The 230686-nt window shown below is 72.3% G+C and carries 195 protein-coding genes (1 of these 195 cut by a window edge); 105 read left to right on the top strand and 90 right to left on the bottom strand.

What is annotated here, in order from left to right:
- From ACZ6QO_RS21790 to ACZ6QO_RS21775, 4 genes are all read left to right on the top strand, one after another.
- Positions 1–928, top strand: the 3' portion of a protein-coding gene (locus ACZ6QO_RS21790) for a cytochrome P450 (RefSeq protein WP_465853245.1). Its footprint begins 251 nt before the window's first position; the window shows 928 of its 1179 coding nt (coding positions 252–1179); its start codon lies off the left edge, out of view; the stop codon is at positions 926–928.
- A gap of 222 nt (positions 929–1150) precedes the next feature.
- Entirely contained in the window at positions 1151–2269 is a 1119-nt protein-coding gene (locus tag ACZ6QO_RS21785; RefSeq protein ID WP_465853243.1) for an LLM class flavin-dependent oxidoreductase, read from the top strand.
- Positions 2270–2494: 225 nt separating this feature from the next.
- Positions 2495–3112, top strand: a complete 618-nt coding sequence (locus tag ACZ6QO_RS21780) for an FMN reductase (RefSeq protein WP_465853241.1) — start codon at positions 2495–2497, stop codon at positions 3110–3112.
- A 44-nt stretch (positions 3113–3156) separates the two neighbouring features.
- Positions 3157–3906 carry a ribonuclease HII gene (locus tag ACZ6QO_RS21775; protein ID WP_465853239.1) on the top strand — a complete coding sequence of 250 codons (750 nt, stop codon included), beginning with the start codon at positions 3157–3159 and terminating at the stop codon, positions 3904–3906.
- Between the two features lie 132 nt (positions 3907–4038).
- Here the strand turns inward: ACZ6QO_RS21775 and ACZ6QO_RS21770 are convergent, their stop codons facing one another.
- Together ACZ6QO_RS21770 and ACZ6QO_RS21765 are read right to left on the bottom strand one after the other, a co-directional pair.
- On the bottom strand, positions 4039–4593 hold the full coding sequence (locus tag ACZ6QO_RS21770; RefSeq protein WP_465853237.1) for a CAP family protein: 555 nt from the start codon (positions 4591–4593) through the stop codon (positions 4039–4041).
- Positions 4594–4764: 171 nt separating this feature from the next.
- Positions 4765–5586: an NAD-dependent protein deacetylase gene (locus tag ACZ6QO_RS21765; protein WP_465853348.1), complete on the bottom strand. Its 822-nt coding sequence runs from the start codon at positions 5584–5586 to the stop codon at positions 4765–4767.
- Between the two features lie 168 nt (positions 5587–5754).
- On the opposite strand from ACZ6QO_RS21765, the gene ACZ6QO_RS21760 reads away from it, so the two are divergent.
- Entirely contained in the window at positions 5755–7140 is a 1386-nt protein-coding gene (locus tag ACZ6QO_RS21760) for a trypsin-like peptidase domain-containing protein (RefSeq protein WP_465853236.1), read from the top strand.
- 74 nt (positions 7141–7214) lie between these two features.
- Here the strand turns inward: ACZ6QO_RS21760 and ACZ6QO_RS21755 are convergent, their stop codons facing one another.
- Entirely contained in the window at positions 7215–7493 is a 279-nt protein-coding gene (locus ACZ6QO_RS21755; protein WP_465853235.1) for a hypothetical protein, read from the bottom strand.
- Entirely contained in the window at positions 7490–10255 is a 2766-nt protein-coding gene (locus ACZ6QO_RS21750; protein ID WP_465853233.1) for a helix-turn-helix transcriptional regulator, read from the bottom strand. Before ACZ6QO_RS21750 ends, ACZ6QO_RS21755 begins: the two co-directional genes overlap by 4 nt.
- Positions 10256–10591: 336 nt before the next feature.
- Between ACZ6QO_RS21750 and ACZ6QO_RS21745 the strand changes: the two genes are divergently transcribed.
- The 20 genes from ACZ6QO_RS21745 (at position 10592) to ACZ6QO_RS21650 (ending at position 33550) form a co-directional block, all read left to right on the top strand.
- On the top strand, positions 10592–11320 hold the full coding sequence (locus ACZ6QO_RS21745) for a 2OG-Fe dioxygenase family protein (protein ID WP_465853232.1): 729 nt from the start codon (positions 10592–10594) through the stop codon (positions 11318–11320).
- Positions 11321–11679: 359 nt separating this feature from the next.
- Positions 11680–11865, top strand: a complete 186-nt coding sequence (locus ACZ6QO_RS21740; protein ID WP_465853230.1) for a lysine biosynthesis protein LysW — start codon at positions 11680–11682, stop codon at positions 11863–11865.
- Positions 11858–12766 (top strand): ATP-grasp domain-containing protein, encoded by a 909-nt coding sequence (locus ACZ6QO_RS21735; RefSeq protein ID WP_465853228.1) that lies wholly within the window; start codon positions 11858–11860, stop codon positions 12764–12766. Before ACZ6QO_RS21740 ends, ACZ6QO_RS21735 begins: the two co-directional genes overlap by 8 nt.
- Entirely contained in the window at positions 12763–13791 is a 1029-nt protein-coding gene (gene argC, locus ACZ6QO_RS21730) for an N-acetyl-gamma-glutamyl-phosphate reductase (RefSeq protein WP_465853227.1), read from the top strand. Before ACZ6QO_RS21735 ends, argC begins: the two co-directional genes overlap by 4 nt.
- The gene (locus ACZ6QO_RS21725) at positions 13782–15728 is read left to right on the top strand and encodes a M20/M25/M40 family metallo-hydrolase (RefSeq protein ID WP_465853225.1); all 1947 of its coding nucleotides are present in this window, start codon (positions 13782–13784) and stop codon (positions 15726–15728) included. Before argC ends, ACZ6QO_RS21725 begins: the two co-directional genes overlap by 10 nt.
- Entirely contained in the window at positions 15725–16498 is a 774-nt protein-coding gene (locus tag ACZ6QO_RS21720; protein ID WP_465853223.1) for a 1-deoxy-D-xylulose-5-phosphate synthase N-terminal domain-containing protein, read from the top strand. The genes ACZ6QO_RS21725 and ACZ6QO_RS21720 overlap by 4 nt, the downstream gene beginning before the upstream one ends.
- Positions 16495–17613 (top strand): transketolase family protein, encoded by a 1119-nt coding sequence (locus ACZ6QO_RS21715; protein ID WP_465853222.1) that lies wholly within the window; start codon positions 16495–16497, stop codon positions 17611–17613. Before ACZ6QO_RS21720 ends, ACZ6QO_RS21715 begins: the two co-directional genes overlap by 4 nt.
- A 13-nt stretch (positions 17614–17626) precedes the next feature.
- The gene (locus tag ACZ6QO_RS21710) at positions 17627–18523 is read left to right on the top strand and encodes a family 3 encapsulin nanocompartment shell protein (RefSeq protein WP_465853221.1); all 897 of its coding nucleotides are present in this window, start codon (positions 17627–17629) and stop codon (positions 18521–18523) included.
- 22 nt (positions 18524–18545) lie between these two features.
- Positions 18546–19517, top strand: coding sequence for a sulfotransferase (locus tag ACZ6QO_RS21705; RefSeq protein ID WP_465853219.1), 972 nt, complete (start codon positions 18546–18548; stop codon positions 19515–19517).
- A complete protein-coding gene (locus tag ACZ6QO_RS21700; RefSeq protein ID WP_465853217.1) occupies positions 19502–20284 on the top strand; it encodes an SDR family NAD(P)-dependent oxidoreductase in 783 nt (260 codons plus the stop codon). The genes ACZ6QO_RS21705 and ACZ6QO_RS21700 overlap by 16 nt, the downstream gene beginning before the upstream one ends.
- Complete coding sequence (gene cysD / locus ACZ6QO_RS21695) at positions 20281–21201, top strand: sulfate adenylyltransferase subunit CysD (protein ID WP_465853216.1); 921 nt, start codon at positions 20281–20283, stop codon at positions 21199–21201. The genes ACZ6QO_RS21700 and cysD overlap by 4 nt, the downstream gene beginning before the upstream one ends.
- Before the next feature lie 114 nt (positions 21202–21315).
- The gene (locus ACZ6QO_RS21690; protein WP_465853215.1) at positions 21316–22581 is read left to right on the top strand and encodes a sulfate adenylyltransferase subunit 1; all 1266 of its coding nucleotides are present in this window, start codon (positions 21316–21318) and stop codon (positions 22579–22581) included.
- 254 nt (positions 22582–22835) lie between these two features.
- Positions 22836–24077 (top strand): glycosyltransferase family 2 protein, encoded by a 1242-nt coding sequence (locus tag ACZ6QO_RS21685; RefSeq protein WP_465853213.1) that lies wholly within the window; start codon positions 22836–22838, stop codon positions 24075–24077.
- Complete coding sequence (locus ACZ6QO_RS21680; protein WP_465853211.1) at positions 24074–25249, top strand: radical SAM protein; 1176 nt, start codon at positions 24074–24076, stop codon at positions 25247–25249. Before ACZ6QO_RS21685 ends, ACZ6QO_RS21680 begins: the two co-directional genes overlap by 4 nt.
- Before the next feature lie 8 nt (positions 25250–25257).
- On the top strand, positions 25258–26880 hold the full coding sequence (locus ACZ6QO_RS21675) for a flavin-containing monooxygenase (RefSeq protein ID WP_465853210.1): 1623 nt from the start codon (positions 25258–25260) through the stop codon (positions 26878–26880).
- Between the two features lie 22 nt (positions 26881–26902).
- A complete protein-coding gene (locus ACZ6QO_RS21670; protein ID WP_465853209.1) occupies positions 26903–28150 on the top strand; it encodes a sugar efflux transporter in 1248 nt (415 codons plus the stop codon).
- Positions 28147–29163, top strand: coding sequence for a glycosyltransferase (locus ACZ6QO_RS21665; RefSeq protein ID WP_465853207.1), 1017 nt, complete (start codon positions 28147–28149; stop codon positions 29161–29163). The genes ACZ6QO_RS21670 and ACZ6QO_RS21665 overlap by 4 nt, the downstream gene beginning before the upstream one ends.
- Positions 29153–29905 (top strand): PIG-L deacetylase family protein, encoded by a 753-nt coding sequence (locus tag ACZ6QO_RS21660; RefSeq protein ID WP_465853206.1) that lies wholly within the window; start codon positions 29153–29155, stop codon positions 29903–29905. The genes ACZ6QO_RS21665 and ACZ6QO_RS21660 overlap by 11 nt, the downstream gene beginning before the upstream one ends.
- Positions 29906–29961: 56 nt before the next feature.
- A complete protein-coding gene (locus ACZ6QO_RS21655; RefSeq protein WP_465853204.1) occupies positions 29962–32535 on the top strand; it encodes a glycoside hydrolase family 3 protein in 2574 nt (857 codons plus the stop codon).
- A gap of 400 nt (positions 32536–32935) precedes the next feature.
- Complete coding sequence (locus ACZ6QO_RS21650) at positions 32936–33550, top strand: response regulator transcription factor (RefSeq protein WP_465853202.1); 615 nt, start codon at positions 32936–32938, stop codon at positions 33548–33550.
- 136 nt (positions 33551–33686) lie between these two features.
- On the opposite strand, the gene ACZ6QO_RS21645 is transcribed toward ACZ6QO_RS21650, so the two are convergent.
- The 9 genes from ACZ6QO_RS21645 to ACZ6QO_RS21605 all read right to left on the bottom strand — a co-directional run bounded on the left by ACZ6QO_RS21645 (position 33687) and on the right by ACZ6QO_RS21605 (position 43953).
- The gene (locus tag ACZ6QO_RS21645) at positions 33687–34370 is read right to left on the bottom strand and encodes an alpha/beta fold hydrolase (RefSeq protein WP_465853200.1); all 684 of its coding nucleotides are present in this window, start codon (positions 34368–34370) and stop codon (positions 33687–33689) included.
- A gap of 250 nt (positions 34371–34620) precedes the next feature.
- Positions 34621–35583 (bottom strand): zinc-binding dehydrogenase, encoded by a 963-nt coding sequence (locus tag ACZ6QO_RS21640; RefSeq protein ID WP_465853198.1) that lies wholly within the window; start codon positions 35581–35583, stop codon positions 34621–34623.
- A gap of 270 nt (positions 35584–35853) precedes the next feature.
- Positions 35854–36954: a serine hydrolase domain-containing protein gene (locus ACZ6QO_RS21635; protein ID WP_465853196.1), complete on the bottom strand. Its 1101-nt coding sequence runs from the start codon at positions 36952–36954 to the stop codon at positions 35854–35856.
- Between the two features lie 229 nt (positions 36955–37183).
- A complete protein-coding gene (locus ACZ6QO_RS21630; RefSeq protein ID WP_465853195.1) occupies positions 37184–37864 on the bottom strand; it encodes a GNAT family N-acetyltransferase in 681 nt (226 codons plus the stop codon).
- Between the two features lie 63 nt (positions 37865–37927).
- Positions 37928–38647 (bottom strand): TetR/AcrR family transcriptional regulator, encoded by a 720-nt coding sequence (locus ACZ6QO_RS21625; RefSeq protein WP_465853193.1) that lies wholly within the window; start codon positions 38645–38647, stop codon positions 37928–37930.
- Between the two features lie 165 nt (positions 38648–38812).
- Positions 38813–39466, bottom strand: a complete 654-nt coding sequence (locus ACZ6QO_RS21620) for an SRPBCC family protein (protein ID WP_465853191.1) — start codon at positions 39464–39466, stop codon at positions 38813–38815.
- Between the two features lie 13 nt (positions 39467–39479).
- Positions 39480–41099: an aldehyde dehydrogenase family protein gene (locus ACZ6QO_RS21615; RefSeq protein WP_465853190.1), complete on the bottom strand. Its 1620-nt coding sequence runs from the start codon at positions 41097–41099 to the stop codon at positions 39480–39482.
- Between the two features lie 37 nt (positions 41100–41136).
- Positions 41137–42288, bottom strand: a complete 1152-nt coding sequence (locus tag ACZ6QO_RS21610) for an acyl-CoA dehydrogenase family protein (protein WP_465853188.1) — start codon at positions 42286–42288, stop codon at positions 41137–41139.
- Positions 42289–42297: 9 nt separating this feature from the next.
- Positions 42298–43953: an AMP-binding protein gene (locus ACZ6QO_RS21605; RefSeq protein WP_465853186.1), complete on the bottom strand. Its 1656-nt coding sequence runs from the start codon at positions 43951–43953 to the stop codon at positions 42298–42300.
- 459 nt (positions 43954–44412) lie between these two features.
- Here ACZ6QO_RS21605 and ACZ6QO_RS21600 point away from each other — a divergent pair, with 459 nt between their 5' ends.
- From ACZ6QO_RS21600 to ACZ6QO_RS21575, 6 genes are all read left to right on the top strand, one after another.
- On the top strand, positions 44413–46788 hold the full coding sequence (locus tag ACZ6QO_RS21600; RefSeq protein ID WP_465853185.1) for a TOMM precursor leader peptide-binding protein: 2376 nt from the start codon (positions 44413–44415) through the stop codon (positions 46786–46788).
- 37 nt (positions 46789–46825) lie between these two features.
- Complete coding sequence (locus ACZ6QO_RS21595) at positions 46826–48367, top strand: SagB/ThcOx family dehydrogenase (protein WP_465853184.1); 1542 nt, start codon at positions 46826–46828, stop codon at positions 48365–48367.
- A 170-nt stretch (positions 48368–48537) separates the two neighbouring features.
- The gene (locus ACZ6QO_RS21590; protein ID WP_465853182.1) at positions 48538–48771 is read left to right on the top strand and encodes a hypothetical protein; all 234 of its coding nucleotides are present in this window, start codon (positions 48538–48540) and stop codon (positions 48769–48771) included.
- Between the two features lie 382 nt (positions 48772–49153).
- A complete protein-coding gene (locus ACZ6QO_RS21585; RefSeq protein ID WP_465853180.1) occupies positions 49154–51754 on the top strand; it encodes a sensor histidine kinase in 2601 nt (866 codons plus the stop codon).
- A gap of 132 nt (positions 51755–51886) precedes the next feature.
- Positions 51887–53128: an acyltransferase family protein gene (locus tag ACZ6QO_RS21580; RefSeq protein ID WP_465853178.1), complete on the top strand. Its 1242-nt coding sequence runs from the start codon at positions 51887–51889 to the stop codon at positions 53126–53128.
- Between the two features lie 212 nt (positions 53129–53340).
- Positions 53341–54525: an endonuclease/exonuclease/phosphatase family protein gene (locus tag ACZ6QO_RS21575; RefSeq protein WP_465853176.1), complete on the top strand. Its 1185-nt coding sequence runs from the start codon at positions 53341–53343 to the stop codon at positions 54523–54525.
- Here the strand turns inward: ACZ6QO_RS21575 and ACZ6QO_RS21570 are convergent.
- Entirely contained in the window at positions 54417–55556 is a 1140-nt protein-coding gene (locus tag ACZ6QO_RS21570; RefSeq protein ID WP_465853174.1) for a GDSL-type esterase/lipase family protein, read from the bottom strand. The two genes, ACZ6QO_RS21575 and ACZ6QO_RS21570, sit on opposite strands and share 109 nt — an antisense overlap.
- A 93-nt stretch (positions 55557–55649) precedes the next feature.
- Between ACZ6QO_RS21570 and ACZ6QO_RS21565 the strand changes: the two genes are divergently transcribed.
- Entirely contained in the window at positions 55650–56012 is a 363-nt protein-coding gene (locus tag ACZ6QO_RS21565) for an MmcQ/YjbR family DNA-binding protein (RefSeq protein ID WP_465853172.1), read from the top strand.
- Between the two features lie 13 nt (positions 56013–56025).
- Here ACZ6QO_RS21565 and ACZ6QO_RS21560 read toward each other — a convergent pair whose 3' ends face one another.
- From ACZ6QO_RS21560 to ACZ6QO_RS21540, 5 genes are all read right to left on the bottom strand, one after another.
- Positions 56026–56445, bottom strand: coding sequence for a ribosomal maturation YjgA family protein (locus ACZ6QO_RS21560; protein WP_465853170.1), 420 nt, complete (start codon positions 56443–56445; stop codon positions 56026–56028).
- Positions 56446–56646: 201 nt separating this feature from the next.
- Entirely contained in the window at positions 56647–57648 is a 1002-nt protein-coding gene (locus ACZ6QO_RS21555) for a GlxA family transcriptional regulator (protein ID WP_465853168.1), read from the bottom strand.
- A 169-nt stretch (positions 57649–57817) separates the two neighbouring features.
- On the bottom strand, positions 57818–59134 hold the full coding sequence (locus ACZ6QO_RS21550) for a YbfB/YjiJ family MFS transporter (protein ID WP_465853166.1): 1317 nt from the start codon (positions 59132–59134) through the stop codon (positions 57818–57820).
- 113 nt (positions 59135–59247) lie between these two features.
- Positions 59248–60123 (bottom strand): NmrA family NAD(P)-binding protein, encoded by an 876-nt coding sequence (locus ACZ6QO_RS21545; RefSeq protein ID WP_465853164.1) that lies wholly within the window; start codon positions 60121–60123, stop codon positions 59248–59250.
- Positions 60124–60244: 121 nt separating this feature from the next.
- Complete coding sequence (locus tag ACZ6QO_RS21540; RefSeq protein WP_465853162.1) at positions 60245–61258, bottom strand: saccharopine dehydrogenase NADP-binding domain-containing protein; 1014 nt, start codon at positions 61256–61258, stop codon at positions 60245–60247.
- Between the two features lie 80 nt (positions 61259–61338).
- Here ACZ6QO_RS21540 and ACZ6QO_RS21535 point away from each other — a divergent pair, with 80 nt between their 5' ends.
- The 8 genes from ACZ6QO_RS21535 to ACZ6QO_RS21500 all read left to right on the top strand — a co-directional run bounded on the left by ACZ6QO_RS21535 (position 61339) and on the right by ACZ6QO_RS21500 (position 68186).
- Complete coding sequence (locus tag ACZ6QO_RS21535) at positions 61339–61947, top strand: TetR/AcrR family transcriptional regulator (RefSeq protein ID WP_465853160.1); 609 nt, start codon at positions 61339–61341, stop codon at positions 61945–61947.
- A gap of 284 nt (positions 61948–62231) precedes the next feature.
- Positions 62232–62681: an RlpA-like double-psi beta-barrel domain-containing protein gene (locus ACZ6QO_RS21530; RefSeq protein WP_465853158.1), complete on the top strand. Its 450-nt coding sequence runs from the start codon at positions 62232–62234 to the stop codon at positions 62679–62681.
- A gap of 9 nt (positions 62682–62690) precedes the next feature.
- Positions 62691–63287, top strand: a complete 597-nt coding sequence (locus ACZ6QO_RS21525) for a cell wall protein (protein WP_465853156.1) — start codon at positions 62691–62693, stop codon at positions 63285–63287.
- Between the two features lie 9 nt (positions 63288–63296).
- Positions 63297–64076 carry a MauE/DoxX family redox-associated membrane protein gene (locus ACZ6QO_RS21520; RefSeq protein ID WP_465853154.1) on the top strand — a complete coding sequence of 260 codons (780 nt, stop codon included), beginning with the start codon at positions 63297–63299 and terminating at the stop codon, positions 64074–64076.
- A 58-nt stretch (positions 64077–64134) separates the two neighbouring features.
- Positions 64135–64650, top strand: a complete 516-nt coding sequence (locus tag ACZ6QO_RS21515) for a DnaJ family domain-containing protein (protein ID WP_465853152.1) — start codon at positions 64135–64137, stop codon at positions 64648–64650.
- A gap of 102 nt (positions 64651–64752) precedes the next feature.
- Positions 64753–65361 (top strand): ArsR/SmtB family transcription factor, encoded by a 609-nt coding sequence (locus tag ACZ6QO_RS21510; RefSeq protein ID WP_465853150.1) that lies wholly within the window; start codon positions 64753–64755, stop codon positions 65359–65361.
- Between the two features lie 5 nt (positions 65362–65366).
- Entirely contained in the window at positions 65367–66695 is a 1329-nt protein-coding gene (locus ACZ6QO_RS21505) for an MFS transporter (RefSeq protein ID WP_465853346.1), read from the top strand.
- A 168-nt stretch (positions 66696–66863) separates the two neighbouring features.
- Positions 66864–68186, top strand: a complete 1323-nt coding sequence (locus ACZ6QO_RS21500) for a pentapeptide repeat-containing protein (RefSeq protein ID WP_465853148.1) — start codon at positions 66864–66866, stop codon at positions 68184–68186.
- Positions 68187–68434: 248 nt separating this feature from the next.
- Here ACZ6QO_RS21500 and ACZ6QO_RS21495 read toward each other — a convergent pair whose 3' ends face one another.
- From ACZ6QO_RS21495 to ACZ6QO_RS21470, 6 genes are all read right to left on the bottom strand, one after another.
- On the bottom strand, positions 68435–68929 hold the full coding sequence (locus ACZ6QO_RS21495) for a flavin reductase family protein (protein ID WP_465853146.1): 495 nt from the start codon (positions 68927–68929) through the stop codon (positions 68435–68437).
- 116 nt (positions 68930–69045) lie between these two features.
- A complete protein-coding gene (locus ACZ6QO_RS21490; RefSeq protein WP_465853144.1) occupies positions 69046–69570 on the bottom strand; it encodes an NADPH-dependent FMN reductase in 525 nt (174 codons plus the stop codon).
- Entirely contained in the window at positions 69567–70979 is a 1413-nt protein-coding gene (locus tag ACZ6QO_RS21485; protein ID WP_465853142.1) for an LLM class flavin-dependent oxidoreductase, read from the bottom strand. The genes ACZ6QO_RS21490 and ACZ6QO_RS21485 overlap by 4 nt, the downstream gene beginning before the upstream one ends.
- The gene (locus tag ACZ6QO_RS21480; protein ID WP_465853140.1) at positions 70976–71899 is read right to left on the bottom strand and encodes an ABC transporter permease; all 924 of its coding nucleotides are present in this window, start codon (positions 71897–71899) and stop codon (positions 70976–70978) included. Before ACZ6QO_RS21480 ends, ACZ6QO_RS21485 begins: the two co-directional genes overlap by 4 nt.
- On the bottom strand, positions 71892–72716 hold the full coding sequence (locus ACZ6QO_RS21475) for an ABC transporter ATP-binding protein (protein ID WP_465853138.1): 825 nt from the start codon (positions 72714–72716) through the stop codon (positions 71892–71894). Before ACZ6QO_RS21475 ends, ACZ6QO_RS21480 begins: the two co-directional genes overlap by 8 nt.
- 37 nt (positions 72717–72753) lie before the next feature.
- Complete coding sequence (locus ACZ6QO_RS21470) at positions 72754–73773, bottom strand: ABC transporter substrate-binding protein (RefSeq protein WP_465853136.1); 1020 nt, start codon at positions 73771–73773, stop codon at positions 72754–72756.
- A 528-nt stretch (positions 73774–74301) separates the two neighbouring features.
- Here ACZ6QO_RS21470 and ACZ6QO_RS21465 point away from each other — a divergent pair.
- Together ACZ6QO_RS21465 and ACZ6QO_RS21460 are read left to right on the top strand one after the other, a co-directional pair.
- The gene (locus ACZ6QO_RS21465) at positions 74302–74529 is read left to right on the top strand and encodes a selenium-binding protein SBP56-related protein (protein ID WP_465853134.1); all 228 of its coding nucleotides are present in this window, start codon (positions 74302–74304) and stop codon (positions 74527–74529) included.
- On the top strand, positions 74438–74746 hold the full coding sequence (locus ACZ6QO_RS21460) for a selenium-binding protein SBP56-related protein (RefSeq protein WP_465853344.1): 309 nt from the start codon (positions 74438–74440) through the stop codon (positions 74744–74746). The genes ACZ6QO_RS21465 and ACZ6QO_RS21460 overlap by 92 nt, the downstream gene beginning before the upstream one ends.
- 125 nt (positions 74747–74871) lie before the next feature.
- Here the strand turns inward: ACZ6QO_RS21460 and ACZ6QO_RS21455 are convergent, their stop codons facing one another.
- Entirely contained in the window at positions 74872–75576 is a 705-nt protein-coding gene (locus ACZ6QO_RS21455; RefSeq protein WP_465853132.1) for a UdgX family uracil-DNA binding protein, read from the bottom strand.
- Between the two features lie 197 nt (positions 75577–75773).
- Between ACZ6QO_RS21455 and ACZ6QO_RS21450 the strand changes: the two genes are divergently transcribed.
- From ACZ6QO_RS21450 to ACZ6QO_RS21430, 5 genes are all read left to right on the top strand, one after another.
- A complete protein-coding gene (locus ACZ6QO_RS21450; RefSeq protein WP_465853130.1) occupies positions 75774–76712 on the top strand; it encodes a lytic transglycosylase domain-containing protein in 939 nt (312 codons plus the stop codon).
- Between the two features lie 276 nt (positions 76713–76988).
- Positions 76989–77114, top strand: a complete 126-nt coding sequence (locus ACZ6QO_RS21445; RefSeq protein ID WP_465853128.1) for a hypothetical protein — start codon at positions 76989–76991, stop codon at positions 77112–77114.
- Positions 77111–78307 carry a M20/M25/M40 family metallo-hydrolase gene (locus tag ACZ6QO_RS21440; protein ID WP_465853126.1) on the top strand — a complete coding sequence of 399 codons (1197 nt, stop codon included), beginning with the start codon at positions 77111–77113 and terminating at the stop codon, positions 78305–78307. The genes ACZ6QO_RS21445 and ACZ6QO_RS21440 overlap by 4 nt, the downstream gene beginning before the upstream one ends.
- Before the next feature lie 417 nt (positions 78308–78724).
- Positions 78725–80182, top strand: coding sequence for a sensor histidine kinase (locus ACZ6QO_RS21435; RefSeq protein WP_465853124.1), 1458 nt, complete (start codon positions 78725–78727; stop codon positions 80180–80182).
- Positions 80183–80347: 165 nt separating this feature from the next.
- Positions 80348–80761 (top strand): ester cyclase, encoded by a 414-nt coding sequence (locus ACZ6QO_RS21430; protein WP_465853122.1) that lies wholly within the window; start codon positions 80348–80350, stop codon positions 80759–80761.
- 46 nt (positions 80762–80807) lie between these two features.
- Here ACZ6QO_RS21430 and ACZ6QO_RS21425 read toward each other — a convergent pair whose 3' ends face one another.
- Complete coding sequence (locus ACZ6QO_RS21425; RefSeq protein ID WP_465853120.1) at positions 80808–81848, bottom strand: LacI family DNA-binding transcriptional regulator; 1041 nt, start codon at positions 81846–81848, stop codon at positions 80808–80810.
- A gap of 164 nt (positions 81849–82012) precedes the next feature.
- Here ACZ6QO_RS21425 and ACZ6QO_RS21420 point away from each other — a divergent pair, with 164 nt between their 5' ends.
- Positions 82013–84301 (top strand): glycoside hydrolase family 9 protein, encoded by a 2289-nt coding sequence (locus ACZ6QO_RS21420; protein WP_465853118.1) that lies wholly within the window; start codon positions 82013–82015, stop codon positions 84299–84301.
- A 159-nt stretch (positions 84302–84460) separates the two neighbouring features.
- On the opposite strand, the gene ACZ6QO_RS21415 is transcribed toward ACZ6QO_RS21420, so the two are convergent.
- The 6 genes from ACZ6QO_RS21415 to ACZ6QO_RS21390 all read right to left on the bottom strand — a co-directional run bounded on the left by ACZ6QO_RS21415 (position 84461) and on the right by ACZ6QO_RS21390 (position 93628).
- On the bottom strand, positions 84461–84889 hold the full coding sequence (locus ACZ6QO_RS21415; protein ID WP_465853116.1) for a hypothetical protein: 429 nt from the start codon (positions 84887–84889) through the stop codon (positions 84461–84463).
- A 220-nt stretch (positions 84890–85109) separates the two neighbouring features.
- Positions 85110–89165, bottom strand: a complete 4056-nt coding sequence (locus ACZ6QO_RS21410) for an SAV_2336 N-terminal domain-related protein (RefSeq protein WP_465853342.1) — start codon at positions 89163–89165, stop codon at positions 85110–85112.
- A gap of 47 nt (positions 89166–89212) precedes the next feature.
- Positions 89213–90193, bottom strand: coding sequence for an AAA family ATPase (locus ACZ6QO_RS21405; RefSeq protein ID WP_465853114.1), 981 nt, complete (start codon positions 90191–90193; stop codon positions 89213–89215).
- Positions 90190–91998 (bottom strand): VMAP-C domain-containing protein, encoded by a 1809-nt coding sequence (locus ACZ6QO_RS21400; RefSeq protein ID WP_465853113.1) that lies wholly within the window; start codon positions 91996–91998, stop codon positions 90190–90192. Before ACZ6QO_RS21400 ends, ACZ6QO_RS21405 begins: the two co-directional genes overlap by 4 nt.
- Before the next feature lie 4 nt (positions 91999–92002).
- Positions 92003–92341 carry a CU044_2847 family protein gene (locus ACZ6QO_RS21395; protein ID WP_465853112.1) on the bottom strand — a complete coding sequence of 113 codons (339 nt, stop codon included), beginning with the start codon at positions 92339–92341 and terminating at the stop codon, positions 92003–92005.
- A gap of 318 nt (positions 92342–92659) precedes the next feature.
- Positions 92660–93628 carry a helix-turn-helix domain-containing protein gene (locus ACZ6QO_RS21390; protein WP_465853110.1) on the bottom strand — a complete coding sequence of 323 codons (969 nt, stop codon included), beginning with the start codon at positions 93626–93628 and terminating at the stop codon, positions 92660–92662.
- Positions 93629–93800: 172 nt separating this feature from the next.
- Here ACZ6QO_RS21390 and ACZ6QO_RS21385 point away from each other — a divergent pair, with 172 nt between their 5' ends.
- Complete coding sequence (locus tag ACZ6QO_RS21385; protein ID WP_465853108.1) at positions 93801–97250, top strand: S8 family serine peptidase; 3450 nt, start codon at positions 93801–93803, stop codon at positions 97248–97250.
- 153 nt (positions 97251–97403) lie between these two features.
- Here the strand turns inward: ACZ6QO_RS21385 and ACZ6QO_RS21380 are convergent, their stop codons facing one another.
- Positions 97404–98273 (bottom strand): NAD-dependent epimerase/dehydratase family protein, encoded by an 870-nt coding sequence (locus ACZ6QO_RS21380; protein WP_465853107.1) that lies wholly within the window; start codon positions 98271–98273, stop codon positions 97404–97406.
- A 389-nt stretch (positions 98274–98662) separates the two neighbouring features.
- Here ACZ6QO_RS21380 and ACZ6QO_RS21375 point away from each other — a divergent pair, with 389 nt between their 5' ends.
- Entirely contained in the window at positions 98663–99682 is a 1020-nt protein-coding gene (locus ACZ6QO_RS21375) for an NAD-dependent epimerase/dehydratase family protein (RefSeq protein WP_465853105.1), read from the top strand.
- Entirely contained in the window at positions 99679–100572 is an 894-nt protein-coding gene (locus ACZ6QO_RS21370; RefSeq protein WP_465853104.1) for an SMP-30/gluconolactonase/LRE family protein, read from the top strand. Before ACZ6QO_RS21375 ends, ACZ6QO_RS21370 begins: the two co-directional genes overlap by 4 nt.
- Positions 100573–100615: 43 nt before the next feature.
- Here ACZ6QO_RS21370 and ACZ6QO_RS21365 read toward each other — a convergent pair whose 3' ends face one another.
- The gene (locus tag ACZ6QO_RS21365; protein ID WP_465853102.1) at positions 100616–101521 is read right to left on the bottom strand and encodes a fumarylacetoacetate hydrolase family protein; all 906 of its coding nucleotides are present in this window, start codon (positions 101519–101521) and stop codon (positions 100616–100618) included.
- Between the two features lie 164 nt (positions 101522–101685).
- The gene (locus ACZ6QO_RS21360) at positions 101686–102750 is read right to left on the bottom strand and encodes a LacI family DNA-binding transcriptional regulator (RefSeq protein WP_465853100.1); all 1065 of its coding nucleotides are present in this window, start codon (positions 102748–102750) and stop codon (positions 101686–101688) included.
- Positions 102751–102839: 89 nt separating this feature from the next.
- On the opposite strand from ACZ6QO_RS21360, the gene ACZ6QO_RS21355 reads away from it, so the two are divergent.
- Entirely contained in the window at positions 102840–103622 is a 783-nt protein-coding gene (locus ACZ6QO_RS21355) for an MFS transporter (protein WP_465853098.1), read from the top strand.
- A 49-nt stretch (positions 103623–103671) separates the two neighbouring features.
- Here ACZ6QO_RS21355 and ACZ6QO_RS21350 read toward each other — a convergent pair whose 3' ends face one another.
- Positions 103672–104169: a CGNR zinc finger domain-containing protein gene (locus ACZ6QO_RS21350; RefSeq protein WP_465853096.1), complete on the bottom strand. Its 498-nt coding sequence runs from the start codon at positions 104167–104169 to the stop codon at positions 103672–103674.
- A 209-nt stretch (positions 104170–104378) separates the two neighbouring features.
- Between ACZ6QO_RS21350 and ACZ6QO_RS21345 the strand changes: the two genes are divergently transcribed.
- Together ACZ6QO_RS21345 and ACZ6QO_RS21340 are read left to right on the top strand one after the other, a co-directional pair.
- Positions 104379–105245, top strand: coding sequence for an alpha/beta fold hydrolase (locus ACZ6QO_RS21345; protein ID WP_465853095.1), 867 nt, complete (start codon positions 104379–104381; stop codon positions 105243–105245).
- Positions 105246–105431: 186 nt separating this feature from the next.
- Entirely contained in the window at positions 105432–107414 is a 1983-nt protein-coding gene (locus ACZ6QO_RS21340) for an amino acid transporter (protein ID WP_465853093.1), read from the top strand.
- 90 nt (positions 107415–107504) lie between these two features.
- On the opposite strand, the gene ACZ6QO_RS21335 is transcribed toward ACZ6QO_RS21340, so the two are convergent.
- From ACZ6QO_RS21335 to ACZ6QO_RS21320, 4 genes are all read right to left on the bottom strand, one after another.
- The gene (locus ACZ6QO_RS21335; protein ID WP_465853091.1) at positions 107505–109373 is read right to left on the bottom strand and encodes an ABC transporter ATP-binding protein; all 1869 of its coding nucleotides are present in this window, start codon (positions 109371–109373) and stop codon (positions 107505–107507) included.
- Entirely contained in the window at positions 109370–111172 is a 1803-nt protein-coding gene (locus tag ACZ6QO_RS21330; protein WP_465853089.1) for an ABC transporter ATP-binding protein, read from the bottom strand. Before ACZ6QO_RS21330 ends, ACZ6QO_RS21335 begins: the two co-directional genes overlap by 4 nt.
- Before the next feature lie 305 nt (positions 111173–111477).
- Positions 111478–112449 (bottom strand): TAXI family TRAP transporter solute-binding subunit, encoded by a 972-nt coding sequence (locus ACZ6QO_RS21325; protein WP_465853087.1) that lies wholly within the window; start codon positions 112447–112449, stop codon positions 111478–111480.
- A complete protein-coding gene (locus ACZ6QO_RS21320; RefSeq protein WP_465853086.1) occupies positions 112446–114368 on the bottom strand; it encodes a TRAP transporter permease in 1923 nt (640 codons plus the stop codon). Before ACZ6QO_RS21320 ends, ACZ6QO_RS21325 begins: the two co-directional genes overlap by 4 nt.
- A gap of 397 nt (positions 114369–114765) precedes the next feature.
- Between ACZ6QO_RS21320 and ACZ6QO_RS21315 the strand changes: the two genes are divergently transcribed.
- A complete protein-coding gene (locus ACZ6QO_RS21315; protein ID WP_465853085.1) occupies positions 114766–115908 on the top strand; it encodes an SGNH/GDSL hydrolase family protein in 1143 nt (380 codons plus the stop codon).
- Between the two features lie 75 nt (positions 115909–115983).
- On the opposite strand, the gene ACZ6QO_RS21310 is transcribed toward ACZ6QO_RS21315, so the two are convergent.
- Entirely contained in the window at positions 115984–116700 is a 717-nt protein-coding gene (locus ACZ6QO_RS21310; RefSeq protein WP_465853083.1) for a DUF2218 domain-containing protein, read from the bottom strand.
- A 115-nt stretch (positions 116701–116815) separates the two neighbouring features.
- On the opposite strand from ACZ6QO_RS21310, the gene ACZ6QO_RS21305 reads away from it, so the two are divergent.
- Entirely contained in the window at positions 116816–117421 is a 606-nt protein-coding gene (locus ACZ6QO_RS21305) for a TetR/AcrR family transcriptional regulator (protein ID WP_465853081.1), read from the top strand.
- On the opposite strand, the gene ACZ6QO_RS21300 is transcribed toward ACZ6QO_RS21305, so the two are convergent.
- Positions 117406–118701 carry an MFS transporter gene (locus ACZ6QO_RS21300; protein WP_465853079.1) on the bottom strand — a complete coding sequence of 432 codons (1296 nt, stop codon included), beginning with the start codon at positions 118699–118701 and terminating at the stop codon, positions 117406–117408. The two genes, ACZ6QO_RS21305 and ACZ6QO_RS21300, sit on opposite strands and share 16 nt — an antisense overlap.
- Before the next feature lie 815 nt (positions 118702–119516).
- Between ACZ6QO_RS21300 and ACZ6QO_RS21295 the strand changes: the two genes are divergently transcribed.
- The 7 genes from ACZ6QO_RS21295 (at position 119517) to ACZ6QO_RS21265 (ending at position 130444) form a co-directional block, all read left to right on the top strand.
- Positions 119517–121529 carry a hypothetical protein gene (locus ACZ6QO_RS21295; RefSeq protein ID WP_465853078.1) on the top strand — a complete coding sequence of 671 codons (2013 nt, stop codon included), beginning with the start codon at positions 119517–119519 and terminating at the stop codon, positions 121527–121529.
- Positions 121519–123492: a TOMM precursor leader peptide-binding protein gene (locus tag ACZ6QO_RS21290; protein WP_465853076.1), complete on the top strand. Its 1974-nt coding sequence runs from the start codon at positions 121519–121521 to the stop codon at positions 123490–123492. Before ACZ6QO_RS21295 ends, ACZ6QO_RS21290 begins: the two co-directional genes overlap by 11 nt.
- 126 nt (positions 123493–123618) lie before the next feature.
- A complete protein-coding gene (locus ACZ6QO_RS21285) occupies positions 123619–125271 on the top strand; it encodes a SagB family peptide dehydrogenase (RefSeq protein ID WP_465853075.1) in 1653 nt (550 codons plus the stop codon).
- A gap of 61 nt (positions 125272–125332) precedes the next feature.
- The gene (locus ACZ6QO_RS21280; protein ID WP_465853073.1) at positions 125333–125512 is read left to right on the top strand and encodes a hypothetical protein; all 180 of its coding nucleotides are present in this window, start codon (positions 125333–125335) and stop codon (positions 125510–125512) included.
- 206 nt (positions 125513–125718) lie between these two features.
- A complete protein-coding gene (locus ACZ6QO_RS21275) occupies positions 125719–128259 on the top strand; it encodes a lantibiotic dehydratase (protein ID WP_465853072.1) in 2541 nt (846 codons plus the stop codon).
- Positions 128256–129311 (top strand): lantibiotic dehydratase C-terminal domain-containing protein, encoded by a 1056-nt coding sequence (locus tag ACZ6QO_RS21270; RefSeq protein WP_465853070.1) that lies wholly within the window; start codon positions 128256–128258, stop codon positions 129309–129311. The genes ACZ6QO_RS21275 and ACZ6QO_RS21270 overlap by 4 nt, the downstream gene beginning before the upstream one ends.
- A complete protein-coding gene (locus ACZ6QO_RS21265) occupies positions 129299–130444 on the top strand; it encodes a thiopeptide maturation pyridine synthase (protein ID WP_465853068.1) in 1146 nt (381 codons plus the stop codon). Before ACZ6QO_RS21270 ends, ACZ6QO_RS21265 begins: the two co-directional genes overlap by 13 nt.
- A 56-nt stretch (positions 130445–130500) precedes the next feature.
- On the opposite strand, the gene ACZ6QO_RS21260 is transcribed toward ACZ6QO_RS21265, so the two are convergent.
- From ACZ6QO_RS21260 to ACZ6QO_RS21210, 11 genes are read right to left on the bottom strand one after another with little or no spacing between them, the layout of a single operon-like run.
- A complete protein-coding gene (locus ACZ6QO_RS21260) occupies positions 130501–131796 on the bottom strand; it encodes a sugar phosphate nucleotidyltransferase (RefSeq protein WP_465853066.1) in 1296 nt (431 codons plus the stop codon).
- Positions 131797–131818: 22 nt separating this feature from the next.
- On the bottom strand, positions 131819–132553 hold the full coding sequence (locus ACZ6QO_RS21255; RefSeq protein WP_465853064.1) for a MinD/ParA family ATP-binding protein: 735 nt from the start codon (positions 132551–132553) through the stop codon (positions 131819–131821).
- Positions 132553–133752: a PP2C family protein-serine/threonine phosphatase gene (locus ACZ6QO_RS21250; RefSeq protein ID WP_465853062.1), complete on the bottom strand. Its 1200-nt coding sequence runs from the start codon at positions 133750–133752 to the stop codon at positions 132553–132555. Before ACZ6QO_RS21250 ends, ACZ6QO_RS21255 begins: the two co-directional genes overlap by 1 nt.
- Positions 133749–134165, bottom strand: coding sequence for an ATP-binding protein (locus ACZ6QO_RS21245; protein WP_465853060.1), 417 nt, complete (start codon positions 134163–134165; stop codon positions 133749–133751). Before ACZ6QO_RS21245 ends, ACZ6QO_RS21250 begins: the two co-directional genes overlap by 4 nt.
- 7 nt (positions 134166–134172) lie before the next feature.
- Positions 134173–134484 carry an anti-sigma factor antagonist gene (locus ACZ6QO_RS21240; RefSeq protein WP_465853058.1) on the bottom strand — a complete coding sequence of 104 codons (312 nt, stop codon included), beginning with the start codon at positions 134482–134484 and terminating at the stop codon, positions 134173–134175.
- Between the two features lie 9 nt (positions 134485–134493).
- Positions 134494–136614, bottom strand: a complete 2121-nt coding sequence (gene glgX, locus ACZ6QO_RS21235; RefSeq protein WP_465853056.1) for a glycogen debranching protein GlgX — start codon at positions 136612–136614, stop codon at positions 134494–134496.
- Positions 136611–136955: an STAS domain-containing protein gene (locus ACZ6QO_RS21230; RefSeq protein ID WP_465853054.1), complete on the bottom strand. Its 345-nt coding sequence runs from the start codon at positions 136953–136955 to the stop codon at positions 136611–136613. Before ACZ6QO_RS21230 ends, glgX begins: the two co-directional genes overlap by 4 nt.
- Positions 136952–138745, bottom strand: coding sequence for an AGE family epimerase/isomerase (locus tag ACZ6QO_RS21225; RefSeq protein ID WP_465853052.1), 1794 nt, complete (start codon positions 138743–138745; stop codon positions 136952–136954). Before ACZ6QO_RS21225 ends, ACZ6QO_RS21230 begins: the two co-directional genes overlap by 4 nt.
- Positions 138742–139296 carry a DJ-1/PfpI family protein gene (locus tag ACZ6QO_RS21220; RefSeq protein ID WP_465853050.1) on the bottom strand — a complete coding sequence of 185 codons (555 nt, stop codon included), beginning with the start codon at positions 139294–139296 and terminating at the stop codon, positions 138742–138744. Before ACZ6QO_RS21220 ends, ACZ6QO_RS21225 begins: the two co-directional genes overlap by 4 nt.
- Positions 139293–140927: a thiamine pyrophosphate-binding protein gene (locus ACZ6QO_RS21215; RefSeq protein ID WP_465853048.1), complete on the bottom strand. Its 1635-nt coding sequence runs from the start codon at positions 140925–140927 to the stop codon at positions 139293–139295. Before ACZ6QO_RS21215 ends, ACZ6QO_RS21220 begins: the two co-directional genes overlap by 4 nt.
- 6 nt (positions 140928–140933) lie before the next feature.
- Complete coding sequence (locus tag ACZ6QO_RS21210; protein ID WP_465853046.1) at positions 140934–141743, bottom strand: type 1 glutamine amidotransferase domain-containing protein; 810 nt, start codon at positions 141741–141743, stop codon at positions 140934–140936.
- Between the two features lie 316 nt (positions 141744–142059).
- Between ACZ6QO_RS21210 and ACZ6QO_RS21205 the strand changes: the two genes are divergently transcribed.
- A complete protein-coding gene (locus ACZ6QO_RS21205) occupies positions 142060–143142 on the top strand; it encodes an IS701 family transposase (protein ID WP_465853044.1) in 1083 nt (360 codons plus the stop codon).
- Here ACZ6QO_RS21205 and ACZ6QO_RS21200 read toward each other — a convergent pair.
- From ACZ6QO_RS21200 to ACZ6QO_RS21190, 3 genes are read right to left on the bottom strand one after another with little or no spacing between them, the layout of a single operon-like run.
- Positions 143139–143837: an EthD domain-containing protein gene (locus ACZ6QO_RS21200; RefSeq protein WP_465853042.1), complete on the bottom strand. Its 699-nt coding sequence runs from the start codon at positions 143835–143837 to the stop codon at positions 143139–143141. The two genes, ACZ6QO_RS21205 and ACZ6QO_RS21200, sit on opposite strands and share 4 nt — an antisense overlap.
- A 23-nt stretch (positions 143838–143860) precedes the next feature.
- Positions 143861–144169: a muconolactone Delta-isomerase family protein gene (locus tag ACZ6QO_RS21195; RefSeq protein WP_465853040.1), complete on the bottom strand. Its 309-nt coding sequence runs from the start codon at positions 144167–144169 to the stop codon at positions 143861–143863.
- Positions 144170–144181: 12 nt separating this feature from the next.
- On the bottom strand, positions 144182–145633 hold the full coding sequence (locus tag ACZ6QO_RS21190; RefSeq protein WP_465853038.1) for an ankyrin repeat domain-containing protein: 1452 nt from the start codon (positions 145631–145633) through the stop codon (positions 144182–144184).
- Positions 145634–145786: 153 nt separating this feature from the next.
- Here ACZ6QO_RS21190 and ACZ6QO_RS21185 point away from each other — a divergent pair, with 153 nt between their 5' ends.
- The gene (locus tag ACZ6QO_RS21185; RefSeq protein ID WP_465853036.1) at positions 145787–147121 is read left to right on the top strand and encodes an ATP-binding protein; all 1335 of its coding nucleotides are present in this window, start codon (positions 145787–145789) and stop codon (positions 147119–147121) included.
- Between the two features lie 70 nt (positions 147122–147191).
- Here ACZ6QO_RS21185 and ACZ6QO_RS21180 read toward each other — a convergent pair whose 3' ends face one another.
- Together ACZ6QO_RS21180 and ACZ6QO_RS21175 are read right to left on the bottom strand one after the other, a co-directional pair.
- On the bottom strand, positions 147192–147674 hold the full coding sequence (locus tag ACZ6QO_RS21180) for a VOC family protein (protein ID WP_465853034.1): 483 nt from the start codon (positions 147672–147674) through the stop codon (positions 147192–147194).
- The gene (locus ACZ6QO_RS21175; RefSeq protein ID WP_465853032.1) at positions 147671–149170 is read right to left on the bottom strand and encodes an FAD-dependent monooxygenase; all 1500 of its coding nucleotides are present in this window, start codon (positions 149168–149170) and stop codon (positions 147671–147673) included. Before ACZ6QO_RS21175 ends, ACZ6QO_RS21180 begins: the two co-directional genes overlap by 4 nt.
- Positions 149171–149398: 228 nt before the next feature.
- Here ACZ6QO_RS21175 and ACZ6QO_RS21170 point away from each other — a divergent pair, with 228 nt between their 5' ends.
- Positions 149399–151375, top strand: a complete 1977-nt coding sequence (locus tag ACZ6QO_RS21170) for a cation:proton antiporter domain-containing protein (protein ID WP_465853030.1) — start codon at positions 149399–149401, stop codon at positions 151373–151375.
- Between the two features lie 11 nt (positions 151376–151386).
- Here the strand turns inward: ACZ6QO_RS21170 and ACZ6QO_RS21165 are convergent, their stop codons facing one another.
- The 8 genes from ACZ6QO_RS21165 to ACZ6QO_RS21130 all read right to left on the bottom strand — a co-directional run bounded on the left by ACZ6QO_RS21165 (position 151387) and on the right by ACZ6QO_RS21130 (position 161691).
- Positions 151387–152319, bottom strand: coding sequence for an aldo/keto reductase (locus tag ACZ6QO_RS21165; protein WP_465853028.1), 933 nt, complete (start codon positions 152317–152319; stop codon positions 151387–151389).
- Between the two features lie 96 nt (positions 152320–152415).
- Complete coding sequence (locus tag ACZ6QO_RS21160) at positions 152416–154209, bottom strand: AfsR/SARP family transcriptional regulator (RefSeq protein ID WP_465853026.1); 1794 nt, start codon at positions 154207–154209, stop codon at positions 152416–152418.
- Positions 154210–154269: 60 nt separating this feature from the next.
- The gene (locus ACZ6QO_RS21155; protein ID WP_465853024.1) at positions 154270–156516 is read right to left on the bottom strand and encodes an AfsR/SARP family transcriptional regulator; all 2247 of its coding nucleotides are present in this window, start codon (positions 156514–156516) and stop codon (positions 154270–154272) included.
- A 273-nt stretch (positions 156517–156789) separates the two neighbouring features.
- On the bottom strand, positions 156790–157935 hold the full coding sequence (locus ACZ6QO_RS21150; RefSeq protein ID WP_465853022.1) for an IS701 family transposase: 1146 nt from the start codon (positions 157933–157935) through the stop codon (positions 156790–156792).
- 149 nt (positions 157936–158084) lie between these two features.
- Positions 158085–159725: an FAD-dependent oxidoreductase gene (locus ACZ6QO_RS21145; RefSeq protein ID WP_465853020.1), complete on the bottom strand. Its 1641-nt coding sequence runs from the start codon at positions 159723–159725 to the stop codon at positions 158085–158087.
- Between the two features lie 126 nt (positions 159726–159851).
- On the bottom strand, positions 159852–160115 hold the full coding sequence (locus ACZ6QO_RS21140; protein ID WP_465853018.1) for a ubiquitin carboxyl-terminal hydrolase 14: 264 nt from the start codon (positions 160113–160115) through the stop codon (positions 159852–159854).
- A 197-nt stretch (positions 160116–160312) separates the two neighbouring features.
- The gene (locus ACZ6QO_RS21135) at positions 160313–161269 is read right to left on the bottom strand and encodes a TIGR03885 family FMN-dependent LLM class oxidoreductase (protein WP_465853016.1); all 957 of its coding nucleotides are present in this window, start codon (positions 161267–161269) and stop codon (positions 160313–160315) included.
- A 101-nt stretch (positions 161270–161370) separates the two neighbouring features.
- On the bottom strand, positions 161371–161691 hold the full coding sequence (locus tag ACZ6QO_RS21130) for a hypothetical protein (RefSeq protein WP_465853014.1): 321 nt from the start codon (positions 161689–161691) through the stop codon (positions 161371–161373).
- A 262-nt stretch (positions 161692–161953) separates the two neighbouring features.
- Between ACZ6QO_RS21130 and ACZ6QO_RS21125 the strand changes: the two genes are divergently transcribed.
- The gene (locus ACZ6QO_RS21125) at positions 161954–162328 is read left to right on the top strand and encodes a DUF1622 domain-containing protein (RefSeq protein ID WP_465853012.1); all 375 of its coding nucleotides are present in this window, start codon (positions 161954–161956) and stop codon (positions 162326–162328) included.
- 154 nt (positions 162329–162482) lie between these two features.
- Positions 162483–163535 carry a PP2C family protein-serine/threonine phosphatase gene (locus ACZ6QO_RS21120; protein ID WP_465853010.1) on the top strand — a complete coding sequence of 351 codons (1053 nt, stop codon included), beginning with the start codon at positions 162483–162485 and terminating at the stop codon, positions 163533–163535.
- A 64-nt stretch (positions 163536–163599) separates the two neighbouring features.
- On the opposite strand, the gene ACZ6QO_RS21115 is transcribed toward ACZ6QO_RS21120, so the two are convergent.
- The 3 genes from ACZ6QO_RS21115 to ACZ6QO_RS21105 all read right to left on the bottom strand — a co-directional run bounded on the left by ACZ6QO_RS21115 (position 163600) and on the right by ACZ6QO_RS21105 (position 165061).
- Complete coding sequence (locus ACZ6QO_RS21115) at positions 163600–164112, bottom strand: hypothetical protein (protein WP_465853008.1); 513 nt, start codon at positions 164110–164112, stop codon at positions 163600–163602.
- A 149-nt stretch (positions 164113–164261) separates the two neighbouring features.
- A complete protein-coding gene (locus tag ACZ6QO_RS21110; protein WP_465853006.1) occupies positions 164262–164600 on the bottom strand; it encodes an ArsR/SmtB family transcription factor in 339 nt (112 codons plus the stop codon).
- Complete coding sequence (locus tag ACZ6QO_RS21105) at positions 164597–165061, bottom strand: SRPBCC domain-containing protein (RefSeq protein ID WP_465853004.1); 465 nt, start codon at positions 165059–165061, stop codon at positions 164597–164599. Before ACZ6QO_RS21105 ends, ACZ6QO_RS21110 begins: the two co-directional genes overlap by 4 nt.
- A 268-nt stretch (positions 165062–165329) precedes the next feature.
- Here ACZ6QO_RS21105 and ACZ6QO_RS21100 point away from each other — a divergent pair, with 268 nt between their 5' ends.
- The 5 genes from ACZ6QO_RS21100 (at position 165330) to ACZ6QO_RS21080 (ending at position 169402) form a co-directional block, all read left to right on the top strand.
- Positions 165330–166592: a cation:proton antiporter gene (locus ACZ6QO_RS21100; protein ID WP_465853002.1), complete on the top strand. Its 1263-nt coding sequence runs from the start codon at positions 165330–165332 to the stop codon at positions 166590–166592.
- Positions 166593–166671: 79 nt separating this feature from the next.
- Complete coding sequence (locus ACZ6QO_RS21095) at positions 166672–167622, top strand: alpha/beta fold hydrolase (RefSeq protein WP_465853000.1); 951 nt, start codon at positions 166672–166674, stop codon at positions 167620–167622.
- 204 nt (positions 167623–167826) lie between these two features.
- Complete coding sequence (locus tag ACZ6QO_RS21090; RefSeq protein WP_465852999.1) at positions 167827–168102, top strand: hypothetical protein; 276 nt, start codon at positions 167827–167829, stop codon at positions 168100–168102.
- Between the two features lie 191 nt (positions 168103–168293).
- Positions 168294–168674, top strand: coding sequence for an STAS domain-containing protein (locus ACZ6QO_RS21085; protein ID WP_465852997.1), 381 nt, complete (start codon positions 168294–168296; stop codon positions 168672–168674).
- Between the two features lie 218 nt (positions 168675–168892).
- Positions 168893–169402: a MarR family winged helix-turn-helix transcriptional regulator gene (locus ACZ6QO_RS21080; protein ID WP_465852995.1), complete on the top strand. Its 510-nt coding sequence runs from the start codon at positions 168893–168895 to the stop codon at positions 169400–169402.
- Between the two features lie 84 nt (positions 169403–169486).
- On the opposite strand, the gene ACZ6QO_RS21075 is transcribed toward ACZ6QO_RS21080, so the two are convergent.
- Together ACZ6QO_RS21075 and ACZ6QO_RS21070 are read right to left on the bottom strand one after the other, a co-directional pair.
- Positions 169487–170266 carry an ABC transporter permease gene (locus ACZ6QO_RS21075; protein WP_465852994.1) on the bottom strand — a complete coding sequence of 260 codons (780 nt, stop codon included), beginning with the start codon at positions 170264–170266 and terminating at the stop codon, positions 169487–169489.
- Positions 170259–171179, bottom strand: coding sequence for an ABC transporter ATP-binding protein (locus tag ACZ6QO_RS21070; protein WP_465852992.1), 921 nt, complete (start codon positions 171177–171179; stop codon positions 170259–170261). The genes ACZ6QO_RS21075 and ACZ6QO_RS21070 overlap by 8 nt, the downstream gene beginning before the upstream one ends.
- 120 nt (positions 171180–171299) lie before the next feature.
- On the opposite strand from ACZ6QO_RS21070, the gene ACZ6QO_RS21065 reads away from it, so the two are divergent.
- Together ACZ6QO_RS21065 and ACZ6QO_RS21060 are read left to right on the top strand one after the other, a co-directional pair.
- Entirely contained in the window at positions 171300–171920 is a 621-nt protein-coding gene (locus ACZ6QO_RS21065) for a TetR/AcrR family transcriptional regulator (RefSeq protein WP_465852990.1), read from the top strand.
- On the top strand, positions 171920–173209 hold the full coding sequence (locus ACZ6QO_RS21060) for a glycosyltransferase (RefSeq protein ID WP_465852988.1): 1290 nt from the start codon (positions 171920–171922) through the stop codon (positions 173207–173209). Before ACZ6QO_RS21065 ends, ACZ6QO_RS21060 begins: the two co-directional genes overlap by 1 nt.
- Before the next feature lie 151 nt (positions 173210–173360).
- On the opposite strand, the gene ACZ6QO_RS21055 is transcribed toward ACZ6QO_RS21060, so the two are convergent.
- Positions 173361–174587, bottom strand: coding sequence for an acyl-CoA dehydrogenase family protein (locus ACZ6QO_RS21055; protein WP_465852987.1), 1227 nt, complete (start codon positions 174585–174587; stop codon positions 173361–173363).
- Between the two features lie 418 nt (positions 174588–175005).
- Entirely contained in the window at positions 175006–176421 is a 1416-nt protein-coding gene (locus ACZ6QO_RS21050) for an LVIVD repeat-containing protein (protein WP_465853340.1), read from the bottom strand.
- Positions 176422–176605: 184 nt separating this feature from the next.
- Between ACZ6QO_RS21050 and ACZ6QO_RS21045 the strand changes: the two genes are divergently transcribed.
- Positions 176606–177238 carry a DUF305 domain-containing protein gene (locus ACZ6QO_RS21045; protein ID WP_465852986.1) on the top strand — a complete coding sequence of 211 codons (633 nt, stop codon included), beginning with the start codon at positions 176606–176608 and terminating at the stop codon, positions 177236–177238.
- Positions 177239–177491: 253 nt separating this feature from the next.
- Complete coding sequence (locus ACZ6QO_RS21040) at positions 177492–178535, top strand: nitronate monooxygenase (RefSeq protein WP_465852984.1); 1044 nt, start codon at positions 177492–177494, stop codon at positions 178533–178535.
- Positions 178536–178688: 153 nt separating this feature from the next.
- Here ACZ6QO_RS21040 and ACZ6QO_RS21035 read toward each other — a convergent pair whose 3' ends face one another.
- Positions 178689–179441 carry a sulfite exporter TauE/SafE family protein gene (locus ACZ6QO_RS21035; protein ID WP_465852983.1) on the bottom strand — a complete coding sequence of 251 codons (753 nt, stop codon included), beginning with the start codon at positions 179439–179441 and terminating at the stop codon, positions 178689–178691.
- A gap of 433 nt (positions 179442–179874) precedes the next feature.
- Between ACZ6QO_RS21035 and ACZ6QO_RS21030 the strand changes: the two genes are divergently transcribed.
- From ACZ6QO_RS21030 to ACZ6QO_RS21010, 5 genes are all read left to right on the top strand, one after another.
- On the top strand, positions 179875–180201 hold the full coding sequence (locus tag ACZ6QO_RS21030) for a hypothetical protein (protein ID WP_465852982.1): 327 nt from the start codon (positions 179875–179877) through the stop codon (positions 180199–180201).
- 1937 nt (positions 180202–182138) lie between these two features.
- Positions 182139–182573: a hypothetical protein gene (locus ACZ6QO_RS21025; protein WP_465852981.1), complete on the top strand. Its 435-nt coding sequence runs from the start codon at positions 182139–182141 to the stop codon at positions 182571–182573.
- A gap of 284 nt (positions 182574–182857) precedes the next feature.
- Positions 182858–184390 carry a glycoside hydrolase family 53 protein gene (locus tag ACZ6QO_RS21020; protein ID WP_465852979.1) on the top strand — a complete coding sequence of 511 codons (1533 nt, stop codon included), beginning with the start codon at positions 182858–182860 and terminating at the stop codon, positions 184388–184390.
- Between the two features lie 281 nt (positions 184391–184671).
- The gene (locus ACZ6QO_RS21015) at positions 184672–185577 is read left to right on the top strand and encodes a class I SAM-dependent methyltransferase (protein WP_465852977.1); all 906 of its coding nucleotides are present in this window, start codon (positions 184672–184674) and stop codon (positions 185575–185577) included.
- 232 nt (positions 185578–185809) lie between these two features.
- On the top strand, positions 185810–186472 hold the full coding sequence (locus ACZ6QO_RS21010; protein WP_465852975.1) for a TetR/AcrR family transcriptional regulator: 663 nt from the start codon (positions 185810–185812) through the stop codon (positions 186470–186472).
- Positions 186473–186810: 338 nt separating this feature from the next.
- Here ACZ6QO_RS21010 and ACZ6QO_RS21005 read toward each other — a convergent pair whose 3' ends face one another.
- From ACZ6QO_RS21005 to ACZ6QO_RS20995, 3 genes are all read right to left on the bottom strand, one after another.
- The gene (locus ACZ6QO_RS21005; RefSeq protein WP_465852974.1) at positions 186811–187389 is read right to left on the bottom strand and encodes a hypothetical protein; all 579 of its coding nucleotides are present in this window, start codon (positions 187387–187389) and stop codon (positions 186811–186813) included.
- 156 nt (positions 187390–187545) lie between these two features.
- Positions 187546–188532, bottom strand: coding sequence for a glucosyl-3-phosphoglycerate synthase (locus ACZ6QO_RS21000; protein WP_465852973.1), 987 nt, complete (start codon positions 188530–188532; stop codon positions 187546–187548).
- Positions 188533–188684: 152 nt separating this feature from the next.
- The gene (locus ACZ6QO_RS20995) at positions 188685–190154 is read right to left on the bottom strand and encodes a helix-turn-helix domain-containing protein (RefSeq protein WP_465852971.1); all 1470 of its coding nucleotides are present in this window, start codon (positions 190152–190154) and stop codon (positions 188685–188687) included.
- A gap of 252 nt (positions 190155–190406) precedes the next feature.
- Here ACZ6QO_RS20995 and aceA point away from each other — a divergent pair, with 252 nt between their 5' ends.
- The 4 genes from aceA (at position 190407) to ACZ6QO_RS20975 (ending at position 195625) form a co-directional block, all read left to right on the top strand.
- The gene (gene aceA, locus ACZ6QO_RS20990) at positions 190407–191693 is read left to right on the top strand and encodes an isocitrate lyase (protein ID WP_465852969.1); all 1287 of its coding nucleotides are present in this window, start codon (positions 190407–190409) and stop codon (positions 191691–191693) included.
- Between the two features lie 227 nt (positions 191694–191920).
- Positions 191921–192328, top strand: a complete 408-nt coding sequence (locus ACZ6QO_RS20985; protein WP_465852967.1) for a VOC family protein — start codon at positions 191921–191923, stop codon at positions 192326–192328.
- Positions 192329–192854: 526 nt separating this feature from the next.
- A complete protein-coding gene (locus ACZ6QO_RS20980) occupies positions 192855–194183 on the top strand; it encodes a hypothetical protein (protein WP_465852966.1) in 1329 nt (442 codons plus the stop codon).
- Positions 194180–195625 (top strand): outer membrane protein assembly factor BamB family protein, encoded by a 1446-nt coding sequence (locus ACZ6QO_RS20975; protein ID WP_465852964.1) that lies wholly within the window; start codon positions 194180–194182, stop codon positions 195623–195625. The genes ACZ6QO_RS20980 and ACZ6QO_RS20975 overlap by 4 nt, the downstream gene beginning before the upstream one ends.
- Before the next feature lie 60 nt (positions 195626–195685).
- Here the strand turns inward: ACZ6QO_RS20975 and ACZ6QO_RS20970 are convergent, their stop codons facing one another.
- Positions 195686–197296: a serine/threonine protein kinase gene (locus tag ACZ6QO_RS20970; RefSeq protein WP_465852963.1), complete on the bottom strand. Its 1611-nt coding sequence runs from the start codon at positions 197294–197296 to the stop codon at positions 195686–195688.
- A 261-nt stretch (positions 197297–197557) separates the two neighbouring features.
- Entirely contained in the window at positions 197558–198550 is a 993-nt protein-coding gene (locus tag ACZ6QO_RS20965) for an alpha/beta hydrolase (RefSeq protein WP_465852962.1), read from the bottom strand.
- Between the two features lie 364 nt (positions 198551–198914).
- On the opposite strand from ACZ6QO_RS20965, the gene ACZ6QO_RS20960 reads away from it, so the two are divergent.
- Genes ACZ6QO_RS20960 through ACZ6QO_RS20950 form a run of 3 tightly spaced genes read left to right on the top strand, consistent with a single transcriptional unit; the run spans position 198915 to position 201172 of the window.
- Positions 198915–199586, top strand: a complete 672-nt coding sequence (locus ACZ6QO_RS20960) for an ABC transporter permease (RefSeq protein ID WP_465852961.1) — start codon at positions 198915–198917, stop codon at positions 199584–199586.
- Between the two features lie 15 nt (positions 199587–199601).
- Positions 199602–200390: an ABC transporter permease gene (locus ACZ6QO_RS20955; protein ID WP_465853339.1), complete on the top strand. Its 789-nt coding sequence runs from the start codon at positions 199602–199604 to the stop codon at positions 200388–200390.
- Between the two features lie 5 nt (positions 200391–200395).
- Complete coding sequence (locus ACZ6QO_RS20950) at positions 200396–201172, top strand: ABC transporter ATP-binding protein (protein WP_465852959.1); 777 nt, start codon at positions 200396–200398, stop codon at positions 201170–201172.
- 34 nt (positions 201173–201206) lie between these two features.
- Here the strand turns inward: ACZ6QO_RS20950 and ACZ6QO_RS20945 are convergent, their stop codons facing one another.
- On the bottom strand, positions 201207–201698 hold the full coding sequence (locus ACZ6QO_RS20945) for a hypothetical protein (RefSeq protein WP_465852957.1): 492 nt from the start codon (positions 201696–201698) through the stop codon (positions 201207–201209).
- A gap of 185 nt (positions 201699–201883) precedes the next feature.
- Here ACZ6QO_RS20945 and ACZ6QO_RS20940 point away from each other — a divergent pair, with 185 nt between their 5' ends.
- The 3 genes from ACZ6QO_RS20940 (at position 201884) to ACZ6QO_RS20930 (ending at position 203665) form a co-directional block, all read left to right on the top strand.
- Positions 201884–202459 carry an MFS transporter gene (locus ACZ6QO_RS20940; protein WP_465852955.1) on the top strand — a complete coding sequence of 192 codons (576 nt, stop codon included), beginning with the start codon at positions 201884–201886 and terminating at the stop codon, positions 202457–202459.
- A gap of 122 nt (positions 202460–202581) precedes the next feature.
- Positions 202582–202866 (top strand): hypothetical protein, encoded by a 285-nt coding sequence (locus tag ACZ6QO_RS20935; RefSeq protein WP_465852954.1) that lies wholly within the window; start codon positions 202582–202584, stop codon positions 202864–202866.
- A 43-nt stretch (positions 202867–202909) separates the two neighbouring features.
- Entirely contained in the window at positions 202910–203665 is a 756-nt protein-coding gene (locus tag ACZ6QO_RS20930; RefSeq protein ID WP_465852952.1) for a YcnI family copper-binding membrane protein, read from the top strand.
- A 149-nt stretch (positions 203666–203814) separates the two neighbouring features.
- On the opposite strand, the gene ACZ6QO_RS20925 is transcribed toward ACZ6QO_RS20930, so the two are convergent.
- Genes ACZ6QO_RS20925 through ACZ6QO_RS20915 form a run of 3 tightly spaced genes read right to left on the bottom strand, consistent with a single transcriptional unit; the run spans position 203815 to position 206916 of the window.
- On the bottom strand, positions 203815–204723 hold the full coding sequence (locus tag ACZ6QO_RS20925; RefSeq protein WP_465852950.1) for an ABC transporter permease: 909 nt from the start codon (positions 204721–204723) through the stop codon (positions 203815–203817).
- Positions 204710–205732, bottom strand: a complete 1023-nt coding sequence (locus ACZ6QO_RS20920; RefSeq protein WP_465852949.1) for an ABC transporter ATP-binding protein — start codon at positions 205730–205732, stop codon at positions 204710–204712. The genes ACZ6QO_RS20925 and ACZ6QO_RS20920 overlap by 14 nt, the downstream gene beginning before the upstream one ends.
- Positions 205729–206916: a LolA family protein gene (locus tag ACZ6QO_RS20915; RefSeq protein ID WP_465852947.1), complete on the bottom strand. Its 1188-nt coding sequence runs from the start codon at positions 206914–206916 to the stop codon at positions 205729–205731. Before ACZ6QO_RS20915 ends, ACZ6QO_RS20920 begins: the two co-directional genes overlap by 4 nt.
- Before the next feature lie 231 nt (positions 206917–207147).
- Between ACZ6QO_RS20915 and ACZ6QO_RS20910 the strand changes: the two genes are divergently transcribed.
- Genes ACZ6QO_RS20910 through ACZ6QO_RS20895 form a run of 4 tightly spaced genes read left to right on the top strand, consistent with a single transcriptional unit; the run spans position 207148 to position 211368 of the window.
- Positions 207148–207822: a response regulator transcription factor gene (locus tag ACZ6QO_RS20910; RefSeq protein WP_465852945.1), complete on the top strand. Its 675-nt coding sequence runs from the start codon at positions 207148–207150 to the stop codon at positions 207820–207822.
- On the top strand, positions 207812–209197 hold the full coding sequence (locus ACZ6QO_RS20905; RefSeq protein ID WP_465852943.1) for a sensor histidine kinase: 1386 nt from the start codon (positions 207812–207814) through the stop codon (positions 209195–209197). The genes ACZ6QO_RS20910 and ACZ6QO_RS20905 overlap by 11 nt, the downstream gene beginning before the upstream one ends.
- Before the next feature lie 55 nt (positions 209198–209252).
- Positions 209253–209882: a TetR/AcrR family transcriptional regulator gene (locus ACZ6QO_RS20900; RefSeq protein ID WP_465852942.1), complete on the top strand. Its 630-nt coding sequence runs from the start codon at positions 209253–209255 to the stop codon at positions 209880–209882.
- 58 nt (positions 209883–209940) lie between these two features.
- Positions 209941–211368, top strand: a complete 1428-nt coding sequence (locus ACZ6QO_RS20895) for a pyridoxal phosphate-dependent decarboxylase family protein (protein WP_465852940.1) — start codon at positions 209941–209943, stop codon at positions 211366–211368.
- On the opposite strand, the gene folP is transcribed toward ACZ6QO_RS20895, so the two are convergent.
- Together folP and ACZ6QO_RS20885 are read right to left on the bottom strand one after the other, a co-directional pair.
- Positions 211359–212198, bottom strand: a complete 840-nt coding sequence (gene folP, locus ACZ6QO_RS20890; protein WP_465852938.1) for a dihydropteroate synthase — start codon at positions 212196–212198, stop codon at positions 211359–211361. The two genes, ACZ6QO_RS20895 and folP, sit on opposite strands and share 10 nt — an antisense overlap.
- 88 nt (positions 212199–212286) lie before the next feature.
- Positions 212287–213165: a LysR family transcriptional regulator gene (locus ACZ6QO_RS20885; RefSeq protein WP_465852936.1), complete on the bottom strand. Its 879-nt coding sequence runs from the start codon at positions 213163–213165 to the stop codon at positions 212287–212289.
- Between the two features lie 911 nt (positions 213166–214076).
- Between ACZ6QO_RS20885 and ACZ6QO_RS20880 the strand changes: the two genes are divergently transcribed.
- Both ACZ6QO_RS20880 and ACZ6QO_RS20875 read left to right on the top strand, forming a co-directional pair.
- The gene (locus ACZ6QO_RS20880; RefSeq protein WP_465852934.1) at positions 214077–215036 is read left to right on the top strand and encodes a neutral zinc metallopeptidase; all 960 of its coding nucleotides are present in this window, start codon (positions 214077–214079) and stop codon (positions 215034–215036) included.
- A gap of 854 nt (positions 215037–215890) precedes the next feature.
- Entirely contained in the window at positions 215891–217621 is a 1731-nt protein-coding gene (locus ACZ6QO_RS20875) for an LCP family protein (RefSeq protein ID WP_465852932.1), read from the top strand.
- A gap of 85 nt (positions 217622–217706) precedes the next feature.
- Here ACZ6QO_RS20875 and ACZ6QO_RS20870 read toward each other — a convergent pair whose 3' ends face one another.
- Positions 217707–219755, bottom strand: coding sequence for a spermine/spermidine synthase domain-containing protein (locus ACZ6QO_RS20870; protein ID WP_465852930.1), 2049 nt, complete (start codon positions 219753–219755; stop codon positions 217707–217709).
- 461 nt (positions 219756–220216) lie between these two features.
- Here ACZ6QO_RS20870 and ACZ6QO_RS20865 point away from each other — a divergent pair, with 461 nt between their 5' ends.
- The 3 genes from ACZ6QO_RS20865 (at position 220217) to ACZ6QO_RS20855 (ending at position 223006) form a co-directional block, all read left to right on the top strand.
- Positions 220217–221581, top strand: a complete 1365-nt coding sequence (locus ACZ6QO_RS20865) for a S8 family peptidase (RefSeq protein WP_465852928.1) — start codon at positions 220217–220219, stop codon at positions 221579–221581.
- 45 nt (positions 221582–221626) lie between these two features.
- Entirely contained in the window at positions 221627–221860 is a 234-nt protein-coding gene (locus ACZ6QO_RS20860) for a hypothetical protein (protein ID WP_465852927.1), read from the top strand.
- A 171-nt stretch (positions 221861–222031) separates the two neighbouring features.
- Positions 222032–223006, top strand: a complete 975-nt coding sequence (locus ACZ6QO_RS20855; RefSeq protein WP_465852925.1) for an ion transporter — start codon at positions 222032–222034, stop codon at positions 223004–223006.
- Positions 223007–223126: 120 nt separating this feature from the next.
- Here the strand turns inward: ACZ6QO_RS20855 and rpsD are convergent, their stop codons facing one another.
- Entirely contained in the window at positions 223127–223741 is a 615-nt protein-coding gene (rpsD, locus tag ACZ6QO_RS20850; RefSeq protein ID WP_465852923.1) for a 30S ribosomal protein S4, read from the bottom strand.
- Between the two features lie 105 nt (positions 223742–223846).
- Here rpsD and ACZ6QO_RS20845 point away from each other — a divergent pair, with 105 nt between their 5' ends.
- Positions 223847–224569: a DUF2470 domain-containing protein gene (locus ACZ6QO_RS20845; RefSeq protein ID WP_465852921.1), complete on the top strand. Its 723-nt coding sequence runs from the start codon at positions 223847–223849 to the stop codon at positions 224567–224569.
- Here the strand turns inward: ACZ6QO_RS20845 and ACZ6QO_RS20840 are convergent.
- The gene (locus ACZ6QO_RS20840) at positions 224487–225863 is read right to left on the bottom strand and encodes an ROK family protein (RefSeq protein ID WP_465852919.1); all 1377 of its coding nucleotides are present in this window, start codon (positions 225861–225863) and stop codon (positions 224487–224489) included. The genes ACZ6QO_RS20845 and ACZ6QO_RS20840 overlap by 83 nt on opposite strands.
- A 141-nt stretch (positions 225864–226004) precedes the next feature.
- Here ACZ6QO_RS20840 and edd point away from each other — a divergent pair, with 141 nt between their 5' ends.
- From edd to eda, 3 genes are read left to right on the top strand one after another with little or no spacing between them, the layout of a single operon-like run.
- The gene (edd, locus tag ACZ6QO_RS20835; RefSeq protein ID WP_465852918.1) at positions 226005–227969 is read left to right on the top strand and encodes a phosphogluconate dehydratase; all 1965 of its coding nucleotides are present in this window, start codon (positions 226005–226007) and stop codon (positions 227967–227969) included.
- On the top strand, positions 227966–229036 hold the full coding sequence (locus ACZ6QO_RS20830) for a glucokinase (RefSeq protein ID WP_465852916.1): 1071 nt from the start codon (positions 227966–227968) through the stop codon (positions 229034–229036). Before edd ends, ACZ6QO_RS20830 begins: the two co-directional genes overlap by 4 nt.
- Entirely contained in the window at positions 229033–229647 is a 615-nt protein-coding gene (eda, locus tag ACZ6QO_RS20825; RefSeq protein WP_465852914.1) for a bifunctional 4-hydroxy-2-oxoglutarate aldolase/2-dehydro-3-deoxy-phosphogluconate aldolase, read from the top strand. The genes ACZ6QO_RS20830 and eda overlap by 4 nt, the downstream gene beginning before the upstream one ends.
- A gap of 110 nt (positions 229648–229757) precedes the next feature.
- Here eda and ACZ6QO_RS20820 read toward each other — a convergent pair whose 3' ends face one another.
- Entirely contained in the window at positions 229758–230453 is a 696-nt protein-coding gene (locus ACZ6QO_RS20820; protein ID WP_465852912.1) for a hypothetical protein, read from the bottom strand.
- Between the last annotated feature and the right edge of the window lie 233 nt (positions 230454–230686).

Genomic DNA, 230686 nt, shown 5'->3' with positions numbered 1-230686 from the left:
CACGCGGATGCGTGCGCTGGTGTCGGCCGCGTTCACCCCCAGGCGCGTCACCGCGATGGAGTCGACGGTCACCCGGCTCGCCCGTGAGCACCTGGACGAGGTGCTCGCCGCAGGCGGCGAGTTCGACTTCGTCACCGGCTTCTCCGCCAAGGTTCCCGTCGACGTGATCTCGGCGATGATCGGCGTGCCGTCGGCCGACCGCGAACGGCTGCGCCACTGGTCAGATCAGATCATGAGCAGGCCGGACCAGGACGAGCGCGGCATCCCTGAGACGATGCAGCGGGCCGGCATCGCAATGAGCGCGTACTACGCCGAGCTGCTCAGGGCCCGCCGCGCCCATCCGCAGGACGATCTGGCGACCGCGCTGATTCAGGCGGAGATCGACGGCGCCCGGCTAGGGGATCGCGAGATCGTGCCGGTGCTCATGCTGCTGGGCGTTGCCGGCAACGAGACCACCACCAAGCTGGTCGCGGCGGCCTGGCATGCCGCCTGGGCCAACCCCGGCCAGCGGGCCAAGGCCTTCGCCGGTGACATCGACGGCTGGGTGGAGGAGACGCTGCGCTACGCCGGCCCCGGCCAATTGTCGGCTCGCCGTCTCACGGCCGAAACCGTCCTGCACGGCGTGCGCGTGCCCGAGGGGGCGCGCATGGTGCTGCTCACCGGGTCCGCCAACCGTGACCCCAAGGTCTTCGCCGAACCGGATCGCTTCGACGTCGGCCGCGACACCCGGCAGGCGATCCCCTTCGCGGTGGGCCGCCACTTCTGCCTCGGAGCGAGCCTGGCACGTCTGGAAGCTCGGGTCATGCTCAGTGAACTGGTGCGCACCATCGACGAGGACTACGACATCGACCTGGACGAGGCCCGGCGGGCGCACAATCCCAACGTGCACGGGTTCGCGCGCCTGCCGACCAAGGTAAGGGCCCGCTGAACCTGCGCGCTCGCAGGCGCTGACGACCCCTCGACGTCCTGCACCGGTCCGCGGCCGACCGCGGCCCCGGCGGGTGGCAGCGAGGCGCGCGAGCTCGACGACGTCCCGGCCGGAACCGGCGCCCACATCGCGCACGCCGGCACCTTCGCTCGCGGAATAAACCGATACGGTGGCGGTGCTTGGGTAGTTGAAATTTCAACAGAACGAAGGATGATGAGGGCGATGCAGTTCGGGATCTTCAGCGTGGGCGACGTCACCGCCGACCCGACCAACGGCACGACGCCGAGCGAGCACGAGCGGATCAAGGCGATGGTCGCCATCGCCCTGAAGGCCGAGGAGGTCGGCCTCGACGTCTTCGCGACCGGCGAGCATCACAACCCGCCGTTCGTCCCCTCCTCCCCGACCACGATGCTCGGCTACATCGCGGCGCGCACCGAGCGGATCATCCTGTCGACCGCCACGACCCTGATCACCACCAACGACCCGGTGAAGATCGCCGAGGACTTCGCCATGCTGCAGCACCTGGCCGGCGGACGCGTCGACCTGATGATGGGCCGCGGCAACACAGGGCCGGTGTACCCGTGGTTCGGGCAGGACATCCGGCAGGGGATCCCGCTCGCCATCGAGAACTACGCGCTGCTGCGCCGGCTCTGGCACGAGGACGTGGTCGACTGGCAGGGCAGGTTCCGCACGCCGCTGCAGGGCTTCACCTCCACCCCGCGCCCGCTGGACGGCGTCCCGCCGTTCGTCTGGCACGGCTCGATCCGCAGCCCCGAGATCGCCGAGCAGGCCGCGTACTACGGCGACGGGTTCTTCGCCAACAACATCTTCTGGCCCAAGGAGCACTTCGCCCGGCTGATCGGCCTCTACCGCGAGCGGTTCGCCCACTACGGGCACGGCGCCCCGGAGCAGGCGATCGTCGGTCTCGGCGGACAGGTGTTCATGCGCAAGAACTCCCAGGACGCGGTGCGCGAGTTCCGGCCCTACTTCGACAACGCCCCCGTGTACGGCCACGGCCCCTCGCTGGAGGAGTTCACCGAGCAGACGCCGCTCACGGTGGGCAGCCCGCAGGAGGTCATCGACAAGACGCTGACCTTCCGCGAGTCGTTCGGCGACTACCAGCGCCAGCTGTTCCTGATGGACCACGCCGGCCTGCCGCTGAAGACGGTCCTTGAGCAGCTCGACATCCTCGGCGAGGAAGTCGTGCCGGTCCTGCGCAAGGAGTTCGCCGCCGGCCGGCCGAGCCAGGTGCCCGACGGCCCCACCCACGCGGCTCTCGTCGCCCGCCGCGACGCCCAGGCGTCCGAGGAGCCACAGGTCGCCGCCGGCCCCACCTCCTAGCCCGCCGCCCCACCGGCCGGCCGCGATCCCCGGCCACCGACCCACCGCCCCACCGTCCGCGGTTCCCGTCCACCGCCCCACCGTCCGCGGTTCCCGTCCACCGCCCCGCCGGTACCGGCCGCGCCCGCCGAGCGCGATGTTCCGGACCGGCGCGGGCCGTGGCGTGCCCGGCGGCCTCCCGTCCCACTCATTCGTCCACATTCCCCTGACCATCGGGAGTCCTCAATGAAGCCGTTGAAGCTCGTCGCCGTCTCGGCGGGACTCGGCCGGCCCTCCTCGACGCGCCTGCTGGCCGACCGCCTCGCCGAGGCCACCCGTGGCCGCCTCGCCGAGGAACGCGAGGTGGAGGTGCGGGTCGTGGAGCTGCGCGACCTCGCCCGTGACATCGCCGACAACCTGGTGACCGGGTTCCCCTCCCCCGCTCTGCGCGAGGCGCTGGACGCGGTCACCGAGGCCGACGGCCTCATCGCCGTCACCCCGATCTTCACCGCCTCCTACAGCGGCCTGTTCAAGTCGTTCGTCGACGTCGTCGAGAACACCGCGCTCGTCGGCACGCCGGTCCTGATCGCGGCGACCGGGGGCACGGCCCGGCACTCGCTCGCCCTTGAGCACGCCATGCGGCCGCTGTTCGCCTACCTGCGCGCTGTCGTGGTGCCGACCGCCGTGTACGCCGCCTCCGAGGACTGGGGTTCCGGCGGCGACGAGCACACCGAGGACCTGCCCGGCCGGATCTCCCGTGCCGCCGGCGAGCTGGCCGACGTGATGCTGCGCCGGACCCGCGCCGCCGAGCCGGTCGAGGAGCTCATCCCCTTCGAACAGCAGCTCGCGGCGCTGCGCCCCTGACCAGAACCGCTTCGCCGTGCGCGGCGGCCTGCCATGATGGGTCGATGCGAAAGCCGACCACGCCGCGGGAGCCGCAGGAGCCGCCCGCCGAGCCCCGCGCCGCCGGTTACCTGATCGAACAGGAGCTGCGCGCCGCAGGGGCCGGCGTCATCGCCGGGGTGGACGAGGTCGGCCGCGGCGCGTGGGCCGGGCCGGTCGTGGTGTGCGCCGCGGTCACCGACCTGAGCCCGCCGCCCGAGCTGCCCGGCCGCGCCGGGGCGACGGTGCGGCTCACCGATTCCAAGCTGCTCGCGCGCACCCACCGCGAGGCGTTCGCCGAGGCGCTGCCCGGCTGGCTGACCTGCCACGCGATCGGCGCGTCGAGCGCGGAGGAGATCGACGAGGTGGGCATGACCGAGGCGCTGCGCCGCGCGGCGTCCCGGGCGCTGGAGGCCCTGCCGCGCCGCCCCGACGTCGTCATCCTGGACGGCAAGCACGACTTCCTCCGCGGGCCGTGGCGGGTGCGCTGCGAGGTCAAGGCCGATCTGCGCTCGGTCAGCGTGGCCGCGGCGTCGGTGCTGGCCAAGGTGCACCGCGACCGGCTGATGGCCACCCTCGGCCCGGAGCACCCGGCCTACGACTTCGCGGGCAACGCGGGCTACCCCGCCCCCGTCCACCAGCAGGCGCTGGCCGAGCACGGCCCGACCCCGCATCATCGGCTCTCGTGGTCCTATCTGGACGACCTGCCCAAGTGGCGGCACCTGCGCAAGCACCGCGACCCGCTGGCCGCCTCCGGCCAGCTCTCCCTTCTGTGACCTCTGTCGCGACGAACGCGCTCGTGATCACGCGGGCGCCGGACAGCGCGCTCCGCCGGGCAGGCGACCAGGATCGGCGCATAGGCGGATCACGCCTATGCGCTCGGTACACGTGTTGAACAGATCGAACGGTCAGCGGGACGGCGGCAGGACGTTCTGGGAGAACTGGCCGAGGTAGTTGCCCCGCGGGTTGTACACGGCGACGGCGTACCAGCGGCCGGAGGCGCTCTTGGCCAGGCCCACGCCGAGCTTGGAGCTGTTCTTCCAGACGACCTGGCTGAAGTGACCGGTGGCCGTGTTGTATTCGGGAATGTTCCAGTCGTACCGGGAGATCTCGTCGTACCAGGCCCGCACGATCGCGGCGGGAGTCGGCTGGGACGGCCAGGACAGGTGCAGATTTTCCCCATAAGGGCCGCGCGAATTGCTCAATATGTCGTGGTGAGCCATTTTCGCCGCCCAGTCGGCGGCGTACGCGGTCAACGCCGGGTCGATTCTCAGCGCGGGCACGCCGTGCCTGGCACGGTACTTGTTGTGCTCGACCAGCATGCCGATGGTGAACGCGTCGTCCCGTGCCATCTGGACCCGCGCCGCCGTCTCCGCCGGGGCGGCGCCCTCGGCGGCGGCCGTCCCGGGCGCCGTGATGACCGCCGCGCCCATCAGCACGGCGACGGCAACAATAATCCGCATATAGCCCTTTCCCCCCGTTAATGGATATGAGCGAGATATCCGCGTAGGCAAGCGCTCGCATATGGCGAGTCCATGATGCGATGCCATTTCCACGATAGGAATAAGCGACACGCCTCCCAACAGAGGCGATCACTCAAGGGCCGTGCGAGAACGTCGGGGCCGTGACCGGGGTCAGCGGGCGACGGTCCGGTCCATGAGGTCGGCGGTGTGGGTGAGGACGGTGCCCAGGGGGGCGTCTACGGTGAGGTCGGCGTAGTCGTCGCCGCGGGTCGGGCCCTGGTTGACGATGGCGACCGGGATGCCCAGTTTGGCGGCTCGCAGCACGAAACGTCGCCCCGACATGACGCTGAGGGACGAGCCGAGGACCAGCAGCAGGCGGGCGCGCTCGACCAGTTCGAAGCAGGCGGTGACGCGGTCGGCGGGGACGGTCTCGCCGAAGAAGACCACGTCGGGCTTGAGCATCCCGCCGCCGCACGCCCGGCAGGCGACGGTGACGAACGCCTCGACCGCCTCGTCGGGCAGTTCGACGTCGCCGTCGGGGTTGACGGCGGTGACCAGGGCCGCGAAACGCGGGTTGGCCACGCCCAGGCGCCGGTCGAGCTCTTCGCGCGTGGTCGCGTCCCCGCAGTCGAGGCAGACCACGCGATGCAGGCTGCCGTGCAGTTCGATCACGCCCCGGGCGCCGCCGGCCTGGTGCAGGCCGTCCACGTTCTGGGTCACCAGCCCCGACACCAGGCCGCGCCGCTGGAGACGGGCGACCGCGTGGTGGCCGGCGTTCGGCCTGGCGCGGGCCATGGACCGCCACCCGGCGTGGCTGCGCGCCCAGTAGCGGCGCCGCGCGGCCGGGTCGCCGGTGAAGGTCTGGTAGGTCATCGGGGTGTGCCGGCGCAGTGCGCCGCTCGGCCCGCGGTAGTCGGGGATGCCCGACTCGGTGGAGATGCCCGCACCGCTCAGGACCACCACATCGCCCTCGGCCAGGAACTTCGCCAGCATGCCCGCGCCCTCGTTCACCCATCCATGGTGCCGCACGCTTCCGGCCGGGCGGAAATCGTGTCGTTCGTCATCTCATGACGGCGTGAATCCGGACGTAAGCGGCCTGCAAGGCGTCGTACAGCGTCGCCGCGCACACTCGGCTCACGAGATGTCCCTGGGGGTGGAATCATGCGAACGTCCTTACGGCTGGCGACGGCGGGGCTGGTCGTGGCAGGGCTCGCGGCGGCGGGCGTCGTGCCGGCCGAGGCCGCGCGCGAGACGGCGACCGGGCGGCAGGCCGCGGCCGGGCGAGAGGTGGCCGCCGAGCGGCAGGTCGCCACCGGGCGGGAGGTGGCGACCGGTACGTGGCTGGCGGCGCGGACCGATCCGGCCGTGCAGCTCATCGAGACCGACTACGCCGCGACGGTCACCGTGCCGTCGCCGAAGGCCCGCAAGGCGTTCGCCGCGCTGTTCGACGCGGCGGCCCGGCACGCCAAGGCCGGGCGCATCCCCGCCGACCACCAGAGCCAGGTCAAGTGGGTGCTGCGCACCGCCGCCTCGCACGTCGACCGCTACCTCGCCCCGGCGGCGCCCGCGCGCACGGCCAAGGTGGAGCGGCCGGGCCTGTGCACCGGATGGTGGGTGACGCCGGACGGGTACATGGTGACCGGCGCGCACTGCGTGAGCGCGACCAGGAAGGCCCTGCGGGTGTTCTACGGCGCCAAGGTGCTGCCCGCGGTCACCGGGGCGGACGTGCGGTCGTTCGTGAAGGCGATCCGCAAGAGCGCCCAGCCCGACGACGAGCTGGTGCGGCTGGCCAGGGCGATGTTCGGCCGCTTCAACGCCGAGAGGATGCGGGTGACCGGGATCCACCGGAGCATCAAGGTCATCACCCCGCTGCCCGGCGGCGGCATGGACAAGACGGCCAAGGTGACGCCGATCAGGCTGATCGCCAAGGGCCGCGACTACCCCGGCGAGGACTTCGCCGTGCTGAAGATGGCGGGCGCCCGCGACCTTCCCACGCTGCCGCTCGGCCGCGACTCCGACGTGCGCGTGGGCGACCCGCTGTACATCAACGGGTTCCCGGGGCTGGTCACCACCAACACGGCGGTGTTCGACCTGCGCTCGCGGCTGTACCCGGCGCTGACCGAAGGGGCCTACAACGCCCGGCGCACCACCGTGCTCGGCGTGCCCTACATCCAGGCGCAGGCGCCCTCGTACCACGGCAACTCCGGCGGGCCGGTCTTCGGCAAGGAGGGCAAGGTCATCGGGACGCTGATCGCCGGCTCGGTCGACCCGGCAACCGGCGAGACCGCCGAGAACCACAGCTTCATCCTGCCGGTCGGCATCGTGCGGAAGCGCCTGGCCGCGGCCGGGGTCGTGGCGTCGCCGTCGCGGACGACGCTGCTGTACGACGCCGCGCTCGGCGACTTCTTCGCCGGCCGCTACAAGGCGGCGCTCCCGCGGTTCCGGCAGGTGCGCAAGCTGTTCCCCGCCCACCCGTACGTCGCCTCCTACATCGCAGAGGCCCGGCACGCCATCGCCGCCGGCAAGGACAGGACCCCCCGCCGCTGACCCTCGCTCGGGCGGCGTGTGCCGCCGGCCCTCGCCCGCGAGGGCCGGGCGGCGGAGGGCGGCCGGAAGGGGCGTCAGCCCGCCTGGCCCTCGCCTTGACCGCGAGAGCGCAGGTAGTTGCGCAGGCGGGCCAGGAGCGGCGCGCCGGGCGCGCCGGGCGCGCCGTCCCCGGGACCCGGCCGGTCGGCGGCGGTTGCGGGGCCGACGGAGGCGCCGGGGGCGGCGGGCCGTCCGGGCTGGGACCCGCCGGGGAGTGCCCGGCCGTCGGCCGGGCCGGACGGGGAGCCCGCGGGGACCTGGCCCCAGCGGGCCCGGACCATCCACTCGACGTAGGACCGCATGCCGGAGTTCATCGCGCACCTCGTTTCACGTCGACGGGTTTCTGGCCGTCGTCGGGGGTGGGCTGGAAGAGGCCGAGAAGGGCGCCGAGCCCGGCGCGGTCGCCGATCCCGAGTTTGCGGTAGACCCGCTGCAGGTGGTTCTCGACAGTGCGCACGGACAGCACGAAGTGCGCGCTGATCTCCTTGCTCGACATGCCCTTGGCGGCCAGCTCGGCGATCTGGTGCTCCCTGCGGGTGAGCCTCGGCCGTTCGAGCGCGGACAGGGCCGGGGTGCGGGCGCCGCTGGACCTGGCCAGGCGCAGCGCGCGGGCCGCCGCGGCCGAGGCGGCGGCGAGGTCGCCGGCCGCGCGGTGGCAGTTGGCCTGCTCGGCCGCCGCCTCGGCGGCGAGCAGCGGGCTGCCGAGCCGTTCCAGCCCGGCCGAGGAGGCGGCGAGCCCGTCGCCGTCCCCGGCCGCCGCGGCGGCCACGTGCGCCGCGTACAGCGGCACCGCGCCGTCCCCCGCCTGCCCGGCCAGCTCACGGAGCCGGCCGAGCACGTGCTGGGGGGCGCCCATCCGGGCCGCGTCGTGCAGGGCGAGGGCCTCCATGCCGACGGCGCCGAACTCGCGGGCCAGCGCCGCGCCCTTCTCTGCGAAGGCGGGGGCGTCCGGGGAGTTGCCGGCCGCGGCGACCCATGAGCGGGCCAGCTCGATCCACGGCTGGAGCAGCCAAAGGGACCGCTGGGCCAGGTTGTCGGCCTCCGTGAGGGCTCTGCGGGCCGCCTTGACGTCCCCCGCGAGCGCGAGGCCCTGGGCGAGCTGGGCGAGCAGGACGGCCAGCAGGCCGCGGTCGCCGTGCTGGCGGGCGATGGCGACGCCCTCGCGGCAGCGGTGCAGCTCTTCGCGGACCCCGCCGCGCGCCCTGGCGACGAGCCCGCGAAGCAGGCAGAACCAGGCGATGGCGTAGGGGAACTGCCGCGCCACCGCCCGGTCGTACCCCTCGCCGGCGTGCGCCTGTGCCTCCAGGAAGCGGCCGGTGAGCAGGCAGGCGTGCACCCAGCCCAGCTCGATGAAGATCTCCAGCCAGGGCAGCTCACCCTGCCATCGCAGGCTCAGCTCGCGGGCGGCGGACAGGGCGTCGAAGCTCTCCTCCGGCCGCCGCAGGAAGGCCAGCGCCACGCCGCGGACGACCTCGGCCACACAGCGGGCGCGGGCGCCGTCGGGCGCCTCGGCCATGACCTGCTCGGCGAGCACCACCGCCGCGTGGCAGCGCCCGCCGAACAGGTGCAGCAGCGCCTGCAGGGCGCGCAGCTCCGCGCGCGGCTCGTCGCCGGTGAGGTCACGCAGCGCCGACCGGAGCAGCAGCCACGCCTCCGGCACGCTGTCGAGCCCGAAGGCGAGGTTGAACGCCCGCACCCCGGTCAGCCGGGCGCGGTCGCGCTCGCCGTCGGGCCGGCCGAGACGGGCGAGCTGGGCTTCCGCGTCGCCGGGACGTCCGGCGAACATCAGCCCGTAGCCGAGCGGCTCCGCGACCTCGATCCCTTTGCCGGCCTCGACGGCGCAGCCCGCGAGCCGCCTGCTCAGCGGGAGGTCCATGCGCGACCAGGCGCTCCTCAGGGCGGCGGCGACGTCGCCGGCGGGCGGCTGCACGCCGTTGTCCAGGCGCCAGGCCGCGACCCTGAGCAGGTCATCGGCGCCGGGCGCCGCGGCCTCGACGGCGTCGGCGAGCTCTTCTCTGCACCGGCGCGCCCGCAGCCGGGGGGCGCGGGCGCGCAGCACGTCGCCGTACAGGGGGTAGGCGAGCCGGGCGCGGTCGCGCGCCCCCAGCCGCTCGACCTCGACGATGCCCCGCGCCTCGACGGTCTCGACGGCCGCTCGGGAGATGAGCCCGGCCAGGACGTCCGGGCTGATCGAACCGCCGAACGCGAGAAGCTCCAGCACCCGGCGGCACTCGGGGGCGAGGCCGGCGAGCCGCTTGTCGACCAGCCCGGCCAGCCGTGAGGTCACCGGGAAGCTCTCGCCGCCGCGCCAGACGCCTTCGGCGAGGGTGAGCGCGCCGGTCTCCAGCATGGCGGTGGTCAGCTCGCGCAACAGGAAGGCGTTGCCTCCGGTGGCCTCCCAGCAGCGCTGGACCAGCACGCCCTCGGCCGGGCCGCGCAGCGCGGTCTCAAGGATCTCCCTGACCTCGGCGCGGGTGAAGGGCAGCACCTCGATCCATTCGGCCAGGCCGCTGGTGCACAGGTCGGCGACGGGGTCGGGTACGCCCTCGCCGCAGCGCGAGGCGGTCAGCACGAAGGCCTCGCGGTGGCGGGCCATCTGGAACGCCAGGGCCACGGACGCCTCGTCGAGCAGGTGGGCGTCGTCGATGACCAGCAGCAGGTCACGGCCTCCCGACTGGCCGATCAGGGCGTCGGCGGCCATGCGCAGGGCGTTGCCGTTGAACGCGGTGTCCATGAGCGCGGCGGGCAGGTACTGCGCGAAGGCGCCGAAGGGCACCGAGGAGGTGGCCTGGCAGGCGCAGGCGCGGACGACGAGGTGGCGCTTCTCGTCCGCCCGCCGGACGATCTCGGCGAGCAGGCGGCTCTTGCCGGCGCCGCCGCCGCCGATGAGCGCGGCCCCGGACAGGCCGGGGTGGCGCATCGCGGCGTCGATGCGCTCCAGTTCGTCCCGCCGGCCGACGAAGATGTCTCCCAGCTCGGCGATCGCGACCCATGACCGCGGCACGTACAGCGGGGAGCGCCCGTCGCCTGCGATCAGGCCGACCTGTTCCGGCGCGACAGGGACTTCGAGCGTCATATCGCCTCTCCCGTGTCATCAATGCGCGTTTCGGATCATTGTCATTTGGGCCCCGTCCCGGCACCAGTGCGCCGGTCATTCGGGCGATATGAATCCGTCATGCGCATTCCCTTAACCGGTCACGATGGCGTCCCACCTGGGACGTTGCCGCCGGGAATGGGAGTGAGTAATGCCGCCGGGCCCGTTGAGTAGCCTGGTGCGGCCAACAGAGCAGCGCGAGGCATTACCCCCGTCATAAAACGTTGCCTACCTTGGTCGTCAGGCAAGGCCTGAAAGTTCCGATCGGACCGGCACCTTCGACAGAGAACAGGGAAACCCACACGAGAAAGCTGCCCAATGCGTATAACCAGAACGTCCGCCCCACTGCCCGCCGACGTCGTGGAGAAAGGGTGGAGCCACGGCCGGCTCCCCATTTCGGGCACCAGCGAATGGAACGAGCTCGCCAAGTACTGGGAAGACCTTCCGCCCGACAGGTATGTCGAGAAGAGTCACGGCACCGTCCGGCACCGCCGGATAGGGCATTTGCTGGCCCGCGGCGGCGAGGGCGCCGGCGTGGCCATGGAGAGGGCGCCGCACGGCGCGTTCTACCAGAGCACGGAGGTCAACTCGGTGTACGGCGGGCAGGTGCGCACGTTCGCCCCCATCAATGCCGAGACCTACGAGAACCCCTGTTTCCGCGCGGCCCTGGAGCATGACCTGGGCCTGGTCAGGCGACTGGAAGGAGACGACCCGTCCTGGCTGGTCACCGTGCACATGATCCGCATCGTGGCCACCGGCGACTCGGCGTCGGCCCCGGCCCCCGAGGGCCGGCACACCGACGGCCACGACTACGTGATCATGCATCTGATCAACCGGGAGCGCTGCGCCGGCGGCCTCAGCCGCCTGTACCGCAAGGGCGGTGACCGGCCGGCGCTGGAGCACACCCTGCTGGAGCCGATGGAGACCGTCGTGATCGACGACCGCACGATGGAGCACGAGGTCACCCCGATCAGCCCGGTCGACGCCACCAGCGCCGTCCGGGACATGATGATCATCGATTTCGACCGCGTGCGGCCCGGCGCCTGAAAGGCCGGCGCCACGGACGGCGCCCGCCCATCACAGGCGCCCATCACAAGGCGCCCCGCGCCGGAGGACGCCGTCGCGCGAGAGCGCTCTCGCGGCAAAGGCGCCGGCGCGTGAAAAGCGTGCGCGGGTGAAAGGCACCCCGGGTAAATAGCGCCCCGGGTGAAAGGCACCGCGTGCGAAAAGCACCGCGTGCGAAAAGCGCCGCGTGCGACAGGCGCCCGCGGGTGAAGGAGGCGTGCGAGAACGGCGCCCGCCGCGCGAGCGACCGCACGCGAATTCGGACCGGCGCCCGCCGGGACCTCCGCCACGCCGAACGCATCTCGTCACCAGAAACGCAAAACCACGCCGAGGAGTTCTCAATGGCAAACATCACGGCCGCCCCCGCCTGCCTGCAGTGCGAGACGGACATCACCGTGCCGTCCGACGTCGAGCTGGGCGACATCCTGGACTGCCGCGGCTGCGGCCAGGAGCACGAAGTGCTGGACATCGCGCCGGTCGTCCGCCTGGACCTGGCGCCGGAGGTCGAGGAGGACTGGGGTGAGTGACGCCCCTGCGGACGTGCTCGTCTCGGTCACGATCATGCGCCCGGAGGAGCGGCTGCTTCTCTCCGCGTTCCGCGCGGCCGGCCTGACCGCGCACTCCGTGACCCCCCGGCACACCACCGCGTTTCTCAACGACGGGGCGCTCGCGCCCCGGCTGGTCATCCTGCGCAACGTCTCCCACCGCGAGCTGGCGGGGATGTCCGACCGCTTCGAGCAGGCGGGCATCCCCACCCTGAACACCCCGCGCGCCGTGCGCCTGTGCCTGTCGAAGGACCTGCAGGCGCTCGCGTTCGCCCGCGCGGGGATCCCCCACCCGGTGACCCGCATCGCCTTCTCCGCCGAGCAGGTGGGCGAGCAGATCGAGGCGCTCGGCGGGCACGCCGTCGTCAAGCCGGTCAGCGGCTCCTGGGGCCGGGGCATCGTGCACATCACCACCCCCGCCGAGCTGGCCGCCTGGAGCGGCGGCTGGGAGGGGCTCGACCCGGGCGGGCGGTCCTTTCCGGTGATCGTCCAGGAGTACGTGCCGAAGCCCGGCTTCAACGAGCGGGTGATCATCGTCGGGCACACGCCGGTCGTGGCCTACAAGCAGGTCAGCCCCGACCTGCGTACCAACACCCACCTCGGCGGGACGGTCGAGCCGATCCCGCTGTCGCCGAGGTCGGCCGAGCTCGGCAGGCGGGTCGTGGACCTGTTCGGCCCCGGCTTCTACGGCGTCGATCTGGCCGAGTCGGCCGAGACCGGCGAGCTGTACGTGCTGGAGGTCAACGCCAACCCGGAGTTCGCCAAGTCGGTGGAGATCCACGGGGTCGACATCCCCGGCCATCTGGCGCGCTTCGCCCGTTCGGTCATCGAGTCCCAGGACCGGGCGGAAAGGTTCGCCGAGCGGAAGGAGGCGGCGGCATGACCGACCGGATGAAGATCGCCGTGCTCGGGGCGAGCGGCTTCATCGGCGCGGAGCTGATCCGGCTGCTGAGCGACCACCCGCAGGCCGAGGTGTCGTTCATGTCGTCCCAGCAGCACGCGGGCAAGCCGCTCGGGCAGGTGGTGTCCGGGCTGCGCAACTCGCGGCTCGCCGGGCGGCGGCTGCGCGCCATGGACGAGCTGTCGAAGGTGGACGTGGCGTTCTCCTGCCTGCCCAACGGGGTGCTGCCGAAGGTGCTGGACGACGTCGGCGGCCAGGCCGACCTGGTGCTGAACGTCGCGGGCGACTACCGGCTGCGCGACCCGGAGGAGATCGCCGAGCACTACCCGGAGTCGGCCGGCGGCTGGCGTCAGCCGATCCCCTACTACGTGCCCGAGTTCGCCGGCAAGCCCAGCGAGCCGGTGGTCAACCTGCCCGGCTGCATGGCCTCGGCCGGGCTGTACGCCCTGTATCCGCTGTTCCGCGACGGGCTGGTGGAGTCCCGGGTCGTGGTCGACGCCAAGACCGGCTCCAGCGGCGGCGGCAACGCGAGCGCCGAGCATCCGGCGCTGCGCGAGGGCAACGTCCGGGTGCACAAGCTGCACGGTCACCGGCACGCGCCGGAGATCCGGCAGGCCCTCGCCACCTGGACGGGAACCGCGCCGGAGCTGCAGTTCTCCGCGCACAGCCTGCCGATCGCGCGCGGGGTGTTCGCCACCGCCTACACCTGGCTGCGCGAGGGCGTGGACGCCGGTCAGGTGCGCCGCGCCTACGCCAAGGCGTACGCGGACGCGCCGTTCGTGCGGATGACCAGCGGCCGCTCGCCGATGGCGTTCCCCATGCTCAAGACCGTGATCGGCTCCAACACGGCCGAGGTCGGGGTGGCGGTGGAGGGCGCCCGCTGCGTGGCGGTGTCGGCGCTGGACAACCTGATCAAGGGCGGGGCCGGCCAGGCCGTCCAGGCCATGAACCGCATCTTCGGCCTGGAGGAGACCCTCGGACTGCCGGAGGTGGGACCATGGCCGTGAACCACGGCGACGGGTACGACCCGGACGCGCTCAAGGGCGTCAACGGCCACCGCGCGCTGTACGTGGTCAAGCTGGGCAGCGCGACGCTGCGCCACACCGAGGTGTTCGACGAGCTGGCCGAGTTGCGCGGGCGCGGGGCGAGGCTGCTGGTCGTCACCGGCGGCGCGGCCGACATCAAACTGCACTACGCCCTCATCGGCCGGCCGATGCGGACGCTGACCCTGCGCGGCGGCGACGAGGTGCGCTACTGCCCGCCGGACGAGATGACCCACATCATCGACGCCTACGAGCAGATCACCCTTCCCCGGGTGCGCGAGGAGCTCGGCCGGCGCGGGCTGTCGGTGCTCGCCACCACCGGACGGGCGGAAGGGCTGGTCACCGCCACGCCCAACGGCCCGATCCGGGCGTTCGACGGCGACCGGCAGCGCTTCGCGCGCGACCACCGCGCGGGCACCGTGGAACGCGTGGACGGCGCCCGCCTGATCCAGCTGCTGGACGCCTTCGACGTGGTGTGCGTGTCGCCGCCGGTCGCGGCGTCCGATGGCGGATCGGCGCTGAACGTCGACGCCGACGTGCTGGCCGCCGAGGTCGCCATCGCGGTGAACGCCGACCACCTGCGCCTGGTCACCGGGACGGCGGGGCTGCTCACCGACCCCGCGGACCCGGCCAGCACGCTGCCGCACGCCACGGCGGGCGAGGCCATGACCTACGCGGGCGGCCGGATGCGGCAGAAGGTGCGCGCCGCCGAGCTGGCGCTGGCGGGCACGCCCGACATCGCCATCACCGGCCCGCACACCCTCGACGCCCGCAGTGGCACCCGGTTCTGGCGGGCGCCGGCCCCGGCGCCCGACCTCGGCCTGGTGGCCAACATGATCGAGCTGGCCTCGGTGTCCGGCGACGAGCGCGAGCTGGCCGAGTACCTGGTGGACTGGTGCGCCGCCAACGGCGTGGACGCCGGGATCGACGCGGCCGGCAACCTGGTGGCCACCCGCGGCGCCGGCCCGCGGCGGCTGCTGATGATCGGCCACCTGGACACGGTGCCCCACCGGTGGCCGGTCCGCTGGGACGGCGAGGCGATCACCGGGCGCGGCAGCGTCGACGCCAAGGGCGGCCTCGCCGCGTTCCTCGCCACCTTGGCCGCGCTGGAGGTGCCGGAGGACGCCACCGTGCGCGTCGTCGGCACCGTCGAGGAGGAGCGCACCGCGGCCGGCGCGTTCCACGCCCGCGACCACTACCCGGCCGACGCGGTGATCGTCGGCGAGCCGAGCGGCGCCGCGGCGCTGACCATCGGCTACCACGGGGTGTGCAAGGCCCGGCTGAGCGTGTCGCAGGCCACCGCGCACACCGCGGGCAGGGCGGCGCGGTCCGCCGCCAGCCGCGTCGCCGACGCCGTCACCGCGGCCGAGGCCGAGATCGCGGCACTGGGCGCCGACACGCTGTTCGCCGTGCTGAGCCTGCGCACCGGCGGCCAGGGCGAGACGCAGACGGCCGAGGCGATCGTGGACGTGCGGGTCCCGCCGGGCACCACGACCGGCGAGGTGCTCCAGGCGCTGCGCAGGGCGGCCCCCGCCCCGGTGCGGGTGGAGACCCTGCTCGCCACCCCCGCCGTGGCCACCCCGCGGACCAGCGCGCTGGTCAAGGCGTTCACCCGGGCCATGCGGGCGGCGACCGGCGCCTCCCCCCGGCTGCTGGCCAAGAAGGGCAGCAGCGACATGAACACCCTCGCCACCACCTGGCAGGGCGTTCCGATGGTGGCCTACGGGCCGGGCGACGCCTCGCTGGACCACACCCCGCACGAGCGCCTGGAGGCGGCCGAGTACCGGCTGGCCGTCGAGGTGCTCGGCGAGGCGGTGCGGCGCTGGCTGCGCGACGGCGCGTCCCGCGAGGAGCCCGTGCCGGCCGGCGCGGGCGCCACGGCGACGGGAGAGAGGAGATGAACGAGATCGACCTGGCCCGCGAGCGGGCCCGGCGCGCACGCGGGTCCGTGGTGGACATGGCGGCCGGCCCGGTGGGCTGCCATCTGGGCGGCAGCCTGTCGGTGCTGGACATCCTGGTCGCCGCCTACATGGTGGCCGAGAGCAGGCCCGGGGTCGAGGTGGTGCTGAGCAAGGGGCACGCCGCCGCCGCGCTGTACGCCGTGCTGCACCAGATCGGCGACATCGAGGAGGATCCCGCGCCGCGTTACGGCCGGGCCGGCGAGCCGTACACCGGGCACCCCTCCCCCAAGGTGCCCGGGGTGCGCTTCCCCACCGGGAGCCTGGGTCACGGGCTCGCCTACGCGGCCGGCTGGGCGCTGTCGCGCCGGCTGCTCGGCGAGCCCGGCGGCGCCATCGCCGTGGTCGGCGACGGCGAGCTGCAGGAGGGCCTGGTCTGGGAGACGCTCCAGATCGTGCAGGCCAAGCGCATCGGCGGCCTCACGGTCGTGGTCGACGTCAACGGCGGCCAGAACGACGGGTACGTGGCCGACATCTCGCCGCTGACCGATCTGCCGGCCCGGCTGGCCGCGTTCGGGTTCCAGGTGGTCGAGGCCGACGGCCATGACATCGAGAAGCTCGCCGCCGTGCTGGCGCCGGAGGACCGGCCCAAGGCGGTGCTCGCCGCGACCGTCAAGGGCAAGGGCGTGCCCGCCACCGAGGGGAAGGCCGCCTCGCACTACGTCAAGATCAGCCCGGCTCGCGCCCGGCAGTGGAAGGCGGTGCTCCGATGACGCTCCCCGGACGCGAGGCGTACAAGGACGAGCTGACCGCGCTCGCGGCGGGCGACCCGCGCATCGTCTGCCTGGAGGCCGACCTCGGCGGCCCGTCGCACCCGTTCGCCGAACGCTTCCCCGACCGGTTCCTCAATCTCGGGATCGCCGAGGCCGCCGCGGTGGACATCGCGGTCGGGCTCGCCTCGGCCGGGCTGCGCCCGTTCCTCAGCACGTTCGCGGCCTTCGGCACCTGGCGGGCGGCCGAGAGCGTCAAGCTCGGGCTCGGCTACCAGGGCGCCCCGGTCGTGCTGGTCTGCCCGTACGGCGGGGTGTCCGGCGGCTGGTTCGGGCCCACCCACCACAGCCTGGAGGACCTGGCCGTGGTGCAGAGCCTGCCCGGCGTGCGCATCGCCGTCCCGTGCGGCGAGGCCGAGACCCGGGCGGTCGTCCAGGCCGCCGCCGACGAGGACCGGCCCTGCTACGTGCGGCTGGCGCGCAACGAACCCTTCGAGGCGCCGTTCGAGCCGGCCGGCCGCGGCGAGGTCGGCTGGGTCCACGGGGCCGGCGGCCCCACCTGCCTGGTCTCGGTCGGGGAGAAGCCCGCGCGGCTGTGCGCGTCGGCCACCGAGCGGCGCCCCGACCTCTCGCACGCCCACCTGTGCTGGGTGGACTTCGAGAGCCTGGCGCAGGCCGCGGCCGAGCTGGCGGCCTCGGCGCGGCGGCTGGTCGTGGTCGAGGAGCACCGCGCGGCCGGCAGCGTCGCCGCCACCCTGGCGCTGCTGCTGCCCGGGCACGAGGTGCTCAGCGTCAACGCCGGGTCGTCGTGGCCGTCGGAGGGCGGTGGCCACGACGACACCCTCGCCGCGCTCGGGCTCACCGTTCCCGCCGTGCTGGCCGCGGCGAGCCTGGGCGCCCTCCCGGCCACGACCATCGGCCTGACGACCGCAGGCGCGGCCCACGCCACGCCGCACACCACCACCGGACCGGTGCCCGCCGCCACCGTCCACGCCACCACCGCAGGACCGGAGAACCCCGGCGCGATCCACGCCACCACCGGACCGGCGAGCCCCCGCGCCGGCCGGCCCGTCCCCAGCATGGCGAGCCCCGGCGCCACGCATGCACCCACCACCTGAGCCAGGGAGCGACATGACCACCACCGTCCACCAGAGCGCCACCGCCCTCGAAGTGACCCGCCAGACCCTTTCGGACCCGTCGCTGACCGAGCGCAGCCCCGGCGAGGAGTTCGCCTGGGCCGTCTCCCGGGGCCGCGACGGCGGCGACGTCGTCGTCCCGATCAACGGTTACCTGCCGGCGGCGTTCCCGCTGTTCTCCACCCGGCCCCGCTACACCGTCCGCCACCTGCTGAAGGTGGCCAGCGTGAACGACCGGCCCACCGCCTACGTCCGCGAGGCGCCCCAGGCGGGCCGGGACGTGCCGGGCAACTCCTACGCCAGCACGCCGGAGTCGGCGTTCGGGCCGAGCGTCCAGCACGCCGAGCTGACCGACCTGGTGATCGACGTCCCGCTGCCGAAGGGGCTGCTGGACGAGCCCGCCCTGCTGGCCGCGTTCGTCGACTACCGCGTGCTGGTCCGCATGGGCGTGGTGGAGAACGAGTCGCTGCTGCACGGCACCGCCGACGGCAGGATCAGCGGCCTGCTGACCCTGCCCGAGCTGCGCACCGGCACGCTGGGCGACGACGTGTGCGCGGAACTGACCGCGGCCGCCGCCCGGGTGGAGGACACCGGCGGCTCCTGCGACGGCATCGTCGCCCACCCGGCCCTGTACTGGCGGCTGGTGCGGGACGGCACCCTGAGCAAGCTCACCGAGGTGGGCATCAAGGTGGCCCGCACCCGCATGATGCCGCAGGGCAAGGCGCTGCTCGGCGACTTCCGCGCCGCGGTCACCCTGCTCGACCCAGGGGTCTCCTCGCTCACGCTGCGCAGGAACGCCGGTCCCGAGGGCGAGGACGTCGTCAGGGCGCACGCCAGGGCCGGCCTGGCCGTGCACCTGCCTCAGCACTTCCTGCTGCTGTCCCGCCCCTGACCCGACCGGAGGTTCTCACGCGATGACAGACCGACCCAGAGTCCTGTACATCACCGGCTGGCTGCGCAGCGGCAGCACCCTTCTGGGGAACGTGCTCAACGAGCTTCCCGGGGTGCTGCACGCGGGCGAGCTGCACTATCTATGGCAGAACGGGGTGTTGCGGACGGGGACCAACTCGCTCTGCGGCTGCGGGGAGCAGGTTCGCGACTGCTCGCTGTGGTCGGCGGTCCTCGCCTCGACCGGCGACCACGACCTCGCGGACGCGGCCCGCCGGATGACGGCCGCGCAGCGACGGCTGCTGCGCACCCGGCACACGCGGGCCCGGCTGGCCGAGGTGCGCTCGGGCGGACCCGCGCCCGCCCCGGTGACCGCCGTCCTGGACCGGATGGCCCACCTGTACCGCGAGCTGGCCGCACGCGGCGGCGAGCGGCTGGTGGTCGACGGCTCGAAGTACCCCGCCGAGGCCGCGGCCCTGCTGGGACGCGCCGACCTCGACGTGCGGGTGCTGCACGTGGTGCGCGACCCGCGCGCCACCGCCCTGTCCTACCACAAGAGCAAGCAGTACATCTCCCCGATGAGCCCGGCGGCGAGCACGGCCTACTGGACGGCGTTCAACGTGGCCTCCGAGCTGGTCGGCGCCGCCGCAGGCGACCGCTACCTGCGGGTGCGCCACGAGGACCTGGTCGCCGGCCCGGCCGAGGTGGTCGAGCGGGTCATCCGGTTCGCCGGGCTGGACGACGCGACGCCGGTCGACGGCGGCGGGACCGTCCACCTGGGCCGAAACCACACCGTCACCGGCAACCCCGACCGGCTGACCCACGGCGCGGTGGCGATCCGCGGGGACGAGCGCTGGCGGACCGAGCTGCCGCCCCGGCACAGGGCGACGGCGACCGCGCTCGCCCTGCCGCTGCTGCGCCGCTACGACTACCCGGTGCGGGTGCCGCGCCGCCGTACCCCGATCGGAAAGGAGAGCCTGAGATGGACCTCGGACTGAGCGGGCGGGTGGCCCTGGTCGCCGCGGCGAGCAGCGGGCTCGGGCTCGGCGTGGCCCGGGCGCTGGCCGCCGAGGGCGCCCACGTGTCCATCGCCGCCCGCGACCCCGGACGCCTGGCCCGCGCGCACGCCGAGGTGGACGCCGCCGGGCCCGGACGGGTGCTGAGCACCGCGGTGGACCTGCGCGACGACGACGCGGTCGCCGCCTGGGTGGAGCGCACCGCCGAGGAGTTCGGCGCGCTGCACGTGGTCGTGACGAACTCGCCCGGGGTGCCGCACGGCCGGGCCGACGCCTTCACCCCCGGCCAGTACCGGGAGGCCATGGACTCCGCCATGCTCCCGCACGTGGCGACGGCGCTGGCCGCGCTGCCGCACCTTAAGGCCGCCGGCTGGGGCAGGATCCTGATGATCACCTCGGAGGCGGTGCGGCAGCCGCTGCCCGGCACCGCCCTGTCGGCGACCGCCCGGCTCGGCCTGCTCGGCTTCGCCAAGGGCCTGGTGCACACCCTCGGCGCGAGCGGCGTCACGGTCAACGTGCTGGCGCCCGGCTGCCACCGCACGCCGGCGTTCGAGACGTTCCTCGAGGCCCGCCTGGCCCACGACAAGGACACCGCGCTCAAGGAGATCACCTCGGAGATCCCGCTCGGCACGGTCGGCGACCCCGGCGACTTCGGGGCGCTCGCGGCGTTCCTGGCCGGCGAGCAGGCGCGGTTCGTCACCGGCACCGTGCTGGTCGCCGACGGCGGCAACACCCGGGGGCTGGGATGAGCGCGACCATGGTGGACTACCAGCTCGGACAGCTCGACGCGCTGGAGTCGGAGGCCGTGCACGTCTTCCGCGAGGTGGCCGCCGAGTTCGAGCGCCCCGCCCTGCTGTTCTCCGGCGGCAAGGACTCCATCGTCCTGCTGCGCCTGGCCGAGAAGGCGTTCTGGCCGGCGCCGATCCCCTTCCCGGCCGTGCACGTGGACACCGGCCACAACTTCCCCGAGGTGCTCGGCTTCCGCGACCGGCGGGTGGCCGAGCTCGGCATGCGGCTGGTGGTCGGCGCGGTGCAGGCGTCCATCGACGCCGGCCGGGTCGCCGAGCCGGGCGGGCGGTGGCCGAGCCGCAACCGGCTGCAGACCACGACGCTGCTGGACACGATCGCCGAGCACCGCTTCGACGCGGTGTTCGGCGGCGCCCGCAGGGACGAGGACAAGGCGCGCGCCAAGGAGCGGATCTTCTCCTTCCGCGACGAGTTCGGCCAGTGGGACCCCAAGAACCAGCGGCCGGAGCTGTGGGATCTGTTCAACACCCGCATCCGCAAGGGCGAGCACATCCGGGTGTTCCCGCTGTCGAACTGGACCGAGTTGGACATTTGGCAGTACATCGCCCGGGAGCGCATCGAGGTGCCCTCCATCTACTTCGCCCACGCGCGGCGGGTGTTCGAACGCGACGGCATGCTGCTCGCCGAGAACCCGTACCTGACGCCCGCGCCGGACGAGCCGGTGCGGGAGACGACGGTGCGCTTCCGCACCGTCGGCGACATGACCTGCACGGGGGCGGTCTCCTCCGCCGCCGCCGACGTGGACGCGATCATCAAGGAGATCTCGGTCGCCAGGACCACCGAGCGCGGCGCCACCCGCGCCGACGACCGCGCGAGCGAGTCCGCCATGGAGGACCGCAAGCGCGAGGGCTACTTCTGAACCCGGCGCGCCGGGCCGGCCGCGACCCTGGCCGCCACCCTGGCCGCGACCCGCGGCCGGCCTTCCGCCGGCCATGACCCAGGCCACTTCCGACCCCGGCGAATCGAGCCAGCCATGACCACGGACATCCTCCGGTTCGCGACGGCGGGCTCGGTCGACGACGGCAAGAGCACGCTCGTCGGCCGCCTGCTGTACGACTCCAAATCGATCTTCGAGGACCAGCTCGACGCGGTGGAGCGGGCCAGCCTGGCCCGCGGCAACGACCGCGTCGACCTGGCGCTGCTCACCGACGGCCTGCGCGCGGAGCGCGAGCAGGGCATCACCATCGACGTCGCCTACCGCTACTTCGCGACGCCGAAGCGCAAGTTCATCATCGCCGACACCCCCGGCCACCTGCAGTACACCCGCAACATGGTGACCGGCGCCTCCACCGCGGACCTGGCCATCGTCCTGGTCGACGCGACCAAGGGCGTGCTGGAGCAGAGCCGCAGGCACGCCGTCCTGCTCAGCCTGCTCGGCGTGCCGCACATCGTGGTGTGCGTGAACAAGATGGACCTGGCCGGCTACGGCCGGGAGGTCTTCGAGCGCATCAGGGACGAGTTCACGGCGTTCGCCGCCAAGCTCACCGCCACCGACGTCACGTTCGTGCCGATCTCGGCGCTGAACGGCGACAACGTGGTGGAAAGGTCGATGGAGATGCCCTGGTACGAGGGCGGCTCGCTGCTGCACCTGCTGGAGACGGTGCACATCGCCTCCGACCGCAACCTGGTCGACCTGCGCTTCCCCGTGCAGTACGTGATCAGGCCGCGGTCGGGCGCCCACCGCGACTACCGGGGCTACGCCGGCCGGCTCGCGGGCGGGACGCTGCGCCCCGGCGACGAGGTGCTGCACCTGCCGTCCGGGCTGACCACCCACGTGACCGGCATCGACACGCTCGACGGGCCGGTCGCCGAGGCGTTCCCCCCGATGTCGGTCACGCTGCGGCTGGCCGACGACATCGACGTCTCCCGCGGCGACATGCTCTGCCGTCCCCGCAACGCGCCGTCGGTCACCCAGGACGTCGACCTGATGGTGTGCTGGATGGGCGACCAGCCGATGCGCCCGGGGGCCACGCTGGCCGTCAAGCACACCACCCGCACCGCGCGGGCGCTGGTCCGCGACCTGCACTACCGGCTCGACGTGCACACCTTGCACCGCGACCAGGACGCGGGCGTCCTGCGGCGCAACGAGATCGGCCGGGTGAGCCTGCGCGTCACCCGGCCGCTGTTCTGCGACCCCTACGCGCGCAACCGGCTCACCGGCGGCGTCATCCTCATCGACGAGGCGACCAACGCCACGGTGGGCGCGGGCATGATCACCGGCTCCGGCGGCCTCGACTGACGCATTCCCGCCCCCGGCCCGCGTCCCGCTGCCTGGACCATCCGCGTCCCGCTGCCTGGACCGTCAAATGAAATTTTCGCGGCCGTACGGCGGGCGTCCCGTCGCGACCCCGGCACCGCCGAATTGAGTAGTGCCGGGGGCGAAGGGGAGTAATGCCGGGCTTGCCGGGCCACGCCGCCTTCCGTAGCGTCGTCTCAGAACGACGGCGCAATTCTGCCGAACCCCCCTTGAAACCAGCATTGGAAGGAGCTCCGATGCCGACTTTGCGACCGTCGGATCTGGATACTCTCGCCACCGCCGTCGTGGACTCCATCGCCGTGGCACTCGACCCTGACGCCCCTCAGTCCGGCCTTTACTACTGGGAGTGCGCCCGCCCGTTCACCGGCGCGGTGGTGGAGGCCGTGCGCGACGCCGAGGACCCCGCCATCAGAGAGCTGGGACGCGCCCTGATCGACCGGCCGGCCGACCCCGACCGGTACGCCGCGCTGCGGGAGGCCCTGAAGGCCCCGCAGGCACAGGGCCCGGCGCTGGACCGCATCTTCGACCTGGCTTGGGAGTCGGAGTGCAACAACCGCCTGGGCCACCACGTGGGCGCCTCCTACACGGCCAAGGAGGCCACGGTCACCGCCGATGACCTGCGCACGCTGCCGCCGGGGCCCGCCCTGCCGGACGGCGCCGACCCCGAGGTGCTGATCGTCGTGCCGTTCCGCGACCGTGACACCGGCGGCGCCCGCCTGCGCAACCTGCTGGCCTGCCTGCAGTCGCTGCGCGACCAGTCCTTCCCCCGCGACCGCTACCAGGTGACGGTCGTGGAGTCAGACTCCTTCCCCCGCTGGCGCGACGTCATCGAGCCCTACACCGACAACTACCTGTTCGCGCCGAAGGCGAGCACGTTCAACAAGTCGTGGGCGGTCAACGTCGGCGTGGTGAACTCCCCCGGCCGTTCCGAGGTCGTCTCCATCCTGGACGCCGACGTGCTGGCCGACCGCGAGTTCGTCGAGCGCAACGCGACCCGGTTCGAGCGGCCGGGCACGATGGGCCACCTGACCTACCGCAACATGCTCTGCCTGGACACCGCCTCCAGCCAGCGGGCCATCAAGGAGCGGCTGTGGGACCGCGCCGCCCAGCCCGGCCTCGACCGGCTGCGCGGCTACACCCTGCGCCGCGGGCCCGGCTGCTCGCTGTGGGTGCGCACCAGCGCGTTCTACCGCATCGACGGCATGGACGAGCGCTACGAGGGCTGGGGCGGCGAGGACATCGACTTCAACTACCGCTTCGACTTCGCCAACGCCTACGACAGCTATGACGACCCGCTGCTGCACCTCCGCCACCCTCCGGCGTCGGCGCTGCGCGAGGACGGCGAGCTGGTGAACGCGCACATCGCGCCGCTGAGCTGGAAGCCCGAGGAGCCGATCGGCCGCATCGACCGCTTCGCCCACGAGCTCGACGACGCCGAACGCGACGCCGAGGCGGCCGACGGGGTGGCTGCGGCATGACCGTCGCCCGCAACCTCGCCCTCGGCGACCGGGACCTCACGGGCCGGACCGGCCGCACTCTGGGCACCGACCGGATCGACCGCAACCTCGACCTGGCCGGCAAGATCTACCAGCGGTCGGTCTACCCGAGCGTCGCCGAGGTCGCGAACGGGCGCAGGCTGACCTCGCCCCTGGTGGTCGACCTGGACCCGACCACGCTGTGCGACCTGGCCTGCCCCGAATGCATCAGCTCGGGCGTGCTGCACAAGGGCGCCCTCTCGCGTGACCGCATCGTGGACCTGGCGCACGAGCTGGCCGCCTCCAGCGTCAAGGCGGTGATCCTCATCGGCGGCGGCGAGCCGCTCATGCACCGGTCGATCGGGACGATCATCACGATCCTGCACGAGGCCGGCATCCAGCTCGGGCTGGTCACCAACGGCACGCTCATCGGCCGCTACATGGACCAGATCGCCGAGATGGTGTCCTGGGTGCGGGTGTCGATGGACGCGGCGACCGAGCCGACCTACGACAAGTTCCGGCCGAGCCGCCGCAAGACGAGCGTCTTCCCGCAGATCATCGACAACATCCGGATGCTCGCCGCCCGCAAACGCGGCGCGCTCGGGTACTCGTTCCTGCTGATGCAGCGCCGCGACGCCGAGGGCGCCGTGGTCGACACCAACTACCACGAGGTCTACCAGGCCGGGAAGCTCGCCAAGGACCTGGGCTGCGACTACTTCGAGCTCAAGGCGATGCTCGACGACGACCACTTCACCGTCAACCAGACGCACGCGGACATCGCCCTGGTGGAGGAGCAGCTCGCCCGGCTGCGCGAGCTGGAGGACGGCTCGTTCCACCTGCTCGGCTCGTCGAACTGGACGACGGTGCGCGACGACCTGGACCCGGTGCAGCCCAAGGAGTACGCCACCTGCCACGTGGCCGAGCTGCGCACGAACGTGACCCCGAACGGCGTGTTCATCTGCCCCTACCACCGGGGCAACGAGAAGGCCAGGCTCGGCGACATCAACGAGATGTCCTTCGCGGAGCTGTGGGAGAAGGCCGACACCACCGTCGTCGACCCCCGCACGGACTGCCGGTTCCACTGCGCGCGGCACCAGACGAACCTGGAGATAGCCGCGTTACCGGGGCGGAGCCTGCCGGTGGAGCTGCTCGACGACTTCGACCCCTTCATCTAGGCGGCGGGATGCGCATCGCGGTGATCGGAGCGGGGCCCGCGGGCCTCACCAGCGCCAAGCAGGCCCTGGAGGCGGGACATGACGTCGTGGTGTTCGAGAAGCACGACGACGTCGGCGGCATCTGGAACCCGGCGTCCCTCGGCGCCTACGAGGGCGTCAGGATGCAGACCTCGCGGTACGGCTTCCCGTTCTCCGACTTCCCCCCCGAGTCGGCGAGCGAGTTCCTGACCGTCCCCGAGGTGCACGAGTACCTGCGCGGCTACGCCGCGCGGTTCGGGGTGGCGCCGGTCATCCGGTTCGGGCACGAGGTGACCCGGGTGGCCGGGGGCGAGGGAGACTGGCACGTCACGGCCGTGTGCCGCGGCGTGCCGGTCACCGCCCGGTTCGACGCCGTCATGGTCGCCAACGGCGAGCTGTGGCGGCCCAGGGTGCCGGCCGGCGCGTCCGGCCCGCCGCCGCCCGGCGTCCGCGTGCTGACCGCCAAGGACTACCGGCGCCCGGACGCGTTCCGCGGCCTGCGGGTGCTGGTCGCCGGCGGCGGGGTGAGCGGGGCCGACATCGCCTCCGAGCTGGTCGGCGAGGCGGCGGCCGTCGACTGGTCGGTGCGCCGCAAGGCGCTGTTCCTGCCGCGCGACTGCGGCGAGCACGCCAACGACATGCTGTTCTCCTACATCGGCCGCGTCGCCATGGAGGAGATGCCCTACAACGACTTCCTCGCGTGGCTGTCGCGGCTGCTGCCGGAGTACATGGGCATGTACCGGGCGACGGGGCTGCTGCCCGAGACCGGCTTCCACGGCGCGGTGCACGTCAACGAGAAGATCGTGCCGCACGTGCACCGCGGCGACGTGCGGGCCAGGGCGGCGTTCGACCGGTTCGCCGGCGACGGCCGCGTCGTCTTCGCCGACGGGGCCAGTGATCGCTACGACGCGGTGATCCTGTGCCTGGGCTACCAGATGCCCGACTACGGGTTCGTCGAGGGCTTTCGCCGCGAGGAGCTGTACGAGCACTTCTTCTGGTACCGCGACCCCACCCTGGTGGTGGTCAACACCCCGGTGGACACCGACGCCTTCGGCACGGCCTGCCCCTACTTCGAGGCCATCGCCGGATGGGCGCTCGCCGTGCTTTCCGGCAAGGCGCGGCTGCCCGGACGGGAGGAGATGGCCGCCTGGTGCGAGCGGCACATGGGCGCACTGCACGACCGGCGCTACTACGACTGCTGGCTGGAGACGGTGCGCATCGGCCTGGCGAGCGGCGCGCTGCCCGACCCCGCCACGCGCTTCGAGGACTACTGGCGGCTGGTGTCGGCCGTCGTCGACCCGGCGAACCTGCGGCCCGGCGCGCGGCCCGGCCTGCCCGCGCCCTACGACGGGCTGTTCGACCTCGCCACGCTGAAGCGGAGGGTCCTGGCCTGGCTGCCCAGGCCGGCGCTGGACGCGCTGCTGTCGTCCGGCCAGATCGGCTCGGACGACCACCTCGGGGCGCTGCGCGTGCCGCCCGGGCGACGCATCGCCCCGTGGCTGCCCTACCGCCAGCGGCTCGGGACGGATCAGACATGTCCGGAGACGGACCTTGCCGCCTCCGGCCTGCGGACGGACCCCGTCGGCTCCCGCCCTCGGACGGACTCCGTCTAGTCCCTTCCCCCAAGGAGACGAAGTGTATTCCACGAAGACCAGCGGCCTGCGGATCTTCAGGGACGGCGCCGTCAGCCGGCTCGCGGCCGCCACCGCCGCGATCGGGGTGGGGGGCGCGATGGTGGTCCCCACCGTCAGCCTCTTCCTGTCCGACGCCGTGCGCGCCACGCCGCTGATGATCGGCGCCTTCGTCGCGGGCCGCGCGATCGCCGAGATCGCCACCGACCTGTCGGTGGGAGTGCTGTCGGACCGCGTCGGCAACCGCAGGATCGTGCTCGGCGTGTGCGCCATGTTCGCAGCGGGGGGCGCGCTGTGCTACCTGTTCCTCCGCGACTACTGGCTGCTCCTGGTGAGCTCCGCGATCATGTTCGGGCTCGGCGGCGCCACCTTCCCGCAGATGTTCGCCTACACCCGCGAGCTCGCCGAGACCCGCGGCCACGGCGTGACGTTCTTCAACTCGGCGCTGCGGGCGGTCACCTCGCTGGCCTGGATCATCGGCCCGCCCCTGGCGTTCGGGCTGATCGCCGTGCGCGGGTTCGAGACCCTGTACGGGGTCGCCGCCGTGCTGTACGCCATCGGCGGGTTCATCTGCTTCGTGGGGCTGCCGAACACCGACCGGCGGCCGGTCCCCGAGGCCGAGAGCACCGCGGCCATCATCGCCTCCGACGCCGGCGCCGCGGCGACGGCCGGGGCGGCGCCGCCCGCCCCGCGCAACCCGTTCGCCGGACTGAGCCCGAAGGTCTGGGCGCTGCTGGTCACGATCGTGCTGCTGCTGGCCGTCAACGCCATGTACCAGTTCGACATCGCGCTCTACATCACCAAGGACCTGGGCATGGACAAGGGCTTCACCGGCCTGGTCCTCGGTCTCGGCTCCGCGCTGGAGATCCCCGCGATCATGTACATCGGCGCCAAGGCCGACCGCATCGGCCACTGGCGGGTGGTCATGGGCGCCGCCGTCTGCGCCACCGTGTTCTTCTGCGCCATGCCCTTCGCGACGTCCAAGCCGGCGCTGCTGCTGCTGCAGGTGCCCAACGCCATCTGGACGGCCATCGCGCTCAGCATCCCGGTCACCATCCTGCAGGACTCCATGCCCGACCGTCCCGGCGTCGCCTCCTCGCTGTACTCCAGCGCGTTCAAGGCGGGCATCTTCCTCGGCGGCGTCGTCGCCGGGCTCGTCGCCCAGTACGTCGGCTTCACCAACGTCTTCTGGGCCTGCGCCGTCCTGTCCGCGGCGGCGTTCCTCTCCGTCGTCCTTAGGAGAAACTCATGAACGGCACGCCGACGTGCAGCGTGATCGTCCCTACGTACAACAGGGCCGAACTGCTCGCGCACACGTTGAACTCGCTCACCCGGCAGACCCTGGACGCCGGCCTCTTCGAGGTCCTGGTGGTCGACGACGGGTCGAGCGACGACACCGCCGCCGTGGTCGAGTCGTTCAAGGACCGCCTCGACCTGCGGTACTTCTACCAGGAGGACCGCGGCTACCGGGTGGCCAAGGCCCGCAACACGGGCATCGCGCACGCGCGCGGAGAGGTGTGCGTCTTCGTCGACTCGGGCGTCCTGCTCGCCTCCGGCTGTCTCGCGGCGCACCTGTCCCGCCACGAGGCCTGGCCGGGCCCTGTGGCGGTGGTCGGCTACGTCTACTGCTTCAACGAGGGCAACGAGGACGGCGCGCAGATGCTGCGCGTCATCGACGCGGAGAACCCGGACGCCACCATCGCCATGCTGCGCGCCAAGGAGCAGTGGCTGGACATCCGTGAGGACTTCTACGCCATCCACACCGACGACATCGCCGACCTGCCGGCCCCCTGGCTGGTGTACTGGACGTGCAACGTGTCGGCGCCCACCGGCCTGCTGCGCGAGATCGGCGGGTTCGACGAGTGGTTCAGCAGCTGGGGCGGCGAGGACGTCGAGATCGGCTACCGCCTGTACCGCGCGGGCGCCAGATTCGTGCTCGAACGCGAGGCGGCGTCCATCCACCACCCGCACGAGAAGGACTACGACGCCAACGTCAACGGCGCGTTCGGCAACTACGAGTACATCGCCAAGAAGCACGACACCCCGATCACCCGCCTGGTCGTCGGCAACCACTTCTTCCTGATCAACGACCTCATCCGCGAGCGCGGCCTGCCGTCCTGCGAGAGGTACCTGGCCGGCGAGGCCCCGCCGCCGCGGGCCGTGCCGGCGCCGCCGCCCCTGCTGGAGCAGGCGGAGACCGTCCGCCTGCGGGCCCAGGCCGCGCGCGAGCGCGCCCAGGGCAAGGAGTTCCCGCATGCGAACTGACCCGGCCGGCCCGGCGGCGCGCGAGAAGGTCGTCGTCTTCGCGCCGCACCCCGACGACGAGGTCATCGCCTGCGGCGGCGCCATCGCCGCCAAGGCCGCCGCGGGCGCGCGCGTCATCACCGTGTTCGCCACCGACGGGTCCCGCTCGCACAGTGCCGTGCTCGGCATCGAGAGCAACCCCACGCCGCAGGAGCTCGCGGTCGTCCGGCGCAAGGAGGCCGAGGCCGCGGCCAAGGCGCTCGGCGCCGACGCCGGCGACGTGGTGTGGCTCGGCCACACCGACACGCTGCTGGCCGCGTCGATGGACGCGTTCCGCGCCCAGGTGCGCCGCCTGCTGGACGAGCACCGGGACGTCGCCGAGGTGTACCTGCCGCACGACGTGCGGGAGCTGAACGCCGACCACCGGCTGACCGGCGAGGGCGTCGTCGGCTGCCTCGCCGAACTGGGCCTCGCGCCGCGCCTGCGCAAGTACGTGGTGTGGGACGAGGACACCGAGGCCGCGTTCGAGTTCGTCAACCGCGCCGAGCCCGGGCGCGAGCCGTCCCCGGACGAGCGGCTGGTGAGCGTGGACATCTCGCCGTGGGTGTCCCGCAAGCTCGGCGCGCTGGAGGAGCACCGCACCCAGGTGACGCTGTTCTCCCCGTCCCAGACGCGCACGGTGGTGCCCGAGCCGTTCCTCGCGCGCCTGCGCGCCAAGACCACCGAGGAGTTCTGGGTCGAGGAGCCGGGGGAGGACGCGTGACCGAGACGCCTGTGACCGAACCGCCTGTGACCGAACCGCCTGTGACGGAGCCGCCCGTGACCGAGGCCCCGGCGGGCGGGCTGCCGTACTTCCCCGAATGGCCGCGGGTGCGGTCGGCGTTCGGACGCGACCCGCAGGTCGAGGAGCGCGTCGAGGGCATCCTCGCCCAGATGACGCTGGAGGAGAAGCTCGGGCAGATGATCCAGCCCGAGCTGGCCGAGCTCACCGTCGAGGACGCCCGCACCTACAAGATCGGCTCGGCGCTGAACGGCGCCGGCATCTGGCCGGACGGCGACCGGCGCGCCGGCGTCAAGCAGTGGGTCGAGACCGTCGACGCGTTCTGGGAGGCCGTCGAACAGGCGTACGCCGACCGGCCGTTCCGCGTGCCGTTCATGTGGGCCACCGACGCGGTGCACGGCCACAACAACGTGTACGGCGCGACGATCTTCCCGCACAACATCGGCCTGGGCGCCGCCCGCGACCCCGAACTGGTGCGCAGGATCGGCGAGGCCACCGCCCGCGAGATCGCCGCGACCGGGATGGACTGGACGTTCGCCCCCACCGTCGCCACGCCCAGGGACCGCCGCTGGGGACGGTACTACGAGGGCTACTCCGAGGACCCCGAGGTCGTGTACGCCTACGCGCGCGCGATGGTGAGCGGCCTGCAGGGCGGCACGGACGGCCTGGCGACCGACGCGCACGTCATCTCCACCATCAAGCACTGGGTCGCCGACGGCGCCACCTTCGAGGGCGTCGACCGGGGCACCGCCCGCTGCGAGGAGGACCTGCTCCGCAACATCCACGCGATGGGGTTCATCTCCGCCATCGAAGCCGGCGCGCAGGCGGTCATGGCGTCGTTCAGCGGCTGGTCCGGCGCGGCCAACTACGACCACACCCCCGGCCGGCCGGTCGGCTACAACCACAAGATCTGCGGCAGCCGGTACCTGCTCACCGACGTCCTGAAGAACGCGATGGGCTTCGACGGCATCATCATCAGCGACTGGGACGCCCACGCCGAGGTCTCCGGCTGCACCATCGGCGACGCCGGGTACGCCATCAACGCCGGGCTCGACGTGCTCATGGTCGCCGGGCGCGAGGCGTGGCGGTCGGTGTGGCGCACGGCCCGCGAGCAGGTGCTGTCCGGGGTGATCCCCATGGAACGCGTCGACGACGCCGTGCGCCGCGTGCTGCGCGTCAAGATGCGGGCCGGCCTGTGGGACAAGCCCCGGCCGCGCGACCGTTCGCTGGCCGGGGAGGCGTCGGCGCTGGGGCATCCCGGCCACCGCGCACTGGCCCGCGAGGCCGTCCGCAAGTCGCTGGTGCTGCTGAAGAACGCGGGCGGCGCCCTGCCGCTGTCCCCCGCGTCGCGGGTGCTGGTGACCGGCAGCGCCGCCGACGACATCCGCAAGCAGGCCGGCGGCTGGACGCTCAGCTGGCAGGGCAACGAGGTCGAGCTGTCGGACCTGCCCGGCGCCACGACGCTGGCCATGGCCGTGGCCTCGGTCACCGGCGAGGACCGCTGCCACGTGGACCCCTACCTGGAGCACACCGACCCCGCCGGCTACGACGTGGCCGTGGTCGCGATCGGCGAGGACTCCTACGCCGAGATGCGCGGCACGATCAAGCCGTGGGGGACGCTGGAGTACTCCCGGCTCAAGCAGTCCTACGCCCGCGACCTGGCGACCCTGCGCAGGCTCCGCGAGGCCGGGGTGCGGGTGGTGACGGTCATGTTCACCGGCCGGCCGCTGTACGTCACCGAGGAGATCAACCTGTCGGACGCGTTCGTGGTGGCCTGGCTGCCCGGCACCGAGGCGACCGGCGTCACCGACGTGCTGTTCGCCGGGCCGGACGGCGAGCCGGTCCACGACTTCCAGGGGCGGCTCACCTTCAGCTGGCCGCGCAGGAAGCGGTCGATGAGCGTCAACCGGATCCCGCCGCACATCCCCGGATACCGGGTGCCGGCGGAGGAGCTGTCCCCCGAGGGCGAGCACGAGCCGCTGTTCCCCTACGGCTTCGGGCTCACGCTGCGCGACAGGGGCCCGGCCGCCGATCCGGGCGTCCTGCCGCTGGACGAGGAGCCCCCGCCGCCGCCCGCTCCCCCGGTGTCCGGACCGCTGGAGGTGTTCGGCCACCGCGCGGACGGCGCGTACAGGCTGCGCATCGGCGGGCACAACACCTGGTCGCGGGAGGACATCGCGCCCGACCGGCCCACCGACACGCTGGTCGTCCGGGCGGAACCCGTCGAGGCCCCCGGCCGGCCGGGGGCGGTGTCGCTGCGCTTCAAGGGGTATGTGGCGTTCGTCTACGCGCAGGACCCCGGGGCGCCGCCGCGCGACCTGCGCGGCTACCACGAGACCGGCGGGCGCCTGGTCTTCGACGTTCGGGTCGTCGAGGCGCCCGACCTCCCGCTGTACCTGGCCTGCCACGACGACTACCCGGCACAGCCCGGCCTGGACCTCGCGCCGTCGCTGCACGCGCTGCCCGCGGGGACCTGGACCACCATGGAGGTGCCGCTAACCGACTTCGAACGCATCGGCCTCGACCTGCGCCACGTGGACGTGCCCTTCATGCTCTACACCGAGGGCCGGGCCGTCCTGGAGATCGGCGAGGTGCGCTGGCTGACCGGCTGAGCGAGCGGGCGTCCGCCGCGCGAGGTCACCGGCCACGCGCGGCGGACGCGCCTGCGCTCAGAACGAGAGCGCGACGCGATCGAATGACGCGGTCGAATATGGAACACAGGCCGGCCGACGCGACGGAGCCCGACACCGCCGGCACCGCCCAGCGGGCCGCGGACGGTCCTTCCAATCGCGTCCACGAGCACCGATCAGTCGGCCTTTCCCCGGGCGGGCACACGGGAGTACACGAATAAATGTGCCGCGTGGAACGGCCGAAAAGAGCCGAAAACAATGAAACCGTCCACTTATTTTGATCCTCAGGGCGTCGCTTACTTTTCCTGGCCGATCCACATTAAGGTTGTCCGCGAGATCGACGAAGGGAAGCGCAGGTGCCTACGGGAATCGAGATCTGTTAGTGCGCGCCCTGAAGATCCTCCTGGCGGAGGACGTCCACATGGTGCGCGGAGCGCTTGTGGCCCTGCTCGAACTTGAGCCCGATCTGAGCGTCGTGGCACAGGTCGACCGGGGTGACGCGATCGTGTCGGCCGCCATGGAGCACCGGCCCGACGTCGCGATCATCGACATCGACCTGCCGGTCGTGGACGGCCTGACCGCGGCCGAACTGCTGCACAAGCAGCTGCCGTCCTGCCGCACGCTCATCCTCACCAGCCTCGGCAGGCCGGGCACCGTCCGCCGCGCGCTCGCCGCGCACGTGACCGGGTTCCTACTGAAGGACGCCCCGGCCGACCAACTCGCCGACGCGGTGCGCAACGTCGCCGCCGGCAAGCGGGTCATCGACACCCAGCTCGCGCTGAGCGCCTGGGACGTGGGCGACAACCCGCTGTCGGAACGCGAGTTGCAGGTGCTGCGCATGGCCGCCAAGGGCGCCGAGGCCCCCGAGATCGCCGCCACCCTCCACCTGTCCGCGGGCACCGTCCGCAACTACCTGACCACCATCGTCATGAAGCTCAACGCCCGCAACCGAGTAGACGCCATCCGCATAGCCACCGAAGCCGGCTGGGTCCCCTGACCCTCCCCCCAACCCCGCGGACACGCGGGGTACATCCTTCCGTCCGATGGGTTCTCACATCGGCGCCGGGTCGGCGGGACGGGGGACGGCGAAGGTCGGCGCCTGCTTACGGCGGGGACTTGGCGCACCTGTCTCGTCATCGCTGGTGGGTGGGGAGCAGGCCTTGCTCGGCGGCGTACGCCTCTAAGCGGTTCACCAGCTCGCTTGGGCGGCTCAGGGCGGGGGTGTGCCCACCGTCGATCTCGTCGGGGGTGATCCCCAGGCGCTCCAGGGCGACGCGGCGAAGGAAGCCGGCGGGGAACAGGCGGTCGTCTCGACAGGCCAGGACCCGCGTGGGGACGTCGGGCCAGGACCGGAGCGGCGATGGCTCCCCCATGCGGACCTCGGACTGGGCGCGCCCCCGCTTCAGCGCCTCGGCGGCGAGTTCCGGCGGGACGTCCTGGTAGAACAGGGCGATGGCATCGTCGTAATGCTCTCGCGGCTCTTCCTCGTATCTCGTGTGGGCCCAGTAGTCGGCGGGCGCCTCCCCCGGCGCGGGGATCATGGGCGCGACCAGGACGAGCAGTCGCACCCCCACCCGGTCGCAGACGAGCGGCGCCGTGAAGCCGCCGAACGACTGCGCCACGACGACCACATCGGCCCGGTCGCCGACCGCGCGAACCACGGTGTCCGCGTACTCCGGCAGACCGGCCGTGTCGTCGTCGCACGGAAGATCCGGCGAGACGGCGTCATGGCCTCGCGCGTGCAGTTCGGCCGCCACCAGATGCCAGTACCAGCCGACATCGCCCGCACCGTGAATCAAGACGAATGTGGCCATCATGCCGCCTTCCGCGCTCAGCCCACGCCGCAGACCACCGCCGCCTGCCATCCGTCTCCGGACAATGGACAGGCGGGCCGCGATCCCTGTTCCACGGGTGAGACTAGGCGGCGGCGCCGACATTCTCGCCGGCGCCGCCGGACCCCCGGGCGGTCAAAAGTCGGACAGACAGGGGCCGGACGGTCGGGGCCGGGCGGTCAGGCCGTCGGGGGGGGGGGGGGGGGAGACCGCCGGAGGTCAGGCCGTCGGAGGGTCAGACTGTCGGGGGGGTGGTGGTCAGCAGGGTTTTGCCGGTTGTGGCGCGGGTTTCGATGGCTTGGTGGGCGTTGGCGGCCTCGGCCAGCGGGTAGGTCTGGCCGATGACCGGGCGCAGCGTCCCGGCCGCCGCGCGGGCGAGCGCCTCCTCGGTGAGCGCGCGCATGTCGGCGGCGCTCGGCGGATCGCCGGAGACCACCCGCACGCCATCGCCGGGCCGGGTCCAGGCGCCGCCCGCCATGCCGTAGACGCGGGCGCGTCCCCCCGCCCGTACGGTGGTCATGGCCTGGGCGCCGATCGGGCCGCCGACTCCGTCGAAGACCAGGTCGACGCCCGCGCCGCCGGTCAGCTCGACCACCCGCCGCTCCCAGCCGGGCCGGGTGTAGTCGACGCAGGCCACCGCCCCGAGGGAAGTGACCAGCTCCGACTTGCCGGGGCCCGCCGCGCCGATCACGCCGGCGCCCGACTCGGCCGCCAGCTGGACGAGCAGGGTTCCGACGCCGCCTCCGGCGGCCTCGACCAGCGCCCACTCACCGGGCTTGACCTCCGCCTGCCGGTGCAGCATGACGGCCGTACGCCCGTCGGCCAGCAGAGCCACCGCATCGCGCAAGGTGACTCCCGCCGGCACCGGGACCGCGTCCTCCGCCTGTGCCAGGGCCAGCTCCGCGTAACCACCGGCGCCGCCCGTCGTCGTCACCACCGTCGTGCCCACGAGACCCGGATCGGCGTCCGCCCCCACGGCCGAGACCCGGCCGCCGACGCCGTTCCCCGGAACCCTCGGCAAGGACGGCCGCTGAAGACCCGGCGGGCCGTTCCCGGCGCGGACCTGGGTCTCGACGAACGTGACGCTCACGTACTCGACCGCCACCAGCACCTGCCCAGGCCCCGGCACCGGGTCCTCGACCTGCGTGAGCCGCAGGACCTCCGGCCCGCCGAACCGCTCCATCACCACAGCCCGCACGATCGCGGCCCCTTTCGCACCCGGACATCACCGTCGCCCCGGCCCCGGCGGAACGATCCGCCCACGCCCGGACGCCACACGCGCCGCACCCGGAGGACGTCCGCCCCGTCCGGACGCGCGGTGAACGCCCCCTGACGGCGCCCACCCCCCGGACGCGACACGGGCCAGCATCTAACTTCAACCTATGTTCAAGTCAACTGCCCGGGGCCCGGCGGCCACGATCACCGCGGGAGGCGCCGACGGCGAGGCCGGCACGGCGTCGTGCCGGGGTCAGGCGGCGAGCCCTTCGTAGGCGGCCACGACGACGCTGAGGCCACGGGTGTCTCCCGTCGTGCCGCCGAGCATCCGGTTCATCATGTACGCCACCGTCATGCGGGCGTCGAGGTCGTTCACGACCAGCGAGCCGCCCCATCCGCCCCAGTAGCAGGTGCGCGGGCCGGGGAACTGGCCGGTGTCCAGGCCGTACCCCATGCCGTAGCGCATCGGCCCCCCGAGGATGGTGTCCATGCCGCGATACTGCTCCTCCAGTGCCCGCTCGCAGCCGCCGCGAGACAGCAGCCGCACACCGCGCGCCGTTCCGCCGCACGCCAGCACCGACTGGACGGCGGCGACCGAGCGGGCGTTGCCGTGCCCGTTCGCGGCCGGGAGCTCCGCACGCCGCCAGGCGGGGGTGTTGGCGATCGCGGGCCGCACCGGAGGGTTCTCCGGCTCCTCACTCGCGTCGCCCGGCGGCGGCGGAGGCGGGATGATCGGGGAGACGCGGTGGTCCTGGTCGGCGGGCAGCCCGATGTGGAAGTCGGCGCCGAGCGGCCCCGCCACCTCCTCGGAGAAGAAGACGCCCAGGCTGCGGCCGGTGACGCGGCGGACGACCTCGCCGATCAGGTACCCCTGGGTGAGCGCGTGGTAGCCGGCCCTGGTGCCCGGCTCCCAGCGGGGGAACTGCGCGGCCAGACGTGCCGTGGCCTTCCCCCAGTCGTAGAGGTCCTCGACCGCCATCGGCTCGTCCCAGGTGGGCAGGCCCGCGGTGTGGGAGAGCAGGTGCCGCACCTCCACGCGTTCCTTGCCCGAGGCGGCGAACTCGGGCCAGTACTTGGCGACCGGCGCGGCCAGGTCGAGATCGCCGCGGTCGGCCAGGATCAGCGCGCACAGCGCGGTCATGGTCTTGGTGGTCGACCAGACATTGGTGATGGTGTCGCGTTCCCACGGGATCGTCCGCGCGGCATCGGCGTGACCGCCCCACAGGTCGGCCACCGGCTCGCCGTCCACGTACACCGCCACCGAGGCGCCGACGTCCTGGTCGTCCAGTGAGGCCGCCAGCGCTTCGCGCACCGCGCCGAACCGGTCGTCACACGTGCCATGAATTTCCGCCATGGACGGAAACCTAACCCGCTCCCTCGGTCGAAACCACCGCCGGACCCCGTTTTCGGCGACCACCGGACCGACACCGTTCACACATCTCGCCGACGCCCTTCCTGACATGCCGTGCCGCGATCGGCCGACGGGGGCGGTGCGGCATCGTCACCGGCCGGGCAACGCCGCCGGCGGCCGAGCGGCCGACCGGCGGGCCGTCGGCTTCGCCGCGCCGGGCCGGCCGGGCGGGTCATCTCGTCCCTTCGGTCATTCCGAAGGCCGTCCACCCCCTGTCGGGGAAGCCGGCCGCGTCCGCGACGGCAGCGGAGGCGAGATTGTCCCGCCCGTGCATGTAGGTGGGCACGGCCCCCTCGTCCAGCACGCGCCGGGCCGCCTGCGCGACGAGCCTGCGCGCCAGCCCGCGCCCGCGCGCTTCTGAGGCGGTCACCACGGCGAGCTCGTGCCCGAAGTCGTCATGGCGCTTGACGCCCACGCCCGCCAGGTACGCCCCTGTCCGCGGATCCCACGCCACCAGCGCCTCCCCGCCGAAGGGCCGCAGCCACCCTGGCACCCGAGGGTCGTCCACGGCGACCCAGACACCGGCGTCCGCGGAGCGCGCGGGGCTCACGCTCCAGCGGTAGACGGCGGTGAACCAGCCGCGCTCGCCGTATCCGAGCAGAGCGGTCACCTGGGGCGCGATGGCGGCCAGGTCGCGCGCGCCGGAGTACAGCTCCGCCACCTTCTCCGCGTGGCGGGGCGGCACCGACAGCACTCCGCCGTCCGGGCTTCGCACTCCCAGCGCGGGATGGACGGCGCCGTCCCACCCTGGGAGCGTCCGCCCCGGCGCGCCCACGACCTCCAGGTCACCGGCGCCGGGCCACTTGCCCAGCCACCGCGCCAGATGCTCCGCCAGCCTTCGCATCGGATCCATCGACCTCACTCCTCGTATCCGGGGCCGGGATACTACAAGGTCGGTGCGCGGGCGGGTCTGCGGTCATCCGGCCCTGGCACTGGTCAGGGCGCCGTGCAGGAACAGCTCCACCAGTTCGGCGGAGGTGAGCGCGTCCGGCTCCCGGCCGGCGGACATGATGAGGTACTGGAACGCGCCGGCCAGCTTCTCGGCGGGCAGCCTGAGGCTGTCGCGCTCGGGTTCGAACAGCGCGGCCAGCACCTGACGCGAGGCCGCCATGGAGGCCTCCCTCCCGGTAGTGCGTCCCCCGCCGGACAGCCGGTCGGCACCGGCGGGACGGCCCGCGTCGGAGGGACCGCCGGATGAACGGGCCTCGCCTGACGGGCGGGACGCGCCGGGCGCAGAGGCCTCATCGGATGAACGGGTTCCGCCGGCGCGTCGCAGCCCGCCGGAGGCCGCGAGCGCCCCGGCGATCGCGCCCATCCGCGCCAGGTAGCCGCGCATCGCCTCGGCGGCCTCGACCAGCCGCTCGGCCAGGGGCAGTTCGAGAGAGATCGCCTCGACGTGGGCCAGGGTGTCGTCGGGGCGCAGCGCTTCGGCCATGCAGGCCTCCAGCACGGCCTCCTTGTCGCCGAAGGCGCGGAAGACGGTTCCTTCGCCGATGCCCGCCGCGCGGGCGATCTGGGCGGTGGTCACCGAGGCGCCGAACTCGATGACCAGAGGGAGCGCCGTTCTCACGATCATCGCGCGGCGCTCGTCGGGACTCATGGCCGGCGCGCGACGCCGGCTGGGTGTGTTATCCATGCCCGCCACACTACGGAGTGAGTACTCACTCCGTCAATTGCTTTTCCCCGTTCGCCCTTGCCCGTCGCCGTGTCGCGATGCCGAAGGGCCGGAGACCCGTGGTCTCCGGCCCTTAGGTGCGGACGGTCGCGGCCCAGGTGGACGCGGGCTCGGGTGGGCGTGGGCTCAGGCGGAGGCTGCGAGGGCGGCGGCGACGCGGCGTTCGGGGGCGGAGACCGTCGCCGGGTCCTCTTCGGGGTGGACGTCGCCGTACGCGGCCACCAGGACGGCGCCGGCCGCCCTGGCCAGCACGCGGGCCAGCAGCGGTTCGATGATCCGGTCGTACATCGGCGCACCGAGGTCGAACCGGGCCTCGAACCGCACCTGGCAGGAAGTCCCGCCGCCCGGCGCGCCGTCGCCGGGGAGGAAGTGCCAGGCGCCGGACAGCAGGGCGAAGTCGCCGTCCGTCTGCTCGAAGGCGATGCCCGGCCGGGGTTCAGAGGTGGCGGCCGGCGGCCCGGCGGTCGCGGTCGCCGGTCCGGAGGTCGCGGCCGCCGGATCGGCAGGGGTGGGCGGGGGTTCGGCGGTGGCGCGTTCGCGTTGGAGCCACCGGACGGCGCCGCCGCGGAAGGGCAGGGACCATTCGGCGAGGCGCTCGCCGCCGGACCCCGCTCCGGCCTGGCCGGCCGGGCTCACCGGGCCGCCGGAGGCGGCCTCGATGCCGGGGGTCACCGACAGGACGCCGGCGGGGAGGCGGTCGCGCCAGGCGCCGCCCGCCAGGCGGGCGAGCGCGGCGGGGGCGTCGAGCGGGACGTGGACCCGCACACCGACCTTTCGCATGTCAGGGTCCCTTTCAGATCCCGCCGGACCGGGCCGGCGTCTCGCTGGGGCGGGCGGGCCGGGCGGGGGTCATGGCCACGCCCTGGAGGTGAGTGGTGCGGATCATCATGTAGCTGGCCTCGCCGAAGACGCCGCCGGTGAGGCCGGTGCCGCCGTGGGAGGGCATGTAGGGGTAGAAGCCGCAGTGGGAGTCGTCGTTGACCTTCAGGACCCCGCCGTTGCGGACCTCGTCGGTGAAGCGCCGGGCGACGCGCTCGTCGGCGGTCCACAACGAGTTGCGCAGCCCGTAGGCGTTGCCGTCGACGAACGCGAGCACCTCCTCCAGCAGTCGCTCGTCGGAGCGTCCCGGCTCGGGGACGACGACGGGCAGCAGCGGGAAGAACGTCTCGCTGCGCACGGCCTCGACCTCGCGCGCGCCGGCCAGGCCGTCCACGCGGACCACGGTGGGCTCGATGAAGAACCCGGTGTCGGAGGGCGTGCCGTCGACCTCCAGGCGCCGCCCGCCGCACACCAGCCGCGCGCCCTTGTCCAGAGCGTCGGCGAGGAAGGCGAAGAACCCGTCGGCGGCCAGGACCGGGGTGAGGACGACGCCCTCCTCGTCGGGGAGGCCCGGCCGGACGCGCGCGGCCGCGGCGGCGAGCCGTTCGACGAGCTCGTCGGCGATCGCCGGGTGGGCGATGACCTGGTTCGGGATGTTGCAGATCTGGCCCGAGGCGTTGAACGCCTCGACGAGCGCGCCGACGGCGAGGTCGAGGTCGGCGTCGCGCCAGACGACCGCGCAGTCGTTGCCGGCCAGTTCGAGGATGGGCTTCTTGCCGGCGGCGACGCAGGCGTTCTGGAACGCCAGGCCCTTCTCGGTGCCGCCGAAGTAGATGATGTCGTCGACGTGCTCGCTGGCGAGCCACTCCTCCATCATGGGCGGCCCGCAGACGACGTTGAGGGTGCCGGGCGGTGCGCCGACCTCCTCCAGGGCGGGGACGATGATCTCCCGCAGCGCGTACATGACGCCGAAGGGGATGCTGCGCGGCGCCCGCACCACGACCGCGTTGCCGGACAGCAGGGCGGCGGCGCCGTAGATGGCGTTGGAGTGCGGGGCGTTCTGCGGCGGGGCGACGCACACGACCCCGTCGGGCTTGCGCCGCATGGAGATGCGCTTGCCGCCGTAGTGGAAGTCCCGCTGCAGCAGTTCGGCGCACCAGCTCAGCGTCTCGGGGCTGACGATGTGGAGCAGGCCGTCGACCTCCCACTCGGCCAGCGTCCGCGTCCGCCCTTCGGCGATCATGACCTCGACGAACGCGGCCCGCGTCTCGGCCAGGCGCTTGCGGATCAGCTCCCCGGCCCGCAGCCGCACGTCCAGGGGGCTCCTGGACCATTCGCGCGCCGCCGCGGCGGCCGCCTCAAGGGACGCCCGGGTGGTGGCGGCGTCGGCCAGCGCGCACCGGCCGATCACCTCGGGCCCGGCCGAGGCGGGGTCGATCTCGCCGCGCTCCAGCATGCGCTTCAGGCGCAGGGCGCGCGGGGCGTCCTTGAGTATCGCGCGGGACGAGACGGCGTAGATGTGCTCGGCCGCGTCGATGTCGCGCCCTCCCACATAGGAGGCGTAGGTCGGCAAGGGTGCGTCGGGTTCACGCATCGGACGGTCTCCGCTCGTGGACGATGATGTGGAGGGGTCAGGGGGCGTGTTCCCTGCCGAGGAACTCGCGGGCGATGACCAGCTTGGTCGCGGCGGCGGTGCCGTCGGCGAGCTGGGTGCCGATGACGTCGCGCAGCCGCCGCGCCACCGGCCCGTCCTCCGACCAGCCGAAGTGCCCGAGGGTGAGCAGCGCCTGGTGGGCGGCCTCCGCCGAGGTCTTCGGCGCCCACCACTTGGCCATGTTGGCCTCGACCCGGTGGTTGAGCCCGGCGTCGTTGCGCCACAGCGCCTCGTAGGCGAGCAGCCGCGCGGCGTGCAGGTAGGTGGCGTGCTCGACCAGCGGGAACGTCAGGCCCTGGAACCGGCTGAGCGGCTGCCCGAACGCCTCGCGGTCGCGGGCGTGCTCCAGCGCGGCCTCGACGGTCACGCTCGCGGCGCTCACGGCCATGAGCGCGATGAGGGCGCGCGAGTAGTCGAACCCGCGCATGCCTTGCACGAAGCCGAGGCCGGTGCCGCCGACCACGTTCTCCGGGCCGACGCGCAGCCCGTCGAAGACCATGGTCGCGCGCCCGCCGGACCGGCTGCCGAGGCTGGGCAGCGTCGTCCGGGTCAGGTGGGCGTCGTCGAGCCGGGTGTAGAAGGCGGTGACGCCGCGCGAGCGTTCCTGCTTCTCGCCGGTGCGGGCGAAGACCAGCCCGTGGGTGGCGTACGCGCCGAGCATGATGGAGGTCTTCTCGCCCGACAGCCGCCAGCCGTCGCCGTCCGGTTCCGCGCGCAGCTCCAGCGCAGCGGCGTCGGTGCCGTGCGCGGGCTCGGTCATGCACACCGCGACGACGGCGTCGCCCTGGGCGATGGAGGGCAGCCAGCGGGCCTTGAGCTCGTCGCCGCCGTGCAGGTTGAGCACCCCGCCGACCAGCGCGGCGTTCAGCACCGGGTAACAGGCGGTGATGTCGCCGCGCGCCAGCTCCTCGAGGACGATGCCCGTGCTGACGGCGTCCAGGCCCATGCCGCCGTACTCGACGGGGATGCGCAGCCCGAACAGGCCTTCGGCCGCCAGCTCGGCGAACAGGCCCGGCGCGAAGCGGCCCTCGCGGTCGCTCTCCGCGGCGGCCGGGGCGAGCCGGTCCGCGACGTAGGCGCGGACCTTCTCGGCCAGCGCGTTCTGCTCAGGGGTGAAGAGAAAGTCCATGAGATGTCCTCACTCGGCCGTTCCGCCGGTCAGCCGGTCGCGTAGCACGAACTTGCGCACCTTGCCCGAAGGGGTCCTCGGCAGGGCGTCGACGATCTCGACCCGCTCGGGCCAGTACTGCTTGGCCATGTCCAGCTCGGCCAGATGGGCGCGCAGGTCCTCAAGGGTGGGGCCGGGGCCGTCGGCGACGATCACCGCGCAGGCGCGCTCGCCGAGCCGGTCGTCGGGGACGCCGACGACCGCGACGTCGCGGATGGCGGGGTGGCGCAGCAGCGCCGCCTCGACCTCCACCACAGGGATCTTCACGCCGCCCCGGGAGATGACGTCCTTGACGCGGCCGGCGATGCGGATGCCGCCGTACCCGTCGTCCCTGGCCAGGTCGCCGGTGTCGAACCACCCGTCAGGGGTGACGGACTCGGCGTACAGTTCCTCGCGGCGGTAGTAGCCCAGGCACTGGCTCGCGCCGCGCACCTGCAACAGGCCGGTGGCGCCACGCGGGACGGGCCGGCCGGTCTCCTCGTCGACGACGCGCACCTCCATGCCGGGCACCGGCGTGCCGTCGCTCTCGGCGGCCCGCATCGGCGGGTCCTCGGGACGGGTGACGGTGACCGCGCCGTTCTCGGTCATCCCCCACAGCGCGTACAGCCGGCAGCCCAGCACGTCGCGGGCCTGCTCGACGAGCACCGGCGGGATGGGGGCGCTGCCGGTGGCGAACGAGCGCAGCGCCGACAGATCCCTCGGCTCGTCCTGCTGCGCCCGGATCAGGTCCATGAGGAACGGCGGCGGGCCATAGAAGAAGGAGACGCGCTCCTGCTCCATGATTCGGAGCATCAGCCCGGGGTCCCACGCGTCGACCTGGACGGCCGTGGCGCCGAGGATGAGCGGCATCAGGAAGTTCCAGGTGTACCCGGCCTGCAGCGTGGTGGGCGACCCCATGGCGGTGACCTCGCCGGAGGTCAGGCCGAGCACCTCGATCTGCGCCCGGTTGAGCGCGCCCAGCGTGTTGTGGCTGTGCATGACGCCCTTGGGCTCGCCGGTCGTGCCGGAGGTGAACATCACCTGCGCCAGGTCGTCCGGCCGGGCCTCGCGGGCGTCCAGCTCGCCGGGCTCGACCTCCCGCTCCCACTCGCGGCCGAACAGGTCGCGGTCGAAGTCCAGTGCGCCGTCGTGGCCGCCCCCCGCCCCGCCGAGCAGCACCCGGTGCCGCAGCGTGGGCACCGCGTCCGCCACCTCGGAGCACATGTCGGCGAAGGAGTGCCCGCGCAGCTCGGCGGGGCCGACGTAGATCGGGCTGCGGGTCAGCCGGGTCATGAACTCGACCTCGCGGCGGCGCATGATCGTCGCGACGGGTCCGGCGACCGCGCCGATGCGGGCGCACGCGAGGCACAGCGCGACGAGCTGCCAGGAGTTCGGCAACTGCAGGGTCACCACCTCGCCGCGGCGCACGCCGAGCCCGTGCAGGGCGGCGGCGAGCCGTTCGACGCGCGCGGCCAGCTCGGCATAGGTGAGACGGTCGGACCGGCGGCCGTCCGCGTGATGGCACACCACCGCCGTGCGGTCGGGGAAGCGCTCGACCGCACCGCGCAGGTCGTCCATCGCGGTTCGGTCGTGCCACACTCCGTCGGCTCTGAAACGGTCGCCGGTGATTTCCAGCACCGGAGCCATGTTCCGCTCCCTTCCTGGAGGCAGATTTCGGCTGGTCGGTAATTCCGCCGGGGTGAATTCTCGTCGGCCGAGAACCGGCGGCGGTCGGTTAGTGGGCCAATGCGCGGCCGACGGGAATTCGCGGATCCGGCGGCCCGGCGAAACGTTCGCCCGTTCTTTCGCCGGCGGTCGTCCTGGTGCACCGGATACGACGCATACGCGCTTCCCTCCGATCGCTTCGACGTTCGACAAGTGTGCTCGGGAACGGCGCCGCAGGCCACTGACCGGGTCATCGGTGCCATGTGAAGGATTCATGACGGGAATATGAGCGGGAAACTGGCCGGGCACGCGGCGGCGTTGCGAAAATGCGGTGCGCGGGGTCGCCACCGGAATAGTTCCCGCGACCGCGGGCAGGTGCGCCGGCCAAGGCGGCGGCGACCGCCCACCCCCTGTGCCCCCGACGGCCCGGAAGAGGCTCTCATGGTGGAAACGGAATCCGGCACCGGCGTCACCGTCGCCCATCGCCGCCTCGGCGCTCCGGCGGCCGGTGCGAAGCGCGTCGCGCGCGGCGCCGATCGCATCGGCTTCAAGAGCCACCTGCGCCCCCAGATCGTCCCGGGCGAGGCGGTGTACCTGGTCTCCGCGCGCGGCACGACGGCGCTGTCGGGCCGGCCGGCCGAGGTGCTGGCCCCGCTGCTGGACGGCACCCGCACCCTCGCCGAGATCCACGAGCAGGCCTCCCGCGAGCTGTCCCCCGCGCGCATCGGGCAGGTGCTCGACCGCATGGCCAAGGCCAACCTGGTCGGCCGCCGCGCCTCCGCCGACGCCGCCGCCGTCCCTGCGAACGCCGGCGCCGCGGACGCCGCGGAGGCGTACTGGGACCTCGCCGGGCTCGACGGCGGCCGCACCGAGGCCACGCTCGCCGGCGCGGTCGTGAGCGTGGTGGCGCTGGGCCGCGTCGAGGCGGGCGCCGTCCTCGCCGCCTGCCGCGCGGCGGGCCTCACCGCCGTGCCCGGCACCGGCGACGGCGAACCGCGCGCCGACCTGTCGCTGGTCGTCTGCGACGACTACCTCGACCCCGCGCTGGCGGAGGTCAACGCCCGCATGCTGGCCGAGGGGCGGCCCTGGCTGCTCGCCAAGCCGGGCGGCGCCGACGTGTGGACGGGCCCGGTCTTCCGCCCGGGCGAGGGCCCCTGCTGGTCGTGCCTGGAGCGGCGGCTGCGCGGCCACCGCCGCGCCGAGAACTGCCTGGTGTCCGCCTCCGGCGCGCCCGTCCTGCCGCCCGAGGCGTCGATCGCGCCGACCCGGGGCATGGGGTTGCTGGCCGTCGCCCTGGAGGCCGCCAAGTGGCTGGCCGGGCACCGCCACGACGGGCAGGACGCGGTGTGGACGCTCGACACGCTCACGATGACCGGCCGGCACCACCCGCTGACCCGGCGCCCGCAGTGCCCGTCGTGCGGCGACCCCGGCCTGGTGGCCCGCAACGTGCGCCGCCGGGTCGTCCCGGCCTCCCGCCCCAAGGAGTCGCTCGGCGGCACCGGCGAGCGGGCCGCGTCCGCCCGGCAGGTGTGGGAGCGGTACGGCGGGCTGGTCGACCCGGTCACCGGGATCGTCGGCGCGATCCGCCGCGATCCGCGCGGCCCTTCGTTCCTGCACTGCTACCTGGCCGGGCCGAACCTGGCGCTGCCGGTGAACAGCCTGTCGACGGCGCGGGCCGGCCTGCGTGCCCAGGCCGGCGGCAAGGGCGTCACCGACATCGAGGCCAGGGTGAGCGCCCTGTGCGAGGCGGCCGAGCGGTACTGCGGGTCCCGCTTCGGCGACGAACCCGTCGTGGTGGACACCTACGCAGGGCTCGGCGAGGCCGCCGTGCACCCCGACGCCTGCCAGTTGTTCCATCCGCGCCAGTTCCGCGACCGCGACCGGTGGAACGCGGCGCACCCGCCGTTCCAGCACGTCCCCGCGCCGTTCGACGAGCGCGCGCCGCTGGAGTGGACGCCGGTGTGGTCGCTCACCGGGGAACGGCACCGCTTCCTGCCGGCCGACCTGCTGTACTACCGCCCGTTCGACCCGCGCAGCCCGGCGCCGGTGCGCGCCGACTCCAACGGCGCGGCGGCCGGCGCCAGCCTGGAGGACGCGATCGTTCAGGGGTTCCTCGAACTGGTCGAGCGCGACGCGGTGGCGCTGTGGTGGTACAACCGCACCCGCCAGCCCGCGGTGGCGCTGGACTCGTTCGACGACCCGTGGATCGCCTCCGTGCGGCGCGGCCTCGCGTCCATGGGCCGCGAGACCTGGGTGCTGGACCTCACCTCCGACCTGGGCATCCCGGTGATGGCGGCGATTTCGCGGCGCACCGCAGGGCCGGCGGAGGACATCATGTTCGGCTTCGGCGCCCACTTCGACCCGAGGGTGGCGCTGCGCCGCGCGCTGGCCGAGCTGGGCCAGTTGCTGCCCGTCACGCTGGGGGCGGGAGACGGCGGCGGACGGTACGCGACCGCCGAACCCGGGCTGCTGTCGTGGTGGACGCGGGAGACGGTGGCCGGGCATCCCTACCTGCTGCCCGACCCCGCCCAGGCCGAGACGACGGCCGCCGCCCGTCCGTACATCCCGCGGGGAGACCTGCGCGAGGACGTCGCGCACGTCACCGCGCTCGCCCGCGCCAAGGGCCTGGAGGTCCTCGTGCTGGACCAGACCCGCCCCGACGTCGGGATGCCCGTGGTGAAGGTCGTCGTGCCGGGGCTGCGCCACTTCTGGGCCAGGTTCGGTCCCGGCCGCCTGTACGACGTCCCGGTCGAGCTCGGCCGCCTGGACGCGCCGACGGCCTACCGGGATCTCAACCCCGTACCGTTCTTCCTTTGATCCGTGCCATGCCGTGACACGAACCTGGAGAAGCCGCGTGTCCCCACCTCAGGACAGGGAAGCCGCCCCCGGCGGCTTCCTCCTCTGGTCGCTGCGCGAGGACGTGCACGTGGAGCCGGACGCCGGCGAAAACGTGGTGATCCTGCACAACCGATGGGGCGACGAGAGCGTTCCGCATCCCGCGCCCAAGGTGGTGGAGGCGCTGCGCCGGATGAGCCTCGGACCGGTCTCGCTGGAGAACGCGATCAGCGACCCCGCCGACCGTGCCCAACTGGACCGGCTGCTCTCGCGGATGCAGCACCTGGTCGTCCGCTCGATCGGGCTGGACCAGGAGCGGGCGCTGATCTCGGTGGTGCCGGTGAGCCGGCAGGCGCGCTTCCAGCCCGCGCGGCTGTCCCCGGTGCGCGCGGTGCGCATGTCCAGGTTCGCGGTGCTGCGCGCCGAGGACGGCGTGTACTGCCTGGAGTCGCCGCTGTCGCTGCACCGGGTGGTGTTCCACCGGGCCGAGGCGATGGCGCTCATCGGCGCGCTGAGCCGGGCGATGACCCCGTCCGCCGCGCTGGCCGGGCTGCCGCCGTCCGTGCCGGGAGCCGAGGCCCTCGCCTACCTGGTGGCCGCCGGCATGGTGGTGCAGGCGGAACCCGGCGAGTCTGCCAGGCCGCCGGTGTTCGCCGAGGACACCGACCCGGCCCTGGTCACCTGGCTGCCGCAGGACCTGATGTTCCACACCCGCTCGACCCTCGGCAGGCACGACCGCGACTTCGGCGCCACCTACCCCATGGGCGAGCGGTGGTCCGTCGAGCCCGTGACCAAGCCGGCCACCGACGGCGGGTACGTCTCGCTGCCCCGGCCGTGCTGGGACCGGCTCATCGCCGCGGACCCGCCGCTCACCGCCGCCATCGAGGGCCACCGGCCCACCGACCGCTTCCGCGGCGAGCCGCTGACCGCCCGGCAGCTCGGCGAGGTGCTGTACCGGACGGCGCGGGTGCGCTCCCTGGTCGGTTCCTCCGCCTCCTCCGGCGCGGGCGCCGGGCCGGCCAGCGACCGTCCCTACGCCAGCACGGGCTCGGCCTACGAGCTGGAGCTGTACACCGCGGTCAACGGATGCTCGGGCATCCGCGACGGGGTGTACCACTACGATCCGCTGGGTCACCGGCTGGAGCCGATCGACGTGGACGCGGTCGACCTTCGTGAGCTCATCGACCGCGCGCGGCTGTCGGCCGGCCTGGCGACCGTCCCGCCGGTGCTCATCTTGGTCACCGCGCGGTTCCGGCGCGTGTCGTGGAAGTACACCGGCCCGGGGTACGCGCTCATCCTGAAGAACGCCGGTGCGCTCATCCAGACGCTGTACCTGGTCAGCGCGGCCATGGGCCTGGCCGGATGCGCGCTCGGCGCCGCCGACATCGAGGCGACGGCCCGGGCGCTCCGCACCGACTGGCGCACCGAGTCGTGCGTCAGCGGGTTCGCGCTCGGCCACCGCGAGGAGGGGCCGACGGGCCTGCCGCCCGGCCGCCGTCCCGCCAACGACCCCGTCTGGGGAGACCTCGCCGCCGAGTTGCTGCGCGAGACCGCCGGCTGACCGCGTATCGGGCGTGCGCCACGTCGGCGTCAAAGCCTCGGGGATGCCGCAGGAAATGCGTACCATGAGAAATTCATAACCGGCTCGTGAAACGCTGACTACCTTTTACACCGCCTTTCGCCGCACAATTGACTCAGCTGGGAAACACACCGCGAGAACAGGAGAAGGCCATGCCCACCTGCACGATCGACACCGGCCGGCACTTCATCGAGTTCATGGCCGGGTCCTGGGCGGAACCGGAGGCCGCGGCGTCCCTCGAAAGCGACGCCCTCGCCGTGTTCGACATTCAGTCCGACAGCCGGGAAAACGCGTCGGAATCACTTCTCGGCCTGGACCTCGATCTGGTCATCGAGGAACTGGACGGCTCCACCCCCGCCTTCGCGCTGCCCACCTACTGCGGCTGATCCGGCGCCGGCGACGCCCCGGCCGATCGCCCCGTCCGCGGAGCGCGCTCGGGAGGCACGGCGGCGGACGTAGCACACACGACGCGCTCCCCCACCTCGCCGCACCTCGCCGCATCAGGCCGCACCCGGCCGCTTTCCCGCCCGTCCAGGCACGCCTTTCCGTCAGGAGGCCTCCGCGCCCGCCCCGCGACGTTCCGCACCACTTCCCCACGCCCGGTCCGTCCCACTTCGAAACCTCGCTCCACCACGATGAGCGACGCCCCTTGTCTTCCGTAGAATCCCCCTGAGACCCTGATCACGGCGCGCACCATCCATGGACACCCGTGTACCCTCGGGCACCTGTGGGAGCGCTCCCAGTCCTCGCGCTTCGAAGCGGGAGTCAATGGACAGCGAAGTGTCACGCGGGCTTTCACTGCAGCGGCCGAGGCGGGCGCCGCGAGCGGCGCCCGCCTACTCTCCTTCCGGCGAGGCGGAGGAGCGGCCGTGGACGCCGCGGGTGGTGCTGCCCCTCATCCTGGTCATGCTGGCCGGGTTCGCGCTGACCACGATCATCAACGTGCTCGTGACCGGCCCGGACCCGGCCCGGCTCGCCGGCTTCGCCGTCTGCCTGATGCTCGTCTTCACCCTTCAGCTGGCACACTCGGTGGCCGAACCGCGTCACTGGCGGGCCCGCACCAGGGCTCTCACCCTCACGCTACAGGCGCTCGCCACCTACCTGCCGTTCTTGTGGCTGGGCGACGCGTGGGGAGGCATGCTGGGCTTTCTCGCCGGTTCGGTGCTGCTGGCGGTGCCCGGACGCGCGCGCTGGGGCCTGTACGCCGCCGGCGGCGCGTCGATCCTCCCGGTGCTCGCCGCCCAGAACGTGGGCCCCGTGGGCGTGGCCTACGGCACCGGTTTCACACTGCTCACCGGCCTGGTGGTCTACGGGATGAGCTCGTTGTCGACGCTGGTCGGCGAGCTGTACGCCGCGCGCGGCCAACTCGCCCGCATGGCCGTCACCCGCGAACGCCTGCGCGTCGCCCGCGACCTGCACGACCTACTCGGCTACAGCCTCTCCGCCATCACCCTCAAAAGCGAACTCACCCACCGCCTCCTCCCCGCAAACCCCCACCGCGCCCGCGACGAGATCACCGACATCCTCACCGTCGCCCGCCAAGCCCTCGCCGACGTCCGAACCGTCGCCAACGGCTACCGCACCATGTCCCTCACCACCGAAGCCGACTCCGCCACCAGCGTCCTGACCGCCGCCGACATCGACGTCACCACCACCCTCACCACCCCCGACCTACCCCCCCACATCGAAACCGTCCTCGCCACCGTCCTTCGCGAAGCCGTCACCAACATCCTCCGCCACAGCAAAGCCCAGCACGCCACCATCCACGCCACCACCCAACCCCACCACCACCCCAACGACCACCACCACACCATCCGCCTCCACATCGCCAACGACGGCGTCGACCCCACCTCCACCACCCCCACCCTCAACGGCGGCAACGGCCTCGGCAACCTCACCACCCGCCTCCACGCCATCAACGGCCACCTCACCACCGGCATCGACACCAACGGCTGGTTCCACCTCACCGCCCAGGTCAGCACGGGCCCCGCCGCGCCCGGTGCCGTCCCGGAACAGGCGCCCGCCTCGGACGCGATCGTCCCCCGCTTCGCGCGTCCCCCCGTCCCGGCGGTCCCCGCGGCGCCGCGCGTCCCGTCCCGGTGGTCGGCACGGTCGGCGCGGCGTCGGCTGAGACAGGCGCTCCCGCTCCCCCGGGCGAGAATGCGCGCCGACGACGTGGACACGGACATGTGGGGACCGCGCCAGGCGCTCCCCGTCACTCTGGTGGTGCTGACGGGATACGCGGCGATCATGCTGATCAACGTGATGGACACCGGCCCCGGCTCGGCCGCTCTGCTCGGGTTCGCGGCGTGCCTCGTCGCCGACTTCACCTTGCAGCTGGTCCACTCGTTCCGCCGGCCGCAGGGCTGGTCGTGGCGCGCCCGCGCGCTCACCCTGGGCGCCCAGGCGCTCGTCAGCTATCTGCCCCTGTGGTGGATCGGCGGCCCGTGGGGCTCCATGGTCGGCTTCCTCGGCGGGTCGGTGCTGCTGGTCATGCCGGGAGGCGCCGGCTGGGCGCTGTACGCGGCCATCGTGGGCAGCGTGCTGCCGCTGTCGGTGCTGCTCGGCGCCTCGCCCCGATATCTGGTGTACCTGACGATCTCAAGCCTGCTCACCAGCCTGATCGTGTACGGGATGAGCTCGTTGTCGACGCTGGTCGGCGAGCTGTACGCCGCGCGCGGCCAACTCGCCCGCATGGCCGTCACCCGCGAACGCCTGCGCGTCGCCCGCGACCTGCACGACCTACTCGGCTACAGCCTCTCCGCCATCACCCTCAAAAGCGAACTCACCCACCGCCTCCTCCCCGCAAACCCCCACCGCGCCCGCGACGAGATCACCGACATCCTCACCGTCGCCCGCCAAGCCCTCGCCGACGTCCGAACCGTCGCCAACGGCTACCGCACCATGTCCCTCACCACCGAAGCCGACTCCGCCACCAGCGTCCTGACCGCCGCCGACATCGACGTCACCACCACCCTCACCACCCCCGACCTACCCCCCCACATCGAAACCGTCCTCGCCACCGTCCTTCGCGAAGCCGTCACCAACATCCTCCGCCACAGCAAAGCCCAGCACGCCACCATCCACGCCACCACCCAACCCCACCACCACCCCAACGACCACCACCACACCATCCGCCTCCACATCGCCAACGACGGCGTCGACCCCACCTCCACCACCCCCACCCTCAACGGCGGCAACGGCCTCGGCAACCTCACCACCCGCCTCCACGCCATCAACGGCCACCTCACCACCGGCATCGACACCAACGGCTGGTTCCACCTCACCGCCGAGGCGCCGGTGGACACGGAGGTCCACCAGGGCGAGGAACTCGACGCCGAGCACGCGGCCGCACGACCGGCACTGTGACGCGCGGCCGGACGGGCCGGCGCGGTGACGCGCGGCCGGGGAGGGAAGGCGCGGTGACGCGAGGCGGGGCGGGCCGGCGCGGAGCATGCCGGTGGGCACGGGCGCGGGACGGCGTTCGGTAGGTTGTGTCGGGTGTCTGTCGAGCCCGGTGCGCCGTCCGTGTCCGCGGCGAGCCCTTCCTCCCGGCTGGCGTGGCTGGACGCCCTGCGCGGCATCGGGGCCGCCGCGGTGGTCGGCGAGCATCTGCTGCCGTGGGTGGTCCCGTGGCTGCGGCCCTACTGGTTCAACCTCGGCATCTACGGCGTGCTGGTGTTCTTCCTGGTCAGCGGCTACATCATCCCGGCCTCGCTGGAACGGCACGCGGACGTGCGCGCGTTCTGGATCAGCCGCGCCTTCCGGCTGTACCCGCTGTACCTCCTGGTCATCGGCCTGGTGCTGGCGATGGCCTGGCACCTGCCGGTGCGCGACGCGGTGCCGCGCGACCCGGCCTCGGCCGTCGCGCACGCCACCATGCTGCTGGACGTGATCGGCGTCGGAGGCGTCGCCGACACCATGTGGACGCTGTCCTACGAGATGGTCTTCTACCTGGTGGTCACCGCGCTGTTCGTGACCGGCGCGCACCGGCGCGGCGCCGTGCCCGCGGTGCTGTTCGGCGTCGCGGCCGTCGTCGTGGCCGCATTCGTCCCCTCCGCCGCGCTGCGCGGCGCCTGGCTCGCCTGGGTGTCGGGCGCGGTGTTCGCGATCGGCATCGCGTGCGTGGTGTCCGGGCGGTTCCGCAGGACCGGCGCCGTGGCGCTCGGCGTCATGGCGCTGGCGCTGCTGTTCCTGAGCAGCCGGGTGCCCTGGTTCGGGGTGCTCATCCTCGCGGTGATGTTCGCCGGCACCGCCGTGCACCGCTGGGAGCGCGGCGCGGGCCCGTTCTGGCCCGTCGCGCTCACCATGGCGCTGGTCGCCCTCACCCCGCTACCGGCCCTGCAGGCCGGGTGGTGGTGGGTCGAGCCGCCGGTGTGGATCACCACCGTCGCGCTGGCCTGCGCGACCTTCGCGGGCGCGTTCGCGTGGCGCCGCAGGCGCGTCCCCCGCGCGCTCACCTGGCTCGGACTGGTCAGCTACTCGCTCTACCTACTGCACCACCCGCTGCTGCGGCTGTACGTCTCGCTGACCGGTGACCTGCGCTGGTCTGCCTGGCAGGTCCAGCTCCTCATGGCCGCGCTGTTCGTCGCGCTGATCCTGCCCGCGGCCTGGGTCACCTACCGCCTCGTCGAACGCCCCGCCCAGCGTCTGGGCCACCGCCTCGCCCGCTCAGCGCCGTACGCCGACCGCCATCGGGACGCCGCCGCGGCCGCTCAGGGCGGCTCCTCCAGCGCGATCTGACGAACCGACGGCAGGTACGGGCCGATTCCGCCGTCCCCGGATCGGCGGTCGCGGGCCGGCGACAATTCGGCGGTCACGTCCGCGACAGGTCCTCGCCGCTCGGCCGGGGCGCCGCGCATGTCCGCGGAGATCGACGATCAGGAGTCCGTCGCGGATAATGCTGGGATGTCGGCGGGGCGTTGGCGGGATACGGGGCGGGGATGTACTGGCGCGTGATCTCCAGACGCTTCTCGACCGCGGAGGCGCCCCGATGGCGGATCCGCCTGGTGATGTGCGGCGCCGGGGCCTGGCTCGCCTACGTCGCCCTGCAGCACCTGCTGTCCGGCCGGTTCTGGCTGTGGCTGGTGCCCGACCTGGCGCCGCCGCTGGTCTACCTGGCCGTCCCCCTCGTGCTGCTGGCCGCCGCGCCGCTGGCCGGGCGGGCCTGGCGGTGGTGCGCCGTCCTGACCGCCGCCGCGCTGCTCCTCGGCGCCGGGCGCAGCGGGCTGAACCTTGGCGTGGCGCCCGCTGCCGCCGGCCCCCCGCCGGCCGGCGCCGTGCGCCTGTTCTCCTGGAACACCGAGTATTGGCACCAGGACGACGACCCCGACCGGTTCTACCGGTTCCTCAAGGAGCAGCGCGCCGACGTCTACCTGCTGCAGGAGTATCTGAACTGGACCGACGACGACCTGCCGCGGCAGGTGGACGACCTGGCCCGCCTCCGCCGGGAGTTCCCCGGGTACCACATCGTGGCCCAGGGTGAGCTGATCACGCTGTCGCGCCTCCCCATCGTCGCGAGCCCGCCGGTCGGCCCGGCGAGGACGCTCGGGCCCCGATCGCCCTGGATCTCGGCGTTCGAGTTCGCCAAGGTGCTGCGGACGGACCTGCGCGTCGGCGCCGCCACCCTGTCGGTGTACAACGTGCACATCCCCACGCAGTACATGCTGGACAAGAACCCGCTGACCTCCCGCTTCTACACCAACCTGCGGGCGAGGGACGCCGCGCGCAAGGCCCAGTTCGACGGCCTGCGCGACGACGTCGGCGCGAACGCCGGGCCGGTCCTCGTCAGCGGCGACTTCAACAGCACGGCGGCGATGGGCGACATGGACTGGCTGTTCGACCGGCTGTCCAGCGCCAACCGGGCGGTTCCCGACCTGCATCCTTCGTCGTGGCCCGCCAGTGGTCCCGCTCTGTGGCAGCTCGACTGGACCTTCACCTCGGCGGCCCGCGTCCACGGCTACCGCCTGATCGACCCGCTGGGCATGTCCGACCACCGCGCGCAGGAGATCCTCGTCAGCGTGCCGGACGGTCAGCGGCAGGCGGCGCCGAACAGGGCCGGGTCGGCGGCCGCGGCGATGGCGGCCGCGCCGGCGTCGCTCGGGTGGAGGTGGTCACCGCTGTCCAGGCCGGCGCGGTAGGCGGCCGGCCGCGCGGGGTCGCGCAGCGCGGCGTCGATGTCGAGCACGGCGGCGAACTCGGGGGTGCCGCGGATCCACGCGTTGACCTCGCCTCTCACCAGGTCGCCCTCCTCGGTGTGGTAGCCGGGGATCAGCGTGCCCTCGAACGGGGGCAGCGTCGCCACGACCGGGACCACCCCGGCCGCCCTGGCCTCGCGGGCGAGCGCGGCCAGCCCGGCGGTGATGTCCGCGGCGTCCGGCGCGGGCAGTCCGTAGGCCGCGGCGATGCCGATGTCGTTGATCCCCAGCTCGACGATGACGTGCGTGACGCCGGGGACCTCCAGCGCGTCGCGCCGGAACCGGGCCAGCCCCGCCTGTCCGTACCCGTCGCGCAGCAGCCTGTTGCCGGCGATCCCCATGTTCAGCACCGGCACGCCCAGCCGTCTGGACAGATGGTCCGGATAGCGCTGGTCGGCGTCCATGGTGGTGCCGTCCCCGTCGGTGAGCGAGTCGCCGAACGCCACGATGACCGGCTCGTCGCCGGCGGGCGCGAGAGCGTCCACCCCGTTCAGCCAGTAGAGCGCGCCGATCGTCTCGGCCGTGGCGGGCTCGGCCTCGGCGGTGGTGTCGCCGCGCGTCACGTATCCGGTGCGCAGTGCCGCCGGGTGACAGGTGGCCGGCCCGGTGGGCTCCGGGACGTACACGCTCACCGCGAGCTCGCGGGCGTCGCCTGACGCGATCTCCACCGGGTCGGTGACCGCCTCCTCCCCCGCGGGGATCACCGCCCGCGCCGCGCCGCCGAAGGTCGCCACGGCGCCGTCCGCCGCGGTCCGGCCGCCGCCGAGGTGGGCGGCGACGCGGATCATCCCGATGGTCAGGGGATCCCTGCCGAAGCGGTTGCTCATCCGCAGGCGCACCGTCGTGGCGCCGCGGTGCAGGTGGACGACATGCCGGACGGTCTGGTCGGCGAAGCCGCGCTGGGGGACGAAGGCCAGCGCGTCGTACGGGCTGGTAGAGGCGGCCCGGTGCCACGGGACCCACTTGGGCGTCATATCGATCACGACCTTCCGGCCGAGGCGATTATCCCGCAGTCCGGCCGCGGCGGCCGTTCGGGGAATGTCGGTCGGCTCTGGTAGAGGTTGGTCATGGGCGTGAGCATTGATGAGTTCCTCGACATGCTGGCCAGGCTGCCTGAGGTGAAGCAGGCGGACGCCGGCGAGTGGACGACGTTGAAGGTGCGGGGCAAGGGCTTCGGCTACGTGTGGGAGCGCACGCGCACCGTCGGGCTGAAGGCGACGATCGACGAGCAGATGGCCCTGGTCGCCGAGCGGCCCGAGGTGTTCGAGGTCCAGTTCACCGCCGGTCGTTTCGGGTGGGTCGTGGTCCACCTCGACAAGATCGACGCCGATGAGCTGTTCGAGCTGGTCACCGAGGCGTGGTGTCTCACCGCCCCGCAGGCTCTCGTCGAGGCCCACGAGGCCGCCGGAGGCATCCCCTTCGCCACCTGACCCGTCTTACGTCTCACCCCGCCGGTCCCGTTCCGGGGGACGAGATCGGGCCGGGGTGGCGGGAGACGGCCGCTGTCGCGGCGGTGTGAGCGGCCCAGCACAGCAGCGCGCCCACGGTGTACCAGAGCAGATCGGGGGCGTTGAAGGTCGTGCCGAACACCAGGCGGGCGACCGGGGTGTGGGCGGCCAGCTCGGCCGGGACGCCGGTGAGCTGGGCGAGCTCGACCAGCCAGCTCGCGGTCAGCGCGACGGCCGCCGCCCGCGCGGGCCGCAGGCGCGGCGCCGCCGCCAGCACGAGGGTGTACAGCAGGACGGTGTAGAGCAGGTCACCGGCGTACTTCGCCGCCGAGCCGTCGAACACCACCCGGACGCCGAGCCCCGCCACGACGGTCACCGCGGCGGCGACACAGGCGACCACCCGCTGACGCACCATCCCGCAACGATATCCCGCCACAAGATCCCGTCCGCCCCAGCCGTCCGCCCGGCCGGTCAACCCGGCCTTTCACTTGCCCCGTCCCCCCGGGCGGTCAGGCTCGGCCGTTCACCCGGTCCCGTCCCCCCTCCCCCGAGCGGTCAGGCCCGGTCTGCTGCCCGTTCCCGTCGTCCGAGACGGGCAGGCCGCCGAGTCCGTCGATCAGCCGGCGGTGCGCGGGGACGGGGGGCGGGTGGTGCGGAATCGGGCGCGGTAGGCGGCGGGCGGCACGCCCAGTTCGCGGATGAACGCCCGCCGCATCGTCTCCGGGGAGCCGAAGCCGATGCGGCGAGCCACGACGTCGAGCGGCCTGTCGCTGGTCTCCAGCATGTTGCGGGCGCTCTCCAGGCGGGTCAGCTCGACGTACCTGGCCGGGCTGAGCCCGGTCTCCTGCCGGAACAGGCGGGTGAGCTGCCGCACGCTGAGCCCGGCGCGCGCGGCCATGGCGGCCAGGCCGTGGTCGCCAGCCGGGTCGACGGCGACGGCGTCCAGCACCGGGCGCAGCGGCGTGCAGCGCTGCCCACCCGCCAGCAGGCGGACGCTGAACTGCGACTGGCCGCCGGGCCGCTGCATGAACACCACCAGGTGCTTGGCGACGGTGCGGGCCAGGTCGGCGCCGTAGTCCCGCTCGACCAGCCCGAGCGCGAGGTCGATGCCCGAGCTCACTCCCGCCGAGGTGACGATGTCGCCGTCCCTGACGAAGATCGCGTCCCGGTCCACCTCGATGCCCGGGTACGCCCCGGCGAGCCGCTCGGCCAGTTCCCAGTGCGTGGCCGCGCGCCGCCCGTCCAGCAGCCCGGCGGCGGCCAGGACGAAAGCTCCGGCGCAGACCGAGGCGGTGTTCCCGGCGCGTCCGGACAGCCGCCGCACCTGGTCGAGCAGCGGCCGGTCGGCGGACGCCGCGTCCACGTCGGGGCTGCCCGGCACGAGCAGGATGTGCCCGCCGTCGCCGAGCTCCTCAAGGGCCGCGTCGGCGCCCAGCCGGACGCCGCCGCTGGTCTTGATGTCGCGCCCGCCGAGCGAGGCGATGAGCGGGCGGTAGCCGGCGCCGTGCTCGCCGGCCATGGTGAACACCTCCAGCGGCCCGGTCACATCCAGCAGGCGGACGCCGTCGTACACGACGACGACCACGGTGCGTCCCTCATGCTCGTGCGGCGTGACCATGGCTTCAGTCTGCTCCCCTCCTAGGACGGCGGGCGGCGGCGGCACCGTGGTGCGCGAGATGCGGCGTGCTCATCATGTCGCGCGACCGGCTCGCGGCCAGCCGACCTCGTGACCCCGCGGCGGAGCCATCGACCGCGGCGGGAGTGTCGTCGCGCATGGTTCCTCCGGGTCAGGACGGGGCGTGCTCGCGATGGAAGAGCGCGGTGAGCGCCGCGATGACGAGCAGGCCGGCCGAGAGCCACAGCCCCCGGGCGATGCCGCCGTCGCCGTCGGACAGCAGGCCCGACACCAGCGGGCCCGCGGCCTGCCCGACGGAGAAGGCGACCGTGAGCAGGGCGATGCCCGCCGTCCAGCCGGTCGCCGGCAGCATCCGCCGGGCGATGAGGGTGGCCGCGGTCGGGCCCGCCATGAACCCGGCGCCGAAGACCACCGCCGACAGCAGGGCAGGGAACGGGCCGGGCGTCATGAGCAGCACGGGCAGCACGCCCGCGAAGACCAGCGCCGCGACGAGCGCCAGCGCCCGGCCGCCGCGCAGCCGTCCGGCCAGGTGGCTCCAGACGGCGAGCGTGGTGACCGCCGAGGAGAGCCCGAGCACGACGAAGAACAGCGCGGTCGTCGAGGAGCCGAGGCCCTGCGTCCTCAGCAACGCGATCACGAAGGTCATGTAGCTGACATATCCGGCGCCGAACAAGACGTACCACACGAAGGTCGGGGCGAGGCGGCGCAACTGGTGCCGGGCCAGGACGGCGGCGTGCGTGCCGGCGAGGTCGGGGACGTGCCTCGCACCGAGCCAGGCGGGCAGCAGCGCGACCACGGCGGCGGCGCCCATGAGCAGCCAGCCCAGCCGCCAGCCGCAGTCGCCGGCCGACAGCGCGGCGGGCACGAGGAGCCCGGAGATGACCACCCCGATGCCGACGCCCGCCATGTAGACCGCGACCGGCAGCACGGAGCGGCGTCGCGGGGCGCCCGCGACGCCGCGGGTGCCGGCCGACCGGCCCGAGGCCGGCGGCGCGCCAGAGACGCCGGCGGCCGGCGGCGGGCCGGCGGCGACGCGGGAAGCCAGCGCCGAGCCGACGACGAAGGTGACGGCCGTGGCCAGCCCTCCGACGAACCGAGACGCCAGCAGCGCGGCGAAGTCCGTCCACACGGCGGCGGCCAGCAGCGCGAGGGCGCTGAGGGCCAGGCTCCACAGGAACGCGGCGCGGTCGCCGAGCCTGCGCGCCCAGTGGGCGGCGGACGCGGCGCCCAGGATGTAGCCGGCGGCGTTGGCGGTGTTCATGCTGCCGGCCTGCGCGTAGGACCACCCGAGGGTGTGGTGCATGGCGGGCAGCAGCAGGGCGTAGGCGAAGCGGGTGAAGCCGAGCGCGACCACCGGCCCGGTGGCCAGGCCGAGCGCGATCAGCACCTGCCGGGCGACGACCGCGCGCTCACCCTGAAGGGGAGAAGTGACCGCGGTCATGTACGGCCTCGGCCGCGCGTGATCCACATGGTGATCGTCCTTCCGGTCGGTTTCGGGGTCATCGAACCCCTCAAGGCGCCGGAGGGCGCCACCCATGGCCGTCGATCGGGCCACCCGTCCCTCGGATCAGGCCATCGGCCTCAGCAGAACGGCCCTTCGGCGGCGGCGAACTCGCGCAGTGTGAGCGGCGGGCGCCCGCCGACGCGTTCGATCGCCTCGGTCACCTGGTAGAGCTCGTGGTGGCCGCCGATGACGCGGAACAGCTCCCACAGGTGGGACAGGTGCTCGACGGCCACCGGGTCGTCGTAGAGCGCCATCGCCTTGCGCCGCCACTCCCCCGGATGCTGGTCGACGTAGACCAGGCCCTCGCCGAAGGCGCGCGCGGCGTCGCCGATGGTCATGACCTCGCCGGTCAGCCGGATCACCGGATCGGCCGCGCCCTCGGCGGAGGTCAGCGCGCCGACCGCCACCCGGGCCACGTCCGTGGCCGCGACCAGCGGGAGCACCGTCTCGGGCGACCCGAGCGGCAGCGTCAGCTCGCGTCCGCCGCCGGCCCGCACCAGGACGGCGAGGTTCTCGAAGAACACCCCCGCGCGCAGGTGGACCGCGCCGGCGCCGGCCCGGTCGAACAGCTCTTCCGCGACCCAGTGGCGGCGCATGTGCGGCGTGCCCGCGTAGGGGTCGGCCGCGAGCTGCGAGACCTCGACGACGCGTTCGAGCCCTTCCCGCCGGGCGGCCGCCGCGAAGACGGCCGCGGCGTCGAGCATGCCGGCGGTCACCGGATAGGTGAAGAACGCCCGTCGCACCCCGTCGAGGGCGGGCATCACCGAGGTGATCTCGCGCAGGTCGCCGAGGACGACCTGCGCGCCCAGCGCGCGCAGGCGGTCGGCCCTGGCGTCGTCGTGGCGCACCAGCGCCCGGACGGCCTGCCCGCGTTCGAGCAGCATGCGGGCGACGTGCAGCCCGGTCGACCCCTGCCGCCCTCCGGCCGCGCCCGTGACCAGCACCGGTTCCATCGTGCCTCCTCCGTCATGGCGCGTTCGGGTCCCTTCGCCGCCCGCGCGGTGTCGTCTCACGCCGGCCTCGCCGGCTTCAGGCCTCGCGTTCACGTCCGGTCCGTGTCCGGTCCGTGTCCGGTCACAAGGTGACGGTGAAGGCGCCGAGCCCTTCGAGCGCGCGCAGGAACGGCTCGGCGGGGAACACCTCGGCGGCGCTGAGGACGCCGCCCTTGGCGGGGACGTCGCCGCCCGCCAGCCGCAGGGCGCCCTCCACCGAGGCCAGGGCTCCCGCCCGCCACAGATCGCGCCCGGTGAGCAGCCCGGCACGGCCCCCGTGCTCGGTGATCGCCTGGACGGCGACGGTGAACTCGGTGCGCGCCCGGTCGCCTGGTGTGACGTCCTCGCTGTCGAACACGCCTTCCTCCTCGAACGTCCTCGCCGTCAGCATGGCCTCGACGTTGCGGGCGGGGATGTGCCGCGGGATGGTCAGCGCCTCGGGGAACGGCACCGGGGCGATCATGGTGCGCGGGCCGAGCGGCGGCGGGAAGGCGAACACCGCGTTGCGCGGCTCGACGTACCCGACGCGCAGGGCGCCGTCGGTGAAACCGATGCGCTGGGTCTCGGCGAAGAGCTGCCGGGCCGTGGCGAGCGCTCCGGTGGTCAGCCGCCAGCCGGTGACCGCGTAGGCGACCGTCACGCGGTCGATGCCGGTCATGCCGTCGGCCACGGCGGCGGCGAGCAGGTCACCGAGGCCTCCGTAGAAGCTCAGCGAGGGGATCATCGTGGCCCCGGTGTGCTGGGCCGGCGCCTGCAGCGAGTCGAACAGGCGCTTGACGTGGTGCGGCTCGACGGCGTGGTCGATGTAGTGGCAGCCCGCCTCGGCGGCGGCCGAGGCGACCGGCTCGCCGGTGACCGAGAAGGGGCCGGCGCAGTGGATCAGCACCGCCGCGCTCTCGGCGAGCCCGCGCAGGGCCGCCGGGTCGTCCAGCGGGGCGTGGTGGGCTCGGGCGCCCAGCTCGGTGGCCATGACCTCCAGCGCCGCAGAGTCGCGCCCGGCCAGCACCATGGGCTGCCTGCGCGCCTGCAGCTCGGCGGCGACGAGTCGCCCGGTATGTCCGGTCGCACCGTAGATTGCGATCAGGGGTTGGGTCATTGACGACTCACTTCCATACCGCGGGTATGTAACTGGAAATCGAATCTATGTTCGGCTCTGATGAGTGTCAAGGGGGTGCCATGGCCCGCCGTACCCAGGCGGAGCGATCCGACGTGACGACCGCCAAGCTCGTCACCGCCGCCCAAGAGCTGTTCGGGCGCGACGGCTACGCCGCCACCACGATCGAGGCGGTCGCCGCCGCGGCCGGGGTGACCAAGGGCGCCGCCTACCACCACTTCCTCAACAAGGCGACGCTGTTCCGCGAGGTGTTCGAACGCGAGCAGCGGCGGATCTCGGCCACGCTGGAGGCCTCCGCCTCGGCCGAGCCCGACTCCTGGTCGGGGCTGCTGCGCGGCTGCCTGGTCTTCCTGGAGCACTGCCTGGATCCGGCGTTCCGCCGCATCGTGCTGCTGGACGGGCCCGCCGTCCTCGGCTGGGAGGCGGTGCGCGAGATCGAGTACGAGCACACGCTGCGCGTGCTCACGCAGGGCATGCGAGCCGCGGTCGCCGACGGCCACATGATCGGCGGCGACCTGTCCGTCCGCGCCCAACTGATGTTCGGCGCGCTGTGCGAGGCCGGCATGCTCCTGGCCCGCTCCGACGACCCGCCACGAGCTCTGCCGGCGGTCGCCACCGAGGCCGCCCGCTTCCTCGCCTCCCTGGCCCGCGATCCGGCCCAGAGCGACTGACCGCGCGCGAACCTCGCCGCGACCCTCGCCGCGGGCCGGGCCGGACGCTCACCTAGCCCCCCCGCGAGACGGGACGATCGCCATCCGCGGGGGCGAACGGCGCGCGCACGCGCCCACGGCACGGCCGGGGTACGGGCGCGGAGGGGTCCATAGCTTTTGGCTGATCGAAAGTTGGTCGTTGACGAAGATTTGTTACCTGTTATTCATGGGATTTGTCAGGAAGTTTCCGCCCAGCCGTACCACCTGCATCGGGACCCCGCATCCCAACCCCTAGGAGGACGCGCATGGCGCGCAGCCAGTTCGCCGATCCACCCCATGATCTGCTCGGCCCCGTCCGGGGAGAGGTCTCCTGGTTCTGCTGCGGCTCGGCCTGGGGGCCGTGCGGCAGCACCGGCAGGGGGGCCTGCGGCACCTGCAACTCCGGCAGCATGCAACACGCCTGGCCCAACACCTCCGACGCGTGCCTGTCGATCACGCGTCCGGACACCTGCGGCGTCAGCCTCTCCCGCAGGACCTGCGGCTTCGCCCACCGCACGACGGCGCTGTGCACCGGCGCCAGCGTCGTCACCTCGATCGCCGACTGCGGCCCGCAGACGGACCTGTTCTGCGGCGAGCGCAGCTGCTGCGGCGCGACCTGCGCGAGCAACCGGCTCATCGACCTGACCCCGGCGGCCTTCAGCGCGATCGCCGGCCTCTCGGCCGGGCTGCGGCCGTGCGAGATCTCGGTTCCCTAGGAGGCCGCCATGACCAGCAGAAGGCAACTGCTCAAGTCCGCGGTGCTCGGCGGCGGCGCCGGAGTGCTCGCCGCGACCGCGATGGGGTCGCTCGGCCCGGAGGCCGCGTTCGGCGCCGCGGCGCCCGCCATCCAGCCGGGCGCGCCCGACCCGAACTTCGCCGAGGGCCGCATCCGCTCCATCCGGGACGACACCTTGTTCGTGCTGGGCTCGAACATGGTGTTCCACCGCATCCGGGTCGTCGACGGGACGAGCCTGTGGAAGCTCGGGCCGGTCGCGTTCGACGAGGCCCGCCCCGGGGACGGCCTTTACGCGCGGGGGGTGCGCATGCCGGACGGCGTGCTCGCCGCCGAGTCGGTGTGGCTGAACATCGTCAACGTAAAGGGCCACATCCGGAACATCACCGGCGAGAAGCTGCACCTGGACCACAACGGGCAGGAGATCCTCTGCCACCAGGTGCCGGGCAGGTCGGTCGCCGTCTACTCCGACGCGCCGCCGTCGGCCGACCTGTCCTCGCTGCGCGTCGGCCAGCACGTGCAGGTGCTCGGCGCCTGGCGGCCCGACACCAACCAGGTCGACATCGCCACCGTCTTCTCCCCCCACTAGGAGCGACAGATGAACGGGATCGCGGCGCTGCAGCCGTACGTGATCGGCCCGCTTCTGGCGTGGGCGGCCGTGCTGAAACTGGCGGGCCGCCGTACGCGGGCGCAGGCCGGGCGCACCGCCCTGGCACGCCTGGTCGGCCCGGCGCGCGCGGTCCCGGTCCTGCGGCTCGTCGGCGTGCTGGAACTGGCGGTGGCGGCGGCGCTGCTGCTGCCGCCCTCCGCGCCGGCGGAGGGGGCGGCCGCCGCCGTGCTCTCCACCGGCTTCCTGGCCTATCTCGCCTACGCCCGCCTGGCCGCGCCGGACTCCTCGTGCGGCTGCCTGGGCGCGCACGCCCGGCCGGTGGACACCCGCGGCCTCGCCCGCGCGGGCCTGCTGCTCGCCGCGAGTGTCCTTGCGATGTGGGCGCGGCCCTACCCGTTCGACGGGCCGCTGTTCGCCCTCGGCCTGGCCGAGGCCGCCGCTCTGCTCGCACTGTCGCCTGAGCTGGACCGCGGCTGGCTGCTGCCGCTGCGCCGGCTGCTCGTGCGGGTGCGCGGCCCGCTCACCGCGCCCTCGCCGGGGGAGGTCCCGCTTGAGGTCAGCCTGCGCCTGCTCTACCGCAGCCCGGCGTACTGCTCGGCGTCCGCGCGGCTGAGCTCGGACGTGCGGGAGGTGTGGGACGAGGACGGCGTGCGCTTCGTGGTGTACGCGGCGCGAGGGCGGACGGCGGTGTTCGCCGTCCCGTTGTCCGGGGACGACCCGGCCGCCGTGCGGGTCGCGCTGGTCGAGGAGCCCGCGACCGCGGCCTGACCGCGCCTCGCCGGGGAAGGCGGCGGGCGCCTATCGTGGCAGGCAGGTAGTGCACGTGATGGCCGACGTGACTGGGGGCGAGCCCGTGACAGAGCGCAAACCACCCGGCGTCTCCTTCGAGACGTGGATCGACCGCCAGATCCGCGAGGCCGCCGAGCGCGGCGCGTTCGACGACCTGCCCGGCGCGGGCAAGCCGCTGCCCGGCCAGGGCGAGCAGCACGAAGAGATGTGGTGGATCAAGCAGAAGCTCCGCGAGGAGAACCTGTCGTTCCCGCTGCCCGGCACCCTGGCGCTGCGCAAGGAGGCCGAGGAGGCCCTCGCTGCGGCGGCGCGCGCCCGATCGGAGGCCGAGGTGCGCGCGATCGTGACGGGTATCAACGCCAAGATCGTCGAGGGTCACCGCAAGGCGATGTCGGGCCCGCCGCTCACCCTGATGCCCTTCGACGTCGAGGAGATCGTCCGCGACTGGCGCGAGCGCCGCCCCGCCGAGCCCGAGCGCGCACCCGCCGGGCCCCCGTCGCGGCCGCGTCCCAGAAGACGCTCCTGGTTCCGCAAACTGCGCGGCATGGACTGACGCACCATCGCGGCCCCGCGTACGAGGCCGCGTTCCCGCCACTCCGGTGCCCGCAGATGTGAGACTTGACTCTCACATAATATGAGAGAACACTCTCACACTATGGAGACCGGCAACCGCCTCGGCGACATCGAGATAACCGATCCACAGGCGATGCGAGCGCTGGCGCACCCGGTGCGGCTGGCGATCCTCGAACGACTGCGGCGACACGGGCCGGCGACGGCGACGCAGCTCTCGCCGCACGTCGGAGCGACCCCATCGGTGACCAGCTGGCATCTGCGCCACCTGGCGGGCTTCGGGCTGGTCCGCGACGCCGAGCCCGGCCCCGACCGCAGGCAGCGGCGATGGGAGGCGGTGGCGCGCGGCTTCCGGTTCGAGCCGCCGGCGGATCCGGACGACGAAGAGGGCAGGTCGGCCGCGCGGCTCCTGACCCGGGAGATGTTCCTGCGCTCGGGAGAGCTGTCGAGCCGGTGGGCCGCCGAGGTCGAGCCCGGGCTCGAACCGGAGTGGCTCAGGCTCGCGGGCCTGGCCGACACCCGCGTCGTGGTCTCCGCCGACGAGCTCGCCGCCATCGAGGACGCCATCGAGCGCGTTCTCGCGCCCTACGTGACGCGTGAGGAGGCCGCGCGTCCGGCCGGCGCGCGTGGCGTCCGCCTGCTGCGCCACGTCCTGCCGGAGCGTGCCGACGAGCAGACCGGCGGGACGTCTTGAGCGCCGTGGACGCCCAGGCCGTCAAGGTGTCGCTGTGGCGTGACCAGCGGTTCCGCCGCTTCTGGGCCGGCCAGTCGGTCTCGCAGTTCGGCGACCGGATCACCGAACTGGCCCTGCCGCTGATCGCCGTGGGCGCGCTGCACGCTTCCGCCGGTCAGGTGGCGTGGCTGACCGCGCTCACCTGGTCCCCGTACCTGCTCGCGATCGTCCTCGGCGCCTGGGTCGACCAGCGCGTCCACAAACGGCGCCTGATGGTCCTCGCCGACCTGGTGCGCGCCGCCGTACTGCTCTCCCTCCCGGCAGCCTACCTGGTAGGGGCGGTGACGCTGGGTCAGCTGTACGCCGTGGCGTTGCTGACCGGCGCCGCGCAGGTGCTGTTCAACACCGCCTATCCGCCGTTCTTCGCCCACCTGGTGCCCCGGTCGTCCTACATCGACGCGAACAGCAAGCTCAATGCCAGCCGGTCGGCGTCGTACGTCGCCGGTCCGGCGATCGGCGGTGTCCTGATCCAGGCGTTGACCGCTCCCGTCGCCGTCGTCATCGACGCCCTCACCTTCCTGGCGTCCGCGGTTCTGATCGGCCGGGTCTCGATCGGCGCACCGCCTGTCGCCCATGACGAATCGGCTCCCCCGCTGCTGCGGCGTGCCAGGGAGGGACTGGTGTTCGTCATCCGCCACCCGGTGCTGCGGGCGAGCCTCGGGTGCGCGGCGACCCTCAACTTCTTCACGCTCGTCGCCGGCAACGGACTGCTCGTGCTGTTCGCCAGCCGGCACCTCGGACTGACCGCCGGAGTCATCGGCATGGCGTTCGGGATCGGCGCCACAGGCGCGCTGCTCGGCGCGGTGATCGCCCCGAAGGTCTCGCGAAGGCTCGGCGTGGGCCGCAGCATCGTCGTGGGCGCCGTGTCGTTCCCCGCGCCGATCGCCATCGCCGCCGCCGCGGGCGGCCCCGTCTGGGCTCGCGCCGGAGCCCTGGCCCTAGCCGAGTTCCTCTCCGGCGTCGGCGTCATGCTGTTCGACGTCAACCTCAACTCCCTGCAGACCCATGTGATCCCCGACGGCATGCGCAGTCGAGTGGCCGGCGCGTTCAGCACGATCAATTACGGCCTGCGCCCTGTGGGCGCCGTCCTGGGCGGCCTCCTCGCCACCCTCATCGGACTCCGGGCGACCCTCCTCATCGGCGCGATCGGCGGAACGCTCTCGCTGCTCTGGCTGCTGCCCTCGCCGATCCCACGCGTCCGCTCCCTCCTCCCGGACACCCCCGCAACCCCCCCGGACACCCCCGCGACAAAACCCAGCGACACGAACCCCGAAACCCACCCCCTCCCTCACTGACCCACCGTCAAGCCCTGCTTCCTGCCCCCACCGCCCTGACCGGCATCCGCGCCGGCCGGCCCTGCGTGGCCGGGTGCGTTCACGGATTCGGGTGTCCGGAGAGTCGGCGAAGTGACAGTTCCGTGGAATTCCGGCATTCGGTGCCTGCATTCCGGTCGAATTACTGCTGTGACATCACGGCGAGCGCGTCCGCGGCGAGTTCTGGTCTGGTCGATCGGCATGGTCGTCATCACCGTCATCGCCACCATGACCCTCTTGTTCGCCGGCGCACCCGGCACCGGCTGGTGGCGACGGGTCCTGGAATGGCTTCCCGGCTACCTGGTGCCGCCGTACTCCACGGCGGACCTCCCTCCCGTGGCGCTCACCATCCTCGCGGCCGCGTCCCTCCTGATCGGCGCCGGCCGCCGGTTCGCGAGCGGATGGCGCCGCCGCCCCGGCCTGTGGCCGCGCACGCCGAAGGAGATCGGGGCCCGCCCGCCTGAAGGATCCCCCGACGACGCGCCCGTCGCCGAGCGGAAGACGCTCCTGCAACGGATGAGCACGTGGGAGGTCGCCCTCGGGATGCTGCTGGCCGCGGGCGGCCTGGCCTACGCCGCCGAGTCCATGGAGAGCCCACGGCCCAGGCAGACCACCGCCGGGTACACCGAGGCCGTCGAGCGGCTCGGTTCTGAGAAGGCCGAGGTCCGGCTGGACGCGATCCACACGTTGCGACGCCTGGCGCGGGATTCGCAACGAGACCGTGTGACGACCGCCGATGTCATGTCCGCGTACGTGCGCGAGCACGACTCGATGTCGGAGTCCCTGCCACTCGGGCGGCCGGCCACCGACGTGCAGATGGCGCTGACCGTGCTCGGCAGCGTGTACGACGCGCCGGACACCGCGCCGGGGCAGCCGGGGCACGACTGGGTCTGCAACTGCGACCTGGCCGGCATCCGTGTGCCGGGCGCGGAGTTGAGCGGCCTGAACCTCGGCACCGCCGTCCTCACCCGGGCGGACCTGCGCGGGGCCCGCCTGGGCGGGGCCAACCTCGCGCACGCGGACCTGTCCGGCGCCGACCTGCACAAGGCGTATCTGCACAGCGCGGACTTGCCGTACGCGGTCCTGTTCATGGCGAACCTGAGCCAGGCGAACCTCCACGGCGCGGACCTGCGCGGGGTGGATCTGTTCGAGGCGGACCTGAGGAAGGCGGATCTAGGCCGGGCGGACCTCAGCGGGGTGGACCTGTTCAACGCCGACCTGCGCGGGGCGGACCTGCGCGGCGTCGATCTGAGCAGGGCGAGCCTGAACGGGGCGGACCTGCGCGACGCGAATCTGCGTGAAGCAATCCTGCGCGGCGCGGACCTGAAGGGAACGAACCTCAAGGGTGCGGACCTGACCGGTGCCGACCTGACGGGGGCGGACCTGACGGGCGCGAAGTCGGCCGAAGCGAGTCTGCGCGCCGGCAGGACCGACGCCGGGACCAAGCTCCCCGCGGGGGGCGCTGGGACGTGAGCGGGCGGTCAGACGCCCGCGTACCGGCCGTCCTGTCCGTGACGTGCGCGGGTAGGACGGCCGGCGGGGAGCCGCCCGCCGGCCCGGGGGCGTGAGCCGGGCCCGCGGGGGCCGGTCTTCGGGACCGGTCATCAGGCACCGGTCTTCGAGTGCCGGTCTTCGGGTGCCGGTCATCCGGGACCGGTCATCCGGGACCGGTCATCCGGGACGGGTTTCCTGGGAGGAGGTCTCCTGGGAGGGTTCAAGGGTCAGGGATGGGGCGTGAAGCGGCCGAAGCGGCCCTGGTGGTACAGCAGGGGACGGCCGGGCTGGTACACCTCCGCCTCGGCCACCAACCCGACGACCAGCACGTGGTCCCCCACGTCGAAGGTGTCGTAGGGCAGGCACAGCAGGTGCGCCGAGACGTCCTGCAGCAGCGGCGCCCCCAGCGGTCCGGGCCGCCATCGGGTGGGCTCGGCGAAGCGGTCGACGCCCTTGCGGGCGAACCGCGCCGCCAGCTCCGCCTGGTCTCCGGTCAGGACGTTGACCGCGAAGTGGTCGGCCGCCCGCAGCCAGGGCCAGGTGGTGGACTCCTGGTCGACATAGAACGACACCAGGGGCGGGTCCAGGCTCACCGAGGAGAACGAGGTGGCGGTCAGCCCTACCGGCACGCCATCGCTCTGCGCGGTGATCACGACGACCCCGGCGGCGTGCACGGCGAGCGCCTGCCGGAACGTGCCGCCGTCCACCGCTGAACCCGGCACCGCACCTCCCGGCCTGGCGCGCACGGCACCGCCGTTCCGACCGGGCGCGGCGGATACGGCAGCGCCGTTGCGGGCGGGTGGGCGGAGTGGGGGGCGCTGGGCGGGGACGGTCTCGGTCATATCTCCGCCCTTTCTCGCAACGCCGCGGCGACCTGAGGAGCGACCCGGTCGGCCCAGCCTGTGAGGGCCGCCTCCAGATCCGGTATCCGGGATTCCAGCAGTGCCAGTCCAGGGGTCGGGACCTGGGCGCCGAGCTCGGTCAGCACCGGGCGCAGGTGCAGTTCGACGGCCAGGGCGTGACGGGGGTCGCCCATGACCAGCAGCGGCAGCGCCACGACACGGGCCAGCGCGCCCGCCGGGATCCGGTCGAGGAACACCTTCAGCAGGCCGGTGTAGGTGGCCTTGTAGGTGGGACTGGCCACGACGAGCACGCCGGCCTGTGTGACCGTCTCCAGCGCCGCCTCCACCGCGGGCGACGGGACGGGGGCGAGCAGGCGCTGCCCGAGCGCCGACAGGTCCACGATTTCCACGGGCCCGTCGTGTCCAGTGCGCCGCCCGACCGCCTCGGCGGCCGCCACCGCGGCCGTCAGCGTCCTTGATCCCGCGCGGGGATTGCCGACCAGCGCGACCAGCGGGCTCATGACGCCACCACCACGTCGAGCCGCCCGCCGTCGCCGCCGAGACGCCCGCCTTCGCCGCCGCCGTCGATCTCGCCGATGCGGCCGGCCTCGGCGGCCTCGGCCGCCGCGTACCGCGAGGCGGGCCGGGCCAGCCCGTAGTTGCCGCGCAGCGTGCGGCCCTCGTACTCGGTGCGGAACAGGCCTCTGATCTGCAGTTCCGGCACGACGTGGTCCACGAAGTGCTCAAGGCCGCCCGGCAGGATCGGCGGCATGATGTTGAAGCCGTCGGCCGCGCCGTTCTCGAACCACTCCTGGATCTGGTCGGCGATCTGCTCGGGCGTGCCGGTGACGACGCGGTGCCCGCGCCCGCCGGCCAGGCGGCCGAGGAGCTGCCGCACGGTCAGATCCTCCCGGCGGGCGAGCTCGACGACCAGCTTGCGGCGGCTCTGCGCGCCTTCCGTCTCGACCGGTACGTCGGGCAGCGGCCGGTCCAGCGCGTCCTCCTCCAGGTCGATGCCGACCAGGTGCGAGAGCTGCGCGAGCCCGTATGCGGGGATGATCAGGTCTTCGAGTTCCTTCTCCAGTCGCCGGGCCTCGTGCTCGGTAGAGCCGATGATCGGCGATATGCCGGGCAGGATCAGCACCTCGTCCGGCCGCCTGCCGTACGCGGCGACCCGCGACTTCAGGTCGGCGTAGAACTCCTGGCCGTCGGCGAGGGTCTGCTGAGCGGTGAAGACGGCCTCGGCGAAGCGGGCGGCGAACTCCTTGCCGTCCTCGGAGGACCCGGCCTGCACGAGCAAGGGGCGTCCCTGCGGCGAGCGCGAGGTGTTCAGCGGGCCGCCCACCCGGAAGTGGGCGCCGTCGTGGTGCAGCGCGTGGATCTTGCTGGTGTCGGCGTAGTGCCCGCGGTGGCGGTCGCCGACGATCGCGTCGTCCTCCCAGCTGTCCCACAGCGCGGTGACGACCTCGAGGAACTCGGTGGCCCTGGCGTACCGGTCGGCGTGCGCGGGCCGCTGGACGCCGAAGTTGCGGGCCTCGGCCTCGCCGGCGGAGGTGACGATGTTCCACCCCGCCCGGCCGCCGCTGATGTGGTCCAGCGAGGCGAACTTGCGGGCCACGTGGAACGGCTCGTTGTAGGTGGTGGACACGGTCGCGATCAACCCGATGTGGTCGGTCACCGTCGCGAGGGCCGACAGCAGGGTGAGCGGTTCGAGCCCGCCGAGCGCGTTGTGCCGGACGTCGCCCTGCAGCGCCAGGCCGTCGGCGAGGAACACCGAGTCGAGCAGGCCGCGCTCGGCGATGCGCGCCAGTTCCTGGTAGTGGCGGACGTCGGTGAGGCGGGCGGGCTCGGTGCGCGGATGGCGCCAGGCCGCCTCGTGGTGACCCACGCCCATGAGGAAGGCGTTCAGATGGAGCCTGCGGGTGGTCATGCGGTGGTCCTCCAGGTCGAGAAGCGGCGCTCCACGGTGAGCAGGAGCAGGTTGAACAGCAGGCCGAGCACGGAGATCGTGATGATCCCGGCGTACATGTCCGGGATGCGGAAGCTGAACTGGGCGTCCTGGACGAGGTAGCCGAGCCCGGCCTTGGCACCGACCATCTCGGCGAACAGCAGCACGAGGATGGAGTAGGCGCCCGCCAGCCGGATGCCGGTGAAGATCGTGGGCACGGCCGCCGGGAGGATCACCTTGCGGAACAGCCTGAGCGGGCCGAGCCCCATGGAGCGGGCCGACTTGATCAGCAACGGTTCCACGGTGCGCACACCGCCGACGGTGTTGAGCAGGATCGGCCAGGCGCAGGCGTACAGGATGAAGCTGATCTTGGATGGTTCGCCGAGGCCCATGATGAGGATGAACACCGGCAGCAGAGCCACGGGCGAGGTGTTGCGGAACAGTTCCAGCACGGGGTTGAGGAAGTCGGCGACCGGCCGGTACCACCCGATGGCCAGGCCGAGCGGGATGGCCAGCACGATGGCCAGGCCGAACCCGGAGATCGACCGGATCAGCGAGGCCTGGAAGTGCTCCAGCAGTTGCCCGCCGGCCAGCAGGTCGTACCAGGCGAGCAGGACCTCCGACAGCGGGGGCACGAAGACCCGGTCCACCACTCCGGCGCGGGGCAGCGTCTCCCAGGCGACGGCCAGCAGCACCAGGGCCAGCGACCGCCGCGCCGGCAGCGCCGCCCGCGCCGCGACTCTGGAAGTCGCGGACGCCGCGGCGGCGGTCGCCGAAGCGCCGGCGCCGGTAACCCCGGTGGCGGGCCCCGGCGCGCCGGATGCCGCGGGGGCGTGGGCGGTCGTACCGGGCGCGGTGGCGCCGGGGGTGGTCGTGCCGGGGACGGCGAGGGTGTCAGCCAATGGTCCGCTCCTGTTCCTGGGCCGCCGCGACCTCGTCGCGCAGCAGGGTCCAGATCTCGTGGCGGTACTCGCCGAACCGCGGGTCGGCGCGCAGGTCGCCCTCGCGCGAGCCGAACGCCACGTCGATGATCTTTTTGATCCGGCCGGGCCGTGAGGTCATCACCGCGACCCGCCGGCCCAGGTACACCGCCTCGTCGATGCCGTGGGTGATGAAGACGATCGTCTTGTGCGTCTTCTCCCAGATGTGCAGCAGTTCTTCCTGGAGCGACTCGCGGGTCTGGGCGTCCAGGGCGGCGAACGGCTCGTCCATCAGCAGCACGTCCGGGTCGAAGGCCAGGCTGCGCGCGATGGCGACGCGCTGGCGCATGCCGCCCGACAGCTCGTGCGGGTAGCGCTGCTCGAACCCGGCCAGCCCGACGAGGTCGAGGTAGTGGCGGGCCCGCTCACGCCGTTCCCTCCTCGGCACGTCCTTGGCCTCCAGGCCGAACTCGACGTTGGCCAGGGCCGTGCGCCAGGGGAACAGGGCGTACTGCTGGAACACGATGCCGCGGTCAAGGCCGGGCCCGGTCACCGCCCGGCCGTCGATGAGGATCTCGCCGGAGGTGGGCGCGGTGAGGCCGGCGATCAGGTCGAGCAGCGTGGACTTGCCGCAGCCGCTCGGGCCGACCAGGGTGAGGAACTCTCCTTCCAGCACGTCCAGGTCGACGCCCTCGACGGCGGTGAACGGCCGGGCGGCTCCCCTCACCTGGAAGGTCTTGCCGACGTCTCTGATGCCGATCTTCGTCCGGGTCGGGACCCGGGTGGCGGTGATGGTCACGGCGCCTCCTTCGTGGGCGCGGGACGGCCGGCGGGGGTCATGAGGCGTTCCCGTTCTGGAAGGGGTTGTACTCGTTGGTGAACAGGTCGTCCGTCTTGACCTGGCCCGGCTTGATCTCGCCTTCGCGTTCCAGCCAGTCGACCCAGGTCTGGAAGTCCTTGGCCTCGATCACGCCGCCCTTCTGGACGACGCCGCTGCTCTTCCAGAAGGCGACGCTCCCCGCGTCCTCGTTCCTGCCCCGCGCCGCGATGATCTTCTTGTACTCGGCGATCACCTCGTCACGGGAGTGGGTCTGGGTCCACTCCACCGCCTTGGCGAAGGCCTGGACGAACTTGCGGGTCGTGTTCGGGTTCCGCTGGATGAACCGCTGGGTGAGCACGACGCTGCCGGCGGTGAACGGGCCGTACAGGTCGATGTCCTTGAACACGGGGCGGATGCCGCCGCGCGCGAGGGCCTTGTCGCGCAGGATGCCCGAGAGCGCGGCCACGTCGATCTGGCCCTGGCGCAGCGCCTGCTCGGTGTTGACCGGCGGGACGACCACCAGCTCGACCTTGTCGATCTCCTCCGGGGTCAGGCCGCCGCGCTTGAGGTACTCCTTCACCACGGCCTCCAGATGGGCGCCGAGGGTGTTGACGCCGATCTTCTTGCCGATCAGGTCGCGGGGGCCCTTGATCGGCGAGCCGTCGGCGACGTAGTAGCCGATGTAGCTGTCCTTGTCGCTGCCGTAGTAGCCGATCACCGCCTTGATGGGCGCGTGGGCCGCGGCGAGCTTGATGATGGCGCCGTTGAACGCCCCGCCGAAGTCGGTCTGGCCGGTGGCCGCGGCCTGGATGTCCTGCGGGCCGGAGATGGTGTTGCCGATCCACTTGAGCTTGACGGGGGCGAGGTAGCCGAGGTGCTCCGCCAGCTCGGGGAAGGTGACGGCCCCGACGCTGCCCTGGTAGCGCAGCTCGGTGACCTCGGGGCCGCCCGGCTTGGCGGCGCCGGAGGCCGAGCCGCACGCGGTGAGCGACATCGCAAGCAGGACGGGGATGAGCGCATGTCTGTGTCTGATCACGAAAAGGCCTCATGGAGAAAGGGCACGCTCGCGCGACGCCGCGCCGCGGGCGAGGCGTGCCAGGGGGAACGGTTTTCCGGGGTAGCAGGTGCGGTCAGGGGAGGCGTGGACACCGTCGGCCACGCGGAATCGCGAGGCCGGGCCGCGGCGGCACCGTGGCCGCGCGCCCCCTCGCCGGTGTGCGAGGGCGTGGATGACGCCCGCGATACGCGATCAGCGGTCGATCAGCGACGATCAGCGACACTGCGCGCTGGCGATGTGGCCGAAGTCCACATGCGAGCGCCGCGTGAGGTAAAGCGCTTGGCCCATGGATCGAACCTACGACGCCGGAGAGCCATAAGTCAATATTTCCTACCGGTTGTACATAGATATCCCTGGTGGAGTGGCGGCTCTCCACCTGCCATCCTCTCCCGAGTTCACCGAGGTTCGCCGAGGGCGCTCCACCGCAGGCCGCCCACCAGCAACGACTCCGCCGCGTGAACGGTCGCACACTACCTATTGACTCCATAGGCAATGCGGGAATTATTGATGACATGGCCGCCGCTGGTCACCGACATCGACCTGTCCGTGGACGACCGGCGCCTGTACGTCTCCTGCTGGGGGACGGGCGAGATCAAGCAGTACGACGTGAGCGACCCGTTCGCACCGGTCGAGCTGGGGCTCTCTGCGCATCGGCGGGATCACCCGCACGCAGGCTCATCCGGCGGCGGACGTCCCGCTGCGCGGCGGCCCGCAGATGGTGGAGGTGAGCAGTGACGGCAGGCGCGTGTACGTGACCAACTCGCTGTACGGGGCGTGGGACGACCAGTTCTACCCCGAGGGGGTCGGCGCCTGGCTGGCCAAGATCGACTCCGAGTCGTTCGCCTTCGACGAGCGCTTCTTCCCGCACGGCGACGACTTCCGCGGCCTGCGGGCCCACCAGGTGCGGCTCCAGGGCGGCGACGCCTCCTCCGACTCCTACTGCTACCCATGACCATCACCGCGGCACTGCGCGACCACCTCGGGCTCACACGAAGGAGATCCCATGACGTTGCATCTCGCCGTCGCCGGTGACCGGCGCGCCGCCGCAAGCCGCCGCCACAGGCCGGCGGCGGGCGGTCAGCGCAGCGCGCCGGCGGCGACCAGCAGGTCCGCGACCAGCCCCTCGTACATCGCCTCGCGGTCATCGGCCCGCAGGACGGCCGAGGGGTGGATGGTCGCCAGCAGGCGCGCCTCCTCCTCGGCGAAGGCCGCCTTCCACGGGCCGGCTCCGTCGCCGGCGGGCGGGAAGGGCAGCAGCACGCCGCGTTCTCTGGTCACCCGGAAGGAGGGGCCGAGCAGCGCCTTTCCCGCGGTGGCCCCGAGGGCGACGATGACGTCGGGGCGCAGGACCCGCAGCTCGGCGACCAGCCACGGCCGGCAGGCCGCCATCTCACGAAGCGTCGGCGGCTTGTGGATGCGCTTCTTGCCCGCGTCCCGCACGGTGAACTTGAAGTGCTTGACCGCGTTGGTGACATAGGCCTGCGCCTTGTCGATGCCGGCCTCCTCCAGGGCGCGCGTCAGGATTCCGCCCGCCGGGCCCACGAAGGGATGCCCGCGCCGGTCCTCCTGGTCACCCGGCTGCTCCCCCACCAGCACCACGCGGGCGGTCGCCTCGCCCTCCCCGAACACGGTCTGCGTGGCGTCGCGGTACAGCGGGCATCCCCGGCAGCCGGCGGCGGCCTCGCTGAGGGCGCGCAGATCGTCCCTGCCCGGGAGATACGGCGAAGCGTCGTACCCCTCACCGTCCTGAGCACCGTCCTGAGCGTCGGTACGGGTGGTCACGGCCTCCCCCTCTCCCCGTCCCTGCTGACTCCGGGCACTCTCATCCCCCTCGCCTACCCCGTCCGCCGGCCCCCATTCGGGACGGCGTGCCGCCGCATCGGGGACGGCGTGCCGCCGCGCGCCCCGCCGCGCCGCCGGTTGTAGGTTGGACCGCTATGGGGATGGACTCGGCGGGCGCGCGCTGTCGGACCCGGGTGGTGTCGCTGGTCGCGTTCGCCTCCGTGGCACTGGCGGCGGCGGGCGGGTGCGGGTGGGCGTCGAGCGCGCCCCCCTCGGCCGCGCCGCCCTCGGCCGCGAGCTCCGCTCCGGCCGCGACGTCCTCACCCGGGCCGAGCGCGGCGCGGACGCCGGCCGGGCAGCCCGATCTCCCGCCGCCGGACGCCGAGATCCCCGGCGACCCGGCCGGGCTCGCCCGCGCCCTCGACCGGACCACCCGCGCGCTGCGCACGGCCATCACCGCCTGGATCAAGGACGGCGACCCCGGGCGCGGCCGGCCGCCGGAGTCCGTCGTGCTGCTCACCCTGTACCACCAGCGCCTGTGCCGGTGGGCCGCCCGCCACCCCGAGACGGCCTCGCGCGCCTTCGCCCGGCTGAGCGCGCCGATCGCCGCGCAGGCCAGGGACGACGCCACGGCCGTCCGCGAGCTGCTGTCGCTGGCCCACCCGCTCACGGGCAAGGCGACGTTCAAGGTGCGCGACCCGCTGCCGGCCGACGGCCTGCTCGGCCACTTCAAGCGGGCCGAGCGGCGTTTCGGCGTGGAGTGGGAGGTGCTCGCCGCGGTGATGCTCGTGGAGACCAAGTTCGGCCGGGTGCGGTCGGCGAGCCACACGGGCGCGAAGGGCCCCATGCAGTTCATGCCGGCGACGTGGCGGGCCTACGGCATGGGCGGCGACATCCAGGACACCGGGGACGCCGTCGCGGCCGCCGCCAACTACCTGCGGTCCTCCGGCGCCCCAGGCGACTACCGCAGGGCGCTGTACGCCTACAACCACTCCCAGGCCTACGTGGACGCCGTCCTGCGGCACGCCCGCCAGATGAAGCGCGACAGCCGCACCTACTACGCGTACTACAACTGGCAGGTGTTCGTGCTCACCACGAAGGGCGAACGCCGCCTCACCGGCCCCGGCCTCTCCTGACCACCGCGAGCCGGCCGCCCCCGTGCCGGTGTGAGGGCCGGAGCCGAGGTCGAGGAAGGGATGACCGCGCTCTGGCGGCACCGCTTCCGGCACGTGAGGCGGTTCCGGTCACCACGGTGATCGACCTGATGGTCGACACCGTCGTCACGATCTGCCCCGCCGGGCCGGCGGGCATCTCGCCCGCACTTCCGCGCTCAGGGCGATTCGGACGATTTGCGCCAGGGCTCGCCTGTCATACGGTCACGGTGACCGTCCATGTGATCGGAGGGGTGAGACTTGTCCGCTGATCTCCACCACGTCACCGTCGCCACTGCCACTGCCGTCGCCGCCGCCGCCACCACAGCCACAGCCACCGTCGTCGCCGGCGCGCACGCCGTCGTCGCGCCGGGGCGGCCGCTGTGAACCTCGACGCCATGCTGCGAGACCTGGAAGAGCTGGTCGGCTGCGAGTCGTTCTCCGCCGACCACCACGCGGTGGCCCGCAGCGCGGGGGTGGTCGCGCGCCAGGGCGGCGCGCGGCTGGGAGCGACGCCCGAGACCATCCTGATCGGCGGCGTCACCCACCTGCGGTGGAGCTTCGGCACGCCCCGCGTGCTGCTCGTCGGTCACCACGACACGGTGTGGCCGATGGGCTCGCTGCGCACCCGTCCCTGGCAGGTGACCGACGGCGTCGCCCGGGGGCCGGGCGTGTTCGACATGAAGGCCGGCCTGGTGCAGATGTTCCACGCGCTGGCCTCGCTGCCCTCGCTCGACGGGGTCTGCGTGCTGGTCACCGGAGACGAGGAGCTCGGCTCGCCGACCTCGCGCGCGCTGGTCGAGGAGTCGGCGCGGAGTTGCGCGGCGGCGTTCGTCCTGGAGGCGAGCGCTGACGGCGGCGCGCTGAAGACGGCGCGCAAGGGCACCTCGACCTACGAGCTGGTCGTCCACGGCCGCGCCGCCCACGTGGGCCTCGACCCCGAGAAGGGGATCAACGCGGCGGTCGAGGTCGCCCACCAGATCCTCGCCATCGCCGCGATCGCCGACCAGGTCAACGGCCGGCGGCCGGACCCGGGCGGTGCGGGGCCGGCACAGGCCGGCATGGGCGCGGCGGAGCCAGGACAGGCCGGTACGGGCGGGGAGAAGGCAGGACAGGACGGCACCGGCGGGGCGATCGTCACGCCGACGGTGGTGGTGGGCGGGACCACCAGGAACACGGTGCCGGCGGCGGCCCGGCTCTCCGTCGACGTCCGGACGCCCACACCGGCCGCGCAGCACCGGGTGGACGAGATGATCAGAGCCCTGTCCCCGCGGGTGGACGGCGCCCGGCTGGAGGTGCTCGGCGGCCCCAACCGTCCTCCGATGGAGCACGCGTCCTCGGCCGCGCTGTTCGCACTGGCCCAGCGGATCGCCGCCGAGCGCGGGCTCGGGCGGTTGCTCGGCGTCGCCGTGGGCGGGGCCTCCGACGGCAACTTCACCGCGGGGGTCGGCTGCCCCACCCTCGACGGGCTCGGCGCGGTGGGCGGCGGTGCCCACGCCGAGGACGAGCACGTCATCGTGGCCGAGATGCCCCGCCGGGCGGCGCTGCTCGCCGGCCTCGTCGCGGCGTCGCTCACGTGAACCGGCGTTGACCGGACCGCGATCACGACCCGGCCCAGCCCCGGCACCGACCCGGCCCCCAGCACCAGCCTCCGACCCCGGCCCGCAGTCCCCGGCCCGGCAGTCCCCGGCCCGGCAGTCCCCGGCCCGCAGTCCCCGGCTCCAGCCTCGTCTCCGACCCCGGCCCTCAGCCCTCGACCCCCAGCCCCCGGCCCCAGCCCCGTTTCCGACCCCGGCCCAGCCCGTTTGCGGCCCCTGTCCCGATCCCGAGCTCGACGGCGCGGCGCCCGGTCGCCGGAACGGGCCCGTTCCGCCGCAGGTAATGTTCCGGCCTGCGTTTGGTCCGTATATGGGGTGCGCATTGCTTGATCTCGTCTGTGCCGGATAGCTTCGAAAGTACCCTGACCTGGTGTTTTGCGTAACAGGAAGGAGGTTTCCTTGGGAAGCAGGCGACTGTCCCTTCTCCCGGCATCGATACGGGCACGGTCCACGCTGATCGTCGGAACCGCGTGCCTGTTCGTACTCATCGTGATCGGCGCGGGCATCGACTTCCTGGTCATGGACAGGATCGAGGCCCGCGTCTTCCGTGACGCGCAACGGGCCGCCACCAACTGGATCGGCTCCATCCAGCCCGGTCTCACCCCCAGGCCCATGCCAGAGGGGCGCATCGACCTGCTCCAGCTCGTCGACTCCCACGGCCGGGTGGTGGCCGCCACTCCCGCGGCGGCGCGCCGGCCCGCCCTCAGCCCCGAACGGCCGCCGGTCGACAACCGCATCGAGGAGGGCACCCTGTGCCGTACGGGGGACGGGTGCGTGATGTTCACCGCCATCCGGATCCCCCCGTTCGAGACCCGCGAGATCTGGCACGGCGAACCCCATTTCGTCTACTCCGGGACCGCCCAGCCGCGCATCCTGGCCGGTCACCGGCTCGAACTCCTCACCACCGCCGGGGTCCTGCTGGCCACCGGCCTCGTCGCGTGGGGGAACTGGTGGGTCGGCGGCCGCGCGCTGCGACCGGTGGCGGCGATCCGCGCGGCCATGGCCGACATCACGGTGAGCGACCTCAGCCTGCGGGTGCCGGTGCCGCCCGGCCGCACCGAGTACGCGCTCCTCGCCTGCACCGCCAACCAGACCCTGGCCCGGCTGGAGGAGGCGGTTAAGCAGCAACGCCGGTTCGCCTCCACCACCTCCCACGAGCTTCGCACCCCGCTCACCGGGCTGCGCGCCCGGCTGGAGGAGGCGGTGCTCTACCCCGACGACGTCGACCCCCGGCAGACGATCAGAGACTCGCTGTCCCTCACCCAGCGGCTGGAGACCATCGTCGAGGACCTGCTGGTGCTGGCCCGCCTCCGCTCGGGCAGCCCGGCGGAACACGAGGCCCTCTGCCTCGCCACGCTGGTGCGCGAGGCCATCGCCACCCTGCCGGCCGGCGGCGTGCCGATCGACGTGCACGGCGGGAGCGACGTCACCGTCCTCGGCAACCGCAGCCAGCTCATCCGGGTGCTGGACAACCTGCTGGCCAACGCCCGGCGGCACGCCCACGGCCGGGTGGACATCACCGTCGAGCCGGCGGACGGCCAGGCCGTCGTCATGGTGGACGACGACGGCGACGGCATCGCCCACAGGGACCGCGAGCGGGTGTTCGAGCGGTTCGTCCGCCTGGAGGACGGCAAGCGGCGCGAGCCCGGGGGCAGCGGGCTCGGCCTGGCGATCTCCCGGGACATCGCCCATGCTCACAAGGGCACGCTGCGCGTCGAGGACTCGCCGCGCGGCGCCCGCTTCGTCCTGCGCCTGCCGTCGATCGACCTGACGGACGCTTCCCCCTCCGCCCACGGCGGCGCGTCCGGCGCGGCGGGGCCCGCGGCCGGATCCCACACCCCGATCTGGCGGACCTGAACACCAACGCCCTGTTCTCCCACGTCCCACGAGATTCCCCACGCCTTCACACGATTCCCCACGCCCACAAGGTTTCCCACGCCCACGAGGCCATGCCCATGTCTCCCCGCGCCGGCGGCCCGCCCCCAAGGGGTCGCCGGCGCGGCACCACTCAAGGAGCCAACGGTGTCCGATGATCGAGAAGTCACCGACGAGTTGATCAGCGCGTTGAACGCCGGCGACCTCACGACGGCGACGTGCATGTTCGGTCCGCGTGCCGTCTACGTCTGTCCCGGTGGCGTCGCCGAGGGACGCGCGGAGATCGCGTCCTACTTCGCGCTGTACCGCGAGGCGTTCCCCGACCTCAGGGTCACGGCGCACGACAAGGGGACGTGCGGCGACATGCTGGTGCTGGAGTGGACGCTCACCAGCACCCACACCGGCCCCCTGCTGCTGCCCAGCGGCGGCGTCGCCGAGCCGACCGGCCGGCGCGTCGCCGTCCGCGGGTGCGACGTCCGCACCATGGAGAACGGGCTGATCGCCAGCCAGCGCGTGTACTACGACCAGCTGGAGATGCTCACCCAGCTCGGCCTCCCCTGACCCGCCGAGCGCGCCGCCGCCCCGCCGGCCGCCGGCCCCGCCACCGTCAGGCCGGTGCGGCGGTGCTGCCGCGTACCACCAGGTGGGTGGCGAGCTCGACGCGGTGGTGTTCGGCGGTGTCGCCCGCGCTGATGGCCATGACGAGTTCGGCGGCGGCGGCGCCCATCTTGGCCAGCGGCTGATGCACGGTGGTCATCGGCGGGTCCGTCCACTGGGCGAGCGGCAGGTCGTCGAAGCCGACGATGCTGAGGTCGTCGGGCACGCGCAGCCCGGCCCGCAGGGCCGCCTGGTAGACCCCGAGCGCCTGCAGGTCGTTGCCGGCGAAGACGGCGGTGGGCCGGTCGCGGAGGGCGAGCAGCGCCTGCGCCTCGGCACGGCCGGGCTCCACGTAGAGCGGGCAGGTGCGCAGGAGCCGGGGGTCGACGGGCACGCCCGCGGTCTCCATGGCGGCGCGGTAGCCGTCGAGCCGGGCGCGGCAGCACATCAACGTCACCGGGCCGTTGACTATGGCGATCCTGCGGTGCCCGAGCTCCAGCAGGTGGCGGGTGGCCGACAGGCCGCCGTTCCAGTTGGTCGCGCCGACCGAGGGAACGCGATGGCCCGGCTCGCCGTACGGGTCGAGCGCCACGAGCGGGATGGACCTGCTGGCAAGCTGCGCGTGATTGCGGTCGCTCAGCTCGGCGGAGACGGCGATCACACCGGCGGGCCGGCGGGCCAGGACCTCCTCGATCCATTCGCGGTGCGGGGAGTTGTGCCCGTGCATGTCGGTGACGGCGACGGTCAGGCCGTAGGACCCGGCGACCTGGTTGACGCCGCGGATGAGCTCCAGCGCCCACAGGCTGTCGAGGGCCTGGAAGAGGACCTCGATGATGGCCGCGGACTCGGTTCTCTCGGGCCGGCGCTGCCAGCCGTGCTCGTGGATCAGTTCCTCGATGCGGCGCCGGGTGGCGACCGACACGCCAGGGCGTCCGTTGATCACCTTGGACACGGTGGGCGGGGACACGCCGGCCAGTCTGGCGATCTGCGCGACCGTGATCTCCGGGCGGCGCTGCGGTCCTAGCTCGGTGGGAGGGCTCGTGCCGGTCACACGGAAAGCTTAGGAGTCCGCGACAGCGTTCGTGAAATATTCAGAATCATTCGTCGGCCCGATCCGCATGACCTGCGGGAGTCGGACGCGTCCGGCCGAGCAATGTCCTCCGACCGCGTTTCACCCCATCATGCGGTAACGAAACATAAAGGCCGGAGGTGTTCATGATGAATAGATCAGGCCGGCAGGGCCGCCGCCGGGCGGCACTGTCGATGGCGCTCGCCGTGGGGGTGGCGTCGTTCGCCATGGTGACCGCGACGAGCCCGGTGCAGGCCTTCGCCCGGCCGTCCGCCGGACAGAACATCAAGGTCAACCAGGTGGCCTACGCGCCGGGCATGGCCAAGCAGGCGACCGTCGTCAACTCCTCCTCCTCGCCGCTGACCTGGAACCTGCTCAACGGCTCCGACGAGGTGGTGGCGACGGGGACCACGACCGTCTTCGGGCAGGACGGCCCGTCGGGCGACACGGTCCACAAGATCGACTTCTCGTCGTACACCGGAACGGGCACGAACTTCGCGCTCGTCGTGGGCAACGAGTCCAGCCCGTCCTTCGACATCGGCGCCGACGCCTGGAAGAAGCTGCCCTACGACGCGCTGGCGTTCTTCTACCATCAGCGCAGCGGCATCGCCATCGACGCGCAGTACGTCGGCGGCCAGTACGCCCGGCCCGCCGGGCACCTGAACGTCTCGCCCAACCAGGGCGACAACAACGTGCCCTGCCGCAGCGGCTGCGGGTACCGGCTCGACGTGCGCGGCGGCTGGTACGACGCGGGAGACCACGGCAAGTACGTGGTCAACGGCGGCATGTCTGCCTGGCAGCTGGTCAACATCCACGAACGGGCCAAGTACGTCTCCGGCGCCGACCCCGCCGCCTTCGGCGACGGCACCATGGCCATTCCCGAGCGGGCCAACGGCGTGCCCGACGTCCTCGACGAGGCCCGCTGGGAGATCGACTTCATGCTGAAGATGCAGGTCCCGTCGGGGCAGCCGCTCGCCGGCATGGCGCACGCCAAGATGCACGACCAGGCGTGGACCGGCCTGCCGCTGCGCCCCGACCAGGACTCCCAGCCCCGCCTGCTGTCCGCCCCCACCACCGCCGCCACGCTGAACCTCGCCGCGTCCGCCGCGCAGTGCGCCCGCGTGTGGGCCTCCATCGACTCGACGTTCTCCAGCCGCTGCCTCACCGCCGCTGAGAAGGCGTACGCGGCGGCCAAGGCCAACCCGTCCATCATCGCCCCGAGCAGCGACGACCAGGGCGGCGGGTCGTACGTCGACACCAAGGTCACCGACGAGTTCTACTGGGCCGCCGCCGAACTGTACGTCTCGACGGGCAAGCAGACCTACCGCGACGACCTCACCGGCTCGTCCCTCTACTACGGGAGGAGCTTCAGCAACGAGGGCGCGCAGTGGTCGGAGGTGGGTTCACTCGGCGACATCACGCTCGCGCTCGTGCCGAACGGCCTGACCTCCACCATCGGTCAGCAGTTGCGCGCTCGTTTCGTGAGCAACGGCGACACGTTGCTCAACGCGATGCGCGGACAGGGCTACCCGGTGCCGTTCGCGCCGACGGGCGGCGGCTACATCTGGGGCTCGAACAATCTGATACTCAACAACGCCGCGCTGCTCGCGCTCGCCTACGACTTCAGCGGGCAGGAGCGCTTCCGCACCGGCGTGTTCGAGACGATGGCCTACGAGTTCGGCCGCAACCCGCTGGGCCAGTCGTATGTGACCGGGTACGGCGACAAGCCGTCGCGTAACGTCCATCACCGCTTCTGGGCGCACCAGCTGGACTCCTCGCTGCCCATCGCACCGCCCGGCGCGCTCGCCGGTGGCCCAAACAGCGGACTGCAGGACCCGGTCGCCCAGTCCCGGCTCAGCGGGTGCCGGCCGCAGAAGTGCTACCTGGACGACATCGAGGCATGGTCGGTCAACGAGGTCGCGATCAACTGGAACGCGGTGCTGTCCTGGGTGGGCGCCTGGGTCGCGGAGCAGACCCGCACCTCCCCGAGCCCGTCCCCCACGCCGACTCCGACTCCGACTCCGACGCCTACGCCCACTCCCACGCCCACGCCCACGCCCACGCCGACTCCCACTCCCACGCCGACTCCCACACCCACGCCCACGCCGACGCCGACGCCGAGCGCGGGTAATGCCTGCACCGCGACGTACGCCATCACCAACCAGTGGCCAGGCGGCTTCGGGGCGAGCGTCACCGTGAAGAACACCGGGACCGTCACCACCAGCGGATGGACGGTCGCCTGGACCTTCCCCAACGGCCAGACGATCACCCAGCTCTGGAGCGCCGCCTACACGGCGAGCGGATCGAACGTGAAGGCCACGAACATGTCCTGGAACGGCACGCTCAGCGCCGGCGCCTCGACCTCGTTCGGCTTCAACGGCTCCTGGAACGGCGCCAACTCGGTCCCGTCCCAGGTGACCTGCACCCCCGCCTGACGAGCAGTGCCAACGGAACGGGCGACGGTGCGGCGTACGGCGCCGTGGGGATCTCCCCGGCGGCCACGCGCCGCACCGTCCCTGGTTTTCCGCTCACTTGGCGGCCGGGCCTAGAACGGCGGCGACGCCCCCGTTCGTGACCCGGTCACCTTCGGACGCTCAGCGGCCGTGGTGGCCGGAGTGGCCGGAGTTGTGGTGGTCCGAGGACCCGTGGCCGTGACCGTGGTGCCGGTCGCGGGGGAAGTCCTTGCGGTCGAACCCGTGGTGCTTGGCATAGTCGGACGACAGCGACTTCCACTTGCCGTCGCTCCACTTGTAGAAGCGGTGGCCGTCGAAGCGGTAGTGCTTGCCGTGGGACTTGCTGTACCAGTCACCGCGAACGGTGTACCGGTACCACCAACGGTGGCCGTCCCAGACGCGACGGCTACCGTCCCCGTGCTCTCCATGATCCCGGTCGACGACGGTATCACTGGAGGTCACACCCGTTTGTACCGCCGCTGAGGCGGCACCGCCCGCGGCGAACAGGGCACCGCCCGTGAGGGTGAGGGCGGTTATCGCGGTGGCAAGACGCCGAGTGATCGTGTTCATGATCTTCTCCTCGACACGCACACCCGTCCGGTGTCTCCGGACCTGGGGTGTTTCCTGCGTGTTACACGGGGCTCAACTCCAACCTCCCGGGCGATTAATCCCAATCATCCCATGATGTGGAGTTTGTCACTAAAAGTAAGGTTTCCAATCTTGCCGTCCTCCGCCACCGGCGCGAGCGGGCCCTGACGCACAGACGCCAGGGACCGGCGGGTTCCCCCGCTCAGCCTTGAGACGGTGTGCGGATCTGCCAAAGGCCCCCGTGCACACGCCTTCCGATCGCAGCCAGCACTTCGGTGCCGCGCGGGCCGGCTGTGCGGAAGGTGCTCATCTGCCGGGCCAGTCCGGTCATGTCGAGCCAGAGATCCCCGGCGCCGGCGACGGCCGCCTCCTCGCCCTCGCCTTCAAGATGATGTCCGGCCAGCACCCGCACGGACAACGCCGGCACGTCCGGCCGGGGAGCGGCCGCAGTCACCATGTCGACTTCCTTGGTGCCCAGCATGGTCAGACGGCTTCCGTCGCCGCCGGTGAACAGCAGCCGGTACACCAGAAGCTGGTTACCGGAACCGGCGGCCACCGGCATGAACATGAGCCGGCCGTGCTCGATCGCACACCGCCCACCGAACGACGTGGCGTCGATCCATCCCTCGGCGCGGGCGACGCAGACGGAGGTTCCGATGAGCCGTTCCCCGTCGTCCATCGTGACGTCGAGATGGAACGCCAGAGGTTCACGCCCGCCGCCGACCGGCGTGTAGGAACCCTTCAGTTCCTCGGCGAAGGACACCGACGTCGGCGGTGAGAGCGTGGATCCTGCCAGGCTCTGCGGCATGGTCGTCCCTGCCGCCCGCGTACCCCCCTCCAGCATCCTGGTGGACATGCGATCGGCGAGGGCGGCGACGGTCAGTGCCGGGTTGGGGCCGACGGCTCCAGGAAGCATCGCCGCGTCGGCGATGTAGAGGCCGGGGTGACCGAACACCTCACCGTACGGATCGCACACGCCCTCGTCCGGATGGCGGCCCATGGGCGCGCCGCCGGTGGGATTCATGACGAACCTCCGCCCGCGCACGGGGAGGTCGGCGTACTCGGCTCCAAGCACGTCGGCCATTCTTCGCATGGTCGTCCGCACGCGATCGGAGTACTCACCGCTCGACGCGGCCGTCCTATCCGACTCCAGGCGATCGCCTCGCATGCGCAAGACCCCGCCGGGGACGTCACGGCCCTGGGCGAGCAGCGGAAGCGCCCTTCCTTGACCGAACAGCTCGGGCAGATCTTCTGCGGTGCCGTCCCCGGCGCCGAACAACGAGGCGACGAAGCGCTCCCAGGTGCCTTCGACCGCGCGGACCGCCCGTGACGCGACGTCCGCCTCCTGAAGGAAAGAGACGAACCCGGGCCGACCGCCGTCCTCGATGTACGCGCCGCGTCCGCGCGCCGCCCCGCCGTCGAGCGCATCCGGCAGGCGGATCGCGCTAGTGGTGACCGGGCCCATGGCCGGGTCCAACCGCGTGAGTCCGCTGCCGTCCCCCGCCATTTCGAGCATCAAGGCCAGGAGGTCGCCGTTGTCGCCGTGCCGCGTGCCGAGAGCCCCGCTCAGTCCCGGCAACGCGGCACGCGAGCGCAACAGCAGATCGGTGGTGCCGTACGCGCCCGCCCCGAGAATCAGCCGATCGCACCCGATGGTCGTGACGGGGCCCCCAGGCGCCGGACCGGCGTCGCTGTGACGGACGTAGTCCACCTCGTACCCGCCGCCGGGACGCAGGCGGATCGCGGTCACCTCGTGGAGCGTACGAAGGTCGGCGCCGTGGTGGCGGGCCGCCGACAGGTAGGTGTGGTCCAGGGTGTTCTTGGAACCGTCGTTGCAGCCGATGTCGCACTCCCCGCACAGCCGGCAGGTTCGGCGCGGCACGCCGTGCAGGTTGCCGTACCTGGGCTCCTCGATGGGCAGGCTGATCCCCGGCCTGGCTCCGCGTGCGGGCGCGAAGGCGATGGCGAGCGGGGGGAGGAACCAGTCCAGTCCCAGCTCGGCGGCGGCGTTTCGCATCGCCAACGTCTTGGGCGTGCCGGAATAGGCCGGGTGATCGAGCGGGTAGGGGGTCGTGTCCAGCATCCGCTCGACCTGGTCGTAATGCGGATCCAGGTCGGCTCGCGTCACCGGCCAGTGTTCGTACCCTCCGCCCGGCAGCGGCTCCTCCTTGACGAACCAGCGTTCGTCCTTCCGGAGCAGCACGTTCGCGTAGATGAGCGACCCACCGCCGAGCCCACTGGCAACCAGGGAGTAGTCCCCCTTCGCGGAACCTCGCAGATCGAACATGCCGTATAGGCCCTCGCCCGGATCCCAGAACGCGCGGGTCATCTCATGGGGACTGCGCGGGAAGGCGCCAGGCGGGAACGCCCGCCCTCGTTCCAGGACGACGACCGACCGCCCAGCCTCCGCGAGCCGGTAGGCCGCCACAGATCCCCCGAAGCCGGACCCGACGACCACGGCGTCCACGTGCTCCCGCGGATGGGTGAGGAGCGGCGGCTCCCGGTGCTCTTCGAGTCGACGTTCCCCGCGAAGGCCCTCCGCTCCTTGCTCGGGCGGTGCTTCCTCGGGTGACGCTTCCCGTCCCGGCCTTCCCTGAGCCGACCCGGCCTCGCGGTTCGGTGCCGCCGCTTCTGGCAGGACGGTCTCAGGCGCGGCCGGGATCGCGGGCTCAGGAGCGACCATCGGCTCGGGGGACACCAGCCGGGCATAGTCGCCGCCCAGCCGCCGCAGCACCTCGGCCGGGAAAGCGGCGAACGGGAGGGTCAGGTCCGCCAGTGCTCGATCACCTGCGCCCCCCGGCACCGATAACAGCGCGCCGGCCACCCTCGGACTCCCGGCCTGTTCCATCACGAAGGCGTTTATCTCGTCGGCGACCCGCGTGGCCTCCGAGCGGCGGATCGTACCCAGCAGGATGGCCCGCACACCGTCGTCCCACTCATAGCGCGTCAACTCCGGATCGGCGGACGGCTCGCCCACCGTGTGGAGCAGACCGCTGTCGAAGACCTCGGCCAGGTGCGCCGGACGGCCGTGCGGGAGCATCAATCGCTGAACCATCCGCATCACCGGCAGGGTCAGCGGGACGACGGACAGATAGCCTGCCAGCCGGTAGGCCGTCGGTGACGCCGCGGCCCTGAAACCGGCCACACGACTCAGCGGCGACCGCCGTCCCTCGGCCGGGCCGGCGTCCTGGCCGGACAGCCTGGGCTCCTGCCCGGTCCACGCGACGATCCCTTCCATGCCACCCGCCGCCGAGCCGCTGACAAGCCGGGCCCACGCCTCCAGCCACGCCGGCTGAATCTCCAGGATGGGCACCGGGATTCCGGGGGGCCGGGGTACTCTTCTGAGCCGCGACCCGCCGGCCACCCTCAGCAGAGGATTGGGCACGCCCCGTTCGTCCGCGTAGATGCGCGCCGCCGTCGTGAGCAGGCCGGCCCGTTTCCACATCCGCTGTGGCAGCGGCTGCAACAGCGCGAGAGGCCCGTGACGGCCCCACATGTCGAGGAGCGCGTGCCCCGTGCCGTCATACCACTTGGCGTCGACGCAGTCGCTGACCACCAGCACGACCTGGCGGCCGGTCGGGTCGATCAGCCCTCTCGGTCCGCGCAGCGCTCCGCCGTGCGTGGTCGTCCGTGTCAGCAGCCCTGGTCTGCCGTCCGCCCCGGTGCGCAGGTACCACAGTCGGATGTCCTGGAAAGCACCGAGCCGTTCCAAGAGCAGCCGCAGCTCAACGACCAGCGACCGCCAGATCTCCATCGAGGGGGTCAGATCGACCACGATGGCCAGGCTCAGCCAGCGCCGGGACTGTGGGACCAGCACGGGCAGGAGAAGGTTCTGCTCAGCGGCGCGCTCCGCCGTGGCCTCCTCATCGAGGACCAGCCGGCGACTGGAGGGAACCTGTCGTTTCAGAGGCCGCAGCGCCCGCAGGAGGTCCAAGCCGTTCGGCAGCGGGGAGACAGCCGGAGCGCGCACGGGAACCGCGTCCGTGCCCGGCCGCCGCGGCTCGGAGACGGATGGATACAGCCGCGCCCGCGCGACCGCGCGGGGAGAACGCTCTTGTTCACCCGCCGCCTCATCGTCCGGCGGCGGCACCTGGCGGGACGAGGGCGGCGTCACCGCCGCAGGCGGGGCCGGAACTTCATCCAGGGGAGGCGCGGCGTGGACGTCCGGCTCAGGACGAGGCCCGGAGGCGTCCATCTGAGCGGCCAACCAGAGGGTCTCAGCGACCTCTCTGACGTCGGCCTCGATCCCCAGGGACATGAGGGACGCCAGTAGGCGTTCGACGAAGCGGTCGACGGTCACGGTCGTCAGTCGCCCGTCGTCCGCAGGTCCCTCATGAGCTTCAAGGCAAGCTGGTCGAGGTCCACGCCGTCCCGCCGGGCGGCCTGGAAGCGCAGGTAGATGGCGTTGAGCAGCTGATCGGTGGCCAGGTCGCCGTCCCGCTGCCGCTCCACGAAGGCCTGGACCAGGTCGGCTCCGGCGCGGCCGAGCTCGTCGCCGAGCCTCGCCTGGACGATCTCGGTCAGCCGCTGCCCGGAGGGCGGCGTGATCGTCAGCGGCACGCACCGCCGCAGGAACGCGGGCGGAAACTCTCGCTCCTGGTTGCTGGTCAGGACGATCACCGGGAAGGTCCGGCAGCGCACCTGGCCCTCCCGGACCGGAGCCCGGCCCGTGGCGTCGGCCGTGAGCACCATGACCTCCGGCTGGCCGACGGCGACCCGCACCAGCTCGGGGATCGTGAACTCCCCGTCTTCCAGCACGGTGAGCAGGTCGTTAGGCAGATCGATGTCGCTCTTGTCGATCTCGTCGATGAGCAGTACCCTCGGCCGGTCGCGGGGCAGCAGTGCGGTGCCGAGCGGGCCAAGGGTCACATAGCGCCCCATGTCGCCCTGCGCCCCCGGCACGTTGAGGTTGAGGTCGTGCAGGCGACCGATCGCATCGTAGGTGTAGAGCCCTTCCTTGAGCGTGGAGCGGCTGGTGATCGGCCAGCGCAGCACCGGTCCGAGACCCAGCTCGTAGGCGACCGCCAGCGCCAGCGTCGACTTGCCGACGCCGGGGTTGCCGGTGACGAGTAGCGGCCTGCGCAAGAAGAGGGCGGCGTTGGTGAGGTCGATGGTCTCCTGGTCCGCCTTGAAGAATCGCGCCCTGCCGACGTCGCGGGGCTTCCAGTCGGGAAGCTTGCCGGTGAGCGCCGGGCCGCCGTCGAAGCGCCGCCACTCCAGCGGCTCGGGCAGGTCATCAATGCCCCCGTGCGGCTCACCGGTGCCGCGGAAGATCTGCCAGGTCACGTTGTCTCCCCTCGGGGGCCGACCAGCGCCGGGCCGTCCGGGTCGGGCCGGGTCGGGTCGTCCCACAGCAGGGTGAGACCCCTCCCGCAGTGCTCAGGGTCGCGCCCGTGCGCCTGTGCCTCCGCGCGCAGGCGGCGTACGAGCGGGGGAAGCCGGCGCACGGACCCCTCAGCGGACCGGCCGGCCAGCCATTCGATGATCGCGCGCTGGAAGCGGTCTCCCGTGCACACTTCCGCGCCTGCCGCGCCGCCGGCGTGCTCGGGGCAGGGCAGACGCCGCCACAGTGCCGCCGGCAGTCCCGCCTCGTAAGCGGCCTCGAGGACGAGCCTCCCGGGCTCATTGTCCGGCCGGTAGGTCAGCATCAGCACGGTTTCGTCGGCGCAATTCTGGAAGGAGGCGTAAAGCTGCTCGATGTGGTCGCGGGTGCGGCAGTCCACCCAGTGCAAGATCGGCTCGGCGGATTGAAGGCTCTTCCACCTGCGTCGGCTATGGACCTTCGCGTCCGCAGGCCGGCCGCTGGTGCGGACGACGACCGGGAACTGCGTGCCCAGCGGCTTGAATGGCTTATCGACGTACCACTCGTCCACCCCATCGTCGCCGCTGCCCAGCAAGTTGTACGGGAGGACGAACTCGACGACGAGGTCGGAGGCCTCGGTGAACTCGGCCAGAGCGTCTTGGAGCACGGCACGGACCCTCGCGCGGATCTCCGCCAGCGGGAGCGGGACGTCGTCACAGTAGGCCATCGCCGGAGGTTCGCGCGTGTCGCGATAGGTCCAGACCGTGACGATCAGCTTCTCGCTGTCGGTGCCCGCGGGTGTGAGATGAATCTCTATCAGCGCAGTGCGGACGGGCTCGGCGGCCGGCTCCCAAGCGGGGTCGGCCGGCCGCCGCGTAGAGGCCGCCGCCGCTTCGGCGCGCAGCCGGTCCAGCGGCCGTAAGGCGTCGTCCCGCGCGGGGCCGAGGGAGTCGGCCACCTCCCAGATGAGGTCGTCCGGTGTGCGGAAGGGTTGGTCCGGGAGCGGGCGAAGGCCGTCGAAGACACGATGGAACAACTCGTACAGGCTGCCGCGCGTCGCCTCCAGGTCTGCCCGGAGCTCGCGCAGCTCCCCTAGGGTCAGGTGTTCCATCGGCGTACCATCGCCGTCCGGCGCCCGCCATCGCGGGTCGGGCGGCGGCTGTCCGGCCGCCCAGATCTCGGGGAAGAACCGCCGGAAGGCCGCCGCCGGAGTCGCCAGGCCTCCCTGAGGCCATCCCTCCTTCCGTGCGGTGGTGAGGATGCCGCACACGGCGCCCTGTGCGGGATCGAGGACGGGGCCGCCGGACATGCCAGGAGCCAATTCGCGGTCGGCCATGGTCAGCATCGGCCGGCCATGGAAATCGCGTGGTGCGTCATAGGCCACCCACACCCCGCCCCGCTCCGGCTCGGCGGTGTACGTCCGTTCGAACCCGCTGGCGTACAGCGTGGTGCGGTCGTCCGGCAACTCTTCCGCCAATCGCACGCAGGGATGGCCATCGGGCAGCTCGGTCGAAGTCACGAGCGCGAGGTCGGGGTAACCCCACAAGCCAACGCCGCGGCCGGTCGCGGGCACCGCCCGCACGGTGCCGGTGTACACCTGCACGCCCCAGCGGAACCGGACCCGGGTCGCCGTCTCGTAGCCGTCACCGATGCGGACGCCGACGACGTGGGCACAGGTCAGGACCATGCCTGGAGCGACCAGGAAGCCACTGCCGCCACGGACCTCCCCTTCCAGGACCCATACGACGCACGAGTCCACCAGGCGGGCGAGCACGGTACGGTCGTTCACGACGTCACCTGCCGCCGGCCTCGTCGCCCTTGCGCCATTCCAGGCGTACCCTGAGCGTCGCCTTGGTTTCCCCGTCGGTCAGCAGGCACAGCAGGCGGCCGCCCTTGACGGCGAGCTCGAACCCGAACTCCACCTCGGCCACGTCGGGCTCGACCTGCTTGACCGCGTCCCGGACGTTGGCCGCCACACCGCGCAGTGCCGAGCCGACGGCTGCGAACGACAGCGTCTCAGCCAGCCCGATGTTGGACGGCCCGCCGCCGGCCGGGTCCTCCACCCGCTCCGCCCGCACCAGCACGACGCCACCGCCCGGCAGCTCGAGCTCGACGACCTCCGTCTCCCCCATCCGAGTTCCTCCTTGGCGCGCCCCATCCCTGCTGGACAGCTTCGCCCCGATCATCATCGGGCACAAGGGATCGCCGCGAGAGGCCTATGCGCGAATACCCCTCCTGGACCGCGTCACCCTCGATGCCGGTGGGTGAGACGGCCTCGCCCACCTCATCGCCTGCGCATCGGCCGCTCCGTCGGCCCCACGTCCCACCCGGCCGGCGTCCTCAACGATGGCGAGCGGTCGCCTGCCGCCTGGACCAGGGCGGTGCGCAGGCGGAGCCGGCGACCTGGCGGCCGCGGCGGCCCACAGCGAGACAGGGCCGTCTCGCCGGGGTCAGATCCAGCCGCGGCGGGTGGCCTCCATGGCTATCTGGAAGCGGGTCTGGGCTCCGACGCGCTGCATCAGCTTGGTGACGTGGCGTTGCACGGTGCGCTCGCTCCATCCGAGCGCGCGGCTGGCCGCCTTGTCGGTGGCCCCTGCCGCCAGCAGCGTCAGCAGCCTCGCCTCCTCCTCCGACAGTTCCTCCAGGGCGGGCGAGGTGTGCTGGACGGGCACGCTGCGCTCCCAGACCGCCTCGAACAGGGCGACCAGCGCGTCGAGCAGCGGCGAGGGATGGATCAGGTAGGAGGCGGTGACCGCGTTGTCGCCGGGCCGCAGCAGCGGGATGATGGCCAGCCGGTCGTCGGAGATGCCGAGCTTCATGGGCAGGTCCGCGGCGATCCTGGCCTGCTCGCCGTGGCGCATGCCGACCGTGACGTCCTCCAGCCAGCCGTCCAGTTCGAGCGCGCTCTTGTCGTAGATGACCCGGTACTTCACCCCGCGCTTCAGCAGGGCCAGCTCGACGTGGTTGGGCTCGGTGTGCGCCTGCGGGGCGGCGTACGGCGGGCGGTCGAACCCGCGCATCTGCGCGCGGGTGTTCTGCTGCATCTGCACCCAGCGGTGGTTGACCTCGTCGCGTCCGGAGACCACCTCGATCAGCTCGCCCGGATGGGCGAACCGGGTGCCCTGGCGGTACATCTTCATCAGCGTGCGGATGTGCACGCGCACGTCGTGCAGCCCGGCCTCGCGCTCGCGCAGGACGGCCTCCAGCCCGCTGTCCGGCGAGACGGCCACGTACCGGACGGGACGCCCGGTCGAGCGGGTGGCCAGGCCCAGCTCGACCAGCGTCCGCAGCGTCCGCCGCGCGGCCGACACCGGCAGGTGACAGTCGTGGACGAGCTCGGACAGCGTCGCCCGCGTCCTGCGGACGAGCGCGTCGTACACCGCCTCGTCCTGCGGGGTCAGACCGATCGCCTCAAGCACGCACCCTCCTGAAACAGCGCCGTTACCTGCTGGAAACGGCTGCCACCTGTGGCTTGTCGTCTTCCCGTCACCTGACCGGAACTCGCCGTTCGCTCAGCTTGTCAGCAGATGACCACTGATGCCAGCGTTCATGGTCGTCACCCCTGTGCTTGTTTCTACTGAGGAGTCCCCAATGTCCCCCTACGCCCTGCGACATCGCGGGCAACGCCTCGTCCTTGCCGCGCTGTTCGTCCTCGGATCGATCGCCGCCGTCCTTCCGGCGCGTCCCGCGGTGGCCGAGACTCCCCCGCCGGCACCGGCGCACCGGGGGAAGATCGCCCCTGAGCTCGTCGAGCGCATGAAGGACACCCGTTCGCGCTCCGACGGCCGCATCGAGGCCGTCGTCGTGCTGGGCGCCCGCCCCGGCCTGCCTGCGGCGACCGCCGGCCCGGCGAAGGTGCGCGAGGGCCTTTCCGGCACGGCCGCGTCCATGCAGGCCCCCGTGGTGCGACTGATCGAGTCCCAGGGCGATCAGGTCGTCAACACGTTCTGGCTGAAGAACATGATTTTGGTCCGGGCCAAGGCCGCCACGATAGAAGCGGTGGCCGACCTGGCCCTGGTCGACCGGGTCATCCCCAACTTCGAGCTCAAGGCCCCGAAGACCAAGCCCGTGGAGCCCTCCGCGGCACGCCGGGCCGCCGAGGACGGGGAGCCGGCCTGGGGCGTGGCGAAGATCGGCGCCGACCGGGTGCACAGCGAGCGCGGCCTGACCGGTGACGGCGTCCGCGTCGCGGTGCTCGACACCGGCGTCGACATCTCCCACCCCGACCTCGCCGGGAAGCTCGCCACCGACGACGCCTCCGACCCGGCCTACCCGGGCGGGTGGATCGAGTTCGCCGAGGACGGCACGCCGGTGGCCTCCACGCCGCACGACAGCGCCTACCACGGCACGCACGTGGCCGGCACGATCGCCGGCGGGGACGCCTCGGGCACGCAGATCGGCGTGGCTCCCGGCGCCGACCTGATGGCCGGCCTGGTCATCCCGGGCGGCCGCGGCACGTTCGCCCAGGTCATCGCCGGCATGCAGTGGGCGATCGCCCCCTACGACGCGCACGGACGCCCGGCCGGCAAGCCCGCCGACGTCGTCAGCATGTCGCTGGGCGGCGAGGGCTACTCCGACGAGATGATCGAGCCCGCGCGGAACATCTACCTGGCCGGGGCCTTCCCGTCCTTCGCCATCGGCAACGAATGCCTGCCCGGCGGGTCGAGCAGCCCCGGCAACGTCTACGAGGCCGTGGCCGTCGGCGCCACCGACGCGAACGACGACGTGCCGGACTTCTCCTGCGGCGGCACGGTCACGCGGGACGACTGGGCCGACGCGCCCGGCGACTGGCCGGACTCCTACGTCGTGCCCGACATCTCGGCGCCCGGCGTCGACGTGCTGTCGTCCATCCCGGGCGGCGACTACGCCTTGTTGAGCGGCACCTCGATGGCGACCCCGCACGTCTCCGGCACGGTCGCGCTCATGCTGCAGGCGCGCCCGGACCTCGGCGTCGACGAGGCCCTGAACATCCTGGAGGGCACCTCCTTCTCCGACGAGCGCTACGGCCAGCGCCCGAACGACCGCTACGGCGCCGGGCGCATCGACGCCTACGCCGCCGTCGCCGAGGCCGCCCTCACCAGCGGAGTCCGCGGCACGGTCACCGACGGCAGGACCCGCACGCCGCTCGCCGGCGTGACCGTCACCCGGGCCGACAACGGCAGGACGGTCCGCACGGACGCGCAGGGCAGATTCGAGATGCGGCTCGCCGCCGGCGCCTACGACCTGCGGCTCTCCCGGTTCGGCTACCAGCCGGCCTCGGCCCGCGTCAGCGTCCAGGCGGACCGCCTCTCCGACCTGAAGACCGCGCTGGAGCAGACCCGCCGCGGCAAGATCTCCGGCCGCGTGGTGTACGGCCCGACCGGCTTCACGGTGCCGGGCGCGACGGTCACGGTGCTCGGCGTGCCCGACCGGCTCGCGGCGACGACCGACCACAACGGCGGATACACGATCAACGACGTGCCCGAGGGCGACTACCAGATCGCCGCGGCGGCCCCCGGGGTGTCCCGATCCGACCCGCAGCGGGTCGGCGTCACCGGCAAGGGACCGGGCCGGGCCGACATCGCCCTTCCCCGGTCCCCGGACACCCAGCGCGTCTCGCTGACCAGTGACGGCCGGCAGGGCGACAGCGACAGCTGGTGGCCGCAGCTGAGCGACGACGGCAGCGCGGTGGTCTTCGCCAGCATGGCCGACAACCTCGTCCCGGACGACACCAACAACGACCTGGACGTCTTCGTGACCGACCGGCGCACCGGGGCCACCGAGCGCGTCTCTGTCGCCTCCGACGGCACCCAGGCCGACGCCTTCTCGCTGGTGCCGACCATCAGCGCGGACGCGCGGTACGTCGGCTTCAGCAGCGGGGCGACCAACCTGGTGCCCGGCGACACCAACGGCCAGACCGACGCCTTCGCGCACGACCGGCGGACCGGCACGACCGAGCTGCTCTCGGTCGCCACCGGCGGCGGCCCGAGCGACGGGCTGACCTCCCAGCCCGCGTTCAGCGCCGACGGCCGCTTCGCCGTCTTCAACAGCGACGCCACCAACCTGGTGCCCGGCGACACCAACGGCCTGACCGACGTCTTCGTCCGCGACCGGCAGACCGGCACGACCGAGCGCGTCTCGGCCGGCATGGACGGCGCCGAGAGCGACGGGAACTCGCGCGAGCAGACGATCAGCGCGGACGGCAGGTTCGTCGCGTTCGAGAGCAACGCCGGCAACCTCGTCCCGGGCGACACCGACGAGAGCGTCGACGTCTTCGTCCGCGACCGGCAGACCGGCACGACCGAGCTGGTCACCGCGCCCGACGGCGTCGAGCCGAACAGCCCGCGGATCAGCGCCGACGGCAGGATGGTCGTCTTCATCGGCACCGGGTCCAGCGGATGGCACATCTACCGGTACGACCGGCAGGAGCACACCAGCACGCTGGTGTCGGCGGCCCCGGACGGAAGCCCGGCCAACGACTGGTCCTTCGCCCCCTCGATCAGCGCGGACGGCCAGACGGTGGCCTTCTACAGCTACGCGACCGACCTCGCCGGCCCGGACGCCAACGGCCGGACGGACGTGTTCGTGCGCGACATGAAGGCGGGCACGACCGAGCGCGTCTCCGCGGGCCCGAAGGGCGCCGAGGGCGACGGCAGCAGCGAGCTGCCGTCGATCAGCGGGAACGGGCGTTACATCGCCTTCCAGAGCAACTCGGCCAACCTGGTCGAGGGCGACACCAACCGCCATGCCGACGTCTTCGTCCACGACCGCACTCCGGGGCCGGAGCCGCGTTTCACCCTCGCCGAGCTGCGGGTGCACCCGGACGCCGTGCGCCCCGGGCACGCGGTGAAGATCACCGCCTGGGTGAAGAACGTCGGGGAGAAGGCCGGCGGGTACGACGCCGTCCTGCGCGTCGGCGACCAGGAGGAGGAGCGCCGGACCGTCCAGGCGCGCGCGGGCGAGGCGGTGCGCCTCAGCTTCGACGTGCGCCGTAGCGCCGCCGGCGTCTACACCGTCGAACTGGGCCCGCTCACCGGCACCTTCACGGTGAGCGGCCGCTGAGTCGCGACATCTCGTGATCCGGCCGGCCGCGGGCACGCGGCCGGCCGGATCACGGCTTCCGGGACCACGGCTTCCGGGACCACGGCTTCCGGGACCACGGGACCCGGGACCACGGGAGCCGGACGTTCGACGCGGGACCCGCGCGCCGGGCGGTCAGACCTTCTGCGCCGCGAGGACGTCGCGCCAGGAGCGCTCGGCGACGTAGCCGAGCTCCCGGCCGGCCCGTTCGCTGCTGAACAGGCTCTCGTACCCCTCCAGCGGGCGTCGCGGCGTCAGCCCGGGGAACACCTCGGCGACCAGCTCGGCCGTGGGCCGGTCGATCAGCGTGTCGCGTGCGGCGATGACGTAGGACCTCGCCCCGGTGACCTCCGCGAGCAGGGCCCGGCGGAACGCCTGGCCGACGTCGTGGACGTCGACGTAGCCCCACAGGTTGAACACCCTGGTCATCGGGTCGGCCCAGTACGAGGGAAGGTTGGCGTAGTCGGCGACGTCCAGGACGTTGGACAGCCGCAGCCCGATGATCGGCATGCCCGACCACGACGAGACGTGCTCGGCCATGGTCTCGCCGAGCACCTTCGACAGCGCGTAGGTGGAGGTGGGGTGAGGGTAGTGGTCCTCGTCGAGCGGCGCGTAACGCGGCGGGGAGTCCGGCCCGAAGGGGAAGCCCAGCGTGGTCTCGCTGGAGGCCCACACGACCCGGCCGAGGCCGAGCTTGGCGGCGGCCAGGAAGACGTTGCCGTTCATCGCGTTGTTCTCGTTGAGCGTGCGCGCGTCGGTGAAGAAGCCCGGCGCGGGGATGGCCGCGAGGTGGACGACGGCGTCCACGCCGGTCAGCGCGTCGACGGTGTCGCCGAAGTGCGTCATGTCGGCGCGTAACAGCGGGGCGCCGAGCTCGGCGAGCTCGCCGCGGTCGCCCGGCGCTCCCGTCACGTCGATGGCACGCACCTCGTGCCCATGAGCCAGCAGATCTTTGAGGACGGCGCGCCCGGCCTTGCCGCCCGCCCCTGTCACCGCGATTTTCACCGGACAAGCCTCGCTTTCACCACATCATCCCCGACCGGTGCTCTACGGTAGTGCGATCCGCGATCGAAAGTTCATCGAAACTACCGCCGCAGCGTAACCGTCGGCCGTCGACCGCCCCGACCGCGGAAAACGCGGCCTTGCTGGCATTTCACCGCCGTCATCTCCCTTGACGTTCGCCGACCCGCCGTTCTACGTTGGCACGTATCGCTGAGATTTCGGATGGTTTCCGAAAGTTTCGGTCACCGTCCATTCTTGCCGCCCGCCATGAAGGAGCCACCGGTGCCTCTCGCACGGATCTTTCCAGGCGGTTCCCTCGCCGAGCGGCCGGCGGGCCGGAGCGGCGACGGCGTCGCGTAGCCGGCGGCATCCCCCCGAGACCGGAGTCGAGCATGAAGCTTCTCTATATCGGCGGCACCGGCACGATCAGCTCGGCCTGCGTGGCCGAGTCGGTGCGCCAGGGCCACGACGTGCACGTGCTGAACCGCGGCCGCACGGCCGCCCGCCGGCCGCTGCCCGCGGGCGTCACCTCCATCACCGCGGACATCGCCGACGACGGCGCGCTGCGCGACGCCCTCGCCGGCGCGACGTTCGACTGCGTGGTCGACTTCCTCTGCTTCGGCGCCAAGGACGCCGCCGCCGCGGCCGAGCTGTTCCAGGACCGCACGGGCCAGTACATCCACATCAGCTCGGCTTCGATCTACCACAAGCCGGTGCGGCGCGCGCCGTTCACGGAATCCACCACCCGGCGCAACCCGTACCTGGCCTACGCCCGCGACAAGATCGCCGCCGAGGACGTCCTGCGCGGCGCGTACGAGGAGCGCGACTTCCCGGTGACGATCGTCCGGCCCTCGCACACCTACGACGACGCGGCCCCGCCGCTGCCCGGCGGCTGGACGGCCTGGGACCGGATCGCGCGCGGCGAGGAGCTCGTGGTGCCCGGCGACGGGACCAACCTGTGGACGCTCACGCACGCGCGGGACTTCGCCGTCGGCCTGGCCGGCCTGACCGGGAACTGGCAGGCCGTCGGGGAGGACTTCCACATCACCTCCGACGAGGCGCTCACCTGGAACGGGATCTACGACGTCATCGGCCGGACGGCCGGCTCCCCGGCGCGGCTGCTGCACCTGCCCTCGGAGTTCCTGCCGCTCGTGGCCCCCGACTGGTTCTGGTCCGAGCTGATCATCGGGGACCTGTCGCACAGCGCGGTGTTCGACAACACCAAGATCAAGCGGTTCGTGCCGGCGTTCCACCCGACGATCACCTGGTCGGAGGGGGCGCGGCGGCTGGCCGACCGGCGTGCCGGGCACACCGATGAGACCCGCCCCGACCCGGCGACCGACGCGACGCTGGACCGGCTGGTCGAGGCGCACCGCCGCGCCGTGGCGGCGGTGGCGCCGCCGTCCCTGTGACGCCGCCGGCGGGCGGCGACCTCACCGCCCGCCCGTGGCTCGCGGTGTCCGGCGTCCATTGCGAGGGCGTGGTGTGGGACGACGCCGCGGGCCTGCTGCGGTTCGTCGACATCCCCCGCGGCCGCCTGTTCCACGCCGACGTGGAGACCGGCGAGGTCGGCTGGGCCGACCTGCCCGCGCCGGTGGCCGCCGTGCACCCCACGACCGATCCCGCGACGGTCATCGTGGCCGACGGCGCCGGCGTCGCGCTGGTCGCGGGGGGCGAGCTCGTCGAACGGCTCGCCGCACCCCTCGCCGACCGGCCGGACATCCGCATGAACGACGGCAACGTCGACCCCGCCGGACGGTACTTCATCGGCAGCATGGCCTACGACGCCGAACCGCGCGCGGCGAGTTTGTACCGCCTGGACGCCGACCGGTCCTTGCGCACCGTGCTGACCGGCGTCACCATCGGCAACGGCATGGACTGGTCGCCGGACGCCTCCCTGTGTTACTTCGTGGACAGCCCGACCCACCGCGTCGACGTCTTCGACTACGACGTGGCCACCGGTGAGCTGTCGGGCCGTCGGGTCTTCGCCGACGTCTCCGCCGTCCCCGGCATGCCCGACGGCCTGACCGTCGACGCCGAGGGCGGCGTGTGGGTGGCGTTCTACGGAGGCTCACGGGTGTGCCGCTTCGCCCCCGGCGGCCTGCTCGACCGCACCGTCACCCTGCCGGTGTCACAGGTGACCTCGTGCTGCTTCGCCGGCCCCGGGCTGGACCGCCTGGCCGTCTCCACCTCCACCGAAGGGCTCTCCCCCGACGAGCTGCGACGTCAGCCCGCCGCCGGGGCGATCTTCCTGGCCGATCCCGGATGCCGGGGCCGGCTTTCGAACAGATTTGTGATCTGACCCGGAAAGGCCGCCGCCGGCCCGCGGCCCGCCCACCGGACGGCTACGGGCGGTTCGCGCCGGTCCGACCGGCGTCGTGCCGCTCGCCGGGCATGCCGCGGACGACGGTGTTGCGCAACACGCCGACGCCGTCGATGCCGATCTCGACCACGTCGCCGGCGGCGAGGGTGAACGGCCACGGCGGCACCAGGCAGGTGCCGGTGGAAAGGACCACGCCGTCGGGATGCACGTCCCCGCGCATCAGGTACGCCACCAGGTCCGCGAACCTGCGGCGCAGCCGCGCCGTGCTCGCCTGCCCGCTCCACACGCGCACGCCGTCCCTGCGGATGGTCATCTCGATCGTCAGCGCGTAGGGGTCCTCGACCTCCCAGACCGGCGTGATCCACGGGCCGAGCCCGCACGCGCCGAAGTAGATCTTGGCCTGCGGCAGGTAGAGGGGGTTCTCCCCTTCGATGCTGCGCGAGGACATGTCGTTGCACACCGTGTAGCCGGCGATCTCACCCAGGCGGTTGACCACCAGGGCCAGCTCGGGCTCCGGCACGTCCACGGTGGAGTCGGTGCGGATGGAGAGCCGCCCGCCCTGGCCCACGGCCCGCCACCCGGCCGACTTGAAGAACAGCTCGGGCCGCTCGGCGTCGTAGACCAGGTCGTAGACGCTCGCGGCCTGCTCGCTCTCTTCGACCCTGGCCTCGCGCGAGGTCTGGTAGGTGACGCCCGCCGCCCACACCTCGGTGCGCTCGTCCACCGGGGCCAGGAGCTCGACGCCGGCGAGCGGCGTCCGCTCGCCCAGCGGGGCCGACGCCAGCAGGTCGCGCAGCTCGGCCACCGGCCGCGCCCACAGTTCGGCCAGGGAGGCCACGCCGGCCAGCTCGGCGACGCCGTCCTCGCCGTCGTGCAGACCGATGAGGGGACGCGCGGTCCCTTCCTGCCGGTACCTGACGATGTTCACCTGACTCCTTCCGAAACGCCGCAGGCAGGCACCCGGGTTTCGAAACATTTCGGAAATGCCGGCTCCGGGCCATGGTAGCGCCATCGGGGATCTTCCGACATCCACGCCACGTGGGCCGAAACTCGGCGCGGGCGCACCGAAACTGAAGACGGCGGCGGCCGGGATCAGGGCGTGGGACGGCGGTGGGACGGCGGGGCCGTGCTGCCGCGCACGACGAGCTTGGTGGACAGCTCGACCCTGCCCTCGGGGACATCGCTGCCGTCCTGGTGGGAGAGCAGCGTGCGCACGGCCAGGGCGGCCATCTCGGCGATGGGCTGCCGCACCGTGGTCAGCGGCGGCGTCACCCACTGTGACATCGGAACGTCGTCGAAGCCCACGACGCTCAGGTCGTCGGGCACGCGCAGGCCTCGCTGCTGGACGGCGGCGTAGACGCCCAGGGCCTGCAGGTCGTTCGCCGCGAAGATCGCCGTCGGCGGGTCGGGCCGGTCGAGCAGGATGGGTGCCAGCCGCAGGCCGGAGGAGTAGTGGAAGTCGCCGTGCTCGATGAGCGCCTCGTCGGCCGGCACGCCGGCCCCTTCGAGCGCGGCGCGGTAGCCGGCCAGCCGCGCCTGGCTGCACAGAAAGCGCATCGGCCCGGTGATCAGGCCGATGCGGCGGTGGCCGAGGTCGATCAGGTGACGGGTGGCGGCCAGCCCGCCGCCCCAGTTGCCCGCGCCGATCGACGGCAGGTCGGAGCCGCCGTCACCGACCGGGTCGACGAGGATCGCCGGCGCGCCGATCTTGGCGATGCGCTTGTGGTCGGCCGCGGAGATCTCGGACAGCGCCAGGATGATGCCGCGCGGGGCGCGGTCGGCGATGTCGTCCAGCCACTGCCGGCCGCGGCCGGGGTTGCCGCGGCCCGGACTGCCGCCGATCACCGAGACCACGATCGCCGCGCGGGCCGCCCGCGCGGCCTCCTCGGCGCCGCGGATCATCTCGGCGGCCCACGGCGTGCTCGCGTCGTGGAACAGCACCTCGATCAGGCCGACGCGCCTGACGGCGGGCACCGGCCGCTTGGTGCGCGTCGTGGGCACGTAACCGCGCGCGGTCAGCATGGCCTCGATCTGCGCCCGGGTCGACGGCGCCACGTCCGAACGGCCGTTGAGCACCTTCGAAACAGTCGCCCGTGACACCCCGGCCTCGGCCGCGATGTCGGCGACGGTGACCCGCCGTTCGATCGAGTGAGACACCAACGCTTTGCTCCATCGCCGAAACTTGGCTGCTCTGTCGTGGCCACCCATCGTACGGGGTGCCGGGCCTTCGAACCCGACACTCGGCCGTGGGCCGGATCGGGCGTCCGAAACTCGCCGCCGACCGCTCTGGCGCCTCCCGAAACCGCCGCCGGACGCCGGCGAGGTTTTGTAACAAGATCGTCTACGTCGTCGTGGCCGCCGAGTCGGCGCTCACCGGCATGTTCGAGTCGGTGAAGAACTGCCTGGTGCCGGCCGTCGTCGCACCCGACCGGCTGATGAGCGCCAACGCGGCGATCAACCTCAGCGGCAACCTCGGCCGCCTGGCCGGCGGCCCGGTGGGCGGAGTCCTGCTGGGCTGGACCGGCATCGTGGGCGTCGCGCCGGCCTCGGCCGCCATGTTCCTCGTCACGGCGCTGCTGGTGGCGGCGGTCTCGGCCGGGCACACCCGGCGGCCCGCGCCGACCGCGCCGGCCGTGCCGGGCGCGCCCGGCACGGTGTGGCGGGAGCTGCCCGCGGGGCTGCGCGCCATCGCCTCCTCCCGCAGGCTGAGACCGGTCGCCTGCGCCCTTGGGCTGCTGTCGCCGGCACAGGGGCTGTTCGTGATCCTGTTCCTGCTGTTCGTCACGGACATGCTCATGGTCGGGGAGTCCGAGGCGGGCATGCTGCGCGGCGTACAGGCGATCGGCGGGCTGCTGGGCGGCGCGGTGGCCGGCCGGCCGGCGCGCAGGCTCCAGGCGCACCGGTTCGTCGTCCACGGCCCGCTGATCTTCGCCGTGATCAGCGCGGCCATCTGGAACCTGACCCTGGTCACCACCTGGATCTGGGTCTACGTCGGGCTCTTCGTCCTGGCGGGCGCGCCCACCCGCTGACGACGCCCCGGCCGCTCGCCGGGCATCGGCGTCCGCGGCCCATCGGCGGTCAGGCGCCCGTGGCGCGGGTGCGCTGGTGGTGGCGGCGCGCCTTCATGCGGTTGCCGCAGATCGCCATCGAACACCACCTGGCGCGGTTGGCGTGGCTGCGGTCGATGAGGAAGAGCGTGCACTCGTCGTTGGCGCAGGCGCGCAGGCGTCCGGGGGCGTCGCGGCGCAACTCGTCCCAGGCGAGGACGGCCTCCACGGCGAAGCGCCTCTCGTCGTCCACGATGAGCTCCCAGCGGATGCCGTCTTCGCCGGCCCGCGGCTCCTGACGGGCGCCGGCGACCACCTCGTCCAGCGCGGAGGCCGGCGCGGCGCCGCGCACGACACGGTCGAGCAGGTCACGGGCGCGCCGCACCGCGCGCAGCTCGCCCTCGGACCCGTGGCCGCCGTGGTCGCGCAACCATCGCCGCCCCTCGGCGTCCTCGGCCAGCGCGTCCTGCGGGGTGCCGTCCACGACCGGCCGGCTGTTCAACAGGGCGAGCATGACGTCGGAGGTCATCGGCCCCCCTCTCACCTGACCCTCACCTAACCGGAGATTTCCACCTGACAGGTTAGGCGCAGCCGTGCGACACGGGCAAGCCGGGCGTCCCCGCCGCAACGGGGACGAGCCGGAGTCGGCGCCCCCTAACCATATTGATCGGTTTGACAGGTTAGCCATGCCGGCACTTCAATGAGGGTAACCACACAAACGGACTTGAGAGGTTAGCCATGGCCGAGATCAGACACCTCACCGCGACGGTCGCGGGTCAGCGGGTCTTCTACCGTGAGGCCGGTCCGCGGGAGGCGCCCGTCGTCGTACTGCTGCACGGCTTCCCGACCAGCTCGCACATGTTCCGCAACCTCATCCCGCTGCTGGCGGACCGCTACCGTGTGATCGCGCCGGACCACATCGGCTTCGGCCACTCCTCCATGCCCTCCCTGGCGGAGTTCCCCTACACCTTCGACGCGCTCGCGGACGTCACCGACGGTCTGCTGCGGCAACTCGGCGTCGAGAGGTTCGCGATGTACGTGCAGGACTACGGGGCGCCCATCGGCTGGCGACTGGCGATCCGCGCCCCGGAGCGGATCACCGCGATCATCACCCAGAACGGCAACGCCTACACCGACGGCCTGGTCGAGCCCTTCTGGAGGCAGGCGCTGGGCTACGCCGCCTCCCCCGGCCCGGACACCGAGCCCGCCATGCGCGGCGCGCTGTCCCTGGAGACCACCCGCTGGCAGTACCTCAACGGCGTCCCCGACCAGAGCCTCGTCAGCCCCGACACCTGGGTCCACGACCAGGCGCTGCTGGAGCGCCCCGGCAACGACGAGATCCAGCTCAAGCTGTTCCGCGACTACCCGACCAACATCGATCTGTACCCCGCGCTGCACGAGTACCTCCGCGACAGCCAGGTGCCCCTGCTCGCCGTGTGGGGCGCCAACGACGAGATCTTCGGCCCGGACGGCGCGCTGGCCTTCCGGCGGGACCTCCCGGACGCCGAGATCCACCTGCTCGACACCGGCCACTTCGCCCTGGAGAGCCACCTCGACGCCATCGCCGGCTACATCCGGGGCTTCCTCGGCCGCACGGTCGGCTGACCCGCCGGGGCGTCCGGTGCGATGCCGGCGCACGGTCGCGAGCCTGCCGATGCGATCGGGCCGATGCGCACCCGCTCGGGGCGGCGGCCGAGAGCATGTGTCCTGTATGTGACCGTAGGTCTAACCTGAGTCCCGTTCCTCATGGGAAAGCGTGCCACAGCGGCATACGAGACGGGAGACGGGCGGATGAGCGGCGGCACTGGGGCGTTGGCGATACCCGAGGTGGTGGAGAGCCCCGCCCGAGCGGCGGAGCCGACCCGCGGGCTCGCGGGCTGGCTGCTGCGGCACCGGGTGCAGCCGGTCGGGCCCGAGACGGCGGAAGGACATGCCAGGCCGCAGGCGTGGTGGAAGGTGATGTGCCTCACCGGGGTCGACTACTTCTCCACGCTGGCCTACCTGCCGGGCATCGCCGCGCTGGCGGCGGGGGCGCTGTCGCCGCTGGCCACGTTGCTGATCGTGGCGCTGACGCTGCTGGGCATGCTGCCGATGTACCGCAGGGTCGCCAAGGAGAGCCCGAACGGCCAGGGGTCGGTGGCCATGCTGGAGACGCTGCTGCCGTTCTGGCGCGGCAAGCTGTTCGTGCTGGTCCTGCTCGGCTTCGTCGCCACCTCGTGGATCATCACGATCACGCTGTCGGCCGCCGACGCGTCGGTGCACGTCGTGGAGAATCCGTACTTCCCGGCCGCCCTGCACGGGCACGAGGTCATCCTGACCGCGGTGCTGCTGCTGGTGCTGGGCGGGGTGTTCCTGCTCGGCTTCACCGAGGCCGTCAGCGTGGCCATCCCGCTCGTCGCGCTGTTCCTGGTGCTGAACGCCGTAGTGGTCGGCGTGGGCATCGGCGGGGTGATCGGCGACCCTCAGGCGATCTCGGCGTGGACCGCCGCCCTGACCGAGGGCCGGGGAGGGTTCGGCGGTCTCATCGGGCCGGCGGTCCTGGCCTTCCCGCTGCTGGTACTGGGTCTGTCCGGCTTCGAGACCGGGGTCAGCATGATGCCGCTGGTGGAGGCGTCGGGCGGCACCCCGGAACAGCGGATGGCCTCGCGGGTGCGCAACACCCGCAAGCTGCTGACCGTCGCCGCGCTCGTCATGAGCGTCTACCTGATCGCCACCAGCTTCGTCACCACGGTGCTCATCCCGGCCGAGGAGTTCCGCCCCGGCGGGCGGGCCGGCGGCAGGGCCATGGCGTTCCTCGCGCACGAGCGCCTCGGCGAGGCGTTCGGCACCGTCTACGACGTCAGCACCATCCTCATCCTGTGGTTCGCGGGCGCCTCTGCGATGGCAGGTCTGATCAACATCGTGCCGCGCTACCTGCCCGGCTATGGCATGGCGCCCGAATGGGGCCGCGCGGTGCGCCCGGTCGTCCTGGTCTACACCCTCATCTGCGTCGTGCTGACCATCGCGTTCGGGGCCGACGTCGAGGCCCAGGCCGGCGCGTACGCGACCGGCATCCTGGCGATGATGGTCTCCGGCGGGTTCGCCGTGACGGTCTCCGCCCTGCGCCGCCGGCGGCGCGCGGCGACCGTCGGGTTCGCGGTGCTCACCCTGGTGCTGGTCTACGCGCTGGCGGAGAACATCCGCGAGAAGCCGGACGGCATCACCATCTCGGCATTCTTCATCCTCGGCATCATCGCCATCTCGCTGGTCTCCCGCGTTTCCCGCACCACCGAGCTGCGCGCCGACCGCCTCGAGTTCGACTCCGCCGCCCGCCGGTTCGTCACCGAGTCCCTGGCGCACAACGGCGCGCTCGACCTCATCGCCAACCGCCGCCAGGCCGGGGACATCGCCGAGTACTCCGCCAAGGAGACCGAGCAGCGTGGCATGAACCCCGTCCCGGGGGCGGCCGACGTGCTGTTCCTTGAGATCGACGTGATCGACCCGTCGGAGTTCAGCGACGTGCTGCGGGTGCGCGGCGTCGAAGTGGGCGGCTATCGCATCCTGCGCGCCGGCAGCCCGGCCGCGCCGAACGCGATCGCCGCCATCCTGCTGGCGCTGCGGGACGCCACCGGGGTGCGTCCCCACTGCTACTTCGAATGGTCGGAGGGCGCACCGCTGACCCACCTGTTCCGCTATCTGCTGCTGGGACGCGGCGACACCCCGCCCGTCGTCCGGGAGATCATCCGCCGGAGCGAGCCGGACCCGGCCCGCCGCCCCCGCGTCCACGTCGGCTGAACCGCGACTCCCGCCCTCCCCGCGCCGCGGCGGGGAGGGCGGCCGGGGCCCGGACGCGCGCCCCCGGGGATTCGCCCGGCGGCGGGCGGCTCACGCCAGGCTGTCGAGCCAGGCGCGGTGCAGGTCGGCGAAGCGGCCTGCGCCGGCGATGAGGCGGCTCGGCGGGCCGTCCTCGACGACGCGGCCGGCGTCCATCACGAGCACCCGTTCGGCGATCTCGACGGTGGACAGGCGATGGGCGATGATCAGCGCGGTGCGGCCGGCCAGGACGGTGCGCAGGGCGCGCTGGACGAGTCGCTCGCTGGGGACGTCCAGGCTGGAGGTCGCCTCGTCGAGGATCACCACGGCCGGGTCTGCGAGGAAGACCCTGGCGAACGCGACGAGCTGCCGCTGCCCGGCCGACATGCGGCCGCCGCGCTTGCCGACCTGGGTGCGGTACCCGTCGGGCAGCGCCGCGATGAACTCGTGCGCGCCGATCGCGCGGGCCGCCCGCTCGATGTCGGCCGCGTCCGCCTCCGGGCGGCCGAACGCGATGTTGTCCGCCACCGTGCCGGTGAACAGGAAGTTCTCCTGCGTCACCATCACCACGGCCCGCCGCAGCGTGGTCTCGTCGAGGTCGCGCAGGTCGACGCCGTCGAGCAGGACGCGCCCGGCCGTCGGGTCGTAGAAGCGGGCGACGAGCTTCGCCACGGTCGTCTTGCCGGCTCCGGTCGCGCCGACCATCGCGACGATCTGCCCCGCGGGGATCTCCAGGTCCAGCCGGGGCAGGACCTGGACACCGTCCAGGTAGGAGAACTCGGTCCCCTCGAACCGCACCGCGCCGCGCGGGCGCGCTAGCGGCGCCGGACTGGCGGGCTCGGCCACCGCGGGACGCTCCTCCAGCACGCCGGAGAGGTTCGACAGCGCCGCGCCCGCCGACTGCAGGGTGTTGTAGAACTGCGAGATCTCCTGCATCGGCTCGTAGAACTGCCGCAGGTACAGCAGGAACGCGGCCAGCACGCCGACCGTGACCGCGTGGTGGATCGCGAGCCAGCCGCCGTACAGCAGCACCGCCGCGACCGTGACGTTGCCGATCAGCTTGATGCCCGGCATGAACACCGCCGTCAGGTACATGCTGCTCGCGCCGGCGTTCCGGTAGCCGGTGTTGAGCTCCCCGAAGATCTCCTGGTTGCGCGGCTCCCTGCGGAAGGCCTGGACCGCCCTGATGCCGGTCATCGACTCCACGAAGTGCACGATGACCAGCGCCATCGCCTCGCGGGTCCGGCGGTAGACGATGCTCGACTCGCGCCGGAACCACCGGGTGAACAGCAACAGGATCGGCAGCGGCACCAGCGCGACCGCGCCGAGCGGAAGGTCGAGCACCAGGAGCAGCACGGCGGTGCCGAACAGGGTGAGGACGGCGGTGACGATGCTGTCGAAGCCCGACTGCAGCATCTCGGCGATCGCGTCGATGTCGGAGGTGAGCCGGGCGATGACCCGTCCGGAGGTGTACCGCTCGTGGAACGACAGCGACAGCCGCTGGAAGTGGTCGAAGACGCGGCGGCGCAGCTCCAGCAGGATGTCCTGGCCGATCCGCCCGGAGACCCGCAGGAACGCCTGACGGGTGAACGCCTGGGTCAGCGTCGCGGCCAGGATCGCCGCGACGGCGGCGACCAGCGTCCCGGCGCCGTCGTGCCGCAGCATCGGCGGGATGCCGGAGTCGATGCCGACCTTCACCAGGTACGGGATCGCGAGGCCCGCGGCGCTCGACAGCGTGATGACGGCGACCAGCAGGGCGATGGCGCGCCGATGCGGGCGCAGCAGGTCGCCGAGCAGCCGCCGGGACCGCGCCCGCAGCAGCACCGACACCTTGTCCGGCAGGTCCTCCTGTTTCTCCGCGGCGACGCCGCGCCAGCGTCCCGGTTCCGCGGGCGCGCCCGTCGGAGGGCCGTCCTTCGCGCCGGTGGCCGCACCGCTCATCGCAGCGCCTCCCGCGGGTCGAGGTCGGCGTCCTGCGCGAGCAGTTCCCGGTACTCGGGGACCCGCGCCAGCAGTTCCTGGTGCAGGCCGACATGGGTGATGGTGCCGTCGCGGAGCAGCGCGACCTTGTCGGCGAGCAGCACGGTGGACGCGCGGTGCGCCACGACGAGGCCGGTCGCGTCCGCGAGCACCCCGCGCAGCGCCCGCTCGACCAGCGCCTCGGTCTCGACGTCGAGCGCCGACAGGGTGTCGTCCAGCACGAGGATCCTCGGCCTGCTGAGCACCGCGCGGGCCAGGGCGAGCCGTTGCCGCTGGCCGCCCGACAGCGACATGCCCTGCTCGCCGATGCGGGTGTCGAGCCCCCACGGCAGGTCGTAGGCGAAGGAGGCCTGCGCGATCTCGAGCGCCTCCCGCAGTTCGTCCTCGGTCGCCTCGCCCCGGCCGAGCGTGAGGTTCTCCCGCACGCTCATCGAGAACAGCGTCGGCTCCTCGAAGGCGGTGGCGACCACCGACCGCAGCGCGGGCAGCGTGAGGTCGCGGACGTCCCGTCCGTCGATCGTGACCCGGCCGGCGGTGACGTCGGCCAGCCTCGGCACCAGCGCGGTGAGCGTCGTCTTGCCCGAGCCGGTGGCCCCCACGATCGCGACCGTCTCCCCCGGCCGCACCTCCAGCCAGACGTCGCGCAACACCGGCCGCTCGCCTCCGGGGTACCGGAAGCCGACGCCCTCGAAGCGCAGGTGCCCGCGCGGCCGCTCGATCACCTCCGTGCCGCCGACGATCTCGGGCTCGGTGTCGAGCACCTCCATGACCCGGTCGGCGGAGGTCATCGCCTCCTGCGCCATCGCCAGGATGTAGCCGAGCGACGCGATCGGCCACACGAGCTGGAGCATCAGCGTGGTGAAGGCCACCAGGGTGCCGAGCGTCAGCGAGCCCGCGCCGACGGCCAGCGCGCCGAGCAGCAGCACCATGGCCAGGGTGACGTTCGGGATCACCTCGAGGAAGGTGAAGAAGCGGGACGCCAGCCGCACCTTGGACATCGAGACCTGGTAGACCTTCCGCGCGGCGGCGTCGAACTCGGCGAACACGTGCGGCCTGCGGCCGAACGCCTTGATCGTGCGGATGCCGAGCGCGGCCTCCTCGACGTAGGTGGCGATGTCCCCCTGCATGTCCTGCACCTCGCGGGAGATGAGGCGGTACCTCTTCTCGAACCGCAGCGACACCGCGAAGATGGGCACCGCGGCCGCCACGATGAGCAGGCCGAGGGGCCAGTACATCCGCATGAGCAGCACGGTCACCGTGACCAGCTGCACGATGTTCATGACGAGGAACAGCAGGCCGAACCCGAAGAACCGCCGGATCGTCGACAGGTCGGTCGTCACGCGGGACAGTAACTGGCCCGACTGCCAGTCGCCGTGGAAGCTCATCGGCAGCAGTTGCAGGTGCCGGTAGAGGTCGCCGCGAATCGCCGTCTCCAGTCCGAACACGGCCTTGGTCTGCATCCACCGGCGCAGGAAGGTCAGCAACGCGTCGGTGACGCCGAGGGCGAGTGCGAGCAACCCGAGCGGGAGGAGGGCGTCGCCGAGGCCGTGCCCGACCGGGCCGTCGATGATCTCCTTGCCGACCAGCGGGATCGCGGTGCTGGTGGCGATGCCCGCGACGGTCGCGAGCCAGATGAGGACCAGCCGAGGGACGTAGGGGCGCAGGTACGGCGCGAGCCGCCGCAGCGACCGCGATCTGCCGCCGCGGCGCGCACGTGGGAAGTCAGGGGCAGGGCCGGTGTCTTTACCGTCGGCAGGCATGAGGAAAGCGGCATTCCTTACGAGTCGGCGCGATGGACCGTGCGAGAGATGCTGACGTGTCGGCCGGCGACGACGCCGGCGCGGTGCCGGCGGTCCCGGAGGCGCGCGCGGAGAGCCACGGCCGCAGGCGTCACCTTCACCTTCCAAGCCCGTTACTCCCCGAGCAACCTATTTTCGGGCGCGCGGAATGCCCCACGTCCCTGCGGATGGTCCCGAGTTGGCATACCCACTGCGCGGACGCCGTCCACGCGCTGACGCCGCGCGGACGAGACCGCCGGGCGGGACGGCTGGAACCGCCCGGGGGGTCAGCCGTAGTACTTCTTCGCGCCGCCGTGCAGCGGGACCGGCTCGGTTCTCGGGGCGTTGTCGCGGGTGATGCCCTTGGCGGACGGGTGGACCTTCTCCAGCTCCGCCTTGTGGTCGAAGAGCAGTCTGGCCAGGTTCTCCGCGAGGGCGGGGTCCATCTTCTCGTTGACGACCAGCAGGTTGGGCACCGCGATCGTGGAGACCTCGGCCGGAGTCGCGTAGACGTCCTTGGCGATCGTGCCCGCCGTGTACACCTGGCCGTGCTCGGCCCGCATCGGGGCCAGCACCTTGTCCAGCGGGACGAAGGCGACCTCGTCCCTGAGGCTGGTCACCAGGTCGGTGATGCCGGGGGTGGGCAGGCCTCCGGACCAGATCAGGGCGTCCAGGCCGCCGTCCTTGATGCCCTGCACGCTTTCCGGCAGGCCCAGCGACTGCCGGGTGACGTCCTTGTCGGGGTCGAGGCCCGCGGCCTTGAGCATGCGCAGGGCGATGACCTCGGTGCCGGAGTTCGGGGATCCGGTGGACACCCGTTTGCCCTTGAGGTCGGCGATGGACTTCACGCCCGACTCGGTGGTGGCGACCACCTGCGTGTAGTTGTCGTACAGGCGGGCGATGGCGCGGATCGGCTGGGGCGCGGTGAACGCCCCCTTGCCCGCGACCGCGTCGGCGGCGGAGTCGGCCAGCGTGAAGGCGATGTCGGAGTCGCCCTTGACGACCCGCTGGATGTTCTCCACCGACGCGCCGGTCGCCTCGGCCGTCGCCTGGTAGCCGGGAATGCTCTTACCGATCTGGTCGGCCAGGCCGCCGCCGAGGACGTAGTAGACGCCCGTGGTGTTGCCGGTGGCGATCGACAGCCGCTTGCCTGCGGCGGTGTCGCCGTCGCCGGCCCGCGCGGCGGACCGGTCGCCGCCGCATCCGGCGAGGGCGAGCGAGCCGGCGACGAGCAGGACCGCCAGGCGTCCGAGCTTCATGATGGTGCCTCCCGTGTTCGCAGGACGAGATGGAGCCCGATGGCGACGACCAGGACCCCCGCCCCGGCGAGCACCGGGCCGGGTGACAGGAACAGCAGCAGGACGGCGGCCGCCCCGCACAGCACCCGCTCGGCCGGGCCCGCCGGACCGGCCAGCCAGCCCCCCGTCGCGGCGGCCAGTGCCGTCACCGCGAGCGCCGAGACCGCGACGGCCACCGCGATCTCCCCCGCCGCGCCCTGCGCCAGCAGCGCCGACCCCGCGGGGGTGAGCACGAAGGCGAACGGGACGAGGAAGGCGGGAAGGGTGTACTTCCAGGTGGCCATCATGGTGCGGTAGGCGTTGCCGCCGGTGATGGCCGAGGCCGCGAACGCCGACAGCGCGGTGGGCGGGCTGACCTCGGACAGGACCGCGTAGTAGAAGACGAACATGTATGCCTCGGCCTGGGTGACGCCGAGGTCCATCAGCGCGGGCCCGATGATGACCGCCGCGATGACGAACGACGCGGTCACCGGGACGGCGAGGCCCAGCACGAGCACCGCCAGCGCGCACAGCAGCGCGGTGACGGCGAGGATGCCGCCCGACGCTCCGACGATCAGGGAGCTGGCCTTCAGGCCGAGCCCCGTGAGGGTGACGACGGCGACGATGAGACCGGCGGCGGCGCAGGTGGCCGCGACCGCCAGCACGCCGGTCGTCCCCGCGGCCAGGGCTTCGGCCGCGCGGCGCGGGGAGAGCCTGTGCTCGCGGTCGAGGAAGGACAGCGCGAAGGCCAGCAGCGTGGCGTAGACCACCGCGCGGAACGGCGACTGCCCCAGCGCCATGAGGACGACGATCACGAACAGCGAGCTGAAGTGGTATCCCAGCCGCCGCAGCAGCGGCCAGAACCTCGGCGCGTCCACCTCGACCGCCCGGGTGCCGTACTTGCGGGCGTCGATCTCGATGGCCAGGAAGATGCCCAGGTAGTACAGGATCGTGGGGATCGTGGCGTAGATCAGCACGGTGAGGTAGCCGACGCGCAGGTACTCGGCGATGATGAACGCCGCCGCGCCCAGCGTGGGCGGGGACAGGATCGCGCCGATGCCCGCGGCCGCGAGCACTCCCCCGCCCTGCTCGGGCGGATAGCCCGCTCTGCGCAGGATCGGCCAGGCGACGCTTCCCACGCTCACCGTGGTCGCGACGCCCGAGCCGCTGACCGTGCCGAGCAGGAACCCGGCGAGGGTGACCGTGCGCCCCGGCGCCGAGCGGGAGCGGCGGAAGGCCGCCAGCGAGATGTCCACGAAGAACTTGCCCGCGCCGGAGTGGTCGAGGACGGCCCCGTAGACGGTGAACAGGATGATGTAGGTGGCCGCCACGTCGAGCGGCACGCCGTACACGCCGTCGGTGCCCATCACGGACGCGACGATGATGCGGTCGATGTCGTAGCCGCGATGCCCGATGACCCAGTCGAAGGGCAGGTAGCCGCCGTAGTAGGCGTAGGCCAGGAAGGCGACGCAGACGGCGGGCAGGATCCAGCCGACGGTGCGCCGGCAGGCCTCCAGCACCAGCAGGACGATCGCCGCGCCCGCCGCCACGTCGAGGGCCGTGGGGTCGAAGGCGCGCCGGATGAAGTCGTCGAAGACGGCCAGCGGGTAGAGGCAGACCGCCAGCGACACCGCCGCCAGCACCCAGTCGGCGGGCCCCGGGCGGTCGCCGCCCCGCGGGCGCGGCTTGTAGCACAGGAACGTGAGCGGGAGCACGACGGCGAGGAAGACCATCCGGTACGGCAGCACGGGCCCCGGGCGGAACGCCCAGTACAGCACGTAGAGGGAGAGCCCCAGGGCGACCAGCGTGACGGCGGCCGCCACCCTGCCCGTCAGCCGCCGCGCGGGCCGCTCGGCGTCGTACCGCGCGATCAGATCGTCCGCTGCTCTGGTGTCCGTCAAACGCCGTCTCCAGGTGTGCGCCGCCGCTCTCTGACGGGACGTTACCCACCTGGCTGACCGGAGTCCGTCAGCTCTGGATCACATTCTCGTCGCGATTGTGGCCTGTTGACGATCGGATGGCGGGAGCGGACACTCCACCCGGCGCCGGACCCTGGAGCGTTTCCCGGTCTCGCCGCCGGCCTGGTCCGATCCGACGCGAAGGGTGGGAGTTGGCCGCCACGTCATCCCTGCTCCCGCCGAACGGCCGCGGCCAGGCGACCTCTCACGCCGCCGCGCCGCGACCGCCGCCGTCAGGCGTCGCCGTGCCAGCGCCCATGAAACGTTCAGCGCCGGCTTCCCGGTGCCCGGCGGCCGTGACGGGCCCACGGCACCTCGCCGGCAGACCGAAGGAGAGACCGTGCGACGCATACAGGTGAAGGCGGCGCTCGCCGCGCTGGCGGCGACCGCCACGCTGCTGCCGACGGCCGCCCACGCGACCACCACCCCGCCCGGCACCCCGCCCGGCCCGACGTCCCCGGGGCGGCCGGCGAAGGTCGAGGCGCACACCGCCGGCCGGGTGCGACCAGCCGGGAAGTCCCTGCGGTACAGCTGGCCGGGCGTCTACTTCGAGGGCCGCTTCCGCGGCACCGGCGTCGGGATCGTTCTCGACGACGCCGTGAACGACTACGACGTCCAGGTCGACGGCGCCACCGTGGCGACGCTGGTGACGCCCGGCCGCACCACCTACTGGGTCAGGCATCTGCGCGACGGCGTGCACGGCGTGCGGCTCGTCAAGCGCACCGAGAGCCCGTCGGCCGTCGGCGAGTTCGGCGGGTTCGTCGCCGCCCCCGGCGGCGCCGTCCTGCGCAAGCCCGCCGATCGCCGCCGGCAGATCGAGTTCATCGGCGACTCCTACACCGCCGGCTACGGCAACCTCTCTCCCACCCGCGACTGCCCCGCCCCCGGGCAGATCGACAGGAACACCAACACCGACCTCGCCTTCAGCGCGCTCACCGCGCGCGGCCTCGGCGCGGACTACCAGGTCAACGCCTTCTCGGGCCGCGGCATGGTGCGCAACTACAACGGGATCGAGCCGGGCACCGACTACCGCACCTACTACGACCGGGCCCTGATCGGCGTCCCCGGCGACGTCTGGCGGAACCCGGGCACCTGGCATCCGCAACTGATCGTGATCGGGCTCGGCATCAACGACTTCTCCACCCCCGTCAACCCGGGCGAGCAGTGGACGCAGGAGAGCCTGGTCCCCGCCTACATGGCCGCCTACCACGGCTTCCTGGACAAGCTCCGGGCCCGGTACGGCAAGCGCGCGATCATCGTGGTCAGCGCCACCTACATGGGCAACACGACGGCGTTCGCCGACGCGGCCCGGCAGATCGTCGAGGAGCGCAACGAGCGGGGCGACGACCGGATCCGCTACTGGTACTACGACAACACGGATCTGGACTACGGCGGCTGCGACTGGCACCCCTCGCTCCACGACCACCAGATCATCTCCCAGCGGCTCGACGACTTCATCGCCACCCTTCCGCTGCGCTGGTAGCGCGCGAACACGCCGGGCGGCGGAGGAGCCGCCGCCCGGCCGCGCCTCGTACGGCGCCGGCGACCCGCGGACGGCTCACGCGCTCCCCTCGCGGCGCGCCTCGCCCGCCCGGCGGCGGCGCACGGCACGACGGCCGGCCGCGACGAGGGCAAGCTTGAGAACGACGACGGCCACGACGACGCCGAGCGCCGGGCCGGTCCACCGTGAATCGGCGAGCACGGCCCCGGCCAGCCCCAGATGCGAGGCGGCGAGGGCCAGCAGTCCGGCCGCCGCCAGGATGACCGTCCGCGGGTTGGCCCGCACGAGATGACCGACGGTCCGCCCATGCCCCGACGCCCTTCTGCCGCTCTCCGGACGATGCGCGGCCTCGGATGTACCGCCTTGCAGGCGAGGCGCGGCGTCGGATCCACCGCTTTCCGGCCAGGGGGTGGCGTCGGACGCCTCGGCCGGGCGCCAGGTCACCTCCAAGGCCTCGCGGCGGCCGAACCGGCGCAAGTCGCGGGTGACGACGTCCTGGATCCGCCCGAGGCCGTCATCGTCGGCCGCTTCGACGCGCAGGCGGAGGATGTTCCCGTCGGCGAGCAGCGTGCACACGCCCCACGGGGTGAAGTTGACGATTCCGCTGGTGGCGGACCATTCAGCGTGTACCCGCACGTCGCGGCCGGCCGTCATGCCGTGTTGCCGCATGCGGTCCAGGTGGCCGCCCTCGCCCATGGCCGCGGCGTGCCGGCAGAACTGGGCGAGATATCGGCCCGGGCGCTCGGTCTCGATCTGGGCTTCCAAGGTGGGCATCGCACTCTTCTCGAATCTGTGTGACGACGAACCGACGTGCACCAGATTTATCGATACATACTGTCTATGTCAATGTCATCATGTCTCGGGTGTGGATGAGATGCATAATGGCAGGGTGCCGAAGCTGTGGAACGACACGATCGACGCCCATCGCGCCGCGGTGCGCGGCGCCGCCCTGGACGCCACGGCGGCGCTGGTGGCCGAGCACGGCCTGGTCGCGCTGACGATGTCGCAGATCGCCGAGAAGGCGGGCATCGGGCGGGCGACGCTGTACAAGTACTTCCCGGACGTGCAAGCCGTCCTCACCGCCTGGCACGAACGCCAGATCGCCACCCACGTGGACCAGCTGAGCGCCGCCGCCGATCCCGCCGCCCCTGCGGGCGCGCGCCTGGAAGCCGTGCTGGCGTCGTACGCGTTCATCCAGCACCATTCGGGCCGCCACAGCGGCGACCTCGCCGCCCTGCTCCACAGCGGCGAGCACGTCGAACGCGCGCGGCGGCGCCTCCACGAATTCGTGCGCGCCCTGATCGCCGAGGGCGCGCGAGCCGGCGACCTGCGCGACGACGTGACGGCCGACGAGCTGTCGCGTTACTGCCTGCACGCCCTCACGGCGGCCGGCGGGCTCGACGGCCCCGACGCGGTGCGCCGCCTCGTCGCCGTCACCCTGGCCGGCCTGCGCCCACAGCGCCCGGCGGCGGCGCCCCCTCAGGACACCCGCTGAGCGGCCACCTCGGGGAGGGCGATCTCCGCGCGGCGCGGGCGGAGCCGGTCGAGCAACGCGGCGGCCGGCCGTACGCCGGCCAGGCGGGCGAACGCGACGGTGGCCAGCACCGTGGCCGCGACGGTCGTCAGCCCGGCGAGCTGCAGGGCGGCGCGCGGTCCCATGGTGTCGCTCATCAGGCCGAGCAGCGGGCCGCCCAGCGCCCCCGAGGCCGCCGACACCACGCCGAGCACCGCGATGACCCGGCCGCGCATGTGGTCGGGGCTGTCGAGCTGGGTCCGCGCGGCGACGGCGGTGTCCAGCACGATGGCGCTCGCCGCGATCGGCAGCATCAGGGCGGCGAAGGAGGTGAGGCCCGGCATCAGGCCGCTGACCAGCTGGGCGACGCTCGCCAGCATCGCCGCCCCGAGCAGCAGGCGCACGCTGAGGCTGTTCCAGGACGCGACCGCGATCCCGCCGAGCACGGTGCCGACGGCGAAGACCGTCGAGAGCAGGCCATAGCCTGACGCCCCGGCCCGCAACGGGCCCGCGCTCATCGCCGCCATGGTCACCTGGTAGTTGCGGCCCAGGCTGCCGAGGACGAAGGCGAGCGCGAGCAGCACCAGCAGCCAGGGAGTCCGCAGCACATAGCGGAGGCTGCCGCGCACGCCGAGATCCGCCGGGTCCTCGGCGCGCGCCATGACGTACAGCTCGCCGCGCCTCATGCCGAGCACGGCGGCGATCACGGCGAAGAAGCTCACGGTGTTGACCAGGAACAGGCCTGTCGCGCCGGTCAGCGGCAGGAGCGCGCCCGCGAGGCTCATGCCGAGGATCCGGGCGGCGGAGCTGATGACCGACCCGAGCGCCATGGCGTTGGGGAGGTCCTCCGGGGGGACGACCTCCCCGCCGAACCGGCCGAGCGCGGGCGCGGTCACCGCGTTGACCAGCCCGGAGGCCGCCATGACGCCGTAGAGGGCGTACATCGGCGGGAGCCCGTCGATCGTGATCAGCGCCAGCGTCGCGGCGAGGGCCGCCTGGGCGAGCTGGGCGGCGAGCACGACCGGCCGGGACGGAAGCCGGTCGGCGAGGGATCCGCCCCAGAGGCCGAGCAGCAGCGTGGGCAGGGCCTGCAGGACGAGGCTGACGCCGACGCTGGTCGCCGATCCGGTGATCGTGAGGACCAGCCAGTTCACCGCGAGGACCTGAGCCCACGTACCGGTGACGGAGACGAAGTCCGCAACGGCCCACAGCCGGTAGTTGCGGTGTCGCAAGGAGCGCAGCACCGCCACGGGAACAGCCACCGTCTCGTCCTTCCAAAGGGGATTGCCGCAGGGACGAACCGGTACCGAAGTGCCGAGATTCCGTTATATGCAATTATGTGCCAATAGTCACACTTTAAAAGATCTACCCAGGAGGTCCTCGCCCCAGAGGCGCCGCGCCCCGCGATCACGGCGACACAGGCCCACAGACCTCGCACGATCTCCGGCGGCCGCCTCGCCCTCGCACGGCCGGACCGGCAACCGGACCCCACGCCAAGGAGGCGGCAGGCGCCGCCGCGGCGCGGCCGCCGCGGGCCGGGCGCGGCGGAGGCCGCCCGGACGGCTCTGGGGCGCATCGTGGTCCGCATCGCGGTCCGGGGCGGCGCCGAGCACAGCTGAGGACGCCACCGTCACGGAGCGCATTCGCGCCGACGGAGCGGTCCCGCGCGGGTCAGGCCCACCATGCGGCCGGAACCGCTCGAACCGGACACGGCGACACGCTTGTTTCCGTCCAGCGGGGCGACATTGGCGGCACGCGGTTCCGGGCCGACGGGCCCGACAGGAACCCGAATTACATTCGGTACCCAATTAGCGGAAACAGACACCTGAATATCCCGGCATTCCTGTACACAGGGGTCGAATTCCGGCGTTCGTTCCCGGAAAACCCGCGATTCTACACATGTTGCCGAGTCGGCGGAAGATTTACATTTCGGTCATAGGATCTTAATATCAGGGATATGGGGGATATGGGAGCGCTCCCACGCGCCGATATGGCGATGCGACCGCGCTTATCCGACGACGTGCGTTTTGTCGAGAGCCGGGACGGGGTGTATGTACACAGTGATTACGGATCGTGCGTGCTGCGGGGCCGCCAGGCGTACGCGTGGCTCAGCAGACTGGCCCCGGCGCTGACCGGGGAGCACACCTTGGCCGAGCTGACCGCGCGACTCGACGACGACAAGCGCGACATGGTGGAGAGCCTGGTGCGCCGGCTGGCGGAGCAGCGGTTCGTCGTGGACGCCCGCCGGTCGCGGCCGCACGGCCTGACCGAGGACGAGCGCCGTACGTACGCCGAGGAGATCGCCTTCATCGGCTACGTGCTCGACTCCCCCGAGTGGCGTTTCGAGCGGCTCCGCCGCTCCCGCCTGGTGCTGGCCGGAGAGGGACCGCTGCTGACGGCGCTGCTGGCCGCGTGCGCCGGCTCGGGCTGGCGGCGGATCAGCGTCGTCTGCCCCGACGCCGCCGCGATCGGCCGGGTGGTGGACGGGTCCCGCCGCGATCCACGGCAGGAGGTGCGCGTCGTCCCCTTCTCCGGTGACGCCCTGTCCGGCGTGATCGCCGGGGACGCCGACGTCCTGCTCCAGGTGAGCACGGACATCGGCACGCTCGTGCGGACCGCCCGCGCCTGTGAGGCGGCCGGCATCCCGGTGGGACAGGCCCTGGTCCGGCCCACGGAGGTGTGGCTCGGCCAGGTGGGCAGGCCCTCGGTGACGGCCGTGGAGTCCGGCTGGCGCCGGCTGGCCGCACTGCCGGCGGCGACCCCGCCCCATTTGGGTGAGGACCTGCTGGTGGGCCCGCTGCCCGAGGTGGTCGCCGCCATGCCGGCCCTGGCCTGCTTCTCCCACCTGACCGGCCTGGACGCCGTCGGCGCGGACCCCGGGCACGGGCTCACCCGGGTCGACCTGCGCAACCTGGACACCATCCCGCACCGGTTCGTCCCGCATCCCAGCGCGGCGTCCCGGACGGCGCGCGGACCCCAGGAGACCTCGGCCCTGGTCGAGTCCCTGGCGTCGGCCGCGCCGGTCGGCGCCGGCGAGTTGCTGGACCGGGCGGCGGAGGCGGTCGACTCCCGGCTGGGCCTCCTCGGCACGCTGGACGAGGAGGGGCTGGCGCAGACCCCGCTGCCGGTCTGCCGGGCGACGGTGTCCGATCCGCTGGGCGCGCTGCCCGGATGGGCGCCGCCCCCGCAGGCCGTCGGGTGGGGCGAGGACCGGCGGACGGCGCGGCTGCGCTGCCTGCTGGCCGCGCTCGCCACCTACGGCGTCCTCACGGCCGCGGCGGGCGCCGTCCCGGGCCCCGACGGCGAGGAGGTCGTGTGGGGCGTCGAGCTGCCGGACGGCCGGCCGCGCGCGGTGCCGGTGGCGGCCCTGCGGCTCGCCGGCACCGGCGGGCTCCGGGCTCCCGAGGGTGCGGGAGCCGGGCTGAGCTGGGCGGCTGCGGTCGCCGCCGGGCTGCGCGCCCACTGCGAGGCCCTGCTGGCCGCGCGCCTGATCGGAGGCACGGCGGGAGCCGCGGGCGGCATCGGAGGCACGGCGGGCGGCACCCGTGCCACCCCGCCGACCGGCACAGCGGCCGACCTCACCTCCGACCTCACCTCCGACCCGGCGACCGACCTGAACGCTGACCTCAAGACCGACCTCACCGCCGACCGCACGGCCGACCCCACCGCCGACCTGACGACCGACCTCACGGCCGACCCGGTGGCCGCCGCGCTGGCGCGCCGGCTCACGCTCGCCGGTGAGCCGCTGGACGTCCGCGACCGCACGTCCGTCCTCGGCGTGCCCGCGCACGTCTTCACCGCCCCCGGCGGGCCGGTGCTGGTGTCGGCGGCCGCCACGGCGCCGGCCGCGCTGCGGGACGGCCTGGAGCGGCTGCTGCTGCGCTGGCAGTCCCGCACCGAACGGCAGAGCGCGTACTCCGGCGCCCGTCCCCTGTGGGCGCCGTCCGGCGACCCGGAGCGGTCGGTGCGGCTGATGACCGCCGCACTGCGCGCGGCGGGCAGGGTGCCGGTGGCGGTGCCGCTGGACGGCGACCCCGAGGCGTCCCGGCTGCTTCCCTTCGTCGCCCAGGTCGTGCTCCTTGACGACTGAGACCGCACCGGCGACCGCGCCCGCCGAGCCGCAGGGACCGGTGACCGTCCTTGGATCGGGCCGGCTGTACACGGCGATCCGCTCGCACGTCATGGCCGCCGCCCCCGCCGGTTCCGAGCCGTCGGCGATCGTCGTCGCGGGCGACGCCGACGACACCCGGGCCTACCCCATGGTGGCGCGGCGGGCGGCCGGACAGGACGTGCCGTGGCTGCCGGTCCGGGTCGACGCCGGCTGGGTGCTGGTCGGCCCCGCGGTGCGCCCGGCGAGCCCAGGCTGCCCGACCTGCGTCGCGCGGCGGCGCGCGGGCAACCGGCCCGACGCGGTGGCGCGTGACGCGCTGCGCGAGCGGTTCGGCGCGGAGCTGGACACCCGGCCCAGCGCCCTGCTCACGCCGCTCCTCACCAGGGCGGTCGCGGCGCTGGTGGCCGACGAGGCCGACCGGCTGCGGCGCGACCCCGCCTCCGCGCGCACCTCCGGCGCGCTGCTCAGGGTCCGCGTGCCGACGGGCGAGGTGCGCCGCCACCTCTTCCTGCCCGACCCGCTGTGCCCGGACTGCGGCGCCCGGCCGGACGACGGCCCGGACGCCGGACGCTACGTCCCGGAGCCGGCGCCGAAGCCGCACCCGGCGGCGTTCCGCCTCGGCGGCATCAGCGGCAGGGTCGCCGAGCTGGAACGGCTGTTCGTCGACGCGGAGACCGGGATCGTGCAGACGCTGGTCGCGGAGGAGCGCGGCGGCAGCCCCATGGCGGTCGCCCGGCTCAGCCCCGCGCGCACCGCGCACGAGAGCCACCACGGGTACGGCCGCAGCGACGACTTCCCCTCCGCGCGGGCGACCGCGATCGCCGAGGCCCTGGAGCGCATCGCGGGCATCCACCCGCGAGGGCGGCGGACCGTCGTGCGCGCCGCGTACGCCGACGTCGCCGACCACGCCCTCGACCCTCGGACGCTGGGCCTGTACCCCGACGACTGGTACGACCAGCCCGACTTCTGGTTCACCCGCTTCCACCCGGAGCGGCCCACCTCGTGGGTGTGGGCGTACTCGTTCCACCGCGACGGGCCGGTGCTGGTGCCCGAGAGCTACGCGTACTTCGGCCCTCGCCCGGCGGGCGACCCCGGGTTCGCCTACGAGTGCTCCAACGGCTGCGCCCTCGGCGGCCACCAGGCCGAGGCGATCTTGTACGGGCTGCTGGAGGTGGCCGAGCGGGACGCGTTCCTCACCACGTGGTACACCCGGATGCCCATCCCCCGCGTCGACCTGGCCTCGGCCGCCGACCGGCGCATCCCCATGCTCGCCCAGCGGGTGCGGGACCGGCTCGGCTACGACGTCCACGCGTTCGTCGCCATGCTGGAGCAGCGGGTGCCGGTGTTCTGGGTCATGGCCGTCGAGGCGACGGGCCGGCCGGACCGGCCGCGGGCGCTGTGCGGCACCGCGGCCCACCTGGCGCCGGAGCGGGCGCTGCGCCGGGCGCTCGACGACCTCGGCCCGATGCTGGAAGGGCACATCGAGCGGTACGACCCGGAGCAGGCGGCCCGGCTCGCGGCCGACTCCGGCCAGGTGCGGCTGCTCGAACACCATCCCCTGCTCTACGGCCACCCGCGGGCGGCCGAGCGCCTGGACTTCCTGCCGCTGGACGGGCCCGCGCTCACGGTTGCGGAGGTCACGGCGCGGCTCGGCTGGCCCGAGCACGACGACCTGACCGCGGACCTCGCCGAGCTGGCCGGGCGCTTCCTGGCGAGCGGCCTCGACGTCATCGCCGTCGACATCACCTCTCCCGAGGCCAGGGCCGCCGGATTCTGCGGCGCGAAGGTCATCGTGCCGGGGGCGATGCCGATGACGTTCGGGCACCGGCACCGGCGCACCCACGGCCTGCCGCGGCTGCTGTCCCTGCCCCGGCGGCTCGGGTACCGCGACGACGACCTGCGGCCCGACGAGCTGAATCCCCACCCCCACCCCTTCCCCTGACCACACCCCGCACCGACCACACGGCACCGCACCACGCACGGCACCACACCACACAGCGAATCCGCTCACACCCGCACGAAACCGGCGGGAATCGGCAGGACCGGCGAAGGAAGTGAGGCAGACCGGATGGACGGCACCACGGCGACGGACGCGCCCGGCGACGCCACCCGCCGCTACCTGGCCGCGATGCGGAACCGGGGCCCGCTGTCCATCGACCGGGTCAACGCCCCGACGCGGCACAAGCGGTACCCGGACGCCGAGCGCGCCGTCCTGCCCTGGGGCGCCGGGGACGGCACCGCCCTGCACCTGGTCGGCGAGCTGCTGCGGGAGCTGCTCGGCGTGGCCAGGCTCGTGTGGCTCCACCAGCTGGACGACCACGGCGCCCCGCTGGGCGGGCCGCCGCTGCTCCTCGTCGGCCGCCCCGCGCCCTCGGGGGGCGGGCTCTACCCCATCGAGGCGTACGTCGCGGCCGGCGAGCCGCGCGTCCCCGGCCTGCCCGCCGCCCTGTACCACTACGACCCGGTCCACCACGCGCTCGAACGCGTGCGGCACGGTGACCACACCGCCGCGCTGTCCGGCCTGCTCGCCGAGCCGGCGGCGCCGGACGTCACGCTGGTGCTGTCGGCGGTGTTCTGGCGGTCGATGTTCAAGTACGGCGACTTCGGCTACCGCCTGATCTGCCAGGAGACCGGCGTTCTCCTCGCCCAGGCGATGGCGGTCGCCGGGCGGCTCGGCCTTACCGCCCGCGCCCGCCTGCGGTTCCCCGACGGCGAGGCCGACCGGCTGCTCGGCCTGGACGGCGCGCGGGAGGCCGCCCTGGCCGTACTCACCCTCACCCTGCCCCACGCCACACCGGACGACCCGCCGCTCAGGTCCGCGCCCCCGAACGGCACGCCGCTCTCGCGACCGGCGGCCAGGGAGAGCGCGCCACTGCCGATGCCGATGCCCGGCGGCCCGGCCGCCGACCTGCACCGCGCCGGCGCGGCCGCCGGCCGCGCCTCCGCACCGTCCTCTCGCGCCGCCTCCGGACAGTCCTCCCGCGCCGCCTTCGCGCCGGCCTCCCGCGCCGCCGGGCTGCGGCCCCGGCCGCCGGTGGGGCCGGGCGTCACCGTGCCCGTCCTGGAGCCGGCGCCCGGGATGCGCCTGGCGGCGGGGGTGCCGCGCCGCGCGTCCCCGCCGGCCGGATACCGGCCGGTCCCCCTCGCGGGCGACGCGCTCGGCGCGGTCCTGGCCGCCGCGGCCGGCGGCTACTCCGCCGACCTGCCCGGGGCCGGGGAGGGTCCGGCGGCGACCGCCCTGTGCCTGCTGGCGCTGCGCGTGGACGGGGTGCCCCGCGGCGGCTACTGGTACGACCCGGAGCGGCGGTCGCTGCGCGAGGTCGCCTCCGCCGAGCGGACGGCCGCGGTGGCCACCGGACGCCTGCTGCCCAACACCCTGGTCGCGCTGCGCGGGGCCGCCGCCGTGCTCGTCCCGGTGGGCGACCCGCTGGCGGGCGTCGGCCTGTTCGGCGACCGCTGGTACCGCCTGCAGCAGATCGAGGCGGGCCTGGTCGTCCAGCGGGCGGCGCTGGCCGCCGCCGCGCTCGGCCTGGCGGCGCGCATCCACTCCGACGGCGCCAACGACACCACCGACGAGGTGCTCGGGATCGCCGCCACTCCGCTGCGGAGCCTGTCGTTCCTGGCGATGGGCACGCCCCTGACCGGCGGGCCGCTCGTGGCCCGCCAGATCCCACCCGGCTCACGCGAGGAGGTGAGGCCCGCTGCCCTGATGACGCCGTGACCGCGTGGTTCACGGCCCGCGCCCGAAGAACGCAGTGACCATTCTCGAAAAGGAGAAGCACATGAACAACGACAACCTCAAGCTGGACCTGCGCGGCCTGGAGGTCGACTCCATCGACGTGCTGTCCGCCGACTCCATCGTCGTGGAGGGGCACGGCACCATCGAGACCGGCGCCTCCTCCTACACCGGTTACTGCTCGTCGTACCTGTCGGCCACCAGCTGCTGGGCCCCCGAGGCGTAGGGGCAGGCGCTCGCCAGCGACCGTCAGAGAACCGGTGAGCCCTCGGGCCCGCCGGTGAGATGAGCAGGGCCGAGGGCGCCCACGCCACGGGCGCCCTCGGCCCCTCGGCGAACCACACAAGGAGCGCGTTTCCGTTGACTCATGTAGCGCGGCCCGCCCCCGCCACAGGGGGTGGGCCGGCACGGCTCGCCAGTCGTGATTATGCCGTGTCGCCGGTCTTCGCGGTCCGCGTCGCGGGTCTGCCCCTCGGCGGGCTGGAGCGGATGCGCTGCACCCGCACGTGGGAGCTCGTCGACCGGCTCGCGGAGGCGTCGGCCTGGCTGCGGCGGGAGGGCGCCGAGCTGTCCGGCCCGCTGCACGAGGTGATCGGCGGCGCGGCGGGCGGCCCGGTCAAGGCCGGGCTGGTCGCGCTGCGGCGCGCGGTTTACGCGGGCCGCCGCCCGTCCGGCCGGGCCGCCTCCGCCGAGGTGCTGGCCGCCCTACCCGGGGAGCTGGCCGCGCGGATCGAGGAGTGGACCGCCCGCAGGGACCGCGCGGACGCGTTGCGGGCCGCGCTGCCCGCCGTGCTGGCGGAGGAGTCGCGGGAGAAGGTCGCGCTGCTGCGCGAGGCCGTCGCCGACGTCGGCTTCCGTGACGGGCTCGCCCAGGGCAGCCCGGTGCTGGCCGCCCGCCTCGACGCCTGGCTGGCCGGGCCGGCGGACCGCCCTCCCGACCGTCAGGAGTTGCTGCGGCTGGCGAAGTACCTCGCGCGGGCGACCGTCAAGACCAGCCCGTACGCCACGTTCACCCTCAGCGGGCTCGGCCGGTGGACGACCGGCGGTCCCGCCGTGCTGAGCTGCGGCGAGCCGGTCTGGCACGAGGTGGCCGAGCTCGACCGGGCGGTCCTGCGCCCGCTGTGGTCGGCGCTGACCCGGCACCCGTCCGTGCGCGAGCGCGCGCGGCTGCGGGTCAACCCCTCCGCGGCCGACGACGGCGACCGGGTCTGGTTCCTCGGCCCCGGCCCCACTGAGCCGTTGTCCAGCGTGCCCGCGAGCCACGGCGTGCGGCAGGCCCTCACCTGGGTGCGCGGACACCCCCTCCCCACGATCGCCGGCGCCCCCGGCATCGAGCCGCTGGTCGACGCGGGGCTGCTCGAACTGGTCCCGCCGTACGAGGAGCAGTCGGCCGACCCGGTGGGCCGGCTGGCGTCCTGGCTCGCGGAGGCCGGCGCCTCGCCGTACGCGGCGGCCGTCGGCCGGGTCGCCGAGGCGCTGCGGGAGACCGCCGGGCCCCGGCGCGACCGGCCCGCCGGGCCCGGCGCCGTGGTGCGCGAGGCTCTGGAGCAGGTCCTGCCCGCCGGGGACGGTGGGCCGTCTCTGCCGGACAAGAACCTGCTGTGGCACAGCGCCGTCATCCCCGGCGTCGCCGGGCGACTGGACGAGGATGCCTGGCGCGGGGTGTGCGACGACCTCGACGCCGTACGCCGCCTGCTCGGGCTGTTCGACCCCGACCTGCCCGTCAAGATCACCGCCACCGCCTTCTTCCTCGACCGGTACGGCGCCAACGCCCGGATCGGCGCCCTGGACCTTTACCGCGAGGTGCACGCGGCGGCCCGGGGAACGGGCGGCGCGCTGCTGCGCGAGATGCTGCGCAACCCCGTGGCGGTCCCCCAGGCGCCGCCCGGCGAGCAGGCGCCGCCGGGCCTGCGCCGGCTGTCGGAGCTGCGCCGGGAGTTCTGGGAGCTCGCCGCCGCCGGCCCTTCGGCGCGGGAGGCCGTGGTCGACGTCACGGCCGCCCGCCTGGCCGGGTTCGCCGCCTCTTGGCCGCGCTTCATCCAGGCGCCCGGGTCGGTCTGCTGCTACCTGCAGGCCGTCGAGGACGGGCCGGACGGCGTGCGCGCCGTCGTCAACTCGGTCTCCGCCGGGTACGGCCGGGGGCTGTCGCGGCTGCACCGGCTGGTCGCGCTGGCCGGCGGGGAGGTCCCCCCCGCGGCGGAGCTGCGGGCGGCGCAGAGCGACGTGCTGGTGGCCGAGTGCCGGGGGTTGGTGGGCGGCGGGCTCAACGTGCGCCCGGCCACGGCGGACCTCGCGCTGGACCATCCCTTCACGGCCGGGGGCGCGGACCTGCCGCCTCTCGCGCCCGCCGACCTGACGGTCGTCCACGACCCCGGGCGCGACCGGCTCACGCTGCTGGACGGCGAGGGCCGCGCGGTGCGGCCGGTCCACCTGGGGATGACCGCCCAGCACTGGCTGCCCCCGTGGTTGCAGTTCCTCGTGCGGGCGTTCGGCGAGCCGTCCGTGGCGATGGTGCCCGGCTGGGTGTTCCGCACCCGGGGCGGGACGCCGGCCGAGGGCGAGGTGGAGCGCTGGCCCCGGATGGACGTCGGGCGGGTGACGCTCGGCCGGGCGGCCTGGCGGCTGCGGGCCGGCGACTTCCCCGCGCCCGCCAAGGGCGAGGGCGAGGCCGCCTACCTGCCGCGGCTGGCCGCGTGGCTGGAGTCGCACGGCGTGCCCCGCCGGTTCTTCGCGCGGGTGGTCGGCCTCGGGGACGGCCTGCTGGTGGGGCTGCTGAGCAAGGACCGCAAACCCATGTACGTCGACGTGACCGACCCGCTGCTGCTCACCGGGTTCCTGCGCTCGCTGCGCGACCCCGGGGCGCTGCTCGTCCTGGAGGAGGCGCTGCCCGATCCGGCCGGCGCCCCGCTGTACGGCGCGGACAGACGGGTCACCGAGTACGTCGTCCAGCTCTCCGAGAGGCCGGGCCGATGAGCGGGACACCGGCCCGCACACCGGCGGGCACGGCGGCGGGCACGGCGGCGGGCACGGCGGACGGCGCGGCCGGCAGCTGGGTCAGCGCGCACCTGTTCCACTTCGGCGACCTCGACGCCGTGATCACCGGGGCCGTGTCGCCGGTGGTGCGGGAGACGGCCGCGGACGGGACGGCGTGCCGCCACTTCTTCCTGCGCTACTGGGAGGGCGGGCAGCACGTGCGGCTGCGGCTGTGGGTCCCCGATCCCCCGCGGGCCGCGCGCGTCCGCGACCTGGTGCGCGAGCGCGCGGCGGCGCACTTCGCCGCGCACCCCTCTCCCCCGGTCGACCTCGCGGCCTACCGCGCCTTCGCGGCGGCCGTCGCCAGAGGCGAGCGGCGCGAGCGGTACGACGAGCGGCTGCACCGCACCGACTCTGTCGAGTTCATCGACTACCTGCCCGAGCACGCGGCCTACGGCGACGCGGCGTGCGTCGCCGCCGCCGAACGGCACTTCACGGTGTCCAGCGCGCTCGCCCTGGAGGTGCTGGACGCCGGCACGGGGATGGAGCGGCGCGCCGCGATCGGGCTCGCCGCGCTCACCATCACGCTCGCGGCCTGCGAGCCCGACCTGCCCGCGGCGGCGGCCCGGTTCGCCGCGGCCGCCCATGAGGCGGTGGGCCGGCGGCCCGAGATCCCGGGCGGCGAGGACGACTGGCTGCGCCGTGGGGACGCCCTGATCGCGCAGACCCGCAAGCTGTGGGAGCAGGACGAGTCCGGCGCCGGGCTGCTCGGCACGTGGGCGTCCTCGATGCGCGCCCTGCGCGACGACCTCGACGAGCTGCGCGCCGCGGGCAGGTGCGCGCCGGCCGACCCCGGCTCCCCGCACGCCTTCCTGGCCATGGCGGCGCCCGCGGAGCGCCGCACGGTCCCGCTGATCCTGCTGCGGTGCGCCCACCTGTTCCACAACCGGCTGGGCCTGCGCGCCGGGACGGAGCACCACGTGTCCTTCCTGGTCGCCCGCTCCCTGGCCGCCCTGGCCGGCCGTACCGACTCCCGGAGGTGGTCCCCCTGACCGGCGCACCCGCGACCGGCGCCCCGACCTGGCGCTGCGTGCACGTCCACTACCACGCCCCCGACAAGGACGGCCTGCTGCTGGGCGCCGTACGGCCGCTGTTCGACGAGCTGCGCGGCCGGGTCGAGGCGGCGTACGTGCTGCGCCACTGGAGGCAGGGCCCGCACCTGCGGATCAACGTGAAGGCCACGCAGGACGTCTGGCGGGAGGTCGCGCGCCCGCTCATCGAGGAGATCGTCGGCGCCTACCTGCGCGAGCACCCCTCCACGACCGTGCTCGACCCGGCGGAGAGCCTGACCCGGCACCGCCTGCTCGCCGTGCGCGAGCAGGAGAACGGGCCGCTCACGCCGTGGCCGCCGGACAACTCCATCCGCGACGCGCCGTACGACTCGCGGCGGCACGTCCTCGGCAGCGACGAGGCGGTGGAGCTGCTCACCGCGTTCTACGTCGACAGCACCCCGCTGCTGTTCGCCATGCTCGACCACGTGCGCGCGGGCGAGGACGGCCGGCTCGGCGTGGCGCTGAGCCTGATGCTGACCGTCGCGCACACCTCCCACCCCATCTCCCGCAGCTACCTGTCGTACCGCATGCACGCGGAGGGGTTCATCACCTGGGCGGCCGATCCCGGGGCCACCCGCGCCGCGTTCGACCGCGACCTCGACCAGCGGCGCGCGGCGCTGACCGCGCGGGTGCGGGAGGTGATCGCCGCACTGGACGACCCGGCCGCCCCGCCCGTCCCCTTCGTCAGGGAATGGGCGGCGCTCCTTGAGCGGTACCGCGCACAGGCGGGCACGCTGATGGACCAGGGACGGCTGCCCCAGCCGATGACCAGGCCGGGCGAGGCGTTCCAGGCCGGGCTCGGCGACCTGCCGGTGCCGCGGCGCGAGCCGAACGAGCTGCAGCGCCTGATCTTCGACAGCCCGGCCTACCACGAGGCCGTCTTCGCCGACCCCGGCTTCCTGCGCTACCGGGTGCTGCTCAACTACACCTACCTGCACCTCACCCGGATGGGCCTGACGCCGCTCGACAGGTTCAGGACGTGCCACCTGCTGGCCGGCGCCGTGGAGGACGTCTACGGCGTGTCCGCCCTCGACGCGCTCCGCAGGTTCGCCGAGCGAGAGCCGCGTCCCTGAGCGCGAGGCGGACACCCCGGACCGCCCCGACAGCCCGGGTCATCCGGGCGGGGACGTCACGCCGAGCGGGGTGACCATCTGACGATGTCCTGGGGCCCGATCAGGCAGGCGCCCGGCGGGACGCGCGCGTCCCCCCAGACGTCCAGCCGCGGGAAGATGTGGACGCCGCGAAGATGCGCCCCCGCGTGCACGACGACCTCGTCGCCGAGCGCGCACGATCCCTCCAGGACCACCGGCCGGCCCCGCTCGGACCTGATCTCGACCATCGGGCCCGCGATGACGTCGCAGAGCCGCGCGCCGGGCCCGATGATGCTGTGGTCGCCGCAGGCGACGCGGTTCAGTTCCGCGTCCGCGCCGATGTCCACTCCGTCGCCGATGTCGGAGTCGATGAGGACCACTCCAGGGCCGATCTCCACGTCTCTGCCGATGCGCACGTTGGCGCCCACCCGGACGGAGCCGTCCTGGATCTTCTCGGCGAGGGTCCGGCCCGAGGTGGAGTCTTTGAGGTAGAGGCTGCTCTCGTGGATGCGCGGCCCCATCCGGCGGCTGAGCCGGGGATACCTGTCGTTGAGCACGTCGCTCATCGTGTCGAGGAAGTCGGGCGGGCTGCCCAGGTCGCCGAACCTGTCGATCACGTGGGAGGTCACGCGGTGCCCGCGCGACACCAGGTAGGGCAGCAGGTCGCGGCCCCAGTCGAGTCGCGAGCCGGCCAGCATCGCCAGGTGCGGGTCGCGCGCCGCCATCCGCAGCCGCGCGCCGTCGATCAGGTACATCCCGGCGTTGGTCCGCACCTGCCCGTCGCGGTCGGCCAGGCGGCCGGCGACACGGAGGTCCGGCTTCTCCACGAATCGCGACACGGCGCCGCCGGGGTCGCAGTCGAGCACGCCGTACTTGCCCGCGGCCTGCGCCGCCGGCCTGCACACCGCGGCCACGGTGACCGTGGCCCCCGCCGTGCTCTGCGCCTTCGCCATCGCCTCCAGGTCGAACTCGAAGATGGAGTCGGTCGGGAAGACCAGTCCGGGCCCTTCGAGGTCCCAATATTCCAGGCACCGCAGCGTCGCCTCGCCCGACCCGGTGTTGTGCAGGTCGAAGCGCGTGCGCAGATAGCGCACCGACACTCCGAACCGGTCGCCGTATTCGAGGATCGACTTGATCTGGCCGCGGTTCTCGCTGCCGTTGGCAGCGATGTAGAAGTCCCGCACCCCCTGCGCGGACAGCAGCTCCACCGACCACTCGATGAGGCTGCGGCCGGCGAGCCGCATCGCGGCCTTGCTTCGCAGGCAGTCCGGCGTCGTGAGCGTCAAAGGGCGCGCGCGGATTCCCTTCCCCCCGGCAAGAGCGATCGCGAACACCGTTTCCCCCTTTTATTCGAACTTATTCGAATACTGCGGATATGATCTGGCGGTAGCCGGACACCAGCGGATGGTTCGGATACGCGGTCACGAACAGGCCCTCGCCCTCGTGGGCCGCCATCTGCGGCTCGTACGGCAGGACGACCTCGATCGCGCAGCCGTACAGCTCCTCCAGTTCCTGCCGGACCCCGTCCCCCACCTTGCCGTCGGGCGCCATGTTCACCACGAGCGCGCGCTCGGAGCAGTCAAGCCGGTCCGCCAGGGCGGCGGTCGCCGCGGCTCCCGCCAGAGCCACCCGGTCGGCCCTGGACAGGACGATCAGCCGGTCGGAGCTCGCCATGGCGGTCACGGTCTCGGGGCTGAGCCCCGTGTGGGTGTCCAGGATCAGCAGGTCGAGATCGAACGCGCCGATGAGCCGCTGATAGCCCTCGCTCAGCAGCCCGACGTCGTACCCCGTGGTCGCGAGCTCGTTGATCGACGCCGGGTTGGACCTGGCGACGACGGCGAACAGCCCCGGCGGGTCGACCGGGAACACCGCGTCCTCGATCTCGCACTTGCCGACCAGGTAGTCGACCAGCGAGCAGGCCCCGCGCCCGGGATCGATCCCGAAGATCGTGGCGATCGAGGGCGCGTGGATGTCGGTGTCGAGGACCGCGACCCGGCGTCCCTCCCTGGCCAGCAGCATCGCCAGGTTGGCCGCCACACTCGATTTCCCGGTGCCGCCGCGGTAGGAGTGCACCGTCACGACCTGCGGCATCAGGTCACCCGGTGGACGGCCATCATCGTGATGTCGTCCGATTGCTCGGCCTCGCCCACGAACTCGCCGAGCTCCTCGTCCATTTTGTGCAGAATGTCACCCTCTGCTGACGCCAGAACGTCGAACATGCGACTCTCCCCGAAGAATTCTCCCGACTCGGCCCTGGCCTCGGTCACGCCGTCGGTGTAGATGAACAGTTGGTCGCCCGGATTGAGGTGCGCGTAGCCGAGGGCGAACGACGAGTTCCGCCCGACCCCCACCGCCGGTCCCGTGGGGTCGAGCACCACCGGGTCCCCGCCGTCGGCGCGCAGCAGCACCGGCGGGTTGTGCCCGCCGTTGACATAGACGACGCTGCCGGTCGCCGGGTCCAGCACACCGAAGAACAAGGTCGCGAAATAGCCCTGCCGCAGATGGTTGCGGGTGAGATATTCGTTGGTCCCCTTCACCGCGTTGAGCAGCGGCGTCGCGCCGACCGTCGGCGCACCGCGCAGGTCCTCGGTGAGCCGGTCGATGTCGACCATCCCGTGCTTCCCGCTCTGCTCGGCCGAATGCCGCAGCAGGCTGCGGATCAACGCCATGAACAGCGCGGCCCCGACGCCCTTGTCGCACACGTCGGCCACGATCAGCGCCAGCCTGCGGCTGTTGACCAGCTCGAAGGCGTCGTAGAAGTCACCCGCCACCGTGCGGGCCGGCCGGTAGCGCACCGACAGGTGCCAGCCGTCCGGACCCGGCAGCGTTTCCGGCAGGAAACCGAGCTGGATCTCTCTGGCGATCTCCAGCTCCGTCTCGTACCGCATCAGGTCGGCCTGCCCGGCGGCCTCCCGGATGGTCCGGTTGACCTCCGCCCGTTCGGCGCAGCTGTGCATCCGCGCCTGCACCAGAGCGGGGATGAACGGCGGCACCAGATAGTCGACTCCCGAGCGGATGTGGCGTTCGAGCGCCCCGAAGTCGTCCTCGGTGTAGGCGAGGACGACGGGGTCGTGCCCGTCCTCCGCCAGCCGGCGGTTGACCGCGCGGACGATGTTGGGCGGCACATCCCCGGCGGTCAGCACCACGTCGGCCGCGGGCACGGTCGCCGCCGCCAGGACCTCCGCCGGTGAGCGGGTCTCCACGTCCACCTGGAGCCGTCGCAGCGAGTCCGCCAGTTCCGCCGGCAGCTCACGCCGGTCGTTGAGAGCGAGAACTCTGATCTTGTTCATGATCCCCCATCCGCGCCGGCCCGGATCACCAGCGTGCTCGTGTTCCGCCCTGCGTCCCGCTCGTAACTGAAGTCGTCGAGCGACGACAGGGCAAGGTAGATCCCGAGACCGCCGATGCGCCTCTCGGACAGCGGCACACCATGTTCGGGCGGCCGCACGCCCTCCCTGGGGTCGAACGGCCTGCCCTCGTCCTGGATCCGGAGCCAGACCTGCTCCTGGTCCACGCCACCGTCGAGCAGCAGCGTCCCCTCGCCGTTCTCGTAGCCGTGCACGACGATGTTGGTCACCAACTCGTCCGCCGCCAATCGCAGACGATGCTCGTCACGAGCGGACAGTCCCGCACGATCCGCGAGTGTGCGGACATAACCCGCCACCTCTTGGAGGGACGCGAGCGACGCCGGTATGCAGCGCATGCCCCCCTCACGCGACCGTCATCTCGATACTGCGGTCCAGCCCGGCCATTTTTATGGTCCTGGCCACCGCGTCGACCGCTCCGGTGATCACGATCTGCACGTCCTCACCCAGCTTCTGCCGGGCGAACACCAGAACGCGCAGGCCGGCGCTCGCGATATAGCTCAGCTCCTCGGCCTGTAACACCAGCGTCCGCACGGCGGAGCCGGCCGCCTCCTCCAGCCGGTCGTGGAACTGCGGCGCGGTCGAGGCGTCGAGTTCCCCGCTCAGCTTTATGGTGGCGATGCCGTCCTCGGTGGTCAGTGTCGCGGTGAAAGCCATGATGATCTCCTATGCGTCAGTGGCCTTGCCAACAAGAATCAGGACGGATCTGGGGGCCATCAGGTAGTGGCCGCCCTCCACGCCGGGCCCTGTGCCGGGCTCGTAGATGTCGTGCGGATACGCCTTCGCGGTGTCCGCGAAGACGCTCCAGTCGTTCCCGGGCAGTTCGAGCTCCCGCGCCTCCCAGTGGGCGTTGGCCGCCACGTAGACGCGCTCGGGCTCGCCGTCCAGGCCGGGCCCGCTCCGCATGGCGGCGAACAGCCGGCTCTCCGGCGACCAGTCGGGGGCCCAGGCGCGGGCGCCGTGCCAGCTGATGTCCGGCAGGCCGCCGAGCCCCGCGGGGTCGACGCCGAGCGGATGCTCACCCGACCGGAGCACCGGATGGTCATGCCTGAACCCGATCATCAACCGGACGAAGCGCAGCAGCTCGGCGTTGGTGTCGACCAGTGACCAGTCGAACCAGGACAGCTCGTTGTCCTGGCAGTAGGTGTTGTTGTTGCCGTGCTGCGTCCGGCCGACCTCGTCGCCCGACAGGATCATGGGGACGCCCTGGCTGACGAGCAGCAGCGCCATGGCGTTCTTCATCTGCCGCGTGCGCAGCCCCTGGATCTGCGGGTCGCCGGTGGGTCCTTCGGCTCCGCAGTTCCAGCTGTTGTTGTCGTTGGCCCCGTCCCGCCCGTCCTCGCCGTTGGCCTCGTTGTGCTTGTCGTTGTAGGAGACCAGGTCCATGAGGGTGAAGCCGTCGTGGGCGGTGACGAAATTGATCGACGCCGCGGCCCCGCGCCCGCCGTACAGGTCGGGCGAACCGACCATCCGGGTCGCCATGTCGCCGACCATGCCGGGTGAGCCGGTGATGAAGCGGCGCAGCGTGTCACGATAGCGGCCGTTCCACTCCGACCAGCGGCCGTAGGAGGGGAAGCCGCCGACCTGGTAGAGGCCCGCGGCGTCCCACGCTTCGGCGATCAGCTTGCAGCGGCGCAGCAGGGGGTCGTAGGCGAGCTGCTCCAGCAGCGGCGGGTTGGGCAGCGGCGTCCCGTCGGGGGCGCGGTCGAGGATCGCGGCCAGGTCGAAGCGGAAGCCGTCGACGTGGTAGTCGGACACCCAGTAGCGCAGGCAGCCGAGCACGAAGTCCCGCACCACCGGGTGGTTGCAGTTGACGGTGTTGCCCGTGCCGCTGAAGTTGTAGTAGGAGCCGTCCGGCGTGAGCATGTAGTAGGTGGCGTTGTCCAGGCCGCGGAACGAGATGGTGGGCCCGTGCTCGTTGCCCTCGGCGGTGTGGTTGAAGACGACGTCGAGGATGACCTCGATGCCGGCCCTGTGCAGCTCCTTGATCAGGCTCTTCAGCTCGTCGGCCTGCATGCCGTACCGCCCGGTCGCGGCGTAGCCCGCCTTCGGGGCGAAGAACCCGACGGTGTTGTAGCCCCAGTAGTTGTACAGCCGCGCGCCGCTGACCGGATCGACGCGCGGGTTGTCGAACTCGTCGAACTCGAAGATCGGCATCAGCTCGACGCAGTTGACGCCGAGGTCCCGCAGGTAGGGGATCTTCTCGCGCAGGCCCGCGAAGGTGCCGGGCGCGCTGACCCCCGACGAGGGGTGCCGGGTGAACCCGCGGACGTGGGCCTCGTAGATGACCAGCTCTTCGAAGGGGATGCCCGGCGGCATGTCGTCTTCCCAGTCGAAGTCGTCGTAGAGCAGCCGCGAGCGGTACTGGTAGATGTTGTCCCAGTCGGGCTCGGAGCCCCAGACCTCCCGCCCGGACATCAGCCGGGCGTGGGGGTCGGCGAGGATCTTGGAGGAGTCGAACCTGTCGCCGCGCGCCGGGTCGAACGGGCCGTCGGCGTAGAAGCCGTATTCGAGGTTCTCGTGGTCGAGCCCGAAGACGGTCATCGCGAAGACGCTGCCCACCCGGAAGGACTCCGGGATGGGCAGCACCGCGGTCGGGGCCGGCGCGCCGCGTTCGAAGAGCACCAGGGACATGGCGGTGGCGCGGTCGGAGTAGACGGAGAAGTTCACCCCGCCGGGCACGATGGTCGCCCCGTACGGCAGCGGCCTGCCGCGCCCGACGCGGTAGCCGGAGATCTCCTTCGACGCTACGACGTCGATCCGCTCCCTGCCCTCCTGGACACTCATGATCGAGCACGCTCCAGTTCGGTCTCCAGGTTCTCGCCGACGTCGAAGAAGTCCAGGAAGCCGGTCGCCGACATCACGAACTTGACCTCCTCCGACAGCGCGTACAGGGTGATGGCGGCGCCGACCTCCTGCGCCCTGCGGTGGGAGATCAGCAGGATGCGCAGGCCGGCGCTGGAGATGTACGGCACGGCGGCCAGGTCGATCAGCAGTTTCGCGTTCCGCCCGATCAGGGGCAGCAGGCGGTCCTGCAGGTTGGCCGATGTCACGCTGGTGATCTCGCCGGAGATGCGCACCACGGTGAACGCGCCGACCGTCTGCGAGGTCAGCTTCACCTCTGTCATTCCGGAACCTCCAGCGTGACCTTGACCTTGACCCGGCGCGAGACGTCCGGGAGCCGGACGGTGAGCGCCTCGGCGTCGAAGTCGTCGTACGGTTCGCCGTCGAGCTCGACCCCGGTGATCTGGACGCTCCCGGCCGGCAGCAGGTCGGGCGAGACCCGCAGCGTCCGCCTGGGCAGGTCGGACGGGTCCGGCTTGAAGTGCATGTCCAGAGGGGCCTTGTTGATCAGCAGGTTGTAGACGGCGGCCAGATAGCACAGCTCGGCCGAGTGGTACATGCTCATCGAGTGGCTGCCCTTGAACCGCTCGGTGCCGAGCAGGTAGGGCAGGCCGTTCGCCAGCACGTTGAAGTAGACCGCGCCCTCGTCGTGGTCGAGGAAGAACGCGTTGTAGAACGACTCGGCCGCGCGGGCCTCGGTGAGGAAGTCCCGGTTGCCGGTGACCACCGTGAGGATGAGGTAGGCGAGGATCGCCTGCTCCTGCTGCCACCAGGCCTTGCGGTCGTGCCAGACGAACGCGTGCCGGCCGATCTCGTCGTCGAGCGTCCGCTCCACCACGTCGTACCAGCCGCCGCGCTGCTGGTCGCTGCCCACCGCCGGCATGATCTCGCCGATGTGCTGGGCGAGCTCGGCGTAGTCCGACTTGGGGCGCAGCGAGTGCATGCGCATGAGGTTCCAGGCGATCTTCAGGTTGTGACCGACGACGGCCCGGTTCTGCTGCCAGCCGTGCGTGGTGTCGGCCGACCAGTCGCGGTGGAACCGCTCCTGGACGAACGGGCTGTTCTTGTCGTCGGGGAACCGCTCGACGATGGTGTCGAAGGTCGACTCCAGGAAGTCGGCATAGCGCCGCTCGCCGGTCGCCAGGTAGAGGTTGATCAGGTAGGCGGGCGCGTGGTCGCCCACCGAGTTCCAGTTCTTCCTGGCCCGGTTCGGGCCGAGCGACTCGTGGTCGGCGCTGAGCAGGATGGGGTCGATGTGCGAGAAGTAGCCGCCGTGCTCGCGGTCGAGGAAGAACCGCTCGAACAGCCGCAGCGTGGCGTCCGCGTCCTGCTTGATGCGGGGGTCGCCCGTGATGCGGTACGTCTGCACGGGACCGGCCAGCGCGTAGATCTGCTCGTACATCGGGATCGCGTCGTAGTCGTCGGAGAACTCCGAGGTGAACAGCTTCTTCTCGCGGTCCCCGTCGATGCTGATCCCGTGGTACCAGTAGACGACGTCCTCGTCGACGTCGACGAACCGCATGTGCCGGCGCAGGTACTCCGTGCCGCGCTCGGCCACCTCCAGATAGGCGTCGTCGCCGCTGAGCAGGTAGGCCGAGGCCATGCCGTACACCAGGCGGGAGATCGTGTCGGTCTCCTGCACGTGGCTGCTCGTCTTCTCGCCGCCCAGCCTGATGATCGTGCGGTACTCGTTGAAGTCCACCGGGCCGTCGCCGAACTGGGCCTTGCGGTAGAAGGCGGCGATCTCCTTGAGCTGGTTCACCCACCAGCTCGGCTCCTCGAACCGGGCCACGTCGCGCCGGCCGACGAAGATCACCCGTTTGGCGTCGAACCGGCCGCCCGGGTAGAAGATGCCGTACACGAACATGTACCGCCCCGGCTGGAGCATGTCCTCCAGGTGCCCGCTGGCGTCGACGTACGGCTCGCCGAGGTTGCGCAGCAGTTCCGCGCTGGGCGAGCCGGCCAGCGACACGGCGAACTCGCGGTCGTCGGCGGTGTTCAGGCGGACGATCTTGCTGGCGGGGTCGTAGTCGATGACCCGCCCGGCGATCGTGTCGGAGAAGGTGAAGTTCACCGCTGGTCACCCTTCAGCAGGTCGATGATGGTCCTGGCGAACAGATGCGCGTGCTGGCCGGTACGGCCGGTCACCAGGTCGCCGTCGATCACCACGTCCTGATCGACGTAGTCGGCGCCCATGTTGCGCACGTCGCCGACGAGGTTGTTGTGGCAGACGACCTTGCGCCCGCGCACCGAGCCGGGGATGGCCGAGGCGAGCCACATGCCGTGGCAGATGATCCCCTTGAGCAGCTTCGGCTCCTGGAAGGCCCGCTGCAGCAGGCTGACGGCGGGGGCGAGGACCTCGACGTCCTCGCTGTAACGCAGCCGGTCGGACACCATGCCGGACGGGACGATCAGCGCCGAGTAGCGGTCGAGGTCGAGATCCTCCAGGCTCTGCCGCACGGTGAACGGCGCGCGGTACTCGTGGCCGGTGAAGGTCAGCTCGTCCTGACCCCACAGCCTGGTGAGGAAGTCGACGTCGTAGCCTTCTTCGGCGAACCGCCACCGGTAGTAGAAGATCTCGGGCTCGAAGAAGTCACTCTCCACGAGCACGCCGATCCGGGTCACGAGTCCTCCTCGTCGGTCTTCAGGTCGATGAGGAACGGCCGGTCGTCGCCCAGCATGCGGTCCAGCGCCTCGTCGATCTGGTCCGCCTTCTCCACGCGCATCCCGTCCACGCCGAAGCCGCGGGCGATGTCCACGAAGGCCAGGCCCAAGGGGGACAGGTCGAAGGACCGCGGGTAGGCGTGGTGCGGGATGCCGCGCTCCTTCCAGTACTGCTCGATGTTGAGGTCGAGGAGCCGGTAGGCGCGGTTGTTGCAGACCACGAACTTCGCCCCGATGCCGTGCTGGGCGGCCGTGGCGAGGGCCTGGAAGGTGTACATGCTCCCGCCGTCACCGGTGAAGCCGACGACGACCTTGTCGGGGCGGGCGAGCTTCATGCCGATGGCGCCCGGGATGCCGACCCCCAGCGATCCGCCGCGGGTCTGGAACCAGTGGCCGGGCAGCCCCGGGGGAAGACTGGCACCGATCGCGCCTGAGGCGGTGAGGCTCTCGTCGAAGACCATCAGGTCGGCCGGGGCCCGCGCGGCGAGCCGGCCGGCGAACTCGGCGGCCAGCGAGTGCGCCGCGTCGTTCTGGGGACGGTCCCTGAGCGTGCGCAGCCGCAGCGCCGCGGCCTCGCGGTCGGAGGAGGTCAGCCGCCGGTCCAGGCACGCCGAGATCGCGGCGAGCGTCGCCGCGGGGTCGGCCACCAGGCCGAGCGTCACGGGGTGGTTCTTCGCGATCTCGTAGGGGTTGAGGTCGACGTGGACGATGCGGGCGTCCGGCCGGAACGGCGAGGTCAGATCGGGGAAGACCTCGGGGAAGAGGTAGGTTCCCACGACGAGGACCGCGTCCGCGGGCCGGACGATCGCCCGGCTGACCTCGCCGAACATGTGGCCGGTCTGGCCGCGGTAGAGCGGGTGCCGCCCGTCGATCCCGACCTCTGAGTAGTCGACGCCCCACACGTCCGCGCCGAGCTGCTCGGCCAGCCGGGTGAGCGCGGACTGCGCGCCGGAGGCCACGACGCCGTCCCCGATGAGGATCAGCGGATGCGCGGCGCCGGCGAGGAGTCCCGCGGCCTGCTCGACCAGCTCGGGCACGGGGACGACCTCGGTGACGGGCAGGCTCGTCGGGACGACCGGCTCGTCGTTCGGCTGGTCCAGCACGTCCAGCGGGAGCGCGACGAAGACCGGCCCCCGCGGCGGAGTCATGGCGATCTTCACCGCCCGGCGCAGGACGCGCAGCACCGATGAGGGGTCGATGACCCTCGTGGCGTACTTGGTGACCGGACGGGCCATGGCGACCAGGTCGGCGGCCATCTGGGCGTCCATCGCGTCGTAGCGGACGCCGGACTCGCCGGCGATCACGACGAGGGGGGCGTGGCCGCGCATCGCCTGGTACATCATGCCGATGCCGTTGCCGAGCCCGACACCGCTGTGCAGCTGGACCAGCCCGGGCCCGCCGGTGGCCCGCGCGTACCCGTCGGCGATGCCGACGGCGACGCTCTCCTGGAGCGTCAGGACGTAGCGCATCTCCTCGTACTTCTCCACCGCGTCGAGGAGACCCTGCTCGACCGTCCCTGGATTGCCGAACATGTAGGTGATGCCATCGGCGAGGAACTGCTCGACGATGGCCTCATTGCCTGTCCTGGTCACAGTCGCTCACCAGCCGTATCGGCGCAGGCCCGACTCGAGGACCTCCACGATCTTCTCGCCGGTCAGGAACGAGTCGGGGGTGGAGCGCCCGGTGATGAACGGGTAGTCGACGATGACCGACGTCTCCTTGCCGAAGTTGCCGATGTAGCGGCCGTCGGGGCCGGTGGCGTCGCGCAGGATGTACTCCAGCGGGTACGGCGGCGGCCCCATCACGAAGTCGGTGCCGAGGAAGCCGGTGCCGTCCTTGTAGTCGTACTCCTTGCAGTGGCCGGTGACGTGCTTGCCCCAGATGATGCTCTTGCGGTCCTCCCAGTCGCGGGCGAACGCCAGGCAGGTCACGCCGTAGCACTCGGCGCCGATCGGCTTGCCGGCCTTGAGGAAGCCCAGGATGAGCGCGTGGACGCGCTCGTTGTTCCCCAGGTCGACGATGGGGCCGCTGCCGCCCACGATCAGCAGGGCGTCGTACTGGGAGACGAACTCCTCCTCGACCCTGGCGAGCGAGTGGTTGTACCGCTCGAGCGCCCGGAGGTAGCCGGCGTCGGCGGTGTAGGGGCGCTCCGGAAGGATGTCCCGCAGGCTGAGCGGGTTGTCCAGCCGGGTGGACTCGTCGAGCTCCTTGGTCATCTTGGCGACCTCGGGCGTGGTCACCGACCGCCCCAGCGGAGGGTCGACGTACTCCGGATCCATGCTGGGCGGCAGGGCGTGGGCACGGGCGCCGGTCGGCGTGGCGAAAGCCACCTCGTAGCCCTTTTCATCGAAACGCGCCAGCGGTCCGACGAGCTCCTCGCCCCAGTAACCGTATTCGGACAGAATCACCAAAATCCTGCGCGGCATGAGTCCCTCTCTGAGAATCGCATTTGCCGTAATTTCTCCAAATCTGCGGGCCGGTCGCGACCGGCCGCAATGCGGATGGCAGGACTTCCGGAACTAGACATGCTGGTCGACGCACTTAGTCACGTTCCGGATCGTCGCCGATCGCGCACTGTGGGTCACGAGGTCGTTCCATACCTGACTAAGTCTCATCCCGCGTTCGGCTAGTTCTGGAAGTCCCCCGCATCTCATTGCCGCCCTCCCGGCGAGCGCTGCAAATTTGGGGCCAATTACGGGAAAAGTCGATTATGAGGAACCATGCATGGATGACCTCGCGCGCTTTTGTCATGACCTGCTGGCTTCGATCCCCCGCTCCGATCAGCGACGCTGGGGCGAGGTGTACATCCGGGGTCTGGTGGAGGTCCCCGGCAGGAAGTCGCTGCGCCGCATAGCCGAGCAGATCACCGGCAGGCCGGCCGACCAGTGCCTGCAGCAGTTCGTCAACCAGAGCCCCTGGGACCACGTCGCGGTCCGGCACGCGCTCGCCCGCGACGTCGCCGCCGCCCTGCGTCCCCGCGCCTGGGTGGTGCGAGAGGTGGCGTTCCCGAAGAACGGCGACAAGTCGGTCGGCGTCACCCGCCAGTTCGCCGTCACGGAGGGCAGGCGGATGAACTGCCAGCTCGCCCTGACCGTGCTCCTGGCGGGCGACGCGGGCGCCTGCCCGGTGGACTGGCGGCTCCTGCTGCCCAAGCCGTGGGATCAGGACGAGGAACGCCGCGCGCTCGCCGGCGTCCCCGACACGATCAGGCACCAGCCCCGGCTACGCCACGTCCTCGACGGCGTCGACGAGATCCGTACGATCGCGGGCCTGCGGCCCGCTCCCGTCATCGTGCCGGACGAACAGGGCCCCGAGGCCCTGAGACTGGTGCACGCCCTGGAGGAACGCGGCCTGCACTATCTGGTCCGCCTCCCCCAGGACGCGGCCATCACCGGCGGGATGACCGTGGGCGACCTGGCGGCGCGCACCGCCGACAGCGCGGGCCTGACGCTCTGGCAGGACGGGAAGGGCAGATCCCGGTTCACCTCGCTCCTGCTGCGGCACCGCAGGGCGGCGCTGCCGAACGACCGAAAGATGATCATGGAGTGGGCCGCCCACGGCCGGCCGCTGAAGTCCGTATGGATGACCAACCTCACCCATGTCGATCTCTACGACCTCACCGGGCTGATCAACCTGCGGCACGGGGCCGACGACGATATCGCCCGGATGAGCGACGAGACCGGCCTCCGTCAGTTCGAAGGCCGGTCCTTCCGTGGCTGGCACCATCACGTCACTCTGGCCTCGATCGCCTGGGCCTACCGGCTGCGGCAGACCGCCGCGCGCCCCGGCCTGCGCGCCGCGATCTAGGACCGGGGCTCGGGACCGATGATCCAGTGCTCCTGGACGGCCATGCGATGGATGTAGCGCGGTTCCACGAACGTCTTCAGCTCCTCCTCGGCGCGCCGGAACTCGGGCGACTTCAGCGCCTCCGCCAGGGCGTCGGCACTGTCGAACCAGAGCTGGTGGGCGCCGTCGAGCAGCGCCTCCCCGATGCCGTAGGCCCCGTCGCGGGTGTGGCCCTGGACGTAGCGGCGCAGCCCCGGGACGGCCGCGACCAGCTCGGCGTACTTGGTCCGGCTGCGCTCCCTGAACTCCGCCAGCGGCACGCCTTCCTTCCGCTTCACCAGGAAGACCAGCTTCACGCCCGCGGGGTCGGTGCTCCCCTCCGGGCCGCCGGCCAGCTCATAGGCGTCGGTGTCGACCACGACCGTCCGCCAGAACGCCGCCCAGCGGGGCTCGTCGAGCCGGGCGCCCTCCAGGAACTCCTTGGTCTGCAGGGAGGCGAGCTGCTCCTCCTCGTTGGCCAGCCAGATCTCGGCGATCCCGCTCCACTTCGGCTCCTCACCGAGGGGCTCGAACGGGAGGACCGCGTCGATCAGGTACTTCCTGATCTGCGGGATCTTGCTCGCGTACCGCACGGCGTGCACGTTGATCCAGTAGTCCTGGAATTCCTTGTCGCTCATTCCCGGCTTCGGGGCGGCGAAGATCAGCTGATGGATCACGGTGTTGTTCCCTCCGGCCCGGTTCAGACCTTGTAGCGCTTGCGGACGTCGTCGGCGAATCCCAGGTAGTCGCGCAGCGGCCAGACCGCCTCGAACTCCAGGTACTCCCGCATCGGCAGCCGGCCGAGGGCCGTGCGGTCGAGCTCCTCGGCGTCCGGCGACTCGATGATCGCGATGACCCGCTTCTGCGCGGCCACCTTCCAGATGCCGACGCAGAACCCGGAGTCGAGCGTCTCCTGGGCGTGCTCGGCCTCTTCCTGCTCGACCTCCCACAGGTCGTCGAGCGATATGCGGCCCTCGTGGTTCCATCGCATCTGCACGTAGAACAACATGGTGGTTCTCCTTTACTTGGCGCCCGCGGCGCGGATGAACGAGGTGAAGTCGTGGGAATCGCCGTAGATCTGCTTCGCCAGGTCGACCGCCGTCGTGCCGTCGTGCCCGAGAAGGTCCAGCCGCGCTCCGGCGCCGACCAGGATGCGCGCGCACTCCTCGTAGCCGTGCCAGATGGCGTCGTGCAACGGCGTGTAGCCGTTGGTGGCTCCCTGGTAGTTGATGTCGACGCCCGGCCAGGTGGCGATCAGGCTGGTCAGCTCCTGGTGGCCGTTGTAGACCGCCTTGTGCAGCGGAACCGCGCCGAACGTGGGCTCGACCGCGTTGACGTCCGCGCCGGCGGCCAGGAGCAGCCGGGCGATCTCGGTGTGCCCGTCGCGTGCGGCGACCAGCAGCGGGGTGTGCAGGTCGTTGAAACCGTTCACCACCGGGAAGCGCTCGTCCACCTTGTCGCCTTCGGCGAGGCACTTCTGGACCGCCGACACGTCGCCTTCTGTGACGGCCGCCATGAGCCGCTGCCCGGCGACGGCCTCCTCGTCATGGCGCTGCCGGCGCTTGATGTGCTCCTCCGCCTCGAGCAGCCGTTCCTTGCCGATGACGTTGACGTTCAGCTCGTAGGCGAAGTGGTCCTTGAGCGGGAATCCGTAGTGGGTGACCTGCTTCAGGCCGGCCCCCTGGTCGAGCAGGTACTCGACGATGTCGGGGTACTTGAACCACAGGGCGTCCATCAGCGGGGTGTGCCCGGTCGTCGCGGCCACGGCGTCCACGAACGCGCCCGCCTCGACCAGCGCCTTGACCACCTCGAGGCTGCCGCCCATGCACGCCTTGTGCAGGGCGGTCGCGCCGCCGCGGCGGTCGGCGGTCAGCACGTCGGCGCCGCCGTCGATCAGCGCGCGGACGGTGGCCACGTCACCGCGGCCGGCGGCGATCATCAGCGCGGTGAGGCCCGTCTCCTCTTCCCGGTAGCTGGGGTCGGCGCCCTGGGACAGCATCTCGGCCACCTTGTCGGCGGCGCCCTTGCGGATCTCGGCGAGCATCCGCACGCCGATGTCCGAACGGAAGATCGCCACCTCGGGCGAGGAGTCGAAGAACGCCCTCCAGAGGGTGATCAGCCCGTCGTCGCCGACGGTGAGCACCATGGAGAACTCGAAGTCGGCGTCCATCCCGGTCGTCTTGTGCTCGATCCGCTGCCAGTTGATCACGAAGGCCCGGTCGCCCTCGACGATCATCTCGCGCTGCTCGAAATCCGTGACGTCCGTGTAGAGCGTCCTGAGGCGGAAGGCCTCGATGACTCCTTCTATGCCATGCCAGGTCTTGAGATTGGGAACCACGGTGTTGAACCTGTTCCCGGGGAGATCGAAGACGATCGACGGCGACAGGGCGCCGAGCACGCCTTCCACATTTCCGCTCTGCACATCCGCGAAAAGTTGCGTGACTACTTTTCTGGTGGTCGCGCTATCGGCCACGAGAAGCACCTCCGGGCATGATGGATTGGCACCAGTACAGACCTGCCAATCGGGGATGGGCAAGAAAACCGGGGATTCTCCCGGCACTACGTGAAGTTGACGAAGTACGGCCGAAAACCGCCCGCCCGCGACCGCGCCGCCTACCATCGACTGGTGGACGCCGTGGAGCTGAAGAGCCTGTTCCTGTTCGAGTCGCTAGATGAGAGCCGCCTTGCGTGGTTGAACGCACGAGGGTGCGAGAAGACCTATGCCGAGGGCGAGAACATCTACATCGAGGGCGACCCCGCGCTGTGCTTCGTGGTACTGCTCGACGGGACCATAAGGATGACCCGTCGAGTGCGGGGCGGCGCCGAGGTCGAGATCAACCGCAGCGACCATCGCGGCGCCTACGCGGGCGGCGTGCTGGCCGTGATCGACGACGAGATCCAGAAGTATCCGCACACATTGCAGGCGATGACCGGCTGCCGGGTCTTCGAGATCCCCGTCGCCGACATCGTGACGGCGCTGAACGAATGGTTCCCGATGCCGATGCACATCCTCAAGGGAGTGAGCAGAGGCATCCGCACCAGCGAGGAGCGGGTGGCCGAACGTGAACGCCTCGCCGCCCTCGGATCGGTCACCGCGGGACTGACGCACGAGCTGAACAACCCGGCCGCGGCGGCCGTGCGGGCCAGCAGGCTGCTGCGCGGGCGCGTCGCCAAGGCCCTGGAGCTGCCCGACGACCTGCCCGGCGTGTCGACGCTCTCGTTCATGGAGATGGGAGACCGCGAGGACGAGCTGGGCGAGTGGCTCTCCCGGCGCGGCGTCCCCGACCCCTGGGTGGCGGCGCCGATCCTGGTGGCCGCGGGAGCCGACCTCGAATGGGCCGCCTCCTTCGAGCGCCGGCACCCCGACGACCTCGCCGTCGCGATCGGCCGGCTGACGGCCGTGCTGGAGATCGACCAGCTCCTGTCGGAGATGACCGAGGCCACCACGCGCATCAGCGACCTCATCGACGCGGCCAAACAGTACTCCCAGATGGACCGCGGGCCGATGCAGCGCGTCAACGTGCACACCCTGATCGACAGCACGCTGGCGATCCTCGCTCACAAGCTCTCCGGGGTGCAGATCACGCGGAACTACGACCGTTCGCTGCCGTCCATCGACGCCTACGCCGCCGAGCTGAACCAGGTCTGGACCAACCTCATCGACAACGCCGTCGCCGCGATGGGCGGCGGGGGCAAGCTGAGCATCACGACCAGCAGGGACGGCGGCTGCCTGAGCGTCGAGATCGCCGACACCGGGCCGGGGATCCCCGCGGAGATCCGCAACCGGATCTTCGAGCCGTTCTTCACCACCAAGCCCGTGGGCGATGGTACGGGCCTGGGCCTGGACATCTGCCACCGCATCGTGGTCGACCGGCACGGCGGCGACATCCGCGTGACCTCCGTTCCCGGAGAGACCCGCTTCCAGGTCGTGCTCCCGACCAGCCCCTCCTCCTGCGACTGAGCCACCGCCGCATCTTGTACGGCCGGCGTCACCGGCCGTACAAGATCGCGTCAGCCGCCGCGGGCGGCGGTCAGAGGTGGCAGTGGATCGGCCCCCGCTGGTCGTACAGCTCGATGAGCTCGCCGCTCGGCCCCTTGACGAAGGCCACGCGGCACTTGACCTCGGGTTCGCCGTTGAGGACGACCGACGTCGGCTCACCGGTCCACGATTCCATCGGGAAGGCGCTGCCGCCCGACTTCAGGCAGTTGCGGTACGCCTCGTCCACGTCCGGCACGATGATCGCGATGTGGTGCATCGGCCCCGACGAGGAGTCCACGCCGTCGGTGCCGCCGGGGAACAGCTCGATGTAGGTGTGACCACCCAGTTCGAGGTAGGTCCCGTGGCCGTCGTAGACGACCTGGCCGGTCTCGCTGGTCGACTTGGTCCACTCGTACCTGGCCGAGAAGCCAAGCCCGTCGCGGTAGAAGACCAGCGACTTCTCCACGTCCGCGCAGAGAATGGCCACGTGCATGAGCGGAGCCGCGTCGGCCGGGCGGCTGAAGGTCTCGGTCATCCGCCCGCCACCGCCTTGGCCGGGTCCTGGAGCCAGTCGTGCAGCCGGCCGGGCAGCGTGGCGGCCTCCGCGGCCGGGGCGGTGAGGGCCACATAGCCGTCGGGGCGCACCAGGACCGCGTGGGGCAGATCGGCAGTGCCGACCGTGATGGGCGTACGGCTCTGCTCGGCGGCCTCCTTGACGGCGACCAGGTCGGCGTCGGCGGGGACCATCAGGGACCAGTGGAGCCCGTCGGCCATGCCGGGCCGTGGCGGCATCCGCCGGCCGATCGCCGGCTGCGGCGCGTGCGGGTCGGCTCCGTAGTAGTCGACCTCCAGCTGGGCGAGGCGGCGCGCCATCCAGCCCGGGAACTCGGGGACCTGGCCGATGGCGGAGAAGATGTGGTTGCGCATCGCCAGCCGCTCCGGGTGCGTGATCGACGCAAGGTCGGTCATCTGCGCGGTCATCCCGACCAGACCCTCGGCGACCGGACGGCGCTCCTCGGTGTAGGTCTCCAGCAGCTTGGGCGAGGCGGTGCCGTCGATGACGGCGGCGAGCTTCCAGGCGAGGTTGATCGCGTCCTGGATGCCGGTGTTCATGCCCTGGCCGCCGACCGGGCTGTACACGTGCGCGGCGTCGCCCGCCAGGAAGACCGGGCCGGTACCGCCGAAGGTCTCGGCCAGGCGAAGGCCCACCCGCCACTTCGACGTCCGCTCGATCTTGTGGACGACGGCGCCGGCGTCGGCCGGTCCCCTGGTCTCCAGCAGGCGCTGGATGCCGGCCAGATCCTGCGGAGGCGTCGTGTCGCTCTCCAGCGCCACGATGCGGTAGCGGTTCTCGCCGGTCAACGGCGCGACGACCAGCAGCCCCTCGGGCGAGAAGAAGAAGACGATGCCCTCGTCCGGCCCGTGCCAGTCCATGACCACTTCGGTCAGGGCGAAGCTCTGCGGCCGTTCGTTGCCCTCCCAGCCGATGCCCATGCGCGTCCGGACGGTGCTGTGCATGCCATCACAGCCGATGACATAACGGGCCTCGATGGCGCGAAGCTCGCCGTCCTTGCCGGCCACCGTCGCCATCATGCCCGGATACTGCTCGCGCAGGTCGACGAGCGTGCGGTCACGGTGGATGGTGCCGCCCATCTCCAGGAACCGCTCGGCGAGCACGGCCTCGGTGGTCGGCTGCGGCACGACGAGGATGTAGGGGTACGGCGTGTCCAGCTGCCCGTACGGCGTGGTCCACAGGCGGTGCTTGCCGTCCCTGATCGTCAGCGCCGGCGTGGGCTTGCCGCGAGCGATGAGCTCCCGGTCGACCCCGATGGTGGAAAGCGACTCCAGGGTCCGCGCCTGCATGGCCGCGGCGCGAGTGTGCACCAGCGGCTCGGTCAGCCGGTCGATGACGACGGTTTCCACGTTCAAGCTGCGCAGGGCGCAGGCCAGCGCGAGGCCGACGGGCGCCGCTCCGACGATGAGGACTTCAGTTTTGCCCGGTGGGACGCTCTCGGCCGAAGAATTGGCCACGATCGCTCCAAGTCGACTCGGTGGATTTCTCGATATTCGGAAGCATCGAAGGCGGCGCGGGGAAGCACAACATAAACCTCACGAAGTGCGCCCCCGGAATTATTCGCCGCCCCGCCGCCTCACGCTCTTCGCACTGCCGACTTGACGAGGTCACATCGACGCGATTGACTCCGCGGCTTCGGATGTGCCTCGCTGTTGTCGACAAACCGTCTCAGGAAGAGGGGCCCGTTGGCAGTCGAATTCCTCGGAGGGGTCGTCGCACTCGTATTGGCGGCGGCGGTCACCGGTTATCTGTCCTTCCGGGCGAAGATCATGCCCATCGTCGGATTCCTGGCCGCCGGGGCGATCGTCGGGCCGAACGCCCTGGGCCTGGTCGGGGATCCCCATGTCGTGGAGATCGCCGCGGAGATCGGCGTCATCCTGCTGCTGTTCTCCATCGGCCTTGAGTTCTCCCTCGACCGGCTGTCGCGGATCAAACGGCTGATCCTGGTGGGCGGCGGCCTGCAGGTCCTGCTCACGACGGGCCTGATGCTCGCCCTGCTGGCCGCCTTCGGCGTTCCCTGGCAGGTCGGGGTGTTCACCGGCATGCTGGTGTCGCTGTCCTCCACGGCGATCGTGCTCAAGCTGCTGGCCGCCCAGGGCCGCACCACCAGCGACCGGGGTCAGACGACGCTGGCCTTCCTGCTCTTCCAGGACCTGGCCATCGTCGTCATGGTGCTGGTCATCCCCTTCCTGGGAGAGGGCGGCGGCTCGGCCCTGGACATCGTCCGGGCCATCGGCACCGCCATCGCGGTGATCGCCCTGGTGCTCGTGGTCGCGCGCAAGGTGATGCCCCCGCTGCTCGCCCTGGTCGCCCGGACGTGCTCGCCCGAGCTGTTCCTGCTGACGATCGTGGCCATCTGCTTCGGCACCGCCTTCATCACCAGCCTCGCCGGCGTCAGCGTGTCCCTCGGCGCGTTCCTCGCCGGCCTGGTCGTCAGCGAGAGCGACCACGCCGACCACGCCATCGGCGAGATCATGCCGTTGCAGATCCTGTTCAGCGCCACGTTCTTCGTGTCCATCGGAATGCTCCTCGACCTGCCCTTCGTCGTGAGCAACCTGCCGCTCGTCGCGGCCGGCGTGGGCGCGGTCCTGCTGGTGAAGGCCGCCGCCGCCTGGCTTCCCGCGCGGGCGCTCGGGCTGGGCGTGGGCTCCGCGACGGCCGTGGCGCTCCTGCTGGTCCAGATCGGGGAGTTCTCCTTCGTCCTGGAACGGGCCGGCGCGGCCGTGGGCCTGTCCCCCGCCGGGCTCGGCGAGGAAGGCTCCCAGGCCTTCATAGCCGTGGCCGTGCTGCTCATGGCGGCGACGCCCCTGCTGGGCGGCACGGGTTCCTGGCTGGCCGACCGCTGGAGCCGGCGTCCCCCGTCGGGCCGCGCCGCGGACCATGCCGCGGACGCGGCCAAGGCCGGCGCCGAGCCCGAACGGCGGGACCATGTGCTGATCTCCGGCTACGGCAGCTCCGCCCGCCATCTGGCCGCCGAGCTGGCCCTGACCGAGATGCCGTTCACGGTGGTCACGCTGAGCCCCGAGGGGGCGGCCGAGGCGCGGCGGCTCTCCTATGACGTCGTGCTGGGCGATCCGGGCAAGACGCAGATCCTCCAGCACGCCGGAGTGACCCAGGCGCGCATGATCGTGATTCCGGACGACGAACACGAGATGACGGCCCGGGTGGCCACCCTCGCCCGGCAGCTCAACCCGCAGGCCGTCATCGTCGGCCGTCCCATCGGCCGCGGTTCCGTCCGGCATCTGTCGGACGCCGGGGTCGACCGCATCGTCGACCCCGAGCTGACGAGCTCGGTGGCGCTGACGTCCCGGGTGCACGCCGAACTGGGCCTGCCGAGCGCCCACCCCGACGGCCAGGGCCTGGACACCTCACGCGTGTTCCGGCTCACCGTCCCCGAGGGGGACGGCTGCGAGCACACCCCGCTCATCCACCCGGTCCTCCCCCAGTCGGCGGGGTGCGCCGAATGCCTGCGCCTGGGCACCACCTGGGTCCACCTGCGCGTCTGCCTGACGTGCGGCCACGTCGGCTGCTGCGACTCCTCCCCCAAGCGCCATGCCCAGGCGCACTACGCCGAGACCGGGCACGCCGTCATCCGTTCGGCCGAGCCCGGCGAGGACTGGGGCTGGTGCTACGCGGACGACATGCTCTTCGGGGTGCGCTGATGCTGATGTGGTCAGGCGCTGGCGTCGTCCAGCAGGGCGAGCTCGTCGGCGGTGAGCCGCAGCGTCATGAACGGAAGAAGGTCCGCGAGCTGCTCGGGGCTGCGGGCCCCGGCGAGCGGCGCCGCGACCGTGGGCTGTGCGGCGAGCCAGGCCAGCGCGACCGCGGCGAGCGTGGTGCGATGGGCCGCCGCGATCTTGTCCAGGGCCGCCAGCACGGCCGGGCCCCTACCGCGCAGGTAGGGACGGCACTGGGCCGCGCGAGCGCTCTGCACGTCCGGTCCTCCGGGACGGTACTTCCCGGTCAGGAAGCCGCGCGCCAGCGCCACATACGGCAGGCACGAAAGCCCGGCGCCGGCCACGGTGGGCGCCAGGTTGCGTTCATAGTTCGCGCGCTCGACCAGGTTGTACTCCATCTGCACCGCGACGTACGCCGGGAACCCCTCGCGCGCCGATGTCTCCAGCGACGCCGCGAGCCGGTCCGCGGTGAAGTTGGACGCCGCGATGTACCGCACCTTGCCGGCCCGCACCAGCGCGTCGAACGCGGCGAGCGTCTCGGCGACAGGGGTGCCGTGGTCGTCGAGGTGCGCGTAGTACAGGTCGACGTGATCTGTGCCGAGCCGGCGCAGCGAGCCTTCGATCCCCTTCCGGATCGTCTCAGGCGTCAGGTCGGAAAGGCCCGGCATCGCTCCGACCTTGGTGGCGATCACCAGTCGGTGCCGGTTGCCCCGGGCCTTCATCCAGCGGCCGATGATGGTCTCGGACTCGCCTCCGCGGTTGCCGGGGCGCTGGATGCCGTACAGATCGGCCGTGTCGATGAAGTTGCCGCCCGCCTCGGCGTAGGCGTCCAGCACGGCGAACGAGGTCTCCTCGTCCACGGTCCAGCCGAAAGGATTGCCGCCCAGGCACAGCGGGGACACATCCAGATCACTCGTACCGATTTTCATACCGCCGAAGCTCCGTCCGTTCCTCAAACCTGTGGTCATAGGCGGCGACCGCCGCCCGTCATGTCTCTCCGGTCACGGCCGGAGACTCAGCGTAGATCAGGGCGCGCGAGCGCACAGCACTCTCTCCAACGCTGCCGAGAGCTCGTCGTCGGCCTCCTCGGACCGCGCCCGCTCCAGGGCGTAGGCGAGCACCACGTCGCGGCAGATGTAGACATCGCCGCTGCGCCGCAGCAGGTGCGCTTTGACCAGCTCGTCGAGCAGTCCGTCGGTCACACTCTGCGGTGCCTCGGCCAGCGCCGCGGCCACCGCCGGGTGCACCTGCTCGTCGCCGAGCGCCCCGATGCGCCGCAGCAGCAGCTGGGCCTGGGCGTCGAGCCCGCGGTAGGCGAAGTCCAGCACCGGCCGGATCCTGAGGTCGCCGCTCTCCAGCTCCTCGAGGAGATTGTCGGGTCCGAGGGCCCGGACCATCCGGTCCAGGCTCCAGTGCGGGCGCACCACGAGCCGGGCCGTCACGATGCGCAGGGCCAGGCACAGCCCCCCGCACTTGGAGATCAGCCGCTGGGTGGCGTCGGGCTCACGGGCCAGCCGCTCGGCCCCCACTCCGTGGGCGAGGATGGCGTGCGCCGCCTCGGGGGTGAGCGGCGCGAGCGAGACGAGAAGCGTCCGCGGAAGATCGGTGAGCGCGTCGCGCGAGGTCACCATCACGGCGGTGCCCTGCCCGATGGGGAGCAGCGCCCTGATCTGCGCGGCGCTCGCCGCGTCGTCGAGGACGATGAGCATGCGGCGGTCGGCGAGAAGCGCGCGGAACTGGGCCGCGCGCCGGTCCAGGCCGTCGGCGATGTCCGCGGGGGCGACTCCGAGGTCGCGGAGGAACTCCGCGAGCACCTCGTCGGGCCGGGCCGGCCGCTCGGAGGCGCCCCCCAGGTCGGTGAAGAGCTGACCGTCGGGATAGCGGCTCTGCAGGAGATGCCCGGCCTCGATGGCGAGGGTGGTCTTGCCGATGCCGCCGGGTCCGGTGATCAGGGCGATGCCGCCCTCCTCGGCCAGCGCGCCGCGTACGCGCTCCAGCTCTTCTCTGTGCCCGACCGTCTCGAAGAGCGCCGCGGGCAGTTGGCGGGGCGTCGGCCTGGTCACCGGGGCGCTGTCGAGCGCCCGGTCCTGAACCAGGATCCGCTGCTGCAGGGCGCGCAGGGCGGGGCTCGGCTCGGTCCCCAGGCAGTTCTTCAGCTGCGTCCGCAGCGTCTGGTAGATCTGCAGCGCGTCCCCCACCCTTCCCGAGCGGTAGGAGGCGAGCATCAGTTGTTCGTGGAACTTCTCCCGGAGGGGATGACCGTCGGCCAGCGCACGAAGCTCGGGGATGATCGTCCGATGCCGGCCGAGGGCGAGCTCGACGTCGATGAGCTCCTCGAAGCACGTCAGCCGGAGCCCGTCCCAGTACGCCTGGGTCTCTCCGGCCAGCTCGATGTCGATTCCGGTCAGCAGGGGTCCGCGCCAGAGCGCGATGGCTTGCCGGAACCCCCTCACCGCCTCCTCCCATCGTTCCTCCTGCACGGCCGCGCGCGCCTGGGTCAGCAGATCCTCGAACTCCAGGGTGTCGACGCGCACGGCGCCGCGGAGCAGGTAACCGGACGGGCGCGTCTGGATGTCGAGGCCGCAGGCGCGCAGCGCGCTCACCCCCCGCTGGACCTGGTTGGCCGCGCTGCCCGGCGCGTTCCTTCCGTACAGGGCCTGTATCAGCGACTCCTTGGGGACCTCACGGCCAGGGGCGAGCAGCAGACGCGCCAGGACCACCTGCGGCCGGCGGCCCTGGATCGGCACCTCCTCCCCGTCTCTGGCCACGAGCAGGGGACCCAGCAACCCGAAACGCCACGAGCTTGATTCCCGTGTCATGTCTCTCCCTTGAGACCACGATGTGCGCGGAAGCGACGGATCACCCGGTGGTGCCAGGCTTCACCGTCGTTGCGCCGCGATCAGGCGACGGCTCTGGGCGATGAGTTCTCGCCCGTGGACATCCTCGATGCGCTCGAAGAGCGTCTGTGCCCGCTCCAGGAGCGTCATGGCCTCGCCGTGCGCCGCGCGCAGAGTGGCGCGGCGGCTCAGCGAGTACCACAGCATGGCCTGGCCGCGTAGATCGCCTGACCGGTGGACGGCTTCCAGTGCCACCTCGTGGCCGTCCAGCCACTCGTCGTTGTAGCCGCCGGACTCGAACAGCGGCAGCGGGGCGATGGCCAGTTCCCAGCAGTGCGCGTCGAGACCGTACTCCGCGCACCGCCGAATCGACTGGTTGATGACGCACATGTTCGACGCGAGCCACTCCCGCCCGCAACGGACGGGCTTGTGCTGCTCCATCGGCCGGCGGGCGGCCGTCGCGTAGGGCGGCGACCGGCCGTGGATGTTCGCGTAGGCCACGTCGGTCTGGGCCAGCAGTGTGCTCATGACGCGTTCGACGGACGTCCGCTGCTGGTCCTTGGACTCCTCCGAGTCCGCCCGTTCGCGGGCGTAGGCCAAGATGATGTCGTGGCAGTGGAACCGGGAGGCCTCCCTGGGTTGCAGGAGGTAGGCGTCGGCCAGTGTCTCCAGTAGGTCGGCCGCGCCCTGTCCCGCGGTGCCCGCCAGGGCGATGGCGGTCCAGTCGCAGACGTCGCTGAGCCGCAGAGAGCCGATGCGGCGGAACAGCCGCCGGGCGTCCGGAGGAAGCGACCGATAGGCGACGCCGAAGACGGGCCGCAGGTTCAGTTCCCCGCTGCGCAGCTCGTCCAGAGGGTTGTCCTCCAGCCGGCGAAGCAGGTGGGAAAGGCTCCAGTGCGGCTTGGCCGTCAGGCGGGCCGCGAGGATGCGCAGTGCGAGCGGGGAGCCGCCCAGCAGCTTCAGCAGGCGGTCGACGGTGGACGGGTCGCCCGCGAGCCGCTCGGGGCCGGTCGCCACCGTGAGGAGCATGCGGGCGTCCTCGCGGTTCAGCGGGGCCAGCGGGGTACGGCTGGCGCCGTCCAGCTCGGCCAGCGGCGGGCGGCTGGTGACGATCACCCCGCATCCCGGCGTTCCCGGCAGCAACGGCCGCACCTGGCCGGCCGAGGCGGCGTTGTCGAGCACCAGCAGCACGGGGCGCGCGGCGAGGATCGAACGGAATCGGGCGCTTCGCCTGTCGAGCCCGTCCGGGATGTCGTGGTCGCCGACCCCTAACTCGCGCAGGAAGCGGGCGAGCACCTCGTGTGGTTCGGCGGGCCGGTCGGACGCGCCGCCGAGGTCGATGAAGAGCTGCCCGTGGGGGTAGTTCTTCTGGCTCTGGTGAGCCGCCTCGACGGCGACCGTGGTCTTGCCGATGCCGCCAGGCCCGGTGATCAGTGCGATGCGGTTCTGGTCGAGCGCCCACCGCACCCGCGCGACCTCGTCACGGCGGCCCGTCAGGTCCGGTATCGAGGGCGGCAGCTGCCGCGGCACCGGCGCCCGGCTGGCGGCCGACTCGCGCGTGAGCAGCCGCTGGTGCAGGTCCTGCAGCTCGATGCCCGGATCGGTGCCGAGGGTCTCCGCCAGGTGCGCGCGGAACGCCTCGTACGCCTCCAGCGCGGCGGACGTGCGGCCCATCTGGTGAAGCGCCCGGATGTACTGCTTCTGGAAGCTCTCGCGCAGCGGGAAGTCGCGGGTGAGCTCGCGGAGCTCCGCGACGAGCACGTCGTGCAGGCCCAGGTCGAGCTCGGCGTCGATGCACTCCTCCAGGGCGAGGAGGCGGCGGTCCTCCAGTCTCGCCGCCTCCGCCTGCAGTGCCGCGCTGTCGAGCCCGGTCAGGGCGGGCCCGCGCCACAGACCGAGCGCCGCCCGGTAGATGCGCGCCCCTTCCCGCGGGCTACCGGCGCGTACGGCCGTGCGCGCCCGCACGCACAGATCGTCGAAGACGTGGGCGTCGACCCAGCCGCGCTCGGCCCGCAGTACGTACCCCGTGCTCTGGTACCGCACGTCGAGCCCGAGCCGGCGAAGGTCGCTGACCCCGCGTTGCACCTGGTTGTGGGCGGTGACAGGAGGGTCCTCCGCGTACAGGGCCTGGATCAGGTGGTCGGGAAGCACCACCTGGCCCGGCGTCAGCAACAGGCTGACCAGCACCACGCTGGCCCGCCGGCCCGGCAGCTCCAGTTCCTTGCCACCACGGCTGACGCGCAGATATCCCAATATTTCAAAGCGGAGTTGCTGGATATTCCCTGTCACTTACCCGCCTTTAGGAGAGAAACGACACGGTTCAGCAAGTTGTATTCAAATCACTGCGGTGAGCGAACCGTGTATGTGACCTGCGTCACACACTACTGTTACCGATCTTGATCGTACACGGCCTTCGCGTCACAGGCTTTCCGGCCGGCGACGCCGGCGAAGGACGCATTGGACCTGCAGATCTCTGGTTCTATCGCAATTATCAGAACCGGAGGGCCGTGACGCAATCTTTTTGGCCCCGGCGGCCGGAGACCGCGAGGTTCGCCACCGGCGTCACACCCATCTCCTCAGCAAGTCCGCCGCGCCCAGACCGGGGCGTTCTCCGACGGTCCCCGACAGCAGCTTGCGGAAGGCGTGGGCGGCGGAGACCAAGGTCACATGGTGATGCCATCCCCGGTAGAGGCGTCCCTCGAAATCGCGAAGCCCGGCCTCGTTCGACACGGTCAGCCGCTGCTCCCTGACGCACTCGACCGTCCTTGTGAGCCGGTAGAGCGCGACCGGTGTCACATGCGTGATGTTGGTCAGCCAGTACTCGGTGGTGTGACCACCGCTCATGACGCCCAGAAGCAACAAGGGATGCTCGTCGGCCAGCGGCTGGTCCATCTGGCAGGGCATCTTCACCCGGGCGCTGACCACGAGCGTGGGCCGGTGACCCGCTCTGACCGGCTGGCTCAGGTCCCGCAACACCTGAATGAGCTGAGCGGCCTGCATGCGGCGGCCCGTCAGGAAGGGGACGCGGGAGTCGGCCGGGCTGAACGGGGCCAGTTCGTTGACCCGGACGGCGAAGGGAATGCCGTGGCAGGACAGCTCGAACACGATGGCGCTGAGGTCGAGCGACCTGGCGTCCATCACCACCGGCCGCCACCGCAGCCCCCAGCCCCGCAGGACGTTGATGGCGGCCCGTACGCCGACCTCGCCCGCGGTCGCGGCCGTGGCGTCGTCGGGCACCCCGGCGCGCCGCCGGCGCTCCTCGTCGGCCAGCCAGCTGCTGGACAGCACCATCTGCCAGTCGATCGGGTAGGCGTCATGCTCGTCGGCCAGCCAGACTCCCAGCACCTCCTGGGAGGAGGTCAGCCGGCCGAGTTTCGCGTAGAACCGCCGTTCCACGCCGACCGAGTGCTCGCCCGCCTTCGAGATGAGCACCGGTTCGACGACCACGGCGGCGGACCTGGTGTTCTGCTCCACATAGGTGGCGAGCGAACGGCGTACCGCGGTCCAGTCCCACGGAGAGTGACTGATGAACTGCTGAAGGCTCTGTTCCGCGGCCGCCCCGGATTCGGCGGCTATTCTGCGCATCGTCTTACGGCCCTCTATTGTGAGGAGGCCTCGCAGATAGCGTTCCGCGTGCTGTCGCTGGTCACGTCTCTTCAGCGAAGCGAACAGCACGTCGCAGAACTCCGTGAACAACTCCGAAGACATTCTGCGCTGGACTACCGACTCATCGATCACACTCAAGGTGAACCCCCCCTGTCCCCTGTTCAGGGGGCACCCCCGCCCCCCATCCGCATAGTCGCTGTCCGGACTGTCGCTGCGCTGTCTCGGCGTTTACGCGGTAATTACGCGGGAGGTCAGCTCATGGATCTGTAGAGATGCATGAGAGCGACGGCCATGGCCCCCTCCCCGACGCCGGAGGCCACCCGCTTAATCGAACGGGCCCGTACGTCACCGGCCGCGAAAACACCCGGCACACTGGTCTCGAGGTTGAACGGGTCGCGTTCCGCCGTCCAGGATTTCGGCAGGGTCCCATCCCGGGTAAGGTCGGCGCCGGTAAGTATGAAACCGTGCTCGTCGCGTTCGACCGCCCCGTCCAGCCACTGGGTCCTGGGACGCGCGCCGATGAAAGTGAACACGAACCTGGCGGTCTCCACGGTCTCATCCCCGGTCGCGTCGGACGCGATGCGGATACGTTCCAAATGCTCGTCACCCAGGAACTCCAGAACCCTCGCCTGCAGCCGCACCTCGATGTTCGGCGTCCGGCCGATCTCGTCGACGAGATACTGCGACATCCCCGCCTCCAAGGTCTCCGAGCGGACGAGCATGGTGACCCGCGAGGCGTACTTGGAGAAGTGGATGGCCGCCTGGCCCGCCGAGTTCGCCCCGCCGACGATGAAGACGTGCTGGGAGATGCAGGACTGGCTCTCGGTGGTGGCCGCCCCGTAGTAGAGCCCGGCGCCCGCGAAACGATCGGCCCCCGGGACATCGATCTTGTTGTAGGCGACGCCCATCGACAGCAGCACGATCTCGGCGCCGATCTCCGAACCGTCGGAGAGGGTGACGATCCTGGCCGGGTCGGCCCGGCGTAACCCGACGGCCTCCACCGGGTACAGCAACTCCGCCCCGAACCGGCGCACCTGCGACACGGCCCTGCGGGCGAGGTCCCCGCCGGACAGGCCGGCCGGGAAGCCGAGGTAGTTCTCGATCAGGCTGGAGGTGCCGGCCTGCCCGCCAGGGACGTTGGAGTCGAGCAGCAGCGCCGACAACCCCTCGGAGGCCGCGTAGACGCCCGCGGCCAGGCCCGCGGGCCCGGCGCCGACGATGACGATCTCGTAGTGGGGCCGGGAGGCGGCCGTCGACAGGCCGAACCGGTCGGCGAGCTCGGTGTTGGTGGGAGTGGCCAGGCGGTCTCCGTTGGGGAAGACGACCAGGGGCAGGGCGTACTGCCCCTCTCCCGCCAGCTTCCGCGCCTCGGGGTCGACGTTGACGTCCAGGAACTGGAACGGCTGCTCGTTGCGGGTCAGGAAGTCGCGGACCGCGTGGGTGGCCGGCGAGACGAGGTTGCCGATGACCTTGATGCCCTTGTAGCTCTGCCGGTGGGCCGCCTGCCAGTCGGCCAGCAGATCGTCGAGGATGGGGAAGAGCCGCTCCTCGGGCGGGTCCCAGGGCTTCATCAGATAGTGGTCCAGCCGGACACTGTTGATCGCGGTGATCGCCGCGTCGGTGTCGGCGTAGGCGGTCAGCAGCACCCGCTTGGCGTCGGGGACCCGGCTCACCGCATCGAGCAGGAACTCGACGCCGGTCATTCCCGGCATGCGCTGGTCGACCAGCAGCAGGGCGGTGTCCAGGCCCCGGGCCTCGACGGACTCGAGGATTCCCAGCGCCTCCAACGCCGACGACGCGCCCAGCACCCGGAACCGGTCCGCGTAGGTGTTGCGCAGGTCTCGCCGGACCGCGCGAAGCACCTGCGGGTCGTCGTCGACCGCGAGAATCACGGGCTTCGGTGCTTCCTGGCCATCCATAATAGTGGGCTCGCTCATTTCACATTCCTCCGGGATCGATCCGCGCCATGGTTCAGGGGCCGGTGCGCATCATCCTCCGGAGGATGATGCGCGCCGTCCTCACGTCGTCTCCAGGACCACCTCGTCGGCGTAGCACCACGCCCAGTCCTCACCCGGTTCAATGGAAGCGGCGATCGGGTGACCTGTCGCCCTGTAGTGCTTGGTGGCGTGCCGGTTGCGGGAGGTGTCACAGCATCCGACGTGGCCACAGGTCATGCATTTACGCAGGTGCACCCAGCGGCTGCCCATCGCCAGGCACTCCTCGCAGCCTTGTGGCGTCCTCGGGGCCACATCCTGAATCTGGTTCGTGTGCGTGCATTCCATGCCGCTCTCCCGTCGCTCCTTCATTCCTCGCCCAGAGCCTAGGCAGGGGCTCAGGAGCGGCCGGGGCGACTTGACTTAATACCCGCAAATCGGCCCCGACTTGACTAACTCTGTTGCACGCACAGTGATGGGCGGAATGAATCGCGCCGTGACGCACCGTCTCACCAATTGGGATACCGCACAATGCGGTGGAACGTCTAGCGCAGCGCGGGAAGGACCTTGGCGCCGAAGGCGTCGATGAACGGCGGCAGGTCCTGGCCCACATGGTGCAGATAGATCCGCTCGAAACCCAGCGCCGCGTAACCGCGAAGCCAGTCGACGTGCCGGTCGAGGTCGGCGGAGATGTTCACCACACGGCGTACCTGCTCCACGGTCACGTGCTCGGAGACCACGTCGAAGTGCTCCACCAGTTCCAGGTCCCAGCAGACCGGCGGGCCGAAGACGTTGCCGCGCCACTGGTCGTGGGCGATCGCCTCGGCCTCCGCCTCGGTCGGCGCCCAGCTCAGGTGGACCTGCAGGCAGACCGGCCCGCGTCCCCCCGCGTCCCGGTACGCCGCGATCATCTCGCGCAGGTGCTCCTCGGGGGCGTTGACCGTGACCAGGCCGTCCGCCCACTCCGCGCACCGGGCCGCGGTGCCGGTGCTCACCGCCGCGCCGATCAGCGGCGGCCGCGTCTCGGGGCGGGTCCACAGCCGGGCGCGGTCCACGGTGACCAGGCCGTCATGGGTGACGTCCTCGCCGTCGAGCAGGTCGCGGATGACGTCCACGCACTCGCGCAGGCGGGCGTCGCGGACGTCCTTGCGCGGCCACGGCGCGCCGGTGATGTGCTCGTTGCTGTACTCGCCGCTGCCCAGCGCGGCCCAGAACCGGCCAGGGAACATGGCGCCGAGGGTCCCGATCGCCTGGGCGATGATCGCCGGGTGGTAACGCTGCCCTGGCGCGTTCACGACGCCGAAGGTGAGGCCGGTGGCCTGCAGGGCGGCGCCCAGCCAGGACCAGGCGAAGGCGGACTGGCCCTGCCGCTCGCTCCACGGGGAGAAGTGGTCGGAGCACATGGCGGCGTCGAAGCCGGCGCGTTCGGCGGCGACCATCGCGGCGAGGAGCTCGGCGGGCGGGATCTGCTCGTGGGAGGCGTGAATTCCATACTCGGTCATGCGCGGCACGGCTACCCGCCAGAGCCGCCGCCAACCCCGGCCCGCCGCTCGGATGAGGGATTCGAGTTCCGGACGCCGGCTCCACCCGCGGGTCATCTGGTTCACCGGTCCGGATAGAGCCCCTCGAAGGCGTGCGCGACGACCTCGTCGTGGGACAGGGTGCGGATCCAGGATCCGGATCCCGCCGAGATCGTGCCGCACGTGTCCGGGTCGATGTTCCGCACGGTGTACTGGTCGACGGTCGCTCCCGATCCCTCCGTCACGCTGCCTTCCTGCACCCGCACGAGGCGGCCGCCCCCGTCATAGGTCAGCTCCCGGTAGGTGCCGTCTCCGTTCGACCAGCGGACCACCTCGGGATCGCCGGGCAGCATGGACGGCTGGATGATGCTGGTCCGGCAGCCGGGGTGCGGGATGAACGTCATGATCCCCCCATGGGGAGTAGCCGGCGAGAAGGCTTTCTTCCGTATCGCCGCGGACACCCCGCGCATTACAACGCCCCGGCCGGTCACCACGAATCAACCGCGGACGCGCCCCAGGGGACACGATCACCGGCCGGCCGGGCATCCGGACGCAACCTACGCGGGCTCGTGGAACGTTCCGCGCCGGCCCGTGTGGAAACCGTGCGCGCCCGGATATATCAGGGGCAGACAGGTCGCGAGACGGCGGCCGTCCTGAGGAGCGCGCGTGAACATCCAAGCTCTCGTCCAGACCGTCGGTGAGATGATCGACGCCGCGGGCGTGGTCGTCATCGTCCTCGGCGCGTCGCTGGCGACGGTCCTGTTCATCCGCCGCCTGCTGCGACGGGAATCGTTCGATCGGATCTACCGGCGGTATCGCCAGAACCTCGGACGGGCGATCCTGCTCGGGCTGGAGTTCCTCGTGGCGGGCGACATCATCCGCACCGTGGCCGTGTCGCCCACCTTCGCCGGGGTCGGCGTCCTCGCGCTGATCGTCCTGGTGCGGACCTTCCTGAGCATGGCACTCCAGATGGAGTTGGAGGGCCGCCGGCCATGGCGGCCCGGCGGTACCCGCACCAAGGACCTGCCCTCGTCCGGCTGAGTTCCGGCCTCTGCGCATCCGTCGTTGCGGTCCTTCCGCTATCCGGGTGCGGCACCGGCCGGACGACTTCCCAATCTGGACGCGCCGAGCGATGGCGCCTCGCCATGATCTGTCGATAGCTTTGGAGAAGAGGGAGGTTGCTCTGAACATTCTGGTGACGCATGTCCACACCAAATCGCAGACAGTGCTCAGGTCGCTGCCTTTCGTCGCCATCGCCGCCGTCGCGTGCATCGATCTGCTGGCCGGTCCCCGGCTGGGTTTCCTGCCGTTGCTGACGCTCGGCCCGACGTTCGCCTCGGTGTCGGGAAGCGTGCGGCGCACTCTTGCCGTGGGTGTGCTCGCGCTCGCGGTCTGCCTGCCTCTCGCCCATTACAACGGGCTTCTGCTCACCCCGCAGAACAACCTCACCGTCGCGGCCGTCACCGGCGTCACCGGCGCCAGCGTCCTGGCCAGCCACCTGCGCATCCGGCGCGAACGCGAACTCGCCAACGTACGCCTGGTGGCGGAGGCGGCCCAGCGCGTGCTCCTGCGCCCCGTGCCTCGCCGAGCCGGCGACCTGCGCATCGCACTGTCCTACACCTCCGCGGCGGCGGAGGCGCAGATCGGCGGCGACCTCTACGAGGTCGTCACCACCCCTCGCGGTGTCCGCCTGCTCATCGGGGACGTCCAGGGCAAAGGCCTGGAGGCCGTCGAGACGGCCGCCTGGGTTCTCGGCGCGTTCCGCGAGGCCGCCTACGACGAACCGGACCTGGCCGGGGTGGGGCACCGCCTGGAGAACAGCCTCACCCGGCATCTGGGCGGCGAGAAGTTCGTCACGGCGATCCTCGCCGAAGTCCATGACGGTGAGATCTCACTGCTCAACTTCGGCCACCCCGCCCCCCTGGTCATACGCCGCAACGGGAACAGCGCCTTCGCCGAACCCAAGACGGAATGCCCGCCACTCGGCCTGGCGTCGCTCGGCCCCGGCGAGCCCGAGCCGCACCGCATATCTTTCCAGGAGGGCGACCAGATCCTCCTGTACACCGACGGCGTCATCGAGGCCCGCGACCAGACACGATCCTTCTACCCGCTCTCGGAAAGAGCGAAGGTGCTGACGGGCCCCGATCCCCAGACCGCTCTGGACGAACTGCGCGCCGACCTCCTCGACCATGTGGGCGGCCCCCTGCTGGACGACGCGGCGATGCTCCTGCTGCGCCGCCACACCTGACCGCCATCCGCCCCCGATCGGTCTCCGGGGGTTGGTGCCTGCCGGTCCGCAACACGCCGGCACATCACGCGGTGGCCGCGGCCATGGCGGTGCCGGGCAGGAGAGCCAGGAGCTGTCGGGTGTGGCCGGGCAGCTCCACCTCTGCCAGGCCGGTGATGAGATCACTCAGCGGCACGGGCCGATCGGCCAGCACCGTGCCGTTGGACAGCAGCAGAGTGGGCAGCAGTGTGGCGAGTTCGGTCTCGCTCAGCATCGATCCGAGTGCGCAGAGGGCGTCCGCTTGGCGGCGGATGCGGTCCGCCAGCCCCGCGGTGCCGCCGGCGAGCGCGATGACGCGTTCGATGGTCCAGGTGTCGGACGCTGTGCGGTTGTCGTAGGTGGTGACGGCTCCCGCGGCGACGGAGGAGACGGCGGTGATGGTGGCGGCATTGACGAGGGCCACGTGTGCCAGGATCTGGCCGGCGTTCCATTCGCCGGCCGGCGGGGCCGGGTCGCCGAAGCCGGCCACTGAGCCGGCCACGGTGGCGGCCGCGCCCAGCAGCGAGCGGTAGGCGTCACGAAGCGGGGCGGTGTCCATTTTGTCCTCTTCCTTCGGTGGTCGTGCGCGGAGTGCGCAGGGAAGACGACAGCGGCTCGGATGCCGCTCGTCTCTGGGGGTGGGCGCCCGCGTCCGGGCGCGGATCATCGGCGCCGCCACGGATGTGGCGGCGTTCGCTGGAGAGGAGGTCAGCCCTTCTGGCCGCGCTGGATCGCTTCGGCGATCTCCTTGATGCGACGCAGCCGGGCGTCCCAGGCGGCCCCGACCGACGACAGTTGCGCGACAGCGCGGGCCAGTCGGGTCTGGTCGACCTGGTAGCGACGCTCGCGTCCGGAGGGGGTGCCGTGGACGAGCCCGGCCCGGTCGAGTACGCCGAGGTGTTTGGCGACCGCTTGGCGTGTGATCGGCAACTGCTCACTCAGTGTCGTCGCCGTGCCGCCGCCGTTGGTCAGCAGCAGATCGAGCATCCGCCGCCGGACGGGGTCGCCCACCGCCGACCAGAGTTCGTCGTCGACCGTGCCGCTCATGGCGTTGACGCCGGCCGGGCGGCGTAGGCCACCAGGCGGGGCAGGAAGTGGTCCCATCCGGTCGCGTGCTCGCGGTACCGCTCCTCGAGCACGGAGCCCTCCCAGCCCTTGTCCTGGAACCCCGTCTCGGTGAAGCGCAGCAGCGTGCCCGCACCCGATGCGACCAGTTCGAAGGTCACCAGGAGCGAGTTGGCCGGCGTCGCGGCCTGGTCCTGGTCGTACACCCAGCGGAAGGAGAATCGCCGGGGCGGGTCGGCCTCCACCACCGTGAGTGCCACGACCTTCGCCTCCGGCGTGGATCTGTCGCCGAATGAGATGACCCCGGTGGCGCCGGGCACCGGCTTGAGCTCCGCTTCGTCCGGCCACCACTCCCGCAGGTGTTCGGGCGTGCTGATGACCTGGTAGACCACCTCGGGTGTGGCTTCGATGTGGAACTCCCGCTCAATGCCGGTGTACGTCATCCTGCTCCCCGCCCTCTCGCAACCTTTAGTTGCGCATGACTGTAGGCCACTCCTTCCACATGCGCAACCATTGGTTGCTCTAGGCCTGATGAAACGCACGGCGGACTCGGGCACGTCCCGCCCGCCGGGCACGAGGCACCGCACACGATGACCCGACCGGTCACCGATGAGCGCCTTGGAGTGACTTGACCTGTTACGGTGATCGTGGTGCGCCGGGAAGTCTGGTCGGCAATGTCGTCGATGTCGATCCAGATGAGAGGACCACCTGATGGATGCGCTGCTGCTCGCGTTCGCGGGCATGCTTCTGCTGGCCGTTCTGCTGTCCAGCCTGGCAAATCGCACGATCCTGTCCACCGCGGCGTTGTTCCTGGTGGCCGGGTTCGCGCTCGGTGACGGCGCGCTCGGCGTGGTGTCGCTGGCTCCCGATGACGAGTTGGTTGGAACCCTGGCGGAGCTGGCACTGTTCGCGGTGCTGTTCACCGACGGCATGCGGGTCGGCTGGGTGGAACTGCGCGGCGCCTGGCGGCTGCCGGGCCGGGCGCTGGGCTGGGGCCTGCCGCTGACGCTGGTGGTCACCGCGGTGGCCGCGCACTACCTGGTCGGACTGGGGTGGTTCGAGTCGCTGCTGGTGGGTGCGATCCTGGCGCCCACCGACCCTGTCTTCGCCGCGGCGCTGGTCGGGAACGAGAAGGTGCCGCCCCGGCTGCGTCAGCTCCTCAATGTCGAGTCCGGTGTCAACGACGGCCTCGCCCTGCCGTTCGTGATGTTGTTTCTCGCCGTCGCCGCCGGGTCGAAGGATCTGCATCTGGCCGAACTCGGTCTCGAGCTCGGCATGGGTGTCCTGATCGGGGTGGCGGTGCCATGGCTGGCGATCAAGCTGGAGCGCACCCGCTGGTTCTCGGCCTCCACCGCGTACGAGCCGCTCAACGCTCTGGCGATCGGCCTGCTGGTGCTGGCGCTGGGCAAGGTCACGCACGGCAACCTGTTCCTGGCCGCCTTCTCGGCCGGGATCACGGTGGCCACCTTCGGCCGCCGGCAGCGAGAGTCGTTCGAGCACTTCGGGGAGCTGATCGCCGAGTTGTTCAAGCTGGCGGCGCTGCTGGTGTTCGGCGCGCTCATCAGCGTGCCCCTGCTGGGGTCGGTCGGCTGGACCGGCTGGCTGTTCGCCATCTTGGCGTTGGCACTGGCCCGACCGCTGGCGATCTGGATCTCCTTCCTCGGGTCGGGACTTACCGTGCGCGAGCAGGCTGCGGTGGCGTGGTTCGGCCCCAAGGGTTTCGCCTCGGTGGTCTATGCCCTGGTCGTGCTCGCCTCCGGCATCGCGGCCTCCCAGCAGGTCTTCCAGCTGGTCGCCGTCACCATCGTGCTCTCAATCCTGCTTCACTCGTCCACTGACGTCGTGGTGGCCCGCTGGTTCGACGATGAGCGCGACATGCCTGCCTGGTACGACGCCGCCCGTCGCCTCCGCGGCGCCGTCAAGGCGAAAGCCGAGCCGACGTCGTCAGAAGCGCTCCCCGAACGGGAGGGCTGAGCCGGCTCCGGCCGCACCACAGCGCTCCCACGCTCTCTGGCTCAGGGGCGCCGGCAACGCCCCTGCCGTCCTCGTACGAATGCCGCCCAAGCCGAGCGACCTGCCGGACCGCGCTTTGTCCTATCGCTTTGTCCTATTCACTGAAGGAGTCACCACGGTGTCCACTCCCCACGCAGCCTTCTCGGAACGAGCCACCGTCGTCGCGCGACTGCCGGCGGGCCCGGTCGAGTACCGGCTGGAAGGCGACGGGGACAGGACTGTCGTGATGTTCCACGGCGGCCACACGCGGGCGGGACTGGCGCTGGGCGAAAAGGTATTCAGCGACGCCGGTTTCACGGTGCTGGCACCCTCCCGCCCAGGTTACGGGCGGACGCCCCTGACCACGGGCACCACGCCGACCGGCTTCGCCGACGCCACCTCCCAGCTCTGCCGGGCATTGGGCATCGAACGCCTCGCCGCCGTCGTGGGCGTCTCGGCCGGCGGGCGCACCGCGCTGACCATGGCCGCTCGCCACCCGCAACTGGTCGAGCGCGTCATCCTGCAAAGCGCGGTGGGATTCCTGCCCTGGCCCGACCGGCTGACCCGGCTGGGCGGCCGGGTCGTCTTCAACGCCCGGGTGGAGGCCGGCACCTGGGCGATCATGCGGTCACTGGTCCGAACCGCCCCGTCCCTGGGGCTGCGCCTGCTCCTCCGTAACCTGTCAGTCCTTCCGGCGCGCCAGGTCCTGGCAGGCATGTCCACCGCCGAGCAGGCCGCCCTGACCGGATTGTTCACCATGATGCGCTCGGGCCGCGGCTTCGTCGCCGACATGCTCCCTGTGCCGGACTGCGCCTCACAGGTCCGCCAGCCCGCACTGGTCATCGCGACCCGTCACGACCGGTCCGTGCCCTTCGCCCATGCCGAGTCGCTGGCCTCGGCGATGCCGCACGCCGAACTGGTCGACAACCGGGCCGACAGTCACCTGATCTGGTTCGGCCCCGACTATCCCCGCATCGCCGCGAAAATCCGTGATTTCCTCGCCGCAACCTGAGGGCGGTTACCGCTTCTCGGCGTACACGAAGCGCTCGAGGCCGGACACCGGCAGCTGCCCCGTCGAGCCTCCCCGGCCGTTCTGACCGAGGTTCGACAGGCCGAACGCCGCGTGCAAGGCCAAGGTCCCTGCTGTTACGGTGGACACCTGGTGTGCCGGGAAGTCTGGTCGGCGGTCCTATCGTCGATCTTCTCGGAGGCATCGGTGGCCCCGCTCATGCACGAGCCGGTCAGCCCCACCCTGCCCACCACCTCCGCGTGCGTGCTCCTGATCGCCATGCCGCTCGCGAGTCCGGCGAATCCTGCGGTCGTGTCGATGGCGCGCCGAGTACTTTTCGTGGTCACCGGCGCATTGTCGATCCTGCCGCGCTGCTCCATCCACATCGTCCTGGCACGCCGGTCCGGCAAGGAGCAAGACCTACCGGCCTGGTGCCGAGTCGGTCATGGCTACCACATGAAGGCAGGTGGAGCCGCCATCTGACGCCCTCCCTCCGGGGCACCGCGTCCTCACGGCACTCGCCGTGCTCTGTCAGCGGGCCACGAAGGTCGCATCAGCCGCCCCACCTTTTTGCACAGTGCAATGGTTCGGCACCGCCCGCGGCGCCTGACGAACTGAGTGCAGCCCGTGCCAGATCCGTACACCGATGCCAGAGCCCGACACAGAGGATTTCCATGGAGCAGACAGATCACGACAACCTGGGGACGTTCTCCATCGTCACACGGGCAGAAGAGGACCTTGTGGTCGTAGAGATCATCGGCGAACTGGACATGGCCACGTCCCCAGGTCTGCGAACACGCCTGGCCGACACCATGGCCTCCGCCAGTCCTCCGCGCATCGCCGTCGACGCCCGCAGTCTCACCTTCTGCGACTCGACCGGTCTCAGCGTCCTCGCCGCGGCACATCAGTCCGTGCGGACTCTCGGAGGACGGCTCGCGCTCACAGGGGTGACCACCCCCTTCGCCCGGGTGCTGACCATCACAGGACTGGACACGTTGTTCACCATCGTGCCCACCTTGGACGACGCCCGTCGATATGTGCGCGGAAGAAGCTGACACGATGCGCTGTCGAGGGTGACCCGGCCACCGGAAGGAGCCGGGGCGGGACCACGCCGGCATGCCGGGAAGAACCTGGTGCGTGATCGGCCGCTGCCGGCGTGCCGAGGGCTCCGCGAAGGCCGCGCACGCGGCCCGCTGGAGTATGGATCTCGAAGCGCGCGGAGGTCGGGCCCGGGTGGCAGGATAATCACGGGCATGGGGAGAAGAAGGCGGCCGTGAGCAGGGCCGAGGACGCCACAGGCACAACCGGCGATGACCTGGAAGCCGTCACCTCCGCCGTGGTGACCGCTTCGCGTCTGCTCGTCGCCATCTCGGCACGATCGCTGGTCGCGGTGGAGGACAGGGTCACCCTGCCGCAGTTCCGCATGCTGGTGGTGCTGGGACGAGGCCAGGCGAAACTGGTCACGCTGGCCGAGCGTCTGAGTGTGAATCCCTCGACCGCGATGCGCATGGCCGACCGCCTGACGGCGGCCGGGCTGATCAGCCGGGAGATCAACCCCGACAACCGGCGGGAGACGATCATGCGCCTGACCCGGGAGGGCCGCCGCATCGTCGAGGACGTCACCGCCCACCGCCATGCCGAGATCAGCGCCATCCTCGCGAAGATGACCGTCGACCAGCGACAGGCGCTCATCGCAGCCATGAAGGCGTTCAACGAAGCCGGTGGTGAACCCCCGGCACGCGGCTCCTTCCCCCTGGGCTGGCCGGACGACCCCCCGTCCTGACCGGCGAACGGCGTCCCCTCGCCACTCGGTCCAGGCGTTCCGCGGCAACGAGTCCGGTGTCGCGTCGCGTCGCGCTTCGGTCGGTCACCGCGCGTGATCGGCGGCGCGCCACCAGAAGGTCGTCGCCAGGACGCCCGCCGCGCCGGTGGCCAGGACGAGTACGAAGCCGAGCGTGCCAGGCGGGTCGCCGCCGGGTCCGGCGAGGCCCGCGTACAGGCCGGGGACCGACCAGGGAAAGTACCGTCCGAAGCCGAGCGCGGCGATGACCTGGGCGCAGAACAGCATGACGAACATGGCACCGACGGCGGCCAGGTAGCCGCGCCCGACGCTGGCGGCCAGCGACAGCGGCGTGGTGAGCAGCATGGTCAGCGTCCCGGTGACCACGATGCGCACGATGCCGTCCACCAGGACCTGGGCGGACCATCCGCGCAGAGCGAGCACCGCGCCGCCGACCAGGCCGAGAAGGACGACCAGCACGGCCAGCAACACGGCCCACACGGCGACGACGGCGAACTTGGCGAGCACGATCGCGGTACGCGAGGTGGGCAGGGCGAGCAGGTCCTTGGCGGTGCGGTCGCTGAACTCGCGGCCGAACAGCCAGATGGCGCTGACCCCGTAGACGAGCATGCCGCCGACGCCGACGGCCTGAGCCAGCAACCCGAAGTAACCGGGCCAGTCGGCGACGGCCCCGCTGAGCTGTGCCTTGTCGCCGAGCAGTCCCAGCGACCGGGCTCGCGCCGGGTCCTGGAGGACGAACATGAAGAACCCGCACACCACGGCGACCACGGCGAAACCGGTGGCGGTGAGCCAAGGCAGGTGGCTGCGCCGCACCTTGAGCAGCTCCGCCCACAGGGCGTCACGCATCGCCGTCTCCGACCATCCGCATGAAGTAGTTCTCCAACGTCTCCTCCTCGACCACCAGCCGGGTGGGCGGGCAGCCCGCCCGCACGAGCAAGGTGGCGATCTCGTCGGGCCGGGCGATCGCCCGCTCACCGGTCAGGGCGAGGTCGGGGCCCGGACGGTGCCCATCGGCCTCCAGAACGGCACGGGCCCTGGCATCATCGCGGGTCGAAACGAGCAGTCGGCGGCGCACCCGCCGGTCCAGCCCGTCGGTGGCCAGCTCTTCCAGCAGCCGGCCATGGTGGATGATGCCCACCCGCGTGGCCACCTGGGCCACCTCGGCCAGCAAGTGGCTGGACAGGAACACCGTGACGCCGTGCTCACGAGCCAGGCCGACCAGCAGGTCGCGCACCTCCACGACACCCGCCGGGTCCAGGCCGTTGACGGGCTCGTCCAGGACGAGCAGGTCGGGACGATGGATGAGCGCCTTGGCCAGGGCCAGGCGCTGAAGGTTGCCCATGGAAAGGGCGCGGGCGCGGCGAGCGGCGTACGGCGTGAGCGCCAGGCGGTCGATGACCTCCTCCGCCGAACCCGGCAGGCGACGCAGTCGCCTGACGACCTCGAGGTTCTCCCACACGGTCAGCTCGGGGTAGGCCGCCGGGCCTTCGACCAGGTAGCCGACCCGCGACCACACCGACGACAGGCCCGCGGCGCGCGACTTCCCGCTGTCCGGTCCACGGTCTTCTCCTTGCCGACCGGCTATGGCGGTGTCCAGCACACGGACCGAACCGGCCGTGGGGGCGATCATGCCCAGCAGCATGCGGATCAGCGTCGTCTTACCGGCTCCGTTGAGCCCGAGCAGAGCGTAGATCTCACCTCGCCGCACCTGGAGCGCGACCTCGTTCACGGCGACGACATCGCCGTAGCGCTTGGTCACGCCTGAAATCTCGATGGCGAACACCGGTCCACTCTCTCGTAGATCGATGACTCCCAGTAGACCTATCGGCGCGGTCCAGGCTCTTCCCAGCTGGCTGAACAAATGTTTAGTATGCTGTTCATGCGTTCAGAAAGCGATCTCACCGCCAAGGCGCGCATCCGGGACGCCGCACTGGCGCGGTTCGGCGCCGAAGGGATCAACCGGGTCAGCGTACGGGCGATCGCCGAGGATGCCGGGGTGTCACCCGCGCTGGTCCTGCACCACTACGGGTCCAAAGACGGTCTGCGCCGGGCATGCGACCAACACGTCGTGGCGATGATGCGCGGCACCGGCGACGATCTCCTCGACGACACCGCCGGCCTGGCGGCCATGCTGGAGGCCGCCGCCCCCGCGCGCCGCTACCTGGCCCGGGCCTTCCTTGACGGCTCGCCGGACGCCGCCGCGCTGTTCGACGAGATCGTCGAGCTGACCGGCCGCTGGCTTGAGCAGGGTGAACGCGAAGGTTCGGTGCGCCCGGCAGCCGACCCTCGGGCACGGGCGGCGCTGTACGTCACCTGGCTGCTCGCGCCGCTCACCTTCGCCGAGCACCTGTCCCGGGTGCTCGGTGTCGAAGACCTGCACGACACCGACGCGACGCTGCGGTACTCCCGTACGGCGATCGAAATGTTCACTCACGGCATGTTCACCAACGAGCGCGCCCTGACCGCCTGGGACGCCGTCGACAAGACCAGGCGGGCGTGATGAAAGTACTGATCCTCACCCACGGCACCCGGGGCGACGTCCAGCCGTACGCCGCCCTGGCCCTGGCGCTGAACCGGGCCGGCCACCAAAGCGTGCTGGCCGCGCCCGCCGCCTCCGCCGCCCTCGCCGAGCCGCACGGCATCCGCTTCTTCCCCGTGCACGACGGTCCGAACACGCTCATGGACGACCCGGAGATTCGGGAGGCCATGGAGACCAACTACCGCGGCCTGCGGGGGAAGAAGGTCGCGCTGCAGGTCATGCGTGCCAGCAAGCCGTTGATGGCCAAGGTGTTCGACGACATGGCCACCGCCGCGGAAGGCGGCGCCGACGTGGTGGTGCACGCGCCCGGCGTCCCGGGACACCACTTCGCCGAAGCGCTCGGAGTGCCCGCCATCCTCGCGGCGCTGCAACCGGTCTGGGTCCCGACAGCGGCCTTCCGCAACCCCATGCTGCCCGTGCCACTGCCCCGTGCGCTCAACCGCGCTTCCTACCTGCCGATCAAACTCCTGCTGCGCTCATTCGGCGGCATCGTCGACAAGCTGCGCAACGACCGGCTTCACCTGCCGCGGCGACACGGCCGCCACGACATCCTGCGCCGCCCCGACGGCCGCCCGGCCACCGTGCTTCACGCCTTCAGCCGCCACGTACTGCCCCCCGGGCTCGACTACCCCGCGCACGTCCACACCACCGGCTTCTGGTTCCTTCCCGCCGCTCCGGGCTGGACGCCCTCTCCGGAACTCGCCGCCTTCCTGCAAGACGGGGATCCGCCGGTCTACATCGGGTTCGGCAGCATGGCGGGCACCGATCCGGCCAGGGTCGGCCGCGTGGTCACCGAGGCCCTGCGTACCGCCGGCGTCCGTGCCGTGCTGGCCGTCGGCTGGGGCGGCATGCGCGTCGACGACCGGACCGAAAAAGTGTTCATGCTGGACCAGGCGCCGCACGACTGGCTGTTCCCCCAGATGGCCGCCGTCGTCCACCACGGCGGCAGTGGCACCACCGGCGCGGCGCTCGCCGCGGCCCGCCCGCAGGTCGTCTGTCCCTTCGTCGCCGACCAGCCGTTCTGGGCCGCCCGCCTGCACGCTGCCGGGGTGGCCCCCGCTCCCCTGCCGCAACGCCGCCTCACCCCGGAAGCCCTCGCCGCGGCCCTCCGTCAGGCTCTCGGCGACCACGACATGCGACGCGCAGCCGCCCGGCTGGGTGAGCGCATCCGCACCGAGGACGGGTGCGGCCAGGCCGTCAAGGTCGTTGAAGCGCAGGCCGCCGGGGGAGAGGCAGGGCCACGGATCTGAGAATCCGCGCCGAAGGCCCGGTGCAGACCGCGCACCTGATGCCCGGCTCACATGACCGCGTCCGACGGGCCGTCGACGACCGGCTGTTCCGTGCCCGCGCCGTGTCTGACGGAACAGGGGTCGATGCCGGGTGCTCGCCGGCGGGGCGGGGTCACTGAACCTGCAGGCCGGTGACTGCGCGGCCTATGAGAAGGCGTTGGATTTCGGAGGTGCCCTCGAAGATGGTGTAGATCTTGGCGTCGCGGTGGAAGCGTTCCACGGGGTGGTCGCGGGTGTAGCCGGCGCCGCCGAGGATCTGGATGGCCTGCTCGGTGACCCACACGGCCGTCTCGCCGGCGACGAGTTTGGACATCGAGCCCTCGGCCTGGTCGAAGGGGCGGCCGTTGCGGGCCATCCAGGCGGCGCGCCAGGTCATCAGGCGGGCGATGTCCACCCGCGTCGCCATGTCGGCGAGCAGGAACGCGACGGCCTGGTTCTGGCCGATCTTGCGGCCGAACTGCTCGCGCTCGCGGGCGTAGTCGCGGGCGTACTCGTAGGCCGCCCTCGCGATGCCGACCGCCATGGCGGCCACGGTGGGCCTGGTGGTCTCGAAGGTGCGCATGGCGGCCTGCTCACCGCTGCGGCCGCCCTCGCGCACGCGGGCCAGGCGCGCGTCGAGCCTGTCCTTCCCGCCCAGCAGGCAGCGGCCCGGGACGCGCACGTCGTCCAGGACGACCTCCGCGGTGTGCGAGGCGCGGATGCCGTGCTTCTTGAACTTCTGTCCCTGCGACAGCCCCCGGGCGCCCGGCGGGACGACGAAGGACGCCTGTCCACGGGTGCGGAGTTCGGGGTCGACGGAGGCCACGACGACGTGGACGTTGGCGATGCCGCCGTTGGTGGCCCAGGTCTTGACGCCGTTGAGCACCCATTCGTCCGTGGCCTCGTCGTACACGGCGCGGGTGCGGATGGAGCCGACATCGGAGCCGGCATCGGGTTCTGAGGCGCAGAAGGCGCCGAGCTTGACGTCATCGACGGTGCCGAACATCTGGGGCAGCCACTCCCCCATCTGCTCAGAGGTCCCGTTGGAGGCGAGCGCGGCGGCGGCCAGCCCGGTGCCGACGACGGAGAGCCCGATGCCGGCGTCGCCCCAGAAGATCTCCTCGAAGGCGACGGGAATGCCGAGGCCGCTCTTCTCGAACCACTGCTGGGCGAAGAAGTCGAGCGAGTACAGGCCGATCTTGGCGGCCTCCTGGATGACCGGCCAGGGGGTCTCTTCGCGCTCGTCCCATTCGGCGCCCGCGGGGCGGATCACGGTGGCGGAGAAGTCGTGAACCCAGTCGCGGACCTCGCGGAGGTCGGCGCTCAGCTCGGGACAGAAATCGCTCGCGCTCTCAGCCATCGTGACAACTCCTCAAAGGGGACGGGCCAGGCGATCGGCATCGCAGGGGATATGCCCACGACAGAGGATGTTACCAACGGTAACACGATAGCGCTGTCACCTTACCCCCGAGGGCCTGCCGCCGGGGGAGATCCGTCGCGAAGGCCGGACGGGGCAGGTTCGCTGGGAAGGTTCGCCGGGCAAGGCCGCCGAGGACGTTCGGCAGGGACGGTTCGCCGGTGGACGGTTCGCAGGTGGACGGTTCGCAGGTGGACGCGAAAGGACGGCCGGGGCGGGTGGGCCCGGGCCGTCCTCGGGTGAGAGCGTCCGTCCGCCGCGACGCCTGGGTGTGGGCGGCCGGCGGGTCGTCAAGCGGCGCGGCGGAAGGCCGGCGGGCGCGCGGGACGCTCGGCGGCGCCCCGCGCGTCAGGCCGGCCGGTCAGTCCTCGTCCGCGCTCCAGATCCAGTTGCCGTGGCCGCGCTCTCGGTACGAGCCCTGGGTCTGGGTGTTCAGACGGTCGACATGAACGCCCTTGGCGGGGTTGGTGCGCCAGTCGTTGATCTTGATGACGTCGAAGCCCCTGTTGAAGTCGCTGGCGTAGATGTAGCCGTTGTAGTAGTACGCCGACCAGAAGCCGCCCGAACCCTCGGCGGCCGGCCCGCGCTCGAAGTAGCCGATCTCAGCGGGGTGCGCCGAGTCGGTGAAGTCCCAGATCGAGGCGCCGCCCTGGTACCACGCCTGCACCATGATGTCGCGGCCCTTGACCGGGATCAGCGAGCCGTTGTGCGCGACGCAGTTCTCCGTGTCCGCCTGGTAGCGGGGAATCTTGAAGTAGTTCTTGAAGACCAGCCGGCCGTGGACGATGTCGTAGATCGCGTCCGCGCCGCGGTTGGGGCCGGTGGCCTCGTTGCAGGTGGCCGCGCCGCCGCCGCCGAGCTCGTCGGTGAACACGACCTTCGTGCCGGCGTTGTTGAAGGTGGCCGAGTGCCAGAAGGCGAAGTTCGGGTCGGTCACCCGCGCGGTCACCCTGGGGTTCTCCGGGTCCCTGATGTCGAACAGCACGCCGTCGCCCATGCAGGCGCCGGCCGCGATGCCCTTCTCCGCGTAGACCGTGATGTCGTGGCAGCCGCTGGTGGGCACGAGCAGGCCCGGCTGGGTCTCGTTGCCGCCGTCGGGGAACACGACCGGGGTGGCCACCACCGAGGCGGACACGGGGTCGCGCAGCGGCACCTTGACGATCGAGATCTTGTCGTGCGGCGGCTGGCAGTCGGGGTACTCGGCCCGCGGGGAGTACGACGAGACGTACAGGTACACGTTGCCGCGCCGCTTGTCGGGCAGCAGGGTGTGGGTGTGCGACCCGCAGTTGGTCTCGACGGACTTGATGTACCTGGGGTTGGCCTTGTCGCTCACGTCGAAGATGCGGATGCCCTCCCAGGACTCCTTCACCGATGCCGGCTGACCCGCGCTGTTGCAGGAGTCGTCCGTGCGCGAGGAGTCGACGGAGGCGAACAGCAGGTTCCCGTAGACCGACAGGTCCATCTGCGAGCCGGGACACACCACCGAGCTGACCACGGAGGCCTTCTTGGGGTTCCTGATGTCGTAGATGGAGAAGCCGCCATAGTTGCCGACATAGGCGTAGTCGCCCTGGAAGGCGATGTCGGTGTTGATGGTGGCGGCGATCGCGGCCGGTTTCGGAACGTTCGTAACATGCTGGACGTTCGGGCTCATGACGATCTGGTCAGTGCCCGGGATGTCCGCTGCCTGGGCGGGGATCGTCGCGAGCGCCATCGCCGCGATCGAACCCGTCAGGACGAGGAACCGGCCGATCAGGCCGCCTCTGCGGGGGGTGGACAACACCGCAGGAACCTCCTTGGTACTTTGTGCCGGCGGTGAATACGTTTGGGGAGATCATGTCCCAAACAAGGCGCTGTTGCCATAGTCCACTTTGTCAGCAAAGTATGCCAACATCCCATCTTTACCCCAAAGTTCGTGTTGGGTTAGGGTGCAGCCGCACAGCAAAGATCTTCTAGGAGGCCGGGTGCGCGTCGCGCTCCTCATCGCCGCCGGTATGGTCGCGCTCGCCGTGACCGGCTGCTCGGGAGGTTCCGCGACGCCGGTCGCGACCTCCACCGTCCCCGTCATCGTCCCCGGCAAGCCCGGCGAGGCCGCCAAGACGCTTCCTCCGGGCGCGACGGTCACCGCCGTCCCCTCACCCACGGCCAACGCCGCGGACGTCATCTTCATGCAGGACATGATCGTCCACCACCGGCAGGCGCTCGACATGAGCGCGCTGGCCGCCACGCGCGCCGCCTCCCCGGACGTCAAGCGCATCGCGGCGCGGATCTCCGACACCCAGGGCCCGGAGATCAACGCGATGACCCGATGGCTTCGGCAACAGGAACAGCGCGTCCCCGACCACCACACCGCGCACCGGGCCATGCCGGGCATGGCCACCGAGGAGCAACTCGCGGACCTCAAGGCCGCCTCCGGCGCCGGCTTCGACCGTCTCTACCTCCAGCTGATGGTCGCCCACCACCTGGGCGCCCTCACCATGGCCGCCGACGAGATGGAGAAGGGTTCGCACATCACCGTGCAGGAGCTGGCCGAGGACATCTCGGTCACCCAGACGGCCGAGATCCAGCGCATGCGCCGCATGCGACCCGGCGGATGAGCGCCCTGCGGATGAGGCCCAACCGATGAGCGTACGGCCGATGAGCGCCAGGCTCATGAGCGTCCGGCCGATGAGCGTCCGGCCGATGAGCGTCCGGCCGATGAGCGTCCGGCCGATGAGCGTCCGGCCGACGGGGCCGCGGCCGGCGCCGCGGAACAGGCGCGGGCCAGGACGCGGTCAAGACGGGCCGACGGCAACGGGTCTCTCCGGCGCGCCCGAGGAAGCGGCCGCGACCTGCGGTTAGAGTGATCCGGTGGATTTCACGGCTCTTGCCCTGCCGATCGTGCAGGCCCCGCTCGCCGGTGGCCCTTCCACGCCTGAGCTCGCCGCGGCGGTCTCCGTCGCGGGCGGGCTCGGCTTCCTGGCCGCCGGCTACCGCTCGGCGGAGGAGGTCCGCTCCGACATCGCCTCCGTCCGCGCGCGCACCGAGGCGCCGTTCGGCGTCAACCTGTTCGTCCCGTCCGCCGGCGAGGTCGACCGGGCGGCCGTCGGAGCCTACGCCGAGCGCCTGCGCGGTGAGTCCGAACGATACGGCGTGCCGCTCGGCGTGCCGGCGGACGACGACGACGGATGGCAGGACAAGCTCGCCGTCGTCATCGCCGAGCGGGTGCCGGTGGTGTCGTTCACCTTCGGGCTGCCCGCACGCGAGGTGATCGAGCAGGTGCGCGTGGCCGGGACCCTGGTCCTGGTGACGATCACCAGCCCCGAGGAGGCGGCCGCCGCGCACGACGCCGGCGCCGACGCGCTGGTGGCCCAGGGCATCGAGGCCGGCGGGCACCGGGGCGGCTTCACCGACGACGGCGGTGACTACGGCCTGCTCGCGCTTCTGCGGCTCTGCCTGCGCGCCACGCCGCTGCCCGTGGTCGCCGCCGGGGGCATCGCCGACGGCGCCGGCATCGCGGCGGTGCTGGCGGCGGGCGCCGTCGCCGCCCAGCTCGGCACCGCCTTCCTGCGCACCCCGGAGGCCGGCACGAGCCCCGTCCACCGCGAGGCGCTGGGCGCCTACGAGCGCACGGCCGTCACCAGGGCGTTCACCGGAAGGTCGGCCCGCGGGCTGGTCAACCGCTTCCTCGAAGAGCACACCGCCGAGGCGCCCTCGGCCTACCCGCACGTCCACCATCTGACGGCACCCCTGCGGGCGGCGGCGAGGAAGGCCGGCGACGCCGGCGCCGTCAACCTGTGGGCGGGTCAGATGTTCCCGTTCGCCGAGGAGGTCCCCGCAGCGGAACTCGTACGCAGGCTCGCCTCGGAGGCCGAGGAGGCGCTCAAGCGCGCCGGCCGCCGCTCCTTCGGCTGAGGAGCTCCGCCGCCCGGCCGCCGAGGCCACCTAAGTAGGCGCACGGTCCTGCCCGGCGGCACAGCTCGTCCGGCGGCACGGCCCGTCCAGTAACACGGCCCGTCCAGTAACACGGCCCGTCCAGCGGCACGGTCCGTCCGACGGCAGGCGAGGTCAGCGGTAGGCGTCCAGGGCCAGTTTGGCCGCGACGAGCAGGCCGCAGACGGCGGCCGCGTAGCGCAGGGTCCGGCCGGGTAGCCGGCGGGCCAGCGTGGGGCCCACCCGCCCGCCCAGCAGGAATCCCGCAGCGAGCGGCAGCGCGGCGGACCACTGCACCGGCCCGAACACGGCGAACCCGACCGCGGCGACGGCGTTCGCGAGGCCGGCCAGGATGTTCTTGATGGCGTTGATCCTGGCCGGCGCCTCCTGCAGCACGGACGCGAGCACGGCGAACATGAGGATGCCGCCGGCGGCCCCGAAGTACCCGACGTAGATGGCGACCATGAACACTCCGGCGCGCAGCAAGCGGCTCCCTCCCCCGCCGAGCGCGTCCACCACCCCGTCCGGCCGCGGCGGGCGGAGGAGCAGCAGCGAGGCTGCCGCGATGAGCCACGGCGCGATCGACTCGAACGTCCGGGCGGGCGTCACCAGCAGCAGCGCCGCCCCGACGACGCCCCCGGCCGCCGACATGCTCCCGAGTGGCAGCAGCCTGCCGCTCTGACCCGCGAGTTCCGGCCGGGACCCGGCGGCCGCGCCGAGGCCGGTGAACACCAGGGAGACGGTGTTGGTGACGTTCGCGGCCAGCGGCGACAAGCCGAACGCGAGCAGGGCCGGGTAGGAGACGACCGAGGCCAGGCTCACCACCGTGCTGACCACCCCGGCCACCAGCCCGACGGCCACCAGTCCCAGCGAGTTCGCGACGGTCACGGCCCAACCTAACCACGCCGCCCATGACCGGACGCCCCCGCCCCGGCGCACACCCATACCAGGGCCGTCGCGACCGGGACGGTGAGCACGTGGCGGTGAGAACGGGACGCCGGACGGTGGCGTCCCGGGCCTGAGAGCGCCCGGCTCCGTGGCGGGCTGTCCAGTGCCGATTGTGGCAGGAAACGGCCACGCGGCGGCAGCTTACTGCCTTTCATCTCCCTGGCCCGCAGCCCGGAAAAAGCGCAGAGTTGGTGGTGCGAGAAAGAACCCACGACGAAGAGGAAAAGGAACCGGAAATGAAGAGCGACACCCCATTTCCCGCGAGCGGATCACCCGCCTCGCCGCTCTGCCGAGGACGCGCTCCCCGTCTCGCCGCCTCTGTCCAATCGCCCGCCGTAGCGGGCACGACCTGCGGCTGAACGGAGGAGAAGCCATGCTGGTCGTGCTGACGATGCGCCCCGCCAGAGGTCGCAGAATGGACGCGACGGTCGACGGTGAACGACTGCTGTCGCTGCTGCCGAGGCAATGGGACAAGGAATTCAAGCAGGCCGCCGGTTTCGTCGCCATTCGCATTCAGACCGATGAGAACATCAGAACCGCGCAGATTCACGCGCAGGTGGTCTCCGTTCTGACTAATCCCGAACTCGGCCATTGGCGGCTGGTCTCCTACGAGACCCTGGTTCGCGACCACCACCCACCCCGGGCGACCGTGCCGGTGACGACGGCGCGAAGGGTGGACCAGCGTGCCCAATGGAACTGAGCCCGCACGCGGCCCGCCGCGCACACGGCACCGTCACCCCCACATCCCCCCGACGAAAGGGCCCCTGACCGGCACAACCCGGCAGCACCAACACGACCAACGGCAAGCAGACGACCGACACGACCGACACCCCGTGCGGAAGGCCGGGAACCGACCGCCCACCCACCCATCCATTCGCGAGAGGAGCCGGCCGCATTTCGCCCGGAACGACCGGAAGGAGACGAGTCAGAGCGCGGACAGCGTCGAGACAGCCGGTGCCGCGAGAACCTACCCCGCCCCCTACGGCCCTGAAAGGGGACGACCGAACCGCGAAAGCAATCCGTGAATCCTTCGCCCGAAAGGAGCCATGTCGAGCGACGAGACCAGGTCACCCCGCGAGGACAGGTGAGAACGGAGGACCCGCCCCACACCAAGCGAACGGCCGCACGACCGTCCCGATCGAAAGGAGACGGCCATGGCCGCCGCCCGCTCCCGAGGCGGCAACAGGAAGAACACCCTAGACGGACCATCAGCGAACGTTCGCCGGGTCGGGCACCGCACAACGGCGCCGACATCCCCGCACCACTCCCCACCGACCCGGCGCCAACCCCCACCCCCCAGCAAACAGCCCACACCCGAGGCCGACCTACCCAACACCTCCGGCAGACAGTCCACGCCCAGCGCCGACTCCCACCACCCGGCGAACGACCCACACCCAGCGCTGACCCATCCAACACACCCAGCGAACGGGCCGGACCGACGCCGACCCCACCACCCGGCGAACAACCCACATCCCGCGCCGACCTACCCAACACACCCCGCAAACAGGTCACGCCCGACGCCCACCTACCCAACACACCCGGCGAACCGGCCGCAGCCGGCGCTGACCCCTACCACCCAGCGAACTGCCCGTACTCGGCGCTGACCCGTCCGACACATCCGGTGAACAGGTTGCAGCCGGTGAGCACTCGCCTTTGCGGACGAGCAGCGTTTGGGGGGTCTCTATGGGCCTCTCTGACCTTGAACTGCCATCTATGACGAATGTGGTGAATGACGATGATTTTCACAGTTACCGATGAGAACCACTATCGCGGGGGAAGCGCCGTTATCCCCCGTGGCCGGCGCCTCAGGCGCCCTTGGCAGGCTCGTCACCGGTCGTCACGCGACGCGCGGCGACGGTGGGGCGGGCAGTCGCGCCTCTGGGCCAGGCACGGCCGGCTCTGGGCCCGTCACCCGCGCCTGTCCGCCAGGCGCTCACGATTCTGGGCCCGGCGCTCACGACTTCGGGCGCTCGTCAGCGCCGCCTTCCGCATCCGCCAGGCGCGCGGGCTGCGACGACCCGGCCGCTCACGCCGGCGTGCGCGCGCAGGCGCCGATCCCAGCGGGATACGGGGAGGACGGCGTGGTGATCCCCCGCGTACCGGACGGCGGTCGAGGCCGCCGAGTGAGCGGCGTACGACACGACGTCTCCACCAGCCCCCGGCGCCCGGCCGGTCAGGTTGGGCCGGCTGCCGATCTCGCGTCCGGTTCCTTGTGACCGACGCGGACGTGGTGACCTCCCGAGCGCCCGGCGACATCGGCCGGGCCGCCGGGACCACCCAGCGCGCCGCCCCCTTCCCTCGCCCGGTGCGACGCTTCGTCCCCCCTTGCTCGCTGTGAGGCTTCGTCTCCCTCTCCTGACGATGCTGCGCTTTTCTCGCCCGGTGTGATGCTCCGCCCGCTCTCGGTGGGCCTGCCCCCGGCGCGCCTGGCCGGTGAGAGGGCGGACGGTGAACGCGGCGCCGCTGTTCGGCGGGTGACCCGGTGAACGTTCGTGGTCGCGGCGCTAACGTACGAAGCCGGCGGGGCCCGCCGGCGTACTGAGCCATCGACGCCCCGGCCCGCCACCCGGGACCGGCGGCCATCCCAAGGCCGTCGACCAAGTCGGCGACGTTAGAGAAGAAGGGCGAAACGGGCACATGAACGACACCGCCGCTGCGGTCGCGAGCGCTATCGCCTTTCTGTGGCTGGGCATGGTCCTCGCCATCTCCTTCCTGGAGGCGCCGCTGAAGTTCCGCGCTCCCGGCGTGACCCTGCCGCTCGGCCTGGCCATCGGCCGGCTGGTGTTCCGGGCCCTGAACCGGGTCGAGCTGGCGCTGGCGGCGGCACTGGTCGTGGCGGGTGTGGCGGGCGGCCTCGTAGTGGTGCCGGCCGTCGCCGGGCTCGTCGCGGTGGCGGCGCTCGCCGTTCAGCTCGCCGGGGTGCGTCCGCGCCTGAACCGCCGCTCCGATCGCGTGCTGGCGGGCGAGGACGCGCCCCGGTCGCGGGCGCACCACGCCTACATCGCACTGGAGGCGGCCAAGGTCGCCGCTCTGCTCGTACTCGGCGTATCCCTCATAATCGCCTTGTCGTGACTGTCGCCCACTGCCGTGAACTGTCGTGCACTGTTGCGGAGCTTGCGGAACCATCCCGAACACCCGCCGGTGCGTCCGACAGAACCAGGCATCACGCGCATCTCCGCTCTAGCGCGCTCTGTGAACGTACACAGGTGGAAACGGCCCCCGGTTCGGGGCCACGCCTCTGACGTCGTCGTTAGCGACCGCGCTGACCTGACCGTTTCGCCATGTCTTCCCAAGAACGTCACCGCACATTACCGTGCACGTTCACAGAACCCCCTCCTTCCCTGACCGGAGGACCTATGAGAAGGACGATGGCGGCGATGCTGTGCGGCGCCGCGCTGCTGCTCCCGATGGCGGCGGTATCGCCCGCGCAGGCCGCGACGACGGTGACGAACGGAGGGTTCGAAACCGGCGGCACCGGGACGGCGAACCCGTACGGGTGGACCAGCACCGGCACGACCAGCGCCGACTACACCGAGACCGGCGGACGTTCCGGCACCTTCCGGCTCACCCACTGGTCGGCGGCGGCCTACACGGTGCGGACGTCGCAGACGCTCACCGGCCTGGCCCCCGGCCCCTACACCCTCAGCTTGTACGTCAGGAACGGCGGCGGGCAGGGGTCGGTGTACGCCGGCCTGGACAACTGCGGCGGCCCGTCCCGCAGAACGGCGTTGCCGGTCACGGCCGAGTGGCTGAAGATCGTCGTGTCCACCAGCGTCTCCGGCGGCTCCTGCACGGTCACTCTGTACTCCAGCGCCGCGGCCGGGAACTGGGCCAGCTTCGACGACGTCACCTTCGCCCCTGGCGCGAGCGCCCTGTCCATCAAGGGGGCGGACGTCTCCACCTTGGCCAAGTCCGAGGCGTACGGCGGCGTCTACTACGGGTCCGACGGCGTCAGACGGGACGCGCTGTCGTTGCTGAGTTCCTACGGCGCCAACTACGTGCGGTTGAAGGTGTGGGTGCGCCCGGCGGACGGCTTCAACGACAAGGCGCACGTGCTGGCCATGGCCCGGCGAGTGAAGGCCCTCGGCATGGGCCTGCTCGTCGACTTCCACTACTCCGACCGCTGGGCCGATCCCGGCCGGCAGGACAAGCCCGCGTCATGGGCGTCGCTGCCGTTCAACCAGCTCACGCAGGCGGTGTACGACCACACCTATGACGTGCTGAACGCGCTGAAGGCGCAGGGCACGACGGCGGACATGGCGCAGATCGGCAACGAGATCAACGACGGCATGCTGTGGGAGGACGGCCGGGCCTCGGCAAACTTCGGCAAGCTCGCGCAGTTGCTCAACGCGGGCTCCGACGCGGCCAAGGCCGTGTCGCCGTCGACGAAGGTCGTGATCCACCTGGCCGAGGGCGGCAACAGCTCGCTGTTCCGGTGGTTCTTCGACAACGTCAGGAACAACGGCGTGCGCTACGACGTCATCGGCGCCTCCTATTACCCGTACTGGCACGGCACCCTGGCCGCCATGCAGGCCAACGTCACCGACATCAGGTCCAGGTACGGCAAGCCCGTCTTCCTGGCCGAGACGGCCTACCCGTTCACCACGGGGAACGAGGACTCTGAGCCCAGCATCATCACCGCCGCCACCCCCTACCCCGGCTACCCTGCGACGCAGGCCGGCCAGGCGGCCATGTTCCGCGATGTTCTGAGCACCGCGCAGGCGGCGGGCGCGCTCGGCGCCTTCTACTGGGAGCCCACCTGGACGGCCGTCCCCGGGAACGGCTGGGATCCCGAGAACCCGTCCTCGGGCAACGGCTGGGAGAACCAGGCTCTGTTCGACTTCAACGACCGGCCTACCTCGGCCATCGCCGAGTTCGCCCATCAGTGATCCACGGCCGCGACGCCTGAGCAGCGGGCCGCCCCTGGAGGCCCGCCCGCTGTTCTCGCAGGGCGACGTGTTCCCGTAGCGACGTACGGGAACGACCGACCCGCCGGGCGTCGAGCGGAGGCGGCCGGGCCGCCGAGCAAGAGAAGCCGCCGTCGGCAGCTCGATCAGAGCGCCGGAGGCGGCTTTTCGCTGTTATAGTTATGAACAGTCGTTCATGAATGAGTGTTCATAACGTGCCGGGCGACGGGGCCCGGATGGATGGATGAAAGGGACGTGCAGGAATGACCTCGATCGTCAACACCCACCAGGCCGAGGCGTGGAACGGGTACGAGGGCGGCCACTGGGCCGACAACCACGACCGCTACGACGCCGTGAACAGCGGATTCAACGAGCCGCTGCTCCGCGCGGCCGCCATCGGCGAGCACGACCGCGTGCTGGACGTCGGCTGCGGAAACGGTCAGGTGACGCGGCTGGCCGCGCGGCGGGCGCGGCTCGGGCACGCCACCGGGCTCGACCTGTCGGCGCCGATGCTCCAGCGCGCACGGAGCCTCGCCGCCGCCGAAGGCGTGGAGAACGTGTCCTTCGAGCAGGGAGACGCCCAGGTGCACCCTTTCGCCGAGGGCGCCTTCGACGTGGCCGTCAGCCGCTTCGGCGTCATGTTCTTCGCCGATCCGGTGGCGGCGTTCGCCAACATCGGCCGCGCTCTGCGTCCTGGGGGGCGCGCCGCCTTCCTCGTCCTGCAGCGGATGGACCGCAACGACCTCGGCCGGGTCTTCGCCGCGCTACGTCCCCACCTCACCCCCTCGGGCGAGTCGCGGGATGCCGGCGCGTCGCGAGCGGTGGCCCAGGACGCTGGTGTCGCCGGGGGGCCCGGCGTCGCGGAAGGCGATCTCGGGCCTGACTCGCTCGCCGATCCGGGGCGGGTGCGGCGGATCTTCGACGCCGCCGGCTTCGCCGAGGTCGTCTGCACGCCCGTCGAGGCCTCACAGCTCTGGGGTGCCGACATCGAGGACGCGGCCGCGTTCCTCGGCGCCTGGGGTCCCGTACGTCACTGGCTCGGCCAGGTGGACGCGGCCGTGGCGGCTCGGGCCCGCCGGGCGATCGCCGAGGCGCTGGCCCCTTTCGAACGGGACGGCGCCGTCCGCCTCCGCGGCGCGGGCCTGCTGATCACCGCGACCCGTCCCTGACGCCCCCGGTTCACCGCGACCCATGCCTGACACGACCTCGGATCACCGCGTCCCCGTGCCGAACGCCACCTTGGTTCACCGCGACCTCGCGCCCGACACGACTTCGGATCACCGCGCTCCCATGCCGGACACGACCTTGGTTCATCGCGGCCTCGTGTCCGACGCGACGCACGGTCACCGCCGCGCTGCTGGTGACTTCGACGTGGTGCGGCGCTCACTACGATGTGGCGTGATGTCTCCGAGAAAAGCGGCCGTGCTGCGTGACGGCGGCGGCGAGCAGAGCCTGCGCGAACACCTGATCGCCACCGCCGAACGCCTGATCGCCGAGAGCGGCACCGCAGGCCTGACCGTGCGCGCCATCGCGCGGGAGGCGCGGGTCGCCGACGGCGTGCTGTACAACCACTTCGCCGACAAGGAGGAGCTTCTGGCGCTCGCGCTGCACGCGCACGTCCACGCCGTCGAGCAGGCGCTCGGCCGGCCGCCGCACACGGCCGGGGAGGGCACGGTCGCGGCCAACCTGCGCGCCTACATCGCGCACAGCCTGGCGCTGCACATCGCGATCATGCCGGCCTTCGCCGGTCTGATCCACCAGCCGCGGGTCCTGGCGAAGTTCGAGGAGCTGTCCAATCCGGTGGCCGGCGGCCGCGGCCTGCGCGCCGATCTGGCCGAATATCTGCGTGCCGAGCAGCGGATCGGCCGCCTGTCGCCCGAGGCCGCCGCCGAGGCCGCCGCCACGATGATCATCGGCGCCTGTCACGACCTGGTCCTGCCCCGCCTGTTCACCGGCTCGCCGATGACGCCGCAGGAGGTGTCCGAGGATTTCGTCGACGCCATGGTGACCACCGTCCTGAACGGCATCGCCCCGGCCACCGCCCACGCGAGCGAACCGAGCTGACCGGGTCGCTTACTCGCCCGTCGGCCCTCGCCGAGCCGGGTCGCCGAGCGGCGTTCGCCGGACCGGGTTCGCTGGGCGGCATGCACGGGGTGGCGTTCGGGGGCTGGGTTCGCTGGGCGGCATTCGCGGGATGGCATTCGCGGGGCCGGGTCGCCGAGCCGCCTTCGCCGGACCGAATATCCGGGCCGCGTTCGCCGGACCGGGTTCGCCGGACCGGGTTCGCTGGGTGAAGTGCCGATCAGAGGGTGGGAGCGCTGGACGAGGGGCCGGGGCGCGCAAGACTCCGGCCCGTCCGCACCGGGGGCGCGGACGGGCCGGGTTGCCGGGCCGGGAGTCGGCTACTTGAGGATGGGGTGCCGCTTGACCAGGGTGGTGGCGCTCCACCACTTGCCCAGGCCGAGGGTGTCGCCGGCGGTGGCCAGGGCCAGGCCGATCAGGACGATCGCGTAGATGATGTGGTCGTCCACGAAGGGGTTGTTGGCCAGGGGGAGCTCGGCGGCCCACATGAGGACCAGCAGCAGGGTGCCGGTGGCGGCGGCGACGCGAATTCCGATGCCCAGGATCAGTGCGGTGCCGATGCCGGCCAAGCCGATCATGAACAGCCAGTCGACCCACGCCTGTCCGGCCAGGCCGGTGAAGACGCCGCCGAGCGCGGCCTCCTTGGTGCCCTTGAGGAACCCGGTGGTGGGGCTGCCGCCGTTGATCCACGCCTTGGCGGCCGGGGTGGCGAACCCCAGGCCGAAGAGCTTGTCGACGAACGCCCACAGGAACGTCCAGCCGAGCGCCAGACGGGCCACCGCCCAGACGTAGTTCACCGGGTGCCTCCCTTGGTCCACCTGTCCGGCGTCGCGAACCGGGACAGAGTTGACGAGATCGTGGGTGCGGACGACGTCGCGCCGCCCTTCGGTGATGGCCATGGCCGCTTCCTCTCGGAGGTGTTCTTCAATTTCCTTCGCGGCTTAAGTACATCTTTTCTGGCGTTCGTCCAGGAGTGTTGTACGTCCCTGCCTGATGGCACGGATGTCCCGACAGAATGGGACCTTCGTCCCTCGCCCTGGAGCGGCGGACGGCGGCTACGGGCGCGCGGCCCGGCATTCGAGCAGGTCGGGCAGGCGGGAGGCCGCGTACTCCGGGACGTCGGCCATCGGGGGGCGTTCGGGGACGGCGACGTCCCGGTCGACGGGCAGGTGGCCGCCTTCGCCACGGCGGAACTGCGTCAGCCCGGTGGCGGCGTCCTGCAACGGGATGATCTTGCGCTGGCGTTCCAGGCGGGCCCAGGCGGTGTGCATGATCTGCCCGGCCATGACGCCCAGCGCCTCGGTGGACTGGTGGGAGTGCACCCGCCTGCCCAGGTCCACCTGGGCGAGCGCGTCCAGGCCCGCGTATTCGAGCAGGTCGATCAGCAGGCCGAGCTCGACTCCGTACCCGGTGGCGAACGGCACCCGTTCGAGGACCTCGCGCCGCCCGGCGTACTCTCCCGCGAGCGGCTGGACGAACCCGGCGAGCAGCGGCCAGTGCAGGTTCAGCATGGGCCGCGCGACCAGTTCGGTGACGCGCCCGCCGCCGCTCCGGGCCTCGCGCAACGGCCGGTCGTAGCAGCCCTTGACGTACATCACCGAGGGGTCGGCGAGCAGCGGGCCGAGCAGGCCGGTGACGAAACCGGCGCCGAACTCGCGCAGGTCGGCGTCGACGAACACCAGCAGGTCGCCGGAGGTGACGGCCAGGGACTTCCACAGCACGTCGCCCTTGCCGTCCATCGGGGTGAGGTCGGGCAGGATCTCGTCCTGGGCGAAGACCTCGGCGCCCGCCTCCACGGCGCGGGCGGCGGTGTCGTCGGTGGAGCGGGAGTCGATGACGACGATCTCGTCGACCAGCGGGACGCCTTCCACCAGGTCGCGCCGGATCGCCGAGACGATCTCGCCGACGGTCTCGGCCTCGTTCCGCGCCGGGAGCACGACGCTGACGCTCGTGCCGCCCTTCGCCGCGAGCAGCCCCTCGACCGGCCAGTCGCCCGATGCCGTCGTGCGGTCGCGCAGCCACGTCTCCACCTCAGGCAGCACGCACGATCCCCCCGTCGCCTCCCATCACCTGACGTCTCACTCTATGCGGATCGATTTCCGCCCGTGCCGCCCACCGGTGACCGAGGTCGGCGGGCGTTCCCGCTTCGGCGCCCGACGCCCGGCGACGCGGCGCCGGGGTCTTCTCCGGCCGCTCACACCACGGCGTGGCGTTCGAGGAAGGAGTAGACGTCGGCCTCGTCCACGCCCGGGAACGAGCCGGGAGGCAGGGCCGCAAGCACGTGGGAGTTGGCCCGCGCCGAAGGCCAGGCGTAGCCCTCCCAGCGCTGGGTCAGCTCGGCCGGCGGGCGGCGGCAGCAGTCTCCGGTCGGGCAGTTGGACTTGGTCCTGTTGGTGGTCTCCCTGCCGCGGAACCAGCGGGACTCGCGGTACGGCACCCCGAGCGTGATGGCGAAGTCGCGCTCGCGTGAGGGGTCGACGTGCGCGATGCAGAAATAGGTGCCGGTCGGCGAGTCGGAGTACTGGTGGTACACCGAGAAGCGGTCGGGCGAGAGGAAGACCTGGCGCCCGGACCACCGCAGGCACAGGCGCTGCCCCTCGATGGCGCCCTGCTCGTCGGCGGGGAAGACGACGCCGTCGTTCTCGTAGGCCTTGTAGATGATGCCGCCCGCGTCGTTGCGGACGAAATGGCACACGAGGTCCAGGTGGTGGGTGGCGAGGTTGGTGAAGCGGTGCGCGGCCATCTCGTAGGAGACGGCGAACACGTCGCGCAGGTCCTCCACCGACAGCGCCCGGTCGCGCTTGGCCTCCTGCAGGTAGGGCACCGCGGCGGCCTCGGGCACCAGGACGGCGGCGGCGAAGTAGTTGGCCTCGGTGCGCTGGCGCAGGAAGTCGGCGAAGTCGCGGGGCTTGTGGTGGCCGAGCGCGAGGTGGCCGAGGGTCTGCAGCAGGATCGTGCGGGGGGTGTGCATGCCGAGCTGCTCGTGCTGGACGTAGATGCGCCGGTTGCGCAGGTCGGTGATCGACCGCACCGAGCGGGGCAGGTCCTGCGCGGTGCGCACGGTGAAGCCGAAGTGGGTCACCAGGGCCTGCACCGTGCCCTGTGACAGCGCGCCGGTGCGGTAGCCGACGGCGGCCAGCGCCTCGGCCGCTGCGGTCTCGATCTCGGCGAAGTAGTTGCCCTGCTCGCGCTGCTTGCGCCGCAGCTCGGCGTTGGCCGCCCTGGCCTCCTCGGGCGTGGCGGTGCCCTTGGCCTCGCGCGACCGCAGCTCCTCGTACAGCCCGATGATGTGCTCCAGCACGTCGCTCGGCACCCGGGCCGAGACCTTCAGGCGGGGCAGGCCGATCGAGGCGTAGATGGGGTCGCGCTGCGCCTCCTCGAGGGCTATCTCCAGCTGGGCGCGGCGGCTCGGCGCCTGGCGGCGCAGCAGTTCCTCGACCGGGACGCCGAGCGCGGCGGCGAGCGACTTCAGCAGGGACAGTTTGGGCTCGCGCTTGCCGTTCTCCAGCAGGGAGAGCTGGCTCGGGGCGCGGCCGACGCGCTCGCCGAGCTCCGACAGGGTGAGGCCGCGCTGTTTGCGCAGGTGCTTCAGCCGCTGGCCGAACGCGAGAAGGTCGAGCTCCTGTGTCAAAGACAGCGGTTCTTCACCCACCAAAGACGCCATGGCACGATCCTAAGCGAAAATTCCGCCGTTCTTCCAGCCGGCCAGGGGTACCCGCCGGGGCCTTCGCCGTGCGCGGCCCACATGGATTGGTCTAGTCCATAATGAAAACTTTGCGTTTCTTGCCACCAGAATACCGATGAGTATTCGCGATAAACGAAAAGTCTGGCCTTTTTCACTCGACCTCCCTTGTCCCTGCCGCGCCGACCATCGCAGACTCGAAGCAAGCCCCCAGAGGACGCCGAAGGAGCCAAAATGGAAGATCGCCTCAAGGGAGCTGCAGATGAGCTGCGGCGAGAGTGGGAGAGCGACCCGCGCTGGAAGGACGTCGAGCGGACCTACACGGCCGAGGACGTCGTCCGCCTGCGCGGCAGCGTGCGAGAGGAGCACACTCTCGCACGGCTCGGCGCCGAACGGCTGTGGTCCCTGCTGCACACCGAGGAGTACGTGCACGCGCTGGGCGCCCTGACGGGCAACCAGGCGGTGCAGCAGGTCAAGGCGGGGCTGCGGGCCATCTACCTGTCAGGCTGGCAGGTCGCGGCGGACGCCAACCTCGGCGGTCAGACCTACCCCGACCAGAGTCTCTACCCGGCCAACTCGGTGCCGGCCGTGGTGCGCCGCGTCAACAACGCGCTGCTGCGCGCCGACCAGATCTCCTGGTCGGAGCAAGACGCCGGGGCCCCGCACTGGATGGCGCCCATCGTGGCGGACGCCGAAGCCGGCTTCGGCGGCGTCCTCAACGCGTTCGAGCTGATGAAGGGCATGATCGCCGCGGGCGCGGCGGGCGTGCACTGGGAGGACCAGCTCGCCTCGGAGAAGAAGTGCGGCCACCTCGGCGGCAAGGTGCTGATCCCGACCGGCCAGCACATCAAGACCCTCAACGCGGCCCGCCTCGCGGCGGACGTCTGCGACGTGCCGACCCTGATCATCGCGCGGACCGACGCCCAGGCCGCGACGCTCCTGACCAGTGACGTCGACGCCCGGGACCAGGCCTTCACCACCGGCGAGCGCACGCCCGAGGGCTTCTACCGCGTGCGCAACGGCGTGGACGCCTGCGTCGCCCGCGGCCTGGCCTACGCGCCGTACTCCGACCTGCTGTGGATGGAGACCTCCACACCCGACCTGAACGTGGCGCGGCGCTTCGCCGAGGCGATCAAGGCCCGCTTCCCCGACCAGATGCTCGCCTACAACTGCTCGCCGTCGTTCAACTGGAAGCAGCACCTGGACGACTCGACCATCGCCAAGTTCCAGCGCGAGCTCGGCCACATGGGGTACCGCTTCCAGTTCATCACCCTGGCCGGGTTCCACTCGCTGAACTACTCGATGTTCCACCTCGCGCGCGGCTACGCCGAGGAGGGCATGACCGCCTACGTCGAGCTGCAGGAGGCCGAGTTCGCCGCCGAGCGGCAGGGCTACACCGCCACCCGCCACCAGCGGGAGGTCGGCACCGGCTACTTCGACCAGGTCAGCACCGCCGTCGCGCCCGACTCCTCGACGGTGGCGCTCAAGGGCTCGACCGAGGCCGAGCAGTTCGCCCACTGACCCGTGAACCCGCGGGTTCGTCCGGTGAAGATCCGCTCTGGGCAGCGGCCCCCTCCGGACGGGCCCGCGTTCCACATCCCTGGACCGGCGGGACGGCGAGGCGGGCGCACGCGGCACAGGGCCAGCGGCGAAGCGCCAGGTGGGCGGCCCTGCCGGCCCCTGGTTCCCGGATTTTGTCGTCCCGCTCTGCAACGATGGGCCACTTCGTCACGACCAAGGAGCGAACTGTGACCTCTCGTCTCAACCCTTACATCAGCTTCGCCGGCGACGCGCGGCAGGCCATGGAGTTCTACAAGGACGTCTTCGGCGGAACGCTGACGCTCAACACCTTCGGCGAAGTCGCCGCCCAGCACGGCGGCGACGCCGACCAGATCATGCACGCCATGCTCGAGACCGGCAACGGGTTCACGCTCATGGCCTCCGACACCCCGCCCGGCATGGCGTACAACCCCGGGGACAACATCTCGGTGAGCCTGAGCGGGGACGACGCCGACGAACTGCGCGGCTACTGGGAGAAGCTCAGCTCCGGCGGCACCGTGACCGTTCCCCTGGAGAAGCAGATGTGGGGCGACGAGTTCGGCGCGTGCGTCGACCGGTTCGGCATCTCCTGGATGGTCAACATCACGCAGGCGTGACGCCGCAAGGGTGAGGCCGTTCCCGCGGCCTCACCCCACCCTCGCGGTGTGGGTCCCCGGTTCCCGGCATTCCTCCCTATTCGGCTGATCATGCTGGTAGGTTTTGGTCGTTCATGTAGCGACAAGTCATGTTGCGCTGCCAGGGGTGGGGGCACCGCCGGCACGAACGGACGGGGTGCACTGCGGCTGGCCAGCCGATCCGCGTACGCGAGGATGCCGCCTGCCCATGTCCCAGCCGCCGATCGGTCATCCGGCCGACTCCTTCCCCCCGCGGACCGCTCCAGGACACTCCCCGTCTCACCGTCCCGCGGGGCCGGGCCCGGTGCTCCCGTCACCGTACGAGTCTCCGGCCACAGGTTCGTGGCACCCGTCCCAGCCCGCCGGTCCGCTGTATCAGGAGCGGCCGGTCCCGCCGGCGGGATGGCCGGCGCCGCCTCCCCCCGGCGGCATGCCGCAGCCACCGCCGCGACCGCCCCGGACCGGCGGCCGGAGGCGACCGGGCTCGCACCGAGGGCTGAAGATCGCGGTGTTCTCGGTCTGGGCGCTCGCCGTGGCGTCGGTCACCGCGGTGATCGTCGTGGGGGTGGGCAGGCTCGGCGGCTCCGGCCCGACCGCGCTCCCGACGGCGGGCGGCGCCGAGGACAGCGTGACGATCACCGGGGAGGAGATCGCCGCCCTGCTGGAGGGGCACGGCGAGGCGCTCACCGCCCGGGACGAGAAGGCGTTCACCGCCCCCTTCGCCGGAGCCGCCAAGGCCGGTCAGCGGACACTGTTCAGGAACCTGCTCAAGATCCCGTTCCAGACGACGTCGTTCCAGGTGATCAAGTCGGGCGGGCGGGCGTCCGACACCTTCGGCCGCGGCGCCACGGTCAACGTCGACGTCGCGTTCGTCCACCAGATCAAGGGCGTGGACGTGCGGCCGGTCGCCGAGTGGTACCGCTGGACGGTCGAGAAGAAGCCGAAGGGCCGGCCGACGGTGACCAAGGTGTCGGGCTCCCCCAACGCCTACGGCGAGAGCAAGTACGTGTTCTACCCGGGCCCCTGGGACGTGTACTCCGACATGCACGTGGAGAGGCGCCCGCACGTCCTGATCACCACGCACGCCCGGAACGCGGCCATCGCCCGGCGCACCGCGGACGTCTTCGAGCGGGCGGCGGTCGACGACCTGAACGCCTGGCGGCGGTTCGGCCCGCGCGACGGCGTGACGCTGCCCGGGTTCCTGATCGCCCTGGAGCCCGACCGCAAGGTGTACAACACCCTGTTCCGCGTGGCGCTGAAGAACGATCCGAACGAGGCGGGCTTCGCGCTGGCCATGTACACCTTCACCGAGGACCTGGACGACAGCCTGCCGATCGGCGGGGCGCGCATCGCCATCGACACCACCGCCTCCAGGGCCGGTCTGCCCGGCGGGCTGCCCTTCGCGCGGGAGGTCGGCCGCCACGAGATCGCCCACGCGATGGTGGACCCCTTGCAGAAGCCCAGGTCCGGCCTCAGTTCACGGCCCGCCACCTGGGTGGTGGAGGGCTTCGCCGACTACATGGCCACCCGGGGCCTGCCGCGGCCGCAGCAGGACGCGCTCGACGCCGTGCGCGGCAGGCCCTTCGACGGGCGGCTGCCGCTGGACTTCTCGTTCTACTCCGACGACGGCCGCGCCAGGGCGGGGAACTACGCCCTCGGCACGCTGGCGATGCACTTCATGGCCGGCAAGTGGGGCGACAAGGCGGTCATGTCGTTCGTCGCCGCGCACTACGGCGATCCCGGCGGCCTGCGCGAGCAGATCGAGCAGGTCACCGGGCTCGGCTTCGACGCGTTCGAACGCCAGTGGGCCGCGTACGTGCGGAGCCGGATCCGATGAGCACTCCGCCGCCCCCCGACAGCACCTGGCCGCCGGCCGCCCCGCCCCCCGGGCCCGGCGCCACCCCGTTCCCCGGGGCCGCCCCACCCCCCGGCGCCGTGCCGTTCACCGCGGCCGCGCCGTTCCCCGGCGTCGCGCCGCCGCCCGGGTACCTCCCGCCGCCCGGCACGATGCCGCCGCCTCCGCCGCCGACCGGCGGGTCCGCGGCGGGACTGTGGGTGGCCCTCGTGCTGGGCATCGTGGTGTTCCTCGCCTCCGCCGGCATGCTCGCGGTCATGGTGTCCGCCGGCGCGGCCCCCGAGGGCAGGCCGCTGTGGAGCGTCCCAGGGGCGGGCAAGGCGGGCGTGCGGATCACCGAGATCCCCGGCACGTGGTTCGTCGGGGACACGCTGGTCCACGCGCAGGCCGACGGCGTCGTCGCCTACGACCGGGCGACCGGCAAGCGGCGGTGGGGCCTGCCGCTGCCCGGCGACGACACCACCCTGTGCGCCGCCTCGTCCGGCGCGGGCGGCGACATCGCGGTCATCGGCTACGGCCCGACCGGGCGCTGCGACATCGTGGCCGCCCTGGACGTCAGGACGGGCAAGCGGCTGTGGGCGAGCGACGTGCCGGTCGCGGCCGGCGAACAGAAGAGAATCTCCGAGCTGGACCCGCCGCGGCTCGCCCGCACCGGCGGCACGGTCGTGGCCACGCTGAGGGAGAATTCCACCGCCTTCCGCGTCCGCGACGGCAAGAAGCTGTGGAGCACCCCGCCGCTCAGCGACGACGACTGCTTCCAGATCGGGTACACCGGCGGCCCGGCGCTGCTGCGCGTCGTGAAGTGCGGGGGCCTGTCCGCCCGGCGGGAGGTCCGCCGCATCGACCCGGCCGCCGGGAGGGTCCTGTGGCGGTACCTGCCGCGCAAGGGCGAGGTGGAGGAGGTGATCTCCACTTCGCCGCCGATCGTCCTGGTCAAGGACGGCGAGCGGGAGGAGATCCACGTCCTGGACGATCGCGGCCGACTGTCCGCGGCGCTGTCGGCGAAGGACGGCGGCGAGTACGGCTACCAGTACGGCAAGACCGACACCGGCAACCCGCCGTGGGAGGTGGCCGCCGCCGGCGGCGTGCTGTACCTGCGCGCCTCGGAAAAGGGCATCACGGCCTTCGACCTGGCGTCGGGCAAGGCCCTGTGGACCAAGGACTCCGGCTTCGGCGAGGCCACCGTCGTACGCGCGGACGACAACGGCCTGGTCGCCTTCGTGCGCGGCCGGCACGGGGTGGCGCCGCGGCTGCTGCGCTTCGCGCGCGCGACCGGGGAGGTCACCGTGGTCAAGAAGTACTCGGAGGCGGTCTTCGAGGGCAGCACCGTCTCGGCTTTGATCTACGAACGGGACGGCCGGGTGTTCATCGTGAGCAACCAGGCGACCAGCGCCGGCAAGCAGGAGATCATCGCGCTGAGCTGACCTCCTCCCTCCGCCGGCGGCGCACCGCTGGACGGCGGGCCGGCGCGCCCGCGTGCCGGGTCAGATCGAGGGCGTCGGCACGCTCACGGTGGGGGTGGGCTGCGGCGGCGTCGGATCGCCGGGCTCGCCGTCCCCCCACTCGGGGATCTGGCTGATGCTGACCGACGGCTTGGGCGTCTTGGTGGGCTTGGGAGACCGGGTGGGACTCTGCCCTCCGCTGGGACGGGTGGTGGGCTCGCACGGCTTCTCCTTGCCGCGCCTGTTCCGGCACGTCGGAGTGTCGTCCGGCGCCGGTGGCGGCGGCGTGGTGCGCCTGGACGACGGCGGGGGAACGGGCGTGCGCCAGGTGACCTCGGGCGACCCCTCCGGGGGCCGCGTCGGGCCCGCCGAGGGCGTGCCCCGCAGGCTCGGCGTGGTGGTGAACGCCGGCGGGCGGCCGGGCGCGGTCGCCGGCGATCCGTACTCGGTGCCGCGCACCACGGGCGCCGAGGTGGCCGGCACCTCGACCGGGAGGCGGGACCCCTGGATCGGCACCGCCACGGGGAGCCGGCCGGGGCGGTTCGCGCTCTCGTCGACGTGGGTGGCGCCGGTGCTCGCCGCCACGACGGTCACCGCGGCGATCGAGACCGTGGCCAGCGCGGCGAAACCGGCGTGCGAGGCGTGCCCGCGCCGCGCCGCCGCCCGCCGCGCGGCTCGCGCGCCCGTGGTGGTGGCGCCGTCCCGCCCGTCGTCGTTGTCCTCTGCCATCCCGGCGATCTTGAGGTGCCGCGCGCCGATGGGATACGGGACCGGCGCCCATATCTCCTCCAGCACGGCGGCCACGGCCTCGCGCCGGTCCCAGGAGCGGTCCACTCCCCCGGCGTCCAGCAGCCAGCCGAGCAACGCCGCGGCCTGCGGCCGGTCGCCGGGCTCCTTGGCCAGCGCGGCCGAGACCGGGTCCCACAGCAGCTTGGGCACCGAGGACAGCCGCGGCCGCTCCACCAGGATGCGCCGGGTGAGCACGTCGGCCTCGCCGGTGCCGAACGGGTGATGGCCGGTGGCGGCGTAGGCGACCAGGCAGCCCCAGGCGAAGACGTCGGAGGCGGGGATGGCCGGGCCGCCGGTGAGACGTTCGGGGGCCACCCAGCCGGGACTGCCCATGACGAGCCCCGCCTGCGTGTGCGCGACCGCGGCGTCGACGTCCCGGGAGATGCCGAAGTCGATGATCCGGGGCCCCTTGGGGGAGAGCAGCACGTTGCCGGGCTTGAGGTCGCGGTGGACGAAGCCCGCCTCGTGGATCGCCACCAGCGCCGCCGCGGCCCCGAGCGCGACGCCGTAGGCCAGGTCGGGGGTGAGCGGTCCCCGCACGGCGACCACCTGGGACAGCGACGGGCCGGGGATGTACTCGGTGACCAGGTAGGGGCGGTCGCGGTCGGCGCCGTCCTCCTCCACGGCCGCGGTGCAGAACGGCACCACCCGGCGGGAGAAGGCGACCTCCTCGGCGAATCGCGCGCGCAGCGTGGGATCGCCGAGATGGACCGAATGCGGGGTCTTGAGCGCGACCAGGCCGCCCTCGGGCCGTTCGGCGAGGTACACCACGCCCATGCCGCCCGCGCCGAGACGGCCGAGCAGCAGGTAGCGCCCGATGATGACCGGGTCGCCCACCGTCAGCGGCCGAACGCCTGGAGGCATCCCGCTGGGGACGCCTGCTCCGCCACGTGCCATCCGGGGATGACCTCCCTTCGAGGTACGGCACAGGCCACTGTGTCTCCCCGTGCGGACATCTGGCGTGAACTAGTTGAAAGCGGCATGAGAGGTAAGGTGACTGATCCCTGGAGGTAAGGAAGAGCAGTGCCGCCTGTGACGACTGTGGCGCCAGTGAGCGGCGAGCCCCTGCTCCCACGCCTTTCCTGACGGCCCGTCGGATCCGGCCGTCGCCCCCGCCCGGCCGGTTCAGGCCGCGGTGGCCGAGCCGGACTCCTCCGGCGTGCCGGAGGTGGCGGCGACGGCGCCGAGGAAGCGCTCGATGTGCCGGAAGACGATGCGCGCCTCGGGCACGACGTCCGCCAGCATCGCGAACACGTGCGGCATGCGGCGCCACTCCTCGTAGGTCACCTTCACCCCGGCGCGGCGGGCCTGGAGGGCGACGCGGCGGCCCTCATCGCGCAGCACCTCGGTGGAGCCCGTGACGATCATCATCGGCGGCAGGCCGGTGTAGTCGCCGTACACCGGGGAGACCAGCGGGTCCTCGCAGTCGAGGCCGGCGGTCCAGCGGCGCGCGAGCCAGTCGACCCGCCCGGCCGACAGCATCGGATCGGCCCAGCGGTTGGCCCTGCGCCGCATGTCCGACAGGTCGGCCCACGGCGACAGGCAGACCGCCGCGGCCGGCAGCGGCATGCCCCGGTCACGCAACGCCAGCAACGTGGCCAGGGTGAGGTGCCCGCCGGCGGAGTCCCCGGCGACGATGATGTCACGCGCGGCGAAGCCGCGGTCGAGCAGGCTCTGGTAGGCCGCGAGGGCGTCGGCCAGCGACTCCTTCAGCGAGTGGACCGGTCCCTGGCGGTAGTCGAGGGCGAAGACCGGCCGCCGGGCGGCCTCGGACAGGCGCCAGGTGATCGGACGGTGCGTCGCCGGGGAGCAGAAGAAGTAGGCGCCGCCGTGAAAGTAGAGCAGCACCTTGCTCTCGTCCAGATCGTCACCGGACCGCACCCATTCGGAGCCGCACGGCCTGCCGTCGGCCTTCTCGATGGCCACATGGCCGGGCACCGGCAGCGGCAGGCGCTCGCTGAGCGACACGACGCGCGAGACGCACTCGATGCTCAGCGCGTGCCTGAGCAGCAGCGCCGACAGCGGCTTGGTGGTTCCCCGCATCAGACCGTTGAAAACGCTCGCCCGCCAGCTGACGGGATACCCGGGATGGATGTCAACGTCGATCTCCCGTGACATCGCCACCTCCACACGTCACCACCAGGCCGAACGCCGTTCTATGACGACGCCTATACCCTGGTTTACATGACGTTTACACGGTACGTCGAGGGGTAGCCCGAACATTTGACCTGGTAGGGGGCGGTAAGGGCATCGGCGGAAGACTCCATCGCACCGGGAACGGCCCGGGGCGGGCGGCGGAAAATCCGGTGATCCGCACGGCCGCGGCTGGCTACAATGCGAGTCCCGCCGTCACCGGAGGTGCGCCACCTTCCCGCTCTATTGGACGATCTTCAGATACGGCTTCCGCCGTCACTCCGCCTACGGAGCCGCTGCGCTGGCCGGAGCCTTCACCAACACGGTCTTCGGCATCCTCCGCGCCTACGTGCTGATCGCCCTCTGGCAGGCCCGGCCGGGCCTGGCGGGCTACGACGTCACCGACGCGGTCACCTTCTGCTTCCTCACCCAGGCCTTCATCGGCCCCATGGAGGTGTTCGGCGGCGGCCTCCAGCTCGGGCAGCGGGTGCGCACCGGCGACGTCGCGATCGACCTCGTGCGCCCCGCGTCGCTCCAGCTGTGGACCCTCGCCGACGACCTCGGCCGGGCCGCGTTCCTGTTCATCGTCCGCAGCGTCCCGCCCACGTTCGTCGGCGCGGCGCTGTTCGGCATCCGCTTCCCCGGCCACGCCGCGACCTGGGCGGCGTTCGCGGTCTCGATGATCCTCGGCATCGTCGTCAGCTTCGGCCTGCGCTACCTGGTGGCGCTGTCGGCCTGCTGGATCGTCGACGACCGGGGCGTCCAGTCACTGTCGCTGGTCATGACGATGTTCTTCAGCGGCATGATCCTTCCCCTGGTGCTGTTCCCCGGCTGGCTCGGCACGCTGTCGCAGGCGCTCCCGTGGGCGGCCATGGTGCAGGTGCCGGCCGACGTCTTCCTCGGCAAGCGCGACCCGCTCGGCGCGCTCGCCTTCCAGGCCGCCTGGGTCGCGGCGCTCCTCGCGCTCGGCGCAGCGGCCACCCGCACCGCCCGCCGCAAAGTCGTCATCCAGGGCGGGTGAGGCGGCGTGCTGGAGATGGCGAGGACGTACGTGCTGCTCGTGGCCACCTGGATCCGCGCCGCGGCCCAGTATCCGCTGTCGACGACGCTGCTCACCGTGGGCTCGTTCCTCATCACCGGCCTCGACATGGCGGCGATCGCGCTCATCTTCACCCACACCGGCTCGCTCGGCGGCTTCACCCTGCCCGAGGTGATGTTCCTGTACGGCGCCTCGGGCGTGTCCTTCGCGCTCGCCGACATGCTGTTCGGCAATGTGGACAAGCTGAGCCAGCACGTCAAGGCCGGGACGTTCGACGCGATGCTGATCCGGCCGGCCAGCCCCTTCGTGCAGATGGCGGTCGACCGGTTCACCTTTCAGCGCGTCGGCCGCACCGCGCAGGCGGCCACCGTGCTCGGCATCGCGCTCGCCCAGCTCCACGTGCCGTGGCAGCGCGCCTGGATGATCCCGCTCATGGTGCTGTGCGGCCTGGTGATCTTCACCGCCATCTGGACCCTCGGCGGCGCGATCCAGTTCCTGCTGACCGACGCCCCGGAGATCGCCAACGCCTTCACCTACGGCGGCGGCACGCTCACCCAGTACCCGCTCACCGTCTACGGAGGCGACCTGGTGCGCGCGGTCACCTTCATCGTCCCGCTGGCCTTCGTCAACTGGCAGCCCGGGCTCTTCGTGCTCGGCCGCGCCGACCCGTTCGGCCTGCCGTACTGGCTGCGCTTCCTCGGCCCGGCCGCCGCCCTCACACTGGCCTGCGTGGCCGGCCTGGCCTGGCGGGCCGGGCTCCGCCGCTACCGTTCCACGGGGAGCTGACCGCATTGATCACACTCGACGGCGTCGGGCGTTCCTTCACCGTCCGGCGCAGGCGCGGGCTGCTGCGCGGGGAGACGCGCGTGGTGCACGCCGTGCGCGAGCTGTCGTTCGAGGTGGCCGCCGGCGAGTTCGTCGGCTACCTCGGCCCGAACGGCGCGGGCAAGTCCACCACGATCAAGATGCTGACCGGCATCCTGGCGCCGACCAGCGGGCACATCGAGGTCGCCGGCCTGGACCCGTCGCGCCGGCGCACGGCGCTGGCCCGGCGCATCGGCGTGGTCTTCGGGCAGCGGACCACCCTGTGGTGGGATCTGCCGCTCAGGGACAGCTTCACCCTGATCCGCCACCTTTACAAAGTAGATCGTGTGCGGTTCCACCAGCGGCTGGACGAGCTGTGCGAGGTGCTCGACCTCGGCGCGTTCCTCGACAAGCCCGTCCGCCAGCTCAGCCTCGGCCAGCGCGTGCGGGGCGACATCGCCGCGGCGCTGCTGCACGACCCGGCCGTCCTGGTGCTGGACGAGCCCACCATCGGGCTGGACGTGGTGAGCAAGGCGGCGGTCCGCGGCTTCCTGCGCGATCTCAACGCCGAGCGCGGGACCACCGTGCTGCTGACCACCCACGATCTCGGGGACATCGAACGGCTGTGCCGCCGGGTCATGCTGATCGACCACGGCAGCCTCGCCTTCGACGGCACCGTGGAGGAACTGCGGGCGACCGCCCCCGGCGAGTCCTCCATCGAGGACGTCGTCACCCGGCTCTACACTCGCCACCTCACCCTGTGACGCCCCCTGCACGCGACCTCAGCCGGCCGGGCGATCAGTAGTAGCCGCCCGCGGGCTGCGGGCTCTCCTCCTCGTAGCCGTCGTCCAGGTCGCGCTGCCGGCCGGCCCAGCGGGAGGGCATCAGCACGGGGATGAACAGCGCGATGCCCAGCATCGCGAAGACGCCCTTGCCGAGCAGGTCCTGCATGCCCTTGCCCGCCTGCACGATCATCGGGTTCATCGAGGGGGCGGTCGGCGCCAGGTCCAGCGCGCGGTGCACGTCGAGGGTGTAGATCACCGTCCACGCCAGCAGCGCCATGGAGGGCACGAACGTCGCGAGCGGCGAGACCCTGCCCGCCACGACGAGGCCGAGCACGAGCCCGGTCACCAGCATCGCGCCCAGCCCGACGAGCGCCGTGGTGTCGCGGACCGGGTCGACCGCGCCGGTCGCCATGCCCCGGGCCGCGTCCTGGGAGGCCCAGCCGGCGCCGGCCAGCAGGACCGCGGTCACGACGACGCCGAGCAACAGTCCCAGGAAGTGCCGCATGGCCACCACCTCGCCCCTCACAGAACCAGCGAACGCGGGCAACAGTAGCGACAAAAGGCTCCAAACGGCAGACATCAAACGCACACGGCAATAAAGCCTGGAGCAGGGGATGCCCCGAAGACGACCCCGATCTCCGGCGGGGCAGGGGACAACCGGGCCGCGCGCATGGCACCATGTGGGGCGTCATGCGTGCCCGTCTCCCCCTTCGCCTGGCGCGGTCGGCCGCCTTCACGGTCGTCTGCGTGGGCCTCGCCGTGCTCGGCCACCGGGCCGCCGGCGGGTCGGGCCCGGGTTCGTGGGCGGTCGTGGCGGGGTGCGCCGGCGTGATGCTCGCCTCCGCCCTGCTCGCGGGCCACGAGCGCTCGCCGCGCACGGTCATCGGGCTGCTCATCGCCGCCCAGGCCGTCCTGCACGAGACGTTCGGCGCCACTGGCGGCGCGGGCTCCCCCTTGAGCCTGCACGTGCCGCACGGCCAGGGGCTCGGCGCGAGCCTCGGCATGGTCGTCGCCCACCTCACCGCCACGCTGATCACCGGCTGGTGGCTGGCCCAGGGCGAGTCGGCCCTGTGGTCGGTGCTGCGCAGAGCGGGCACGCGCGCCGTGCGCCTGCTCTCGCGCCTGCTCACCCTGCTCGGCGCGGCCCCCGCCCACCTCCCGCGGCCGTCCGGCCGCGCTCCCCTGCGCATCGCGCCCTCCCGGGCCCGGCAGGCTCTCCGCCACACGGTCAGCAGGCGCGGTCCTCCGCTTCCCATCACCCGCTGACCCCTCGCGGGCACTCCCCACCGGACGCCCCCCGGCCATCGCCGTCAGGCCTGCGCGCCCTCGGAGCGACCTTGTCCCCCCGAGCCGCGCCGCACGCCGGACCGGCCTCGATCGTCGGGCCTGTGCAAGTTCCGGACGGACCTGGTCGCCGAATCCCGCGCGAGCGGGCCGGCCTGGTCGCCGGCTACGCGCCAGGGCCCCTGCCCGACCTGGTCGCCGGGCCCACGCCGGACCGGCCCCGTCACCGGGTCCGGGCGGCATGCCTGGACCGGCCTGACCCCCGGCCGGTGCGCCGCTTCCGGGCCGGCCTCGCCGCCGGGCCGATCATGTGGACGGCGGGGCCGTCCACGCACGGTTTCACGCACGGTTCCGCGTCCGGGACGGCTCCGCCGTCGACGGCGGCGTGACCCGCGCGCTCTGGCATTTCCTTCGATGAAGTGGAGTTCTCGAATGTCGTTCAACACCGTCGCGCGCCGCGGCGCCGTCGTCATGACCGGCGCCCTCGCGCTCGTCGCCGCCCTCGCCCTGCCCGCTCTCGCCCATGTCACCATCAATCCGGGCACCGCGGAGAAGGGCGGTTTCTCCAAGGTCGCCTTCCGCGTTCCCAACGAGCGGGACAAGGCCTCCACCACCAAGCTGGTGGTCGAGCTTCCCGTCGACCATCCGCTGCCGTTCGTGTCGGTGCGCCCGGTGCCCGGCTGGAAGGTCGAGGTCACCGAGAGCAGGCTTCCCAAGCCGGTCCCCTCCAAGTACGGCGACATCACCGAGGCGGTCACCAAGATCACCTGGAGTGGGGGGAAGATCGGCCCGCACCAGTTCCAGGAGTTCGAGGTGTCCATGGGCATCCTGCCCGAGGACACCGACCAGCTGCTGTTCCCCACCACCCAGACCTACTCCAACGGCGAGGTCGTGAAGTGGGCCGACGAGCCGAAGGCCGACGGCTCGGAGGCCGAGCACCCCGTCCCGGCGCTCAAGCTGGTCGCCGCCGGCGCGAAGGAGGACGGTCATGCGGCGACGGCGAGCCCGGCGGCCTCCGCCTCCACCGCGCCGGCCGTGGTGGTGAAGCCCGCCGGCGCGAGCGGGCAGGGCGACGCGGGCTCCGACGGGACCGCCCGGCTGCTGGGCGGCGCCGGCGTCGTCGCCGGCGTCGCGGGGCTGGTCACCGGCGTCATCGGCCTGCGCCGCGCCCGCCGTTCCGAGGACTGACGCGCCACCGTGGGCCGGCGCGGCCGCCGGCCCCGGAGCCGGCGGCCGCCGCGTCCCGGACCGACGCCTGACCTGGTCCGGCGACGGCCGCGTGACGACGTGCGCGGGCGCGGCGGCTCATCCGCATCGGTGAGCCGCCCGCGCCGCGCTCAGCTGGTGATGTCCCGGCCGGTGAAGCGGGCCCAGGCGATCGACAGGGCGACCAGCGCGTAGGCGGCGTAGACCAGCAGCCCCTGGGTCATCACGTCGGTCGCCACCGGGTCGCGCAGGGCGCCGTCGAAGGAGGCCCACCACGAGGTCAGGAAGAACGGCCTCGCCGGCGCGAGCTGCGGGATCGCGCTGAGGACGTGCGAGAACACCACTCCCACGACGGTCGCGGCGACCGCGCCGATCGGAACCTCGGTCAGCGTCGAGACGGCCAGCCCGACGGCCGCGAGCGCCGCCAGCCCCGCGGCGGTGTAGCCGGTGACGATGAGGACGCGCACCAGGCCCTCGCCGACGGAGATCGTCGACCCGGACAGCAGCGTGATCGGGCCCACGGGGAACAGCACCAGGCCGGTGAGCAGCGCCCCCGCCGCGACGACCGAGGCGGCCGCGAGCGCGAAGACGGTGACGTTGGCGAACTTGACGGCCAGCAGACGGGTGCGCCCGGCGGGCGCGGTGAGCAGATAGCGCAGGGTGCCGCCGCCGGCCTCCCCGGCGATCGCGTCCCCCGCGACCACCGAGACCGCCAGGGGCAGCAGCATCACCAGCAGCAGCGACAGCGACACGAAGGTCAGCATGAGCCCGTTGCCGGCGACCTGGGTGATCAGCGAGGGGGCGTCGTCGCCCAAGTCGCCGCCGAAGGCGCGCAGCACGACGCCGATGATCGCGGGGACGCAGGCGAGGACGGCGAGCATCGCGATGTTGCGCGGCCTGCGGAAGGTCAGCCCCAGCTCAGAGCCAAGCAGCCGCAGCGCCGCCCTCGCCGGCGAAGGCCGGGACCTCGTGCTCGCGGCGGACGTCGCCGGAGCGGCGGCGGTGGCGACGCCGGAGGTGAAGGTGCTAGGCGTCGACATCGAATCCCTCTCCTGTGAGGCTGACGAAGACCTCTTCGAGGCTCGGCCGTTCGACGGCGAAACCGCGGACGGCCACGCCGTCGGTGACGAGACGGGCGCAGACCCACTCGGGGGTGTGATCGCCCAGCAGCGCCGTGACCTGGGCGGCGTCCCCCTGCCCGGCCGTGGTGCGCACCTCGGCGAGGCCGAGCCCGCCGAGCAGGGCGGCGGCCTGGGCGGCGTGCGGGGTCTCCACGCGCACGCGGGGCGCGTGACCGGCCCGCAGCTCGGCCGTGGGCCCCTGCGCGACCAGCCGTCCCGAGCGCATGACGCCGATGTGGGTGCACATGTGCTCGACCTCCGCCAGCAGGTGTGAGGAGACGAACACGGTGGTGCCGCCGGCGGCGACGTCCTTGATCAGGGACCGCACCTCCCTGGTGCCCTGCGGGTCGAGCCCGTTGGTCGGCTCGTCCAGGACGAGCAGCTCGCGCGGGCCGAGAAGGGCCGCGGCGATCGCCAGGCGCTGGCGCATGCCCAGGGAGTAGGCGCGGTACCTCTTGCCGGCCGCCGCCGCGAGCCCGACGCGGTCGAGCGCGGCGCCGACGCGGGCCGAGGCCGTACGCGGATCGGCGGCCGGGTCGGCGGCGTCGTACCGGCGCAGGTTCGCCTCGCCGGACAGGTACGGGTAGAAGGCCGGGCCTTCCACCAGGGCGCCCACCTTGGGCAGCGTGTCGGCCAGCCCGGCCGGCATCGGCCGGCCGAGCACCTCGCATCCGCCGCGGGTCGGCTGGATGAGGCCGAGCAGCATGCGGATCGTCGTCGTCTTGCCCGACCCGTTCGGGCCGAGGAAGCCGAACACCGAGCCGCGGGGCACGGCGAGGTGCAGGTCGTCGACGGCGACCTGCCCGCCGCGGAAGCGCTTGGTCAGCCCCCGTGCGACGATCGCGCAGTCGCCCGGGGAGGCCGTCTGCCGGGCCGCCCGGAGGGGCGCCGCCTCGTGCGCCCCTCCGCCCGTCGTCACCGCGGTCACTCGCGCCCGGCCGCCTCGGTCAGCGCCTCAGGCGTGACCGCGCCGATCAGCAGCCGGCCGTCGTCGGTCAGCAGCGCCGAGACCAGCTTGGTGCTGATCACCTTGCCGGTCCCCCACGGGCCGGACACCGTCTTGGCCGACTTCAGCAGCGACTCGGCCATCTTGGCCGGGTCGGGCGCGGCGAACTTGCCGCCGGGGCCGGAGCGGCCGGCGGGGACGGCCGCGGTCAGCTCGTCGAGCGAGAACGGCATCTCGGCGATGGTGCCCCAGCCGCTGCCGTGGGTGCGGGCCTGCGACCTGGCCCGCTCGCCGGCCTTGACGGCGGCGGCCGCGTCCTCGTCACCGAGACCCCCGTGCCCGGCGTCGAGGGTCTGGTCCTTGACCTTGGCCCCGGCGGGCGGGGTGAAGGCGAAGTTCTCCGGCGCCGGCGTGGAGAAGGTCACCTGCGTGAAGCCGACCTCGAACGCGGGCTCGGCGGTGCCCTTGGCGAAGACCTGCACGCGCAGCGGGATGTAGTTCTCGCCGTCGAGCGCGATCTTGACCTTGTCGACCAGGGACGTGGCCGCCTTGGGGGCGAGGACGAGCTGGTAGGCGGCCCGGCCGGCGATGTGCGCGCCGTTCTCGACGCTGACGGCCGTGTTCTCGTCCGCCGCCTTGAGCAGGGCGGCGGCCAGGTCCTCCGGCGTCTTGGCCGTGGGCGGCACCAGGGGCGTGGGGTGCGCCTTGGCGCCCGCCTCGCCGGACGGCTTGTAGCGGGTGGCGGTGTTGGTGTCGCTCTGCCACAGCCACGCCTCGCCGCCGCCGGTCGAGATCAGGTCGGTCTCGCTCAGCGGGCCCGGCAGGGCGAGCCGCATGCGGCCGTCGCCTCCGTACCAGACCTTCAGGGTGTGGGAGCCGGACAACAGGGTCAGCGGGGAGCTGCCGCCCCCCGCGAGGCCCGGCATGGCCGGAAGGCCGAGCGAGGCGGTCTCCACGACGGTGCCCGACATGGCGGGCGGCGCGGCGCGGCGCGCGTTCTGGGCGGCCTCGGCCAGCAGCTGCTGGGCGGTGCGGTCGGGCAGGGACGGGTCACCCTGGACTGCGGCGATCACCGGACCGGCGCCCACCGCGGCGCCCACCACGGCGATGGCGGCGACGGGGACGCCCCACCTCACGGCGCGTGAACTCTTCGACTGGGACGGCATCTCACTCCTCAACGGTATGTCGCGGCCCGGTGCCCACCGCCGCGATCTGATACCGGCAGACTGCCGCGCGGGCCCTGTGCCGAAGCTGAGACAGCCTGAGAGTCCTCTCAGGACGGCCGCCGGCGCCGCCTTCGCCGCAGCTCGCGGGCGTGGCCGTCCCGTCCGGTCTCTCAGCGGGATCTCAGCCGGGAGAGGCCAAGATGGGGGGACACATCCGCTCGGGAGGTTCGTATGCGCGTGCTCGTCGTGGAGGACGAGAGGCGGATGGCCGCCGCGCTGCGGCGCGGCCTGCAGGCCGAGGGCTTCGCCGTCGACCTGGCCTACGACGGCGAGGAGGGCCTGCACCTGGCGCGCGAGGGCGACTACGACGTCGTCGTGCTGGACATCATGCTGCCCCGCCTTTCCGGCTACAACGTGTGCAAGCGGCTGCGCGCGGAAGAGAACTGGGTGCCGATTTTGATGCTGTCGGCCAAGGACGGCGAATACGACCTGGCCGACGGGCTCGACCTGGGCGCCGACGACTACCTGACCAAGCCGTTCTCCTACGTGGTGCTGGTGGCGCGGCTGCGCGCCCTGCTGCGGCGCGGCGCCCGCCGCCGCCCGTCGGTGCTGCGCTCGGGCGACCTCACCCTCGACCCGGCCGGGCGGGCCGTGGCCCGCGGCGCCACCCCCATCGAGCTGACGCCCCGCGAGTTCGGGCTGCTGGAATACCTGCTGCGCCGTCCCGGCGAGGTGGTGTCCAAGGCCGAGATCCTCGAGCACGTGTGGGACACCTACGACACCGACCCCAACGTGGTCGAGGTCTACGTCGGCTACCTGCGCAGGAAGATCGACGTCCCGTTCGGGCGCAACGCCCTGCAGACCGTGCGGGGAGCGGGCTACCGGCTGGTGGGCGATGGCGGCTGACCCGACGGCGTGGTGGCGGCGCAGGAGCCTGCGGTTCCGGCTGACCGCGACGGCCTCGGCCGTCCTGGCGGTGGCGCTGGGGGCTGCGGCCTGGCTGCTGGTCGGCGTGCTGGGACGGGCGCTGATCGGCTCCACCGACGACATCGCCTACCAGCGGGCCAGGGAGGTGGCCGCCCTCGCGGACGACGGCCGGCTCTACGACCCGATCGCCGTCTCGGACGGCACGATCATCCAGGTGCTCGACGCGAGCGGCCGCATCACCCACGTGACCGCGGGCGCCGACCGGCTGGTGCCGCTGCCGGGCGCCGGCGCGGGCGGCCCGGCGCCGCGGATCGGGCGGGGGCGGTTCGTCGAGGGCGATCCTTACGGCATCCCCGGGCCGCTGCGCGTGGTCGTCGTGCGCGCCGACGAGGGCCGCACGGTGATCGCCGCGCGGTCGTTCAAGGACGTCGCCGACAGCCTCACCGCGACCGTGCACATGCTGGTCGTCGGGACGCCGATGCTGCTGGTGCTGCTCGGCGCGGCGAGCTGGGTGATCATCGGCCGCACGCTGCGCCCGATCACCGAGCTGCGCAGGGGCGCCGCCGAGATCACCGGCACCGCGCGGGCGCGCCGGCTCCCGGTCCCCGAGGCGCGCGACGAGGTGCGCGAGCTGGCGACCACGCTGAACGACATGCTCGCCCGGCTGGAGGCCGCCGAGGCCTCGCAGCGCGCCCTCATCTCCGACGCGGCGCACGAGCTGCGCAGCCCGCTGGCCAGCATCCGCCTCCAGCTGGAGGTCGCCCTCGGCCATCCTCCCGACGAGCAGGAGTGGCGCGAGACCGCCGAGGGGGTGCTGGAGGACACCCTGCGGCTGAGCCGGCTCGCCGAAGGGCTGCTGACGCTGGCGCGGCTGGACGAGCACCGCCGCCCGGCCCGGCGGGTGCCGGTCGACCTCGCCGAGCTGGTCGGCGCGACGGCCGGCCGCTACGACCCGTCCGTGGTGAAGGTCATGGCGGTGGAGCCCGCGGTCGTCGAGGGCGACGCCATGGACCTCGGGCGGGTGCTGGTCAACCTGCTGGACAACGCGGTCCGCCACGCCGCGGCCAGGGTGGGCGTCGAGCTGCGGGTCCGCGGCGACGAGGCCGTGGTCACGGTCACCGACGACGGGCCCGGCATCCCCGAGGCAGACCGCGAGCGGGTGTTCAACAGGTTCACCCGCCTCGACAGCGCCCGCAGCAGCGACGACGGCGGCGCCGGTCTGGGCCTGGCCATCGTCCGCGAGACCGTGCGCGCGCACGGCGGCTCGGTGGCCCTCACGGACGCCGGGCCGGGGGTGCGGGCGGTCGTCCGGCTGCCGCTGCACCAGCCCAGTCCACAACGCGCAAAACCATGACAGAGTTCCATCAAGCGATCGCTCCGGTACGGATGGTGAGCATAGCGTCTGTTCTATGACGTCCGACTGGGAAAGCGACCGCGAGCGGCTGATGCGGGTCGCCATCAAGCTGTTCGCCGCGTTCGGCTACGACGGGACCTCTCTCCAGCAGATCGCCGACACCGCCGGGATGGGGATCACCACCGTGGAACGGCACGTGGGGACCAAGCGCGACCTGTACCTGGCCGTCATGCGCCGGCTCTTCGAGCAGGAGCAGGCCGCGCGGGAGGCGGCCATGGAGGGGTTCTCCACCCGGACGCCCGAGGAGACGGTCGCCTCCATCCACCGCGTCATGGACGACTACGTCGAGTACACCGTCAGCCACCCCGAACGGACGCAGCTGTGGGTGCACCGGTCTCTGCTGGACGCGGCCGACGTCCTGGAACTGGAGCAGCAGTTCATCCAGCCGATCCTCCAGAGAATGCTGGAAGGGGTGCGGCCGGCGATCGAGGCCGGGTACATGGCCCCGGAGGTCGACCTGGAGCTCGCGACGTGGACGGTCATCTGGATGGTGCAGGGCATCACGACCGCCGGCACGGTGATGGGCCACATCCCCGGCCCGCCCGACGCCTTCCTCGTGGAGCGGTTCGAACGCCACCTGCACATGGTCATCGACCGCCTGTTCCGTCTGCCCGGAACATCGTGATAGCGTCCCTCGCCGATCACCTGCGGCGACGCCGTACCACCTGGCGAGGGAGAACCACGTGCTTCCCGAGAACGGCCGGCCCGCCGGCGAACTGCTGGCGGAGATCTCCCTGCTGAAGCGGCACGACCTGCAGGTACGCGGCGGCAAGGTCACCGCCTACGTCTACGACACCGGACGCCCTGAGGTGCACGACGCCGCGGCGCGCGCCTACTTCGAGATGCTGGAGGTCAACACCCTCGACCCGACGGCCTTCCCGAGCGCGGTCGCCATGGAGCGGCAGGTGGTCGGCGCGGTGGCCGGGCTGCTCGGCGGCGGTCCCGGCACGCCGGGCATCTTCACCAGCGGGGGCACCGAGTCGATCATGCTGGCGGTGAAGGCGGCGAGGGACGCCCGTCCCGTCGCGGGCCGCCCCGGCATGGTGGTGCCGGTCACCGCCCACCCGGCGTTCCACAAGGCGGCGCACTATCTCGGCCTGGACGTGACGCCCGTCCCGGTGGACCCCGCCACCTTCCGCGCGGTCCCGGCGGCCGTGGCCGAGGCGATCACGCCGGACACGGTGCTGGTGGTGGCCTCGGCGCCGTCCTATCCGCAGGGCGTCATCGACCCGGTCGCCGACATCGCGGCGATCGCGGCCGGCCGGGGGGTGCTCTGCCACGTGGACGCCTGCGTGGGCGGCTGGCTGCTGCCCTGGCTGGCGCGGGCGGGGGCGAGCGTCCCGCCGTTCGACCTTTCCGTGCCCGGCGTCACCTCCATCTCCTGCGACCTGCACAAGTTCGGGTACGCCCCGAAGGGCGCCTCGGTCGTGCTCTTCGCCGACCCCGCGCTGCGCAGGGCCGCCTACTTCGCCTCCGCCGCCTGGCCCGGGTACACGGTGATCAACGCGACCGTGCAGAGCTCGAAGTCGGCGGGGCCGCTCGGCGGCGCCTGGGCCACCCTCAACGCCCTGGGCAGTGACGGCTACCTGGCCCTGGCGGCCGACACGCTGACGGCCACCCGCCGGCTGGTCGAGGGCATCGGCGCGATCCCCGGGCTGCGGGTGCTCGGCGAGCCGGAGTCGTCGCTGGTGGCGTTCGCCGGGGACGACGACGTGGACGTGTTCGTGCTGTCGGACAAGGCGCGCGAGCTCGGGTGGTTCCTCCAGCCGCAGCTGTCGTACGCGGGCATCCCCGCCAACCTGCACGTGACGGTCACCGGGGTCACCCTGGCGGGGGTGGAGGCCATGCTCGAGGTCATCGCCGCCTCGGCGGAGGCGGCGCGGGCGGCGGGGCCGGCGCGGGTGCCCGAGGGTCTCGCCGAGATCCTCGCCGGCCTCGACCTGGACGCCATCGACGACGCGACGTTCACCGAGCTGGCCGCCTCGGTCGGGGTGGAGCTCGGCGGCGAGGGCCAGCCGCGGATGGCGGTGGTCAACGCCGTGCTGGACGCGCTGCCCGCCGCGACCCGCGAGGCGATCCTGACCAGGTTCCTGTCGGTGATCTACGGCTGACGCCGCAGGCGGCCGACGGTGGCGAGCGCGGCGCGGGCCGAGGCGGCGTCGTGGACGCGGAAGACCCGCGCCCCCTGCCAGGCCGAGACGGCGAGCGTGGCGATCGTGCCCGCGTGGCGCTCGTCCACGGGGAGCCCGCCGAGCGTCTCGCCCACGAAGTCCTTGTTGGAGACGGCGACCAGCACCGGCCAGCCGGTGGCGACCAGCTCATCGAGCCGGCGGCTGACCTCCAGGGAGTGCCAGGTGTTCTTGCCGAAGTCGTGGGCCGGGTCGATCAGGACGGCGTCCTCGCGCACCCCGGCGCGTACGGCCCGCTCGGCCAGCCCGACGGTGCGGGACAGGACGTCGGCCACCACGTCGTCGTAGGCGACGCGGTGCGGCCGGGTTCTCGGCGTGACGCCGCCGGCGTGCGCGCACACCAGCCCGATGCCGTGCTTGGCGGCCACCTCGGCGAGACCGGGGTCGGGGCCGCCCCAGGTGTCGTTGAGCAGGTCGGCGCCGGCTTGGGCGACCACCTCGCCGACCTCGGCGCGCCAGGTGTCCACACTGATCACCAGGTCGGGATGGGCGCGGCGCACGGCCGCCACCAGGTCGGCCACCCTGCGGATCTCTTCGGCGGGGTCCACGTCGTCGCCCGGGCCGGCCTTCACGCCGCCGATGTCGACGATGTCGGCGCCGGCCGCGACCGCCTCGCCGACGGCGCTCAGCGCCGCGTCGAAGCCGAACGTCCTGCCCTTGTCGTAGAAGGAGTCGGGAGTGCGGTTCACGACGGCCATGACGGCGTGTTCGCCCGGCCGGAACTCGCGGTCGCGCAGGCGCAGAGTATGCATCGCCGCAAGCGTACGCCAGCGCGGCGCCGGGGCGCGCTCGCGCCCGCTGAGGGCGTTCCCGGTCGTTTTAGAACGCTCCAAAACCGGCTCAGACGGCGGAGCCGGCCGATCCGCTCTCGGCCACGGTGAGGAAGTCCTGCGCCATCGCGGGGATGCGCCTGCGGGTGTGCACCAGGGCGATGATCCTGCGCAGCGGCGGGTCCAGGGAACGGACCACGAGCCCGGCCCGCAGCGCCTGGTCGGCCATCGTCCGGTAGCCGAGCAGGGACGCCGAGGCGGCGCGGACCGCGATCGGCCAGCCGCCGCGCTCGTCGGTCTCGGCCACCACGATGGGCCGGACGCCGTGGTTGGCGAACAGCTGCTCGAACTCCCGGCGCCGCGCGCTGCCCGCCGGCGGCAGGACGATGCGCATGCCGTTCAGGCGGCTCATCGCGACCGAACCGGGAAGGTCGAGGCCGGGCGGGGAGATGATCACGATCTCCTGCCGTTCGAGCGGGTGGCTGACCAGGTCGGCCGGCACGGGAAGGTCGGTCAGCCCGAGGTCGGCGCGCTGCTCTCGCACGGCGTTCACCACGCCGTCGCGCCCGTCGCACCGGACGATCTGCACCCGCACGCCCGGATGCACGGAGACGTAGGCGGGGAGCAGCCGCCCGGCCAGCGCCGGCTCCAGGCTCGGCGGCGAGGCGACGCGCAGTTCTCCGGCCCCGGAATGGGTGTGCGTGGCCAGCGCCTCGATTTCGTGCACGGCGTCCAGCGCTTCCTTGGCGAGTTTGACGACGCGGCGGCCCTGTGCCGTCACGACCACCCCCCGGCCGGAACGCGCGAAAAGCGTCATGCCGAGTTCACGTTCCAAGTCGCGAATCGCGCGGGAAAGCGCGGGCTGCGCGATGTAAAGCGATCGTGCCGCGTCCGTCATGGTGCGGTGCTCCGCAGTGGCGACCACATAACGCAGCTGCTGCAGATTCATGGCAACGAAGCTAGGGCAGAGGGGTCCGGCGATTCCGGACTATCGCAGAGATCACCTTGGATGATTTCAGAATGTAACCAGATACCGCGACATCCGTGACTACTGGGAATTGAGTACAGTTCTGCCCAAAATGGTCCAGAATGTGGATCTTGTGACAGGGGAGAACGCTCGGTCTGTTGGGACCGGGAAGGGGGCACACGGAAATGGCGGGTAACGGACAGCATCCAAATGATCCGTCCTCCGGCGGACGCCATCCGTACCCGCCTCCGCCGGACCCGGCGTGGGGGACGCCGGCGGGCGGGCATCCGGCCCCGCCACCACCTTCGCAGAGCGCCCAGCCGCCGCGCGACCCCCGGCAGCCGCCTCCCGGCTACCCGCCCCAAGGACGGCCGCCGCAGGGCGACTCGCCGCAGGGCGCTCCTCTCGCGCCCGGACGGCCGGCGCCGCCCGGCCCGGGGCCCGTGGGCCCGGGATGGGAGCCGGGCCCGCAGCAGCCGTACCGGCAGCCGTACGCGCCGCAGGGCCCGGGGATGGCGCCTCCCCAGGGGCCGCCGCAGGGGCCGCCGTACTCCGTGCCGCCGCCGGGCGGCGGACATCCCGGGGCAGGACCTCATCCGGGCGGAGGGCCGTACCCGCCGGGGGGCGGACAGGCCCCGTATCCGCCGGGCGGGCAGCAGCAGCCGGCCGGACGGCCTCCCTATCAGGGCGGCCCGCCTCATCCGGGCGGACAGCGGCATCCCGCCGCGCAGCCGCATCCCGGCGGCCCGCCGTTCCCGGGGGGCCAGGCGCCGTACCCGTCTCCCTCGCCGGGGTGGGCCCCGCCGCCCGGCCCGCCCCGGGGTCCGTACGGCCCGTACAGGCCGCCCAAGCGCAGGTCCAGCGGCGCGGCCGTCATCGGCGGCCTCCTCGGGATGGTCGCCGCCGTGTTCGTGCTGCTGGTGATCGGCTCGGCGGTGCTGAAGAGCGCCAGGCATCCGGACCCGCCCTCTCCGGTGGCGATCCCGACGTTCTCGACGCCCACCTTCACGCCGTACACGCCGAAGCCCTTCCCCACCTCCACCACCGTCCCGCGGCCCACCAGGTCGTCGGACACCTCGACGTCCACCGAGACCGGCACCACGACGACCCGGCCCCGGCTGAACACCAGCCTGAGCGGGAACACGATCTACCGTGCGGGGAGCCTGCCACGGACCAACTGCCGCGCCGCGCCGACCAACGTCTTCAACGACGCCCAGCTGAAGTCCCTGATCTTGAAGACGGGACAGTGCATGAGCCGCACGTGGTCGGCCGCGCTGCGGAAGGTGGGCATCGGCTTCGCGCCGCCGCGCTACGCGATCACGGCGCGCGGCGGCCGGGGCGCGTGCGGCGACTTCCCGCAGCGGGGCAGCATCGTGCCCTACTACTGCCCGCGCAACACGACCATCTACGCCTCCACGTCGGCGATGTCGCGAGGCAAGGGGAACCAGCGGGGGTACGGCTCGCTGTCGAGCTGGCACGGCGCGTTCACCGGCATGATGGCCCACGAGTACGGCCACCATGTGCAGCAGCTGTCCGGGCTGGCCAACTCCTGGTGGAGCAAGACGCTGTCCTCGCGGTCGACGAGCGGCAGGCTGGCGCTGAGCCGCCGGTACGAGCTGCAGGCGAACTGCTTCGCCGGCATGTGGATGCGGTCGGTGGCGACCAGCTATCCGATCCCGCCGGCCCGCCGGGGCAACCTGTTCTACTTCTTCTCCAACGTCGGCGACTGGCCGGGGTATCCGCGCGACCACGGCAGCCCGCCCAACAGCGGCCGGTGGTTCAGGCAGGGGTACGAGCGGACCAAGGCCTACCAGTGCAACACCTGGCTGGCGTCGTCGTCCTCGACCTCATAGGCCGGCCGTTCTCCCGGCGCGGACGCGGGTCGTCGGCGCCGGGAGACGGGTGTGACCTGCGGGGCAGATGTGCCATGGCCCGCGGCTGCCTGCCCGGCGGCGCGGCCGGCCCCCTGACCGCGGTTGCCGCACGGTGGGGGCGGGCTTCAGCAACATGTAACCGTCCGATTCCCCAATATTGGGTTTGCGTCGGTGATGTCCAGGTATGGGGGTTAGAATCCTGGAAATCCGTGAACCGGCGGGGGGCCACTGATGGGTTTCTCCTGGTTGACGACAGGATTCCGACCCGTCATGAGGGAGCACGTGTGACCACGCCTCTTGGCCGTACCGCGGGAGAGGCTGGCGGGGAAGGCCCTGGCCAACCCGCGCGGGAGAACGGATCGGCGAGACCCGCTCCTGGAGAGGGCCGCGCGACGCCCGTCCCCGGCGACGGCCGCGCGCCGTCCGCACCCGGTTCAGCGCCCGGTTCAGCGCCCGGTGAGGGCCACGCGCCCCCCGCGCCGGGAGACGGGCGCTCAAGACCCGCTCCCCGGGAGGGCCGTGCGCGGCCGACATCCGGAGACGGACGGGCGAGACCCGCTCCCGGAGAGGGACGGGCGCGGCCCGCCTCGGGGGAAGGACGGGCAAGGTCCGCATCCGGGGAAGGACGGGCGCGGCCCGCTTCCGGCGAAGGCCGCGCCGCTTCCGCGTCCGGCGAAGGCCCGCGCAGACGCGCTCCTCAGGACGGCCGCAGGAGGCCCGGCCCGGAGGACCGCGCGCGCCGGCCCGCCCCCGGCGAGGGGCCGCGTGGCCGCACGCCCGACGAGGGCGGCGCGAGACCACCCGCCCGCGAAGGCGGCCCGGCGGGCCATCCCATGGATTCCCGCGCGCACGGCGGCCCAGCGGACCGTCCCACGGTCGACTCCCAGCCGCACGGCGGCCCCGCCGACCGTCCCGCCGTGGACTCCTCCGCGCACGGCGGCCCGGCCGGCCGTCCCACGACCGACTCCCACCCGCACGGCGGCCCGGCGGACCATCCCACGGTGGACTCCTCCGCGCGCCCGGCCGCCGCGGGCGGCTCCGCGCGGCCCGCCGCCGAGCGGAAGGCCGCGGCCGCCCGCTTCGCCAAACCCCCGACGACCGGATCGGTCATCGGATGGACGCTGCTGTCCACGGTGGTCCCCGGCGCGGCGCACCTGCGGGCCGGGCGGCGGCGCGCCGGATTCGTCCTCCTCGGCGTCTTCGGCGCCGTCCTGCTGGCCGGCGCCGTGTTCGGCGTGATCATCGGCACCAACCTCGGCCTGGCCGTCAAGGACAGCACCTGGGTGGCGGTCGTGATCACGGCGACGATCGGCGCCCTGGCGTGGTTCACGCTGGTCATCACCTCCTACATCGTCCTTCGCCCCGACCGGCTCCCGCAGGCGGGGCAGGTGGTCTCCGGCATCGTGGTCGGCGTGCTGTGCGTGAGCGTGATGGCGCCCTTCGCGCTGACCGCGACCAGCATGATGACGGTGCGGGACACCACGAACCAGATCTTCCAGCCGGAGCCGGGAACGTCCGTGGCGCCCGTCAAGCAGGAGGATCCGTGGAACGGCCGCCGCCGGGTCAACTTCCTGCTCATCGGCGGTGACGCCGCGGGCAACAGGACGGGCGTGCGCACCGACAGCATGACCGTGGCCAGCGTCGACGTCAGGACCGGCAACTCGGTCATGTTCAGCCTGCCGCGCAACCTGCAGTTCGTCCGCTTCCCCAAGGGGGACCCGCTCGCCGAGAGGTTCCCGAACGGGTTCACCGGCGACTCCGGCCAGGGCCTGCTCAACGAGGTCTGGCAGTACGCCGAGGACCACCTCGGCAAGGGCAGGGGGCCGCGCGAGCTCAAGAGCGCCATCGGCCACACCCTGGGGCTCAAGGTCGACTACTACGCGATCGTCGACATGTACGGCTTCGCGGCGCTCATCGACGCGATCGGCGGCCTGAAGATCCGCGTCGAGCGGGACGTCAGGTGGGGCGGCCACTTCGGCACGGCGGGCACCATCAAGGCCGGCTACCAGCGGCTGGACGGCGAGCACGTGCTCTGGTACGGCCGCTCCCGCGTCGACAGCGACGACTTCTCCCGCATGTCACGGCAGCGGTGCGTGATGGGCGCCCTGCTCAACCAGGCGACGCCCAGCGTGGTGCTCGCCAACTTCGGCAAGATCGCCACGGCGACGCGGCACCTGTTCCGCACCGACATCCCCCGCGACCTGCTGGAGCACCTGGTGCCGCTGGCGCTGAAGGTCAAGGACGCCAAGACCACCAGTCTGCAGTTCGTGCCGCCCACGATCTGGCCGGGCGCGGCCGACTGGTTGAAGATCCGCAAGCTCACCCTCCAGGCGCTGAGGGAGTCCGAGCGCTCAGGGTCGGCCACCCTGGCCGCCGGCGCGACGGCCGGCGCGACCCCGTCGGGGAGCACCGGCGCGAGTTCGGCGTCGCCGAGCGGCGGCGGCTCCTCGGCCACGCCGGCCCCCTCGGCCTCCGCGTCGGCGTCCACCCCGGTCAGGACCCCCACCCCCAACCGCCAGAGCAGAGCGGCCGCCAAGACCCTCCAGGAGGCCTGCGGCTTTTGACCCCCGCCCGGCATATCGGCGCGACGCCGTACCTTCTCCGGCCGCATCCCCTCATCGGGGCTGCGGCCGGACCCGTCCAGGCCCCCTATAGGGCTCGTGCCGCGCGGGGGAGCAGGGCGAAGGCGCCCAGGTAGAGCAGGCCGGCGACGACCAGCAGGCCCTCGTAGCCGATCACCAGGGAGAGGTACTCCAGGCAGCCGCCGAGGATGGCGCCGAGCAGGTTGGCGCCGAACGCGACGGTCGCGTCGGCGGTGTCGGCGAACCGTTTGGCGAAGACGACGTTGGCCGCGAAGATCGGCAGGAACGCGACCACGACCGCGACCACCACGCGCAGCGGCACCGGCAGCCCGAGCAGCCAGGAGTTCGGCACCACCGCGGCCAGCACCAGGCCGCCGAGCAGGATCGCGTACATGACCGGCAGCGGCGGCGTGCGGAAGCGCCGCGTCACCTCCACCGCGGCCAGCACCGCCACGAGCACTCCGGCGAACACGATGGCGTTGACCACCCAGGTGGTGCCGAACAGCAGCGCGAACCCGGTGACGTTCTTGGTCTCCAGCAGCAGGAACGACACGCCCAGCAGGAACAGGTCGGCGTAGGGCCGCATCCTGCGGAACGGACCGGCGACCGCGCGCACCGCGACGATGCTGACCAGCAGGATCAGGCCGAGCGCGATGAGGTAGATGGACGGGATGTCGCGCCCGTGCAGGTAGAGGAACGGGCGGTCGTCCACGGCCGGGGGCGGGGTGTCGGCCTTGGCGCCCGCCCACTCGACGGCGCAGCGCTGGGCGTCCGCCGTGACGCCCGCCGTGATCACCGCCTGCTGCCCGGAGCCGACCTCGTCGACGCACGGCTTGTGGCCGAAGGCGGCCTGTGCCGTGGAGGCGAGCCGGTCGACCAGCCACTGCTCGCGGTAGTAGTTGTACATCGAGAACGCGCCGCCCGGCTTGAGATGGTCGTGCGCGGCGCGCATGGCCTCCTGGGTGAACAGATAGCTCTCCAGGCGGAGCGAGCTCGCGCCGGACACCAGGGTGAGCGAGTCGGGCAGGGCGAACAGGATGAGGTCGTACTTCTTGCCGGTGCGTTCGAGGAAGGCGCGGCCGTCGGTGATGTGCGTGGTGACGCGCGGGTCGTCGTAGGGCCGGTCGGGGTGGTAGGTGGCGCCGAGCTCCCTGAGCTTGGGGTCGATCTCGACCGCGTCCACCCGCTTGGCGCCCTTGGACAGCGCGATGGCCACGTCGGTGCCGCTGCCCGCGCCGACGATGAGCACGTCGTCCAGGCTCGACGCCGCCGCGGCGCGCTCGTAGGGCAGGGCGTACTGGCGCTCCCACTGCAGCCGGGCGGCCGCCGGGATGGCCTGCTGATGCGGGATGCCGTTGACCGCGATGTCCAGGATGGGCACGTCGCCGAGGAAGTGCCGCTGGTAGGTGACCTTGTAGTACGGCGACCACAGCGCGCCCACGGTGAGGGTCTCCACCGCGAGGGCGGCGACGACGATCAGCGAGGGGAACGTGACGAACCCGAGGTAGCGGGCGAGCGAGCGCGGCTGGAGCAGCATGCCGTACGCGCACGCGGCGATCAGGCCCCACGCGACCGGCGGCGCGCTCGCGAGCGACAGCAGCGAGAACATGGCGATGCCGGTGAGGCTGCCGATCAGGTCGTAGCGGTAGGCCTCCAGCCGCGGCAGCTCGGGGAAGCAGCGGCCGACCAGCTCGGCCGGCCCCATGAGCACCAGCGCCGCCGCCGCGAACACCACCGGGAGGATGGCCCACGCCGGGGGGCCGCTGGTGGACAGGCTGGTGAAGTACAGCACGCCCTCGGTCTGGCGGTCCACGGTGACGGGGAAGTAGAAGACGATCAGCACCAGCACCGCGAGGACGATCGGCGAGTAGTACGGCTGCCGGGCGGTGCGCCCCACGCGCAGGAAGCCCAGCCCGATGCCGAGGAACGAGCCGAGCAGCACGAAGTTGGTGAAATAGCTGAGGTGGACGATGTTGGACCCGGTCCAGCGGATCAGCGCCAGCTCCAGGAACAGCATGAAGGCGCTGGCCACCACCAGCCTGGGACGGACGGGGATCCAGTGCTCTCCCGCGGATCCGGATCCTGGACGGGAGGGGGTCTCTACCTCGGCGATCACGGGTCTCAACGTAGTCAACCCCACCCGCCCGCGAAACCCTTACGCGCCGGTCGGTTCTGATCATGTCCGAGCACATGTCGCCACCTGCGGGCAAATCGCTGCGTGTCACCCCTGCGGGCCCGCCGGCGCCGCACGCGAAGCCGTGGCGCGCCGCGCCGTCCAGTGGACGTTTCATGTCAGAAAGCCGCGTCCACCGCGTCCACCGGCCGCGGGCGTCAGGGCGTCAGGGCGCCGGTCGCGGTCCCCGTACCCCCTCCCGCGCCCCGCCCGTCTCGGCCGCCGGAGCCGAACGCGGAGCGCGACGAGAAGGGGCGGGAATCCCGGCGGAGAAATTGGCGGCGGCGGTTGGCGGCGAATGGCACGGAATGCTGTGTGAAACGGTATTTCTGCTGGTGGACGGGGTCGCGGCGGATGCAGCACCGTGGTGGGGTCCGACTTCGCGATCTCAGGGTGGTGTCCTCATGCGGGTCCTGATCCAGCTCCGTCCCTCTCCCGACGTCGTCGCCGCCGTCGCGGCCCCCGACCTCTTCGCCACCACCGCCGACGTCACCGACGGCCTGCCCGGGGTCGCGCTGGACCACTCCTTCACCCCGGTCGCCCTCCCCCGCGCCCAGCCCGCCGACACGGGCGGCGACCCGCTGTCGCTCCACCAGCCGCTGGTGTTCTCCATGGCTCCTGAGGAGGCGTCGGTGCTGGTGAGAGGAGAGATCTCCGACGACGACGGCTCCGCCCGCCTGGCCCTGCTGCCGGGCCGGGGCCGGGACGTGGTGGGCGTCTACGCCGATCCGCTCATCGAGACCAGCCTCACCTGCGGCGGCAGCCCGCCCGTCGGCACCTGGCAGGACGTCGCGCGTCTGCTGCGCGTGCCCGAGTTGCAGTCCGAGGGGTACGACGGCGACGGGGTGGCGCTCGCGGTCTGCGACACCGGGGTGAACGCCGCCCATGTGACCGGCCATCTCGGCAGGGACGTCACCATCGACCGCGAGCGCAGCTGGAAGCCCGCCGGGGTCTCCGGCGAGCCGGGCGGCTACGCGGTCGACCACGGCACGATGTGCGCCTTCGACACGTTCATCGCCGCGCCGCGTGCCACGCTGATCGACGTGCCGATCCTGCTGTCGCGGCGCCAGGGCGGCACGGTCATGGACGGCCTGCTGTCGGACGCGGTGGCGGCGTTCGCCCACCTGCGGGCGGTGCTGGACGCCCAGCCGGCCGCCTCGCGGTCGCTGGTCGTCAGCAACAGCTGGGGCTCGTTCTCGCCTCTGTGGGATCTGCCGCCGGGGCTGCCGGGCAACTACTCCGACAACGCGGCGCACCCGTTCAACATCATCGTGGGCAGCCTGGAGCAGGCGGGCGCCGACCTCCTGTTCGCGGCGGGCAACTGCGGCTCCGAGTGCAAGGACCGCAGGTGCGCCTTCCCCGGCCGTCCCATCGTCGGCGCCAACTCCCATCCGCAGGTGCTGTCGGTCGGCGGGGTCGACACCAACGGCGAGCGGGTGGGCTACTCGTCCCAGGGCCCGGGGCGGCTCAGCGACCGCAAGCCCGACATCTGCGCCTACACGCATTTCGCCGGGTCCAAGGCGTTCGGCGATGCCGTGCCCGACTCCGGCACCTCGGCCGCCTGCCCGGTGGCCGCCGGGCTGGTGGCGGCGATCCGCAGCCGCTGGCCCGCCTCGCAGCTCTCCCCGAGCCAGCTGCGCACGCTTCTGCACCGCACCGCCGAGGACCGCAGCACCGTGGGCTTCGACTACGACTACGGGTACGGCATCGCCGACACCGGGGCGCTCGTCTCGGCGCTCCGGCGCCGGGAGCAGCGCGCCAGGCTGTAGGGGGGCACGTGTACGGGGCCGGGCGGGACGCGTAGCGTGGGGGCCATGGTCCTGGTCACCGTGGAGCTGCCGCCGGCGGAGGCGACCCTCGAGGGCGCCATGCGCCGCCTCGGGCTCGGCGAGGACGAGATCGACACCGAGTACGGGCTGGTGCCGCTCGTCCCCGAGCAGGGCCTGTACGCGGTCAGGGTGACCGAGCACGCCGGGCGGCGCGTCAGCCCGCCCGGGGGCGGCCCCTACAGCGATCCCCCCATCGAGCCCTACGGCCCGCCCCGCTGACCTGCCGCCCACCGGCCGGACCTGCTCCTCGGTGGGACGCCGGTCGCGGCGCGAAGCCTGGGTCTGTGTGCCGCGAAAGCCGACAAGGAGGGCGACCCGGACACGGGGTCATCCGCGCAGACTCTAGGATCTTGCGCGACCGGTTCGCCGAATCCTGGAGTGCTCGCCCCCATGCGCCATCGTGTCCGTCATGTCCTCGAATCGACGTGGTTCCAGCGCGCGATCATCGGCGTCATCGTGGTCAACGCGGCGACCTTGGGCGTGGAGACCTCCCCCGAGGCGGGGGAATCGTACGGCGCCGTACTGCACGTGGTGGACCACGCCGCGCTGTACGTGTTCGTCGCCGAGCTGCTGGCGAAGGTGTACGTCTACCGGGCGCGGTTCGTCCTCGACCCGTGGAACCTGTTCGACGCGGTGATCGTGGGCGTGTCGTTCCTGCCGACGGCGGGCGGGCTGTCGGTGCTGCGCGCGCTGCGCATCCTGCGGGCGCTGCGGCTGATCTCGGTGGTGCCGAGTCTGCGGCGCGTGGTGTCGGCGCTGCTCGCCGCCATCCCGGGCATGACGTCGATCGCCGTGCTGCTGGGCCTGGTGCTGTATGTGGCCTCGGTGATGGGCACCAAGCTGTACGGCGCGACGGCCCCCGAGTATTTCGGCGACCTGCCGACGTCGCTGTTCACGCTGTTCCAGACGATGACCGGCGACGGCTGGTCGGAGATCAACCGGCGGGTCATGGAGCAGCACCCCTCCGCGTGGGTGTTCTTCGTGGTGTTCGTGCTGCTCTGCACGTTCGTCGTGCTGAACCTGTTCATCGCCGTGGTGGTCAGCGCGATGGAGGACGAGCACCAGCGCGAGCGCGACCAGGACGGCGGCGCGAACGGCCCCGGCGAGCGCGACGCGAACCAGGACGGCGCGAACAGCGGCCCGGACAGCGGCACAGGCGGCGGCACAGGCAGCGACGCGAACTGTGGCACGGGCGGCGGCGCGGGCGTGGGCGTGGGCGACGGCGTGGCCGCCGAGCTGGCCGCGCTGCGGGCCGAGATCGCGGCGCTGCGCGAGACCCTTCCCGCCGTCGCCCTGCCTGCTCCCGAGGCCCTTACCTCGCCCGAGGCCCGCCCCACCCGCGAGGACGCGGCCACCGTGCGCTGAAACCTCCGGGGACGCCGCCACCGTGCGCTGCCCCCCGGGGGCCCGGTCACCGGGGCGCGGCCACCGGAGCCACGGTAACCGGGAGCGCGGCCACCAGAGGCGCGGCCAGCGGGGGCGCGGTCAGCGGGAGTAGTGCTCCACCACGAGCTGCTCGTCGACCGGGACGCGGATCTGCGCGCGCTCCGGCGTGGCGAGCAGCGTGAACCGCAGGTCACCCAGGTCGGTCGCGAGGTACGGCGCGGCGACCTCGTCGGCGTACACCCCTTCGGCGGCGGCCACGAACGGCTGCATGGCGCGCGACCTCGCCCGCACGGCGACGGTCTGGCCGGGCCGCACGAGGTAGCTGGGGATGTCCACCTTGCGGCCGTCGACGGTGATGTGGCCGTGGGTGACGTACTGGCGGGCCGCGTAGATGGACGGGGCGAGACCGGCCCGCAGCACCAGGGAGGCGAGGCGGCTTTCCAGCAGCGTGACCAGCTCGGCGCCGGATCGTCCGGGGCGGCGCAGCGCGAGCGTCCAGTACCTGCGCATCTGGCGCTCGGAGACGTCGTAGTACCAGCGGAGCTTCTGCTTCTCCATGCGGCGCAGGCTGTAGTCGCCGGCGGCGCGGCGGCTGGTCTTTCTGCCGTGCTCGCCCGGCGGGTAAGGCCGCTGCTCGAAGTAGCGCACCGCCTTCCTGGTCAGGGGGACGCCCGCGCGGCGGGACAACCGCACTTTGGGACCGGTGTAGCGCATGTGGACCTCGTTATGGTTAGGTTTGCCTAAGTAAGGCAAGCCTAACCTTAGCCAGACGGGCGGCGCGACCGCCACTTCCGCCCGCCAGACCGAAGGAGCCACGCCATGCATGTGCGGGTGCCCCCGATCTCCGAGCGCGTCCGCGGTCTCGCCCGCGCCGCCGCGCCGACCCACGTCTCCCTCGACGGCTCGGCGAGCCCGGCGCGGGGCGGGGTCGACGCCACCGGCCGGCCGCTGCTGCTGGTCAGGCCCGGCGAGCCCTTGCACGGCCTGCCTGCCGCGGACGACGTCGTGGTGACCGTCGACCTGTCGGCGACCCGGACGCTGGCCGGCGTCGAGCACCCGCGCGGGCTGCTGAAGGTGCGGGGGTGGGCGCGGGCGGTGCCGCCCGCGGAACTGCGGGAGGCCGCCGTCGACGTGGCCGGCCGATGCCCGGACGAGGCGCTGTTCGCGGCCGTGGAGGGCGATCCCGCCGGGCCGCGCCTGTTCCGCGTCGACGTCGGCTATGTGATCTATCTGACCGGCGAGGAGTCGGGGATGCTCGACGCCGAGGAGTACCTGGCCGCCGGGCCCGACCCGGTCCACGAGGCGGCCGAGCGCATGCTGCGCCACGTGAACGAGGCGCACCGCGAGCAGCTCGGCCGGGCCGTCGAGTCGCTGGTGGGCGAGCCGGCGCCCGAGCCGTGGCTGTGGGAGCTGGACCGCTACGGCGCGACGGTGCGTTCGGGCGTGGAGAACCCCACGCTCATCCGGTTCCCGTGGCCGTCGCCGATCGACGGGCCCGAGGCGCTGGAGCGGGCCCTGACCCGCCTGCTGTGCCCCCGCTGACCGTGCCGCCCGCCGCACCCCTGGCCGCGCCGCCGGTCATGTCCCCGACCACGCCACCGGTCGCACCCTTGGCCGTGCCGACGGCCGCGCCACCGACCGTGCCGCCGACCATGCCGCCGGCGGCGTCGATGGCGGCGTCGACCGCCTCCGGCGACAGGATGTGGTCGAGCACCATGAGGGCGCAGCCGGTGATGCCCGCGCTCGGGCCGAGCCGGCTGCGCTCGATGCGGAGGCTGCGGGTGGACAGCGCCGTCGAGCGCCGGTAGACGACCTCGCGCACCCCCGACACCAGCGGCTGGAAGCGCTCGGCCACGTCGCCTCCGAGCACCACCACGGCCGGGTTGAACAGGTTGACCGCGCTGGCGACCACCTCGCCGAGCAGCCGTCCCGCCCTGCGCACCACGGTCATCGTCTCGGCGTCCCCCGCGCGCACCAGCGCGACGACGTCCGGCAGCGAGTCGACCTCGCGGCCGCGCGCCCGCAGATCGCGCAGGATCGCCGTGCCGCTGGCGACCGAGTCGACGCAGTCGACGTTGCCGCACCGGCACAGCACTCCCCCGCCGTCGCGGACCGGGATGTGGCCGATCTCCCCGGCCGCGCCGAGCGCCCCGCGCAGAATGCGCCCTCCGGCGATCACCCCGGCGCCGATGCGCGTGGAGACCTTCACGAACAGCAGGTCGGAGACCTCGCGGGCGTACGCCTCGCGGTACTCGCCCATCGCGATGACGTTGACGTCGTTGTCCACGAAGACCGGCACCGGATAGCGCGCGGAGATGAGCGGCGGGATCACCACGCCGGTCCAGCTCGCCATGACGCGGGCGCTCTCGGTGCGGCCCGCCGCGAACTCGACGGTGGCGGGGACGCCGAGCCCCACGCCTTTGACCGCCGACAGCGGGCGGCCTCCGAGCAGGTCGGCCCACACGTCCATCAGCAGGGGCAGCACGACGTCCGGCCCGCGCTCGACGTCGATCTCCAGGTCGGTGCGGGCCAGCTCGCGGCCCGCCAGGTCGCACACGGCGATCTGCGTCCGGCTCGCGCCGAGCGAGGCGACCAGGACGACGCCGCCGGCGGCGTTGAAGGCCAGCCGGGCCGGCGGGCGTCCGCCGGTGGAGGGCCCGTCGGTGCGCTCCACGACCAGACCGCGGTCGAGCAGCCCGGCCACCCGCAGCGCCACGGCAGGACGGGAGAGCCCGGTGACCCTGCCGATGTCGGCCCGGGTCACGGCCTCGCCGGTGCGGATGAGGTGCAGGACCTCACCGCCGCTGGCGAGCGCGGAAGCTGATCGTCGGCCCATCGGTCAAGTGAACCACACCTCTTTTGTAATCCAAAATCCCTAAGTTCTTCATCGCAAATGGCAGAACTACGGTTGTGTGCGACCAAAGATCTGGCTAGTGTCCGATCTGTCCTCTCTTGGTCGATCTATGGAGTCACTCCCGTGTCCGAGCCAGTGCCCACCTCCTCCGCCGTGCACCGCACCGTCCAGGAGGTCACCGAGCGGCTCGTCGAGCGCAGCGCCCGCACCCGCGCCGCGTACCTGCGCCGCGTCGCGGCCGCCGCCGGCGAGGCGAGGGAACGGGGCCCGGCGCGCGCGAGCCTCGGCTGCGCCAACCTCGCTCACGGCTTCGCCGCCTGCTCCCCCGCCGAGAAGCTGATGCTGCGCGGCACCGAGCGGCCCGGCGTGGCGATCGTGACCTCCTACAACGACATGCTGTCGGCGCACCAGCCGTTCGAGACCTATCCGCCGATGCTCAAGGACGCCGTGCGCGAGGCGGGCGGCGTCGCCCAGGTCGCCGGCGGGGTGCCCGCGATGTGCGACGGCGTCACCCAGGGCCGCGCCGGCATGGAGCTGTCGCTCTACAGCCGCGAGGTCATCGCGATGGCCACGGCGATCGCCCTGTCGCACGACATGTTCGACGCGTCGCTGATGCTCGGCGTGTGCGACAAGATCGTCCCGGGCCTGCTGATCGGCGCGCTGCACTTCGGGCATCTGCCCGCCGTCTTCGTCCCCGCCGGGCCCATGCCGTCCGGCCTGCCGAACAAGGTGAAGGCGCGCGCCCGGCAGGCGTTCGCCGAGGGGAAGATCGGCCGCGGCGAGATGCTGGACGCCGAGGCGAAGTCCTACCACTCCCCCGGCACCTGCACCTTCTACGGCACGGCCAACTCCAACCAGGTGCTGATGGAGGTCATGGGCCTGCACCTGCCCGGCGCCACCTTCGTCAACCCCGGCACCGAGCTGCGCGACGGCCTCACCCGCGCCGCGGCCAGGCGGGCCGTCGAGATCACCGCGCACGGGGAGGAGTACACCCCGGTGGCGCACGTGGTCGACGAGAAAGCGCTGGTCAACGCGGCCGTCGCGCTGCTGGCCACCGGCGGCTCCACCAACCACACCATGCACCTGGTCGCCATCGCCGCGGCGGCCGGCGTCGAGCTGCTGTGGGACGACCTCGCCGCCCTGTCCAAGGTCGTCCCCCTGCTGACCCGCATGTACCCCAACGGGCAGGCCGACGTGAACCACTTCCACGCGGCGGGCGGCATGCAGGCGCTCATCGGCGACCTGCTGGACAACGGGCTGCTGCACGAGGACGTGCTGACCGTCGCCGGGCGCGGCCTCGGCCTGTACCGCAGCGGCCCCGAGCTCAAGCACGACGAGGTGGTCTGGGAGGAGCGGCCCGCGACCAGCGCCGACCTGGACGTGCTGCGCCCGGTGGCCGAGCCGTTCTCCGCCGACGGCGGCATCCACATGGTCAGCGGGAACCTCGGCCGCGCGGTCAGCAAGGTGTCGGCGGTCAAGCCGCAGCACCTGGTGGTCGAGGCGCCCGCGAAGGTCTTCGACGACCAGGCCGAGCTGATGGCGGCCTTCCAGGCCGGCGAGCTGGACGGCCAGGACTTCGTGGCCGTCATCCGCTACCAGGGGCCGAGCGCGAACGGCATGCCCGAGCTGCACAAGCTGACGCCGCCGCTGGCGGTGCTGCTGGACCGGGGGCAGCACGTCGCGCTGGTCACCGACGGCCGGATGTCGGGGGCGTCGGGCAAGGTGCCGGCCGCCATCCACCTGTCGCCGGAGGCGGCCGACGGCGGCCCGATCGCGCTGGTCCGTGACGGCGACCCGATCAGGCTGGACTCCGCCGAGGGGACGCTGGACCTGCTGGTCCCCGCCGAGGAGCTGGCCGCGCGCACGCCGCAGGGACGCCCGCTGCGGGACGACGAATGGGTGGGCACGGGGCGGGAGCTGTTCGCCGCCTTCCGCCGCGCGGCCGCGCCCGCCGACCGGGGCGCCGGCATCTTCGCCATGAGCGGCGCGGAGGGCGCCGGCACCCCCGTCCCGTCCGCCGCCCCCGTCCCGTCCGGCGCCGCGCTCGCCGGGAGCCCGGCCTCCGGCGGGGCGGAGGCGCGGGCGTGAGCGCCCCGCCGTCCCCCGAGCGGCCGTGGCTGGTCGCCGACATCGGCGGCACGAACGCCCGCTTCGGGCTGGTCACCCGGCCGGGCGGACGCCCCGGGACGGTGGCCGTGCTGCCCGTGGCCGAGTTCGACGGCCTGCCGGCCGCCGTGGAGCACTACCTGACCCACCACGCCGGCGGCGCACGGCCGCCGGCCGCGTCCCTGGCCGTCGCCGGCCCGCTCAACGCCGACCGTTACCGGCTCACCAACGCCTCCTGGTCCGGTTCGGTCGGCGCGCTCGGCATCGCGCACGTGGAACTGCTCAACGACTTCGAGGCCCTCGCGCTGGCGCTGCCTCACCTGAGCGCCGGCGAGCTGGCGTCGCTGGGCGGCCCCGAGCCGGCCCCGTACATGGTCAAGGCCGTCCTCGGCCCCGGCACCGGGCTCGGCGTCGCCGGACTGGTGCCCGCGCGCAACGGGTGGGTGCCGGTGCCGGGCGAGGGAGGTCACGTCTCCGCGCCGGTCGTCACCGACCTGGAGTTCGAGATCGTACGGGCGCTGCGCGCCGACGGCATGCCGTCGGTGGACGCCGAGCATCTGCTGTCCGGCCCCGGCCTGACGCGCCTGCGTCACGGGCTCGCGCTCGTGGAGGGCACCCCGGTCGCGCCGCTCCCCGCGTCCGAGATCGTGGCCCGGCTGGACGACTCGCTGTGCGCGCGTACCGTTGAGGTGTTCTGTGGCCTGCTGGGAAGCTTCGCGGCCAACGTCGCACTGACGCTGGGGGCGCACGGCGGGGTGTATCTCGGGGGTGGCATCGTGCCGCGGATGGTGAGCCGGGTCGGCGGCAGCGACTTCCGCCGCCGGTTCGAGGCCAACCTCGTCCTGTCGGGCTACCTCACCGGCATCGCGACCACCGCGATCGTCGCCGAGCAGCCCGCGCTGACCGGCGCCGCGGCCTGGCTCGCCCAGCGCGTGACCGATCCCGGCGCCGCCGGCTCACCCGTCCCTTCCCGGGCCCGTCCCACCTGGTCCGTCCCCGCGGACGCCCGTTCCGAGGCGTCCCCCGCGACAAGGAGCACCACGCCGTGAGCATCCTCGACCTCGCCCCCGTCGTCCCGGTCGTCGTCATCGACCGGGTCGAGACGGCGGTCCCCCTCGCGCGGGCGCTCGTGGCGGGCGGCCTTCCGGCCATCGAGGTGACGCTGCGCACCCCGTGCGCGCTGGAGGCGATCGGCCGCATCGCCGCCGAGGTCCCGGACGCCGTCATCGGCGCCGGCACCGTGCGCACCGCCGCCGACGTGTCGGCCTCCGTCGACGCGGGCGCGCGGTTCCTGGTGAGCCCGGGCGGCACGCCGGCCCTGCTGGAGGCGATGCTCGGCTGCGGCGTGCCCTTCCTGCCGGGCGCGGCCACCGCCTCGGAGGTCATGTCCCTGGCCGAGCGCGGCCTGACCGAGCTGAAGTTCTTCCCCGCGGTGCCGGCCGGCGGCGTGCCGTACCTGAAGGCGATGGCCGGGCCGCTCCCCGAGGTGCGCTTCTGCCCGACGGGCGGCATCAGGCCGGAGACGGCGGCCGAGTTCCTCGCGCTGCCGAACGTCGGCTGCGTCGGCGGCACCTGGCTGACCCCGGCCGACGCCCTCGCCTCCGGCGACTACGCCCGCGTAGAGAAACTGGCCGCCGAAGCCGCCGCCCTCCGCGCCTGATCGCTCCCGTCCGGCGCCCCCGCCCCGCGTCCCGGTCCTCGCTCCGGGCCCTCGGTCCGATTGCGGCGGCCTGCCGTGCGGGGCGCTCGGCCGCCGACGCCGTCCGCGGCTCAGGCCGCCGGCCGCCGCGGGGGACGCGGGCGGCGCCGCAGGCGGGGCCGGCGGATCCACAGCGGCACGGCGAAGGCGTCCACGAGGAGCAGCAGCTCGGCGGCGCCGCCGTTCAGGGCCGCCGTCCGCGCCCTTCCCGACGGCGACACGCTCTTGGCCGGGACGGTTTTGAGCCGTCCCGTCGGATCCCAGGTCACGGCGATGACCGAACCGGCCTTCCCGACCGAGGAGCCGGTCTCCATCGAATCCGGGCCGTTCCCCCGGCAGTCCAGCCGGTAATAGTAGGTCACCTCGGTGCGGGTGCTCCACCAGCCAGGGTCGCCGGGGCCGGTGCCCGAGTGGTACTCGGAGACCGTGCGCCACTCCGGCCGCTCCGACAGCACCGCGCATTCGCTCACCCGGCCCCGCTGGGTCCGGGCGATGTCGTCCACCAGGCCCTGCGCGGACCAGACGGACACCGCCAGCAGCAGCGCCACCGGCACGCACAACGGGGTCTCGGCCCCGAAGAACACCACGGCGACCGGCGCCATGGACGCGAGGAACCCGGCGATCTGCAGCAGCCCGCCCGCCAAGCCGGTCGGACCGTAGGACGCGACGAAGCCGTTGCCGACGCCCAGCGCGACGGCCAGCGCCGCCAGGCCCGACAGCTTCAGGAAGCGCCAGACTCTGCCGCGGTATCCGTCCCGGTAAGCCATCGCACTGAAAGGATCACCCGGGCACGCCGCCGGCGGCAAGCGAATGCCGGGAATGCACGTCTCCGCCCACCGGCCGGCGGCGCAGGTGACCGGCCGGCGGCACGGGAAACCAGGCGGCGCAGGTCACCCGGCAGCGCAGTGGGGGGGGGGGGGGGGGGGGGGGGGGGGGGGGGGGGGGGGGGGGGGGGGGGGGGGGGGGGGGGGGGGGGGGGGGGGGGGGGGGGGGGGGGGGG

The organism is Sphaerisporangium sp. NPDC049457, from assembly GCF_055586705.1.
This window is presented reverse-complemented; position numbering and strand designations above follow the sequence as displayed.

Excerpts from the sequence above, each read along its gene's own strand:
- ACZ6QO_RS21540 (WP_465853162.1), bottom strand. The coding sequence starts at position 61,258 with ATGACCCAACCCCTGATCGCAATCTACGGTGCGACCGGACATACCGGG.
- ACZ6QO_RS21410 (WP_465853342.1), bottom strand. The coding sequence starts at position 89,165 with ATGTCCCTGGGGATCGAGGCCGACGTCAGAGAGGTCGCTGAGACCCTC.
- ACZ6QO_RS20865 (WP_465852928.1), top strand. The coding sequence starts at position 220,217 with ATGCGGGTCCTGATCCAGCTCCGTCCCTCTCCCGACGTCGTCGCCGCC.
- ACZ6QO_RS21165 (WP_465853028.1), bottom strand. The coding sequence starts at position 152,319 with ATGAAAATCGGTACGAGTGATCTGGATGTGTCCCCGCTGTGCCTGGGC.
- ACZ6QO_RS20855 (WP_465852925.1), top strand. The coding sequence starts at position 222,032 with ATGCGCCATCGTGTCCGTCATGTCCTCGAATCGACGTGGTTCCAGCGC.
- ACZ6QO_RS20910 (WP_465852945.1), top strand. The coding sequence starts at position 207,148 with ATGCGCGTGCTCGTCGTGGAGGACGAGAGGCGGATGGCCGCCGCGCTG.
- ACZ6QO_RS21180 (WP_465853034.1), bottom strand. The coding sequence starts at position 147,674 with ATGACCGAGACCTTCAGCCGCCCGGCCGACGCGGCTCCGCTCATGCAC.
- ACZ6QO_RS20885 (WP_465852936.1), bottom strand. The coding sequence starts at position 213,165 with ATGAATCTGCAGCAGCTGCGTTATGTGGTCGCCACTGCGGAGCACCGC.
- ACZ6QO_RS21385 (WP_465853108.1), top strand. The coding sequence starts at position 93,801 with ATGTCCCCCTACGCCCTGCGACATCGCGGGCAACGCCTCGTCCTTGCC.
- ACZ6QO_RS21620 (WP_465853191.1), bottom strand. The coding sequence starts at position 39,466 with ATGCGAAAGGTCGGTGTGCGGGTCCACGTCCCGCTCGACGCCCCCGCC.
- ACZ6QO_RS21160 (WP_465853026.1), bottom strand. The coding sequence starts at position 154,209 with ATGACACGGGAATCAAGCTCGTGGCGTTTCGGGTTGCTGGGTCCCCTG.
- ACZ6QO_RS21645 (WP_465853200.1), bottom strand. The coding sequence starts at position 34,370 with ATGATGGCCACATTCGTCTTGATTCACGGTGCGGGCGATGTCGGCTGG.
- ACZ6QO_RS21485 (WP_465853142.1), bottom strand. The coding sequence starts at position 70,979 with ATGACCACCCGCAGGCTCCATCTGAACGCCTTCCTCATGGGCGTGGGT.
- ACZ6QO_RS21630 (WP_465853195.1), bottom strand. The coding sequence starts at position 37,864 with ATGGATCCGATGCGAAGGCTGGCGGAGCATCTGGCGCGGTGGCTGGGC.
- ACZ6QO_RS21525 (WP_465853156.1), top strand. The coding sequence starts at position 62,691 with ATGACCAGCAGAAGGCAACTGCTCAAGTCCGCGGTGCTCGGCGGCGGC.
- ACZ6QO_RS21140 (WP_465853018.1), bottom strand. The coding sequence starts at position 160,115 with ATGGAATGCACGCACACGAACCAGATTCAGGATGTGGCCCCGAGGACG.
- ACZ6QO_RS20930 (WP_465852952.1), top strand. The coding sequence starts at position 202,910 with ATGTCGTTCAACACCGTCGCGCGCCGCGGCGCCGTCGTCATGACCGGC.
- ACZ6QO_RS21085 (WP_465852997.1), top strand. The coding sequence starts at position 168,294 with ATGGAGCAGACAGATCACGACAACCTGGGGACGTTCTCCATCGTCACA.
- ACZ6QO_RS20875 (WP_465852932.1), top strand. The coding sequence starts at position 215,891 with ATGGATTCCCGCGCGCACGGCGGCCCAGCGGACCGTCCCACGGTCGAC.
- ACZ6QO_RS21465 (WP_465853134.1), top strand. The coding sequence starts at position 74,302 with ATGACATGGCCGCCGCTGGTCACCGACATCGACCTGTCCGTGGACGAC.
- ACZ6QO_RS21250 (WP_465853062.1), bottom strand. The coding sequence starts at position 133,752 with ATGAACAAGATCAGAGTTCTCGCTCTCAACGACCGGCGTGAGCTGCCG.
- ACZ6QO_RS21415 (WP_465853116.1), bottom strand. The coding sequence starts at position 84,889 with ATGAACACGATCACTCGGCGTCTTGCCACCGCGATAACCGCCCTCACC.
- ACZ6QO_RS21760 (WP_465853236.1), top strand. The coding sequence starts at position 5,755 with ATGCGAACGTCCTTACGGCTGGCGACGGCGGGGCTGGTCGTGGCAGGG.
- ACZ6QO_RS20840 (WP_465852919.1), bottom strand. The coding sequence starts at position 225,863 with ATGGGCCGACGATCAGCTTCCGCGCTCGCCAGCGGCGGTGAGGTCCTG.
- ACZ6QO_RS21710 (WP_465853221.1), top strand. The coding sequence starts at position 17,627 with ATGACCACCACCGTCCACCAGAGCGCCACCGCCCTCGAAGTGACCCGC.
- ACZ6QO_RS21310 (WP_465853083.1), bottom strand. The coding sequence starts at position 116,700 with ATGCCCACCTTGGAAGCCCAGATCGAGACCGAGCGCCCGGGCCGATAT.
- ACZ6QO_RS21765 (WP_465853348.1), bottom strand. The coding sequence starts at position 5,586 with ATGCTGGCGAAGTTCCTGGCCGAGGGCGATGTGGTGGTCCTGAGCGGT.
- ACZ6QO_RS20860 (WP_465852927.1), top strand. The coding sequence starts at position 221,627 with ATGGTCCTGGTCACCGTGGAGCTGCCGCCGGCGGAGGCGACCCTCGAG.
- ACZ6QO_RS20820 (WP_465852912.1), bottom strand. The coding sequence starts at position 230,453 with ATGGCTTACCGGGACGGATACCGCGGCAGAGTCTGGCGCTTCCTGAAG.
- ACZ6QO_RS21720 (WP_465853223.1), top strand. The coding sequence starts at position 15,725 with ATGAACGAGATCGACCTGGCCCGCGAGCGGGCCCGGCGCGCACGCGGG.
- ACZ6QO_RS20940 (WP_465852955.1), top strand. The coding sequence starts at position 201,884 with ATGCGTGCCCGTCTCCCCCTTCGCCTGGCGCGGTCGGCCGCCTTCACG.
- ACZ6QO_RS21510 (WP_465853150.1), top strand. The coding sequence starts at position 64,753 with ATGGAGACCGGCAACCGCCTCGGCGACATCGAGATAACCGATCCACAG.
- ACZ6QO_RS21015 (WP_465852977.1), top strand. The coding sequence starts at position 184,672 with ATGACCTCGATCGTCAACACCCACCAGGCCGAGGCGTGGAACGGGTAC.
- ACZ6QO_RS21055 (WP_465852987.1), bottom strand. The coding sequence starts at position 174,587 with ATGGCTGAGAGCGCGAGCGATTTCTGTCCCGAGCTGAGCGCCGACCTC.
- ACZ6QO_RS21515 (WP_465853152.1), top strand. The coding sequence starts at position 64,135 with ATGGCCGACGTGACTGGGGGCGAGCCCGTGACAGAGCGCAAACCACCC.
- ACZ6QO_RS21635 (WP_465853196.1), bottom strand. The coding sequence starts at position 36,954 with ATGGCGGAAATTCATGGCACGTGTGACGACCGGTTCGGCGCGGTGCGC.
- ACZ6QO_RS21590 (WP_465853182.1), top strand. The coding sequence starts at position 48,538 with ATGCCCACCTGCACGATCGACACCGGCCGGCACTTCATCGAGTTCATG.
- ACZ6QO_RS21585 (WP_465853180.1), top strand. The coding sequence starts at position 49,154 with ATGGACAGCGAAGTGTCACGCGGGCTTTCACTGCAGCGGCCGAGGCGG.
- ACZ6QO_RS21535 (WP_465853160.1), top strand. The coding sequence starts at position 61,339 with ATGGCCCGCCGTACCCAGGCGGAGCGATCCGACGTGACGACCGCCAAG.
- ACZ6QO_RS21520 (WP_465853154.1), top strand. The coding sequence starts at position 63,297 with ATGAACGGGATCGCGGCGCTGCAGCCGTACGTGATCGGCCCGCTTCTG.
- ACZ6QO_RS20945 (WP_465852957.1), bottom strand. The coding sequence starts at position 201,698 with ATGCGGCACTTCCTGGGACTGTTGCTCGGCGTCGTCGTGACCGCGGTC.
- ACZ6QO_RS21560 (WP_465853170.1), bottom strand. The coding sequence starts at position 56,445 with ATGGTGCGTCAGCGGGTGGTCGCCTGTGTCGCCGCCGCGGTGACCGTC.
- ACZ6QO_RS21135 (WP_465853016.1), bottom strand. The coding sequence starts at position 161,269 with ATGACCGAGTATGGAATTCACGCCTCCCACGAGCAGATCCCGCCCGCC.
- ACZ6QO_RS20880 (WP_465852934.1), top strand. The coding sequence starts at position 214,077 with ATGGTCGCCGCCGTGTTCGTGCTGCTGGTGATCGGCTCGGCGGTGCTG.
- cysD (WP_465853216.1), top strand. The coding sequence starts at position 20,281 with ATGAGCGCGACCATGGTGGACTACCAGCTCGGACAGCTCGACGCGCTG.
- rpsD (WP_465852923.1), bottom strand. The coding sequence starts at position 223,741 with ATGCGCTACACCGGTCCCAAAGTGCGGTTGTCCCGCCGCGCGGGCGTC.
- ACZ6QO_RS21285 (WP_465853075.1), top strand. The coding sequence starts at position 123,619 with ATGGACGGCACCACGGCGACGGACGCGCCCGGCGACGCCACCCGCCGC.
- ACZ6QO_RS21340 (WP_465853093.1), top strand. The coding sequence starts at position 105,432 with ATGAGCGGCGGCACTGGGGCGTTGGCGATACCCGAGGTGGTGGAGAGC.
- ACZ6QO_RS21350 (WP_465853096.1), bottom strand. The coding sequence starts at position 104,169 with ATGACCTCCGACGTCATGCTCGCCCTGTTGAACAGCCGGCCGGTCGTG.
- ACZ6QO_RS21660 (WP_465853206.1), top strand. The coding sequence starts at position 29,153 with ATGCGAACTGACCCGGCCGGCCCGGCGGCGCGCGAGAAGGTCGTCGTC.
- ACZ6QO_RS21610 (WP_465853188.1), bottom strand. The coding sequence starts at position 42,288 with ATGGACTTTCTCTTCACCCCTGAGCAGAACGCGCTGGCCGAGAAGGTC.
- ACZ6QO_RS21750 (WP_465853233.1), bottom strand. The coding sequence starts at position 10,255 with ATGACGCTCGAAGTCCCTGTCGCGCCGGAACAGGTCGGCCTGATCGCA.
- ACZ6QO_RS21345 (WP_465853095.1), top strand. The coding sequence starts at position 104,379 with ATGGCCGAGATCAGACACCTCACCGCGACGGTCGCGGGTCAGCGGGTC.
- ACZ6QO_RS21745 (WP_465853232.1), top strand. The coding sequence starts at position 10,592 with ATGCGTATAACCAGAACGTCCGCCCCACTGCCCGCCGACGTCGTGGAG.
- ACZ6QO_RS21615 (WP_465853190.1), bottom strand. The coding sequence starts at position 41,099 with ATGCGTGAACCCGACGCACCCTTGCCGACCTACGCCTCCTATGTGGGA.
- ACZ6QO_RS21785 (WP_465853243.1), top strand. The coding sequence starts at position 1,151 with ATGCAGTTCGGGATCTTCAGCGTGGGCGACGTCACCGCCGACCCGACC.
- ACZ6QO_RS21555 (WP_465853168.1), bottom strand. The coding sequence starts at position 57,648 with ATGGTCACGCCGCACGAGCATGAGGGACGCACCGTGGTCGTCGTCGTG.
- ACZ6QO_RS21025 (WP_465852981.1), top strand. The coding sequence starts at position 182,139 with ATGAACGACACCGCCGCTGCGGTCGCGAGCGCTATCGCCTTTCTGTGG.
- ACZ6QO_RS21690 (WP_465853215.1), top strand. The coding sequence starts at position 21,316 with ATGACCACGGACATCCTCCGGTTCGCGACGGCGGGCTCGGTCGACGAC.
- ACZ6QO_RS21705 (WP_465853219.1), top strand. The coding sequence starts at position 18,546 with ATGACAGACCGACCCAGAGTCCTGTACATCACCGGCTGGCTGCGCAGC.
- ACZ6QO_RS20970 (WP_465852963.1), bottom strand. The coding sequence starts at position 197,296 with ATGCCTCCAGGCGTTCGGCCGCTGACGGTGGGCGACCCGGTCATCATC.
- ACZ6QO_RS21600 (WP_465853185.1), top strand. The coding sequence starts at position 44,413 with ATGGTGGAAACGGAATCCGGCACCGGCGTCACCGTCGCCCATCGCCGC.
- ACZ6QO_RS20975 (WP_465852964.1), top strand. The coding sequence starts at position 194,180 with ATGAGCACTCCGCCGCCCCCCGACAGCACCTGGCCGCCGGCCGCCCCG.
- ACZ6QO_RS21110 (WP_465853006.1), bottom strand. The coding sequence starts at position 164,600 with ATGAGCGGCACGGTCGACGACGAACTCTGGTCGGCGGTGGGCGACCCC.
- ACZ6QO_RS21770 (WP_465853237.1), bottom strand. The coding sequence starts at position 4,593 with ATGCGGATTATTGTTGCCGTCGCCGTGCTGATGGGCGCGGCGGTCATC.
- ACZ6QO_RS21780 (WP_465853241.1), top strand. The coding sequence starts at position 2,495 with ATGAAGCCGTTGAAGCTCGTCGCCGTCTCGGCGGGACTCGGCCGGCCC.
- ACZ6QO_RS21195 (WP_465853040.1), bottom strand. The coding sequence starts at position 144,169 with ATGTTGTTCTACGTGCAGATGCGATGGAACCACGAGGGCCGCATATCG.
- ACZ6QO_RS21255 (WP_465853064.1), bottom strand. The coding sequence starts at position 132,553 with ATGCCGCAGGTCGTGACGGTGCACTCCTACCGCGGCGGCACCGGGAAA.
- ACZ6QO_RS21150 (WP_465853022.1), bottom strand. The coding sequence starts at position 157,935 with ATGTCTTCGGAGTTGTTCACGGAGTTCTGCGACGTGCTGTTCGCTTCG.
- ACZ6QO_RS21230 (WP_465853054.1), bottom strand. The coding sequence starts at position 136,955 with ATGACAGAGGTGAAGCTGACCTCGCAGACGGTCGGCGCGTTCACCGTG.
- ACZ6QO_RS21280 (WP_465853073.1), top strand. The coding sequence starts at position 125,333 with ATGAACAACGACAACCTCAAGCTGGACCTGCGCGGCCTGGAGGTCGAC.
- ACZ6QO_RS21095 (WP_465853000.1), top strand. The coding sequence starts at position 166,672 with ATGCCGCCCAAGCCGAGCGACCTGCCGGACCGCGCTTTGTCCTATCGC.
- ACZ6QO_RS21725 (WP_465853225.1), top strand. The coding sequence starts at position 13,782 with ATGGCCGTGAACCACGGCGACGGGTACGACCCGGACGCGCTCAAGGGC.
- aceA (WP_465852969.1), top strand. The coding sequence starts at position 190,407 with ATGGAAGATCGCCTCAAGGGAGCTGCAGATGAGCTGCGGCGAGAGTGG.
- ACZ6QO_RS20925 (WP_465852950.1), bottom strand. The coding sequence starts at position 204,723 with ATGTCGACGCCTAGCACCTTCACCTCCGGCGTCGCCACCGCCGCCGCT.
- ACZ6QO_RS21030 (WP_465852982.1), top strand. The coding sequence starts at position 179,875 with ATGCTGGTCGTGCTGACGATGCGCCCCGCCAGAGGTCGCAGAATGGAC.
- ACZ6QO_RS21685 (WP_465853213.1), top strand. The coding sequence starts at position 22,836 with ATGCCGACTTTGCGACCGTCGGATCTGGATACTCTCGCCACCGCCGTC.
- ACZ6QO_RS21270 (WP_465853070.1), top strand. The coding sequence starts at position 128,256 with ATGAGCGGGACACCGGCCCGCACACCGGCGGGCACGGCGGCGGGCACG.
- ACZ6QO_RS21375 (WP_465853105.1), top strand. The coding sequence starts at position 98,663 with ATGAAGCTTCTCTATATCGGCGGCACCGGCACGATCAGCTCGGCCTGC.
- ACZ6QO_RS21130 (WP_465853014.1), bottom strand. The coding sequence starts at position 161,691 with ATGACGTTCATCCCGCACCCCGGCTGCCGGACCAGCATCATCCAGCCG.
- ACZ6QO_RS21020 (WP_465852979.1), top strand. The coding sequence starts at position 182,858 with ATGAGAAGGACGATGGCGGCGATGCTGTGCGGCGCCGCGCTGCTGCTC.
- glgX (WP_465853056.1), bottom strand. The coding sequence starts at position 136,614 with ATGAGTGTCCAGGAGGGCAGGGAGCGGATCGACGTCGTAGCGTCGAAG.
- ACZ6QO_RS21105 (WP_465853004.1), bottom strand. The coding sequence starts at position 165,061 with ATGACGTACACCGGCATTGAGCGGGAGTTCCACATCGAAGCCACACCC.
- ACZ6QO_RS21530 (WP_465853158.1), top strand. The coding sequence starts at position 62,232 with ATGGCGCGCAGCCAGTTCGCCGATCCACCCCATGATCTGCTCGGCCCC.
- ACZ6QO_RS20965 (WP_465852962.1), bottom strand. The coding sequence starts at position 198,550 with ATGTCACGGGAGATCGACGTTGACATCCATCCCGGGTATCCCGTCAGC.
- ACZ6QO_RS21010 (WP_465852975.1), top strand. The coding sequence starts at position 185,810 with ATGTCTCCGAGAAAAGCGGCCGTGCTGCGTGACGGCGGCGGCGAGCAG.
- ACZ6QO_RS20995 (WP_465852971.1), bottom strand. The coding sequence starts at position 190,154 with ATGGCGTCTTTGGTGGGTGAAGAACCGCTGTCTTTGACACAGGAGCTC.
- ACZ6QO_RS21065 (WP_465852990.1), top strand. The coding sequence starts at position 171,300 with ATGCGTTCAGAAAGCGATCTCACCGCCAAGGCGCGCATCCGGGACGCC.
- ACZ6QO_RS21335 (WP_465853091.1), bottom strand. The coding sequence starts at position 109,373 with ATGAGCGGTGCGGCCACCGGCGCGAAGGACGGCCCTCCGACGGGCGCG.
- ACZ6QO_RS21665 (WP_465853207.1), top strand. The coding sequence starts at position 28,147 with ATGAACGGCACGCCGACGTGCAGCGTGATCGTCCCTACGTACAACAGG.
- ACZ6QO_RS21565 (WP_465853172.1), top strand. The coding sequence starts at position 55,650 with ATGGGCGTGAGCATTGATGAGTTCCTCGACATGCTGGCCAGGCTGCCT.
- ACZ6QO_RS20905 (WP_465852943.1), top strand. The coding sequence starts at position 207,812 with ATGGCGGCTGACCCGACGGCGTGGTGGCGGCGCAGGAGCCTGCGGTTC.
- ACZ6QO_RS21490 (WP_465853144.1), bottom strand. The coding sequence starts at position 69,570 with ATGAGCCCGCTGGTCGCGCTGGTCGGCAATCCCCGCGCGGGATCAAGG.
- ACZ6QO_RS21115 (WP_465853008.1), bottom strand. The coding sequence starts at position 164,112 with ATGGACACCGCCCCGCTTCGTGACGCCTACCGCTCGCTGCTGGGCGCG.
- ACZ6QO_RS21675 (WP_465853210.1), top strand. The coding sequence starts at position 25,258 with ATGCGCATCGCGGTGATCGGAGCGGGGCCCGCGGGCCTCACCAGCGCC.
- ACZ6QO_RS21205 (WP_465853044.1), top strand. The coding sequence starts at position 142,060 with ATGGATGACCTCGCGCGCTTTTGTCATGACCTGCTGGCTTCGATCCCC.
- ACZ6QO_RS21100 (WP_465853002.1), top strand. The coding sequence starts at position 165,330 with ATGGATGCGCTGCTGCTCGCGTTCGCGGGCATGCTTCTGCTGGCCGTT.
- ACZ6QO_RS20955 (WP_465853339.1), top strand. The coding sequence starts at position 199,602 with ATGGCGAGGACGTACGTGCTGCTCGTGGCCACCTGGATCCGCGCCGCG.
- ACZ6QO_RS21245 (WP_465853060.1), bottom strand. The coding sequence starts at position 134,165 with ATGCGCTGCATACCGGCGTCGCTCGCGTCCCTCCAAGAGGTGGCGGGT.
- ACZ6QO_RS21755 (WP_465853235.1), bottom strand. The coding sequence starts at position 7,493 with ATGAACTCCGGCATGCGGTCCTACGTCGAGTGGATGGTCCGGGCCCGC.
- ACZ6QO_RS21700 (WP_465853217.1), top strand. The coding sequence starts at position 19,502 with ATGGACCTCGGACTGAGCGGGCGGGTGGCCCTGGTCGCCGCGGCGAGC.
- ACZ6QO_RS21330 (WP_465853089.1), bottom strand. The coding sequence starts at position 111,172 with ATGCCTGCCGACGGTAAAGACACCGGCCCTGCCCCTGACTTCCCACGT.
- ACZ6QO_RS21605 (WP_465853186.1), bottom strand. The coding sequence starts at position 43,953 with ATGGCTCCGGTGCTGGAAATCACCGGCGACCGTTTCAGAGCCGACGGA.
- ACZ6QO_RS21775 (WP_465853239.1), top strand. The coding sequence starts at position 3,157 with ATGCGAAAGCCGACCACGCCGCGGGAGCCGCAGGAGCCGCCCGCCGAG.
- ACZ6QO_RS21680 (WP_465853211.1), top strand. The coding sequence starts at position 24,074 with ATGACCGTCGCCCGCAACCTCGCCCTCGGCGACCGGGACCTCACGGGC.
- ACZ6QO_RS21420 (WP_465853118.1), top strand. The coding sequence starts at position 82,013 with ATGATGAATAGATCAGGCCGGCAGGGCCGCCGCCGGGCGGCACTGTCG.
- ACZ6QO_RS20900 (WP_465852942.1), top strand. The coding sequence starts at position 209,253 with ATGACGTCCGACTGGGAAAGCGACCGCGAGCGGCTGATGCGGGTCGCC.
- ACZ6QO_RS21740 (WP_465853230.1), top strand. The coding sequence starts at position 11,680 with ATGGCAAACATCACGGCCGCCCCCGCCTGCCTGCAGTGCGAGACGGAC.
- ACZ6QO_RS20915 (WP_465852947.1), bottom strand. The coding sequence starts at position 206,916 with ATGCCGTCCCAGTCGAAGAGTTCACGCGCCGTGAGGTGGGGCGTCCCC.
- ACZ6QO_RS21570 (WP_465853174.1), bottom strand. The coding sequence starts at position 55,556 with ATGACGCCCAAGTGGGTCCCGTGGCACCGGGCCGCCTCTACCAGCCCG.
- ACZ6QO_RS21005 (WP_465852974.1), bottom strand. The coding sequence starts at position 187,389 with ATGGCCATCACCGAAGGGCGGCGCGACGTCGTCCGCACCCACGATCTC.
- ACZ6QO_RS21240 (WP_465853058.1), bottom strand. The coding sequence starts at position 134,484 with ATGGCTTTCACCGCGACACTGACCACCGAGGACGGCATCGCCACCATA.
- ACZ6QO_RS20845 (WP_465852921.1), top strand. The coding sequence starts at position 223,847 with ATGCATGTGCGGGTGCCCCCGATCTCCGAGCGCGTCCGCGGTCTCGCC.
- ACZ6QO_RS21545 (WP_465853164.1), bottom strand. The coding sequence starts at position 60,123 with ATGGAACCGGTGCTGGTCACGGGCGCGGCCGGAGGGCGGCAGGGGTCG.
- folP (WP_465852938.1), bottom strand. The coding sequence starts at position 212,198 with ATGCATACTCTGCGCCTGCGCGACCGCGAGTTCCGGCCGGGCGAACAC.
- ACZ6QO_RS21395 (WP_465853112.1), bottom strand. The coding sequence starts at position 92,341 with ATGGGGGAGACGGAGGTCGTCGAGCTCGAGCTGCCGGGCGGTGGCGTC.
- ACZ6QO_RS21625 (WP_465853193.1), bottom strand. The coding sequence starts at position 38,647 with ATGGATAACACACCCAGCCGGCGTCGCGCGCCGGCCATGAGTCCCGAC.
- argC (WP_465853227.1), top strand. The coding sequence starts at position 12,763 with ATGACCGACCGGATGAAGATCGCCGTGCTCGGGGCGAGCGGCTTCATC.
- ACZ6QO_RS21060 (WP_465852988.1), top strand. The coding sequence starts at position 171,920 with ATGAAAGTACTGATCCTCACCCACGGCACCCGGGGCGACGTCCAGCCG.
- ACZ6QO_RS21075 (WP_465852994.1), bottom strand. The coding sequence starts at position 170,266 with ATGCGTGACGCCCTGTGGGCGGAGCTGCTCAAGGTGCGGCGCAGCCAC.
- ACZ6QO_RS21715 (WP_465853222.1), top strand. The coding sequence starts at position 16,495 with ATGACGCTCCCCGGACGCGAGGCGTACAAGGACGAGCTGACCGCGCTC.
- ACZ6QO_RS21325 (WP_465853087.1), bottom strand. The coding sequence starts at position 112,449 with ATGAAGCTCGGACGCCTGGCGGTCCTGCTCGTCGCCGGCTCGCTCGCC.